The following is a 227,473-nucleotide window of genomic DNA, read 5'->3' on the forward strand; positions in this document are numbered from 1 at the left end:
AGCTTATTCCTTCAGGCTATCGGGTCGGGCATGAGCCTGCATCCCTGCAGGCCACGCCCTCTCGGCGCATCCCTGCGCCTCGCCCCGGCCTTACGGAAACGCTTCGGCGATTTACAGCCGGACCAGGGCATCGCTATAAGCCATTCATTTTCCTGAAACCACATGCATCGCTTCAGGTAAAAAATTACTGGGAATTCCTCAGCCTGTGGGAGAAGGTCGGGGTAAGGGCATCAACCCGCAGCGGAAGTTAACGGCTAAAATATCTGGTAATGGCGCCCTTCCCCGAAGCCGTCACCACCACCTCCCGGTACCCCGCCACCCGCTGGATCCAGCCTTTACTTTCCAGATAAATCAACAGCGCCGCGCCGGCTTCGCCGCCAAGATGAAACCGCCGCTCGCTCCAGTCCAGACAGGCACAGCAGGCCTTGCGACGGGGATTGGAATTTAACGCAATACCGAGCGTCAGGAACTGCTCGCGGCCATGTAGCGTGAGCGCTGAACCGCCTGCCTCAAGCCAGCCTTCCGCCTGCATGAATTCATAAATCTGCACCGCCACCGTTCCGGCAAGATGGTCGTAGCAGGTCCGGGCTTCACGCAGGGCTTTCGGCGCGGTGGTTTCCGGCGGCGTGATGCGGCTCGAGGAGAGCCCCATCATCTGCTCGACCAGCGCCGCCACGTCGTGTCCCGCCAGGCGATAGTAGCGATGCCGTCCCTGAGACAGGCAGGTAATCAGCTTTCCCTCCACCAGCCGCGCGAGATGCCCGCTGGCGGTCGACGGCGCAACGTCTGCCGCCGCGCTCAGTTCGGTAGCCGTCCACGCCCGCCCGTCCATTAGTGCGCAGAGCATCTTCACGCGCGACGGATCGGCCATTGCCGCCGCCACAGCCGCAACGGCCTGCTCCAGCGCCGCACTGTTATCAGGGGGTAAGCTCGTCTTTAACATACGTCGCCCAGGGTTCGGTGATCTCTGCAGCCAGCTTATCATCATCCGTCAGCAGAATAAGGTGATTCGCATGGTCGCTGTACTGGGTCAGGATTGACACGCCCTTTGCGGCCAGCGCCGCCGCAATTTCACCCAGCTCACCGGGACGTTCCTGCTTGAGTTTTCTAATGACCGGCCTGCGTACGGCCTGCACGTTGAACCCGCCATCGGTCAGCACGCGACGGGCTTTTTCCCCCTCTTCCACCAGGAAATGGGCATGCGTTCCAAATACGCCGCCGCCTTCCAGCCCCACGCCGCTGCGGCCCAGCAGCTGTCCAAAGCGCGCCAGTTCACCGGGGATATCGCTAAAAATCACATGAACGTCATACATCGCTATGCCCCCCGGTTTCAGAAGTATATTCCCGCACCACCTGCGCCACGCGAATGCGGTAGTACGCGAAAATCGACTCCCGCCCTTCGGCCTGCGCCGCCTGATGGAAAACGTTCTGCTTCCAGCGACGGACGGCCTCTTCGTCGCGCCACCAGGAAAGGGAAAGGATTTTGCCGTCGGTGGTCAGGCTCTGAAAACGTTCGATATCAATAAAGCCGTCGATGTCCGCCAGCAAAGGTTTGAGTTCGGCGGCAAGCTGCAGGTAGCGCGCCTGATGATGAGGCTCCGCTTTGGCTTCAAAAAGGACTGCAATCATAGGTGTCTCTCCGTTGTGAGGGTGAGGAGAGAATGCGGGAGGAAAAAGCACAATGCTTCGGTAAGGAGCGAAGTGTTGTGCCGGATGGCGCTGCGCTTATCCGGCCTACGGGCTCATGTAGGCCCGGTAAGCGCAGCGCCACTGGGCAGGGTTTAACCCAGAACCGACCTCGGTTCCATAAATGCCCGAATTCCCCACTCACCCATCTCGCGCCCCACGCCGGAGTGCTTGAACCCGCCGAACGGCGCTTTCGGTTCATGGGCAAGCGTGTTCACCAGCACGCGACCGGAAACAATCTGCTGCGCCACGCGTCGCGCGCGGTCCGTATCGCCGCCCAGCACCATCGCGCTCAGTCCATATTCTGTGTCATTGGCAATGGCGACAGCCTCCGCCTCGTCCTGGTACGGGATTACGCACAGCACCGGGCCGAAGATCTCGTCGCGGGCAACCGTCATCTGGTTGTTCACGTCGGCAAACAGCGTCGGGCGCACAAACCAGCCGTCTCGCGTTCCGTCCGGTCGCCCTTCGCCGCCCGCCAGCAGGCGCGCCCCCTCTTCGATCCCTTTGCGGATATACCCCTGCACCCGCAGCCACTGCTTCTCGCTGACCATCGGTCCGATCTCTGTCGCGCTATCGCGCGGGTCGCCGGATTTCACCGCCGCCACGGCCTGCGCCAGCGCGGCTTCAATTTCGGCCTGGCGCGACTGGGGCACCAGAATACGCGTCCCGGCTACGCACGCCTGCCCGCTGTTCATAAACCCGGCCAGGATCGCCAGCGGGATCGCCTGAGCCAGATCCACATCATTCAGCAGGATCGTCGGCGATTTACCGCCTAACTCCAGCGTCACGCGCTTAAAGCTCTCCGCCGCGTTGCGCAGGATCGCCTTGCCGGTATTCGTGGAGCCGGTAAACGAGATTTTTGCCACGTCCGGATGGCGGCTGATGGTTTCACCTACCGTCTCGCCGCGCCCGGTGACGATGTTAAACACGCCCGGCGGCAGCGCGGCATCGCGCAGCGCTTCGGTGACGATCTGCGTTTGCAGAGCGCTCATTTCGCTCGGCTTGATGACTGCCGTACAGCCCGCCGCCAGCGCGGCCGCCAGCTTGCCACAGATAAAGCCCGCGTCGCTGTTCCACGGCGTGATAAGCCCGGCCACGCCAAGCGGCGTCATCTGCACCGTGGCTGCGCCTGCGGAGATGACGAATGCAAACGCCTCCAGCGCCTCAATGGCCTGAGCAATCACCTCCGCCGGATAGCTGGCCATCCACGCCGAGCGCGAGGCGGGGGCACCGTACTCTTCAATGACCGCTTCCAGTAGATCGTCGTGGCGAGCGGCCACGGCGGCGTGCATACGTTTCAGCGCTGCGATGCGTTCCTGCTTTGTGGTCTGCGACCACGCCGGAAACGCAGCTTTTGCCGCCGCAATGGCGCGCTCTGCGTCGACCTCATCCGCCAGACGAACCTGGCCGATGACCCGCGCCGTCGCCGGGTTGTACAAATCAAACCACTCGGTGCCGTGCGGGGTAACAAATTCGCCGTTAATAAAGATCTGTTCGATGGTGTGCATATAAACCTCCTCAGGCTGTGTGAGCACAGTCTGGCACGGCTTCTCCGTTGCGATAATCCACGCTATGCTGCAAAGGTTGTTTCGATTTTCAGGATAATCTATGCATCGTTCAGGTCTGACAGAGCTGGAAGTAGTGATGGCCGTCGTGCGGCGCGGCAGCTTTCGCGCCGCGGCGCAGGAGCTGGGCATGTCCGCCACGGCGGTAAGCAACGCCATCGCCGGGCTGGAGAGCCGCCTTGATACCCGCCTCTTTCACCGCACCACCCGCAGCGTGGCGCTCACCGACGCCGGACAGCGCTACGTGGCGCGTATCGGCCCGGCTCTGCAGGAGATCCGTCTCGCCGGGGAGGAGATCCACAGTGACGCCGGGGAACTTACTGGCACGCTGCGCCTGAACGTGCCGAACCATATCGGCACCCTGTTTCTGGACCAGCTGCTGATCGACTTTATGATCCGCTACCCGAAGATGCGCGTAGAGACCGCCAGCGAAGCGCGAATGATCGACATCGTCGCGGAAGGCTATGACGCGGGGATCCGCCTCGAGGAGTCCGTGCCGCAGGACATGATCGCCGTGCCGCTGACCGGGGAGATCCGCCAGCTTGTTACCGCCACGCCGGACTATTTTGCACGTCACGGCATTCCGCAGACGCCGGACGATCTGCTTTCACATCAGGGGATCGGCATGCGCATGGCCCACGGCGGGATCTACCGCTGGGAGCTGGCGCGTCGGGGTGAAACGTATGCCCTTGCCGTGCCGCCGCGCTTTGCGACGTCCGATCTTTTTGCCTCGATCCGCGCCGTGAAAGCAGGGTTAGGGGTGGGATTTTTGCCAGAACTGTATATCCGGGAAGAGCTTGAGCGGGGAGAACTGGTGAGCGTCTTAAACGACTGGGCGCAGCCCTTTGCCGGGCTGCGCCTGTATTACCCCGGCCATCGCCACGTTCCGCCAGGGCTACGGGCGCTGGTGGCGATGATCCGCGAGCGCGGGATTATTCCAGGTTAGCCTTATTCAGCCCGTAAGCCGCATCCAGCGAGCCGGGTTCCATGCGGGAGGTGATCCCCAGACGGTTCCAGGCGTTGATCGCCACGATGGCGAAGTTCAGCTCTGAAATCTCAACGTCCGAGAAGTGCTCCGCCACGCTGCGGTACAGCGCGTCGCTCACGCCGTGAACGCCAATCTGGGTCAGCGCTTCGGTGAAGGCCAGCGCGGCTTTCTCGCGGGCGCTGAACAGCGGAGACTCGCGCCAGGCCGCCAGATGGTACAGGCGCAGCTCGCGCTCACCGGCGATTTTGGCCTCTTTCGAGTGCATATCCAGGCAGAAGGTGCAGCCGTTGAGCTGCGATACGCGAATGTCGATCAGGTGCTTCAGCGCCGGGTCAATGGAGGTTTTTGCCACTTCCATGCTCAGGGCAGACAGCGCGTTAGCGAGGGCAGGTGTAGCTTTATGGTGGTTGACGCGAGTGCTCATTGTCTTTCCTCTTTTTATGTGCGGCATGTGTCATGCGATGAGGCAAATCTACGCCGTTCATGACATAGTAAAAAGATACAAAAAGCGTGAAACGAGGTAGGACATGAAGCCGGGCTATCACGAGATTTATTCCCGCTATCGCGACAACATCACGCGCGGCGTGCTGAAGCCGGGCGATAAGGTGCCAGCCATCCGCGTACTGGCGGAAGAGCTGAAGGTGGCGCGTAAAACCGTCGAAACGGCGTATGCCATTCTGACGGGCGAAGGGTATCTGGTGAGCCAGGGCGCGCGCGGCACGCGGGTGAATCCGGATCTTCTGCTGCCCGCGCAGAACGCCTCCGCGGAACAGCCCACCGGCACGCTCCCGGCATCGCTCATCAGTCAGCGGGAACGGGCTGGGTTTCTGCGTCCCGGCATCCCTGCCCTCGACAGTTTTCCGTATAAAAAATGGCTGCTGCTGGCAGGCCAGGCGACGCGCGCCATGCGTCAGGAGGAGATGCTCAACCCGCCGGTGCTGGGCTGGTATCCGCTGCGCCAGGCGATCGCCAGCTATCTGAACATCTCGCGCGGGCTCTCCTGCACCGCCGAGCAGGTGCTGATCACCAGCGGCTACAGCGGCAGCCTGCGGTTGATCCTCGACACGCTTGCCAGCCGCAGCGACAAGGTGGTGTTTGAAGATCCGGGCTATTTTATGGGCCAGCAGCTGCTCAAGCGGATCGTGTCTCGCCTGCACACCGTGCCGGTCGATCGCTGCGGCATCGACACGGAATACCTGCTCCGTCACCATCGCGACGCCCGTTTCGCCATCGTGACCCCGTCGCACCAGAGCCCGCTGGCGGTCACGCTCTCCCTGCCGCGCAAACAGCAGTTGCTCGACTGGGCAAGCCAGAACGCGGCGTGGATTATTGAAGACGATTACGACGGGGAGTTTCACTACACCCGCAAGGTCCTGCCGTCGCTGAAAAGCCTCGACCAGCATGACCGAGTGATTTTTATGGGGACCTTCAGTAAAACCATCATGCCGTCGCTGCGCATGGGCTACGTGGTGATGCCAGCCAGCACCGTTGGGGCTTTTACCGACTGCGCGGATATTACCACCAGCGGCCAGCCGGTGCTGACGCAAAAGATCCTCACCGCGTTTCTCAACGAGGGGCATTTTTTCCGTCACCTGAAGAAGATGCGCGCGCTTTATCAGACCCGCCGCGACTGGATGATTGCCGCCCTGCGCGAGGTGTATGGCGATCTGTTTTTCACCGAGCAAAACGACGGCGGGATGCATATCGTGGCGTTCCTGACCAGAGGAAGCGGTGACCGGGAGATCGCCCGCTGCTGGCAGGAACAGCAGCTGCAGGTCAATGCGCTGTCGGAGTGGTATCGTGGTTCGGGCAAACGCTACGGGCTGGTGATGGGCTATAACAACGTGCGGTCGTATAAAGAGGCGGTGGAATTGCTGGAAAGGCCGAAGCGGCAGACGCTTGCGCTGTTGAGCTGAAAATCGCCGGGTGGCGGCTTCGCCTTACCGGGCCTACTCGAGCTCGTAGGCCCGGTAAGCGTAGCGCCACCGGGCGATGACGCGCCTCATACATCATGCCGCGACAACCCAACGTCCTTAAGCTGCTCGTCGCTCATCTGGCTCAATATGCGGCGAGTACGATTGATGCGATACCAGTTGCAGATCGTTTTGCCGATCCAGATAAACACGACGAACGGACGTTTTGAACGATTCTCATAGAATTCCATGATGCTCTCCTCACTGTACCAGTGGGGTTATCATCGCGGAAAACGGCCTGTACAATACAGATTCAAAAACTGCTTTTGTTTACCATACAGATCCGCTAAAACGGTATCTGCATGGCGTTTTACCCATCAATCTGTACTGGTTTAACAATCTGTATGGTGAAAACAAAGGATACAGCATGACGCGCTACCAACATCTGGCCAACCTTCTGGCGGAACGTATCGAACAAGGGCTGTATCGCAGCGGCGAACGTCTGCCGTCGGTGCGCACGCTGAGCCAGGAGCACGGCGTGAGTATCAGCACCATACAGCAGGCCTATCAGATCCTTGAAAATCTCCAGCTGATCACCCCTCAGCCGCGCTCCGGCTATTTTGTCTCGCAGCGCAAAGCCCAGCCGCCGGTACCGGCCATGACGCGCCCGGTGCAGCGTCCCGTGGACGTCACCCAGTGGGACGAGGTGATGATGCTGCTGGACGCCCGTGCCGACAAAGAGATGATCTCCTTCGGCGGCGGCTCGCCGGACATTAACCAGCCGAGCCTGAAGCCCCTGTGGCGCGAGATGAGCCGCATAGCGCAGCATAACTCTGCCGAGATGCTGAGCTATGACGTGCTCGACGGCCGCCTGGAGCTGCGCGAGCAGATCGCCCGCCTGATGCTGGACGGCGGCTCCACCGTCGCGGCAAACGAGATTGTGATCACCAACGGCTGCCACGGCGCGCTGTCGATCGCCCTGCTGTCGGTGTGCAAACCGGGGGATATCGTGGCGGTAGAATCGCCGTCGTTTCACGGCACCATGCAGATGCTGCGCGGCTTCGACATCAAGGCGATTGAAATTCCCACCGATCCTGAAACCGGGATCAGCATCGAGGCGCTCGAACTGGCGCTGGAGCAGTGGCCGATCAAGGCGGTGATCCTGGTGCCCAACTGCAATAACCCGCTCGGGTTTATCATGCCGGAAGCGCGCAAAAAGCAGGTTTTAGCCCTCGCCCAGCGGCACGACATCGTGATTGTTGAGGATGATATTTACGGCGAGCTGGCGGCGGAGTACCCGCGCCCGCGCACTATTCATTCGATGGATATCGACGGCCGCGTGATCCTCTGCAGCTCGTTTACCAAAACCGTGGCGCCGGGCCTGCGCGTCGGCTGGATCGTGCCGGGGCGCTATTACGACCGGGTGATGCACATGAAATACGCTGCGGGCGGGTTTAACGTGCCGGGCACGCAGATGGCGGTGGCGGCGTTTATTCGCGACGGCCATTACCATCGCCACGTGCGCCGTATGCGTCAGATTTATCAGCAGAATATGGAAACCTACACCTGCTGGGTGCGGCAGTATTTTCCGGCAGAGATTTGCGTCACGCGCCCGCAGGGAAGCTTCCTGCTGTGGATTGAGCTGCCGGAGAAGGTCGACATGGTGTGCGTCAGCAAGCAGCTGTGTCGGCTAAAGATTCAGGCCGCGGCCGGGTCGCTTTTTTCCGCCTCCGGGAAGTACCGCAACTGTCTGCGGATCAACGTGGCACTGCCGCCGACGGACAAAAATCGCGAGGCGTTGAAGAAGATGGGGGAAGCGATTGTGATTGCGATGGAGGAGTAGTGCGGCCCGATGCCCTCACCCCGCCCCTCTCCCACAGGGAGAGGGCGAAAACCGCACCGGGCGCTGGCTAACGGTTCAGAACGTCCACGAAACGCTGCCCACAATGCTGCGTTCTGCGCCAAAGTAGCAGTAGGAAAGCGAGTTACACGCCGCCACGTAGCGCTTGTCCGTCAGGTTGTTAACGTTCAGCTGCGCGCTGATCCCCGTCAGCCCAATCTTAGACAGGTCGTACCCCACCACCATATCCATCAGCGTGTACGACGGCAGCGTATGGGTGTTCTGACGATCGCTGGTGACGCCGTTCACATAGCGTACGCCCGAACCCACAGTCAGGCCGTCAAGCGGACCCGTTTTGACGTCGTAGCTCAACCAGGCGCTGGCCATGTTACGCGGGGCATAAACCGCGCGTTTGCCCTGCTCTTCCGGGCTACTTTTCTTATAGCGAATGTCGGTATAGGTATACGCGGCCTGCATGCGCAGGCTGTCCGTCAACTGTCCAATCGCTTCCAGCTCAACCCCTTCGGACTCAATTTCGCCGATCGAACGGTACGGATCGGTTGGCTCCTCCTTGGTGGCGATGTTCTTCTGATTGATACGGAACACCGCGGCGCTGAACTGGCTGTTCATCCCCTCAGGCTCATATTTCACCCCGGCTTCCCACTGCTTACCCTTCATCGGCTCCAGGATATTGCCCTGCTCGTCTGCAAAGCTGGTCGGCGTAAAGGCGGTTGAGTAGCTCACGTAGGGTGCCACGCCGTTATCAAACAGATACAGCAGCGCCGCGCGACTGCTGACGTTGTGCTTATCCAGATCGCTGCGGGTATGGTTAAAGCTGTCGATATTCGACACGCTGACCCGGTCGTAACGCCCGCCTAGCGTCAGACGCCAGCGATCCAGGGACATCTGATCCTGCAGGTAATACCCCGTCTGGCGCAGCTTGTGCTTTTCCTGGCTGTACTGCGTAATGTAATCCGGCTTCGCGCCGTAGACCGGATTGAAGGCGTCGATCGGCGGAAATCCGCCGTAATAACCCGTCACGTTATTCGTGCGATCCTGGTAGTCCATCCCGATCAGCACGCGGTGGTTCACCGCCCAGGTGTCAAAGCTGCCGTCGATCTGGTTATCCAGCGTGATGGCATTCATCTTCTCGTCGGATCCCGAATAGCCGCGGTTAAGCTCGGTTTCATTCAGCCAGCCTGCGGCATAAACCTGGTTCAATTCCACTTTGGTATGCGCATAGCGCAGCTTCTGACGCACCGACCAGCCGCTGTCAAACATGTGCTCAATGTTGTAGCCCACCATGTTTTCACGACGATCATATTTGTCATAATCATCCTCGCCTTCAAAGAAGGTGTTGGAGATTTTCTTGCCGTAGTGCGGTACGACGGTCCCTTCATACGGCAGGCCCGAGTGGCTGCCGCCTTCCGGATCGCGGTGCAGATAGGCCATCAGTTCCAGACGGGTATTGTCAGTGATGCGCCAGGTCAGGCTCGGCATCAGCGCGTAACGCTCTTCCTTCAGCGGATCGAATTGGGAATCGGCGTAGCGGGTCATCCCGCTGAGGCGCACCGCCACGCGGTCGTTATCGTCAACCGCACCGGTGACGTCGAACATCGCCCCGCGCTGGTTATTGTTCCCGGCGAACAGCTTGATCTCCCCGCCCGGATCGAACGACGGTTTACGGGACGTAAGAGCCACAATCCCACCCGGCGATGAGCGCCCGTACAGTACGGAGGCCGGGCCGCGCACCACTTCTACGCTCTCAAGGAACCAAGGATCGATCACCAGCGAGCTGTGGGAGTTGGTGTCTCCCATCATCTTCAGGCCATCGAGATAGATGTTATCCAGGCTGCCGTCGGAGAAGCCGCGCAGCACGATATAGTCGAAGCGGTGTGAGGCACCGATCTGATTACTGTAGACCCCCGGCGTGTAGCTCACCGCCTGACGCACGCTGGTTGCGCCCTGCTCCTCGAACTGCTCGCGCGTAACGATAGAGACCGACTGCGGGGTTTCGATATCAGGGGTTTCAAGCTTAGTGGCCGCAGACTGCATCTGCGACGTCACCACCACGGTATCCGTTTTTTGGGCATCCTGCGCCAGCGCAGGAAAAACGGCACTTCCAGTAACCCATCCCACCAGCAGTGCCAGACGCGTTTTAGCAAACATAACTCTCTCCAGAGATAATTCTTATTGTTAATAAGAATTATTACCTTTTTGAGAGAGCAAACGGCTATGCGTGCCGCCAGGTTACCTATGCGCGATGACAAACCGCACGGGAAACGTTAGCAGGAAAGGGAAAAGTGCATTACTGCGTTTTACGTACCTCACCGGGCGAAATACCGTAGCGGCGACGATATGCGGTAGAGAAATTTGTGGCATGCTGGTAGCCGCACATCCACGCCGCCTGCTGTACGCTATAGCCTTCCAGCAGATAGCGCCGGGCCAGCGCGAGCCGACAGTCGCGGAGATAATCAAACAGCGTGCAGCCATAGCGCTGGCGGAACTTGCTGCGCAGGCTGCTTTGGCTCATTGCCGCGAGGGCGGCCAGTTCGGCAAGGGAGTGATTCTGGTCAGGCGACTGTTCCAGCATGCACCGTACGCGTTCCAGACGCGCATGCTCCGGTCGACAGGGACGGTGTTGCTGGTACTGATTCAGGCCATGGCCAAGCAGCTGATACATCAGCCCCTCCAGCAGCAGTCTGCGTGATAACGCGCATACGCCCTGCTGCTGTGCATGCTGAATGCCGGAGAGCACGAATCCGGGAACATGCCAGACAACGGCAGGCGCATTCCGGCTTTGCCACTCCAGCAGCAATGTTTCCAGCAGGCTTTCACGCCTGGCGTCATTGGGGTACACGCCAAACGAGAGCGTCTTCAGGGTACTGTCCGCATCGTGCCGCGCGCTCATAATCTGCTCTTCACTGAGGCAGGCGCTGAAGGCCATACCCGACCGCACTACATACTCGTTACCGCGGAGCGTTAGCGTGACGCACCCTTCCAGCACGACCAGCATATAGAGCGGGCTGCTGTGGCGAGAGGTCGTTTCGTAAGGCTGTAACACGCGAACGTCGGAGTGGGTCAGGGAAATACCCGAGGAGAGAGTCATCTCTTCCACGTCCCCCTGCAGAACGGGAGTGCGGGTGGCGACTGCGTCTTTTAGCTGGGGAAAACGATAGTCGATGCCATAGCGCTCGCCGAATAGCTGAAAATCCTCAACAAAAAACAGGCGTTTCGCTGATGTATTTTCACTCTGAAGCATAATGCCACGCCTGCATGGGGAAAAGGACAGGTCAAACAGTACCATTCACCGGGGATGGCGGCAATCTCTGGGCTTAACGGGATTATGCACCCGTATGAGTCGAAAGATTATTACTGCCCATAAGGAAGAAAATATCCCCTTTTCATTTTCGTACCCGTTGAAAATGAGAGAAATAAAAAATTAAGAATGAGATGAATTATTACCGGATGGTTATTTCTCTTTCATAATTAAATTAACGCAACCAACGAGGAGGTATTTATGACGATTCGCAATAATCGGACAGAAATTTCACTGGCTCTTGGTGAAGCGGTATTAGACATCGTCCAGAAAGGACATGAAGTGTCGCGAGAAAATCTGGCGCAGGCGATGAAAATAAAAGCGGAAAAAGAGCGCAATGACGAACGACTTCTGAACTACTGGAAGGCGTGTAATATGCTGGTCTAAACGAGGCGGCGTTGAGCCTCACTCAACGCCGCCCTCCACTACTCGTCGAAGTACCAGTATCCCTGGTTAATCAGGCCGGTAAGCTCCTCGACAAACGCTGGGTTATTCAGCGCATCGCCGAGCTCCGCCTGGCCGAGTTCGGTGTAGCGGCACAGCGCATCCGCCGCCTTCGCGTCTACCGTCTCCAGCTGTTCGCTGTTGATGAAGAAGCTGCCGTTGATGTTCAGCACGCGCAGGCCGCTCAGGCGAGACAGCGTTTCGCCGCCCTGCAGCGCGTCCAGCACCTCTTCCGGCGCATACGGCGGCTCGGCGGCGGCGATATCCAGCTCGTGGCGCGGCGTCGAAACAAAGCTGCCGAACCACTTCGTGAAATCATCTGGTTTGCTAATCATGTCGATCATCATCTGACGAATGCGATCGAGCTCGTACTGCTCCACGCGGCCAGGGTGCTCGCGGCAGGTTAGATCCGGATCGCTGTAGTGCTCTCCGCCCAGATCGTTTTCCAGCGCGTAATCGGCGAAGCTGCTGATCAGATCGCGGCCGTTTGGCCCGCGGAAGCCGACGGAGTAATTTAGCGCGGTCTCATGGGTAAAGCCGTCGTGCGGGAATCCAGGCGGGATGTAGAGGATATCCCCCGGGGCCAGATCTTCGTCGATGATCGGCTCGAACGGATCCACATGCAGCAGCGCCGGGTGTGGGCAGAACTGACGCATCGGCAGCTTGTCGCCCACGCGCCAGCGGCGGCTGCCCATCCCCTGAATGATAAACACGTCGTACTGATCGATATGCGGACCCACGCCGCCGCCCGGCACGGAGAAGGAGATCATCAGGTCATCCAGACGCCAGTCCGGCAGGACGCGGAACGGACGCACCAGCTCCGCCGCGGGCATATGCCAGTGGTTCACCGCCTGCGCCAGCAGCGACCAGCCGGTTTCGCCCAGATCGTCAAAGTGCTCAAACGGACCATTGCTGGCCTGCCATTTGCCGTTGAAATGACTCACCAGGCGGCTATCGACTTCCGGCTCCATCGCCAGGCCTGCCAGCTCGTCCGGGGTAATCGGGTCGACAAAATTCGGGAAGGCATTTTTCAGCACAACGGGTTTTTTTTGCCAGTATTTTTCGAGAAATTCCGGCCAGTTCAGGTTCAGTTGATACGCCATGGATAGCACCAGTGAGAGGGGAAACAGGCGCGATTATAGGCAAGAAGGCAGAGGGGGAACTTGTCATGGGTCAAACGAGGACGTGTAGGTCGGGTAAGGCGAAGCCGCCACCCGACACGTACACGGCGAAACCTTAATCCAGCTTCAGCTCGTCATAATGGGTAATCAGTTTACCCACGATGCCGTAGTCCAACGCTTCTGCCGGAGACATCCAGAAGTTGCGGTCCGTGTCTTTTTTCACTTTTTCCAGCGGCTGGCCGGTGGCATCAGCGATCAGCTTGTTCACGCGATCCAGCATGCGGATGATCTCGCGCGCTTCGATCTCAATATCCGTCGCCTGACCGCGCACGCCGCCCAGCGGCTGGTGGATCATAAAGCGGGTATTTGGCAGCGAGTAGCGGTGCTCTTTCTTCGCCGCCAGGAAGATGGTGATCCCGGCGCTCGCCACCCAGCCGGTGCCGATGACGTGCACTTCCGGGCGGATGAATTTGATAAAGTCGTGGATGGTATCGCCCGCTTCCACGTGGCCGCCCTGGCTGTTGATGTACAGCTTGATCGGATCGTTGCTGACGCTTTGCAGCAGGATCATCTGGGTGATGACTTTCTGCGCCAGCTCCTGGTTGATCTCACCGGAGATCACAATCGAACGGGACTCCAGCAGTTTTTGCTGCAGAGCGCCCGCGCCGTTTGACCCTTCCGCTTTATCCTTGTCGCTTTCTTTCAGTGTGTAGTGCATTGTTATTTCCTCAGCTTGTAGCGCTCAAAACCAGAGTGTAGCCTGTTTTACCGATCAAAGTCCTCACAGACAAATAACGAGGGAGCATATGAATATTGCCCATGTCGCACTCTGGACCCGCAGCCTCGAGGCGCAGGTTCAGTTCTGGGAAACGGTTTTTAATGGCCGCAGTAACGAACGCTACGTCAGTAAAAATCGTCCCGGTTTCGAATCTCACTTTATTACGCTGGATAACGGGCCGACCATCGAGCTGATGACGCTGCCGGATCTGCCCGACGCCCCTGCCCACCCGGAGTTTATCGGCTGGGCGCATATCGCCATCAACGTCGGCAGCAAAGCGCAGGTCGACGGCATGGCCGAGCGGGCACAGGCAAACGGCACGCTGCTCAGCGCCCCGCGCATGACCGGGGACGGCTTCTATGAAGCAGTGATCGCGGATCCGGACGGCAATCGCATCGAGCTTGTTGGGGCATAAAATCAGCTTTTGGTTGCTTAACCGCCCCGGTCACGTATCGCTATACTTCATCTTCATACGGTTATCATATTGTGAAATGATAATGATAGTTAATGTGTTAAGATGAAAGTCAGCATAAACAGTCTCTTACGTAAGCGTCGGGACTGTTTGCATCCTCGACATGTCAATCAGCACCGGGGCGGTGAATGGAACACATTGTGTATGTGGTAGATGACGATGACGCAGTCAGACAGTCCGTAATCGGGCTGTTGGACTCGGCAGACCTGAACGCCGTCGGCTTTTCATCGGCAGAAGCGTTTCTTCAACACCGCTTTGAAGAGCTACCGTCGTGCGTGGTCCTCGATATGCAAATGCCCACCATCTCGGGCTTTGAGGTGGCTGACGCCCTAAAGGACAGCGGGCGCGAGATCCCGATTATTTTTCTTACCGGCCACGGCACTATCCCGATGTCGGTGCGCGCCATTAAAGGCGGCGCGTACGAATTTCTCACCAAGCCCGTCGAATCCACCGCGCTGATCGACGCCATCGAGTCCGCGCTTCAGCTGGCGGAACACAACGCCGAGCGCAATAAAGAGCACTACGCCCTGAAGCAGCGCCATCTGTCCCTCACCCCGCGTGAACATGAGGTGCTGACGCTGGCGATAAGCGGCATGCTGAACAAGCAGATTGCCGCCGAGCTTGGCGTCAGCGAGATCACGGTTAAGGTGCACCGTCGCCGCGTGATGGAGAAAATGCAGGTGCGCTCCGTGGCGGAGCTGGTCAGGGCCGTTGAGCGCCTGACCTAAAGCCTGTCTGCGGAGTAAACTTTACCCTTCCTGTGCCGCCAGCGGCAGCGCAAACGCAAACACCGTGCCGAACGGCTCCCGGCGGCGCGCGCTCAGCTTCCCGCAGTGGCGCTCGATGATGCTGGCGCTGATGGTCAGCCCCATCCCCATCCCCTGCGCTTTGGTGGAGTAGAACGAGTCAAAAATCTGCTCCAGCCGTTCGGGCTCAATGCCGCTCCCGGTATCGGCGATCTCGACGATCACTTTCCCGTCCGCGTTGGCGGTGCTGAGGGTAATGGTGCTGGCGCGATCCTTGACCTCGGCCATCGCCTCTACCGCATTCATCACCAGATTCAACAGCACCTGCTGGATCTGCACGCTGTCGCCGGTGATAAAACTGTCCTGCGCCCTTAACAGATAATCAACGCTAATGTGTCGCTGCTCCAGCTCGCTGCGCGAAAGCGTGATGATATGGTGGATCAGGTAGTGCATGTCGATGCGCGAGAAGGTGGGATCCTGCTTTCGCGTCAGGGACTGGATGCTGCGAATGATCTCCCCCGCCCGCGCGCCTTCCGCGGCGATCTCCTCCAGCCCTTCGCGGACCTTGTCCAGCCGGGCGGGCTCGCGGTTGAGCCAGCGCAGGCTCGCCCCGGCGTTCGAGACGATCGACATCAGCGGCTGGTTGATCTCGTGGGCGATGGAGGAGGTCAGTTGCCCGACGGTGGTGGCGCGGGACACCCGCGCCAGATCCGCCTGCGCCACCCGCATGGCATCCTCCGCGGCGCGCTGGCTGGTGATATCGGTGATGATGCCGTAATACTCGTTCACCTCGCTGCCCACGCCCACCGGATCGCCAATCCCGAGGATGTAGCGGGTTGAGCCGTCGGTACGCTTAACGCGAAACTCCGCGCGCATGGAGAGCCCGTCGCGCACGCTCCGGGTGACGATGGCGCTGATGCGGGCGTAATCGTCCTCATGAACGAAAGTCAAAAACTCCGCCATGGAGATCATCTTTTGCTGCTCGGGCAGGCCGAGAATGCGGGCGTACTCTTCCGAGACAAACATCAGATCCTGCTCCAGCTCCCAGCGCCAGCTGCCGGTGTGGCTGATCTGCTCGCCGAGCATCAGCGAGGTCTGGCTGGATCGCAGCTCTTTCTCCACCCGTCGGCGCTGGATGTTCTCCGCCAGCAGCTCGGCGTACAGCCGCGCCGTCTCCAGGGATACCGCGGCCTGCGCGCCCAGCAGGCTCACCACGCGCGAGTGCTCGGCGGTGAAGACCTCCGGCATCAGGCGGTTTTCCAGGTACAGCACACCCACCAGCCGTGCCTGTTTGAACATCGGGACGCACATGACCGCCGCCCCCGAGGTCACCAGATAGGGGTCCTGACTGAAGGGATGGAACTCCTCCGGCCTGCCGGTGCGGATCTCCTGCCCGGTGCGGATCACCGCCGCCAGCACCGACAGCGGCAGGTCGGTCGCCGTCGGCACATCTTTCAGGATCCGCACCCGCACGCCCTCGGTGCTGGTCCAGGCGCTGGCCTCGATCTCCGGGATGAGGCTCTCGCTCACGCGCAGCAGCAGGCCGCGCTGCGCCCCGGCGCGTTCGAGCAGGATGGTCATCAGGTTTTCGATTAAGCGCTCAAGGTTAATCTCTTCCGACAGCGCGCGGGAGGCTTTGATGACGCTTTGCAGATCGCGGATGGTCTCGTTCTGAGCGAAGGCCACCGTGTCGTAGGCGCTGGCCTGCCCGGAGGCCAGCAGGTGCGGGAAATCCTGCTCCAGCTGGCGTACCTTGGCCTGCGCACCCGCGCGTCCCCAGGCGGCAATCGAGCCGCGGAAGTGCGCATCCGAGGCGGTCGGGTAGCCGCAGGCCAGCGCAAAGCGCCCCGCCAGCTCGTGGGCCAGGGCGTTGATCGGGTTAAACCCGCCCTCGCGGGAGAGCCGGACCGCCTTCTCATACTGCTCCAGCGCAATACTGTTCATCCCGTCCAGACGCACGATTTCGGCGTAGATCAGCGCCTCTTTATCCGCGAACGTGCCGGGATTAATGCGCGCCCAGAGGGCAATTTTGTCGTAGTGGGCGTGAATGCTGCGGCGGTGATTTGCCGAGAAGGTCTCCGGCGTCAGCTGACGCGACAGCGCCAGAGCGCTGTAAAGATGGTAGTCCAGCAGATGGATATGCCCCGGCGCAGACCACGCGTACCAGCCCGCCATCTCGAGATCCGCCTGCGCGTCGGCATACTCCCCGCAGGTAAAATGCGCCATGCCGCGGTAGAGCCAGTACCAGAACAGCATGGTGGCGTTCTTCTCCGGCGCCTGCTCCGGCGACGCGGGAAGCAGCGCCTCGGGCAATACCTGCGACGCGGTCCAGGTGCCGATGACCGGCGTGCGCAGGAACTCAACGTAGCCGCGCTGAACCATCAAAATGGTTTCCACGTCCTGGAAGTGGGTTTTACGCACGAACGCCAGGCCGCGATCGATGCTGGTCAGCACCCCGTCCAGGTGATCGCCCCGCGAGAGGAAGTTAATCACCTGGTGGCAGGCCGCAAAGCAGGCCATCGTCATATCCCCGTGGGTCACCGCCGAGGTGAAGCAGGCCTTCGCGCACTCGATGGTAAACGATAAAGGCTGGGTCCAGACGCTGAGCTGGTCGAGCGGCAGCAGGGTTTTGGCTTCGAAGGCATCGTAGCCGTGGCGATTGACCAGCTCGCGGGCCAGGGTGCCGTACTGGAACCCGAGGCGGTACTCGGCGTAGCGGTGGCCCATCAGCACGCCAAACCAGGCCATCGCCGTGGTGGATGCGCCTGTAATGCCGTGGTCGAGGGTCAGGTGCATCATGCGGCAGAGCAGCAAAAAGTGCAGGCGCGGGCAGATGAAGCTGGCGCAGATGCTGGCGCTGTAGAGCAGGTTCATCACCGCTTCGGTTTCCGGGTTATCCATCCGCGACAGCTGGGCAAACAGGTTTTGCGGCGCGTCGGCCGTGCGGTTGCAAAACAGCGCCCATGCCTCGTCGCAGTCGGCATCTTCCGGATGGCGGCTAATCTGGATCCCGAAAATCCCCAGCCAGCAGAGCGCCGCCTCCAGCGCCAGACGGCTATCCGACTGGCGAATGTAGACTTCCACCAGCAGGTTGGCCGCCAGCGCCTTTTCGGTCAGCCCGCCGGGGCAGCCGAGAATGGCATCACACAGCTCGCGAGTGCGCTCCAGATGCCCCAGCGCAAACTCGCAGCCCGCCTCTTCGATATCGAGCATAAAGTCTGACACCGTCCCGGCGTTGCCCAGCGCTCTGGCGGTCTGGATATAGCCGAGCGCCGAAAGGTAATCTCCCGAACGCTTCGCGCGTCGCGCGGCCAGCAGGCTCAGCTCGCGGAACATCTGGCGCTGCGGCGCGGGCTGGATGCTGTCCAGCGCGGCCGTGACGTGGTGAACGGCGCGGAACAGCAGCTCGTTCCCCGCCGCCTGACGCGCGGCGTCGGCCAGCAGGCTGGCGGTGGTCAGGTGAATATGGCTTTTCTCATGCCGATCCAGCAGCGCAAAGGCCGCCTCCTGCACCCGGTCGTGGGTGAAGGCGTACTTTTTTTCCGTCAGCACGATGAGCTGGGCCATCACCGCCGGGTGTAGCGCATAGCGCATTTCCGCCATCGACAGGCCAACCACGCGGCAGATCATCTCCATCTCGCCCGTGCCGCCGAGGCAGGCGATGCTGCCCAGCAGGCGGCGCGTCTCGTCGGGCAGCTCTTCGAGCTGCTCCAGCACCAGAGTGACGACGTTTTCGGTGTAATGCCTGGCGCGGATCGCCTGCAGATCGTAGTGCCACTTGTCCTGATATTTGTTGTGCACCACCAGGCCGTCATCGACGATGCGGCGGAAAAACTCGTGCACAAAGAGCGGGTTGCCGCCCGTCTTTTCGTGGATCAGCGTGGCGAGGTCGGTCGTCGCCGCGCTGCGGGTGCGAAATACTGTCGCCAGCCAGCGCGCCACCGCTTTCACGGAAAGCGCCTGCGGGACAATCTCGCTCGCGTTTTGCGCCGCCTCCGGCAGGCCTGCCAGCAGCGCCTGCAGGGCGGCGTCGGACACGGAACTGATATCCCGGTGGGCCGCGACCACCAGCAGCGGAACAGCGCCGCAGTTCATCAGCAGATATTTGAGCGTATGCAGGCTGACGGTGTCGCTCCACTGGAGATCGTCGAGCACCAGCACCAGCGGACAGCCCTGCGAGGCAAAGGTTTTTACCAGCGCCAGCACCATATGGCTGAAACGCGCCCGGGCATCAATGGAAAACGTATCCGCCGAGAAGCGCGGCTTGCTCTCCAGCAGCAGGCCCAGCTCGGGCACCAGGCTAACGGCCAGCGCCTCGTGCCCCTCCAGGGCGCGGGAGAGGCGGATTTTCCACTTCGCCACGTCCTCTGCGGGCAGCCCCAGCAGGTGCAGCGTCAGGATACGGAACGCGGAGCTTAATACGCCGTAGGGCAGCGACGGTGAAAACTGGTCGACTTTGCCCACCGCCAGCAGCACCGTGCGCTGCTGCAGCGTTTTGAGCGCCGTCGCGATGATCGACGATTTGCCGATCCCCGACGGCCCGCCGATCGTTACCAGCTCCGGCACCAGTTTCTGCCCCACCCGCTTAAACGCGGCAATGACGTCGTTCGCCTGCGGATGGGTCGCGAACAGGGAGTCCGCCAGATGGATCGCCGGGGTGCGATCCTGCTGGCCGGGGGTAAAGGCGACGATCTCGCCCTCGCAGGTCAGCGTTGCCTGGCAGCGGCGGAGGTCGGCAATCAGCCCGTCGACCGTCTGGTAGCGGTTATCGGGGTGCTTTTCCAGCAGCTTCAGGATGATGGTCGACAGCATTTCCGGCACGTCCGGGCGGATCGCGTCCGGGGCCAGCGGCGCCGAGGCAATATGGTAGTGCGCCCAGTTGGCCCGATCGTCCTCCCCCAGCTCAAACGGCAGGCGTCCGGTCAGGAGTTCATACAGCACCATGCCGAGACTGTAAAGATCGCTGCGGCCGTCGACGGGGCGCTGGGTGCGGGTGGTGTGCTCCGGCGACATATACGCGGGCGTACCGCCTGAAACGGCAAGCCGGGTCTGGGTGATGGCATCGGAGAGGCTGCTGGAAAGGCCAAAGCTGCCCAGACGGCAGGTAGCATCGTGCTGAACAAAAATACTGCCGGGTTTGATATCGCCGTGGATCAGGTTTTGCAGATGCATCTGGCGCAGGGGAACGCAGATCTGGATCGCCATTTCGATAAAGCGCGCAATGCCCGAGATCGCCCTGCCCGCGCGCCGCGCCAGCAGCTCAAGCGCAAACGGGGCATACACCAGCGCGAAGCGCCCCCGGTACTGGGTGGAAGCAACGGCGCGGATGGCCCAACTGTCCTGCAGCACGTCGCGCAGCGCAAACTCGTTTTTGAGCAGCCGGGTGGCGCGCTCTTCCTCTTCATCGCTTACCGCGGTGGCGATAATGAACGAGCCGCCGGAATGGGGATGTCGCGCGTGCATCCAGGCGATACCGCCCTCCTGCGCCAGCACGGTAAAAATCACATCCTCTTTAAGGACAAAAACCCGCCCCTGGTGAAGATTCCCCTGGGCGGGCCAGAATGCAGGCTGCTCGTGTTCGTTCATCCGCGATCCTTATTGTCGGCGGGCCAGCTCCCGCTGAATATGATCCAGCAGAATATCGATGTTAATGGGCTTACGCAAAAATGCAGCGGCGCCCAGACCGAGAGCGTACCGCTGCATATTTTCATCAGCATGACCGGAGATAAAGATCACGGGCGGAGGCGGTACGGCCAGCAGCCGCAGCTTTTCAAACAGCTCCAGGCCGCTCATGCCCCGCAGCTTGATATCGGCGATCACCAGCGCCGCGCCGGACAGGGCGAGCGGATGGCTAAGAAACACCTCTGCCGAATCAAACGTATCGGCGGCATAGCCTTCCGACTCCAGGAGATTACTCAGCCCGCTGCGGACGGATCGTTCGTCATCAATGATGGCAATGCGCCACGGCAGCGTCATGCTGTCTTTCCTCTCACAAATCATTAAACGTCGCGATCGTCCTTCGTGGGCGCAGGGGGCGCCGTGCCGCTGATTTTCGGCACGCATTCGTGACGAAACCAGGCGAGGGTAAGCGGTTCGCGACTCAGTAAACGCCGTCCCACCGGAATGAGCTGTTCGCCCACCAGCATGCCAAACAGGCCAAGCAGGGCAACAACCGGCGGCGCCGGGGAATGGACGTCGAGCAGGGCGTAAATTACCCCAGCAACCACGCCGCACACCAGCGAAATTATCCATGCTTTCATGACGACGCTCCCGTCTGCGAGTTGGCCTGCGGAACGGTTACCTGAGGAGGGGGCGCGCCGTCGCGGGATAACAGATGCCGCGTCGCCTGTTCACCTGCCAGCATCCCCAGCAGGCCAATCAGCGCCAGCGCGGGCGGTGCGGGAGAGCGCACCTTCAGTACGGCATACATCAGGCCAATCAACACGCCTGCGGCAAGGGATATCAGCCCAGTACTCATTGTGAACTCCAGAGAAAGAGGCAGCGGCGAGCCGGATGAGGGACCAGCCCGCCAGCGGGGCTTAGCGAGCCGGAACCGGCGCTAAGGTGCGGTGCTCGCTCTTCTGGCGAGACGGCGCTTTGTGCACCATGGTGTAGGCGTAATCCACGCCCATGCCGTACGCGCCGGAGTGCTCGCGCACGATATCCATCACCGCGGTGTAGGTCTCTTTACGCGCCCAATCGCGCTGCCACTCCAGCATCACCTGCTGCCAGGTCACCGGGATCACGCCCGCCTGGATCATACGCTGCATCGCGTAGTCGTGGGCTTCTTTGGAGGTGCCGCCAGACGCGTCCGCCACCATATAAATTTCGTAATCGCCTTCCAGCATCGCGCACAGGGCGAAGCTGTTGTTGCACACTTCTGTCCACAGGCCGGCAACCACCACCTTCTTCTTGCCGTTGGCCTTCAGCGCGTCGCGCACCTTCTGGTCGTCCCAGGAGTTCATGGAGGTACGCTCCAGAATGTCCTGGCCCGGGAACACGTCCAGCAGCTCAGGATAGGTGTTACCGGAGAAGCTTTCGGTCTCAACGGTGGTGATGATGGTCGGGATGTTGAACACCTTAGCCGCTTTCGCCAGCGCCACGGTGTTGTTTTTCAGCACCTGGCGGTCAATAGACTGCACGCCAAACGCCATCTGTGGCTGGTGATCGATAAAGATGATCTGACAGTTCGCAGGGGTTAACACTTCGAGCTTTGAAGAGGTCATAGCATTTTCCAGTGGTTAAGGGTGAAATCGCCGCGAGCGCCGCGACGATAAAGTCACCCTCATCCTGCGGTTTTCCGTCCCTGCGCGTAATTATCTCTTCGTATAGTTAACCTTAGGTATAGTTATACTTTGGTATACCTATCCTATTGTATAACTGGATCTTTGCCGAAACCGGTTCCCATAATCCTGACCATTCCCCCTCTCAGTCAGGAGCAGTTTATGGTTACCCTCGGTAAAGCCGATCTCATTCTGGTTAACGGCCAGTTTCACACCGTCGATCGCGAGAACCCCGTCGCGGAAGCCGTTGCCGTGCGCGACGGAAAATTTCTGGAAGTGGGTACCGTCGCCGAGGTGATGCAACACCACTGCGACGCCACCTTAGTGGTGGACTTAAAAGGCCACACCGCCATCCCCGGCCTGAACGACTCGCACCTGCACCTGATTCGCGGCGGGCTGAACTACAACCTCGAGCTGCGCTGGGAGGGCGTGCCGTCCCTGGCCGACGCCCTGCGGATGCTGAAAGAGCAGGCCCTGCGCACGCCGTCGCCCCAGTGGGTGCGCGTGGTGGGCGGCTGGACCGAGTTTCAGTTTGCCGAGCGCCGCATGCCGACCCTCGACGAAATTAACGACGCCGCGCCGGACACCCCGGTCTTTATCCTGCACCTGTACGACCGCGCCCTGCTCAACCGCGCCGCGCTGAAGGTGGTCGGCTACACCAAAGACACGCCAAACCCGCCGGGCGGGGAGATCCAGCGCGACGCCAACGGCAACCCGACCGGGATGCTGATTGCCCGTCCGAACGCCATGATCCTCTACGCCACGCTGGCCAAAGGGCCGAAGCTGCCGCTGGAGCAGCAGGTCAACTCCACGCGCCAGTTCATGCGCGAGCTGAACCGCCTGGGGCTGACCAGCGCCATCGACGCGGGCGGCGGCTTCCAGAACTACCCGGAAGATTACGAGGTGATCGCCGAGCTGCACGAGAAAAAGCAGATGACCATCCGCATCGCCTACAACCTGTTTACCCAGCGTCCGGGCCACGAGCTGGAAGACTTTGAAAAATGGACCGACATGCTCACGCCGGGCCAGGGCAGCGATTTCTTCCGCCACAACGGCGCGGGCGAGATGCTGGTCTTCTCCGCCGCCGATTTTGAAGACTTCCTCGAACCGCGCCCGGACCTCGCGCCGGGCATGGAGGACGAGCTGGAGCGCGTGGTGCGCCACCTGGTGGAGCACCGCTGGCCGTTCCGTCTGCACGCCACCTACAACGAATCCATCAGCCGCATGCTGGACGTGTTCGAGAAGGTGAACAGGGACATTCCGTTCAACGGCTTGCACTGGTTCTTCGACCACGCTGAAACTGTTACCCAGGCCAACATCGACCGCATCAAAGAACTGGGCGGCGGCATTGCCGTCCAGCACCGCATGGCCTTCCAGGGCGAATACTTCGCCGAGCGTTACGGCATCGAAGCCACCCGCCATACGCCGCCGGTGGCGAAAATGCTCGAGACCGGCGTGCCGGTAGGCTTAGGGACGGACGCCACCCGCGTGGCGAGCTACAACCCGTGGACCGCGCTCTACTGGCTGGTCTCCGGCCGCACCGTCGGCGGGATGCAGATGTACGACCACAGCGCCCGTCTGGACCGCGATACCGCCCTGATGCTCTGGACCCAGGGCAGCGCGTGGTTCTCCAGCGAGCAGAATCAGAAGGGGCAGATCAAGGTCGGCCAGCTCGCCGATCTGGCGGTGCTGAGCAAAGACTTCTTCCGCGTGCCGGAAGAGGAGATCAAGGGCATCGAGTCCGTCCTGACGGTGGTAAACGGCGACATCGTCTACGCCGCAGGCAGCTTTGGCCCGCTTTCACCGCCTGCCATTCCGGTCCTGCCCGAGTGGTCCCCGGTGGTGAAGGTGCCGGGCCACTACCGCAGCGCGCCGCCGCAGGCTGCACGCGTCGGCATGAGTGTGGTCCACCACTGCAGCGGCCCGTGCGGGGTTCACAGCCATCAGCATGATTTCGCCCGCACCTCAGAGATGCCGGTGTCCGACGATAACGCTTTCTGGGGGGCGCTGGGCTGCAGCTGCTTTGCATTCTGATGAAAAACACCGTTACCCCGCCCCGGGTCGACCTGGGGCTGTTCTTCCTGCGCATCACCGGCAGCCTGCTGCTGCTGTACGTGCACGGCCTGCCGAAGGTGCTGCACTTCAGCGAAGAGCTGACGCGCATTGAAGATCCGTTCGGCCTCGGGCCTTACGCCAGCCTGATCCCGGCAATTGTCGCCGAGGTGATTTGCCCGCTGTTTATCATCGCGGGGGTTTACACCCGCCTGGCGTGCCTGCCGATTATCGCCGTGCTGCTGGTGGCGATGCTGGCGGTCCACCCGAACTGGTCGATTGCCGAAGGGCAGTTTGGCTGGCTGCTGCTGATTATCTTCACCACCCTTGCCTTCACCGGGCCGGGCCAGTGGCGGCTGCAGCGTAAGGCAACGGAGAGGTTCGCATGACCCAGGTTAACGACGTTCGCGACGCCCACGTCGAGACGACGTCCGCACCGACGGTTTCGCCCTGGCAGCCGCTGAGCCAGCCGGTGTTCCGCATGCTGTGGATCGCCACGGTGGTCTCTAACGTCGGCTCATGGATGAGCGACGTCGGCATCAACTGGAGCATGCTGACCCTGAGCGCCGATCCTCTGGATATCGCGCTGGTACAGGCGGCCAGCAGCCTGCCGATGTTCCTCTTCGCCCTGCCGTCCGGGGTGATGGCGGACATCGTCGACCGACGTAAATACCTGCTCTTCTCCCAGCTGTGGGTGTTCATCGCCGCCGCCGGGCTGACGGTGCTCTCCTTCACCGGACACGTCACCCCCACCGTTCTGCTGGTGGCGACGTTTCTGCTGAGCGTGGGCGCGGCGATGAGCTCGCCGCCGTTCCAGGCCGTGGTGCCCGATCTGGTGAGCAAGCCCGAGCTGGGCGCCGCCGTGGCGCTCAACTCGCTCGGGGTGAACATCAGCCGGGCGATTGGCCCCGCTCTGGGTGGTTTCCTGCTCTCGCTCGCCGGGCCGTGGATGGTGTTTGCCCTGAACGCGCTCTCCGTGGTCGGCGTGGCGTGGGTGCTGTGGCGCTGGCGTCCGGCCCCGTCCATACAGCGCCTGCCGCCGGAGCACTTCTTCTCTGCGGTGCGCTCCGGGATTCGCTACGTGCACGCCGCGCCGGTACTGCGCAACGTGCTGGTGCGCACCGTGGCCTTCTTCGTTTTCGGCAGCGCGGGCTGGGCCCTGCTGCCGCTGGTGGCGCGCCGCGAGCTGGGCTTAGGCCCGGCGGGCTACGGCGTGATGCTGGCGTGCATTGGTCTGGGGGCGATTGCCGGGGCCATCCTGCTGCCGCGTCTGCGCCAGCGGCTGAACGCCGACCGCCTGATGGTGGCCGCCAGCCTGACGTTTGCTCTCACCATGCTGGCGCTGGCGTTCGTACGCCACTTCTGGCTGCTCAACCTGTTTGAGTTTTTCACCGGCTTCGCGTGGATTGCGGTGCTGTCGACCCTCAACCTCGGCGCGCAGCGCAGCGCCGCCCGTTGGGTGAAGGCCCGCGCGCTGGCGGTTTACCTGACGGTGTTCTTCGGCTCGATGACCACGGGCAGCGCCATCTGGGGGCAGATCGCGTCGCAGTTCGGCACCCCGACCTCGCTGGTGGTCGCCACGCTGGGGATGGTGCTGGCGAGCGCGACGGTGTTCCGCTGGAAGCTGGGCAAAGATCCTGACCTGAACCTCGACCTGAGCGGCCAGCCGCTGGACGGCGTGGAGATTGACCTGCCGAACGAGCGCGGTCCGGTACTGGTGTCGCACGAGTACATCATCGACCCGCAGAACACCAAGGCCTTCCTCGAGGCGGTCCACGAGCTGCGCCGTGTGCGCCGCCGCGCCGGGGCGATGAGCTGGGCGGTATACGAAGATATCGAGCGTCCCGGCCTGTTTATCGAGACCTTCCTGATGGGCTCGTGGATTGAGCATCTGCGCCAGCAGGAGCGCCACACCATGAATGACCTCCTGCTGCAGAGCCGCGTTCTGGCTTTTCATCAGGGCACAACATCACCGGCAATTCGCTACCTGGTCGCGCCGGTATAACCATAATCATCACCTGCACAGGAACACACTATGGCAACGTTTAAGGCAAAAGACGGCACGCAGATTTACTACAAAGATTGCGGCGCGGGCAAACCGGTTCTCTTCAGCCACGGCTGGCCACTGGACGGCGACATGTGGGACAGCCAGCTGAACTACCTGGCCGAGCGCGGCTTCCGCGCCATCGCCTTTGACCGTCGCGGGTTTGGCCGCTCGGATCAGCCGTGGAACGGCTACGACTACGACACCTTTGCGTCCGACATCAACGACCTGATTACCACCCTGGACCTGCAGGACGTGACGCTGGTGGGCTTCTCCATGGGCGGCGGCGACGTGACGCGCTACATTAACAACTACGGCAGCGCGCGCGTCGCCGGTCTGGCGCTGCTGGGCGCGGTGACGCCGATCTTCGGCAAATCCGATACCTTCCCGCAGGGTGTGGATCAGAGCGTATTCGACGGCATTCGCGACGGGCTGCGTAAAGATCGCGCCCAGTTCATCAGCGATTTCGCGACGCCGTTCTACGGCATCAACGCCGGGCAGACCGTCTCTGCCGGTGCCCTGACCCAGACCCTGAACATCGCCCTGCTGGCGTCGCTAAAAGGCACCATCGACTGCGTGACCGCGTTCGGCGAAACCGACTTCCGCCCGGATATGGCGAAAATCGACGTGCCGACGCTGGTGATCCACGGCAGCAACGACCAGATCGTGCCGTTTGAAAGCACTGGCAAGCTGGCGGCAGAGATGATCAAAAACGCCACGCTGAAGGTGTACGACAACGCGCCGCACGGCTTCGCGCTGACCCACCAGGACCAGCTCAACGAAGATCTGCTGGCGTTTGTGAAGTCGCTGTAATGCTTTAAATGCGAAGCCTGATGGCGCTTCGCTTATCAGGCCTACAAGGGCTGGTCCTGTAGGCCGGGTAAGGCGCAGCCGCCACCCGGCGCTTTCGCAGACGCGTTCCGCTCCGCCAGCAGCCGACAAATCTCGGCATGCTTCTCCTCGGTGAAGGTAAAGCGCGACATAAACACGATTCGGATCAGCGACCCAATCGCCGGCAGCAGGCAAATCCCGAAGAACAGCCCCGACAGCACGCCCTCGCTCTGGATTTGCGCCTGCGGCACGTAGCCGATCATCGTCAGAAACACGCCGATTAACCCGCCGCCCACCGCCACCGACATCTTGCCGGTAAAGGTCTGCCCGGAGAAGGTGATCGCCGCGCAGCGCTTGTGGGTGTGGTACTCCGCGTACTCGATGGTGTCGGCAATCATCGACGAGGTGAGGATGTTGGTCATCATCACGAACAGCGTGCTCAGGCCGAGCAGAATAAACAGCATCGTCACCTGCTGATACCCGACAAACCACATCACCACGCGCACCGCTACGTCCAGCCCGCAGAGGATCATAAACAGCTTTCGCTTCTGCATCCGGCGCGTCAGCATCGGCGCGACCAGGCACAGCACCGCCGCCACAATTCCCATCACGCCAATCGCCATCTGCAGGCTGCCGTCGCCCAGGTTGTTGATAAAGAAGTAGATATACAGCCCGCCCGCCACGTTGTGAAACACGCAGAAGAAGAACGACAGCAGGACGATAAACAGCGGCTTGTTCTGGCGCAGGTTGTGGAAGGTGTCGCGGATGGTCACCTTCTCCGGGCTCGGCGGCACGCGCTCTTTGATCTGCATAAAGCCGTTGAGCATCAGCGGCAGGCCCACCAGCATCATCACCAGCGCCGCCATAAAGTAGCCTTTATCGTTGCTGTACTGGGCGAAGAACGCCGCCAGCTTCGGGAAGAAGATATTGGCGCAGGCAATCCCCGCGTTCACCCCGAGCATCGCCGCCGTCACCGCGCGGGTGCGCTGGGCGGAGTCGTTGGTCATCACCGACGACATCGACCAGAACGGGATATCGGAGATGGCGTACAGCGTCCCCCACAGGATGTAGGTCACCCCGGCGTAGAGGATTTTGGTGGTCATGTCCGCTTCGATTTTATAGAACGACAGCAGCGTGACGCCGGTGATCAGCAGCGGGGCGATCAGCAAAAAGTGGCGAAACTTGCCGAACCGGCTGTTAATGGTATCCATAATGCTGGCAAACAGCGGATCGTGAACCGCGTCCCACGCTCGGGCAATCAGGAAGATGGTGCTCGCCGCCAGCGCCGAGATCCCCAGCACGTCGGTGTAAAAATAGTTAATAAACGAACCCACTAAACCAAAGCTAAAACACTGACCTAATCCATAACCAAAATAAGACCACAGCTCGCGAGACGGTATTTTCATTGTCGTTGCCATTGATATATGCCTGCCTGGTTGCCCGGCGGTCGGCCGCCGGGTCGATATTATTAGCCTTGTGCCTTCGGGGCGATCTTGCGCAGCTGCTGCATCAGGGCGATTTCACGGCGCGAGAACGGAATGCCGTTCTCCTCGAACACGTCGTGGAACCAGAGGCGGCAGTAGTCCGTGGACTCCTTCATCACCACCGGCCACGGCAGCCACGTCTGGGTTTTGCCGCGCACCAGCCCCCACTGGTACGGCGCGACCTTCGCCGCGTACATCAGCGGGAGCTGCTCTTCAATGGTGCTGCCCACGTGGCGCGCCAGCCATTCGGTGCAGAACAGCGGGCGGCCGAGCTGTTGCAGCTGCTGGGTAATCGCCGTCATGCGCCCGGTGTGGGTGTAGGCGTGGAAGCTCACCACGTCCGAGAGCGCCAGCGCGGTCTGGTCCAGCGGATGCTGAAAGAACGTCTCGCCTTCCTCTTCCGGCGGCAGGCGCCACGCGCAGACGGTGAGCGGCTGGGTCGGATCTTCTTCACGCACCCACTTGAACGCCAGCTTCATTAACTCGTGAGCGCAGGTCTCCAGCTTCGCGTCGTACTGCACCTCCTGCGTGCCCGTCGCGAAAATGCCGCGGTTGCCCGGCTCGTTGTAGAGATCCCACAGCAGCACGCGCTTATCGTCGCGGAACTGGCGAACAACGTCGCGGATATAGCGTTCAATGTCTGCCCAGCAGTCGGGATCGCACACCTTATCGCGCCCCGGGCTCGCCGCCGCCTGGCTGTTGTGCTTGCCCGGCACCGGCGGCTTTTGCGGGCCAAGGTACGGCTCGTCGCCGGAGAAACCGCAGTCGTCCATCAGGGTCAGCATGGTGCTGAAGCCGCGGCCGTCGGCAATCGTCAAAAACCGGTCGATGCGCGCCATCAGCCCGTCGCGGTCGTGCTCCCAGACGATAAACGGCAGGTTGATGCGCAGGGTGTTATAGCCCGCCTCCGCCGCCCAGCCCAGCTCGCGCTCGATGGTTGCGGCATCGAAGGTTTCCTTCTGCCAGATATCGGTCCAGTTCACCGCCGTCGACGGCAGATAGTTAAACCCGCACAGCCAGCCTTTTTGCTGATACCACGCCTGTGCCTGCTCCCTGCTCCACTGCTCTTTCATTACGCGTCCTCTTACTGATAATATTTAGCTAATAAATATTAGTTGCGGGATAAATGCGCAAATCACGGCGTTGAGAAAAGCGATGCCCCTCACAAAGTTCACGCTTCGATGAATGAGAAACGTGATCGACGGCGCTAAAGCGTGCGGTTAGGGTATGATGCGAAGTCGCGAAAGGGAGAGGACGGATGAAGCGAAAAACGAAAGTGACGATGAACGATATTGCGCGGGCTGCGGGCGTGTCGCAGGCGACGGTATCGCTGGTGCTTAACCAGTCCCGCAACATCAAGCTCAGCGACGACACCCGCCAGCGGGTGATTAATGTGGCTACCGAGCTCGGCTATGACCGCCTCCCCGCCGTACACGCCCCGCGCAACCAGGAAGAGATCGCCCTGCTGGTGAGCTCCATGCAGAGCTTCGACCCGTTTATCGACGCCATCAGCCAGGCGCGGGAAGCGGCGTGGCGCAACGAGACGTTGCTCACCGTGTACGACTACGGCGACGATATCGAGCTGGCGCTGAACATCATCCGCCAACTGGAGAAGCGTAACTGCATTGGGATTATTCTCGCGTCTCCGGTCACCACGCTGGTGGACATGACGGCCTTCCAGGACTGCACCCGCATCCCGCTGGTGCTGCTCAACCAGCGCGACCCCGGCTCGCCGCTGCTGCCGTCGTTTATCCCGGACGACTACGCCAACGCTTTCCAGGTGACTAAACACCTCATCGCCTGCGGGGCCACGCGCATCGCCCACATCACCGGCGAGAGCTGGATGGAGGCCTCCCGCCAGCGTCTGGCAGGCTACCGGGCGGCGCTGCAGCAGGCCGGACTCGCGTGCGACGACGGCCTGGTGCGCCAGACCAACTGGCAGTTCAGCGAGTCCTTTACCGCCACCACCTCCCTGCTGGAACTGGCCGAGCGCCCGGACGCCATCTTCTGCGCCAGCGACTGGCTGGCGATTGGCTGCTATCAGGCGCTGGCGGTGAACGGCGTGCGCATCCCGCAGGACATGCTGCTGGCGGGCTACGACGACCAGAAGATTTCCGAGCAGCTCACCCCGCCGCTGACCAGTATCCAGCTACCCTACAGCGAGCTGGGACGGCTGGCGGTGGAGTACCTGTGCAATCAGGAAGATGCCGCCACGCACGTGACGCTGGCGGGCAGGCTGAAGGTACGCGCCTCAAGCCTCGTCTGAGCTAAACACCATGCCCGCATAGGGCTTCTCGCGACACGCCGCCAGCCGCGCGGCGAGGCTGCCCACGTGCAGCTCCAGCTTGTGCCCGTCCGGGTCGAGAAAATAGAACGACGCCCCCTCGCTTTTGTTCTGCTTCCAGACGGTGACGCCCGCCTGCTCCAGCCTGTGCGAGAACGGCTCAAAATCCTCTTCCGCGACGGTAAACGCGTAGTGGGTGTAGTCGCTCTCCTGCGGCGGCACATACTGGCGCGCCTCGTCGTACGACAGGCAGACCCACAGATCGCCACAGGAGAGATAGGCCCCGGTATTCCAGCGGGCGTGCAGCGCAAGCCCCAGCAGCTCGTGCCAGAAGGTGACGCTTTTTTGCAGGTCGCTGACCGCGAAGGTCAGGTGGTTGAGTGATTGCAGCATGACGTGCCCTTTTGTTTTTCGCGCCGGACGTGATACGGTAAAGAGATGAACATAAACCACGCCGTGCTCACCGTAAACCGCTGGTGGCTGCCTTCTTAAAGGCGGCACGGAGTAGTTTTCCCCATTTTCAGATAGCCGCCGAAAGGCGGCTTTCACATTTCCAAGACCCCTTTCGGCATTACAACGTTAAGGAGTCTTTATGAACCCGCAAACCATCCTCACCGGCGACCGCCCAACCGGCCCGCTGCACCTCGGCCACTTCGTCGGATCGCTGCGCCAGCGCGTGGCGCTCCAGCACACCCACAACCAGTTTGTGCTGATTGCCGACCTGCAGGGGCTGACCGACAACGGCAGCAACCCGCAGAAAATTCGCGACAACATCCCCGAAGTGCTGGCCGACTACCTCGCCGCCGGCATCGACCCGAACCTGACCACTATCTGCCTGCAGTCCGCCCTGCCCGCCCTCGCCGAGCTGACGATGCTGTATATGAACATCGTCACCGTCGCCCGCGTGGAGCGTAACCCGACGGTGAAAAACGAGATTGCGCAGAAGGGCTTCGCCCGCTCGCTGCCGGTCGGGTTTATGGCCTACCCCATCAGCCAGGCGGCGGACATCACCGCGTTTAAGGCCGAGTGCGTGCCCGTCGGCGACGACCAGCTGCCGATGATTGAGCAGACCAACGAGATTGTGCACAAGATGAACAGCCTGCTGCCCGACCCGGTGCTGCGCCACTGTAAGGCGATGCTGAGCGACACCAGCCGCCTGCCCGGCATCGACGGCAGCGCCAAGATGTCGAAATCGCTCGGCAACACGCTGCACCTTTCGGCCAGCGAAGAGACGATCCACCGTGCGGTCAGCGCCATGTACACCGATCCGAACCACCTGAAGGTGAGCGACCCGGGGCAGATTGAGGGGAACGTGGTGTTTACGTATCTCGACGCGCTTCATCCTGATAAGGAGAAAGTGGCGGCAATGAAGGCGCATTATCAGGCGGGCGGACTGGGGGATCGGGTTTGTAAGAACGAGCTGGAGGCGTGCTTGCAGGAGCTGATTGCGCCGATGCGGGAGCGTCGGGCGATGTATATGCAGGATAAAGGCGAGCTGATGGCGATGCTGAAGCGCGGGACGGAACGGGCGCAGGGGGTGACGCAGGCGACGTTGATGGAGGTGAAAGTTGGGCTGGGGGTGCCGGTGTTTTGATGAGGTGAGTTGATTGAGGTTGGGCGGAGGAGTGTGGGATTGGCATGACGCCGCTTAATTGTTTTAGAAAGCGGCTATGAAATATTTCATCCCTGCTTCAGGTTGCATATCTTTCTGATGATGCTCATCAGTAATACGGTAACGACGACCATCATCCCCCCCAACACCCACAGGAATGATGGGTCTGCTTCACCATCAGCAAACCCCAAACCGGTGCGATTTAAAAAATCATTGCTGGCTTGAGATAAGTAATCGAGCAAGCCTCCCAGAGGAAACAGGACGATAAAGAAGGAAGCAATGAGGCATGCCAGACCAATCAGGATATTATTTTTTAACTTTGCATGAAGCATAATCAGCCCTGCCTGTCACATCAATACGTCCATATGCCATCAACCCTTTACCACCAGGAACACGAATCTTCTTACGTGCAAGCAAAGATTGTCTGACCAGTTGAAAATCAGGGATATTATAGAACGTTATGCATCCCCACGACTCTCCCTCGCCATTCGGCCTCAATGGATGAAGTCGAAATGAGCCTCTGTCGACCCCATTCACAAATACGTTATCAGCCATGGTCGATGCATTAAACAAGCCGAACCATTCAGAATGATCGGTCCCGTTCTTGAAGTCTTTTACAAACCGCTCGACCCGATTAGCAATACTGCCTTCCGGTGCATCAACGATCCAGTACGTACCCACTGGTAACGCAGCATTCCTGATAAAGGCGCACTCAGCAATATTGGTTACAGGTTCAATCCCTGAAAAAACGGGAAACGTCCCAACGCCATAAACGTGTAGTTTCAGCCTTCTTCCATCTACGGAGACATCGTTGTAATCCATCCTACAAATCTGCATAGCAATCCTCCCTGTTGCTTTGCGGAGAATGTTACAACCGATTTATTGGGTGCACCAGCGTAGACAGATAATTAATTTAAAAAAGAAAAAATACGGACATGTATATTCACATCCGTATTAACTTATCCTTTTACAGGATTAATGAAGGGAGACTTTAGATATTATTCTTATTCTGCCAGACCAGTTCCGCGCTTCACCATAGGTATATCTCCCGTATCATTCAACGCCCCTGGAAATGTTTTTAACCACTGCGCGACTTTCTGTTTATTTATATTCACCACGCTCATACCTTCCAGGCATCCCCATAATTCTCTTGTATGCTGTGGCGTAATCACGATGCAGTCTTTCATGGCGCGGATTTTCACGGGCATGCCGTTGATAAAGCCTGCACGGGTTAACCAGTCGCCGCCCAGAAGAAGGTATTTCATGTCTATGCGCGCATAGAGTTCGCAGCAGGCTGCACTGTCCTGCGGCGTTTCCGCGCGTGGATGGACGGGTGCCGCATTGGTCTGGTTGCCGTGCAGACGGCGGGCGCTGTTTTTGCGTACCAGCTCGCGGTTTTCAATCATGCCAGTGAAAGCGTCTGATTCTGTTTTGCAAACAGTAAACTCTGGCTTAAAATTCGTTACAGCCATTTTCAACTCCTGATTAGTTGTTTGTGGTTAGCGGTATGGGGGTGTTGCAGCACCTTCATATCGCGAATTCCTCGTTAAATTCTCTTTGATACTTCCTTTGCCGTTCGGCGTAATTTCTGGTGCTCATTATACAGGACTGAATATAAATACAGTGGTTTGGTATAAAGGAAATTTGGAATTTGCGAGGGGGATTCAGGAAATAAGGTTGGATGCGGTAAGGTCATGTTTTGTTGATTGCGGGTTGATTGGTCTGGGTTTTACGAGCATCATCGCAATTATTTACCTTCTTCCGTAACGCGATGGCTTCCAGCAAAACTCTCGAACAGGCAATTGCCGACATCACTATCTGGCGCAAAGGCGAACAGCGTGCGCCGCATAAGCCTTTATTGCTTCTGTACGTGCTGGCGAACTATCAGCAGGGGCATGCGCGACTGTTTGATTACGGTACTGAGGTCCACGAACAGTTGCTTAGCCTGCTAGAACGCTTTGGCCCACAGAGGAAGGCGTATTACCCAAATATGCCCTTCTGGCGGCTCAAAGGGGACGGTTTTTGGGATCTGAAGAATACTGAGTTCTGTTCGACCACTGGCAGTAAGCAACCGCCTGTTAAAGAACTTGTGGAACATAACGTCGCAGGCGGGTTTGATGAAGAACACTTTGCGCTGCTGAATAAGAACAAAAATCTGATCGGCTCGCTGGCGCAGCAGATTCTTGAAGCGCACTTTCCTGAAAGCATTCAGGAAGAGATCGCGGATGAGTTGGGTTTTGATATTCAACAGATCCGTAAGGTTCGCGATCCGCTGTTCCGCCAGCAGGTGCTGCGAGCTTATAACTATGGGTGTGCAATCTGCGGGTTTAACATGCGACATGATAACGCTTCTGTTGGACTTGAAGCCGCGCATATCAAGTGGAAGCAGTTTGGCGGGCCGTGTGAGATTACCAACGGGCTGGCGCTGTGTGCAATTCATCATAAGGCGTTTGATAAGGGATCGATTGGACTAGATGAGAGTATGCGGGTGTTGGTGTCTGAGGCGGTGAATGGGGGCGGAATTGTTGGGCGGCTGTTCTGGGATTTTGCTGGTAAGCAGATTGCTTTGCCGATGGTCAAAGGGAATTATCCAGGGGAAGGGTTTGTGGAGTGGCATCGGAGGGAGGTGTTTAGAGGATGAGTGCGAAGGCCGGACTCGAATTTCACACCTAATATACTGATATCATTGTGGTTTATAAGCATGGATAAATAGCTACACCCGCACTTGTACCCACAAGTTAAAATCCGTACAAAAAACAGACATTGCAAGTAGGTATAAAGCCACACCAGTAGAACACCGATATGGCTATCAAGGCAAGGTTTGGGATGGAGGAGACAATAGTGTCAAGATCAACCCATGTTTCGCTATATAAGCTATTGGAAAGGCGAAAAGAAAGGTAACTGCTGTATTTCCTAGCAACATGTCTTTAATCGTATTTTCAACAAGTTTCATTGCATTTTCGTTCATTTCATTCCTCTGCTATAGATTTTTTGAATACTCCCAAGAATCTCTAGACGCATGATACAAATCAACTAACTTATTGTTTATAAAATAATATCCCTTCATAGGGTTGATCCTCTCCCGCAAGTGGATTTTGTTGAGAAAATATTGATAGGCTATGCTGCCCTCCTGCTGGTTAAAGTACAGGTAAATATCAAATGCGCCCACCTTGAGTTGGAAGGCGCATCACGTAGAGTGGATAAACAGATGAGAGGGCAGAAATATAACTTGGGAAATCAAGGCTCAGGGAAACCTTCACATTTATATTTATTCCGTTATCAATGCGTGCCCCCTTCCTGAATTTGTGACAGAGCCAATTTGCAAGCATGCCGGGCACGGAATACATCCAGCGGCGTGAGATACGGCTCCTGCTGTTCAGCGTTGAAACCATTCCGATCTATGCGCACCAGAGCACAGCGCTCAACAATGAAGTTCACGGCGTCCATCGGCGATAAAGAACGGTCGATGTGCTCCTGAATGACGTCTTCATCACCAAAGGGGGTGTCATTCAGTGCAAGACCATAGTGATGTTCCAACAGATACGTCAGCAGCTTTTGCCATGCTGCCAGCGGCGGTAGACGTGATGAAGCTGCTGCCAGTGAAGGCAGTACGGGGAAAGTTTGCATAGGGCTATCCTGAGGTTAAGAGAAAACGTTTTGTGAGGAGCAGATATAGATAACGATATAGACGTAACCGCAGCTTCCCTGCGTGTCTGACTCACAGGTAAAACCGTTTCGGCTACAGGTGTATTGTCTGACCTCACGTGGGGTAAGTTTGCCGCTAAGCAGCGCGATTTCCATATCCCGGATAAACGCCGGGAATACCGCATCCAGTGCTGCGGATTGTTCCGGGCTGAATGCGCCGAGAAGTGTGGCGCGGTCGGCCAGAAAATGCAGCCGTCGACCTTCCTGAACTAACCGGGCGCTGAGTGATGGAACGGTTTGACTGTGCAAACCCCAAACGTGTTCCTGAACAGGTTCTTTAGTCATCGTGATATTCCAGACTTATCGTAGCGTCACGCTACGCAGGATGGCATACGGGCCGTCGCGGTCCTGACGACGTTCAGCAAAAACGGCTAGTACGCCGCTGATATCCTGGACGTGGCGACCGGTGTAATGGCAGACGCTACCGGTCCAGCGGTAACGACCTTTACAGTACGTTGCCAGACGTGAACCGGGCGTTTGGCGGTAAAGCATCATCGCTTGGCGCTTGCTGATGATTTTCATAGCCATCCCCGCTCGGCAAACGAGACGATCTCTCGGTGGCCGATGATGAGATGGTCGAGAACCCGCACATCAACCAGTAACAGCGTGTTTTGCAGGTTGCTGGTGAGCAGTCGGTCTGCCCTGCTGGGCTCTGCCATGCCGGAGGGATGGTTATGCGCGAGGATCACCGCTGCTGCGTTATGCCGCAGAGCTGCCTTTACGATTTCGCGAGGATGGACCTCAGTATGGTTGATGGTGCCGGTGAACAGAGTTTCGCAGGCCAGCAACTGATGCTGGTTATCCAAAAACAGAGCGACAAACTCTTCCCGCTCCAGCACAGCCATCTTTAACCGCAACCAGTCACGGGTTTCGGTTGCGGAGAGGAATGACACGCCGGGCTGTCGCAGGTGTTTATCCAGCAGGTTCAAGGCCCTTTGAATTGTTCGCTGTGCATATGGCGTTAAGGCTAGTGGTACGGCGGGAGCGGATGCGGGTATCAGTGATATTACAGTGCTCATTTATCCTCCTTTTTCAGTCGGCAGTCTCTTCAGCCCAGCGCCTGCTGCATTTGCTCAGCCATCACCCACAAAGCACGGTTAAGCTTCAGATCGCCATCGATCCCTTTCACTGCGCGGGTATGGCTACGCTTGCCTTGGGCAGTACGAGCGCTCAAACCACCTTTTATCAGGTTTTCCTGTAGCCGATTGAACACGGTCCACAGATCGCTGGATTCGTCCTGCCAGCGACGTGGCGCAAGGATTTGCTCTTCTGTTACTGGCTGATGCTCCTCTCCAAAACGATAGGTCAACGCAGCTTTCGCAAATGCTTGTTGAGCCGGAGGGGGAAGCATGAGGCTTTGCATTGAGTCACGCTTTTCTTCAATTCGGTCAAAAACCCCAAGCACTTCATAAGCTCCTTCAATCACTTTCTCTACCACGTTTCCTTTATGCGGTACTCGCACCTCGCCAAAACTCTCACCGCATATCAGCCCGTTCTGGCAAACCGCACGAAATAATCCCGGCAGCATCTGGTAAGAACTTGAACCATCGTGGCTGTTTAGTAGGATGATTTCTGGCACCTGCTTACCCGTGATTTGGCCTTCCCGACGCAGACGAAGCATGTGTTTGGTGTGCTCACGTTTACCGGGATCGCGGACACGGGCCTGACAGGCGAAGAACGGCTGAAAACCTTCCCGTTGCAGGCTTTCAAGTAGAGTAATAGTTGGAATGCAGGTATATCGTTCACTACGGGATTCATGCTTTTCAGCGCTGAATACACTGGGAACGTGGTTCATCATTTCATCGTGCGTTAATGGGCGGTCGCGACGGATAAGATTGACCCTGCCAAAGCGGGAAGCTAAGCGCATAGATAACTCCTTTTCTGAATTCATCGGCATAAAAAGAAAAAGGCCATGCTCCCGAAAGAACATGACCTCTGATACTGCTAACGGCGTTATTCGAATATGTTAACGACCCATATATTCCACTTTTGCACTGGTGGCCTTGCCATCATTGCCTACAGTGACCACTACCTTGTCGTAGGTTCGATATCCAGCATTGTAGACTTCAAATACCACTGTATTTCCCTTCACTTCATAGCTGCCAAAATCAGCGGCCTCAGCGGTTTCGCTGTCATACTCTTTTGTATACGCCTGTTTGGCTGCTTTCATTACTGAACCTTTATTTATCTCTGGTGAACTGCTCCCAGTGCTGGTGGGAAGAGCAGAGACGTATTTCGGGCAGACGCTCATCATGTCGCCACGAGTGAAAGTCATTTGTCCGCCAAAAACTTGCAGGGTTGAAACCTCCTGGCTGGCAATGGAGACAATCGCCTTTTTAGCTGCCGTAGTAGACTGGCCCCCTTCGACTTCAACTGCTTTAAATCCTGTTTGCTGATTGCACATCTGGGAAGTGGGAACCATATTGCCGTTGACACTAATGCGGCTCCCCATTAATTCCTGCGGACCATTAGGGCAACCCTGAAGCTGTCCGAATATGCCAATAGTGTCATTTTTCAGCATTACCAGCGCCTGACCGTTTTCGGTCATGGTCTGACACCAGCCGTTTTTCACTGACCAATTACCAGCCTGAGCCGATACCGAAGCGGCAGATAACACAATTGCTATTACTGTCTGAATTTTCATATATCACCTTGTGGATTAATCAGGAATAGTCCGAGGGGATAACAAGCGGATAAAGCGCTGATGTGTGGTTAGCGTCCATGTCGTTATTCCTGTTTCCCTGCCTGTCAGACTCCTGTGAGGAAAATACCCTTGTTTTTGATAGGTAAAAGCGATCAATAGAGGGATGATTTATCGATATTTTAATAGATAAAAACGATCGATATTTCATTATTGATCGTTTTTATAGATCAATATACTGCTTTTTGAACAGCGGTTTTTGGCTATGAATTACCGGTTTCAACTGAAAAACTTGTCCCAAAGACCGGTTGCTAGCTGCACCAGTTTTTCACGTAACTGCCATAGCAAAGCCCGCCAGCCTGACGGCAGCGAGTTTGGGCCAATCACGGAATCAAAGGCGCTACCAGCCATTTCACCAAACCGTTGTCGTACGGACGAGTCGCTTTCAGCGCTTTTATGCTCGGATTTCAGTTGCCGATAGACCGCGCTACTGGCCTGTGCAGGTAAGGCATGCACCATCAGCTCCACCAGAGATGACAGGTTGTAGCCGGTATGTGAGGATACAGCCATTACCGGGAAAGAAGACGGTAGCTGTCCGGCAACCAGCGAGCTAATAACGGCAAGAGAAAGGCATTGCTCTGTATCAGGAAGTGCCTGCCATTCATCGCTATCAGGTACTGGCGGTACCCGGTCTGCCTGGGACAGTACAAGCAGAAATCTCGATGGGTCGGCACCGGCGTTTAGCAGAGCCCGATGTGTGGCGATATCCGTTGCCCGTGCACGGTCGTCGGCCCTGAGCACCCAGATAATCAAATCCAGCTCAGCAAGCAGTTGCTGGTACAGTGAGAGATAGGTTTCATCCTTCTCAGGTGTCTCTCCCACTCCCGGTAAATCAACCAGCGTCATGCTACGTTCGCCAACGGTCAGTACCAGACGTTGCGGTTCGCGGGTGCAGGCCATGAGATCACTGGTCAGACATACCGGCTGCTGAAACAGCGCATTGCAGAGAGAAGATTTACCAGCACCGGTTTTACCCATGATGCCGATTACGGGTTCGTAATGAATAGCGTGCTGGAGTCTGGAAAGAATACGGTCACAAGCGTGTTGGGGTAAGAATGAAAGATGTGATCGAAATGCTTCAGTGCTGGCTAGTGTATCGGGGGAATCAGACATGGTTACTCCTGTGAAATGATAGAGCCGAAAAGGTCCCCTTCCGGCTGTTCACAGAGGTAATGTGGGCGTGAGATTTTCTGGAATAAGTTTTGTTAGTATTTCAAAAAATTGTATTCAGGGACCAGTTTTATCGCTCCAGCCCTCCCCAAAATCCTATTACTCAAAAGTCAGATCGTCCCCCATAAGAAGCCATAAATCGGCTGGCGTTTTCTTCCATGGTGGTACATAGAAAAAGGCAGCGGCAGAACGTTTGATGCCTGTGAAATAGCGATAACACAGAACTTCATCTTCAGCGTCTCCAGGCGCGATTATCTCCTGTGAGTAAAATCCATTGTAAAACGTCACCACGGACTCCCTGTTGTCTATTGCCACGCTGAAGTAGCGATGAAGGTATTTACGCAAGAAGCAATACATCAGAGAGAGATATTTTTTGTGTGGTTCATTCATTAACGATGCACTATTAAAGCATTTATTAAAAACACGGCATAAAAGCGCCATGATGCGATCGGGGTCACCGGATAACACCGCATAGAAGCCCACAATCGCCAGTAACTCCAGATAAAGTGGATAGCAGTGAAATAGTTGTTTTATTTCCATCAGACATTCTGAAACCTTGTGATGTCCAAGACGCCATAGTTCCTCATAAAGCAGAGTGAACAATGGAAGCTGTTGCTCAATGCCACCAAACTCAATCTCTTTTGGGGCATTACCATGAAACCGTCTGACAGGCGTGATTCTGCTTAATTCTTCGTTAACCGTTAATACGCCATATTGCTCTACCAGCCCATCATACAAACTTCCGTTAAATGGAATACATTCACCCGTTGATTTAATCCCAGGAAAACCATGGTGCTGATGAGGGATCGTATCATTAAGCCTATGGTTAATCAGTTCAGGGGCAATCATCAGATTATTGCTCGTATTAGCTCCTCCTTTACTGTTAGGGTATTGATGACAAATAGCAAGCTGAAGAAGAGGTGTCGGTTTTAATATGCCTTTATCTCCTTCATCAGAAGTAATAGCATAACTTCGCTGATGGCGGGATTTAATAATGTATAAATGATGATAATCCAAAACATCCTCCAGGCCTGTTATGGAATCTAATAAATGAGGGTTGCGTTTCATGGTTTTTTCTATATGTCGCCAGTATGATGAATCCAGAATGCTTACTGTGTTATCAGAAGATACTTTACGAGAATCTTTCTGACGGCATGCTGCGCTACAATACTGTTTATTTTTTGTTTCTGCCAAAGACTGCCCACAATACTGACAGGTACTTAATAATCGCCTCTCTTTGTTTTGCTGGTTAGACTTAAATCTCTGGTAATGGTATTCACAAAGACCTGCATTACCGGCTTCTGTACGTCTAAGTATGTCTTTTTTACAATTACTCCGATCACATTGTGTCATGGTAATAATCTTGATGGTTATGATCTACAGATAGAATAGGTAGTGATGATTAATAGCAATAAGATAATGTATAATGGGTTAAATGAGACAGAAGACACCTAGAGACTATTTCATTAACTCACCTTCAATATTCACTCATGGTTAATCGTATACCTCCTCCTCTGACAGATATATTTAATGAGGCCCTTCGATAATTATTGGTAATCCCACGGTCACCATGAAGGGCCTTCCTGAATGCTGATCTTGTGACTAACCATTCAATCGTGAAGCCTTTGCCTATCATGCTACATCACCACCCAAATGGCTCGCCCGCTCAAACTTCGACCATAAACAAAAATTTCAGGCATAACTACAGCCGCGATTCTGCGAAAATTCGCAAGAATCAGGGCTCATGAAGCCATGGTAGATCACATTTTGATGAAAAAACACTCAGTCATCTTTATAAGCACTGGCATACGGAATGAATAAATAATCATATCGAATATCCGATAATGAGCACCGACTTCACCAGGTGAAGGTCAGATTAGGTAAGTTCAGTGCTACCCTTTCAGGCACATAACTGGGCTCAAGACATCTGACTCCATGAGGGAATAAGTCTAGCCGCACACCTGGATTCTGAAAAACACCGAGTGAATTAGGCAGGATGATATGAACAGGACCTCCTCTATAATTCTGAATCAAATAAATTCTCTTTTGCCATGCCAGTTGTTCCAATATGGGTTCCAGTTTACTGGCTAACCGGAGGTTATTATCCTTATGAGTTGGTCCCAGTCGCATAATTTCTGACTTTGCAATTATCGCTCTTCCCTCTATCGTCATTTTGTTGTGAATCCAGTGGTATACTTCCAGCACATCTTTTTCAAAAAGGAAAAGACGTGAATTTTTATAGAACACCATTCCAGCCTGTTGCATATACCAGTCAATGACTCTATGAGCACATTCAATAACTGAAAGCGATATTTCATTTCCTGACTGCTCATCAAAGCAGTGAAGTATTGCAGCCAACCGTATCGCGTTAGAACCAGATTTAAGAGCAATATCATTAATATGTTCCCATGGGCCTCCTTCACTTATTTTCTGCTTCATTTCAGCGCGTTTCTCGCCCATGAATGCAATGGCCTGAGGTGACAGAATGAGTTGTTGCTTATCAGTGCTGCCATCATAAAAGCGTTGCTTTGCCTGTTCCAATAGCTCCTGGACTCTGTTATCAAATTCGTCAAGGGCGCGATTCATATGACTAAAATCGCCATCCTGATATTTACATTCTCCATCGACTTTGACTGCCAGAAAACGGGCAAGGAAACCGCTCCCTCGCCCTGTTGTCTGGTTCCTGGTGATGTACTCATCGAAAATATCGGGCTGCACCATTAGGCAAAACATCAGGCGAAGGTTGATTTCACAATCCACGCCGTCACGTTGATATGAATATGGAGCACCATCCCATCCGAGGTTAAATATACCCGGATCGTTTTTAGCCCTGGATTTGAAAAATGTCACCGCTTCTTCGGAGAAAATACCAGCATCAGGATTATCACCAAGACTTTTGATAAGTTCGCTATTAGATATGTCCTGATATAAGAATTTAAACCGGACAGGTTTCTGCGGTTTATCATTCAGGTGCTCCTCCATGACCCTTTCTGCATCTTCACGACCATAGTTGCTGGACGTCGCCTGTCGTAAATTTCTGGCCAGTGCTTTTTTATTTTCCTCCCACAGTTCTTTATCTACATGGAATTGGTTCAATAGATTTTTATATTCATCATTCACCTCTGATGAAAAATCATGAAAGACCTGCATAACTGCTCTCAACACCGTAGACTTTCCGCTGCCGGACCCGGCAATAACCAGAAAATTGAGCAGGGCGGGCTCAGGGATCTTCGTATGTACAGGTATCACTTCAACCAGCGGGAGGCAGGCAAGAGAAGCAGCAGCCAGAAACGAACTGGCAGCAATCTCTACAGAGACTTTTTTATTTATACTCGTGGCGATGACTGCATTACAGATTTTTTTGGGAAGAGACTTTATTGGAAATAGCGATAATTCATAGGAATTATTGGGTGAGGCTTGTTGATCAGGAGTTGCCCCCTGATAATTCTGCTGAGGCAGGTTCATGATAATGTTCCCTTATTTTTAAAGAGCATATAACAATTGCCTGTTGCTCAGCAGCAGGCATGGCGATCCCCTCACGAGGTTAATGTGATAAACGGACTGATACAGATAGCTTACTTTTCAATTATGGGGTTTCGTATTTTTCTCGTGTTTTAGATAATCCTCTTTATGCTATTCATTTCAATAAACAACATGATATCCTGGATTACTTGCAATTGGTGTCTCGCTCATTTAGCCATGCTTCATAGTCGCTCTTTCTCCAGCGGCTTGAACGCCCTATTTTCAGTGGCCGGGGAAACAGTTTACGGGCTATAAGGGAATAGTAATACTTATCACTAAGGCCACTGTGAGCGGTGATGTCTTTCATGCTGAGCAGGATGTCATCGCCCATTGCAAAGCGGGTTCGTTTTTCAACGTCATTTGGAAGTGGGATTCCAATTTGTACGTTCTCATGCCGGTTTTCGTAAACCGGATATTCTACTTGTGGCGGGTTGGCCATGGTTAGTTCCTCTGTGTTGATCACCGGAGCACTCTGCTCCGGAACCAAGAGTACAAAAGTGAAAAAGGGTGGGTAAACGTTAGCAGTCAATTTTATTTTTTTCCTCGTTTTTCCCCACCATCCCACCTTCGATACATCAACTATTGACGAAAGTTCTGGTCTGGCAGTAACGTCATTCTTAAGTCGAACCAAACTGAGAATGAAGGGATATGCGAAAAAAAAAGATGTTCAGGGACGTAACAGGAGCCGAGCCTGCCGATTATTTTCTTAACCATTTTCGAAAGATTTATCCGTCTCCTCCAGTTAATCTCGAAGGGGAAACATTGAGTGAAATCTGGCTTGGGTTTACGCCAGTTGAGCAACGTTTTATACATCACTTGACGCGGGCATATACCCCATGGCAGATAGAGTTGTTGTCTAGGTTTCAGGATAATATTATTGCCACAGAGGAAATGACTGAGCTCCAGCAGTGGATCGTGGAGAAGAAGCCCGATTTCAGCCTGTTTTTGGAGAAATTAAACACGCATTTTGCCGCGGAAGAGAAGATCCTTGATGGGATCAATCTACTGCATGGCATATTTGACGAGCCAAGGTACATTAATGCCTTCGAGCTTGCATGTTACTTTTTTCTTCTTGCCCGCTACTGCATCACACCGGAAAAGTCGTATCCGTATTACAACGCGTTAATCAAAGCAAATGAGTTTTATGGACAGTTCAGGGCCTGGTATGACATTGCAATGTACGAAGGATTGCGTTTAGAAAAGAAGGAACAATCAAGTCAGGGAGGGAAGAACACGGCGCAAAAAAGCGGAGCTGCTCTTATCAGAAATGAGCTTATCAGAATACTGACGAAGAAAGTGGAAAGCAGCGAGACATTTACCAGTAAAGTTACATTATCCGAAGCTGTCGCACCGGCGCTTTATGCCTTTATACTCGAACATGAAAGTCAGATATCCATTAAATCCAGGGCATGCAGCGCAGAAGAGTTAGCTTACCGCATTAATGACTGGTTAAAACGTAAGAGTAGTCCCTATGAAGAGATCTATGCACTGACGGGTAAGTTGATTGGCTAACTTACTGAGCCAGTAGGAATTTACCAAGCTCAGTGAGACTTCAGGCTGATCATGTATTCGCGTCACCCAACCAACCTAGAAAGCTGTGGATCGTTGCGCACCAGCAAACACCAACGAGCTACAGCTGATAATTCAGCTGTTGTGCTGGTCATTTCGCGCACTCTAGCTCGAACCTCGGTCAACTTCGCTTTGGCTACTGGATTATTGCCTGTTCTGCAGCGAGCTTTGGCTTTTGTATAATCATCGATTAGCCTGTCCACTTGCTGCCAGACTTTGCGGCGAGCTTCTGCCAGGGGGGGATGTTCATTGAGTTTGAGTCGCTTTACCGTCTCATTGACTCGCTCCTGTTCCCAAGCAGAGGAACCTGGCATAGGGATGACCTTCCCTTCTTCGTCGAAGGCGATAAGTGCAACGTCATCGTCATCAATCGGATCGAGTAGATAACGCGTTTCGGATTCCTCACAAGGCTCTAAGTAGGTAGAACAAAGTGAGCCGTCCTTGAGTGGAAACCACCCACCTTTTTTACGGTTGCCGACATTGCCGCACACGCGGAAATTCATGTAGTCAAACGCCAGCCACCAGTAACCATCACGCAGGCTTGTGTCCAATGCCTTAGCTTCTTTCTTAGGCCGAAAATGCTCCACATCGTAATGTGAGTACAGCTCGCGTACCTCTGAAAACCAGCATTTACCCGCTGACAAGGCCAATAACCATTCCTTCAGTATACCCCAGTGCGCACTGTTGGCATCTATCAATGCGTTGCGTTCGTTTCGTTCACCTTCTGCGTCCAAGGCAGCCAAGGCAGCTACTAGTTGGGCCGATTTCGCCAACCAAGCATCCCATTTTGCTTGGGTCCATGGTACCCAGTTCGGGATGTTTGCATCGGTAGGTCGCTTGTGCTCCAAGTCAATCCAGATCATTGGTCACCTTCCTCTCGCAAAATCTCATCAATGATCAAATCGGCGATGGTATCCTGCTCGGCCTGTTCCTCTGGTGTGAGTACTGGTTTGCGGAAACGGCGATGTTGCGCCATCTTGCGCACAAACATTGCGTAATCGGGATCTCGGAAGTCGGCGGTCGAAAAGCCCAAGTCAGCCAGCTCTGCTGACAAACGGCTCAGTTCCTCATCCTCTTCGAGGGAGCGAGGTGAGAGGACGAACAGTTCATTCCGACGGAACAAACGGCGCTCGGTTTCGATATCCAGGGTGGACGACAAACCAAACAAGTCGCTCTTGAGTAGCCCTGTGACGCCCATACCTTGCGGGTGCTCATCCGGGGTATCAACTAATGTACGGTTACTATCACGACGCATTATATAAACTTGCTCACGCTTCAGACTACCCACCATCATGGGGTCATGGGTTGTTATGATTATCTGCGACTCGCTCCTTACTGGTACTGCAGTATCAGAACTCATTACGCCTTCGATATCGTCGAAATAGCGCAACTTCCAGATAGGATTTAGGTGGGTGTCAGGTTCATCAAGCAGGAACAAGCACTGGTCTTCACGGGTAATGCGCATCAGGCCTAACACGGTGAGCATTTGCAGCTCGCCTTCAGATAAATGTGTGAAGCTTACCTTGCCGCCATGTTCATCGCGCTTCTTCACCGTAATGCGCACTTCTTCGATTAGGTCACCAATATAGGCACCTTCAGCGTAGCGGAAGAAGCTATCGGCACTGCCTACAAGTTCACCAAGTTGTTTAAGTTTCTCCTGATTTGGTACGAACAGGTACAGCTGCTTCTGTTTTTCGGTACGACCACGGAAGTCGATCTGTTTGGTCGCCTCTTGCTCAATAGGAGCCCAAGCTACTTGCCACAGTTTATCGAGGAATTCACTCACCACATTGCCACGAGCATACCAAAAGCGCGGGTCTCCCTCGTTCAGTTCCTGCTGGTCGAATTTGCCGCTACGGCGCTTTTCACGCAGGCGGTATGGTTCTTTCAGCACAAACAGTGCGGACTCCAGCGACTCGATATGCAGGTTCTTTAGCACCTTTTGAAACACCGGATCGTCAGACAGCAGGCAGGCCAGCAGCACCAGTTGGCTATGGCCACCGCGACAATAAAACAGGCGGCGCAGGCGGTCATCTCCCGCTTGCTTCAACCGCGACTCGTGACGACGCTTGGCTTCTTCGACGGCGCGAATATCTGACTCCGAGCCGGTAAAGTTCTCCAGCAGTTGCTCAGACAGCACTTCATCTGTAGTGATTTCTTGGCGCTGGTTGAATCGGCGCTGGTGCTCTTGAAACAAGGCTTCGATACGCTCGTTACGGCCCGAGTAATAAGCAAAAATATGCGCAGGCAGCAGCTCACGGTTTTTCAGCAAATAACCTTGTGATTCAGCTTTACCATCCACCCACACATAGGGGCGTTTTTGCTTGGCGGTATTAGCCTCAATGCGTACTCCATGACCACGAATACTATATTCCAGCGTGTAATCAAAAGCCGCTTCGCGGTCCAGATCCACATCACGAAAGAGGGTTATCAGTGCCTCGATCAGGTTGGACTTGCCTGTGCCGTTCTGACCAATTAGGGCGTGGCTACGGATAGGTTTGGGTGGTGCATCTGTTGCACTTGTTGTTGGTTGCAAATGCGTCGCGAAAGTGATGTCAAGTTCGCGCAGATTGCGAAAAGTTGGGATAAAGATACGCCGTAGTTGCATATCAGGCGGTCTCCGCTTTGGTTGGTTTTTCGCGCACCTCAGCTGGCGTGGGCTCAAGAATCCAGCCGTGCGCTACTTCTGTTTTCAACTGCGTGTAGAAGTCATCAATCTCACCGCCGAAGCGCTGCCACAAATCCTTGGCGCTCAATTCGCCGTGGTGGCGGGCAAGAATGGTGGCCAGCGGTGCTTGGGCTTTGATGTCGGGTGCTGCGCCCAAACGTAGTGGGGCGATCAGCTCGGTTTGAGGGGCTTTCATGGGTTCCTCTTGTTGTTCGATGGTGAGACCAGCGAGACCCGAGATGGTGCATGCCGCAAGTTGGGTACTCAGTTCGATGCGAGAAGCCGCTTGTTTTTCTAATGAGTCGCAATGGTGAAGCAAACGATTTAATGCGAGCAAAATACGCTCCTGCTCTTTCAGAGAAGGAAGCGGAATCGGTAACTCATGAATAACTTGGCGTGATACGTTGCGCATCGAGTCACTAGTTCCAGTTGCTCGTTCTTTATAGTACACACGAGAATAAACCGAGTTGTTAACCAAATTCACCCATGGTTTTAAATCATTGTCTAGGAAATTTAGACGGACAATTTTGTCGCTCATTAAAAGTTTTTCTGGGCAGTCATCAGGCGCGATAACACTCCGCGCAACTAATTCAGCAGTGTTTGCGCGAGATAGAATGAAGTCACCAGGCCTTACTGTACACTCAGGTCTAGCCTCAAGCGAAAGTGGAAGACGTTTGTTTTCGTTCGGATCGAAGATTCCCCATGTTACGGCACTAACTTTAAGTACCCCCCATTCACCTTCACGCCGAGGCTCTGCTTCACATTTAGGACTCCAACCTGATTCTGAGTCAGACAACAAATCTTCTAAAAGAACCCAGCGCCATCCGTTTGGCAGTGAAAATTCCTCATCTGGCTGAACAGATTTTGCGAATCGTTTGCCTGACTTCTTTCTCCTTAGTTCTGCCAAATAGTCATCAACTGTTGATGCGTCGGTTGGCTCGTTGTAAATATCAAGTACACCGCGAATAGCAAGTTCTGAAACCAATTTTCTGAGGTCGGCAACATCCTCCGGCGCATGAAACAGCCTATCAAAATTGTCGGCCAAGCGCGTCCAATTGGCATGCAGTTCGTTCGGGTTGGGGGCACTGGAGACGGCTTGCAGGATGGACTGGCGCAGTGAGTTTTGTAGTTTGCGGCGTGCTTGCTGCTGTGTTTCCAGTTTGTCGCACAAGGCCATCAGCTCATTGACTTTGGCGACGATGCAGGCTTGCTCTTTTAAGGGGGGAAAAGCAAATAGTGCATCTCGCGCCGCGTCCGTTCCTAACCGAGGGAGGTTCATTCCATGGGTTGAACCATTCGCATATGCAATGAAGAAAGGTGACTTTAAATACCAACGTAAGTAGCCCGCATCAATATTTGCAAAGAATGAAATTGGATTGATCTCTGTCGTACATACGCCCGATGAATCTGCAATCAAGACTTTATCGAGATAAGGGCGAAGTTTTCCGTACAGAACAGCACCCTTGGGGAACCCATTTTTAATACTTTTGAACTGGCGATCGCGGGCAAAAACCTTAGCCAGAAGCTTTGAAGTATTTTTTTCAATATCTTCAAGCTCAAGAACCCATGTGTCTTCGCTAACATCCTTCAGTTCTACTTTGGGGGCGTCACCATAATTGGTCACTGAACCCAGACGCGTCCAAGCCCAACCCTTGGGCAGAATCCATGGCTGTTCGCTTGTCGTGACGGCCCCTGGGAATGGTCTCCGTTTGAGTTTTTTTTGTTCAAGTAAGATTTTCTGACAGTTCTGGTTATCTTCTATCAACTCAAGTGCGCTAGTGTCATTGGCAACGCGTTCAGTAAGTCGCCCTGAAATTGCAAGCTGAAGAACTAGCTCACGTAACTTAACTACTCCCCCTGGCGCATTGGCAATATGCCCAAACTCTGCCAAAAACTGTTGAGCATCCATCAGGCATCCTCACCGACAAAGTGATGCGCCAACGCGGCGGCCAATTCACTTTTAAGCTGATTTTCGGTTTCTTCAATTTCACCCAGTAGTTTTTTGTACTTCTCCAACAGCAGGTCTGGGTCGAGGTTTTCTTCTTCCGGCGAGTTGGGATTTTTCAGGTCAAGGTTGAAGATAGGCCAGTAGAGGCGATCTCCAGCAACTTGAGCCTCCCGCGCTTGCAGGCGCAGTAGTTCGGCCTTTGTGCGAAGTTCGGCAATCTGCGAGTCAATTTTTTCACGGTAGGTAGCATCAATGGTGCCTACCAAACTCCTGCGTAAATCGCCTGCTTCGGTTTCCAGCACGACAGCTTGATTGTTTAGCTCTTCGGCGCGTTGCCAGTGCGGTTGTGCGGCGGCTTCAGCTTGTTCACGCTTGGTTTTGAAATCAACCTTCCAGGCGAATTCATTTTCTTCGCGGTCGGCAAAATCGTTTTCCTCCGAGCCCCACCAGTCTCGCTCGGGTTCAAATTCTTCTAGCCGGATGGGTTTGGTTTTGGAGTAGCTTTTGTAGCCCGTTGGGTAGGGATGTTCATAAAACCAGATGGTGTCAGTGTGGAAGTGTTCGGTGCCATCGTCAACAGTGCTGCCTTTGGTGAAAAACAGCAGGTTGGTCTTGATGGTGGTGTACGGTGCAAAAACGCCTTTGGGTAAACGTATGATGGTGTGCAATTTGCAGTCGCGCAGCAGCATTTTTTTCAGCGTGCCTTTGATGCCATCGCCAAATAAAAATCCATCGGGTAATACCACTGCGGCGCGGCCTTTTTCCTTCAACAGTTTCTTGATGATTAGCGCCATAAACATGTCAGCAGTTTCACGGGTGCGCAGATCAGCCGGATAGTCGCTGCCCACGCCATCATCTTCATACCCTCCGAATGGAGGATTGGTGATGATGCAGTCAACCTTGCCACTGGCCTTCCACTCGTTCCAGCCGATACCTAGGGTATTTTTATGCTCGATCTGGCTGGGAACGTCAATTCCATGCAATAGCATGTTGGTTGTGCAGAGCAGATGCGGCAACTGTTTCTTTTCGATACCGAGGATTAGCGCTTCGATGGCGCGTTTGTCTTCAGGACGCGGTGATTTCATTGTCGCGAGTTGGTTGCGGAAATGCTCTATGGCAGCGGTCAAAAAACCGCCTGTTCCACAGGCCGGGTCCATAACCGTCTCACGCTTATCTAAACGCGGGTTGATCCTATCAACCATAAAAGCGGTGATGGCGCGCGGAGTGTAGAATTCTCCTGCGTTACCCGCGCCGCGCAAATCGTTGAGTAATTGCTCGTACACATCGCCAATGTTTGCGCGGATAGTAAAATCGTGGAAATTTATAGCATCTTCCAGCTTCTCGATCACAGCTAGCATCTGCGGGCCGGATTTCATGTAGTTATTCGCATCTTCAAAGACACTACGGATGACTTTGTGCTGAGGGCTTTTGTTTGCATCTATCTCTTTGAGCGTCGGGAATAACTCGTTGTTGACGAAGCTGATCAATTCACTACCGGCAATTTGTGGCTTCTTTTTGCCATCAGCCCCCGGTATATAAGCTGCCCAGTTACGCCAACGGTACTCTTTGGGCAAGGGAGATATATACGCCGGATTATCATCGGCCCATTCCTCCTCGCGCTGGTCAAACACTTTGAGGAACAACATCCATGTGAGCTGGCCGAGACGCTGTGCATCACCATCGACGCCGTCATCTTTACGCATGATGTCTTGAATGGATTTAATGGTACTGCTGAGATTCATCTTTTTATTCGCTGTTGAAGGCTGCTGTTTAATCAAGCCTGTTTTTGTTCGGATATGTCGTAGAGAGCCAACTCAAGCTCCTTCACGGCTTGGGTGTACTGCTCTACGCCACCAAAAATACCCCGACGGATTTGTGTCTTGCTACCAAATAGGTCAAATGGAGGTAATTCCAGCACATTGGCATCCTCTATGTCTTGTACACCATGATCGGCAAATTTTTCGAGCAAAGCTTCCAATACGGCCTTGGCTTGCCCACTATATTTGCCGAACACATCACGCTTTTTCACGTTGTTAGCCCGTTCACGCCGAGTGAGTGGCTTCTGATCAAAGGCGACGTGGGTTACCAGATCAAAAGCATCCAGTTCGCTGCCGTTAGCGACTGCCTGTTGCAGGATCGCGAATGGTACGCCATGTTCGGTTAATTCCTCTATCACAGCTTGTTTACGTTCGGCGCTACTCCAGCGCCGTAGAAAGTTGGTTAGGTTACCAAATTTAGCCTGCAAGGTGCTTTTAATCTCACTTTTGAGCAGGACTCGGTAGTCCTCAGTGATGAGCTTGCCATCGGCATCAAGGTATTGCGAGCGTTCAACCGCTAAACATACATTGACGTCATCAATCACATACTTTACTCGGCCTAAATTGCTTCCAGCCTTATCTGTGACACTAGAGTCATAGGGTAGAGGTTCTAGTTCATCTATGCTGGGGGGCGTGACGACATCTGGCGGTACCACAGTATCTTCAGGGCCAGGTTCGTATATCACCACGGGTTCGCCGTCAAAATCGGGATCAGCAAACAGTCGCGTAGCACCTTTAAAGTCCATGATGGTGAAGTAGAGTTTTTGGTAGTCCTCGCGCAGGCGGGTGCCGCGGCCAATGATCTGTTTGAACTCCGTCATCGAGTTGATGCTCTGGTCCAAGACAATCAGCTTGCAGGTTTTAGCATCAACGCCCGTGGTAAGTAACTTAGAGGTAGTTGCAATAACCGGGTAAGGCTCATCGTTGTCGATAAAGTAGGAGAGCTGTGCTTTCCCTTCGTTATCGTCTCCGGTAATTCGCATGACGTAGCGGCGATTGTTTGCAGCGGCAGGAATGAGCTTTACCAGCTCTTGGCGCATCCTCTCAGCATGATCCTGGTCGTCACAAAAAACAATCGTCTTGGCCATCGGATCGGTTGCCTGGAGATATTCCCATACCTTGTTGGCGACAAGAGCTGTGCGTCTCTCCAGAACTAGAGTGCGATCAAAGTCTTTTGTATTATACTGCCGTTGCTCCATGACTTGGCCTAGTTTATCTAATTTACCCTTCTCTGGTATGTAGCCGACTGCATCAACATCGGATGCAATGCGGATCACCTTGTAGGGAGCAAGAAAACCGTCCTCAATGCCCTGCTTAAGCGAATAGGTATAAATGGGGTATCCGAAATAGCTGGTATTGCTTGTTTCCTTGGTTTCTTTCGGTGTGGCAGTTAGGCCAATATGTGTGGCTGTAGTGAAATAATCCAGGATGTCGCGCCACGCTGAGTCTTCCGCGGCGCTGCCACGATGACATTCATCAATCACGACTAAGTCGAAGAAATCCCGTGGAAACTGGCGATAGATTTGCTTCCATTCTTCCTTTCCCGTTACCGCTTGGTAGAGAGCAAGGTAGATCTCATAGTTCTTTTTGACTTCACGGTTAGTGACCTTATGCATAACCTCACCGAAAGGGGCGAAATCCTGCTGCATGGTCTGGTCGACGAGAATATTGCGGTCGGCCAAAAACAGAATGCGTTTCTTGGATTTTGCTTTCCATAAGCGCCAAATAATCTGAAAAGCTGTATACGTTTTCCCTGTACCAGTGGCCATGACTAGCAATATTCGTGTTTGCCTTCTGGCTACAGCTTCAATGGCACGGTTGATTGCCACACGCTGATAGTAACGTGGTTCACGGCCGCTGCCATCGGTATAAAACGGCTGTTCAATCAGCGTTACAGCTTCAGGTGCAACTAACCCTTTCCATTGTTGATATACCATCCACAAATCGGACAAGGTCGGGAATTGGGTAAGCTGAAGTTCTCGTTCGACAGGTAGGGAGAGGCCGGTTCGGTCATGCAGGAGAAAACCATCACCATTACTACTGATGGCAAACGGCGCGTCTAGCATTTCGGCATAGGCTAGAGCTTGTTGCATACCATGCCCAATGGAGAACTTCGCCTGTTTGGCCTCTAAAACTGCGATCGGCACGTTTGGTCTTGCATAAAGCACATAATCAGCACGTTTAGGACCTCCTTTAGCTTCAGGGTTTTTTACTCGAGAGGCCATCTTACCGCGTACCATGACACGACCATCGGTGAGGTTGACTTCCTCTCGGAACTGATGCTGCTGCCAGCCAGCTTGTTGAATAGCTGGAGTAATGAATTTTGTGCAGATATCTCGCTCGCTGAGCTGATGTTTATCCATGACAGTAGCTCCTTCAACGTTCCGGTATATGTGCTTTAGGTACCATGAAAAAGTATCAAATGACCAAGTTTAATAAATATCCACGCGGGCGAGCTACGTCTCAATCCACGCAGAATTATTGTCCTTTTCGTGCAGAATAGTACTCATTGGTGTACCAGAAACCATACCACGATCCCTAGCCAACTCAATTATCTGATTAACCCTTTTCTTATTGACAGTTTTGTGTGGCTCGTTTGCCAATGAGCCCCTATGAGGGGCTCAGTTATAACATATCGATTTTCTACGCCGACCAACACCTGACGTAAACTAGCCGTCAGATTTTAATTTAGAAACGAAAGAGCATTTATCAACGGCTCACTCGCCGTTCCCCCGATCGATCTTCGCATAGTCAAATGGCGTAATCACCTTCCCCCGATTCGCATCCAGAAAATCAGCCCACCACTGCAGCATCAGCCTGCGCTCCCCCAAGTGCTCGGCCTTATGAATATATGCCGCCCGCACAGAGTTACGTTCTTGGTGACTCATCTGGCGCTCTACCGCATCCCTCGACCACAATCCTGACTCAATCAGAGAGCTACAGGCCATCGTCCTGAAACCATGCCCACAGACTTCCGTTTTCGTGTCATAGCCCATCACTCGCAAAGCCTTGTTAACCGTATTCTCACTCATCGGCTTACGGGGATCGTGATCGCCTACGAAAATCAGCTCTCGATTCCCATTCATGCTTTTGATCTTTTCCAGAATAGCTAAGGCCTGACGCGATAAGGGAACAAGATGGGGCGTCCGCATCTTTGAACCACGCTGAGAATGTTTAACACCGTCCAGCGCTTCACGCTCACCAGGGATCGTCCACATGGCCGTTTCAAAATCCACTTCTGACCAGCGGGCAAAACGCAGCTCGCTTGAACGGATGAAAACCAACAACGTGAGTTCGACAGCCAGTCGAGTTAACGGCCTGCCAGAATAGTGATCAATGCGGTGGAGTAATTCAGGAATACGGTTAAGTTCCAGAGCAGCACGGTGCTGTCTTTTTGCCGTAGCAACCGCACCAGCAATCTCTTGTGCTGGGTTGTAATCGATTAAGCCGCTCTGAACGGCAAACCGCATAATCGCGGTCGTTCGCTGTTGTAAACGGGCTGCGACTTCAAGCCGCCCGGATGACTCAACTGCTTTGATAGGTACGAGCAGATCTCGCGTCTTCAATTCAGCAATGTTCCGCTTACCAATAGCAGCAAAGAGATTATCTTCCAGGCTTTTCAATACACGAGCACTATGCGATGCCGACCACTTCTGATTACTGGCATGCCAGTCTCTGGCTACCACTTCAAACGTTATCGCCTCTTGCTCCAGCTCTACCTTAACGGCTTTCTTGTTCTTACTGGGATCGATGCTGTTTGCTAACAGCTTACGGGCTTCATCCCGGCGTGCCCTGGCATCCGCCAGCGAAACTTCAGGATATTTTCCCAATGCCAGCATTTTCTCTTTGCCGCCGAAGCGATAACGAAGCCGCCAGTATTTGGAGCCATTAGGGTGAACCAACAAAACCATGCCTTCACCGTCAGTAAGTTTATAGGCTTTTGCTTCCGGCTTAGCCGAACGAACCTTCACATCACTCAGAGCCATGATGAGTATCCTTTCAAGGGTTCTGTGTGGGTACAAACATTATCGAACCGGGATATACCCGCAGATGTACCCGCATCAGTAAGTTGATGTAGATTGAATCAGGTTGACTTAGGTTGAGTGAAAAAGCGAGGAAAGCCTTGCGGATACTGGATTTTAGGCACAAAAAAAGACGTCCGTTGACGCCTATTGATGTTCCGATGGTGCCGAAGGCCGGACTCGAACCGGCACGTATTTCTACGGTTGATTTTGAATCAACTGCGTCTACCGATTTCGCCACTTCGGCACTGAAGGGGATGCGGAAACGTTGTGGATTATACCTGTCGCGCGCCGCCATGCAAGCGACGACGCGCGAAACCCGCGCTAAGTGCCCAAAAAACCAGCGCCCTTCGTCACTCCAGCTCAGACACCGCCAGACGAATCACCCCCGCCGCCTTCTGCTCCGGCAGCGCCAGCACCTTCGCCCACATCTCCTGCACCATATCGCAGGAGAGCTTCTCTTTGCCCGCCGCCTTCTCCGGCATCTGCAGCAGCTGGATGTCCTCGCCGTACTTATCGGCAAGCGCCTTCATCACCGGTCGCACATCTTCGACAGCGGCCTCACGTTCGGCTTGGGTTACGGTGTGGCGGTTTTTGCCGTAGGCCGCGCGCATCATGTCGGCGTCGGCCTGCATGCGCCGCGCCATCAGGTCTTTATCCAGCATGCGCATCGGGTTAACACCGCCCTTCACCATCGGGTAGAGGAAGCGGAAGCAGGCGTCGTCGCTCACCTTCTGGATGGCGGCGGTCTGCTCCATGTTGATGGTCATGTAGTTCACTACGTTGGCGTCCGGGGCGTTTTGCAGGCGAGACATCTGCAGATGCAGGATCTGCGGCTGGATGGTGTCGATAATCTGCTGCTCCGGCTCGCCCGCTTTTTGCAGGGCGGCCATCTGGTCGAGGATGCGCTGATGCAGCGCGGGCTCCTGCTCCTTAATCACCTGCCAGGCGGGCATCGCGTTGAGGGCGTTATCCATCTGCCGTTCCGGGGCGCGCTGCCTGTCGAAAAACACCCAGAACGCCACGGCAGCAGCCGCAATGACGACAATCACAATACGGGTCCACGTTTTATTCATCTCGCATCCTTATCCTTGAGTTATGCCGGTTTACACCGGCACGCCGCTGTGGAAGCGAAACTCGTTGTCCGGTGTCGAGATAAGTGTGGCTTCAATTTCGCCAAAATGCTGTATGCGCGGTGAGATATCGTCGTCGCTCACCTGCCGGGCAAGCGTCAGGTAGTCCTGATAGTGGCGCGCTTCCGAGCGCAGCAGCGAGAGATAGAACTTCTGCAGGTCGTCGTCGAGGAACGGGGCCAGCGCGGCGAAGCGTTCGCAGGAGCGGGCTTCGATGTAGGCACCACAGATGAGCTTGTCGATCAGCGTCAGCGGTTCGTGGGTGCGCACTTCCTTCAGCATCCCTTTGGCGTAGCGGCTGGCGGTGATTTTGACGTAGGGAATGTCGCGGGCCTGCATCGCCTCGCGCACCTGCCAGAAGTGGTGCAGCTCCTCTTTAATCAGCAGCACCATGCTGTCGATGAGCGCCTGGCCCCACGGGTCGTCGGTTTTGGGCATCACGCTTTTGCCAATCTGCCTGTGCAGGGCGATGAAGTCCGGCTCCGGGCCGTCGCGAAAGGTGAACTGTTCGTAGGGTTTGAGCCAGTCGAGCAGCGCGTCGGCACCGCTTTCGTCGGCGACGTATTTACGCACCAGCAGCAGCGCGGTCTGGGCGGCCTTGAGCTCGCACACCATGTGGTCGGTGAGCAGCAGCGGCAGGTTCGCCGGGTCGCGGGCTTTATCAATCCATGCTTGCGGGGTCGGGCACTGGAGGAAGTTGAGTACGGGGGCGAGTATCTGCGGGTAATCCATGGTTCTGCCTTGAAAAAGCGGTGGCGCGCGCCACCGCCTGAAACGCTTAGTGACGCACGCCGTCGTCGTCTTCGTCGACGTAATCTTCGTCGTCGCCTTCTTCGCCGTCTTCACCGTTCGGATCTTCGAAGTAGGTTCCCCAGCCGTCATATTCCACTTCAAACTTCTCGGCCAGGTTCATCAGCTGTTCGACCTGCGCGTCGATCAGCTCCGCCTTCAGCGCGCCTTCACTCAGGATGTCGCAGCAGATGACGGTGTCGCCCTCTTCCACTTCCAGCTCTTCCGGCTCGGTCACTTCGTAACCCAGCTTGAAGGCTTCTACCGCCAGTTTTTCCAGCGCGTCGAAATCATCCGCAGAGAAATGGTGCTCGATGGTGTACAGCGCGTCCGGATCGCTACCGTCTTCCAGCAGTTCTTCAATAATCAGACGCGTCTCTTCGCGTTGCTCTTCCAGGTGTTCCGGGTTTGCCATGGCTCAATCCTCTTTAAAGTGCGGCAGATACTTCTATTTTCACACACGGACGGGTTTGCCTCCACCTTTGTTGGAAAGATTTGTGAAACGGGGTTGCAAATGAATAATTACACATATAAAGTGAATTTTAATTCAACAAGTGGCATTCGCCATGTGAGGATAAAATGTCCGATTTGTACAAGAAACACTTTCTGAAATTGCTCGACTTTACCCCTGCACAGTTCACCTCTCTGCTGACCCTTGCCGCACAGCTCAAAGCCGATAAAAAAAATGGCAAGGAAGTACAAAAGCTTACTGGTAAAAACATCGCGCTCATCTTCGAAAAAGACTCAACCCGTACACGATGCTCTTTCGAAGTTGCCGCATTTGACCAGGGCGCGCGCGTTACCTATTTAGGGCCGAGCGGCAGCCAGATTGGGCATAAAGAGTCAATTAAGGACACCGCGCGCGTGCTGGGGCGGATGTACGACGGCATTCAGTATCGCGGCCACGGCCAGGAAGTGGTCGAAACGCTGGCGCAGTATGCGGGCGTGCCGGTGTGGAACGGGCTGACCAACGAGTTCCACCCGACGCAGCTGCTGGCGGACCTGCTGACCATGCAGGAGCACCTGCCGGGCAAGGCGTTTAACGAGATGACGCTGGTCTACGCGGGCGACGCGCGCAACAACATGGGCAACTCAATGCTGGAAGCTGCGGCGCTGACCGGGCTGGATCTGCGTCTGGTGGCCCCGAAGGCCTGCTGGCCGGAAGAGAGCCTGGTGGCGGAGTGCAGCGCGCTGGCGGAGAAGCACGGCGGGAAAATCACGCTGACGGAAGACGTGGCGGCGGGCGTGAAGGGCGCGGACTTTATCTATACCGACGTGTGGGTGTCGATGGGCGAAGCCAAAGAGAAGTGGGCGGAGCGGATTGCGCTGCTGCGCGGGTATCAGGTGAACGCGCAGATGATGGCGCTCACCGGCAACCCGGACGTGAAGTTCCTGCACTGTCTGCCGGCGTTCCATGACGACCAGACCACGCTCGGCAAGCAGATGGCGAAAGAGTTCGATCTGCACGGCGGGATGGAAGTGACGGACGAGGTGTTTGAGTCGGCGGCGAGCATTGTGTTTGACCAGGCGGAAAACCGGATGCATACGATTAAGGCGGTGATGGTGGCGACGCTTGGGGAGTGATTGGGTCCTCTGCGGTCTGGTGCCCTCACCCCGGCCCTCTCCCACAGGGAGAGGGGGAAAACACTAAAAAACGACAACCTTGTTGTCGTTTTTGCTTTTACCTCCATTTCATTGATTTTTCACCCTGAAAAAGGTACGTTTTCGCCTTAATTCCAGCGTGGACATGCCAGCATTATGCCGATTATTCAGTCTGTTGAACGTGCGTTGCAGATCCTCGACCTGTTCAACGAGCAGGCCACCGAGCTTAAGATCACCGACATCAGCAAACTGATGGGGCTGAGCAAGAGTACCCTCCACTCGCTGCTGAAAACCCTGCAGCTTCACGGCTATATCGATCAGAACCCGGAGAACGGTAAGTATCGCCTCGGCATGAAGCTGGTCGAGCGCGGTCATTTTGTCGTGGGCTCCATCGATATTCGCCAGAAGGCGAAAGGCTGGCTGACGGAGCTGTCCCAGCGGACCGGGCAGACCACCCATCTGGGGATCCTGGACGGGCGTGAAGGGGTCTATATCGAGAAGATTGAAGGCAAGCTGGCCGCCATCGCCTATTCGCGCATCGGCCGCCGCCTGCCGGTTCACGCCACCGCCATCGGCAAGGTGTTGATTGCCTGGCTGGGCGAGGCCGAGCTGAACGCCCTGCTGGAGGGCTATCAGTACACCACCTATACCCCTTCTACCCTTGCCTCTCGCGAAGCCTTAATGAGTGCCCTGGCGCAGACCCGGGAGCAGGGTTACGCCCTGGATAGCGAAGAGAACGAGCAGGGCGTGCGCTGCGTGGCGGTGCCGGTGTGGAACCATGAATCCCGCGTCATTGCCGCCCTGAGCCTGTCGACGCTGACCTCCCGCGTGGACGACGCTGAGCTGGCTAATTTCCGCGAGCAGCTTCAGCAGGCCGGGCTCCAGCTTTCACGCGCGCTGGGCTACCCGGCCTGAGCCGTCAGGCCGGCTCGTAGGTGAAGTAATCGAAGTCCGCGTGGCAGCCATCGCCGCTGATGTCCTCGCAGTGCAGCCCCACAAACGCGCCGGTGAAGAAGCCGCGCCCGCCGATGTAGTCGTCCGACAGTTTCCACGCCTCATACGTTACCGGCACGGCGTGCCACGTCTCGCCGTCAAACGAGTAGCTGTAGCGGTAGACCAGCGTATCCACATCCACCCGCAGCCAGACGCTCTCCGCACTCTCCGGCACCAGAATCGGCTGCTCGTGCAGCGGCCACGACGGCACGTTGTGGTCGAGCTGGATAACTTTGATGGTTCTCCCCTTCCCCTCCTCGTAGTCCACAAAGCAGTAGCTCCAGTTTTTGCTGTTGTAGTAGCAGGTCAGCCCCGCGCTCTGCTGGAAGTGGACCGGCGAGAACTGCATCCGCGTTTCGGAGCGGAAAGCGAAGTGCTGCCAGCGGCGCGCCACGGTCGACTGGGTAAAGGTCGAGTTGAGCGAGTCGTTGCCGTAGAGCCGTAAATAGCCGGGCCGCGCGGTGAGCGAGCCGAGAGTGTCGTCGAACGGGATGCGCAGGGTCTGCAGCTCCGGGTCAAGCGAACTGGCGTCGAAATCGTCCCGCCAGTTGCCCGGAACGGATGCAGGCTGCTCGGCCACCTGCGGGCCTTTCACGGTCAGCTGCGCGTGCTTGCCGCCTTCCACGTACGGCCAGCCGTCGCGCCACTCAATGCGGGCGATGCCGGTCTCGCGCCCCAGCGGGCAGTAGCCGCGTCCGCCGGAGGCCAGCAGCGGCACGCCGGGCAGGCGCAGCGGGCGGCTGGTGAGGTAGGCCATGTACCACTCTCCAGTGTGGGTCTGCAGCAGCGAGCCGTGCCCGCTCTTCTGCAGCGGGTTCTCCGGCAGGTGCCAGCTGGTCATCATCGTCACGTCCGGGTGCAGCTCGTACGGTCCGTCGATATTTTTTGAACGCAGCACCACGACGGCGTGCTCGTAGCTGGTGCCGCCTTCGGCGACCATCAAGTAGTACCATCCCGCGTGGCGATACAGGTGAGCGCCCTCGGTGTAGCAGAGCGGCGTGCCGGTAAACAGCGTTTTACGCTCGGGCGAGAGCGTGCCGGTCTGCGGGTCAAACTCCTGCATCACGATGGTGTTGTGCGGGTTGCTGTGGTGGCGCGGCCCCCACGGACGGTAGAGGTAGTACTTGCGGCCGTCGTCGTCGTGGAACAGGGACGGGTCAAACCCGCCGTTGCCCATCGGGATCGTCTCGCTCCACGGCCCCTCGATGGAGGGCGCGGTGACGAGGAAGTTGCGGCCGTTTTTCCACGGTGAGTCGACAATCTTAACGTCGGTGTAGAGCAGCCAGAATTTACCGTCGGCGTAGCTCAGGCACGGCGCCCAGATGCCGCCGGAGTCCGGGTTGCCCTTCATGTCCAGCATCGACACGCGGTCCAGCGGCGTGCTGACCAGCGACCAGTTTTTCAGGTCACGGGAGTGGTAGATGCGCACGCCCGGGAACCACTCGAAGGTCGAAGTGGCGATGTAGTAGTCCTCGCCCTGACGGCACAGGGACGGGTCCGGGTTGAAGCCGGTGAGTATCGGGTTAGTGATTTCCATGTTGCCTCCGGTTAATGGGATGCGGCTGTCGCAGCGTCGGGAACGGCCTCGCCCTGCGACGCGCGGTGCTTAATCAGCTGCTGACTGATGGCCTCCACGCGGGCGTCGGTGAGCTTATAAAACGACAGCATGATGAACATGCCCGCGTAGAGCACCACCGGCACCACGCAGAACAGAATTTTGATGGTGGTAAGCACCTCGACCGGCTGCACGCTGCTGCTGGCGGAGTAGTTCACGTACGCCAGGATCCAGCCCACCACCGCCCCGCCAATCGCCAGGCCAATCTTCAGGCTGAACAGGTAGGTGGAGAACACCAGCCCGTCGAGGCGGCGCCCGCTGCGGCTCTCCTCGTAGTCCACCACGTCAGAGGCCATCAGCCACTGCAGCGGCGTGGTGGTGTTAAAGACGAACAGGAACAGAATGTTGAGGGCGAAAATCAGCGCGATGTGCTCCGCCGGGGTGACGAAAATCAGCAGGCTGATCAGCGAATAGGCGACGATGATCCACTTGAAGGCGGTGACGCGGTCGAAGCGCCCCAGCAGTCGGGAGGAGCAGAGCGAGCCGAACATGGTGGCGAGGCTGCCGTAGAGTAAAAACTGGGTCGCCATCTCCGGGTGATCCATCACGTATTTCACGAAGTAGAGCGTCGCCCCGCCGCGCACCACGTTGGAGCAGGTCGCCATCATCTTGAACGCGCACATGATGCGCCACTGGCTGTTGCCCAGCAGAAGCTTAAGGTCTTTCGCCACCGACGAGCCCGGCTGCACCTCAAAGGTGTAGCGCTCTTTGGTGGTGAAGAAGCAGACGTAGAGCAGCACCACGCCGCTCAGCCCCAGCACGCACATGGCGCCGAAATAACCCACCTGCTCGTTCCCTTTGCCGATGATGCTGACCAGCGGCAGCGCGATGCCGCTGATGGCGAGCGAGCCCGCTGCGGCCAGGAAGAAGCGCCAGGACTGCAGGGCGTGACGCTCTTTCGGGTCGGCGGTAATGACGCCCGGCATGGCGCAGTACGGGACGTTAACGAAGGTGTAGACCAGGGTCAGGAGAATGTAGGTCACGCAGGCGTAGATGATCTTGCCCTGCGCGGAGAAGTCCGGCGTGTAGAAGGTCAGCACGCAGACGATGCCGAACGGGATGGCGCCCCACAGCAGGAACGGGCGGAACTGGCCGTGCCGCGTGCGGGTGCGGTCTACCAGCAGCCCCATCAGCGGGTCGGTGACGGCGTCGAGCACGCGGGAGACCAAAAACAGCGTGCCCATAATCCCCGCCGACAGGCCGAATACGTCGGTGTAGAAATAGGCCAGCAGGAACATCGTGGCCTGCCAGACGAAGCCGCAGGCGGTGTCACCCAGCCCGTAGCCAATTTTGTCTTTCATGGTTAATTGCGTCATCAGAATTACACCCTTATGTAGTGTGCTGAATTACAACATCGTGTTAATGGAGTGTAATGAGCTGTTCAATTAACCAGCAATGGTCATATCTTATTTCTGAATTACGTTATTTTGCTTTTGTGACGCCAACGATATATTGCAACTCATTGTTTATATTATTAAATAACAAAAACAACAAAGCCGTCCGCGGAATATTTCCCGCAGACGGTTTTATCTCAGAAAATAATTAAATGCCGAGCGCTTTTTTACCGGCGTTAATTACCTCGATAATTTTATCGGTGTCATAAATACAGCCTTTCCAGGTGCCGCCGCTCACCGACTGCAGCGCCGCCCACAGCCGGGTATCGTCCGGCAAAAAGTCGTGGGCGTGCAGGTCCGGGTGCGTCTGCCGTACTGCCAGCTCACGTGCCCCCTCTTCCGGCGTCAGCGGGTTTTCTTCGGTACCGATAAAGTTGACGCTGCCAGTTAACGACAGACGATCCACGGCAATCTCGATGATGTCGTTATCGCGCAGCTTGCCAATCGGCCCGCCCGCCAGCGCCTCCGGCGACACGTGGCCGAAGCAGGCGCCCGTCGACACGCCTGAGAAGCGCGCATCGGTGATTAACGATACCGTCTTGCCCCACGAGATATGCTTGAGCGCGGAGGTGAGCTGGTAGGTCTCTTCCATGCCGGTGCCGGACGGCCCGCCGCCGATCACCACCATGATATCGCCCTGCTTAATCTCTTCCCGCTTGATGGCCTTGATCGCCTGCGCTTCCGAGACAAACACCCGCACCCGGCCGGTGTGGCGGTACACGCCATCTTCGCCCACCACCGACGGGTCGATCGCCGTGGCCTTGATCACCGACCCTTCCGGCGCGATGTTGCCCGTCGGGAAGCAGACCGTCGAGGTCAGCCCTTTCGCTTTTGCCTTCTCCGGCGGCAGGATCACGTCATTCGGATCCACGCCGTCCTGCTCGCGCAGGCACTGGCGGAAACGTACCCGGCGCTCGGACGCCTGCCACCAGTCGAGGTTCTCGCCGACCGTCTGCCCGGTCACGGTCATGGCATCCAGGTGCAGCAGACCGAGATCGCGCAGGTGAAGCATCACCTCCGGCACACCGCCCGCGAGGAAGGCGCGCACGGTCGGGTGATAGTCCGGGCCGTTGGGCAGCACGCTTACCAGGCGCGGCACCCTGCGGTTAACGCGCGTCCAGTGTTCCACGTCCGGGATCGTGCAGCCCGCCGCGTGGGCGATGGCCGGAATGTGCAGCAGTAAATTGGTGGAGCCACCGAACGCCGCGTGGATCACCATCGCGTTTTCGATGGCTTTGTCGGTGAGGATATCGCGCGTGGTGATGCCGCGGTTATCCAGCTCGCTCACCGCCCGCGCCGACTGGCGGGCGATCTCCAGCCACACCGCCTGTCCGGACGGCGCCAGCGCGGAGTGCGGCAACGCCAGACCCAGCGCTTCCGCGACCACCTGCGAGGTGCCCGCCGTGCCGAGGAACTGACACCCACCGCCCGGCGAGGCGCAGGCGCGACAGCCAAGCTCGGCGGCCTCCTGCAATGAGAGTTCGTGGTTGGCGAAGCGCGCGCCGATGGTCTGGACCTTGCCCGCGTCTTCGCCGACGGTCGGCGGCAGCGTCGCCCCGCCCGGCACCAGAATGGTCGGCAGGTCGTGCATTGCGGCCAGCGCAATCATGGTAGCGGGCAGCCCTTTATCGCAGGTTGCCACGCCGATCACCGCCCGGCGCGTCGGCAGGGAGCGGATCAGGCGGCGAAAGACGATCGCCGCGTCGTTGCGGTACGGCAGGGAATCAAACATGCCGTGCGTGCCCTGCGAGCGCCCGTCGCACGGATCGCTGACGAAGGCCGCAAACGGGATCCCGCCGTTGCGCGTGATCTCCTTCGCCGCCGCCTGCATCTGCATGCCGATTTCCCAGTGCCCGGTGTGGTAGCCCAGCGCAACCGGGCGTCCGTCTCCGGCGCGGATGCCGCCCTGGGTACCAATAATCAGCACCTCTTTGCCGGTCAGCTTGTTAGCGTCCCAGCCCATCCCGGCGTTCTGCGTCATGCCGAACAGGTTGCCGCTGGGGGATTCCATCAGCATTTGCGGGGTCAGCGGCAGCGCGCCCTGCGGCCCCGCTGCGTGGGTAATGACGGCATAAAACGCATCGTCCTGCGGGGTGAAAATTTTCTCGATGGTCATGGTTATCGTCCGGCTCAGCAGAGCTTGAGCTGTTGCAGCAGGTTTTTCAGCTGCGCCTTGCGCGGCTCGTCCAGCGCAGAGGCGGGCGGCAGCACGTGCGTGGAAATCGGGCGGCCGCAGAGAACAATCGCCTCTTTAATGACGTTCACAAACGGCGTATCCAGCTGATACATCTGCGGTATTTGCAGTAAGGTCTGATGATGCTCAGCCGCCTTCGCCACGTCTTTATCCCGCCAGGCTTTCAGAAGATTCACCGACACCTGCGGGGCAAAGTTGCCGCTGGCCGAGATCGCCCCGTCGCCGCCGAGCAGCAGGGTATTGAACAGATGATCGTCGTAGCCGCACAGCACGGTGAAGTGCGGATGGGCGGCTTTGACGGTGTGGATCATGCTGCGCAGGTGGGCGACGGAGTCGATGGTGTCTTTGATGCCGATAATGTTGCTGCGCGTGTCGGCCAGGGTTTTCACCAGCGCCGGGGTCAGATCCTGCCCGGTCAGCGCCGGGAAGTTGTAGAGCATCACCGGCAGCGTGACGCTGTCGGCCACCTGCTCGAAATAGCGGATCAGATTCGCTTCCGACACTTTCCAGTAATAGGGGTTGATCACCACGATGCCGTCCGCGCCCGCCTGCTGCGCGTGCTGGCTGAGTTCAATGGTTTCCCGGGCGTTGGTGCCGCCGGTGCCGATCAGCACCGGCACGCGACGATCGACATGATCGATAGCAAAGCTGGCAATGGCTTTACGCTCTTCGGCGCTGAGCTGGGAGAACTCGCCGCCGCTGCCCAGGAAGAACAGGCCGTCAACGCCTGCCTTGATCAGATCGTCGATCAGCGCGGCGGTGCCCTGCTTATCGAGCTGGCCGTCGGCGGTAAAAATGGTGGAGACAGGGGGAATGACTCCCGTGAACAACGCGGACTGCGGCATGAGATCTCCTTGCTGAATCATTTTGTTCTACATTATAGAACAGCGTTCATTAATTTAACGATCATACTATGACGCAGAAAAAGCACAGGTAAATGGGAAGGGATGAGGGAGTGCGGGAAATTTAAGCTGGATCACATTATGCGTGGGTGCGGTCTGGTGCCCTCACCCTAACCCTCTCCCACAGGGAGAGGGGACTTTTACACCCTCTCCCCCTGGGAGAGGGCCGGGGTGAGGGAAAATTACTCCACCAGCATTTTAATGACCACTTTCCTGACCTTAGCAGGCGCTCCCACCGCGCACAGCGGCTTATGCACTTCGCCTGGCCAGAACACCACGAAATCCCCTTCGCTCAGCACCACGGTTTTTTCCTGCTCGCCCTCCGGCAGGAACGCGATGTCTTTCTCCGCCAGCCAGTCGGTGTCCGGCGTGCCGTGCGGCAGGGTGCTGAAGGTCATTCCTTCCTGGCCTTTCATAATTATCTGGATGTCCAGATAGCGCGCGTGGTACTCGGCGCGGCGCTCGGCAAACGGCTGGGTTGTGTCTTCAGAAACCAGATAAAACAGGCTGTTACCGTTGATGTCGTGTTTCCCGAGCGGCGTGGCGTCGGTGACGTGGGCTTTGACGTGCTCAATGGCCTGACACAGTTCGTCAGGCAGCCAGGACTGCAGATGGTGGATGTTGCCGATAATCATGAGAAAACCCTCGATATAAAACAACGTTTCATTTTTATCTTTTATACGAGAATCCCGGCTGCCATACCAGCCCTTTTTGGAAGAGGTTTGCGCGAGCGCATGTTTATCGGAAAAGGTGTTAATTTGCTGTTAACCCTGCCCAGGCATTTATGCAGGGGTTATGCATAACCTCTATACGTGCTTATCGCACGGCTGTTCTAACCTCTTGATCATGCTCTCTAATTAACAAAACCCGTTGCCGCCTCACACTTTACTGTTTTGATAATTTGCTCTAAAAAACCATAATTATTTATTGATTTTTCTTAAGTCAAAAATAGTTAATTACGTTAATTGCATAGCCATTCTTATGCATAATACTTATCATTTAAAATCAGCCACATAACAACATATTTCAAAAGATTAAAATCTACAAAATAATAACAACCTCAAATAATGCCACCAGATCCTGCTTAGCTATTCACCCCTCAATAATATGAAATTAATCATTATCTGATGCGAATCATGCAAATGAAAACAAACCCCTTAATATCCGGTTTCGCGTGAGCGATATCACATTACGGATTATTTAACTGCCTAGTATAAATCACGAAATCAATTGAGCTTAGCCGCCATGAAATTAAATACATCACATGGCGCATGCCCTTTTTATTCTGAAAAACAGTTAAAGGAATAATTATGGAAAAGCATTACGTCGGTTCTGAAATTGGTCAATTGCGTAGCGTTATGCTGCACCGTCCAAATTTAAGTCTTAAACGTTTAACCCCGTCAAACTGTCAGGAGCTGCTATTTGACGACGTGCTCTCGGTTGAACGGGCGGGTGAGGAGCATGACATTTTCGCAAACACGCTGCGCGAGCAGGGTGTGGAAGTCCTGCTGTTGACCGACCTTCTGACACAAACCCTTGATATTGCAGAGGCGAAGGCCTGGCTTCTGGATACGCAAATCTCCGACTACCGCCTCGGCCCCACCTTTGCCGGCGACGTCCGCGGCTGGCTGGCGGATATGCCGCACCGCGAACTGGCGCGCAGATTAAGCGGCGGATTAACCTACGGTGAAATTCCGGCAGCCATTAAAAATATGGTGGTCGATACCCACACGGCGAATGATTTTATTATGAAGCCGCTGCCGAACCATTTATTTACCCGCGATACCTCCTGCTGGATTTATAACGGCGTGTCCATTAACCCGATGGCCAAACCGGCCCGTCAGCGCGAAACGAATAACCTGCGGGCAATATATCGCTGGCACCCGGCGTTCGCCGACGGCGATTTTATTAAGTATTTCGGCGACGAAAATATTAATTACGACCACGCCACCTTAGAAGGCGGCGACGTATTAGTGATTGGCCGCGGCGCGGTGCTGATCGGCATGTCCGAACGCACAACGCCGCAGGGCGTGGAGTTTCTCGCTAACAGCCTGTTCAAACACCGCCAGGCCGAGCGCGTGATCGCCGTTGAGCTGCCAAAACACCGCTCCTGCATGCACCTCGACACCGTCATGACCCACATCGACGTGGACACCTTCTCCGTTTATCCGGAAGTGGTGCGCAAAGACGCCCAGTGCTGGACGCTCACCCCGGACGGACGCGGTGGCCTGCTGCGCACCCAGGAAACCGACCTGCTGCACGCCATCGAGAAAGCGCTCGGCATTAACCAGGTGCGCCTGATCACCACCGGCGGCGACGCCTTTGAAGCCGAACGCGAGCAGTGGAACGACGCCAACAACGTACTGACCATCCGCCCGGGCGTGGTGATTGGCTACGAGCGCAACGTCTGGACCAACGAGAAGTACGACAAGGCGGGCATCACCGTGCTGCCCATCCCGGGCGACGAGCTGGGACGCGGGCGCGGCGGCGCGCGCTGCATGAGCTGCCCGCTGGAACGCGACGGAATTTAAAGGAGCCATCATGGAACGAAAACCCACTCTGGTTGTGGCGCTTGGCGGCAACGCGCTGCTCAAGCGCGGCGAGCCGCTGGAAGCGGAGATCCAGCGTCAGAACATCGAGCAGGCCGCCCGCACCATCGCCGGGCTGACGGCGCAGTGGCGCGTGGTACTGGTGCACGGCAACGGGCCGCAGGTCGGGCTGCTGGCGCTGCAGAACAGCGCCTACGACAAAGTGACGCCCTACCCGCTGGACGTTCTCGGCGCCGAAAGCCAGGGGATGATCGGCTACATGCTCCAGCAGGCGCTGAAAAACAACCTGCCACAGCGCGAGGTGAGCGTCCTGCTCACCCAGGTGGAAGTGGACGCCGCCGACCCGGCCTTCAGCAACCCGACCAAGTACATCGGCCCGGTCTACAGCGAAGCCCAGGCAAAAGCGCTGGCCGCGGAAAAAGGCTGGGTGTTCAGGGCCGACGGCTGCTACGTCCGTCGCGTGGTGCCCTCTCCGCAGCCGAAGCGGATCGTTGAGAGTGACGCCATCACGGCGCTGATCCAGCGCGACCACCTGGTGATCTGCAACGGCGGCGGCGGCGTGCCGGTGGTGGAAAACGCCAACGGCTATCGCGGTATTGAGGCGGTGATCGACAAAGACCTCTCCGCCGCCCTGCTGGCGCGCCAGATTGAGGCCGATGCCCTGCTGATTTTGACCGATGCCGACGCGGTGTACCTCGACTGGGGCAAACCGACCCAGCGCCCGCTGGCGCAGGTCACGCCGGAGCTGCTCAGAGGCATGCAGTTCGACGCCGGATCGATGGGGCCGAAAGTGGCCGCCTGCCGCGAGTTCGTTGAAGCCTGCAATGGGATAGCCGGGATCGGCGCGCTGGCCGACGGCGCGGAGATCCTGGCGGGCGAGAAAGGCACGTTGATTCGTAATTGAGCACCCGTTTCCCCTCACCCTAACCCTCTCCCGGAGGGAGAGGGAATGTAAGCCCCCCTCTCCGCGTGGGAGAGGGCCGGGGTGAGGGCATCAGACAGCTAACAATTTAAAAAGGATTTACCCATGACCATCAACCTGAAAAACCGCAACTTCCTCAAGCTGCTGGACTACACCCCGGCAGAGATCCAGTACCTGATCGACCTCGCCATCGAGCTGAAGGCGGCCAAAAAAGCCGGGCGCGAGAAGCAAACCCTGGTCGGGAAAAACATCGCCTTGATCTTTGAAAAAACCTCCACCCGCACCCGCTGCGCCTTTGAAGTGGGCGCGTTTGACCAGGGCGCGCAGGTGACCTACCTCGGCCCAAGCGGCTCGCAGATCGGCCATAAAGAGTCGATGAAAGACACTGCCCGCGTGCTGGGCCGCATGTATGACGGCATCGAATACCGCGGCTACGGCCAGGCCATCGTCGAAGAGCTGGGCGAGTACGCGGGCGTACCGGTGTGGAACGGCCTGACCGACGAGTTCCACCCAACCCAAATCCTCGCCGACCTGATGACCATGCTGGAGCACGCGCCGGGCAAAACCCTGCCGGAGCTGAGCTTTGCCTATCTCGGCGACGCGCGTAACAACATGGGCAACTCGCTGATGGTCGGCGCGGCCAAGATGGGGATGGATATCCGCCTCGTCGCGCCGAAATCCTTCTGGCCTGAAGCGGGTCTGGTTGAGCAGTGCCGCGCCATCGCGAAAGAAACGGGCGCGCGCATTACCCTCACCGACGACGTGGAAGAAGGCGTGCAGGGCACCGATTTCCTCTACACCGACGTGTGGGTCTCCATGGGCGAGCCGAAAGACGCCTGGGCCGAGCGCGTCAGCCTGATGAAACCGTATCAGATTAACGCGCAGGTGATGAAAGCCACCGGCAACCCGAACGTCAAGTTTATGCACTGCCTGCCGGCGTTCCACAACGAGCACACCAAAGTGGGCCGCGAGATCGAGATGGCCTACGGCCTGAAGGGGCTGGAGGTAACGGAAGAGGTCTTCGAATCACCGAACTCTATCGTCTTCGACGAAGCAGAAAACCGCATGCACACCATTAAAGCGGTCATGGTGGCGACACTCGGCGACTAATCACCGTCCGGCGCGCCGCGGGGTGCGCCGGGTTCAGGAGAACATCATGGGCAAGTTCAAGTTTCCCTCCGCTTACACCATCCTCTTTTTTCTGATTGCCGTTGTAGCCGTGCTGACGTGGGTTGTACCGGCCGGGCAGTACCATATGGCAATGAACGAGGCGCTCGGCAAAGAAGTGCCGGTTGCCGGAACCTACGCGCACGTGGCGGCGCACCCGCAGGGGCTGGTTTCCGTCCTGATGGCACCGATTGCCGGGCTGTACGATCCGGAATCCGGCCAGGCCGGGGCGATCGACGTGGCGCTGTTTATCCTGATCATCGGGGGATTTCTCGGGATCGTCACCAAAACCGGGGCAATTGACGCCGGGATCGAGCGCGTCACCACCCGGCTTCGCGGCCGCGAAGAGTGGATGATCCCGATCCTGATGGCGCTGTTTGCCGCAGGCGGCACGATTTACGGTATGGCCGAAGAGTCTCTGCCGTTCTACACCCTGCTGGTGCCGGTAATGCTGGCCGCCCGGTTCGATCCGGTTGTCGCCGCCTCCACCGTGCTGCTTGGCGCGGGGATCGGCACCCTCGGCTCCACCATCAACCCGTTTGCCACGGTGATCGCCGCCAACGCAGCCGGGATCCCCTTCACCAACGGTATCGCCCTGCGCGTGGCGCTGCTGGTCATCGGCTGGATCATCTGCGTGGCGTGGGTGATGCGTTATGCCCGCAAAGTCCGCCAGGATCCGTCGCTGTCGATCGTGGCGGATAAGCAGGAAGAGAACCGCGCCCATTTCCTCGGCGACAGGGGCGAGCAGACGCTGGAATTTACCCCGGTGCGCAAAATCATTCTGGTGATTTTTGCCCTCGCCTTCGCGGTGATGATCTACGGCGTGGCGGTGCTGGGCTGGTGGATGGCGGAGATCTCGGCGGTGTTTCTCGCCAGCGCGATTATCGTCGGCCTGATTGCCCGCATGAGCGAAGAAGAGCTGACGTCGACGTTTATCAACGGCGCACGAGATTTGCTGGGCGTCGCGCTGATTATCGGCATCGCGCGCGGTATCGTAGTCATTATGGATAAGGGCATGATTACCCACACCATTTTGCACAGTGCCGAGGGGATGGTTACCGGGTTATCGACGGTGGCGTTCATCAACGTGATGTACTGGCTGGAAGTGGTGCTGTCGTTTCTTGTGCCTTCTTCGTCCGGCCTTGCCGTTCTGACGATGCCGATCATGGCACCCCTTGCCGATTTCGCTAACGTCAACCGCGACCTGGTGGTCACGGCTTACCAGTCGGCGTCCGGCATCGTTAACCTGGTCACTCCCACCTCAGCCGTCGTGATGGGCGGTCTGGCTATCGCCCGCGTGCCTTACGTGCGTTATCTGAAATGGGTGGCGCCGCTGCTGGGGATATTAACGGTGGTGATTATGGTGGCGTTAAGCCTGGGTGCCATGTTGTGATTTGCCGGATGGCGCTGCGCTTATCCGGCCTACGGATCGGTGCGGTGCCACCGGTTATTTCGGGAACTGATATGGGAACTATGATGGATTACGAAGAGTACTCTCCCAAAGAGCAACTACAGCTAACGGTCTGCCAGCGTCTGATCGCGGAAAAGAGCTACCTCTCCCAGGAGGAGATCCGCCGGGATTTGCAGGAGCGTGGTTTTGAGACCATCAGCCAGTCCACCGTTTCACGTCTGCTCAAGTTGCTTGGTGTCATAAAAATTCGAAATGCCAAAGGTCTAAAAATTTATTCGCTGAATCCCCAGCTGCGCCCTGCCCCCGATGCCGCGCGCACCGTCTCCGAAATGGTGGTGAGCGTGGAACACAATAGCGAATTTATCCTTATCCATACCGTTGCCGGATATGGCCGCGCGGTGGCGCGTATTCTGGATTATCACCAGTTACCGGAAATTTTAGGCGTGGTGGCCGGAAGCAGTATCGTCTGGGTCGCCCCTCGCGTCGTGAAGCGCACCGCGCTGGTGCATAAGCAAATTAATTATTTACTCAGAACGCATTAATATTCATAAAGAACCGTTTGCATTGAGTAAAGCGTGCATTAAATCGCTTGATCCGCAAAACGAGCTGCGTATAATGCCCGACAATTTGCCGGGAGGAAGCATGGTCAAGCGTGTACGACATATCGTCTTACCGCGTCTGAAATCAGACGCTGGCCTGCCGTTTTTCTTCCCGTTGCTAAACCTATTCCCAGAGCCCCTCATTTGAGGGGCTTTTTTTTGCCCGGCGTCAGGAGATAAACATGAATCCGCTTTATCAAAAACACATCATTTCCATAAACGACCTCAGCCGCGAAGAGCTGGAACTGGTTCTGGAAACCGCGGCAAAACTGAAGGCCAATCCGCAACCGGAGCTGCTGAAGCACAAGGTGATTGCGAGCTGCTTCTTCGAAGCCTCGACCCGCACCCGCCTCTCCTTTGAAACCTCCATGCACCGCCTGGGCGCGAGCGTGGTGGGCTTCTCAGACAGCAGCAATACGTCGCTGGGTAAAAAAGGCGAGACCCTGGCGGATACCATTTCAGTCATCAGCACCTACGTCGACGCGATTGTGATGCGCCACCCGCAGGAGGGCGCGGCGCGTCTGGCAACCGAGTTTTCCGGCGGCATTCCGGTGCTGAACGCCGGCGACGGTGCCAACCAGCACCCGACGCAGACCCTGCTGGATCTGTTCACCATTCAGGAAACCCAGGGCACGCTCGAGAACCTGAACATTGCCATGGTCGGTGACCTGAAGTACGGCCGTACCGTCCACTCCCTGACCCAGGCGCTGGCGAAATTTAACGGCAACCGCTTCTTCTTCATCGCGCCTGACGCGCTGGCGATGCCGCAGTACATTCTCGACATGCTGGACGAGAAAGGCATTCAGTGGAGCCTGCACGCCAGCATAGAAGAAGTGATGGGCAACGTGGATATTCTCTACATGACCCGCGTGCAGAAAGAACGCCTGGATCCGTCCGAATACGCCAACGTGAAGGCGCAGTTCGTGCTGCGCGCCAGCGACCTCGAGGGCGCACGCGACAATATGAAGGTGCTGCACCCGCTGCCGCGCATCGATGAGATCACAACAGACGTGGACAAAACGCCGCACGCCTGGTACTTCCAGCAGGCCGGAAACGGCATCTTCGCCCGCCAGGCGTTACTGGCACTGGTTCTGAATCGCGAATTGGCACTGTAAGGGGAAACGACAATGACACACGATAACAAACTCCAGGTTGAAGCCATCAAGCGTGGCACCGTGATTGACCACATCCCTGCGCAGGTGGGCTTTAAGCTGCTGACACTGTTCAAACTGACCGAAACCGACCAGCGCATCACCATCGGCCTGAACCTGCCGTCAGGCGAGATGGGCCGCAAGGACCTGATCAAAATCGAGAACACCTTCCTGACCGACGAGCAGGTCAACCAGCTGTCGCTGTACGCGCCGGACGCCACCGTTAACCGCATCGACGATTACGTCGTGGTCGGCAAATCCCGTCCGAGCCTGCCGGATCGTATTGAAAGCGTGCTGGTCTGCCCGAACAGCAACTGCATCAGCCACGCTGAGCCAGTTTCCTCCAGTTTTGCAGTGAAAAAGCGCGCCAATGACATCGCGCTCAAATGCAAATACTGCGAAAAAGAGTTTTCTCATTATGTGGTGCTGGCCAACTAATTGAGGTTGGTAAAGGATCCCGGCCTCCCTATAATGGCCGGGACTCTTAAATCAGCTGTTATTCTGGAGAAATCATGACCAAAGTACTCGCGACGGAAAATGCACCAGCGGCTATCGGCCCATACGTTCAGGGCGTTGATCTGGGCAGCATGATCATCACTTCGGGCCAGATCCCGGTGAACCCAAAAACCGGTGAAGTACCGGCCGACGTCGCGGCTCAGGCGCGTCAGTCGCTGGAAAACGTGCAGGCGATCGTGGAATCCGCGGGCCTGAAAGTGGGCGATATCGTGAAAACCACCGTGTTCGTGAAAGATCTGAACGACTTCGCCACCGTTAACGCCACGTATGAAGCTTTCTTCACCGAGCACAACGCCACCTTCCCGGCGCGCTCCTGTGTGGAAGTGGCCCGTCTGCCAAAAGACGTGAAAATTGAAATCGAAGCAATTGCCGTACGTCGCTAATTGATCTCAATAATTCATGGGCGGCTTCGGCCGTCCTTTTTTTTGGCTATTTTTCCTCTCACCGCAGCATGACGTTCCCCGCCTGCCATTAATAACATTGCGCTGCATATTTATTATTAAAAATCCGGGCGTTGTTTCCGAATGGAGCACAACTCTGAGCGGGCAGATTGCCGGTAATAACCTCAACGCAGGCGATAAGGTCATTGCCCGCTTCTTCGACGCTCACGGTGAAGTCACGGCCATGCGCACCGACATGACGATCGCCACCGCTGCCCAGGGTGATGCCAACCAGTGGTCTTACGATCTGGCGCAGAAAATTAACGCCGCGCACCAGGACGTCCGCGTCGGCGTGAAGGATGAAGGCGGTGAGATTAGCCCGGTTCACGGCGCGAACAGCGTCTACGTGAAAGACGGCAGCACGCTGAAATCCGTTGCGATCTCCTATGAGGAGCAGAAAGCGGAGGTTAACGAGACGATTGCCGTCTCTGGCCTGCAGTACAGCAAAATCGAACAGGGCAACGCCACCGTGACCTTCCACGTGAATACCCACGGTAACGTCGATTTCGAAGCCCACGTCATGAACCATCACGGCGCGGAAAAAGGGTATCTGAAGCAGGAGATGAACAACGCGAATCAGGACGTCACCATGACGCTGACCGGCGTTGAAGCGGGTCATCATATGCTCAAGTACTACGCCACCAACAAAGACGGCACGCTGTTCGCGCAGGATGTCCTGAACCTGATGCTGGAAGGCGACGCGGCGGCGGACAATTCGGGTCCGCATGACTATATCTTCCCGGACAATATCGCTTCGTACAAAGCCGGTACAGTGGTGCTGCAGCCGAAAGACGGTAAGACCTACCAGTGTAAGCCTTTCCCGTACAGCGGCTACTGCGTGCAGTGGAGCAAATACGCGACCCAGTTTGAGCCAGGCGTGGGTTCAGCCTGGAAAGAGGCGTGGGTGTTGAAGAACTGAGTGGTCTGATTCCCTCACCCCGGCCCTCTCCCAAAGGGAGAGGGTGTATAAATTCCCTCTCCCTCTGGGAGAGGGTTAGGGTGTATAAATTCCCTCTCCCTTTGGGAGAGGGTTAGGGTGAGGGTTCTTTACTACTGATTCCGCGTGGCGCGCAGCAGCGTCTCCAGCGGGTACACCGCCGCAATGACCACTTCGTCCTGCACCTTCGCCGCGTTATCCAGCTCGCTCTGAATCGACGCGATCTCTTTATCGTCCAGCGTGCCCTGGCGCGCCACAAGATCCGTCAGCCGCAGGCCAATCGAGGCCAGCTTATCCACTTCCTGGATCACCGGCTTCATCGCCTTCAGCTGATAGCTGTTTTCGCTTAGCGCCAGCGCGTCGCTGGTATTGCTCTGCCAGCGGTTAAAGACGTGGCGCAGCGCGTCGGCGCTTTCCGTGTCTTCGGCGTCGCTCACCAGACGATCGGCCCATTTGTTCATCTGCCGCACCGTGGCGCTTTCGGCGTTCAGCGCATCCGCGAAGCGGTTGAGCGGTTCGAACTGATGATAATTTCCCGCCTGGAACTTCAGGTGCTGACGGGTGTAATACTGCGCGGGCTCCACCGCCTGCGCGAGGATCTGCAGCGGCAGCGTATCGGCATTGCCGGCAAGGCGCGTGAACTGCACCTGCTGCTGGGTATGCTGCTGCAGCCCGACCGACACCGTCGACCAGCTGTCCATCGCCTGCAGGCGGGTGTACATGTTGTCGACGTCGTTGACGTCCTTCGCTGACCACAGCCGCTCTGCCACCGCAAAGGCGCGCGGCCACAGGCGGATATCCAGCACCGGTGCCACCACGTTTTCCGCCCACAGCGCGGCTTCTCCGCCGAGCAGGTTGGCCTGATTCGCCACGTCCGGCACGACCGGCGGAATGCCTTTCGGCACCTCGTCCAGGCGCGTGCCGCTAACTGGATACCGGGCATTACCCACCAGGAAATAGCCGCTCAGCTTATCGTTATCAACGGAGACCACCGGGCGCGTTTCGCCCATCCAGGTGTCGACGGTAAACGTGACCTGGTTGTCGTCACGCCATTCAATATCCTGCACCGCGCGGCGAGATTTCCCGGCAAAATCAATAAATCCGCGCCAGCCGGACTCCCCTTTCACCAGCGTGAAGCTCCCCTCAACCGGCTTGCCCTTCAGGCGCGGCATGGTGAAGGCCCAGCTCTGGACGCTGTCGGTGTCTGCAATCACATCCACGCCGTTTAAGCCCTGCGGCACGATTTCATTCCGGTAGTGGTAAGCGGTAGATTGCGGTTGGTCGAGATAGAAGCCCGTCGACAGAATGCCCTTGTAGCCGTTCTGCGCCACCTGCCCCAGCGCATCCTGCCCCTGCCAGGACTGGATCAGAATGCTTTTCGGCAGATCGGGATGGTAGATCTCGTCCCAGCCGACCATCTGCCGGTGGTGTTTCTCGAGGATCGTCTCGAGCTTGCGGTTGAAATACGCCTGCAGCGCGTGGCTGTCCGAGAGCTTGTTATCGCGCATGAATTTTTGGATCGCCGCATTATCTTTCCACTGGCTGTCGTCCACCTCATCGCCGCCGATGTGCAGGTACGGATCGGGGAAGATCGCCGCCAGTTCGCTGACCATAGCGTCGGCGAAGGCGTAGGTTGCGTCTTTTGTCGGATCCAGCACCGGCTTCAGCACGCCCCAGTGGCGCTCCATTTCATAAGGCCCCGGGGCGCTCATCAGCTCCGGGTAGGCCACGGCAATCGCCGAGGCGTGGCCCGGCATGTCGATCTCCGGCACCACGCGGATGCCGCGCTCGGTAGCGTAACGCACGACCTCGCGCATCTGTTCCGGCGTGTAGAACAGCCCGTCGCTGGCAAGCTGCGTCAGCTTAGGGTAACGCTTCGAGCTGAATCGCCAGCCCTGATCGTCTGTAAGGTGCCAGTGCAGGACGTTGAGCTTCGCCGCGGCCATGCCGTCGATCTGGCGTTTGATATCCGGCAGCGGAATAAAGTGACGCGCCGAGTCCAGCAGCAGCCCGCGCCACGGGAAGCGCGGTGAATCTTCAATGGTGACCCACGGCAGCGAGGTGTTTTCCGCGCCGTTCTGCATCAGCTGGAGCAGGGTTTCCATGGCGCGCAGCGCGCCGAAGCGGGTGTTGGCGGAGATATTCACCCCGTTGGCATCCACCGTCAGCTTATAGCTTTCGTCGCTGTCCGGCAGCGGCTGCGGCTTGACCTTTTTGGCAATGGCAATGCGGATGGTCGGTTTGTCTGGCTTTTCAGCCTGCGGCTGCAGCGTCCAGCCGGTCTGCAGGGCGATGCGCTGGCGCAGGCGGTTGACCGCGTCGCCCAGATCGTCGCCGCTGACGCTAACGGAAATTTTATCGTTAAGCACCAGCGTGCCCTGCATCGTCGGGCGTTCGACCTTAGCAGGCCAGGGCATTAAAGGGAGATCGCCTGCCGGAGCGGCAAAGGCTGAGGCGCCGAGCATCAGCCCGGCGGTTAAGAGACTGTACCGTAACATGAATGTTCCTTATCTGACGGGCCAAATAAAGGCAAAACATTCTGTTAACATGCGCTCAATTTGTCGTCAAGCGATTGCGCCGACGGAGATCACAGGTTGTTGAATTTGAGAGGAAAGCCAGTTGCCGGGTGGCGCTGCGCTTACCCGGCCTACGTTTCGGGAGTAGGCCGGGTAAGGCGAAGCCGCCACCCGGCAAACATAACTTACTGCCACCCATACCGACGCGCATAGAACCCTTTCACCATCTGGGTCAGCACCATATAACCGGCGAGGATCGCCACCAGCCACGGGAAGTAGCTCAGCGGCAGCGCCTGCAGCTGCAGGTAGCTCGCCAGCGGTGAGAACGGCAGCGCGATACCCAGTGCCATCACAATGCCCGTCATCACAATCAGCGGCCACGCCGCGCGGCTCTGAATGAACGGGATACGACGCGTGCGGATCATGTGCACAATCAGCGTCTGCGACAGCAGACCTACCACGAACCAGCCGGACTGGAACAGGGTCTGGTGTTCCGGGGTGTTGGCGTGGAAAACGAACCACATCAGGCAGAAGGTGAGAATGTCGAAGATGGAGCTGATCGGCCCGAAGAACAGCATGAAACGACCAAGATCCGCCGGGTTCCAGCGCTGCGGCTTCTGGATCTGCTCGTCGTCCACGTTATCAAACGGGATCGCCACCTGAGACACGTCGTACATCAGGTTCTGGATCAGCAGGTGCAGCGGCAGCATCGGCAGGAACGGCAGAAACGCGCTTGCCACCAGCACGCTGAAGACGTTACCGAAGTTGGAGCTGGCGGTCATTTTGATGTACTTGAGCATGTTGGCGAAGGTGCGGCGGCCTTCGATCACGCCCTCCTCCAGCACCATCAGGCTCTTTTCCAGCAGGATGATATCCGCCGCCTCGCGGGCGATGTCCACCGCGCCGTCGACGGAGATACCAATGTCCGCCGCACGCAGCGCGGGCGCGTCGTTAATGCCGTCGCCCATAAAGCCCACCACGTGCCCTTCGCGACGCAGCAGCGTGACGATGCGCTCTTTGTGCATCGGCGTCAGGCGGGCAAACAGCGTGGTGCGCTGGGCAAGCTGCGCCAGCTCGTCGTCGGAGAGATGTTCAATATCGCTTCCCACCACTACGTCACCCGCGTCCAGCCCCACCTCATGGCACACTTTGGCCGCCACCAGCTCGCTGTCTCCGGTGAGAATTTTGACGGTAATACCGCTCGCCTTCAGCGCCTTCAGCGCCGGTGCGGTGGTCTCTTTCGGCGGATCGAGGAAAGCGATGTAACCCTCGAGGATCAGATCGGATTCGTCGATACGCTGATAGTCCCCTTCACGCGCGGGCAGGAACTTGCTGGCGACGGCTACCACGCGCAGCCCCTGACGGTTCAGGTTATCGGTGACGCGTTTGATGCGGCGCAGCATGGTGTCGTCCAGCGGCACGATCTCGCCGTTATGACGAACCTGCGTCGACACGTTGAGGATCTCCTGCAGCGCGCCTTTGCAGATCAGCTGGTGGACGTCCTGTTGCTCGCTCACCACCACCGACATGCGGCGGCGCTCGAAGTCGAACGGGATCTCATCCACCTTCTGCCAGCGGCCGGAGAGCGTGCGGGCAGACTCTTCGTCTACCCCTTCCAGCACCGCGACGTCGAGCAGGTTTTTCAGCCCGGTCTGGTAGTGGCTGTTCAGCCACGCGCTGTGCAGCACACGCTCGCTGGTTTTACCGGCGATATCCGTGTGGTTCTCCAGCACGATTTTGTCCTGCGTCAGCGTGCCGGTTTTATCGGTGCAGAGGATGTCCATCGCGCCAAAGTTCTGGATGGCGTCGAGGTGTTTGACGATCACTTTCTGTTTAGAGAGCTTCACCGCCCCGCGCGCCAGCGTGGAGGTAACAATCATCGGCAGCATTTCCGGCGTCAGGCCGACGGCCACGGAGAGCGCAAACAGCGCCGCTTCCCACCAGTCGCCTTTGGTGTAGCCGTTGATCAGCAGGACGATCGGCGTCATCACCATCATAAAGCGGATCAGCAGCATGCTGACACGGCCAATCCCTTTCTGGAAGGCGTTCGGCTCGCTCTCCTGCTCGCTGACGCGCCCGGCAAGCTGTCCAAACCAGGTGTTGCCCCCGGTGGCGGTGACAATCGCCTGCGCCGTGCCGCTGACGACCGTGGTACCCATAAAGCACAGGGTGTCGCACTCGAGCGGGTTCATCTGCTGCCGGTCGCGGCTGCGCGCCACCTTTTCAACGGGCAGGGATTCCCCGGTCAGCGAGGCCTGCGCCACGAACAGATCGCGCGCCTGGATGATGCGTAAATCCGCCGGGATCATGTCCCCCGCCGCCAGCTTCACCAGATCGCCCGGCACCAGCTGGTCAATAGGCAGCTCCACCCAGGCGTTTTCGCCGAGATCGTTAATCACGCGCGAGACGGTCGCGGTGTTGCTGACCATCGCCTTGAGGGCGTCCGCCGCTTTGGTGGAGCGGGCTTCCTGAATGAAGTTCAGCAGCGTGGAGATGCCCACCATCAGGGCAATGACGCCTGCGGCAAACAGGTCTTCAGTGGCGTAGGAGATGATGCCCAGCACCGTCAGCAGCAGGTTGAACGGGTTGCGATAGCAGAGCCACAGGTGTATCCACCACGGAGACGGCTTTTGCGCCGGGATCTGATTATCGCCGTGCACGGCGCGGATTTTTTCCACTTCTGAGGCGTTCAGCCCTTCCGGGTGACCGCCAAAGGCGCGCCAGACTTCGTTTTCATCCATCGCCGCCACGTTCAGGCAGCGCTCGGTCAGGGACGCGGGGATCGCGGCGCCCGCCACGTTTTTGCCATTGGGCAGCGGGTCGCGTTGAACAAGACGGTGTGGCAGGTGGCGGCTCAGCAGAGCCTGCAGCTGCCGGGTGATATTTTTAAACATAGGCATTCCTCCGCATCCGCAAGCGCGGACGCAGCATTTCCTTCAGGCGTGGCAAGGCCGTACCTGAGAGGCACTTAATTTTTCAAGCAGGAACGTTTAAGACGCTACTGCCTCACGCCGGTGAGACAGCAACAAAGCTGGCTTACCGGAAAGAACGTTTTCTCCCGTTCAGGAGAGGTGTGGGATCGGGATCCATGTGGCCTCCGGTAAGTAAAAAGTCAGGTTTCGCCACGCAGTATAAGGATTTATCCATACCGTTCGTGGCGCATCGGACGGTATTATAACCCCACGCAAATAAACCGAACGTAAACCAGACTTTGCCCATAGCGAAATCGCGCTATAGCATTAGGCTAAATTGACCATTTTGTCGTTGTTACAGGGAATACAGCATGCAGAACCGCCTTACGATTAAAGACATCGCGCGTTTAAGCGGCGTGGGGAAATCCACCGTCTCACGCGTGCTGAACAACGAAAGCGGCGTCAGCGAACGCACCCGCGAGCGCGTTGAGGCGGTCATGAATCAGCACGGGTTTTCCCCTTCCCGTTCCGCGCGCGCCATGCGCGGGCAGAGTGACAAGGTGGTCGCCATTATTGTTTCGCGTCTGGATTCCCTGTCAGAAAACCTCGCCGTGCAGACCATGCTGCCCGCCTTCTACGAGCAGGGCTATGACCCGATCATGATGGAGAGCCAGTTCTCTGTGCAACTGGTTGAAGAGCATCTGGGTATGCTTCAGCGGCGCAATATTGATGGCGTGGTGCTGTTTGGCTTTACCGGCATCAAAGAAGAGATGCTCAAACCCTGGCAGCCCTCGCTGGTGCTGCTGGCGCGCGATGCCCACGGTTTCGCGTCTGTCTGCTACGACGATGAAGGGGCCATCGTGACCCTGATGCAGCGTCTGTACGAGCAAGGCCATCGCCACATCAGCTATCTGGGCGTGCCGCACGCGGACGTCACCACCGGCAAGCGCCGCCACGAAGCGTATCTGGCCTTTTGCAAACAGCACAACCTCTCCGCCGTGGCCTCCCTGCCGGGGCTGGGCATGAAGCAGGGCTACGAGCAGGTCGCCAGCGTTCTGACGCCGCAGACCACCGCGTTGGTGTGCGCCACGGATACCCTGGCGCTGGGTGCCAGCAAATATCTGCAGGAGCAGCGCATCGATAACCTGCAGGTCGCGAGCGTCGGCAGCACGCCGCTGATGAAGTTCCTGCACCCGGAAATTATCACCGTCGATCCGGGCTACGCCGAGTCCGGCAGACAGGCCGCCGCGCAGCTGATAGAGCAGATCAACGGGCGCGCTGAGCCGCGTCAGATCGTTATTCCCGCCCACCTCTCTTAACCCCCGCTCAACGGATTATTGTGATCTTCGCCTGATTTCGGGAACGTTCCCATTTTCGCCGTCACGCTGAAGGAGTAGGCTTGCGCTCAGGTCATTACCCCCCTCACCATCTGTCATGAGGTTTCATGATGAGTAAAGTCAAACAAGCAGATATCGATCGGCTGATCGTCCTGGTCGGCGGACGCGAAAACATCGCCACCGTCAGTCATTGCATTACCCGCCTGCGCTTCGTGCTGAACGACCCGGCCAAAGCCAACCCGAAGGCCATTGAAGAACTTTCCATGGTCAAAGGCTGCTTCACCAACGCCGGTCAGTTCCAGGTCGTTATTGGTACCGAAGTGGGCGATTACTATCAGGCTCTGCTGGCGACAACCGGGCATTCTTCTGCTGATAAAGAGCAGGCGAAGAAGGCCGCGCGCCAGAATATGAAGTGGCACGAGCAGCTGATTTCCCACTTCGCGGAGATCTTCTTCCCGCTGCTGCCAGCGCTGATCAGCGGGGGCTTAATCTTAGGCTTCCGTAACGTCATCGGCGATGTGCCGATGAGCGACGGCAAAACCCTGGCGCAGATGTACCCGGCGCTGCAAAGCATCTATGACTTCCTGTGGCTGATTGGCGAAGCGATTTTCTTCTACCTGCCGGTGGGGATCTGCTGGTCGGCGGTGCGCAAAATGGGCGGCACGCCGATTCTGGGTATCGTGCTGGGCGTCACGCTGGTCTCTCCACAGTTAATGAACGCTTACTTACTTGGGCAGCAGGTGCCGGAAGTGTGGAACTTCGGCCTGTTTACCATCGCCAAAGTGGGCTATCAGGCGCAGGTGATCCCGGCACTGCTGGCCGGTCTGGCGCTGGGCTTTATTGAAACGCGCCTGAAGCGCATCGTGCCGGATTACCTCTATCTGGTGGTGGTGCCGGTCTGCTCGCTGATCCTGGCGGTGTTCCTGGCGCACGCCTTTATCGGTCCGTTTGGCCGCATGATTGGCGACGGCGTGGCCTTCGCGGTCCGTCACCTGATGACCGGCAGCTTCGCGCCGATTGGTGCCGCGCTGTTTGGCTTCCTGTACGCCCCGCTGGTGATCACCGGCGTACACCAGACCACGCTGGCGATAGATATGCAGATGATCCAGAGCCTCGGCGGCACGCCGGTCTGGCCGATTATCGCGCTGTCTAACATTGCGCAGGCCTCTGCGGTGACCGGCATCATCATCGTCAGCCGCAAGCATAACGAACGTGAAATCTCCGTTCCGGCAGCTATCTCCGCCTACCTCGGCGTCACCGAACCGGCGATGTACGGCATCAACCTGAAATACCGCTTCCCGATGCTCTGCGCGATGATCGGTTCCGGTCTGGCGGGCCTGCTGTGCGGCCTGAACGGCGTGATGGCAAACGGGATTGGCGTCGGCGGGCTGCCGGGCATCCTCTCCATCCAGCCCGCGTTCTGGCAGGTGTTTGCGCTGGCGATGGCGGTAGCGATTATCGTCCCAATGGCGCTCACCACCGTGGTTTACCAGCGTAAGTTCCGTCAGGGCACGCTGCAGATTGTTTAACGTCTTCTTTCGGGGCGCAGTTGCGCCCCTTCGCATTTGCAGGAACACACTATGAATACTCTTCCTCACTGGTGGCAGAACGGCGTCATCTATCAGATTTACCCAAAAAGTTTCCAGGACACCACCGGCAGCGGCACCGGCGATCTGCACGGCGTGACGCAGCGTCTGGACTACCTGAAAACCCTCGGCATCGACGCCATCTGGCTGACGCCGTTTTATATCTCTCCGCAGGTGGATAACGGCTACGACGTGGCGAATTACATCGCCATCGACCCGGCCTACGGCACCCTGGATGACTTCGACGAGCTGGTTGCCGGGGCGCACGCGCGCGGCATTCGCATCGTATTGGATATGGTGTTTAACCATACCTCCACGCAGCACGCCTGGTTCCGCGAGTCGCTGAACAAAGCGAGCCCGTACCGCCAGTTCTACATCTGGCGCGACGGCACACCGGAGCAGCTTCCCAACAACTGGCGCTCCAAGTTTGGCGGCAACGCCTGGCGCTGGCATGCCGAGAGCGAGCAGTACTATCTGCACCTGTTTGCGCCAGAGCAGGCGGACCTCAACTGGGAGAACCCGGAGGTGCGCGCCGAGCTGAAAAAAGTGTGCGAGTTCTGGGCCGATCGCGGCGTGGACGGCTTGCGTCTGGACGTGATTAACCTGATCTCAAAAGACCAGGATTTCCCGGACGACAACATCGGAGACGGCCGCCGCTTCTATACCGACGGGCCGCGCATCCACGAATATCTGCAGGAGATGAGCCGCGACGTCTTCACCCCGCGCAACCTGATGACGGTAGGCGAAATGTCCTCGACCTCGCTGGAGAACTGCCAGCAGTACGCGTCGCTCGACGGCAGCGAGCTGTCGATGACCTTCAACTTCCATCATCTGAAGGTGGACTACCCCGGCGGCGAAAAGTGGACGAAGGCGAAGCCGGACTTCGTCGCGCTGAAAACCCTCTTCCGCCACTGGCAGCAGGGGATGCACAACAAAGCCTGGAACGCGCTGTTCTGGTGTAACCACGACCAGCCGCGCATCGTGTCGCGCTTTGGTGATGAAGGCGAACACCGCGTGGCTGCCGCGAAGATGCTCGGCATGGTGCTGCACGGCATGCAGGGTACGCCGTATATCTATCAGGGCGAAGAGCTGGGGATGACCAACCCGCACTTCAGCCGCATCACCGATTACCGCGACGTGGAAAGCCTGAACATGTTCGCGGAACTGCGGGCCAACGGCCGCGAACCGGACGAGCTACTGGCGATTCTGGCGAGTAAGTCCCGCGATAATGGACGCACGCCGATGCAGTGGGACGCGTCGCACAATGCGGGTTTTAGCGAGGGCGAGCCGTGGATTGGCGTCTGCGACAACTACGAAACCGTGAACGCCCGAGCGGCGCTCGATGACCCGGATTCGGTGTTTTACACCTACCAGTCGCTGATTAGCCTGCGCAAAACTCTGCCGGTGCTGACGTGGGGGGATTATGAAGATCTCCTGCCTGAACATCCTTCTCTTTGGGGTTACCGCCGTCAGTGGCAGGGACAGACGCTGGTGGTGATGGCAAACCTGAGTCATACGCCTCAGGAATGGGAAACGGACGTTCTCAGCGGCCAGCCGCAGGTGCTGATGAGTAACTACCCTACACCGCAAACGACGTCGCTCCGTCCGTTTGAAGCGGTCTGGTGGCTGCAGCAGTAACGTTCCTTGTCGGGTGCCGCCCAGCACCCGGCTTATTTTACTGTTTTTGTTGAATAATTAATCAGATTTTTCCTTTCCGGATTTACAATCGCTACAGCGCCCGCCGTTTGTACTCTCGTCTTTTTACTTTGTTCTGCATCAAATAAAACGCAAACATGTTTGATGCAAATCACTATATGTAGCACTTAAAATGCACGCCAACCCAACATCTTGTATTTATCGTCTACTATTCCAACAACAAGACGGCGCTTACGCTGGCCGGAATTGTGGATAACACGAGCTGGGAACGCGGGAAGTCTTTGGCCCGGCGGGAAATACGCCCGGTGAATACTTCTCCACCTCTGTGGATAACCTGTTTTCAAAAATGGAGTGATCATGACACCGCATGTGATGAAACGTGATGGCTGTAAAGTGCCGTTTAAATCAGAGCGCATCCAGGAAGCCATTCTGCGTGCAGCTAAAGCAGCGGGAGTCGATGACGCAGATTACTGCGCCACCGTCGCAGAAGTCGTTAGCAGCCAGATGAATGAACGCAGCCAGGTCGATATCAACGAGATCCAGACCGCAGTTGAGAACCAGCTGATGGCGGGGCCTTACAAGCAGCTGGCGCGCGCCTACATTGAGTATCGTCACGATCGTGACGTGCAGCGCGAGAAGCGCGGCCGTCTGAACCAGGAGATCCGTGGCCTGGTCGAGCAAACCAACTCCGCCCTGCTCAACGAAAACGCCAATAAAGACAGTAAAGTGATCCCGACCCAGCGCGACTTGCTGGCCGGTATTGTCGCCAAACACTATGCCCGTCAGCATCTGCTGCCGCGCGACGTGGTGTCGGCGCACGAGCGCGGCGAGATCCACTACCACGATCTCGACTATTCGCCGTTCTTCCCGATGTTCAACTGCATGCTGATCGACCTGAAGGGCATGCTGACCCACGGTTTTAAAATGGGTAACGCCGAGATTGAACCGCCTAAGTCCATCTCCACGGCCACCGCCGTCACGGCGCAGATTATCGCTCAGGTTGCCAGCCACATTTATGGCGGCACCACCATTAACCGCATTGATGAAGTGCTGGCCCCGTTCGTGACGGCAAGCTTCAACAAGCACCGTAAAACGGCCGAAGAGTGGCAGATACCGGACGCTGACGGCTACGCGCACTCCCGCACCGAGAAAGAGTGCTACGACGCCTTCCAGTCGCTGGAATATGAAGTGAACACGCTGCACACCGCCAACGGCCAGACGCCGTTTGTGACCTTCGGCTTTGGTCTGGGCACCAGCTGGGAATCGCGTCTGATCCAGCAGTCTATCCTGCGTAACCGCATCTCCGGGCTCGGCAAAAACCGCAAAACCGCCGTGTTCCCGAAACTGGTGTTCGCTATCCGCGACGGCCTGAACCACAAGTTTGGCGATCCGAACTACGACATCAAACAGCTGGCGCTGGAGTGCGCGAGCAAGCGCATGTACCCGGACATCCTGAACTACGATCAGGTCGTCAAAGTGACCGGTTCGTTTAAAACGCCAATGGGCTGCCGCAGCTTCCTCGGCGTGTACGAAGACGAAAACGGTGAGCAGATCCACGACGGACGCAACAACCTGGGCGTCATCAGCCTGAACCTGCCGCGCATCGCGCTGGAAGCGAAAGGTAACGAAGATGCCTTCTGGACACTGCTGGACGAGCGCCTGCAGCTGGCGCGTAAAGCGCTGATGACCCGCATTGCGCGTCTCGAAGGGGTGAAAGCCCGCGTGGCACCCATCCTCTATATGGAAGGGGCCTGCGGCGTGCGCCTGAAGGCGGACGATGACGTGTCCGAGATCTTCAAAAACGGTCGCGCGTCCATTTCGCTGGGCTATATCGGTATACACGAGACCATCAATGCATTGGCGGGCGATACGCATATGTACGACAGCGAGGCCCTGCGCGAAAAGGGCATCGCTATCGTTCAGCGCCTGCGCGACGCGGTTGACCAGTGGAAAGAGGAAACCGGCTACGGGTTTAGCCTCTACAGCACGCCGAGCGAGAACCTGTGCGACCGCTTCTGCCGTCTGGACACCGCCGAGTTCGGCATTGTGGAAGGCGTGACCGACAAAGGGTATTACACCAACAGCTTCCACCTCGACGTGGAGAAAAAGGTGAACCCGTACGACAAGATCGACTTCGAAGCGGCGTATCCACCGATCGCCAGCGGCGGCTTCATCTGCTACGGCGAGTACCCGAACATTCAGCACAACCTGAAGGCGCTGGAAGACGTGTGGGATTACAGCTACCAGCACGTGCCGTATTACGGCACCAACACGCCCATCGACGAGTGCTACGAGTGCGGATTTACCGGTGAGTTTGAGTGCACCAGCAAAGGCTTTACCTGCCCGAAATGCGGCAACCACGACGCGGCTCGCGTCTCCGTCACCCGCCGCGTGTGCGGCTATCTCGGCAGCCCGGATGCGCGTCCGTTTAACGCCGGCAAGCAGGAAGAGGTGAAGCGCCGCGTGAAGCATTTGGGGAATGGGCAGATCGGGTAAGTTTTGCGCCGGGTTCTCCCCCTCACCCTACCCCTCTCCCTCAAGGGAGAGGGAACCGATCGAGCACATTGCTAAGCCTGACGCCGGTTTTCTCCCTCTCCCTGTGGGAGAGGGCCGGGGTGAGGGCATCAGGTTAACGCTATGAACTATCACCAGTACTACCCCGTCGACATCGTTAACGGCCCCGGCACCCGCTGCACCCTGTTTGTCTCAGGCTGCGTGCACGAATGCCCCGGCTGCTACAACAAAAGCACCTGGCGCTTAAATTCCGGTATGCCGTTTACTGCTGAGATGGAAGACAAGATCGTCAACGACCTGAACGACACCCGCATCAAACGTCAGGGGATCTCACTTTCCGGTGGCGACCCCCTCCACCCGCAAAACGTGCCGGATATCCTGAAGCTGGTGAAGCGCATTCGGTCAGAGTGTACGGGAAAAGATATCTGGGTCTGGACAGGCTACAAGCTGGAAGAGCTGAACGCGCAGCAAATGGAAGTGGTGGATCTGATTAACGTCCTGGTCGACGGCAAGTTTATGCAGGATTTAAAAGACCCGTCGCTTATCTGGCGCGGCAGCAGTAACCAGGTTGTGCATCATCTGCGTTAAATGCTAAAGCCGTTTGTTTGCATCATGATAAACGGCTGATTTCTCTCTCTTCCCAATGGCAATAACAACAACCAGCACCACTTCGTCCTGAACCTGATAGACCAGGCGATAGCCGGAGGCTTTAAGTTTGATTTTGTAGCAATCAGGCAGGCCCTGTAAGCGGGCTGATTCAATCCTGGGTTTCGCCAGCACGTCGGCAAGTTTCTTCTTAAACTGGTCTTTTACAGTCTCCCCCAGTTTGCTCCACTCCTTTAACGCCCTGGGATCAAACGCCAGTTCATAAGTCATCCAGACTAACCTTAATTCCCTTTTGCGGATTAGCCAGCCGCTCCCGGACCGTCTGTATCAGCGCATCTTCGCTGTCGCTAATCGTGACCGTTTTCACGGGCATGCGCCCTGTTTCAGCTACGTACTGAAACAGTAATCGCACCGCTTCCGTAGGGGTGATATTGAGTTTTTCCAGCACGGCGTAAGCCTCGTTTTTGAGTTTGTCATCCAGACGGACGTTAAGCGTGGCCATTATGCCTCCAGTAAAAACGAATATGTAATGCATTTTAGCATTACATTCGCATTACATCGAATTCTGGATAACGCCTCTCAAAACCGGCTCAAACTCTCCATCGCCACCGCCTTAAACTCGGCAAAATCTCCGCAGCTACAGAGCCGTGACATCGCGCGTTCGCGCAGGAACGTCACGAAAATATCGTAAATCGCCATCGCCTCTTCGTATTCGCTTTTGCTGATGGCGAGCAGGAAGATGACGTGCGCGGTTTCATCGCCCCACTGGACGCCGTGCGGGGCGAGCACGGTATAGACTACCGTTTTCTGCGCCAGCAGGCCGAGTGAGTGTGGCAGCGCAATGCCGTCGCCGAGCATAGTGCTGACGATGGCTTCACGCTCGACGACGGAATCCAGGAACTCCGCGCCGACAAATCCCTCGCCTTCAAGCTGCGCGCACAGTTCCCGGAACAGCGTTTGCTGATCAACGGGCGTGTCGATAATGCGGAAATGGGCCGCATCGAAGTATTTATCCAGCATCCACGGGCGGGTACGGTCCACCAGCACCAGCTTGCCGATCTGCTCTAACTGATAGTCGGTCGGGAACGGGGCAATCGTCACCACCGGTTTGGACTTTTCGCTGACGCGGGCGGTGGCGATCACAAAGTCTTCGCCAATCGTTTCTGCCAGCTCGTACTCGCGCAGGGTGAGCGTGCGCGTAACCTCAATTTGCGGGTATTTACGCTGCAGCACCGCCTCAATCATGCGGACCATAGCGTTACCAGCGTCGCACACCAGCAGCACGCGCGGCTGACGCTGGTAGCCAATGTTGTAGTGACGCTCCAGCCCGACGCCGATATGCAGCACCAGGAAGCCAATCTCGTTTTCGCTGATCACATACGGCGTGTATTTGCCCCAGTTCGATACCGCTGCGAGGGTCATATCCCACGCCATCGGGTAGTGCTGCTTGATGTTATCCAGCAGCGGGTTGGGGATCATAATTTGATACCGCACGCGGGTGATCATGGTTTTGATGTGCGTGAGCAGGTCCGCGTGAAGCTGTTCGTCGCTGAGCAGGTTGTAGTTATAGTGAGTGTTGATGTAGCGCAGGATGTAGTTGACCAGCGCTTCATCGTCGTCTGCGTTAATCGCGCTCGGGGCAATCTCCTGGATCTGCCGCGCCGCAATGTGCACGCACAGCCAGCTATCCTCCGAAGGCGAAAGCGCTTTGCCCGCCAGCTGCTGGATAGAGACCGCGATATCTTTCGCCGCCTCGCGCACGTTCTCTTCTACGTCTTCAGCGTGGAATTCCGGCAGCGGAAAGCCCTCGCTGATGCGACGTACCGACACCGCACAGTACAGACGCAGGAACAGCTCGCCTTCGTCGGTCAGGCGGATGTGATGTCGCGTCAGCGCATCATGCAGTACGGCCACCATCTGCTCCGGCACACCCGCGTTGAGAGCAACTTCGGTCACCAGCGGGTTGAGACTGTCCTGCTGCGCCAGCTCCCAGAGCAGGTCGGTCAGGCACGCGCGGGTGGACATCTCGCTGCCAAACAGCTTCATGCCGTGGCGCGGACGCGTTTCCAGGGTCAGGTTGTAGCGGTGGAACCACTCGCGCACTTCCACCATGTCGCTTTGCAGCGTGGCGCGGCTGACAAACCACTCATCGGCCAGATCTTCCAGCTTGAGGGAAAACGCTGAGGTGAGAAAACGCACCACCAGATAGTGCACGCGCTCGGGTCCGGTCCGCGGAATACGCAGCGCGCGCGGGTGGGATGCCTGCAATTGCTGATAACGTTCAGCGTCGTCAATTTTGAGCTGATAGCCATTGCCACGGCTCAGAACAAACTGCGCGCCGTGGCTTGCCAGCAGCGCGTTCAGGGCGGTGATATCGGCACGGACGGTTCGCGTGGAAACCGATAGCCGCTGCGCCAGCTCGTCCTGCGGCAGCGTCTCGTTTTGCAACAGATCGAAAAGTTGCGCTAAACGTTGGTTCGGAAATCGCACGGGTTTGTCCTCTTACGGCTTAAGGTGAAATGACCATCTGGGATGGACTGCCGACCGGGGTATAGTCCGGTTCGAAGCTGAGTTTGCCGTCCTGCGCCACGCGGAAACGGGTAATGTTATCGCTCCGCTGGTTCATGACGTACAGCCAGCGTCCCTGTTTATCGAGCGTCAGGGTGCGCGGATAGTCGCCCCGCGTCCACACGTCGTCCTGATGCGTCAGCGTGCCCTCCGCTGTTACGGTAAAGTGCCCGATGCTGTTATGCAAACGGTTAGCCACATACAGCTGTTTGCCGTCGGCACTTAATGCCAGCCCGGCAGCAAAGCTGGTGCCTTTGTAACCTTCCGGCAGGGCTGAAAGCGTTTTGCCCTCTTTTAAGGTGCCGTTGGCGCTCACGGTATAATGGGTGAGCGTAGACGCCTCTTCGTTAATCAGCCACAGGGCATCGCCTTTTGGCGTAAAGACAAAGTGGCGCGGTCCGGCACCTTTTGAGGAGGCGCTGATAAACGGCGGATCGTTCGGCGTCAGCTTGCCGGTTCGATCGTCAAAGCGGTACTGGTAGAGACGATCCAGCCCAAGATCGGTGGAAAATACGTACTTGCCGCTCGGATCGGCGGCGATCATGTGCGCATGCGGACCGTTGTGATCGCTGATGGCAAAGCTGCCCTCCGCAGCCGCTTCCGGCTTCGCCGCGCCCGGTTCGCCTTGATCCTGATATTGATCCGTGGCGTCACCCAGGCTGCCGTCTGCCTTGACCGGCAAAACGGCAATCGACCCGCTGACGTAGTTGGCCACCAGTAGATGACGACCGTTCGGCGTCAGGGAAAGATACACCGGCCCCGCACCGCCGGATGCCACCTGATTCAGCTTGCTCAGCTCACCGTTATCCCCCACCCGCAGCGCCTGCACCACGCCCTGCTCCACTTCACTTGCCAGGTAGAGCGTTTTGCCGTCGTGCGAGACGGTAAGCTGCGCAGCGTTCGGCAGCGTGCTGACCAGCGTTTTATTCGCCAGCGCGCCGCTTTGCGGATCAACGGTAAAGCGGTACAGCCCTTCTCCGTTGGGGTTGTAGGTGCCCACCCAGGCGTATTGCGTTTGGGCGATAGCGGTGGTGGCGAGCATTGAGAGTGAAGCGACAAGCAGGGTACGGGTGTGCATGGTGGCTCCTTCAGGTTTGTGCGGTGTGTTTCCCCTCACCCCGGCCCTCTCCCAAAGGGAGAGGGGGTAAAGGTTCCCTCTCCCTGTGGGAGAGGGTTAGGGTGAGGGGCAGGTTTTACTTCACCAGCTTCTTCGTCATCGCCAGCAGCGTACGCACGTCTTCCGGGCGCGTGTCGCCGCTGGCTTTGTCGATAATCGAGCTGTAGATATGCGGGATGATTTTGCTCACGCCCGCGTCGAGGGCGATCTGCAGGATCTCCTCATAGTTTTCCAGATCGATTCCCCCGGTCGGCTCCAGCCAGAAGTCGTGACGGGCGCAGGCTTCCGCCACCGCTTTGTACTCGTCACGGCACTTGAGGCCGCCCATCGGAAAGTATTTGATGGAGCTGCCGCCGAAATCTTTCAGCAGGGCAATCGCGGTTTCAACCGGCACGATGCCGTCCATAGCTGCGCTGCTCAGCGGGCCGGTGGAGATTTTGACCATCCCGACGGTGCCGGTCGGAGAGACCAGACCGTTGACCACCGATTCATTCTGCCCCAGCAGCGCGCGGCTGGTGGCCACGCCGGTGAATACCTGGTTGACGTGCTGCGGCTGCACCTGACGGGAGATTTCACTCACCATCGCCGACTGGTTCGGATCCCCCGCGCCCAGGCTGACGGAGAGCGCGTTATCAATCAGCGCGGCGTATTCACGCATATCGGCGACGGCGCTGTCCACGTCCGGGTAATTTTTGGAGAGCACGCCCACCAGCACATGACCTTCCGCCGCCTCGTAAATTGCGCTGGCGTTGGCTTTCGATCCTGCCAGCACGTTCAGGCAAACGCGGTCACGGTAAAAGTTGGGGGTCAGTTTCATGCTTTTTTCTCCTGTCCTAATACTTCGCTAATGCGGCGGTAGACGATGTTCAGCTGCTCAGCATTCACGCTGCGCACGTCCGCCTCGATAATCCCTTCGTTGGCCTTGTAGCCACGGAAGTAAATGGCGTATTCGCCCTGCTTCAGCTTCGCCACCAGATCGCCGGTGCCGACGCCCGTTGTGGCTTCATCAAACTTAATCTCGGTGCGGGCGATATCGCGACCGGCGCTGTCCCAGACCACGCGCGCGGTCACGCCGTTCAGGGTATTAAGCGCGTCGATAAACGGCGTCATCTTCGCCACCATCTCAGCGCCGCTCTCTTTGGTCGCCGTCAGGTAGTGTTCGATGGCGCAGGTCAGGCCGAGAATGCCCTCTTTGCCCACTTTCATGGCGCGGCCAATGCCCGCCGTCTGACGCTTCACCCATTCAACATATTGAGTTTTGCCGATCACCAGCCCGCTGGTTGGCCCTTCAATCGCCTTCGCGCCGCTGTAGATCACCAGATCGGCGCCGGAGCGGTAGTACGCGTGCAGATCTTCTTCCGCTGCCGCATCGACGATCAGCGGCAGATCGTGCTTACGCGCCACGACCGCCGCCTGCTCGACGCTGAGCATGCTTTTCTGCACACAGTGGTGCGATTTGATGTAGAGGATCGCCGCGGTACGCGGAGTGATCGCCGCCGCCAGCTGATCGGCAGAACATTCGTTGGCGTAGCCCGCTTCCACCAGCTTGCCGCCGCCCAGCGCCACCATGGTGCCCACCGGCGCACCAAAGTTCACGTTGTGGCCTTTCGGCAGGACGATTTCGTTGTTCTCAATCGGGGTCACGTGCAGGTTTTCCAGCAGCCAGTCGCTGTCTTTTACCAGCACCGCCGCCACGGACTGGGCAATGCCCGCCGACGCGCAGGAGACCACCGTTGCCCCTTCCACATCCAGCAGCTTCGCGATGTATTCACCGGTTTTATTAACCAGATCCTTCATCTCGAAGTACTCATTCATACCGTCCATTGCCGCCTGCACCACTTCCGGGCGAGGCGTGGAGACGCCCAGCGCCGTCATGCGGCCGGACGTGTTGATAACCTGCTTTAAGTTGTACTTCTCATAAATCGAAGGCATGTTCCGTGCTCCCTTGTTCGGTCATGTAGCCCTTGCCCGCGCGGATCGCGGCAAGCGGCACCAGAATGTGTTCAGCCTGCAGGCTGTCGTTTTCGGCATCCGTCAGCACCGTCGGCTGGCGCTTGAGCGTGAACAGCGTCAGGTCGGCATCGAGACCCGGCTGAATGCGGCCTTTGCGCGTCAGGCGAAGGCCGTCGGCTGCGCTGGCGGTTACGCAGTCAATCACCTGCGGCAATGACATGCCGATGGCGAGAAACTTCGACATCACGCTTGCCAGCGAGCCTACCGGGCCGTTAATACGGTTGCGGCAGTAGATATCCGAGCTGATGGTGTGCGGCAGAATGCCCATCGCGATGGCGCGTTTCGCCACCTCAAAACTGAAGCTCGCCGTGCCGTGCCCCACGTCCAGACGCACGCCGCGCTTCAGGGCGGAGGTGATGGAGACGCGCAGCTCGCCGGAGGGCGTCAGAATGCGGTTGGGTTTGCCGTTATAGCAGTGGGTGATAATGTCGCCGGAGCTCAGCAGCTCGGCAATTTCGTCGAGGTTCGGCGGGTTGTTGCCGATGTGCACCATCAGAGGCAGGTCGCCGTTCTCTTTCTGAATGGCTTTGGCGCGCTCCAGCGGCGTAATGCCGTTTTCACCGACCACGCTGCTGCTCATGCGCGCTTTCAGACCGACGATAAAATCAGGGTGGCGCTTCACCGCCTGCTTCACCGCGTCGGCGTCGATGTTGGCCATATTGGCCAGTTCGTTCTGGGCAATCAGCCCCACGCGGGAGATGTTCAGCAGGGCAAAGACCTCGGTAGAGGCTTTGCGGGTGATGTCGTAGAAATCGTCCACGTCGTCGGCACCGGTACTGCCCGCGTCCACCACGGTGGTGACGCCGGTGGCAATGCCGACGCTGTCCGGTTCGTCGTGGTAAATCGGGGAGTTCGGGTAGCAGTGAACGTGGGAGTCAATCCAGCCTGCGCTGACGAATACGTCGCCGTTCAGCTCAACCGTTTTATGCGCGGGGGCGTCAATGTCGCCCAGCGCCGCGATCTTCCCGTCCTGAATGGCGATATCGGTCAGGGTATCGTCGGCAAGGCGCGCACGGCGCAGGAGTAAATCAAACATGAGGATCTCCTGATAAGGCGGGCGCCTGAGCGCCCGCGGGTATTAAAGGGCGACCGGGAACAGCCAGCCCAACAGCATTGCGCCGAGGATCGCGCCACCGGTGATCGGCTTCTGCCAGATGTAGAACACCAGCGCACCCAGCAGGGAACCGACGCCGATAGGAATGGAGGCGGTCATGGCGCTGAGGATAATCAACGGCCCGAGGAAGCGGCCGGAGGCGTTACCCGCGCCCATCATCACGTCTGCACCGTAGGTGGAGTTGCTCTGGTTGATGGTGAACTTACGCGCCAGGATGATGACGTAGCCAATCGCCAGGCCAATCACCAGGCCGGTAATCAGCGCGGCAATGAAGTTGGTCACCGGGAACATGATCCCCGCGCCCAGCAGCAGCGCCGGAACGCCGAGGCCCACGCCGGTCTGAATGGCGCCGCCGATGTCGAGAATACCGACCAGCGAGCCTTCGATAATACGGGCGAACAGGAAGCTTGCGCCGAACGCCGCCACCGCGCCGTAGACGCCGGTATCCATCCCCGCTTTCAGCATCGCCACGAAGGCCACTTCGTTAAACGCGCCGATGCCGTAGAGGTAGTACATGTGCGTTCCGGCGAAGACGCCGGAGGAGAGCAGGCCAACGAAGATCGGGAACGACCAGTCGGCATACCAAAAACCTTTATTCTGTTCCATGTAGAGGCTCCTGTTATTTACCGCTGAGCGAGTTGTGGATCATATCGAGCCAGTTCGGCACGGTCAGATGGAAGGATTCGATCATCTTCATGTCGAAGCCGCGGAAGAAGCCGCTCAGCACGAACAGCAGGACGATCGCCGCCATCATCACTTTGGTGACGTGGTTCCAGCCGCTCTCTTCCACGCCTTTACCGATCAGGATACCCAGCACCAGGCCCGGTACGGCGTTGCCCATGATCAGCTGCGCCGCGCCGCCGAAGATGGTCGCCCAGAAGCCCGATTTTTTACCCGCGTCAATGGCTGCCAGCCAGAAGATCACCGGCATCACGGTGTTGACCAGCAGGTTTGCCGCGGGTACCAGCACCTTCACGGCGGTGACCTGAAGCGCTGCCGGCACGGAGGAGGCGGTCAGGTTAAGGAAGGTCACGACGATCATGCCGATCACGCCGCAGGCAATCGCCATTTTGCGAGGGTCGTGCAGCGTTTCGCCGACGTTACGGTTTTTGATCATCAGTGCAGCAGCACCCCAGTTTGGGATGATGCGGTGGTCAACGTCCTGTGTGAAAGCCCCTGCGGCCACGGAAGAGGCCCAGGCGTTAAAGAAGAAACCTAACCCAAAGGAGAAGTGGGACGCCGGATCCCCTTCACAGGAGTTCAGTTCCCCCAACGTACGAAACGCGCCCATACCCTGTGTGGTAGGCGCATGAAACATGCGTGCAGCCCCGGCCCCCACACCGACGCCAACCAGGCCGCCAATGATGAGCGATTTTATTAATATAATTAAGAACATCAGTCTGCCCTTTTATGAATAATCAGCGTTGCGTGACGAAATCCACCTGGTCAAGATTGATCGCGGTCACGTTGACGGTCACATCCAGCTCCACGCTGTAGGTGCGTCTTTCCCGGCGCAAAAAGAAGAACAGAAACGCTTCTTTACGCACCGCTTCTTGCGCCTGAACAACCTGCACATCCTGTGGCTCAATACGCAGTAAGATATGCGGTGAGGCTTTCATCACCGCGGCCTGTACGTGGTTGAGCGCGTCGGCAAAGGCGCGCGCTTTGGCGTCGCCTTTTCCCTTCACTCTCACCGTGGTTGAGAACTGTTCTTTCATGCTTATGCGCCGTATTTCTTCTGCCACGCCTGTACCAGACGCTCGCCCAGCTCTTCTTTATCCATAAAGCCAAAGCCCAGCACGTTGCAGCCTTCGTTGATGGCGGTCACGCCCTCTTCCACGGAACGCATGCCGTATTTCGCTTTGTAGCCATATTTGGTTTGCGCCGTGATGGCACCCGCGCCGCCGCTGCCGCAGAAGGAGATGCCGAAGGTGGCGTTTTCCGCTTTCATCATGTCGCCAAGCTTCATGTCCGCGGCCATGCCCGGTACCACAACCGCGCGTCCACCTGCTTTTTCCACACCGGCTGCCACTTTCTGACCTTTGCCCAGGCGATCGCCAATCACGACTGTAATCTGTTCCATGTGTTGCTCCTTAAAGGTTGTCTTTCGCGACTTCGAAGTGAACGGAGAGCAGCCAGGCTTCTTCATCAGGAAGGTTGCCAAACTGCGCTACCACTTCACGGGCAAGTTGCATTGAATCTGGTGAAATTTCGTCGAACAGCTCCGCTTCAACCTCCGGCAGCGGCTCGCCGGTCACGGACCGGTGCGCCATCGCGCGAACGTGGGAGGTCAGCATCTGCTCCTGCACTGCGTTAGGGATGATGTCGTGCCGGGCCAGCAGGGCATAAACCTGCTGCAGCATGGTGTTAGCGAGCTGCTCTGTGTGCAGCGCCTGTTCCCCAACGTCGTTCATTACCGCTCCGTTAATCACTGGTCTTACCCCGTTAATGGCTCTGGAATAAAACTAACGTTGCAGGGGAATTGTTTGTAGCGAGTTGTTTTCCACTTCGAAGTGGAAAGGCGAGCAGCAGCAGTGATCTGTGCCACATAAATGCGGTGAATCTGGTTAAACCGCTGTATTTACGTGATGAATATCACGCTATTCAGCGGCAATGAACAGGCAAGCAGAGTGGAAAAGTTTCCGAGCGGGCTCGTAGAAATGTGACGCGGATAAGGTTTTCTTATGGGGATTCGCTAGAGTGGCGACGGGTGCTTGAGACTGACCGTCTCAGGCATGGGACGGAAAGTGGAAAGCCCCGCCTGATAGAAAATCAGGGCGGGGGCTCGAAACGACACGTCACACCGTGGAGTTCGCTACCTCGCCCGCTTTACAGCAAGGAGGCATCCATGAAACGCAGAAACCCAAGTATCGGGGTTTTGATGATTATTTCTTTGACAATAATCATCTTAACGCTGGTGACGAGGAAAACACTGTGCGAGATCCGTTTTCGAAACGGCTCGCTTGAAGTGACCGCGCGGATGGAGTGTCGCTCCGGCAAGTAGGGAGCAAAGATGCGGGGGCGCGTAATGCGCCTCCGCATACGGAGGAAGGACGTACAGCTCAGGCACCCAATTAACGATACTTTTTATGATAGGTGTTGCGCGTCGCCACAAACTGGTCGGCCGCCGCCTGGGCTTCCTTCACCTTGCCTTCGTTAGCCAGCTTCAGCGCACCGTCGATCTGGCCGACCAGCACGTCAAAGCCGTGGCGATAGTCTTTCATCTCTGCACTGTCTGCCGCTTTGCTTTCCAGCTTCGGCGGGGTAGCTTTTTGCGCGTCCAGCGCCGCTTCACGCATTTTGGTCAAGGCGTCTTTCATGTCCGCCGCATTGTCCGTTTTCTGCACTACCTTCAGGTTTTCACTGAGGATGTCCATATTGTCTTCGAGATCGGCAGCAAACGCAGACGAACCAAGAACCAGCGTTGAAGCCGCGACGATCGCTAACAGATGTTTACGCATTGCTCACTTCCTTTTTTATTATTAACAAAACGCTATCTTTATTGACCCGCAATTTTCATTTCGGGCAGAAGAACTGAACCACACTGTATATTGCTACGTGTTTCAATATCGTTACCGACCGTAACGATGTCGCGCCACATATCCTTCAGGTTACCCGCGATGGTGATTTCGCTCACCGGATACTGAATTTCGCCGTTTTCGACCCAGAAGCCCGCCGCGCCGCGCGAGTAGTCGCCGGTGATGCCGCTTACGCCCTGGCCCATCAGTTCCGTGACGACCAGGCCGGTGCCCATCTCTTTCAGCATCTGCTCAAAGCTCAGGCCCTGACCGGCAATGCGCCAGTTGTGGATCCCGCCCGCGTGACCGGTGCTTTTCAGCCCCAGCTTGCGCGCGGAGTAATTGGTCAGCAGCCACTGGGTCAGAATACCGTCTTTGATAATATCGCGACGTTCGGTGCGAACGCCTTCACTGTCGAACGGCGTGGAGGCCAGCCCTTTCAGCAGGTGCGGATGCTCTTCAATGGTCAGCCATTCCGGCAGGATCTGCTTGCCCAGCGAGTCGAGCAGGAAGGTCGATTTACGGTACACCGAGCCGCCCGCGATAGCGCCCACCAGATGGCCAAACAGGCCGGTTGCCACTTCATTAGCAAAAATGACCGGGGCTTTCATGGTGGAGAGTTTGCGGGGCGACAGGCGAGACAGCGTGCGCTCGGCGCACTCTTTACCCACCCACTCCGGAGACTGTAAATCCCCCAGCGCGCGGCCAATGGTGTAGGCGTAGTCGCGCTCCATGTCGCCGTTCTCTTCGGCGATGACGCAGCTGGAGAGCGAGTGGCGGGTAGAGCAGTAGCCCTGCAGCATGCCGTGGCTGTTGCCAAAGACTTTGATACCGTAATGGCTATTGAAGCTGCCGCCTTCGGTATTGGTGATGCGCTTATCGGCCTGCAGGGAAGCCTGCTCGGCGCGCGCGGCCAGTTCAATGGCTTCGTCCGGGGTCACTTCCGCCGGGTGGAAAAGATCGAGATCCGGCGCATCAAACGCCAGCAGCTCTTTATCCGCCACGCCTGCGTAAGGATCAGGAGAGGTATAACGGGCGATATCCAGCGCCGCCTGCACCGTTCGGGCAATGGCATCCGGACTGAGATCGGTGGATGACGCGCTGCCTTTACGATTCTGGTGATACACCGTGATCCCAAGCGCGCCATCGCTGTTGAATTCGACATTTTCCACTTCGCCATAGCGGGTGCTCACGCTGATGCCGGTGGTTTTGCTGACCGCCACTTCGGCGCCATCTGATTTTTCTGAAGCAAGCATCAGCGCGGTGGAGACGGCTTCTTCCAGAATCTTACGCTGCGCTTCAACTTGTGAGGTTACTTTCATCGCAAATGCCATACTGTAAGAGAGAGTTATCTGAAGTCTAACAGAGAACCGTTTTTCAGTGCGCGTCTTAACTGGTAACATTAGCCTCTTTTTTTAAGGAGCCTGACATGACTAAGCAGCCCGAAGACTGGCTCGACGACGTTCCCGGTGATGACATCGAAGACGAAGATGATGAGATCATCTGGGTCAGTAAAAGTGAAATTAAACGTGACGCCGAAGAGTTAAAACAGCTTGGCGCGGAAATGGTAGAACTGGGTAAAAACGCGCTGGATAAGATCCCGCTCGACCAGGATCTGCGTGATGCCATTGAACTGGCACAGAAAATCAAAAAAGAAGGCCGTCGTCGCCAGCTTCAGCTTATCGGGAAAATGCTGCGTCAGCGCGACGTCGATCCGATCCGCCAGGCACTGGACAAGCTGAAAAACCGCCACAACCAGCAGGTTGCGTTTTTCCATAAGCTTGAGCAGATCCGCGATCGTCTGATTGAACAGGGTGATGACGCCGTACCGGAAGTGCTGAACCTGTGGCCGGATGCCGACCGCCAGCAGCTGCGTTCTTTGATCCGCAACGCGAAGAAAGAGAAAGAAGGGAATAAGCCGCCGAAGTCTGCGCGCCTGATTTTCCAGTATCTGCGCGAGCTGTCTGAGAACGACGAGTAATCTGCTCCCCTCTCCCCGGAGGGGCGAGGGAGAAAAGAATGTAGGCCCGGTAAGCGCAAGCGCCACCGGGCTTTTTTTTACTCTGCGACCGCTTCCGCTTTCTTCGCCAGACCGTCCAGCAGCTTCTGATGGATCCCACCAAAACCGCCGTTGCTCATCACCAGAATATGGTCACCGGGCTGTGCGGCTTTCACGACCATATCCGCGAGCACATCCACATCCGCACTCCAGTGTGCAGGCTGAATGCAGGCGTCGGCCACTTCGGCCACCTGCCACGGAATATGCTGCGGCTGTAAGAGGAAGACTTCATCGGCACGTCCTAACGACGGCGCGAGGTCATCTTTGCAGATGCCCATTTTCATGGTGTTCGAGCGCGGTTCCAGCACGGCCAGAATGCGCGCGGTGCCGCCAACCTTGCCGCGTAACGCTGCAAGCGTTGCCAGAATGGCGGTTGGGTGATGCGCGAAATCGTCATACACCGTCACGCCATTCGCTTCGCCACGCAGTTCCAGACGGCGACGGGCGTTAATGAACGAGCCCAGCGCATTGGCTGCATCCGCAGGCAGCACGCCCACGTGACGCGCCGCAGCAATGGCCATCAGGCCGTTGTGCATGTTGTGCTCGCCTACCAGGCCCCACTTCACCTCACCCACTTTTTCACCGTCGAGCAGCACTTCCCACTCGGAGGCATCGGCGTTGAGTTTCTTCGCCTGCCAGTGACCCTGTTCGCCCACCAGCTCCTGCTCGCTCCAGCAGCCCATCGCCAGGGTTTGCTTCAGGTTGATGTCGTTCTCCGGCAGGATGATGCGGCCCTGACCCGGAACAATGCGCACCAGGTGGTGGAACTGTTTCTGGATCGCTTTCAGGTCGTCAAAGATATCCGCGTGATCGAACTCAAGGTTGTTGAGGATCAGCGTGCGCGGGCAGTAATGCACAAACTTGGAACGCTTGTCGAAGAATGCACAGTCGTATTCGTCGGCTTCGATCACAAAGAACGGGCTGTCACCCAGACGTGCAGAAACGTCGAAGTTGCCCGGAACGCCGCCAATGACAAAGCCAGGCTTATAGCCACAGGCTTCGAGGATCCAGGTCGCCATTCCGGCGGTGGTGGTTTTGCCGTGGGTACCGGCAACGGCAACAACCCAGCGGTCGCGCAGCACAAAATCATGCAGCCACTGTGGGCCAGACATAAACGGAATATTGCGTTCCAGCACCGCTTCAACACATGGGTTACCACGGGTCATGGCGTTGCCAATGATCACCAGATCCGGTTCAGGATCCAGCTGGCTGGCCTCGTAGCCCTGAATCAGCGAGATGCCCTGCTTCTCCAGAAGCGTGCTCATCGGCGGATACACATTGGCGTCCGAACCTGTTACTTCATGGCCCAGTGAGCGCGCCAGCATTGCCAGTCCGCCCATGAAAGTGCCACAAATCCCCAATATATGAATGCGCATACGTCACTATCCTTCTTCAATGTGGCGCACATTTTACTCACATGTTAGCGGCTGTGAAACGCATTTCAGGTAAATCCGTATTTGCTGGCGCGATTCACCAGTGCGCTACTATTTGAATATTTGTTAAGATTGTTGGGCTTTAGTCGTTTTGGTGAACATACAATCGCTCTACTCACATAAGATGCAGGGAAAGTGTTATGAAAACGTTAGGTGAATTTATTGTCGAAAAGCAGCACGAGTTCTCTCATGCTACCGGTGAACTCACTGCTTTGCTGTCGGCAATAAAGCTGGGCGCTAAGATCATCCACCGCGATATCAACAAGGCCGGTCTGGTCGATATCCTGGGTGCCAGCGGTGCCGAGAACGTTCAGGGCGAGGTTCAGCAGAAACTCGATCTGTTCGCAAATGAAAAACTGAAAGCTGCACTGCGCGCGCGCGACATCGTTGCGGGTATCGCCTCCGAAGAAGAAGATGAAATTGTTGTTTTCGAAGGATGCGAACACGCGAAATACGTTGTCCTGATGGATCCGCTCGACGGCTCCTCCAACATCGACGTTAACGTTTCTGTCGGTACCATTTTCTCCATCTACCGCCGCGTCACGCCTGTTGGCACGCCGGTCACCGAAGAAGATTTCCTCCAGCCGGGCAGCAATCAGGTTGCTGCGGGCTATGTGGTGTATGGTTCGTCCACCATGCTGGTGTACACCACCGGCTGCGGCGTTCACGCCTTTACTTACGATCCGTCGCTGGGCGTGTTCTGCCTGAGCCAGGAACGTATGCGCTTCCCGGAGAAGGGCAACACTTACTCCATCAACGAAGGCAACTACATTCGATTCCCGAGCGGCGTGAAGAAGTACATCAAATTCTGCCAGGAAGAAGATAAAGCCACCCAGCGCCCGTATACCTCCCGCTATATCGGTTCTCTGGTCGCTGACTTCCACCGCAACCTGCTGAAAGGCGGTATCTACCTCTACCCAAGCACCGCAAGCCACCCGGACGGGAAGCTGCGTCTGCTGTACGAATGCAACCCGATGGCATTCCTCGCCGAACAGGCGGGCGGCAAGGCGAGCGACGGTAAAGAGCGTATTCTGGATATCGTGCCGGAAAGCCTGCACCAGCGCCGTTCGTTCTTCGTCGGCAACAACCACATGGTTGAAGACGTTGAACGTTTCATCCGTGAGTATCCGGACGCGTAACCCCTTTCTCCTGGGAAGCCGCCCGGCTTCCCAGTCATTTATATATTTTACCGTATAAGTGTTTATAAAAAAGACGCTTTAATCTTCATCCCTGCTCCTGCATTATTTCCATAACAGTTTGACAATTATTTCCTGGAGCATATTCGCGATGAAAAATTATTCTCGTGCCAATACCGGCATTGATTTAAATCTTATTCCTGTCTTTATTGAAATTGTTCGCTGCGGCAGTATGGCGAAAGCCTCTGTGCGCCTGGACATGTCCCGCCCGGCGGTAAGCCTGGCACTGAAGCGCTTTAATCAACTTTTTGATGAGCCACTGTTTTACCGTAAAGGTTTATATCTTGAACCCACAGAAAAAGCGTTAGCGTTAACCAGCGCGCTGGAAATATTAATGGGGAATATTCACGATAATATTAATGCGTTAAATTCATCGACAAATAAAACCCTGGCACAGCACGTACCAGGGATGAATATGATTATGCAGCAGTCTGGGCCGTCAGCTTAAACGAGGACATGGCTTCCATCAGTTCGCGCGACTGCTCTTCCAGCGAGCGTGTCGCGGCGGATGACTGCTGTACCAGCGCCGCATTTTGCTGCGCCGTTTCGTCCATCTGGTTCACCGCGATGTTCACCTGCTCAATGCCGCGACTCTGTTCCTGAGACGCGGTCGCAATTTCACGCATCAGTTTGGTCATTCGCAGCACTTCTGTTGCGATCTCATCCATCGTTTCGCCGGCCTGCTGTGCCAGTTCGCTCCCCTCATTCACATGAGTTTGTGAATCGCTGATAAGCGATCGGATCTCTTTCGCCGCGTCGGCACTGCGGCTGGCCAGGTTTCGCACTTCGCCCGCGACAACGGCAAAACCCCGTCCCTGTTCGCCCGCGCGCGCGGCTTCAACGGAGGCGTTCAGCGCCAGAATGTTGGTCTGGAAGGCAATGCCGTCGATCACGCTCAGGATGTCGGCGATCCGCGCCGAGCTGCCGGAGATATCGCGCATTTTTTCAATCACGTAGCAGACCATTTCACTGCCGTGATCGGCCGTGTCGGAAACGGACTTCGCCAGCTGGTGCGCCTGCTCGGCGTTGTCGGCGTTGAGTTTCACCGTGGCGGTGATCTCTTCCATGCTGGCCGCCGTTTGCTCAAGTGAGGTAGCGGTAGATTCCGTGCGCTGGGCAAGGTTCATATTCCCTGCCGTCAGCTCCCGGCTGCCGGTATCAATTTGCGAACTGGCATCGCGCACCCGCAGAACCGATCCCATCAGCGACTGACGCATCGCTTCAATGGCCGCGTTGAGCCGGTTAAATTCCTGGCTGGCCGTTGGATCCAGGGTATGGGTTAAATCGCCTGCCGCGACATGTTCAAGCTGAGCAATCGATGCCGAGAGCGGCTTCAGCAGCATATGGCGCAGCACCAGCCAGGCGAGGACGATAATACCTGCCGTCAGCAGCGCGGCGACAACGATCAGGATCAGTACGCGGGTTTTGCTCGACTGCACAGCACTGACTTCCGCTTTGCCACGCGCTTCGCTCCACGCCTGGAAAGCCTGCATATCGTTATCAAACTTGTTTGCCACCGGAATCAGCGCGTTCTCAATCAGGTCGTAATAACCGTCCGCACTCTGGTCGTTCAGGGCTTTCAGCATCGGGTTGATGCCCTGCCGGGTATACGCCGCCAGACTCGCCGCCACGTTATCCAGCAGCTTTTGCCCCTGCTCGTCAGCCACCCCGCCGTCGATCACGGCTTTCAGCGTTTTCTGCGCCTGGGCAATTTCCTGATTGATGTTTTTTACCGATTTGGATGCATCGTCCAGCAGACCAATTTCCATCATTCGGACGGCCTGGCCCGCCTCATTGCGCGCGCGCAGGATCAGCGTATAGCCAGAATTAAGCTGCACCATTTGCTCACCCTGAAGGTGGTTGATGCGCTGGAGTGAAGAAGAACTCTGTGTGAGGGCATAAATACCAATGCCGCTGACAATCAGCAGCAGAAGGGTCATAACGGCCAGTAGAGAGAGCAAGCCGGTACGAATCGATAGCGTTTTCAGCATGATGTTATTTCCGGTAGCGAGATATTTCTTGGCGTAAAAGAAGAGTATCGGCCGCTACCGGAAAATGTTTAGACTTTAAGCAATTTCAGCGTGTTATGGCTCTGTTACCGATGTGTTTACGCGGGTAACAGGCGAGCTTTGACGGTTCTCCCAGATCACCGTCAGACCGCGCTGCAGGGCAATAAAAATAAACAGCAAAATGCCGATGGCGATCTTCGTCCACCACGAGCTGAGCGTGCCGTCGAAGTTAATGTAGGTCTGTATCAGCCCCTGGATCGCCACGCCGAACAGCGTGCCTAGCACCGTGCCTACCCCGCCGCTGAGCAGCGTGCCGCCGATCACCACAGAAGCAATCGCATCCAGCTCAACGCCGACGCCCGCCAGCGCGTAACCGGCCTGGGTATACACAGAGAAGACGATCCCCGCCAGCGTCGCCAGCCCGGTCGACAGCATATAGATGCGGATGGTGGTGCTGCGGGTGGAGATCCCCATCAGGTTGGCCGACGTGGCGTTACCGCCAATGGCGTAGACCTGATTACCAAACCGGGTGCGGTGGGCGAGGAAGATGCCAATCACCACCACGCCCAGCATCAGCAGTCCCATCGCGCTCAGGCGGCCGCCGCCGGGGATTTTCCACGCCAGGCTGGAGAGTGTGTCGTAGATGGGGTGGTTAATCGGGATCGACTCCTCCGACACCAGATAGCTCACGCCGCGCAGGAAGAACATCCCGGCGAGGGTGATGATAAAGGCAGGAATTTTCAGCGCGTCGATCAGCAACCCCATAAAGGCACCAAACGCGCAGCCCATCACCAGCACCAGCGGGAATGCCACCAGCGGAGAGATGCCCCAGAACCCAATGGCTTTCGCGAGGAACACGCCCGTAAACGCGATCACCGAGCCGACGGAGAGATCGATCCCGCCGGAGAGGATCACAAAGGTCATCCCGACGGCGATGATGCCTAAAAAGGCGTTATCGGTCAGGATATTGCAGATCACACGCGTGGAGGCGAAACCGGGAAACTGGGTGAGGCAGTAGAGATACCCCAGCACAAACACGCCCAGCGTGATCATCAACGGCAAATTACGTTTTATCATGGCCACGGATCCCCTTAATGATGCTGACAAAGCGCGGCGACTGGACGATCAGCACGCAGAGCACGACCACCGCTTTCACCACCTGGTTGAGTTCCGGCTGGAATCCCGAGAGCAGGATGCCGGTGTTCATGCCCTGAATGATCAGCGCCCCCACCACCGAGAGCAGCAGGTTAAAGCGCCCGCCCATCAGCGACCCGCCGCCGATCACCACCGCGAGGATCGCGTCCAGCTCCAGCCATAACCCGGCGTTGTTGGCATCGGCCCCGCGAATATCCGCTGCGACGATGACCCCGGCAATGGCGGCGCAGACGCCGCTCAGCACGTAGGTCAGCATCACCATCAAGCGGGTGTTGACCCCGGCGTTGCGCGCGGCGCGGATGTTGATCCCCACCGCTTCAATAAACATGCCGAGCGCCGTTTTGCGGGTAAAGAGCCAAAAGATAAGCAGCGTCACGAGGGCAATAATCACCGGCGTCGGGAAGAACAGAAGGTTGCCGCTACCGAGCCACGCCAGGCTCGGGGAGTTAAAGGTGACGATCTGCCCGGACGTAATCAGCTGCGCCACGCCGCGCCCGGCCACCATCAGTATCAGGGTGGCAACAAAGGGCTGAATTTTCAGCACCGCCACCAGAATGCCGTTCCAGAGCCCGGCTAATACCCCGGAGCCCAGTGCGGCCAGCAGCACCACCGGCAGGCTGTGCCCGGCCACGGTCATCGAGGCGGCAGTGGCGCCAGCAATCGCCATCACCGCGCCGACGGAGAGGTCAATCCCACCGGTGGCGATCACCAGCGTCATACCTATCGCCAGCAGCGCGACGGGTGCGGCGCGGTTTAAAATATCGATCGGACTGCCAAACAGGCGGCCATCCTGCACGATGATCTGGAAGAAATGCGGCGCGACCAGGCTATCCACCAGCAGCACCACCAGCAGCGCCGCGATTTGCGGCGTACCGGTCGGCCAGCTGAAGCGGCGCTTTGACTCACCGGTTTGCGAAAGTGAACGGGGCATCACGATTAGCTCCTTACGCCGCGATGGCATTCATGATTGCCGGAACGGACAGCTTATCCAGCGGGATCTCTGCCACCTGCTTGCGATCGCGCATGATAATGACGCGATCGGCATAACCCACCAGCTCCTCAAGCTCGGACGAAATGACCAGCAGGGCCAGACCGTCCGCGCACAACGTTTCGATAAGCCGGATAATTTCGGCGTGCGCGCCTACATCAATGCCGCGCGTCGGCTCGTCGAGGATCAGGAACTGCGGTTTGGTCAGCAGCCAGCGCGAGAGGAGAACCTTCTGCTGGTTACCGCCGGAGAGAAATTCAATGGGCTGTTCCGCGCTCGGGGTGCGAATACCAAGCTGACGGATAAAGCGCTCGGCAATGGCGTTTTGTTCTTTACGCGGAATGGGACGCAGCCACCCGCGCTGCGCCTGTAGCGCCAGAATGATGTTTTCCCGCACCGAGGCGGCGGCAATAATACCGTCCGTTTTCCGGTCTTCCGGGCAGAAGCCGACGCCCAGACAGGACGCCTGATGCGGCGATCGCAGGGTTTGCGGTTTGCCCTTGATCAGCGCCCTGCCGCTGTCGGCAGGTTTGATCCCGAAGATCACTTCGGCGGTTTCGGTTCGGCCTGAGCCTAGCAGGCCCGCCAGGCCAACAATCTCACCGGGGCGAACCTCAAGGTTAAACGGCGAGATCACCCCTTTTTTGCCGTAATCGCTGAACGCGGCGACCGGTTTTTCGCTCAGCAGCGTGCGTCCTGCACGCTGAAGGGCGTTGGTTTCCAGCTCTCGGCCCAGCATCATTTTCACCAGCTCAATCTGCGGTAGCTCGCGGGTCTCGCGGCAGCCGACAAAGCTGCCGTTGCGCAGCACCGTGATGCGATCGCTCACTTCATACACCTGATCGAGGAAGTGCGTAACGAAGATCAGGCTCACGCCCTGATCGCGCAGCTGGCGCATCAGGGTGAAGAGCATTTCGACTTCCTGAGTATCCAGGCTGGCGGTGGGTTCATCGAGGATCAGCACCTTTGCCGAGAGATCGATAGCCCGGCAGATGGCGACGATCTGCTGCATCGCCACGGAAAAGCGGTTCAGCGGCTCGCGGACGTCGAGGGAAAAGCCGTATGATTCCATCAGTTTTGTCGCCCGCGCTTCCATCTCTTTGCGGCGCAGCAGGCCAAAACGACGTGGCTCACGGCCAATAAACAGGTTATCCGCCACCGACATGTTCGGCAGCAGGTTGACTTCCTGATACACCGTCCCAATCCCCAACTGTTGGGCATGGGCGGTATTTTTTGGCGAAATGGCGTTACCTTCCAGCCAGATGGTGCCGCGATCGGCGTGATACACGCCGGTCAGCGCTTTAATCAGCGTGGATTTCCCCGCGCCGTTCTCGCCCAGCAGCGCCATGATCTCACCGCGACGCAGGCTGAAATCGACGTTATCCAGCGCTTTTACGCCGGGGAAGAATTTACTCAAGCCCTCTGTGCGGAGGATTTCCTGGTGTTGTTCAGTGGTCATATGTCCTCCCCTCACCCTGACCCTCTCCCCGGAGGGGAGAGGGGATTGATCGTGCCAATTGTTAATATCCAGCTCCGCCCTTCCTTTCTCCCTCTCCCCTCCGGGGAGAGGGCTGGGGTGAGGGGCGAGGGTCTTAATAGCCCATATTTTTCTTCTTCTCTAACTCTTCTTTTGCCGTGTCAGGCAGATAGAGCGTGGACTTAGTGACCGTCACTTTCTCAGGCATCGTGCCGTCTTTCTTGAATTTCTCCAGCGCGTCGAATGCCGGGCCCGCCATGTTCGGCGTCAACTCCACGCTGGCGTTGGCTTCGCCGTCAATCATCGCTTTGTAGATGTCCGGCACGCCGTCGATAGAGCCGGTGAGGATATCTTTGCCCGGCTTCAGACCCGCTTCTTTAATCGCCTGAATCGCACCGATCACCATGTCATCGTTGTGGGCGTAAACCATGCAGATGTTCTTGCCGTTGTTTTCAGCCTTGATAAAGCTTTCCATGACCTCTTTGCCCTTACTGCGGGTAAAGTCACCGGACTGAGAACGGATAATTTTGATGTTTGGCGCTTTGGCGATGGCCTCAGCAAACCCCTTCTTACGGTCGATGGCCACGCTCGCACCGACGGTGCCCTGCAGCTCAACGACGTTACACGGCTTGCCGTCGACCTGTTTCACCAGCCAGTCACCAATTAACTGTCCTTCAAGCACGTTATTGGCCGTCACGGTGGTCATATAGAGAGATTTGTCTTTTACATCAATGGAACGATCGAGCAGGAAGACCGGGATCTCCGCGTCTTTCGCTTCCTTCAGCACGGGCTCCCAGCCGGTCGCCACGACGGGCGCAATAAAGATGGCATCTACGCCCTGGGCGATAAAGGAGCGTACGGCTTTGATCTGGTTCTCTTGTTTTTGCTGACCATCGGCGATTTTCAGCGTGATCCCGCGTTTCTGGGCCTCGCTTTTCGCTACGTTGGTTTCTGCCGCGCGCCAGCCGGATTCAGAGCCGACTTGCGAAAAACCTACGGTTAAAGGTGCGGCCATCGCCATAGACGACATGGCTGCCGAAACTGCTGTGACAAGAAGTAAGCGCTTCCACATATGAACGTCCTCGTAGGGTGAGTTATTGTTGGTTAAAAGATGTTCTGCGAAATGACTATAGCCAATGAAATATGTAACGAATTGCGTTACATCACACTTCAGAAAAGTGAATAAAACGTTAATCACAAGTTTGTAATCGCTTTCATTTCACCATTAAAAATGCGGCTGAGTTTATGGATTTTCCTGTCATGGAAACGGTCTGAAAAGTGGGCTCAACGAGGGAAGATGGCGAAAACAGGCGGAGACATTCAGCGCGAGTTGGCTATAATACCTGCCACTTGTTTACCATCCATTTTAAAGGACACCGACATGAGCTTACTCAACGTCCCAGCGGGTAAAGAACTGCCAGAAGACATCTACGTAGTTATCGAAATCCCGGCTAACGCAGATCCGATCAAATACGAAGTGGACAAAGAGAGCGGCGCCCTGTTCGTAGACCGTTTCATGTCTACTGCGATGTTCTATCCGTGCAACTACGGTTACATCAACCACACCCTGTCTCTGGACGGTGACCCGGTTGACGTGCTGGTCCCAACGCCATACCCACTGGAGCCAGGCTCCGTCATTCGCTGCCGTCCAGTTGGCGTGCTGAAAATGACCGACGAATCCGGTGAAGATGCGAAGCTGGTTGCGGTACCGCACACCAAGCTGAGCAAAGAGTACGATCACATCAAAGATGTGAACGACCTGCCAGAGCTGCTGAAAGCGCAGATCACTCACTTCTTCGAGCACTACAAAGACCTCGAAAAAGGCAAGTGGGTTAAGGTTGACGGCTGGGACAACGCTGAAGCGGCGAAAGCAGAAATCATCGCCTCTTTCGAGCGCGCGGCTAAGAAGTAATTCTTACTGCCGATCGACAAAGCCCCGCATGTCGGGGCTTTTTTGTGGCTGGAGAGTTTTGCCCGGCGGCGCTACGCTTGCACGGGCCTACATGTTCATTGCAGGCCAGGTAAGCGCAGCGCCACCCGGCAAGAGTCGCAAAAAAAGCAACGCCACCTTTCGGTGGCGTTGCTTTTTTTTCAGTACTGGTCTCTGTCTAACCAGTTACCGCTTTCAATCCGCGTTAGCCCATCAACAGGACGCTGATAAACGTACATCCACGCACTTCCGTATGGCGTCTGGATCAACTGGCGAGCGTATTCACCGCCCCTGGTGCGCAAGGCATCAAGTTCGGCAAGCGTAGCATTGTCAATACGATAAACTTCACCCTGTACTGTTCCTTCCCCCGGAACCGCGCCTGGATAGTGGCCCAGACTGTACAACTGGTAGTTCTCGATATTGTAATTCCCCAGCAGCAGGGCATTGGTCATCCAGTGACTGTTGCCTTGCTTGGTTCGTAAACTGCCGTACACAAATATTCGCATTGCTAAAACTCAAACTGATAGAGCAGATCAAGTGCCTGGTCTACGCCGGACACTGCTTCCAGATATAGCTTAGGCATCAGGCGATAGCGTAGCGTGAGTGTTGCCAGTGAGTCAAAGATCCCCACACCATATTTTACCTGCAGACCCGGCAGTACATAGCCGCTGACCACCACCTGCGAGGAGTCGCCCACGCCCTGGGTGTCCAGCGCCAGATTGCTTACGCCGAACGTCTCGCCGATTTTACCCACAACCTGACCACTTTGTGCAACCCCCAGACCCACTAACATTGATGTCATCGCAGCACCATCGCCTTGTGCGCTATCCAGTCCCTGTCCACGCAGGAGATAAGAAAGTGCTTCTTGCTGCGACATGGCCGGGTCGGAGAAGATCTCCGCTTTGGGTTCGTCGGCTGAGCCGGTGACACGCACGCCAGCAATCACATCGTTTTCAGTCGCTTCAGGGTTACGAATGGCTTCGATATTGAGCACCGGCTGATCCGGTGGACCGGAGAACAACAGCTCGCCTTTACGCACAATCAGATCCTGACCGTAGGCGTGGAAACGCCCATCAGGAATATTGATTTGCCCGTTAAGGCCCAGCCCTTGACTGTCCTGCGCCACTTTCAGATCGCCCGTGAGTCTCGCCTTCAGCCCAAACGCATCCAACCGCACGTTATTCCCCACGTGGACGATAAGATTACTATTGATTGGTATGCCTGCGCTCTGTTGTTCAACAGGTTTCAGATTTTCACTGAGCATAACTTCATCGCTGGAGACGCCGACTGCACTTTCCGGTACCTCGTGAACCACGATACGCGCCCACGGCACGTCAACACGACCGTCCAGAGTGAACAGACTCGGTGTCGCCTCAAAGACGACGTCAGGTGAGACATCCAGACGCACCATCGGCGGTACGGTGATGCGTACCCGGCTCCCCTTCGCCGCGATGCGTGCGCGCCAGTTATCAAGCTGGCTCCAGTCAGCATCACCGCTCAGATTAATTTGCCCCTGCTGGGTCAGCACCGAGCCGTTCAGCGTCGAACTCATGCCGTTGAAGTTCAGTGCTATCTGGCTCGGCTGCATGTCGAACGGCATAAAGTTACCGTCAATATCGAGCCCGCTGAGCCGCATCTGACCAAACAGCTGCGGGCTTTCCGCGTTGCCAGCCAGACGCAGATTGGCATTGAGCAGTCCCTCGGCTTTTTCCCCACGCGCGAAAATGGGGTTCACCATCGCCAGGTTGAAATTGCGGATATTCACGTTACCGCCGAGATTACGCCGCCCTTGCGGATCGGTAATCTGTACCTGCCCGTCTAGCTGACCGTTGTTGGTCAGGCGGATCGTCCATCCCAGCTCAGCACGGTTGTTATGCAGATCGGCACTCAGGTTCAGGGTGTCGAACGCCACCGGCAGCGGCGCGTCGTTGACTTCTTGCGTCACCTTCACGTTACGCCCGGAGAGCGTCACGCTGCCCTGCGGCAGCCCCTCTTTGGTGGTGTCCCATGCGACATCCGCTTTACCGCTAAAGACGCCGCTGGCCTGGGTCGTGTCCGGCATAAACGGCTTTAGCATCGCCAGATCGAAGCGGTTGAGGTTAATCTGCGCGCGCCCTTCTGCCCCCGCATCAATAGTCTGCGGTACGCAAAGTTCTGCGTTAGGGTTGGTCCAGCAGTGCGGTCCGATGCTGATCTTCTGCTCGGCGTTGCGGTAATCCAGCGCAATCGAGCGCGACAGCGCCAGCGGCCCTACCGGCGTGCTGAAGCGGGTGTTATCCAGTTGCCCCTTCCAGCGTTCCGCTTTGCGGTCAAAGCTTCCCGTCAGATGGAGCTGACCGGATACCGGTTCGCCCTGCACGCGTAGCTGGAGGTCGTGCTGCTTCTCGTTGCCTTTGGCTTCCAGCGTCACCAGATTGATGTTCACATCCGGCTGGGAGATACGCTCCACACGCAGGTTCAGATTGCCGCCGATCTGATCGGTGGATTTTACATCCCCTTCAACGCGAACGCGGGCGACGGACAGTTCCTGCCAGCGCAGGTTATTGGCGGTGATATCCGCCAGCAGCTGCGGCGCCTCCACCGTACCGCGCACCTTCACCAACCCTTTCGCCGTGCCGCCAAGACCCGGCAGGGCGTTATCCAGATTCGGCGCGTCAATGGTGGCATCCAGGTTGAGATCCTTCACGCCCAGCTCGCCTTTGATATCCGCCGTGTTGCGGCCCAGCGCCACGTGCAGCCCCGGAATGATCCACTGCAGATAGCTGTTGCCTTTCAACGAGCCTTCAACGCTAACCTTGTTCTGCTTCACGTTCCCGGTGAGCTTGATTTCCGGTACGTCCATCTGCCAGGTGCCGCCGTACAGGCTGCCGCGGGTTTTAATCAGGCCATCCAGTTTCGACGGCCAGTCCGGCACCTCTTTGGCGGTGTTAATGCCCGTCAGCTTCAGCTCGCCGCGCCAGCTGATTGCCTGCTGCCAGTCAAGCAGCGCGGTCAGCTCGGTTTTGCCTTCCAGCGCCGCGACGGTCAGCTTGTCGAGGTTAACCTGCTGTTCGTTGCCTTTTGCATCCAGCGTAATGTTCGCGGGCGGCACGCCCTGCCCCTTCACCGCGGTGCGGAACGAGAGCGTGTAATCGGTCATCTTGCCGCTCAGCTTCAGTTTCAGGTCATCGGCCTGGAACTGTTTTTCGCCGGTGAACGGCCAGTAAAGCTGCTTGCTGACAATCTCAAGATTGAGCGGCAGCCCGGCCTCCGCCAGCTGCGTTTGCGCGCGCAGGACCATGTCCACCGGGCCGGAGAGATTGATCCCGACATCCAGCTTCTCGCGCAGCGCCCCGCCTACTTTGACCTTCACCTTTTCGCCTTTCAGCGGATCGATGTTGAGCGCGCTGTTCAGCGTAATATCCACCGGCCAGTTGTCCCGCAGCAGGGCATTCCCTGACGCATTGACAGAGCCCTGATTGGTGTCGATATCCAGCGCGTCGAGCTTCATGTTGCCGTCAATGCTGCTGACTTTCAGCAGCATGTTATAGACCGTCAGGTCGGTATCGCCCGTCAGACGCAGCTGTTCGCCTTTGAATTCCTCAATGTTGAGGTTCAGCGGCAGATGCACGTCGGTCATCTCCGGCAGAACCGGTTTCGAGAAGAGATCTTTCAGCGTTTCACCCAGCGGCTTTTCTTCCGGCTGCGGGTTCTGGATCTTCGGCTCGACAATCTCTTCCTGCGCCACGTCGGCCACTTTCGGTAGCGCAATCAGCAGCCCCTGCAGGGACGTTGGCGTCAGGGTAAGGTTTTTCTCCTGCCAGCGCAGGCCGGAGGTGAAATCCATCACGGACACGGTGGTGTCGTCGATTTTGATATTGACGTTATCCAGCGCCACCCGATAGAGCGCAATCGGGTACGGTGTGGACAGATTCAGCGGGCCGCTGTCCTCTTCCTCGACCGGCGCAGACTTCGGCATTTTTTTTGAATCTATCGCCACGTTCACATCTTTTAGCGAGAGGTCGTTCACGCAGAGCTTACTGTCCCGCAGACAGCCCAGCTTCACGGCCAGATGGAATTCGCCTGCATTAACGGCCACGCCCGGCTGCTCATAACGAATGTTCTTCAAACGCAGGTCGCGCCAGCCGCCCGTCACCTGGCCAATTTCCAGCCCCGGCACCCAGCGGTTAGCCGCGTTAAACAGCAGATGCAGGCCGGTGGTGGTGCCCACCAGAAACGCCACCGTACCGAGCAGCAGCACGATAAAAATCAGTACGCCGAGGCTTATCTTCTTCCATAAACTCATAATTCAGGCCCCAGACCGATGTAAAACTGTAAACCGTGTTCGTCTTTGTCGCCCACCGGCACGGCGAAATCGAGCTTGATAGGCCCGACGGGTGACTGCCAGCGCACGCCTACGCCCGCGCCGGTTTTGAAATCGCTGCGGCGGATATCGTTTACCGCCTCACCGCCATCCACAAACATCGCTCCCCACCACTTGCCGCTGACGTTGTACTGATACTCCAGCGAGCCGGTCGCCAGTTTTGATGCCCCGGTCAGCTGGCCTTTTTCGTTTTCCGGTGAGATCGATTTGTACTTATACCCGCGAATGCTGCGGTCGCCCCCGGCGAAGAAGCGCAGATCGGGCGGCACGCGTTCGAAATCGCCCGTCTCAATCCAGCCGAGATTACCGCGCATCACAAAGCGGTGTTTGTCGTACAGCGTACGGATCCAGACGTTTTGCGCCTGAAAGACGGAGAAGTCCACGTCGGAGCCCCAGGCGGTGTTGGAATAATCGATGGAGTAGCGCTGTGAGTCGCCCCAGGTCGGCATCAGGCCCCCGCGCGAGCGGGTGCGGCTGATCATCACGCCCGGATAAAGCAGCATGGTGGTGTTGGTGACGTTGGCCTGGGTAAAGTGGTCGAGGCTCCAGCGCAGGTTAATGGCGCGCTGCCAGCCGCTTGAAAGATCCCAGAAACGCGATACGGCAAGCGTCGTTGAGTCCTGCTCGGTGTCGTTCAGGTCGGTGCGCTTAAAGCCGCCCTGCAGAAGGTAATACTGCTCAAGCGGATTTTTCAGCAGCGGCATTTTGTAGCTGAAATCCAGCTGCTGCTCAGGCGCAGAGAGGCTCAGACTGGTGGTCAGGCTGTGGCCGTAGGAGTTCATCCACGGTTTTTTCCACGAGGTTTTCACGCGTGGGCCAACGTCCGTCGAATAGCCCACACCGGTTTCAATGGTGTTCTCGGTGCGCGGGGAGACCACGCCATGCAGCGGCAAGACTTTCGTTTTACGGGACTTTTCAAATTCCGGCGCGACAATCACCGAGTTAAACCAGCCGGTTGCCGACAAACGGCGGTTGAGTTCGCCCAGGTCGCTCGACTGGTAATAGTCGCCTTTTTTAAACGGTATCAGGTTTTGCAGGTACTCCTCGCGGATCTGCGATCCTTCGAACGTCACATCGCCAAAACGATAGCGTTCACCGCTGTCGTAGTCGATGTCCCAGAAGGCCTGACGCCTCTCCAGCGCTACGCCAAGCTGGCTTTTATTAAACTGGCTGTCGAAATAGCCTTTACGTAGCGCGACGTTGGTTAAGGATTTTTTAAAATGATCGTAGTCGCCGTGATTCAGAACGGTGCCAACTTTAGGACGGGTACTCAGCAGATCCAGGTAATCCCGATCCGTACGCGCGCCGCCACGCAGCACCACGTTGGTACCGCCAATCAATACCGGCTCACCCGCTGAGACGCGGGCAATCAGCACCTGACGCCCCTTCTTTGGTGGCGGGCGGAGGTCGAAATCAATGGTGGGTTCGTAATACCCCAGCGCTTTCAGTCCTTCGCGGATCGCGTCATCCACGCGCGCGCGAAAACGCCGGTCCGGCGTCACTTCGTCACTCTGGATCGTCGATAACTGCGCGCGCACGTTTTTTTCCAGCGCCCCGGATAACCCCTCAACCTGCAAACGGACATTCGCCGCGCTGGCAACCCCGCTTGTCAGCAATACACTGACCAAACATAACTGGCGGATTTTTGTCACGTTTTCTCCTGAATATCCCTGTTTCCACCCTGGAAGCAAATGAAATGCCGCTCTGCGGCAAAAAAACGGCCTGTTAGCCAAAAACCCAAATCGTGGGTTGAAAATGGGTGTAACACCCAAATATTTCTTATGATTAAATCTAGACTCATTCAGCGCATTTATTGTGTTCAATTAAACGCTTCGTGACAACCTTAACCGAAACATCGCTACCCGGGAGGCACCATCGTGAGTTTATTCGACAAAAAGCATCTGGTTTCACAAGCAGATGCATTACCGGGACGCAACACCCCTATGCCTGTGGCGACCTTACACGCCGTAAACAACCATTCAATGACAAACGTTCCTGATGGAATGGAGATCGCCCTGTTTGCCATGGGCTGCTTCTGGGGAGTTGAACGTTTGTTCTGGCAACTGCCCGGCGTTTACAGTACCGCAGCAGGCTATACCGGCGGTTACACGCCAAACCCAACCTACCGCGAAGTGTGCTCCGGCGATACCGGTCACGCGGAAGCGGTTCGCGTGGTGTATGACCCGGCCATCATCAGCTACGAACAGCTGCTGCAGGTGTTCTGGGAAAATCACGACCCGGCGCAGGGCATGCGTCAGGGTAACGATCACGGCACCCAGTACCGTTCGGCCATTTATCCGCTCACACCCGAGCAGGATGCTGCCGCGCGCGCCAGCCTTGAGCGTTTTCAGAAAGCCATGCATGACGCGGGCGATACGCGCGAGGTGACCACGGAAATCACCACCGCGAAGCCGTTCTATTATGCCGAGGACGACCACCAGCAATATCTGCATAAAAACCCGTATGGCTACTGCGGAATCGGAGGCATCGGCGTCTGTCTGCCGCCACAGCTGGCCTGATCACTGGTCTAGCGCCACGCGAGCCGCGTGGCGCGTCGCATTACTCACCGAACCAAAATCCATCACCTTCCCCTGCAACAGCAAATTATAAACCGGCGCCTGAGGTCGGTTGAGGCGCGTTTGCAGCAAATGTACCGCTTCTATCCCCAGTTCACGACAGGGCACCGTGACGCCGGTGACCGGTTTTTCCAGGCGGTGCGCTAAATTCCAGGCAAAATCGGTGGTGATGAGTGAAATGTCTTCCGGGATACGAAGCCCGTGACGCGTCAACGCTCTGATCACCCCCTCCACCATGCTGGTACTGTTGGGGAAAATCACCTCCGGCCACTGCGCTTTATCATGACTCGATAGCCACTCATCCAGCGCCTGTTCGGCCTCCTCCGCGGTAAACCACTCCGTCACTAACAAATCACGTCGTGGCTCAAAGGCAATGTGAAAATGGCGGTACGCCTCTTTGATACCATCCAGGCGAGCATAGAGCGTATCCCGCCGCAGACATGTTAAGGTCAGCACCCGGCGGTGTCCCTGCTCAAAAAGGTGCTGCATGGCGGTAAAACCAATGGCCCGATGGTCGGGCGAAACGGAATCCAGCACCCGATCCCTGTCGACGGAATTAATTAAAACGCAGGGTTTATTGAGCGTGCTGGCCAGTTTAAATATGGTGGAATCATCCGTGCCAATGATAATTATCGCGTTGATATTTTTATGACTGGCCTTTTCCAGAAACAGTTTTACATCGGCGTGCTGTTCTTCTAATCCGCAATAGCTGACCCAGACATTATGCGGCGCGCTGGCTTCGGCGATTCCTTTGGTCACTTCGAGATAAAAAATATCGCCGCGGCCCTGAAAGGTTCTTTCCGGCGCAAAAACAGCGATACCGTTAATTAATAGCCGCCCGCTTGCCATGGATTCAAGGACACCTAATTCCCGCGCGGTGCGAACAATCGCTTCCCGGGCCTTATCGCTGGTATACGACTTCCCGCTTAGCACCCTTGAGACAGTGCTAACGGAATAGCCCGTCAGGGAGGAAATTTCCTCCATTTTTAACTTACCCGCCATAGTGTGACCTCGCTCCCAATCAGTTTTTGCAAATATTTGCAGAAACAGCGCATTGATTTTAAAACTAAATTTCAAAATGGTTAGAGTTTACTTATTGACCTTGCGAGTATTCTCACAAAAACACATTGTCGCTGCGCCTGAGCTTTCCTATTTTCCGGTCATCACTCTTTTCGACTGAAATTAAGGTGAGACATGGAGAAGGTACGTTTTGGCATTATTGGTATAGGTAATATTGGCACGGTCCACGCGCGCTATTTACTGGCAGGTACCGTCAGCGACGCCTGCCTGGCGGCAGTTTGTGATAACGCGCTGGAAAAGCATCCTGCCATTCGTCAGATGGTCGGCACCCTCCCACTGTTTAGCGATGCGCAGGAGATGCTCCAGAGCGGGCTTATCGATGCGGTCATTGTCGCCACGCCGCACTATGAGCACCCGCGCCTGTCGATGCTGGCGATGCGCAACGGCATCCATACCCTGTGTGAAAAACCGGCGGGCGTGTACACGGCGCAGGTTCAGGAGATGAACGCCTGTGCCCAGGCGTGCGACGTGGTGTTCGGCATCATGTACAACCAGCGCCCGAATCCGCTCTACCAGAAAGTGAAAGATCTGATCGACAGCGGCGAGCTGGGTGAAATCCGCCGTTCAAACTGGATCATCACCAACTGGTATCGCTCACAGAGCTACTACAACTCCGGCGGCTGGCGCGCCACCTGGAAAGGTGAAGGCGGCGGCGTGCTGCTCAACCAGGACCCGCATCAGCTCGATCTCTGGCAGTGGCTGGTCGGCATGCCGGTCCGCCTGCGCGCCTTCTGTCAGTTCGGTAAGCATCGCGATATCGAAGTGGAAGACGAAGTCACCGCCTACGCCGAGTATGCCAACGGTGCCACCGGCGTGTTTATCACTACCGTCGCCGAAACGCCGGGCACCAACCGCCTGGAAATAGCGGGCGATCGCGGCAAAGTGGTCGTCGAGGAGGGGAAACTGCGCTACTGGCGACTGCGCGAATCGGAAACCGCCTTTAACGCCCGCTGGGAGAACGGCTTTGGGGAGCCTGAGTGCTGGGAAGTCTCGATCCCCGTCGCCCCTGAGTACAGCGAACATCACGTCATTACCGCCAACTTCTGTGCGGCCATCCTGCGCGGCGAACCGCTGATTGCGCCGGGTCTGGAAGGGATTCATGGGCTCACGCTCTCTAACGCCATGCACCTTTCCACCTGGACGGACGACTGGGTCGAGCTGCCGCTCAACGAAAAACAGTATCTGCGCCTGCTTCAGCAACGCATCAGCACCTCAGTGGCTAAAGAGACAGCCAGCGTCACGCTGGACGCCTCTGGCACCTGGTAACTCCGGAGAAGAAACGATGTTAAATGTCGCCATTGTGGGAACGGGGAATATCTCGCATAACCATATTCAGGGCTATTTGCAGTTTGGTCAGCGCTGCCGGATCGTTGCGCTGGTGGATATCTACCCGGAAAAAGCGGAAGAGAAAAAAGCGCGCTACGGCCTGGAAGATGCCCGCGTGTATGAAAGCCACCAGCAGATGCTGGAATCTGAGTCGAATGTCGACATCGTCGACGTCTGCACGCCGCCCTACGTCCACGCAGAGATCAGTATCGACGCGCTCAACGCCGGTTGCCACGTGCTGTGTGAAAAACCGATGGCCGCCTCGCTGGAGGAGTGCGACGCGATGATCGCCGCCCAACAGGCCAGCGGTAAAACGCTCTCCATCATTGCCCAGAACCGCTTTACCGATGCCTTCTGGCGCTTAAAAGCGGCGCTGGACTCCGGCCTTGCCGGGAAAGTCTGCCATGCGCAGGTGGACTCCTTCTGGTGGCGCGGTCACTGCTACTACGACCTGTGGTGGCGCGGCACCTGGGAAAAAGAGGGTGGCGGCTGCACCCTTAACCACGCGGTGCACCACATCGACGCCATTCAGTGGATGCTTGGCTTCCCGTCCGAGGTGGTGGCGATGATGACCAACGTAGCGCACGACAACGCTGAAGTCGAAGACCTCAGCGCCGCGATCTTCAAATACCCCAGCGGCGCGCTCACGCAGTTGACCGCCTCGGTGGTGCACCACGGCGAAGATCAGAAAATGATCATTCAGGGTGATAAGGCGCGCATCTCCGCACCGTGGCAGGCCTTTGCCAGCGTCAGCGCCGATAACGGCTTCCCGCAGGAAACCCACGACCAGCAGCGAGAAGCACAGCTCAACGCCGTTTTTCAGGAGACGCCAAAGCTCGAGTGGACGCTGCACACCGGGCAGATCAATGACCTGCTTTATGCCATTGAGCACGGCACGGCGCCGCTGGTAGACGGCGTGCAGGGCAAACGCTCGCTGGAGCTGATTACCGCCATTTATAAATCAGCCATCACTCGCGCTGTCGTCTCATTGCCCATTGGCCGCGACGATCCGTTTTACCGTACCGGCGGGACCAACGCCCTCGCCCCCCGTTTTTATGAAAAATCCGCAAGCGTCGCCAACTTCAGCGAAGTGGGTGCGATTCCCCTCGGCAAAGATCTGGATTAAGGAGTGACACCATGAACAAGAATGACGGTATGAACTACGCCCCGGTGGGCAAACCGCAGCCGGTTGTCCGCGAGGGTGAATTCGTCTTCGCCGCCGCCGCGCTCGACCACGGCCATATCTACGGGATGAGTAACGGCCTGATAGAAGCCGGAGCCACGCTGAAGTGGGTGTACGACCCCGATCCGGCCAAAGTGGATAAATTTATCCAGCAGTACCCGCAGGCAAAAGTGGCAGAGTCGCTGGAGGTGATCCTCAACGACGACGAAGTGCGCCTGGTTGCGGGAGCAGCAATTCCTTCCGAACGCTGCGCGCTGGGGCTGAAAGCGATGGCGGCGGGAAAAGATTACTTCACCGACAAAGCGCCGCTCACCACCCTTGAGCAACTGGCGGACGCCAAAGCGATGGTCGAAAAGACCGGCAAGAAATATGCGGTGTACTACAGCGAACGTCTTCACGTCGAGAGCGCGGTTTTTGCCGGGCAGCTGGTGCAGCAAGGCGCCATTGGCCGCGTCGTGCAGACCCTGGGTACCGGGCCGCACCGGGAAGGCGCGGGCCGTCCGGACTGGTTCTACGATCGTCGCTACTTCGGTGGGATCCTGTGCGATATCGGCAGCCACCAGATTGAGCAGTTCCTGTTTTATACGGGCAACAGCGATGCCACCGTCGTCGCCAGCCAGGCCCGCAATGTCAACCACCCTCAGTATCCGGCGTTTGAAGATTTCGGCGATGCGATGATCAAAGGCGAAAACGGGGCCAGCGGCTATTTCCGCTGCGACTGGTTCACGCCGGACGGACTCTCCACCTGGGGCGATGGCCGCCTGACGCTGCTCGGCACCGACGGATATATTGAGATCCGCAAGTATGTCGACCTCACCCGCGGCGAGCAGGACGTAGTCTACCTCGTCAACAAAGAGGGGGAGTTCCGCTATCCGGTGGCCGGGCAGGTCGGGTTCCCGTTCTTTGGCGAGCTGATCCTCGACTGCCTGCACCGCACTGAAAACGCCATGACGCAGGCACACGCTTTCAAGGCTGCCGAACTGTGCGTGAAGGCTCAAATGCTGGCCAACGCAGCCGGATAAGGGGAACGACGATGACGATCCTGAACACGGCAATTATTGGCGGCGGCGCGATCCACCGTTGCCATGTGAATGCTCTCCGCCAAATTCCTAACGTGGCGCTACGCGCGCTGGTGGATATCGACAGCGTCAAAGGGTTGAAGCTGGCGATGGGCTATCAGTGCCGCTTTTATCAGGATTACCGGGAAATGCTGCTGGATGACAGCATCGACGTGGTGCATATTTGCACGCCTCACTTTGAACATAAAAGTATGATCCTGGCGGCGCTGGCCGCCGGGAAGCACGTTTTCTGTGAAAAGCCGGTGGGCATGAACGGCAGCGAGCTTGTCGATATCGCCCGCGCCGTTGAGCAGGCGAAGGGACAGTTTGGCGTCTGCTACCAGAACCGACTCAACCCCACCAGCCTGCGCGTGCGTCAGGAGTTAGCCCATGGCGGGCTGGGTAAGATGCTCAGCATCAAGGCGGTGCTAACCTGGTCACGCTTCGGCACCTACTACACCGACAGTCCGTGGCGTGGGCGACTGGCGACCGAAGGCGGCAGCCTGCTGATCAACCAGGCAATCCACACCCTCGACCTGATGCAGTGGTTTGGCGGCGGCGTGACGCGGCTCAAAGGCGTAGTCGATAGCGGAGAACTGGCAGACGTGACCGAAGGGGAAGACAGCGCGATGGCGACGCTGCATTTCGCCAACGGCGCGCGCGGCCTGTTTTATGCCACTAACTGCCACACCACCGATTCCCCTCTCCTGATGGAGATCCACTGTGAACACGGTTCACTGCTGCTGGAACACAACGTTCTCTGGCGCATCACGCCCGGTGAACGCCTCAAACTGACAACCGACGATTCACCCGACGGCTCGGTCAAAAGCTACTGGGGTCTGGGTCATCAACAGGCGATCCGTCGCTTTTATCACGCCCTTATTCATCCGGAAAACAGGGATTACACCGATATCCATGAAGCCGGAAAATCACTCACCCTTGTGGAGGCCATTTATCGCTCATCTCAATTACGACAATGGATAGAGATCAATAACTAGAACGTAATGTGCAATCCAGACGTTAATAAAAACACGACCTGACATACAGGTTAAACATTACCCTACACTGGATATTATTATGGTCAAACCAACTGAACGTAGAGTTGGTTATGGCGTAGCGCTTGGCTACGGCATAACCGATCTGTTTGGCGGAGGCGCTTTCGCCATTATCGGCACCTGGCTGTTATTTTTTTACACCACCTATTGCGGACTCTCTGTGATTGAAGCGGGATCAATATTTGCCATTGCCCGCGTCATTGATGCGTTATTAAGTCCGATTATGGGTTATATCACTGATAATTTCGGGGATACCTGGCTTGGACGAAAATTTGGTCGTCGCCGCTTCTTTTTATTACTCAGCTCCCCGTTAATGTTTCTGTACGCCCTGCTGTGGATGACGGACATGGGATACTGGTACTACCTGGGCACCTATCTGTCTATCGAACTGCTGTCGGCAATGGTACTGGTCCCCTGGGAAACGCTGGCGGCAGAAATGACCAACCGCTACGAAGAGCGCAGCCGTCTTTCGGGCGTGCGGATGATCTGCTCACAGCTGGGCGGTTTTCTTGCGGTATCGGTCCCCGGTGTGATTATGCAATTCACCGGCAAAGATAATCCGTTTACCTATACCCTCACCGGACTGATATTTTCATGCGTGTTCTGCCTGGCTGTATTTATTACCTGGTACACCACCTGGGAAGCAAAAGATGTCCATCAGGAATCGAACTTCAAGGTGGATAATCAGCGTAAAGGCGGCCTGGGGAATCACTTGAAATATCTGGTGCTCGATCTCTTTTCGTCATTCCGTATCCGTGCGTTCCGCCTGCATATACTCATCTATATTTTTTCTTTTACCGCGATGGATGTATTCGGTTCAGTCTTTACCTATTACGTGGTTTATTGCCTGAGCCAGGATGCCTCTGCGGTTTCCGGCTGGCTAAGCATTGCGGCCTTTGCCTCGGTACCGGGCACGTATGGGTTTATGCTGCTGTTGAACCGGCTGAACATGACGCCTTCTGCCGCCCTGCGGCTCTCGTACGGCTGTATCTTCCTGGTGCTGGCGTTTCTGTTTACGGTCTACCTCACCAAAACGCAGGTGCCGACGCTGCTCTTCTCAGCTGTCTTTATCCTGCTCGGTGCGGCACGTTCCGGCCTGTATTACATCCCCTGGAATATTTACAGCTTTATTCCGGACATTGACGAGATGGTCACGCAGCAGCGCCGCGAAGGGATTTTTGCCGGGGTGATGGTTCTGACCCGCAAAAGCACCGTGGCGATTGCCATCATGATTATCGGCCTGGTGCTGCAGGAGTCCGGTTTCGTGAAGGGCAGCGGTGCGCAGCCTGAAAGCGCGCTGGGTGCCATTATCGGGCTGATGATTTTCGCCACGGCAGCCCTGCTGACCGTCAGCTTCTTCACGACATACAAATTCAAGCTGACCCGTGAGACACACAAGGTACTGCTCAAAGAAATTGCCCGCCGCAAGCTGGGCGGCGATTATCGCGACTGCGACGAGAAAACCCGCGTGGTGATCAAGCAGCTGACGGGCTACGAGTATGACCAGGTGTGGGGAGGCGATGCAACGCGCCGTGCAGTGGGTAACGTCCCGCTGTCGACCGTCAAATAGCGACATATGCCGGGCAGGTTCCCCACCTGCCCGGCCTTTTTTTGCCCAAAATGTGACCTCTGGCAGATTTACATCTCTTTACGCTATACTACCCGCTGAAATAATCGGCTCAACGCTACGAGCTGACGTTCAATGTGTCTTCACACAAATGGTATCAACTCCCCTTCTGAGGATCTGGCGAGAAGCCGGATAAACTATGTTAAACAGTATTTTAGTAATACTTTGCCTTATTGCCGTCAGTGCATTTTTCTCGATATCCGAGATCTCGCTGGCCGCGTCCCGTAAAATCAAACTTAAGCTGCTTGCCGATGAAGGCAACATCAACGCCACGCGCATCCTGAAAATGCAGGAAAACCCCGGCATGTTCTTCACCGTGGTGCAGATTGGCCTAAACGCGGTCGCCATTCTCGGCGGTATCGTGGGTGATGCGGCGTTTTCCCCGGCGTTTTATAGCCTGTTTGTGCAGTACATGTCCGTTGAACTGGCCGAACAGCTGAGCTTTATCCTCTCCTTCTCGCTGGTGACTGGCCTGTTCATCCTCTTCGCAGACCTGACCCCGAAACGCATCGGTATGATTGCGCCAGAAGCCGTGGCTTTGCGTATCATCAACCCGATGCGCTTCTGCCTGTACGTGTTCCGCCCGCTGGTGTGGTTCTTCAACGGCCTGGCAAACGTGATTTTCCGCATCTTTAAGCTGCCGATGGTGCGTAAAGATGACATCACCTCCGACGACATTTATGCGGTTGTAGAAGCCGGGGCGCTGGCCGGGGTGCTGCGCAAGCAGGAGCACGAGCTGATTGAGAACGTTTTCGAACTCGAATCCCGTACCGTGCCGTCTTCCATGACGGGCCGTGAGAACATTATCTGGTTCGATTTACACGAAGATGAGCAGAGCCTGAAGAACAAAGTGGCGCAGCATCCGCACTCTAAGTTCCTGGTCTGTAATGAAGATATTGACCACATCATCGGTTACGTCGACTCCAAAGACCTGCTGAACCGCGTGCTGGCAAACCAGAGTCTGGCGCTTAACAGCGGTGTGCAGATCCGCAATACCCTGATTGTGCCGGACACTCTGACGCTCTCAGAAGCGCTTGAAAGTTTCAAAACCGCCGGGGAAGACTTCGCGGTGATCATGAACGAATACGCGCTGGTGGTGGGTATCATCACCCTGAACGACGTGATGACCACGCTGATGGGCGATCTGGTGGGCCAGGGGCTGGAAGAGCAGATTGTTCAGCGTGACGAAAATTCATGGCTGATCGACGGCGGTACGCCGATTGAAGACGTGATGCGCGTGCTGGACATCGACGAGTTCCCGCAGTCGGGCAACTACGAGACCATCGGCGGCTTTATGATGTTTATGCTGCGTAAAATCCCGAAACGTACCGACTCGGTGAAGTTTTCCGGCTACAAGTTTGAAGTGGTGGATATTGATAACTACCGCATCGACCAGCTGCTGGTGACGCGCATCGATAACAAACCGACCGTGCTGGTGCCGAAGCTGCCGGACGCGGAAGAGAAGGTGTCGGCGTAAAGTCCCTGCCCCACATACATCAACGGCTCCCATTGGGAGCCGTCTTTTTAACTACTGCATAGCACGTTGGTTAAGCCATCTCAGTCTGCAGACGCATAACCTGACGGTTGACTTCGGACATCACAGACAGGTGCTGTTTGTCCTTCACTTTTGGGATAAGGATTTTGCCCTTATCAAATTCAAAAGCGCCAACATCCTTGATATACAACCGTCCACGGAACAGGATCTTCACGTACTTCGCCACCTGAAGCGGGTTGTAGCGTTGGAAAATTTTCATTCTTGTATCTCCTGCGAATCATACGCTCTTGCGGTGCCACAATCGGCCCGACTGTCCTGAGCGCAAATTTTATTGCCCAATGACTATAGACCAGAACTACGTTGTTACCCAGTGTGCATAAGTTTATTTACCGTTTGATTACAATTATTCAGAATAATCTTTGCAAACCGTGACTCAGGGCAGTATAAGCCGTCGTTTTTTCATGGATATGTGCGTTCACCCGCAAACTGGCATCGGGATTGCGGGAAAACCCCATTGATCGCACTTATGATTAAAAGCGTAAGACCAAGTGGTCGGATCACCTGCTAACAAAAAAGGAAACACCATGACCCTACGTAATATCCTTGCAGCAGCCTGCCTGCTGCTGCCCCTGTGGGCTTGCGCTCACACGATTGAAAAAGGACAACGCGTACCGCCAGTCGGCATTGCTGACCGGGGAGAATTGATTCTCGACAATGATAAGTTTAGCTACAAAGCCTGGAATAGCGCGCAGCTTGCGGGCAAAGTGAGAGTTGTACAGCATATTGCCGGTCGTACATCCGCGAAAGAGAAAAACGCTACCCTGGTGGAAGCGATCAAAGCCGCAAAATTCCCGCATGATCGCTACCAGACCACCACCATTGTGAACACCGACGATGCCATCCCCGGCTCCGGCATGTTTGTGCGCTCGAGCCTGGAGAGCAACAAAAAGCTCTACCCGTGGTCGCAATTTATCGTCGACAGCAATGGCGTGACGCGTAAGGCGTGGCAGCTTGACGAAGAGAGCTCTGCGATTGTGGTGCTCGATAAAGAGGGACGCGTGCAGTGGGTGAAGGACGGCGGATTAACACAAGAGGAAGTGCAGCAGGTGGTTGCTCTGCTGCACAAGCTACTGGCTCAGTAAATTGAAACCCGGAAGCCAGGGTTGAGGAATGATTCTCGCGGGGTATAGTCCAGCGGCTTACCCTGCCAGTCATGAACATGCGCACCTGCCGCCGCCGCTACCGCGTGCCCTGCCGCCGTGTCCCAGACGTTGGTTGGCCCAAATCGCGGGTAGAGCTGCGCGTGTCCTTCCGCCACCAGGCAGAACTTGAGCGATGAACCAATCGACGTCGTCTGGTGTTCACCCAACTGCTGCAAATACTCCTGCAGTTCGCTGTCGCTGTGGGAACGGCTGATCACCACCAGCGGTGGACGCGCATCACGCACCTGAATCTGCTTACGCACGCCGCACTCTTCCTTCCAGGCTTTACCTTCCGCAGCGCTGTACATGACTTTCATCACCGGCGCGTAGACCACGCCGAGCACCGCTTTTCCCTTCTCAATCAGGGCGATGTTGACGGTAAACTCACCGTTGCGCTTGATGAACTCTTTCGTTCCGTCCAGCGGATCCACCAGCCAGTAACGCTGCCAGTGCTGGCGCTCGTCCCAGCCCTGCGGCGCTTCTTCTGACAGGACGGGAATATCCGGCGTTAACGCCTGCAAACCTTTCAGGATCACGCCATGCGCCGCGATATCCGCCGCTGTGACCGGGGAGTCATCCGCTTTGCTGACAACGTCCATCGGCTTCTCGCCGTCGTACACTTGCATAATGGCATCACCCGCATCCCGTGCGAGCTGACAAATTTTATCTAACATTCTCCACCTCTTCGTTAACGCAGTGGTCATAACTCGTTGTTTTATTTATATCGTAATGTGAACAATTCTGCTATCTGTGAAGCAATTCCGGTTTCACTACCCTTATTTCTGGCAGGATTCACACTTCTGTAAGCAACGCGATATACATACATAATCTTTTGTGGCTTGGATCGAAAAAAGGACTCTTCTGATGATTAAGTTTAGCGCAACGCTCCTGGCGACGTTGGTGGCCGCCAGCGTTCAGGCGGCAACGGTGGATCTTCGTATTCTGGAAACGACCGATCTTCACAGTAACATGATGGACTTCGATTACTACAAAGATACGCCTACCGAAAAATTCGGACTGGTACGCACAGCAAGTTTGATTAACGCCGCCCGCGGTGAAGTGAAAAACAGCGTGCTGGTCGATAACGGGGATTTAATTCAGGGTAGCCCATTGGGCGATTACATGGCCGCGAAAGGGCTGAAAAAGGGCGAAATCCATCCGGTTTATAAAGCGATGAATACCCTGGACTATACCGTCGGCAACCTCGGTAACCACGAATTTAACTACGGTCTGACATACCTGCACGATGCGCTGGCCGGTGCGAAATTCCCGTACGTTAACGCCAATATCATCGACGTTAAGACCCAAAAGCCGCTGTTCACTCCTTACCTGATTAAAGAGACCGAGGTTGTCGACAGCGAAGGTCATAAGCAGACGCTGAAGATTGGCTACATCGGCTTTGTGCCACCGCAGATCATGACGTGGGATAAAGCCAACCTCGACGGGAAAGTGACCGTTAACGACATCACCGAAACCGCGCGCAAGTATGTGCCGGAAATGCGCGAGAAAGGCGCTGACCTGGTGGTGGTTGTCGCCCACTCGGGTCTCTCCGCTGACCCGTATCAGGCAATGGCGGAGAACTCCGTTTACTACCTGAGTGAAGTGCCGGGCGTTGACGCGATCCTGTTCGGCCACGCTCACGCGGTCTTCCCGGGCAAAGATTTCGCCAGCATCAAAGGCGCGGATATCGAGAAAGGGACGCTCAACGGCGTGCCGTCGGTGATGCCGGGGATGTGGGGCGATCATCTCGGCGTGGTGGATCTGGTGCTAAATAACGATGGCGGCAGCTGGAAGGTGACGCAATCAAAAGCCGAAGCGCGCCCGATTTACGACGCTGCGGCTAAAAAATCGCTGGCAGGTGAAGATAAAAAGCTGGTCGACGTGCTGAAGCATGACCATGACGCGACCCGTGAATTCGTCGGCAAGCCGATTGGGAAATCCGCCGACAACATGTACAGCTTCCTGGCGCTGGTGCAGGATGACCCAACCGTTCAGGTGGTCAATATGGCGCAAAAAGCCTATGCCGAACACTTTGTTCAGGGCGATCCGGATCTGGCAAAACTGCCGGTGCTTTCAGCCGCTGCACCGTTCAAGGTGGGCGGACGCAAGAACGATCCGGCAAGCTACGTGGAAGTCGAAAAAGGCCAACTGACGTTCCGTAACGCCGCCGATCTCTATCTTTATCCGAATACGCTGGTCGTCGTCAAAGCGACGGGGAAAGAGGTGAAAGAGTGGCTGGAATGCTCCGCCGGGCAGTTCAACCAGATTGACCCGAACAGTAGCAAGCCGCAGTCGCTGATTAACTGGGACGGGTTCCGCACCTACAACTTCGACGTGATCGACGGCGTGGAGTATCAGATTGATGTTACTCAGCCAGCCAGATACGACGGCGAGTGCCAGACCCTTAATCCGCAGGCTGAACGTATCAAAAACCTGACCTTCAACGGCAAAGCAATCGACCCGAATGCCACCTTCCTGGTGGTGACCAATAACTACCGCGCCTACGGCGGTAAGTTTGCCGGAACGGGTGACAGCCACATCGCTTTTGCTTCACCGGACGAGAACCGCTCGGTGCTGGCGGCGTGGATCAGTGCGGAATCGAAGAAGGCGGGCGAAATTCATCCTGCAGTGGATAACAACTGGCGTCTGGCGCCGATCCACAGCGATACGAAACTGGATATCCGCTTTGAAACCTCGCCGTCCGATAAAGCTGCCGCGTTCATTAAGGACAAGGCGCAGTACCCGATGAAGAAGGTCGCAACGGATGATATCGGGTTCGCGATTTATCAGGTGGATTTGAGCAGGTAGCGGTGATTGTGCCGGGTGGCGCTTCGCTTACCCGGCCTACGAACTGCAGGTAGGCCGGGTAAGGCGAAGCCGCCACCCGGCTTTTTACGCCGCACGATCGTCGCGATTAGCCATCACCTTCGGCGTATTTACCTCAATCCAGTCCGCCAGCGCGGCCACTTTCTCGCTCACCTCAACGCCCAGCGGCGTCAGACTATACTCTACGTGCGGCGGCACAACCGGATATGACACGCGATCGACAAATCCGTCCTGCTCCAGCGCCTGAAGCGACTGGGCCAGCATCTTCTCGCTCACGCCGCCCATCTTACGGCGCAGGTCGCTAAAGCGATGCGTACCCTCGCGTAACGCCACCAGGATCAGCACGCCCCAGCGGCTGGTGACGTGCTTAAGCACGTCCCTTGAAGGGCACTGTTCCGCGAAGAGATTGCCATCGCGCATTTGCTCGCTGAGTGTCGGAATGGTCTTTTTCATACTTACCTTTTTGTACGTACTTACTAAAAGTTAGCTTCAATGTTAGTGTGCCACAACACCAGACAAACACGAAGGAGATTCATCATGATCGCGATTACCGGCGCTACCGGCCAGCTTGGCCAGCTCGTTATTGAAGAACTGCTGAAAACCGTTCCAGCCAGCCAGATCGTGGCTATTGTGCGTAACCCCGCGAAAGCTGAAGCGTTGAGCAACCAGGGTATTGTGGTTCGTCAGGGGGATTACACTGACCAGGCGGCGTTCACGACTGCGCTGAACGGCGTGGATAAACTGCTGCTGATCTCATCCAGCGAAGTGGGCCAGCGCGCCACGCAGCACCAGAACGTCATTAACGCCGCCAAAGCGGCAGGCGTGAAGTTTATCGCCTACACCAGCCTGCTGCATGCGGACACATCGCCGCTCGGCCTTCACGTTGAACACGTCGATACCGAAAAAGCGCTGGCAGAGTCTGGCGTGCCATATGCCCTGCTGCGCAACGGCTGGTACACCGAAAATTATCTGGCGAGCGCACCGCCGGCGCTGGAGCATGGCGTGTTTATTGGTGCTGCAGGCGAAGGCAAAATCGCCTCTGCGACCCGTGCAGATTACGCGGCGGCTGCAGCCAAGGTCGTTTCTGAGGACGGTCACGCAGGTAACGTGTATGAACTGGCGGGCGACAGCGCGTGGACGCTGAGCGAACTGGCGGCTGAACTGAGCAAGCAGAGCGGTAAGCCAGTGGCGTATCAGAACCTGAGCGAAGCCGATTTTGCCGCCGCGCTGAAAGGCGTTGGCCTGCCTGCCGGGCTGGCGGATATGCTGGCGGATTCAGACACCGGCGCATCCAAAGGCGGACTGTTCGACGACAGCCGTACCCTGAGCAAGCTTATCGGTCGCCCAACAACGACGCTGGCGGAGAGCGTCAAATCCATCCTGTAAATGTTGCGGATTGGTTATTTTTTGTGGCATCCCCTCGGGTCATCTCTGATAATGAAGCGATGACCCACGAGGAGGCTCACCGTGCAAGGCGTACCGGAACAGTTCATTGATGAGAGAGACAGCGCGCGCTTTCGCCATCTGGCGCAGCTGCCTGGCCTGGAACTCTATCACGCACATATCTCTGATTACGCCTTTGAGCCTCACACGCACGAAGCCTTCGGCATTGGCACCATTGAAACCGGCGCCGAACGCTTCCGCTATCGCGGGACCCAGCACCTCGCCTCCGAGAAATCCGTTGTCACCATGAACCCGGACGAGATCCACACCGGAGAATCCGCCACTGAAGACGGCTGGCGCTACCGGATGGTCTATATCGAACCCGACCTGCTGGAAGAGGTGACCGGCCTGCGTCACTGGTGGTTTAGCGACGTCACCCGCTACGACCCGCAGCGCTCGCTGCAAATCGGCCAGCTGATTTACGGCCTGTGGCATACGAACGACCCGCTGGCGCAAAAAGGAATGCTGCTGGATCTGATTGAGACGTTCCGACCGTTAGCCCATCACGCGCCGGTGATTCAGGAAGGCGCACACCGGTTCGAACGTGTTCGCGAGTATCTGCACGATAACTATATGCACCCTCTGACGCTGGACGAGCTGGCAAACGTTGTCTCGCTCAGCCCGTACCATTTCCAGCGCCAGTTCAAAGCCCATTTTCACATCACGCCGCATCAAATGCTGATGGCGATCCGCCTGTGGCGCGCCAAAGCATTTCTCACCCACGGCATGCCCGCCGCCGAAGTGGCTGCCGCAACCGGGCTGACCGACCAGTCGCATCTGACCCGCGCCTTTACCCGCCGCTACGGCATTACGCCGGTGCGTTATCAAAAGCAGGTTGCGCAGCGCTAATGCGCAATCTCATACAATACGCACGTATTTCGCCCTCCTACACTGAGTGCAAAGTAAATCAATGTGGATGGAAAAATGATTAGCGGCGTGTTGTATGCCCTGCTTGCAGGTTTGATGTGGGGGCTGATTTTTGTCGGCCCGCTGATAGTGCCGGAATACCCGGCGATACTGCAGTCCACGGGGCGTTATCTGGCGCTGGGGCTGATTGCCCTTCCTCTGGCCTGGCTGGGGCGGGCGCGTTTGCGCCAGCTTAGCCGCCAGGACTGGCTGACCGCGCTGGCGCTGACCATGATGGGTAATCTCATCTATTACGTTTGCCTGGCAAGCGCGATACAGCGCACCGGTGCACCGGTGTCGACCATGATCATCGGCACGCTGCCGGTCGTTATTCCTGTGTTCGCGAATCTGCTCTACAGCCATCGGGACGGCAAGCTGGCCTGGTCAAAGATGGCCCCTGCACTGGTATGCATCGCCATAGGGCTGGTATGTGTGAACGTTGCCGAGCTGAGCCACGGGCTGGATGACATCGACCTGTGGCGTTACGGTTCCGGCATCATGCTGGCCTTTATTTCCGTGGTGTGTTGGGCATGGTATGCCCTGCGCAACGCGCGCTGGCTGCGGGAGAACCCGGACAAGCACCCGATGATGTGGGCGACAGCGCAGGCGCTGGTGACGTTGCCCGTCTCGCTCGTGGGGTATGTCGGCGCGTGTATCTGGTTAGGTCATCAACAGCCGGAATTTGCCCAGCCCTTAGGTCCAAGACCGTGGCTGTTTGTAGGCTTGATGGTGGCGATTGCGGTGCTGTGCTCGTGGGTTGGCGCGCTGTGCTGGAATATTGCCAGCCAGAAATTGCCGACGGTGATTTTAGGGCCGCTGATTGTCTTCGAAACCCTGGCCGGGCTGCTGTACACCTTCCTGATGCGCCAGAGCGTACCGCCGCTTTTAACGGCCTGTGGAATTTTATTGCTGGTGGCTGGGGTGGTGATTGCGGTAAGAGCGAAACCGGAAAAACCGAGGGTCGTTCCGGCGTCGGAGATGTGATTTTTGCCGGGTGGCGGCTGCGCCTTACCCGGCCTACATTGTCCTGGAACGTAGGCCGGGTAAGCGTCAGCGCCACCCGGCACAATGTCAGAACGTTTCCCAGTTCGCTTCAGACGCTGCCGCTACCGGCTGCGCTTTTGGCACATAGTTCTTCACCGGCGCAGCTTTGACCGCCTGGTTGCGGGTAATTTTAAACACCGCCACCGCTTCGTTCAGGCGTGCTGCCTGATCTTCCAGCGCCGCCGCGGCCGCCGCAGACTCCTCCACCAGCGAGGCGTTCTGCTGGGTGACGCGGTCCATCTCCGCCACCGCCTGACCGACCTGATCGATACCGCGGCTCTGCTCGTCAGAGGCTGAGGCAATTTCACCCATGATGTCGGTGACGCGGGTGACCGCATTGACGATCTCTGCCATCGTCGCGCCCGCTTCGTTCACCAACTGAGAACCCGCATTCACGCGCTCGCCGGAATCATCAATCAGCGCCTTAATCTCTTTCGCCGCCTGGGCGCTACGCTGGGCAAGGGTACGCACTTCGCCCGCAACGACCGCAAAGCCACGGCCCTGCTCGCCCGCGCGCGCCGCTTCCACCGCCGCGTTCAGCGCCAGAATGTTGGTCTGGAAGGCAATACCGTCGATCACGTTAGTAATTTGCGCAATTTTGCTTGAGCTGGTGGCGATCTCGTCCATCGTACGTACCACGCCTTCCACCACGTTGCCGCCCTTCTTCGCGGTTGAGGAGGCATCCAGCGCCAGCCGGGAAGCCTGACGCGCGTTATCGGCGTTCTGCTTCACGGTGGCGGTCAGCTGTTCCATGCTGGCAGCGGTCTCTTCCAGAGACGCGGCCTGCTGCTCGGTACGGGAAGAGAGATCGTTGCTGCCCGCAGAGATTTCGCCCGCGCCGGTGTAAATGGTGTCTGCGCCTTCACGCACCACGCCCACGGTGTTCGCCAGCGACGTTTGCATCTCCTGTACGTTGCGGGCCAGGATCGCCATTTCGTTTTTACCCTCTGCCTGAATCGGCTGGGTCAAATCCCCTGCAGCAATGGCGCGGATATGGTTGATGACGTCCTCCAGAGGCAGCAGCAGCACGCGACGCATCGCAATCCAGCTGGAGATAATCACCGCAATGACGAGAATCATGACGGCAGAGAGGATCCAAAGGATGCGCTTATAGTCGCTTTCGTTATCCTGAATGCCTTTATCAGTGAGCGTGGCCTGCGCTTCACGCCACTCGCGATAGACCTTTTGCATCGCCGTCTGCTTCTGCTCGGCGTTCTGTTTAAACATATCTTCCAGATTGCCCTGGCCCAGCAGAACGTTCATTTGCGTCAGCGTGGCGGAATATATGCGGTACTGCTCCTCCAGCCGATCGGCCAGTTTCTCATCCAGACCCGGGGTTTCCGGCAGCGCGTAGTATTTATCGTAATGCGCCTGGGCATCGGCCAGCAGATTTTTCGCGGTGTTCACCAGTTCGTTCAGCTGACCGCCATTAATCTGCGACGCCATACTGCTTTGCAGACGCAGCATGCCGCGGTTCAGCGTCACGCGCGCCTGGTTCAGGCTGATCCAGGCGTCGGTAAATTCCGCCACGTTCTGGCTGGAAAGCTGAGAAACGGTGAAGTTCTCTTTATCGTTATTCAGCGCATTGATGAAAATGCCGGCAGAGATCAGCTGCATGATGCCGAGCACAAGCAGCACCGAAATCAGAAGGGTAATGACTTTTATACGTTTAAACATGCGTTGCCTTTTTTATATGCAGGTATTGTCTGACGTGTATCTATCGGCAGGCTCGGCGCGTTGTTTACTGTTTCTACACCTTTAAAAACTTTCTAAAGCACTTTCTTATGTTCATTCAGGGAGTTAAAAGAGACATTTTTTTGTGATCCACATCTCATTCTCTCCCTTCCCTCTAAAGGGTTATAGCCTCGCCTTAAAGATGCATTTAATATGCATCTTATATTATTCATGACGAGGTAACTGCTATGGCCTTCCGCGACCAACCCCTGGGCGAGCTGGCGCTCTCCATCCCTCGCGCTTCTGCGCTGTTTCGTAAATACGATATGGATTACTGCTGCGGCGGTAAGCAAACCCTGGCGCGCGCCGCGTCGCGTAAAGAGCTGGATGTCGAAGTGATTGAAGCCGAGCTGGCACAGCTGGCCGAGCAGCCCATCGATAAAGACTGGCGCACCGCACCGCTCGCGGAAATCATCGACCACATCATCGTGCGTTACCATGACCGTCACCGTGAACAGCTGCCGGAGCTGATCCTGCAGGCAACGAAAGTTGAGCGCGTTCACGCTGACAAACCCTCCGTACCGCGCGGTCTGGCAAAATACCTGACCATGCTGCACGAAGAGCTGTCCAGCCACATGATGAAAGAAGAGCAGATCCTCTTCCCGATGATTAAACAGGGCATGGGGAGCCAGGCGATGGGGCCTATCAGCGTGATGGAAAGCGAGCACGATGACGCGGGCGAACTGCTGGACGTGATCAAGCACACCACCCACAACGTCACGCCGCCGCCAGAAGCGTGTACGACCTGGAAAGCGATGTACAACGGCATTAACGAGATGATCGACGACCTGATGGAACACATCAGTCTTGAGAATAACGTGCTGTTCCCGCGGGCATTGGCCGGGGAATAAAAAAGGCCGCTGCGGCCTGACGCCCTCACCCAGGCCCTCTCCCACGGGGAGAGGGTGCAAAAACTAAAAACGGCAACCGAAGTTGCCGTTTTGCTTTTACCTTACGCCAGCCATCCGTTTCTTACCGATAAACATCCAGCCCAGCCCCAGCGCGATAAACCACAGCGGCGTGACGATCAGCGCCTGACGGGTATCATCTTCCAGCGTCAGCAACACCAGCACGAAGACGAAGAACGCCATGCATACCCAGCACATCAGCTTGCCCAGCGGCATCTTGTAGATCGATTTCTCATGCAGGTGTGGACGCTGTTTGCGGTACACCAGGTACGAGCACAGGATGATGGTCCAGACGAACATAAACAGGATCGCAGAGACCGTGGTAATCATGGTGAACGCGCCAATCACGCTCGGGTTGACGTACAGCATCACCACACCGCCCAGCAGGCAGATGCAGGAGAAGGTCAGCCCTTTCGCCGGTACTGCACGTTTAGACAGCTTGGCAAACGCGCTCGGTGCAACGCCCTCCTGCGCCAGACCAAACAGCATACGGCTGGTGGAGAACACGCCGCTGTTTGCAGATGAAGCCGCTGAGGTCAGCACCACGAAGTTAATCAGGCTCGCGGCAGCAGGCAGACCCACCAGCACGAACAGCTCAACGAACGGGCTCTTGGTTGGCACCACCGAACTCCACGGCGTCACGGACATAATCACGATCAGCGCGAAGACGTAGAACATGATGATACGCACCGGAATGGAGTTAATGGCGCGCGGCAGGGATTTCTCCGGATCTTTGGTTTCCGCAGCCGTGGTACCCACCAGCTCAATCCCGACAAACGCAAACACCGCTATCTGGAAGCCCGCAAAGAAGCCGCTAAGGCCTTTCGGGAACCAACCGCCGTCATTCCACAGATGGGTAAATGATGCCTGAACGCCGGTTGGCGACTGGAAGTGCGTCAGCACCATTACCAGACCCACAACAATCAGCCCCACGATAGCGACGATTTTGATCATCGCGAACCAGAACTCCATCTCGCCGAACATTTTCACGGTGGCGAGGTTCAGGCTCAGCAGCAGGACAATCACCGCCAGCGAAGCCACCCAGTCCGAGAGGCCGGGGAACCAGAATTGCGCGTACGCCGTGATGGCCACAACGTCAGCCATACCGGTGACAACCCAGCAGAACCAGTAGGTCCAGCCGGTAAAATAGCCCGCCCATGGCCCCAGAAGGTCGGAAGCAAAGTCGCTGAAAGATTTGTATTCGAGATTCGAGAGCAGCAATTCACCCATTGCGCGCATCACGAAGAAAAGCATAAAACCGATGATCATATAAACGAAGATGATCGACGGCCCGGCAAGACTGATGGTTTTGCCTGACCCCATAAACAGCCCGGTACCGATGGCACCCCCGATAGCGATAAGCTGAATATGACGGTTTGTGAGATTGCGCCGTAGCGACTGTTCAGACGACGCCTCTTCGTCGGCGACGACTTTGACCTGATCTACCATGTGATATTTTCCTGTTTATGCCTGTCTGTGTTGTTAAGGCTCTTCTGGCCTTTAAATACGTCAAAGAATGACGGTCCCTTGTAAGGGCTAATCGATATTAGGTAAGAATCGGCGGGATGAATACTATGATTTGAATATTATGTTAATAATATGTTGAAAGTGAGTGTCGTATCACTCATACAGCGCGAAACAGCTCACAAAAATACACGCAACAGTTTCGTTTGCAAGATAAAATGTTGATTGCGCCGTAACTATAGGTTTTATCACTATTTTCCTCTCCCCGGACGGAGAGAGGAAATAAGAAAAGCCGATTACAGAATTTCCAGCAGCTCGACTTCAAAGACCAGGGTGCTGAATGGCGGAATGGACGCACCCGCGCCACGCTCGCCATAGGCCAGGTTCTGAGGAATGGTCAGTTCCCATTTGGAGCCAACAGGCATCAGGGTCAGCGCTTCGATCCAGCCCGCGATAACGCCGTTAACCGGGAATTCAGCCGGTTCGCCGCGTGCAACAGAGCTGTCGAACACGGTACCGTCAATCAGTTTGCCGGTGTAGTGAACGCGAACGTGGTCGGTGCGTGCCGGGATCGCGCCGTCACCCTGGTTGATCACGCGGAACTGCAGGCCCGATTCGGTGCTGTTCACGCCTTCGCGCTCGCGGTTCTCTTCCAGGTATTTTACGCCTTCTGCTGCCATCTCTTCGAAGCGCGCGCGACGCACGGCGTCAGCACGTTCGTGAATTTCACGCAGCGCGCGGTGCACCACGTCAACCGGAACAGCCGGATGATTGCCTTCCAGCGCGTCAGCGATACCCGCCACCAGCGCTTCCGGTAACAGACCTTCCAGGCCGGATTCGCTCAGCTGCTGTCCTACCTGCAAGCCGATGCCGTAGCTTGCCTGCGCTTCGATAGTGTCAAAAGTCGGGGTGGTCATGGGTTTTCCTTCCATCACATTTAAAGTAGCGGGCAGCATATCAGCCATGCCCTTATGGGTAAAACTTTGTCTTAAGTAAAGGTGACAAACTGCGGCGAAACAGAAACAATAGAGCCAGTCAGGATTTTCCCAAATATGTGTCACGAAAGCTGGCTTTGTTACGCCCATCAGGCAGTTAGCAAACTACACTTCTCAGGACAGGATAAAAAAGACGCGGAGCAGGAGGAGAGCCATGCCCGGGCGATTTGAACTGAAACCTACCCTGGCGAAAATCTGGCAGGCGCCAGACAATTTTCGCATTATGGACCCGCTGCCCCCTATGCACCGCAGAGGCATTATCATTGGCGCGCTGCTGGTGATCGTGGGCTTCCTGCTTCCTTCTGGCGGCGACGACGTTGATACCGCGCCGGTGACCCGCAATGCGCAGCTGGATATCCAGTCGCAAACGCGACCGCAGCCGGACGCGCAGCCCATGCAGACGCAGCTGGTGACGCCATCCAACGATCCGGGCCAGGTCGCACCAGTAGAGCCTGAACCCGTTCAGGAAGAACAACCTCAGGAGCAGGCCGCTGCGCCACAGGTTCAGCAACCGACAGGCATTGAACAGCAGTGGCGTTCCTACCGCGTTGAGCCGGGTAAAACGCTCGCGCAGCTGTTCCGCGACCACAACCTGCCTGCTACGGATGTCTATGCTATGGCGCAGGTGGAAGGCGCAGGCAAGCCGCTGAGCAACCTGCAAAATGGACAGATGGTGCAGATCCGCCAGAACGCCAGCGGCGTGGTGACCGGCCTGACGATCGATACCGGTAATGGCCAGCAGGTGCTGTTTACGCGTCAGACCGACGGCAGTTTTATTCGCGCACGCTAGTTCTGTAGGCCGGGTAAGGCGTAGCCGCCACCCGGCACACTGTTCTCAGGCACTCCGCTTATTCACCCACCAGATCCCCGAACAGACCAATACCAGCGCAATCGCATATTTGATATCCAGAATATTTTCCCCAAGGAAAATGGCGGATAAAACTGTGCCTGCCACCGGCACAACGAAGTTAAACGGCGCAATCATACTGACGCGGTTAACTTTCAGCAGCACGCTCCACAGCGCAAAGGCGACGGATGAGAGCAGCGTCAGATACCCCAGCACGGCGATGGCCTTCATACTGTGCACTTCCAGCGTTCCGCCTGTCGCATATCCGCCACCCACCAACACCAGTCCACCGATAGCCAGCTGCCAGCCGGTCATCACCGTGGGATCAACGGTCTGGGAGATGCGTTTTCCGTAAAGCGTGGCAGCGGAGAGAATAAAAGCAGCCAGCACCACAAACCCGTCACCATTCCAGACAAACTGGAAATCGCTTAACCCGCTGTGGAAGTTCACCAACATCACTCCGGCAAACCCGAGAATACAGCCAAGCGTTTTGTTATAGCTCAGCTTGTCGTTGTGGTAGATAAAGTGCGCCAACAGCACGCTGAAGAAGGTTCCAGTGGCGTTCATGATTGAACCATTCACCCCCGTCGTATAGGCCAGGCCTATATAGAAGAAAGTGTACTGAATAGTCGTCTGGGTCAGGCCGAGGATGGTGAGCTGGCCAAACTGCGTGGGCGTAAGCCTGCCAATCGGTTTTCGCTGGGCCAATGCAAATAACAGCAGCAACACACCGGCAAACAGGAAACGGTATCCGGCAAATACCACTTTCGATGGAATATCATCGGTTGCGATCTGGAAAAGCGCATAACCACTTTTAATGGCCGGGTAGGAGCTACCCCAGAGCAGACAGCAGAGCGTGGCGCAGGCATAGGCCACATTTCGGCGCGCAAAGACAGGTGTGGGCAGAGCGGTATCCATGACAAATCTCATAAATAAAATTGCGTTTCAATTTATTATCAGAGAATGCGACAGGAATAGCTACCATACAAGAAGAAATGATGAATTCTGGTCCCCCAGAAAAGCAAAACGCCGGCACAAGGCCGGCGCTTCGACGTGAGCAGAGTAAAAAATTACTCAGCTACTACGTTAACAACCAGTTTAGCGAACACTTCGCTGTGAACCTGGAAGTCAACTTCGTGCTCACCAGTGGTACGCAGAACGCCGTTCGGCAGACGAACTTCGCTCTTAGCCACTTTAACGCCTGCTGCAGAAACTGCATCAGCGATATCGCGGGTACCGATGGAACCGAACAGTTTACCTTCGTCGCCAGCTTTAGACGCGATGGTAACAGTGCCCAGTGCGTTGATTGCTTCAGCGCGAGCGTTAGCAGCCGCCAGAACGTCAGCCAGTTTGGCTTCCAGTTCAGCGCGACGTGCTTCGAAAAACTCAACGTTTTTCTTAGTAGCTGGAACAGCTTTACCCTGTGGAACCAGGAAGTTACGTGCGTAACCCGCTTTAACGTTAACCTGATCACCCAGGCTGCCCAGGTTTGCTACTTTATCAAGCAGAATAACTTGCATTACCTTATCCTCTTAAAGTCGTATTAATGGACCGTGCCCGATTACTGATGACGATCAGTGTACGGCAGCAGGGACAGGTAGCGAGCGCGTTTGATAGCGCGAGCCAGCTGACGCTGGTATTTTGCACGAGTACCGGTGATACGGCTTGGGACAATCTTACCGCTTTCGGTGATGTAGTTTTTCAGCGTTGCGATATCTTTATAGTCGATCTCTTGAACGCCTTCCGCGGTGAAACGGCAGAACTTGCGACGACGGAAATAACGTGCCATATGGCTAGTCTCCAGAATCTATCAAATCAATCTGCTCGGCATGCAGAACCATTTTGCTCAGGCCGTTCTTTGCCTTGTGGCAAGAGATGAACCCCTGAACGATTACTGCGCTACCGACCGTTAAACTGTGAGTAATGGCCTGGTTTTCGTGTCCGCTAATAATAACGGGCATTTGGCACCACGCCTGCCGGTGAAACCCGGCTTCCTCTTGCACAGAACGATGCTCAAGCACGAACTGGCAATGCGGAATTCCTGATGGACTGACCTTTCGAAGGGGAGCCCTGCATACGATGCCGGACAACGCCAGACGGTTGGTCATCAGAAATTACTCTTCAGAATCCCCAGCATCAGAATCATCTGCGGTTTCGTTTGCGAAATCATCGCGACGCTCACGGCGCTCGTCTTTCGCTTTAACCATCGGAGATGCTTCGGTAACTGCGTTTTTGGTACGCATAACCATGCTGCGGATAACGGCATCGTTGAAGCGGAAGGTAGTTTCCAGCTCATCGATCACTTCCTGCGGCGCTTCAACGTTCATCAGAACGTAGTGTGCTTTGTGCAGTTTGTTGATCGGGTAAGCCAGCTGACGGCGGCCCCAGTCTTCCAGACGGTGGATCGTACCTTCTGCACCAGTGATGGCAGCAGAGTAACGCTCGATCATACCCGGAACCTGTTCGCTCTGGTCAGGATGGACCATAAAAACGATTTCGTAATGACGCATCGAATTGCTCCTTACGGATTATTCAGCCTCCTGTCTGGGTCAGCCGAGGCCCGGGGAGGCAAGGAACGTGTTAAAGGTCGGCTGAAAAATTGACGCGTCATAATACTTGCGCGCCCCTGGAAACTCAAGCTGATTGCACAAATAATTCGCACAAAGCGCGAAGCGGGTCTAAGTCGGTGATTTAAAATTAATCACACCGAGAAGCGTTGTTTTTTTGAACAACACCATCAGAAATGGTCACTCATCGCGCAGCGATAAGCGATTACACTTTAATCAGAGCCCATCTAAACCGAGAAGGAGCAGGACAAACCGTCACACAGCACGCAGTCGTGGAGCGCATATCATGAAAAAAATCGCATTAGCCATAATGGCGGCGCTTTTGCTCAGTGCAAACGCGATGGCAGCCATCAAGATAGACAGCCGACAGGCCAGAAACATGGATGATGTGCAAAGCTTGGGCGTAATTTACATCAATCATAATTTCGCCACGGAAAGTGAAGCAGATCAGGCATTAAACGAAGAAACCGATGCCCAGGGCGCAACCTATTACCACGTGATGTTAACCCGTGAGCCCGGCAGCAACGGCAACATGCACGCCAGTGCAGATATTTACCGATAACGCTTTAACGCTAGCACCAGGAAAGCCAACAAAGAGAACATAGCCATAGCTTGACTTGCCCCCTGCCCGGGGGCTTTTTTTTGTGAATGGCTCCGGAATACCACCGGTTACAACTGTTTTTGGTATTCCAGAGCACTTATTCACTTTTGCCCGTAATAGGCATTCGGGCCATGCTTACGCATAAAATGCTTGTTCATCAGGTAATCATCAATGCCCTGAAGCTGTGGATTGATGTCGCGGGCAATCCACGCCATTTTGGCCACCTCTTCCATCACCACGGCATTATGTACCGCGTCGTGAGCATCTTTACCCCAGGCGAACGGGCCGTGCTGGTATACCACAATCCCCGGCGTATGCAGCGGTTCACTTTCGCCCAACGTTTCGATGATGACCTTCCCGGTGTTGAGCTCGTACTCGCCTTCCACTTCAGCCTGCGTTAATGCGCGCGTGCAGGGAATGTCGCCAAAGAAGTAGTCCGCATGCGTCGTCCCTAGTGCCGGTATGGGCAGCCCCGCCTGAGCCCAGGCAGTCGCGTGCGTGGAGTGGGTATGCACCACGCCGCCAAGGGACGGATAACGCCGATACAGCGCCAGATGGGTTGCTGTATCTGATGAAGGCCGCCATTTGCCGTCAACGACACGCCCTTCGAGATCCACCACCACCATATCTTCAGCTTTCATGGTGTTATACGCCACACCGCTCGGCTTGATCACTACCAGACCTTGCTCGCGATCGATAGCGCTCACGTTGCCCCAGGTGAACGTGACCAGGCCATAGCGAGGCAGATCCATGTTGGCTTCAAAGACCTGCTGTTTAAGCTTAAGCATGTTCAGCCTCCAGCAATCCCGCCCGCGCCATACGTTCGCGCACCCAGTCCCGCGCTTTCACGACTTCGGCAGCCGGGTCGGCTGACGTTTCGCTCCACATTTCAATCAGGTAAGGCCCGCAATAACCCGTCTGTTTGAGCGTTTCAAAGCACCGTTCGAAATCCACCACCCCGGTGCCGAACGGAACATTTTTGAATACGCCAGGACGGGTATCTTTGACGTGCACCGCCACGATATGACCGACGCCCGCCTGCAGCTCCATCTGTACGTCGTTATCCCATGCCGACAGGTTGCCGATATCGGGATAAAGCTGGAACCATGGATTATTGAGATAATGCGCGTAGCCCAGCGCCTTGCTGATGGAGTTCATCAACGGGTAGTCCATGATCTCCATCGCCAGCGTGACCTGCGCGCGGCTTGCCATCTCAACGCTCTCTTTCAGACCATCGCGGAAACGACGGCGCGTTTCATCGTTGGCTTCCTGATAGTAAACGTCATAACCCGCCAGTTGGATCACGCGGATACCGACATCCTGCGCAAAGCGAATGGCTTTACGCATGATCTCCAGCCCCTGCGCGCGTATGGCATCATCTTCGCTGCCGAGCGGAAAACGGCGGTGGGCACTCAGACACATGGACGGCACGCGCACGCCCGTTTCAGCAATGGCGCTCACCAGTGCGAGTCGCTGTTCACGGCTCCAGTCGAGGCGAGAGAGGCGCTCGTCTGTTTCATCCACGGACATTTCGACAAAATCGAAGCCCAGCTGTTTTGCCAGCTGCAGCCGCTCCAGCCAGCACTCCCCCGCGGGGAGTGCCTTTTCATAGATGCCAAGCGGGACCTGTTTTGACAACATACCCGCTCCTTAGCCCCAAAGCTGAGCGATTGAGCGTTTAAACTGACGCGCCGCTTCCACCGGAGACGCCGCATCACGAATGCTACGACCGGCAATAAAGACGTGAATTGGAATGCCCTGGAACAGCGGAAGATCTTCCAGCGCCAGGCCGCCGGTGACGGTCACTTTGAAGCCCATATCCGCCAGACGTTTGATGGCGCTGATATCCGCCTCACCCCACGCCACGCCTGCAGCCTGCGCATCACGGCTACGGTGGTAAACCACCTGCTGAATGCCCGCGTCACGCCACTCCTGCGCTTGCTCCCAGGTCCAGAAGCCGGTCAGTTCAATCTGCACGTCGCCGTTAAACTCTTTTGCCACGTCCAGCGCGCCTTTCGCAGTGTTGATATCTGCACAGCAGATCACGGTGACCCAGTCAGCATTCGCTTCGAAGCACATGCGGGAAAGAATTTTGCCTGCATCGGCGATCTTGGCATCCGCCAGCACGATTTTATGCGGATAGAGCGCCTTCAGGTCGCGAACGGCGCGAACGCCCTCACCCACGCACAGAATGGTACCCACTTCGATGATGTCCACTTCTTCCGCGATCAGACGGGTAGTTTCGTAAGCGTGGGACAACGTTTGGTTATCCAGCGCAACCTGCAACATTGGTAATGACATATTCAGTTCCTCTTAGACTGCCGCCGCAGTGGCGTTATCAATTAAATCCAGCACTTCCTGCTCGGTACGGCAGGCGCGTAAACGGTCAAAATTGGCTTCATCATCAAACAGATTGACGATCTGCATGATGCCCACCTCCTGGTGGGTGTTGGCATCCACGGCGGCCATGGTGATCAGGATGTCGACCGGGTCGTTATCTTCATGGTTAAACACCAGCGGCGTTTTCAGCGTCACAAGGGCAAAGCCGGTTTTTTTCACGCCCTCTTCAGGGCGGCCGTGCGGCATGGCCAGGCCTGGCGCAATCACAAAGTAAGGGCCGTGCTGCGCCACGCCATCAAGAATGGCCTGGTAGTAACGCGGCTCGACAACGTCAGCCTTAACCAGCAGATCCACGCTCAGCTTCACCGCCTCCTGCCAGGTGCTGGCCTCCGCCTGCAAAAGAATGGCGTTATTTTCTGCCAGCGAATCACGTAATTTCATGTTTCGTCCTTACTTCACGTCTTGAGGGAAGTGCTCTTTGATCACTTCCAGCAGTTTTGGGCCGAAATCCGCAGGCGACAGCATGTTGCGCACGCCCACCACATATTTGTTGCCCGTCACGGTGATCTCACCGGCGATGTGGGTAGAAGCGATGATGATGTCTGCGCCGTTCAGCTCACTTTTGTATTCGCCCACTGCGCAGCTGTTCACCGTGTGGTCGATGTTTGACTGGGTTAAAAACTGATCCACTTTCATCTTCATGATCATGGAGCTGCCTTGCCCATTGCCACATACAGCCAGGATACGTACGGTCATAATCGAAACTCCTTAATGAGCAGACACTTCTGCTGTTTGTTTTTCCGCATCTTCTTCAGCTCGCAGAGAACGGCCAGCGAAGAACATATAAGCCAGTGCAATCAGAATGATGACGGCCATAAAGACCAGTCCGACGGAGGCAAAGCCCTGCATCATCGGCGGCGCCAGAATTGACCAGTCAGCCATGCCCATCCAGGCGCTCATACCGGTAAGCTTGACCGCCCACACGCAACCGAAGATTTCAACCATGCCCATGACCAGACAGATCTTGAGCGCTGCGCGCCAGCCGCCGAAGTGGTTAGCAAACACGCCGATGGTGGCGTTGGAGAAGAACATCGGGATAAAGCCAGGAATAATCAGGATTGAAGAGCCGCAGCCGACCAGAATGCCTACCGCAATCAGCTGGCCGATGGTGCCCCACATAAAGCCCCAGACCACCGCATTTGGCGCAAAGCTATAGATAGCAGCACAGTCAATCGCCAGCACTGCGCCAGGGATCAGGCGTTGGGAGATACCGTTGAAGGCTTCCGACAGTTCGGCGACGAACATACGTACTCCCTGAGTGATGATGAAAATGGCCACCGCGAAGGAGAAGCCGGTCTGCAGGATATAGACCGTCCAGTGGGTTTTACCCGCCATCGCCTGAACGACGTCAATGCCGAAGGAGAGCAAAATGGCGCCGAAGAAGATGGTCATCACAATTGCCGTTGAAACGATGTTGTCGTGGAAGATATTCAGCCAGCCGGGCAGCTTGAGGTCTTCAACGCTCTCTTCTTTTTTGCCCAGGTACGGCGCAACTTTGTAAGCAATCCAGGAGGCGAACTGCTGCTGGTGACCGATGGAGAAGCCGCAGCCATCAGTCACTTCCTGGGTTGGCTTGTACATCATGTTGGAGGTGATACCCCAGTAGAGCGAAACCAGCACCGCGGTGCAGATAATCGTGGTCCACATTGGGTAGCCGAAGATATAGAAAGAAACCGCAATCAGCCCCGCCTGCTGGAACATGATGTGGCCGGTCAGCATGATGGTGCGAATGCCGGTAATGCGGCGCAGCAGAACGTAAATGATGTTCAGGGCCAGCGCGAGCAGAACCGCATACCCCACCCAGCTATAGGCATCCCCCATGCGTTCAATGGTCGCCATCATGGATGCGTAGGTATCAGAGATAGCGCCGTTAATGCCATACACTTCCGACATTTTGGCGACAACCGGCTTAAAGGTGCTGGTCAGAATGCCTGAACCCGCCTGCAGCAACATAAAACCAATAATGGTTTTGATGGTGCCTTTAATAATCACGCTGACGCTTTTTCGCAGCAGGATATAGCCCAGGCACGTCACGATACCCAGCAGCAGCGGGGCGTTGGTCATTACCTGATTAAAGAACACGGTAAAGACGTTGTAGAGGATCTCCATAACTCTCTCCAGAAATGAGAACACGAGGGGCAATCCCTGTGTGGTTGGTGCCATCACTCTAGTAATCACAAATAATCACCACAAGATTGGATTTGATTATTTGTGACGTATCACGCAAATTATTTCCATGGTGTTAGTAATGATTTTCACTACCGTACATGAAAAATAAATTAATCTTTATAATTCATGAAATTAATTATTAATACCGGATAATCTAACAAGTAAAAAGCGGATAATCCGTGAAGTCGAACAGATAAAATTCACCATTTTTACCATTGCAAAACGCGTCAAATGATGCCAGCATCAATCACAACAAATCACATTGTGATTACTTTTGATTAAACCAGGAGTCAAAACGATGAGTAAAGTGAACACCATCACCCGTGAATCATGGATTCTGAGCACCTTCCCGGAATGGGGTAGCTGGCTGAATGAAGAGATCGAGCAGGAACAGGTTGCTCCTGGCACATTTGCAATGTGGTGGCTGGGCTGTACTGGTATCTGGCTGAAATCAGAAGGTGGCGCCAATATCTGCGTCGATTTCTGGTGCGGCACCGGTAAACAGAGCCACGGCAACCCGCTGATGAAAAAAGGTCATCAGATGCAGCGCATGGCGGGCGTGGAAAAACTGCAGCCGAACCTGCGTACTACGCCGTTTGTGCTCGATCCGTTTGCAATTCGTCAGATCGACGCCGTTCTCTCTACCCATGATCATAACGATCATATCGACGTGAACGTGGCTGCAGCGGTGATGCAAAACTGCGCGGACGATGTGCCGTTCATTGGGCCGCAGACCTGCGTGGATCTGTGGATCGGTTGGGGCGTGCCGAAAGAGCGCTGCATCGTGATGAAACCGGGCGATGTAGTAAAAATTAAAGACATTGAAATCCACGCGCTGGATGCCTTTGACCGTACAGCATTGATCACCCTGCCCGCCGATCAGAAAGCAGCGGGCGTGCTGCCAGATGGTATGGACGAACGTGCGGTGAACTACCTGTTTAAAACCCCTGGCGGTTCTCTGTACCACAGCGGTGACTCCCACTACTCCAACTACTATGCGAAGCACGGTAACGAGCACCAGATCGACGTGGCGCTGGGCTCCTACGGTGAGAACCCGCGCGGCATCACCGACAAAATGACCAGCGCCGATATGCTGCGCATGGCGGAAGCGCTGAACACCAAAGTGGTTATTCCGTTCCACCATGATATCTGGTCAAACTTCCAGGCAGACCCGCAGGAAATCCGCGTGCTGTGGGAAATGAAAAAAGACCGCCTGAAGTATGGCTTCAAGCCGTTCATCTGGCAGGTCGGTGGCAAGTTCACCTGGCCACTGGACAAAGATAATCTGGAATATCACTACCCACGTGGTTTCGATGATTGCTTCACCATTGAGCCTGACCTACCGTTCAAGTCCTTCCTCTGAATGTGAAGTCAAATCGCCAGACCTTGTGTCTGGCGATGTCATATTTATTTTAGTAATTTCACGCTATTTCAAATATCATCTTTTCAAATCAATTCTTATCGGAATAGCTCATGACGGAAGCGCAACGACATCAAATTTTACTGGAACTCCTGGCGCAAACAGGGTTTATCACCGTTGAGAAAGTGATCGAACGATTAGGTATTTCTCCGGCAACCGCCCGACGGGACATCAACAAGCTGGATGAAAGTGGCAAACTGAAAAAAGTCCGTAACGGTGCGGAAGCCATTAGCCAGCAGCGTCCGCGCTGGACGCCGATGAACATTCATCAGGCGCAGAACCACGATGAAAAAGTGCGGATTGCAAGAGCAGCATCACAGCTGGTCAACCCTGGCGAAAGCGTCGTGATCAACTGCGGCTCCACGGCGTTTTTACTGGGGCGGGAGATGTGTGGCAAACCGGTGCAAATCATCACTAACTATTTGCCGCTGGCCAACTATCTCATTGACCAGGAGCATGAAAGCGTAGTGATCATGGGCGGTCAGTACAATAAGAGCCAGTCCATTACGCTCAGCCCACAGGACAGTGAAAATAGCCTCTACGCCGGACACTGGATGTTCACCAGCGGTAAAGGCCTGACTACAGATGGGCTGTATAAAACCGATATGCTGACCGCCATGGCGGAGCAAAACATGCTTAACGTGGTAGGCAAGCTTGTTGTGCTGGTCGACAGCAGCAAAGTGGGCGAGCGCGCAGGCATGTTGTTCAGCCGTGCCGAGCAAATCGACATGGTGATCACCGGTAAAAATGCCAACCCGGAGATCCTCCAGAAGCTGGAAGATCAAGGGGTCAAAATTCTTCGGGTTTAAAGGTGCTGGCGGAAAAAGCTCACCGTGGCATCCAGCGCCGTCGGCGTAATACGGTGACGAACGCCCGCCTCCCAAAGGCAGGTTAAATTGCCGTCCAGCCCTTCATTCTTTAACGACTGCTGTAAACGGAAAGTTCCGTCAGGCGGAACCACATCATCCGCATCGCCGTGCCACAGCAGCAGCGGGCGATTGGCAAGGTGCGGTAACGCATGGGTGACGTCCCACTCCGCCAGCGCCGCTTCGATATCTTCTGGGTTCTGCGAGGGAAACAGCGTCTTCGAGAGCGAAGTGAAGTAGCCCGACCCCATCAGACAAGCGACGGACTTCACCTCCGAATGATGCGTCATGATCCCCAGCGCCGTCATTCCCCCCATTGAAGCCCCAGCAACCGCCAGGCGATCGTTCTCCACCAGCCCGGCCTCAAAAAGCGCATCGCGCAGCCCTGCGAATTCCGTCAGGCTACCGTACAAGATTTGCCAGAACTGGCCGAGCCGCGCCTGCTCGTTGCCCGAAAATCGCGCGCCATGATCCGGAGCATCCGGCATAACAACGCGGAATCCAGCCTGCGCCAGCGCCACGGCAAAATAGCTATAAACCAGTTTTGACGAGGTAAACCCATGATAAAAAACCACAACTGGCAGCGGCTGCTCACTTTTTCCGGTGGGGAAAGCATGTAATATTTCGCGATCACCAAGGTGCCGCGTTTCGAGTTCAATCATTGTCGGTCCTGTACTGATGAATGATTCATAATGTTTGAGAGCTGGATTACGGTTTCTGGATATTTTCATTCGAAATCTTCGCCTCAGATAACACTTCGGGAACATTCCCCCAAAACTAAATTTGCAGGCAACTACACTAAGGCTATCAGGAAACGAGATATGGTTATGCGCAGGTTTGTTGCTTTATTGTTTGTGTTTCTGCTCAGTGGCTGTAGCGCGCTGCAGGGGACACCGCAACCCGCTCCGCCGGTCGCCGATCACCCGCAGGAAATTCGTCGTAATCAGACTGAAGGATTACAGCGAATGGGCACTGTCTCCGCGTTGGTTCGCGGTTCCCCGGATGACGCGGAAGCCTCTATTGAAGCACAAGCCGCAGCCGCCAAAGCAGATTATTACGTCATCATTATGATCGACGAAACCATCATTACGGGACAGTGGTACTCGCAGGCGATTTTGTACCGTAAGTAATGGCGATCATTTGAACGACATTTACACTGCTTTGCGTCCATAGACATTTTCCTGTCCACAATAAACTCCATGCCTGCACCAATGGAAGTGAGTTTATTTGCGAAGGATTGCCCGGCGGATACCGGAGACATGTGAAATGGAGCTGACGATGAAACGAACTCTTGCCTTGACCACACTGTTGCTCTCAGCAGGCCTTGTGAGCACAACCGCACAATCAGCTGAATTCGCCAGTGCTGATTGCGTGACTGGCCTGAATGAAATAGGCCAAATCTCCGTGAATAACATTTCGGGGAGCCCGCAAGACGTTGAACGTGTCGTTGCATTAAAAGCCGATGAACAAGGCGCTTCCTGGTATCGCATCATCCAGATGCAGGAAGATAACCATGTCGATCATTGGCGGGTGCAAGCCATCCTCTATGTTTAGCCCCTCCCGATAAAAGCCACTTAATTTTAGTGGCTTTTCGTTTTTGCAAATCTTTTATCTTTTTCAAAACCATCCAAAAACAAACAAATAACATTTTGTTACATTAATAGCATAAATGTTATCGCTGCTCTGCCGTTGAACAGGCATACCTTTTCAATGATGAGCAATTTATGATCAATTCTTTCCGCCGTGCGGGTCTGGGCACTAAGCTATCGCTGCTGACCGGTATGAGTGTCGCTATTCTGTTTCTGCTTTTCACTTTTCTGCTCAGCCATAAAGCCAGCCAGCAGCTTGAAGATCTTGCCGTCGAAGATTTGCATAACCAGTCCACCGGCATGGTCGATATGGTGCAGATGTTTAATACCAGTCTGAGCGAAGAGGTCGAAAGCTATACCCGACTGTTTACCACTTTCCTGCCTCAGCCATTTACGGTCGATACGAGTCAGACCCGTACCATTAGCGGGATCAATGTGCCTTTGCTGAAAGGCGGTGAATCTGAACTGCATGAAAACAATGCTTTTTCTGACGACTTTCTCAATCGTACGGGCGCAATCTCCACGCTGTTCGTTCGCAGCGGTAACGACTTTATTCGCGTTGCCACCTCTCTGCGCAAGGAGAATGGCGACCGGGCGATGGGAACCCTTCTGGATACCACCAGCCCGGCGTTTGCGGCCGTCACCAGGGGCGAGGTTTACCGTGGCCTGGCACTGCTGTTTGGTAAACGCTACATCACCCAGTACCAGCCGGTTAAGAATGGTGAAGGCCAGGTTATTGGGATCATCTTTGTTGGGGTAGATATCACACACTCATGGAACGTTATGCGAGAGAAAATCCTCAACCGTCGGCTGGGCGAGAGCGGGCACTTCTATGTGCTGGATCGCAGCAACGGTAAAACGCGCGGGCAGTTCCTGTTTCACGGCAGTGAAGAGGGGCAACTGCCGAAGTGGGACAGCGCCACCCAACAGCAACTGCTGAGCGATTCCTCCGGCACGCTGGAGCGCGTAAGTGACGACGGCCGCACGCTGAAAATAGCCTATACGCCGCTGCCGGGCTGGAACTGGACGATCGTGGGTGAAGTGGATAAATCGGTCCTTCTCGCAAGCGTCAACGCCATGCGTGACCGGTTCCTGCTGGCGGGCGTGGTGCTTTCCGTGCTCTTCGCGGGCCTGTTTGTGGTGCTCATTCGTCGGATGCTGACCCGCCCGCTGCGTAACGTGATCGAGCTGGCCCGCCAGTATGCCGCGGGTGATCTGCGCGCCAGCCTGCCCGTAACGCGTCAGGATGAGGTCGGCCAGCTGGTTGAGGCCATCAACGGTATTGGCGATGGGCTGCAAAAAATTGTCCTGCAGGTGCGTGAGGCCGCGGGCGAGATCCATTTGGGCACCAATGCGCTGGCTTCTGACACCGGAGAAATCTCGGAGCAGATCAACAAGCAGGCCAGCAGCGTGGAAGAGACTTCCGCCAGCATGGAGCAGCTGGCCGCCACCGTGCAGCAAAATGCCGCCAACATGGAGCAAACGCAGCAGCTGGTGGGTGAAACCTCGCTCGCGGTTCATCAGGGCGGCGAAACGGTCACCCACGCGGTGTCGACTATGGACGACATCCGCGATGCCTCTAAACGCATTGAGGACATTACCCGCGTGATTGAGTCCATCGCGTTCCAGACTAACATTCTGGCGCTGAATGCGGCGGTCGAAGCGGCTCGCGCGGGCGAACATGGCAAAGGCTTCGCCGTGGTGGCGCAGGAGGTTCGCGCCCTGGCGGCACGCAGTGCCAACGCGGTGAAGGAGATTGAACACCTGATTGGCGATACGCTGAACAAGGTAAGCGAAGGCCACGCGCTGTCAGAAAAGACGCGTCTGGCTATGGACGCCATCATTGTTCATATCGATAACATCAGCCAGCTGGTTACCGAGATCAACCACGCTTCCCGCGAACAATCCGCAGGGATTGGGCAGGTGAATCTTGCCATGACGCACATTGGCGAAGCGTCGCACATCAACGCCGACCGCGTCTCGCGCAGCGAGCAGACCGCACACACGCTGCGCGAGAAAGGCTCACACCTCACCCAACTGGTCAGCCTGTTCCAGCTAAAAGGCTAACCGACTCTGCCCGTGGCGCGCAGCAGCAGGTCATTTTGCACCTGCTCGCTCATTAGCGTTCCGCCACGGGAATCCAGCATCATGCGGCACCACGCCTGCGCCACGGGCGGTGAAGCGTGTCGCAGCATCTGGCTTCCGGCACCCAGTAAAAAGAGCTGTTGAGCAATCTCCCGGCCCTGTGCCTCCTGCGGCTTACGCAGTTTTTGCTGCAGCTGGCGCCAGCTGCGGTCGAAGTGTCTGTCCTGCCCTTTTACCTGCGCAAACTCGTCTGCAAGCAGATCGTGGGTCCCCGGCTGCTTCGCCAGCACGCGCAGCACGTCCAGGCACATGATATTGCCCGATCCTTCCCAGATGCTGTTGACCGGCATTTCACGGTACAGACGGGGAAGTTCGCTCTCTTCGCAATATCCGATCCCACCCAGCACTTCCATCGCCTCCGCGACAAATGGGATGCCCGCTTTACACACGCTAAATTTCGCCGCCGGAGTGAAGAGCCGCGCCCAGGCAGCTTCTTGCGGCTCGGCACGCTTGTCCCACGCGCGGGCCAGGCGGAACAGCAGCGCCGTGTGCCCCTCCAGCACCAGCGCCATCCGGCTTAACACCTCACGCATTATCGGCTGGTCAATAAGATTTTTACCGAAGGTTTGCCGCTGATGGGCATGATAAAGCGCCACCGACAGCGCCCGACGCATCAGTCCGTGGCTGCCCAGCGCGCAGTCGAAGCGCGTCAGACCGCCCATTTTGAGTATCTGCCGTACCCCTTCACCTTCTTCCCCCAACAGCCAGCCGGAGGCATCGAGGAATTCCGCCTCGCTGCTGGCGTTGGAGCGGTTCCCGAGCTTGTCCTTGAGGCGTTCCAGGCGGACGGCGTTGCGTTGTCCGTCGGGTAAAAAGCGCGGCACAAAAAAGCAGGATAGCCCGCCCTTAGCCTGGGCCAGCACCAGATGTGCATCGCTTTGCGGCACGGAGAAAAACCATTTATGCCCCACCAGCCGGTAGCTGCCGTCGCTGCATTTTTCCGCTTTGGTGGTATTGCTGAGCACGTCTGAGCCGCCCTGCTTTTCCGTCATCCCCATACCGATCAGCAGGCCGCGCTTTTGCGCGCCGGGGGCCAGATGCGGATCGTAGCGATCGCTGAGCAGCGGCGTGAGCCAGTCGTGAAATATTTTGGGGAGCGCCTGCTGCAGCAGCGGCGTGGCGGCGAATGTCATGGTGACAGGGCACAGCGTGCCGGCCTCCACCTGAGCATGAAGTACAAAGCGCGCGGCCCGAGCGACAAACGACCCTTTACGCGCCTCCTCTTCCCACGCCAGGTTATGCACGCGGTTGGCGCAAAGCCCCTGCATCAGCAGATGCCATGCCGGATGAAAACGCACGTCGTCCAGCCGCTCCCCCGTTGGGTCATAGCGTAACAGCTCGGGCGGGTTGACGTTTGCCAGCCTGCCAAGCTCCAGCGACTCCGCGGTACCTAATTGCTGCCCGATACTGGCGAGCAACTCAATATCCCACTCGGCGCCTTCACGCGTAACCGCATCGCGCAGGGCGCAGTCCGAGAGAAAAAGGTTGCTGTTGGAAAGCGGTGCCGGTTGATTGAAAACGGTGTGGGTCTGCCAGTGCATGCTGTCTTCCTCCTTCAGTGGCAATGACGGTAAGTATGGACAGACCGCGCGCACGCTGCATGGGAGGGGAATCACACGTTCACGATCCCGCTGATATCATTCGTGAAATAGCTCACATAACATAAGAATAAACTATTTCATCACTTCGCTTTTGTTGAATAATTTATTCTTACCCCTTTCAGTGAGGATCGTTATGCAACGGGACGCGCACAAGCGTGCATTAATTGCAGGCTCCATTGGCAACTTTATCGAGTGGTATGAGTTTGCGGTCTACGGTTTTCTGGCGACCGTTATCGCGAAAAACTTCTTCCAGCTTGAAGGAGAAGCGGGGCTTACCAGCCTGATCCTCACCTACGCCTCGTTTGCCATCGCCTTCTTCTTCCGCCCGCTGGGTGCGGTGGTGTTTGGCCGCATCGGCGACCGGATTGGCCGTAAGCCGACGCTAATCATTGTGCTGGTGCTGATGACGCTCGCTACCGCCGCCATCGGCATTGTGCCGGTCTACGCCAGCATCGGGATAGCCGCCCCGCTCATTATTACACTGCTTCGCATCCTGCAGGGACTGTTCGCGGGGGGCGAGTACGGCGGTGCGGTCTCGCTGATGACGGAGTTCGCCCCGCGCGGCAAGCGTGGACTCTATGGCGCGTGGCAGTCCTTTACCGTGGCGCTGGGGCTGCTGGCGGGGGCAGGCATCGTGGCGCTGCTCTCCGCCCTCCTCACGCCGGAAACCCTCCACGACTGGGGCTGGCGCATTCCGTTCTTCCTGGCGCTGCCTATGGGCGTCGTTGCGCTGTGGCTTCGAGTCAGCATGGAGGAGACACCCAGCTTTGTGCAGCAGCAGGATAAACCGGCTGTCGCTCAGGCGGATACTGCCGCCACGCTCCGGGCCATCATGATGGGGATTGGCCGCGTGATGGTCTGGTCTGCTGCGGGGTATACCTATCTGGTGATAATGCCGACCTATCTGCAGTCGGCGCTGCACACCGGGTTTAACCAGGCACTGCTGATAGCGGTGATTTCGAATATTGGGTTTGCGCTGACGATTATTCCGTCGGGGATCCTGAGCGACCGGATCGGGCGCCGCACGGTGATGATTATCGCCACCGCGCTTTTGCTGATCCTCGCCCTGCCGCTGCTGAAAATCCTGCAGGCGGAGTCGAGTACGCTGGCGGTGAAGGCTGTTGTGGTGTTGATTGCGGGTGGTCTGGTCGGGATGCTGGCAGGACCAGGCCCGGCAATGCTATCTGAGATGTTCCCGACACGCGTGCGCTATACAGGACTGGGGCTGGCCTACTCTTTGTCGAACGCGATTTTCTCGGGATGTGCAGGGCTGATTATTACCGGGCTGATTAAGCAAACGGGAAACCTGGATATTCCGGCGTATTACGTGATGGCGACGGCAGTGGTGAGTATCTTTGCGCTGATGACGCTGAGAAAGGATGACCATTTGCGGTCGCTGGAGGAGTGAGGTTGTCACCGTCTGGTGCCCTCACCCCGGCCCTCTCCCATCGGGAGAGGGAGAAAACATAAAAGGCCGCCCTGCGGACGGCCTTGCTGTTTATTCTCCCCGCTGACGCACCGCTTCAAACAGGCAGATACCCGTCGCAACGGACACATTCAGGGACGACACGCTGCCCGCCATCGGGATGCTGATAAGCTCGTCACAGTGCTCGCGCGTCAGACGACGCATCCCTTCGCCTTCCGCCCCCATCACCAGAGCCAGACGGCCGGTCATTTTGCTCTGGTACAGAGTATGGTCCGCTTCACCGGCGGTACCGACGATCCAGATATTCTCTTCCTGCAGCAGACGCATGGTACGCGCCAGGTTGGTCACGCGGATCAGCGGAACGTTTTCCGCCGCGCCGCAGGCCACTTTCTTCGCCGTCGCGTTCAGCTGCGCGGAGCGATCTTTCGGTACAATCACCGCGTGTACGCCCGCCGCATCGGCACTACGCAGGCAGGCACCGAGGTTGTGCGGATCGGTAACGCCATCGAGGATCAGGAAGAACGGGTTATCCAGTTCGGCAATCAGATCCGGCAGATCGTTTTCCTGATACTGACGGCCCGGCTTCACACGCGCAATAATGCCCTGGTGCACCGCACCTTCACTTTTCTCATCCAGGAACTGGCGGTTCGCCAGCTGGATCACCACGCCCTGCGCTTCCAGCGCGTGGATCAGCGGCATCAGACGCTTATCTTCACGCCCTTTCAGAATAAAGACTTCCTGAAAACGCTCCGGTGCGCGCTCGAGAAGGGCCTGCACCGCGTGGATGCCGTAAATCATTTCACTCATTGATGATTCTCGTAATAAGTATTTCCCCTCCCCCGTTGGGGAGAGGGTCAGGGTGAGGGGAGAATTTACTCCGCCTGCTTTTTCTTGGCCGCACGCTTCGCTTTGGTCGCGGCAGCTATTTTCTGCGTTTTAGCGGAAGGTTTTTTCGCTGAGCGAGCTTCTTTCTTCGCTGCCTTCGGCTTCTGTTTCTTCTCGCCGCGGAATGCGCTGTCCGGCTCGAAGTTTACCTTCTTGCCCGCCTGACGACGTTTACCGCCGCCCGGTTTACCATTACCGCCTTTTTTCGCTTTCTCACGCTCGGTTTTGCCGACGTTACGCGGCGCACGCTCGCTGGAGATCAGGCTGAAGTCGATTTTACGGTCGTCCATATTCACGGCTTCCACCTTCACTTCCACACGGTCGCCCAGACGGTAGGTCTGGCCGCCAGACTCGCCGATCAGGCGCTGTCCGACCTGGTCAAAGCGGTAGTAGTCGTTATCCAGGCTGGAGACGTGCACCAGACCGTCAATAAACAGCTCGTCCAGACGAACGAAGAAACCAAAGCCGGTCACGCTGGCAATCACGCCTTTGAAAACGTTGCCTACCTGATCCAGCATAAAGTCACACTTCAGCCAGTCCGCCACGTCGCGGGTTGCTTCATCGGCACGACGTTCGGCCATAGAGCAGTGCTGGCCCAGCTGCAGCATCTCTTCCATCGAATAATGGTAGCCGCCGGTTTCGGTGGTGTTCCCTTTGTGGCCCTGCTCCTGCGCCAGCAGATACTTGATCGCACGGTGCAGGGAAAGGTCAGGATAACGACGGATCGGCGACGTGAAGTGGGCGTAAGACTGCAGCGCCAGACCGAAGTGGCCGCGGTTTTCCGGATCGTAGATCGCCTGCTTCATGGAGCGCAGCAGCATGGTCTGCAGCATTTCTGCATCAGGACGATCGCCGATGGATTCCAGCAGCTCGGCGTAATCGCGCGGCTCTGGCTTGTTGCCACCCGGCAGCTCCAGGCCCAGTTCAGCCAGCACGGAGCGGAATGAGGTAATGGCTTCCGTGGTCGGCTTATCGTGAATACGGAACAGCGCTGGCTCTTTGGCTTTCTCAACGAAACGTGCCGCCGAGATGTTCGCCAGGATCATACACTCCTCGATCAGCTTGTGCGCGTCGTTACGCTGGGTCTGCTCAATACGCTCAATGCGGCGTTCGGCGTTGAAGATGAATTTCGCTTCTTCGCTCTCAAACGAGATCCCGCCGCGCTCTTCGCGCGCCTGTTCCAGCGTTTTGTAGAGGTTATGCAGCTCTTCGATATGTTTGACCAGCGGTGCATACTGCTCGCGCAGATCCTGGTCGCCCTGCAGCATATGCCAGACCTTGGTATAGGTCAGACGCGCGTGCGAGCTCATCACCGCTTCGTAGAATTTGAAGCCGGTTAAGCGCCCTTTGGTAGAGATGGTCATCTCGCAGACCATGCAAAGACGGTCAACCTGCGGGTTCAGGGAGCACAAACCGTTAGAGAGCACTTCCGGCAGCATCGGCACAACCTGAGACGGGAAGTAGACCGACGTACCGCGGCTGCGCGCTTCGTTATCCAGCGGCGTATGCGGACGGACATAATAGCTTACGTCAGCGATAGCAACCCACAGACGCCAGCCGCCACCGCGTTTTTTCTCACAGTAAACGGCGTCATCAAAGTCGCGGGCGTCTTCGCCATCAATAGTGACCAGCGGCAGGGAGCGCAGATCCACGCGGCCCACCTTAGACTCTTCCGGCACTTCTTCGCGCAGGCTTTCGATCTGATCTTCAACCGCTTTCGGCCAGACGTAAGGGATCTCATGGGTACGCAGCGCCATATCAACGGCCATCGTGGTGCCCATGTTATCGCCCAGCACTTCGACGATTTTACCTACGGCTTTGGTGCGACGGGTTGGGCGCTGGGTGAGTTCTACCACCACCACAAAGCCCATGCGTGCGCCCATCACCTCTTCAGGTGGGATCAGAATGTCGAAGCTCAGGCGGCTGTCGTCCGGTACCACAAAGCCCACGCCCGCGTCGGTAAAGTAGCGGCCAACAATCTGGCTGGTTTTTGGCACCAGCACACGCACCACGCGCGCTTCGCGGCGGCCTTTACGGTCCGCGCCCAGCGGTTGCGCCAGGATCTGATCGCCGTGGATACACATCTTCATCTGCTCAGATGAGAGGTACAGATCGTCTTTGCGGCCTTCCACGCGCAGGAAGCCGAAGCCATCGCGGTGACCAATGACGGTCCCTTTCAGCAGATCGAGGCGTTCTGGCAGCGCGTAGCACTGGCGGCGGGTAAAGACCAGTTGCCCGTCACGCTCCATCGCGCGCAGGCGGCGGCGAAGGGCTTCAATTTGCTCTTCACCTTCAATGTTTAATTCAACGGCAAGTTCTTCACGATTGGCGGGTTTTTCGCGTTTTGTTAAGTGTTCAATGATGAACTCGCGGCTAGGGATAGGATTCGCGTATTTTTCGGCTTCGCGTTCCTGGAAAGGATCATGTGACATGTCGGTTCCTCCGTTGTCAGCTCCGGTGGAAATTTTCTTCATTCCACCAGCAATAATTTATAAAGCGGTTGATTCTCTTCAACCAAATCGGCCAGCGTGTAGTTATCCAGTTCCATGAGAAAACTTTGCACGGCCTTAGAAAGCGCCTGTTTCAGGCGGCAAGCGGGGGTAATGTGGCAGAACTCGCTGCTGCAGTTCACCAGAGACAACGGCTCCAGTTCACGTACCACATCCCCAACGCGAATACTCTGTGCCGGTTTACCGAGACGGATCCCACCATTCTTCCCGCGGACGGCAGCAACGTATCCGGCACGGCTAAGTTGATTGATTATTTTGACCATATGATTACGGGATACACCATAGACCTCTGTTACCTCAGAGATGCTGGTCATCTTTCCGTCGGGTAACGACGCCATGTAAATCAGGGCGCGTAAGCCGTAATCGGTGAAACTCGTTAACTGCACATCAACCTCAGGGAAAAAGGGAAAACGCGGTGAAACCGCAGAGATATTCATTAATGATGATAAACCAGCCAGATAGTTAGGGGCTAATTTATTTGACAGACGGGGCGAAAAAGCGGAGATCCAGGAGCGGTCGCCGGATGGCGCTACGCTTATCCGGCCTACGGGTCTCCCCGCAGGCCAGCAGTCACGAAGATTATGCGTCGAACGGGTCGCGCAGGATCATCGTTTCAGTACGATCCGGGCCGGTAGAAATAATATCGATCGGCACTTCGGTCAGTTCTTCAATACGCTTGATGTAATCCAGCGCCGCCTGCGGCAGGCCGCTACGCTCTTTCACACCGAAAGTGGTCTCAGACCAGCCCGGCATGGTTTCGTAGATTGGCTCGATGCCTTCCCAGTCGTCAGCAGCCAGCGGAGTGGTGGTCACTTCGCGGCCATCTGGCATACGGTAGCCAACGCAGATTTTCACTTCTTTCAGGCCGTCCAGTACGTCCAGCTTGGTCAGGCAGAAGCCAGACAGGGAGTTGATCTGCACTGCACGACGCACTGCGACCGCATCCAGCCAGCCGGTACGACGACGACGACCGGTGGTCGCGCCAAACTCGTTACCCTGCTTGCACAGGAACTCGCCGGTTTCATCAAACAGCTCGGTCGGGAATGGACCGGCACCCACGCGAGTGGAGTACGCTTTGATGATACCCAGAACGTAATCCACATAGCGTGGACCCAGGCCAGAGCCGGTTGCTACGCCACCTGCGGTGGTGTTAGAGGAGGTTACGTACGGATAGGTACCGTGGTCGATGTCCAGCAGCGTACCCTGCGCACCTTCGAACATGACGAAATCGCCACGCTTGCGCGCCTGGTCCAGCAGATCGGACACATCCACAACCATACCGGTCAGAATATCAGCCACCGCCATGACGTCATCCAGCACTTTCTGGTAGTCAACAGCGTCAGCTTTGTAGAAATTCACCAGCTGGAAGTTGTGATATTCCATCACTTCCTTCAGTTTTTCAGCGAAGGTCGCTTTGTCGAAGAGATCGCCCACGCGCAGACCGCGACGTGCAACTTTATCTTCGTAAGCCGGGCCGATACCACGACCGGTGGTACCGATCGCTTTCGCGCCACGCGCTTTTTCACGCGCAACGTCCAGCGCCACATGATAATCCAGGATCAGCGGGCAGGCTTCAGAGAGCAGCAGACGCTCACGAACAGGGATACCACGGTCTTCCAGACCTTTCATCTCTTTCATCAGCGCAGCAGGAGACAGCACAACGCCGTTACCGATGATGCTGGTGACGTTTTCGCGAAGAATGCCTGATGGAATAAGATGGAGGACGGTTTTTTCACCGTTGATTACGAGAGTATGGCCTGCGTTGTGACCGCCCTGGTAGCGTACAACATATTTAGCCCGTTCAGTCAGAAGATCAACAATCTTCCCTTTACCTTCGTCACCCCATTGGGTGCCCAGTACGACGACGTTGTTACCCATTTTTTTCAAAATCACCGTTTGCTTAAAAATGGATTCTACCATCGCTTTTTCAGATATACAGCACTTTTTGACCTCAAAATACGCCGATTGCGCCTACTTTTTGATCAGCCAATCGTTTTCTTCAACATGTAGTAGATAACGATACCCGCAACCACAAGACCGCCGCCAAAACGACGCAAAATATTATCCGGCAGTTGGCTCATCGTCGCGATCATTCGACGCCAGGCGCGCGGATAAAGCATCGGTCCAAGACCTTCAAGCACCAAAACCAGGGCCAGCGCGAGCCAGATCGTTGAATTCATTTTTAGTCCTTATAAAAGAAAACCACCGCTCCGTTGAGAGCGGTGGTTTGAATACTCAAACGGACCTGAGTTTATCGCGTTGCGTTAGTCGGCGTCTTCATATAACGGAAGAAATCGCTGTCCGGGCTGAGCACCATCACATCCTGGTTGCTCTGGAAGCTATTCTCGTAAGCACGCAGGCTACGGATAAAGGCATAGAAGTCTGGATCCTGACTGAAGGCATCAGCAAACAGCTTCGCCGCTTCGGCATCGCCTTCACCGCGCAGGATACGACCCTGACGTTCAGACTCTGCGAGCGTCTTGGTCACTTCGTAGTCCGCAGCGGCACGCAGCTTCTCAGCCTCTTCCTGACCCTGTGAACGGTGACGACGGGCTACCGCTTCACGCTCGGCGCGCATACGGTTGTAGATCGCCTCGGACACTTCCGCTGGCAGGTTGATTTGCTTGATACGCACGTCAACGACTTCGATACCCAGCGCGGCCATACTGTTCGGGTTGATCACCGGCACTTTACCGTTGGTTTCAGCCTGAACGCGTTCAGCGGCTTTAGCAATCGCGTCATCCGCTGCTGGCGTTTCCACTTCGTCTTCCGTGCCCGCTGTACCGGAGTTCAGCGCATCACGTACTTCCAGCGTCAGACGGCCGCGGGAGTCGGTCACGATGTCTTTCACATCCAGACGACCGATCTCAGAACGCAGACGGTCAGAGAACTTACGCTTCAGCAGCACTTCTGCCTGAGAAACATCGCCACCGCCCGTTGCCAGGAAGTAACGGCTGAAGTCGCTGATACGCCATTTGATGTAGGAATCAACGATCAGGTCTTTCTTCTCTTTGGTCACGAAACGGTCGGCCTGGTTATCCATGGTCTGGATACGCGCATCAAGCGTTTTCACTGACTGAATGAAAGGCACCTTGAAGTGCAGACCCGGTTCGTAAATCACCGGGCGTTTGTCACCATCACGCACGACGCTGCTGAACTGGAATTTGATCCCACGCTCGCCTTCTTTCACCACAAAGATCGAGGTATACAGCACGACCAGTACGATGACGATGATCGCAATAACTGACTTACGCATCCTTATTCCCCCTGACGCTGGTAGTCGTTACGCTGCGCGTTAGCACGGCGTTGGTCCATAATGTCACCATCGTTCGAAGAAGGCGTTGTGTTCGCGCTGGCGTTGCCTGAAGAGGCTGGTGGCAGACGCAGCAGGTTATTCGCACCGCTGGTGTCTTTCGCAGCCGGTGCAGAACCGCCTTTCAGCATCTGATCCAGCGGCAGGACCATCAGGTTTCCGCCTTTGCTGTCGTTAACCAACACTTTGCGGGTGTGGCTCAGCACTTTTTCCATGGTCTCGATATACAGACGCTCGCGGGTAATCTCCGGTGCCGCTTTATACTCCGGCAGGATCTTCGCGAAGCGAGCCACTTCACCCTGTGCTTCCAGGATGGTCTGAGTCTTATACGCGCGTGCTTCTTCCAGAATACGCTGCGCCTGACCGTTAGCACGCGGCTGAACTTCGTTGGTGTACGCTTCAGCTTCACGGATGTACTGCTGTTCGTTTTCACGTGCAGCAATCGCATCGTCAAATGCGGCTTTCACCTCTTCCGGCGGACGCGCAGCCTGGAAGTTGACGTCCAGCAGGGTGATACCCATGTTGTATGGACGAATGGTCTCTTCCAGCTCGCGCTGGGTATCGCTACGAATAACGGTACGGCCTTCGGTCAGAATGCGGTCCATGGTGTACTTGCCGATCACGCCACGCAGGGCGCTGTCGGTCGCCTGACGCAGGCTGTCATCGGCGCTGGTCACGCTAAACAGATAACGCTCAGGATCGGTTACGCGGTACTGCACGTTCATCTCAACGCGCACGACGTTCTCGTCAGAGGTCAGCATCACGCCAGATGCCGCCAGTTCACGGACGGACTCCACGTTAACCGCGGTGACGTTGTCAACGAAGGTCGGTTTCCAGTTCAGGCCAGGTTCAACCAGATGGCTGAACTTACCGAAACGAGTGACCACGCCGCGTTCAGCTTCTTTAATGGTGTAGAACCCGCTGGCTGCCCAGATGATTACCACCGCAGCGGCCACAATGCCCACTACGCGGCCACCCATTGGCGGGCGCGGACTCTGAGTGGAATTACCACCCGAGCCAGAACCTTTTCCTCCGCCAAGGCCACCGAGCTTTTTGCTCAGCTTGCGGAAGATATCATCCAGATCCGGCGGCCCCTGCTCGCGACCACCTTTGTTGCCATTTCCCCCAGAGTTGCCGCCTTGATTATTGCTGCTTCCCCACGGGTCGCGGTCTTGTCCGTTATTACCGGGCTGATTCCACGCCATGTATATGCTCCATATTTGTTATGCAAGGGCGAATTATTCAGGCTTCCCCTTTCTGATCAGACGATATAGTCCGCCAGCGCAGGTTCTTGTTTACAGAGGCGACGCCAGTCAACGATCGGCATACGCACCTGCATCCCCACGCTGCCGTCATCCTCCATCCACTCTTTTTCTATCGCCTGAAGCTGATAAAACCGGCTGCGCAGCCTGCCTTCCTGTGGCGGCAATCGCAGCGTGTGCTGGGCGACCTCACCGGAAAGACGTTCTGTCAAAGCCTGGAAAAGCAGTAGCACACCGATACCGGTCTGGGCAGAAAGCCAGACCCGAATCGGTTTGTTCTCTTCATCTCTGTCGATACGCGGTTCGAAATCGTCCAGCATATCGATCTTGTTCATCACCAACAGCGTTGGGATTTCGTGGGCGTCGATCTCTTCGAGCACCACGTTCACCGCGTCGATGTTCTCCTGAACGCGCACGTCTGCCGCATCAATCACGTGCAGCAGCAGGGTCGCCTGTCGCGTCTCCTGCAACGTCGCTTTAAACGCCGCCACCAGGTCATGCGGCAAATGACGGATAAACCCTACGGTATCCGCCAGCACCGTCTCACCGACGTCAGCAACGTCAATACGGCGCAGCGTCGGGTCCAGGGTCGCAAACAGCTGGTCTGCGGCATAAACCTGGGCCTCGGTGATCTGGTTAAACAGGGTGGATTTACCGGCGTTGGTATACCCCACCAGCGACACCGTCGGGATATCGGCTTTCGTTCGCGCCCGACGTCCCTGCTCACGCTGTTTCTCAACTCTTTCCAGACGTGAGAGGATCTGGGTAATACGGCCACGCAGCAAACGACGGTCGGTTTCGAGCTGGGTTTCACCCGGGCCGCGCAAACCAATCCCGCCTTTTTGTCTTTCAAGGTGTGTCCAGCCACGCACAAGACGCGTTGCCAGATGGCGCAACTGCGCCAGTTCAACCTGCAGCTTACCTTCGTGGGTACGCGCACGCTGAGCAAAAATATCTAAAATCAATCCCGTGCGATCGATAACACGGCATTCGCAAAGGGCTTCCAGGTTGCGCTCCTGGGCTGGAGACAGCGCATGATCAAACAACACGACTGACGCGCCGGTTGCTTTTACGGCATCCGCAATTTCGACTGCTTTACCTTCACCAACAAAATACTTTGGGTGCGGCGCTTTACGGCTACCGGTAATCACCTGCATTGCTTCGACACCGGCAGAAGAGACCAGAGATTCAAACTCCTGGAGGTCTTCCATATCTTTGTCTTGCGAAAAATAGATGTGTACCAGCACCGCCTGCTCACCGGCATCATAACGGTCAAACAAGCGTAAACCTCTCTAAAAAGATCAGCGGGGAACGCAGGATCCCTGGCTCCCCGTGTGGATAACAGTGCGAAACCTTATTCGGTCTCGTCGCTGTCCTGCGCAGGCGTTGAAGAACCCTGCGCGTTGCTGCCATGATGGTAGTTACTACCAGTGCCGCCGCCAGCGTTATTGCTGTGATGAGATACCGGACGGGACGGAACAACAGTAGAAATAGCGTGCTTGTAGACCATCTGACTGACCGTGTTTTTCAACAGAATCACGAACTGATCGAAAGACTCAATCTGACCTTGCAGCTTAATACCATTCACCAAATAAATAGAAACTGGAACACGTTCCCGACGCAATGCGTTCAGGAACGGATCTTGTAAAGATTGCCCCTTAGCCATTCTATCTTTTCCTTATATGCTTGTTTTGTACTTAGAACCTTGCGATTCTGAAAAATTGCGCACGATACGTCTCAATTGTACACATTCAGTCAGCGATATCACCAACAACCTCAATCACTTCGTTTAGCGCCTGTTGCGGCTTTTCACTGTCTAACCAGTGAACGCCCTCCCAACCGCGCAACCAGGTGATCTGGCGCTTCGCTAACTGCCTCGTGGCGCAAACACCTCGATAAACCATTTCATCGTATGAAATCTCACCTTCAAGATACGACCACATCTGGCGGTATCCCACACAACGAACGGAAGGCATATCCGTATGCAAATCTCCACGGGCAAATAGCGCCCGCACTTCTGCTTCAAAATCTGAAGCCAACATCTGATGAAAACGCTGCTCAATTCGTTGATGGAGCAGTTCACGGCTCGCCGGGGCGATGGCGAACTGATGCACCTGATACGGCAGAGCGTCTCCTGACGTTTGCGTCAGTTCCGTTAAAGTTTTACCCGAAATGAAAAAAACTTCCAGTGCCCGGGAAAGCCTTTGCGGATCATTCGGATGGATTCGCGCTGCAGCAACCGGGTCAATCTCAGCCAGTTGCTGGTGCAAAACGTCCCATCCCTGCTCTGCCGCCTGCTGTTCAATCCTGGCTCGTACGTCCGGATCTGCCGATGGCAGAGGCGATAACCCCTCCAGCAGCGCCTTGAAGTAGAGCATGGTTCCGCCAACCAGTAGCGGTATTCGTCCCGCAGCGGTAATGTCGGCCATCTCGGCTAAGGCATCGCGGCGAAAGTCTGCTGCGGAGTACGCCTGAGCCGGGTCGAGAATATCCAGCAAGCGGTGCGGTGCCGCGCGCAGTTCGTCTGCGTCTGGCTTCGCCGTGCCGATGTCCATTCCTCGATAAATGAGGGCGGAATCGACGCTAATCAACTCTACAGGCAAAACTTTACGTAACTCAATGGCTAACGCTGTTTTACCGGAGGCCGTAGGGCCCATTAAAAAAATCGCCTTAGGCAGGCTCGCCTTACTTACGTCAATCATGTCTCAGGGCGGTCATCGCCGTTTTTAAATCAACAGGTTGTAATAATCCACCCGGCGGCGTTTTCACCAGATGTGGGCAAAGGCGTTCAACCTCTGCCAACACGGTAATCGCCTGCGCCATACTCCACGGTGAGTGTTCGCTGGCCAGATGGCGAGCGATCCACTGCGCGGTGTTGGCGGCATCAAACGACGTTTGCTGCGCCAGGTAGCCTATCAGTTCAGGAATCAAGTTTTGTAAATTTTGTTGGCGTAAGGGTAAAGGCACTGCGCGAATTGTCACATGCTGCGCTTCAAGCACGATTTCTATGCCCATTTCGGCAAGAAGCGCCTGTGCCCGCTGCAAAATCCCTGTTTCTTCAGGGGTTATTTTTAACCGGACCGGGATCAGCAACGGCTGTGCACAGGCGGCGTTTTCCCCCGGCGTCAGCTGCGCCTGTTTAAGCCAGCGTTCCGCCACCGGCAACGCCAGTAGCATCAGTTTCCCCTCGCGTTCGAGCAATGCCATATCCGGAGCAACAATCGTCAGTACACGACCAAAGCTCTGGCTATGCCCGTCCAGTGAAGGTTGCGACACCTCGATATGCTCTTTACGTTCCACCGCGGGCGTATCAAGCAGTTTGCGGTACAACGCCCCCTGCTGCTTCTGATAACCCGGCTGAGCGTTGGGGTAGTTCGCCCCCGTAGGGCGAGGCGCGCTGCCCGCCGCTGAGAAACGCGGAGCCGACGGTTCGCGGGCAGCGGCGGGTTCAGCAAAGTGGTTGCGGCCTGCCGCCACCCGGTTTTCCGGCAGCGGACGCGGTGCCGGGGCGTCGTTTTCCAGCGGCAGCGTTGGCTCCGCCTGCTGCTGCAATACCGTGACAACACCCTGATAAATAAAGTCATGAACCAGACGTGACTGGTGGAAGCGCACCTCATGCTTCGCAGGATGGACGTTCACATCCACCTGATGGGGGTCGATCTCCAGATAAAGCACAAACGCGGGCTGTTGATCCGCGCCGAGTTTGTCTTCACAGGCCTGACGAATGGCGTGGTTGATCAGGCGGTCGCGCATCATGCGGCCATTCACGTAGCAGTATTGGATCTCAGCAAAGGCGGCGCTGCTCGCGTTCGGATCGGCCACCCAGCCGCGCAGCGCCAGATCGCCATGCTGCCATTCTATCGCCAGCGCTTTTTCAAGGAACGGCGTGCCGCAGATAGCCCCTAACCGGCGCTCCTTCTGCCCACCTTCCGCCACCGCACGATACTGACGCATCACCTTGCCGTTATGGCTGAGGTTGATGGTGACATCGAATCGCGCCAGCGCGATGCGGCGAATGATCTCATCGATGTGTCCGAATTCGGTCTTCTCGGTACGCATGAACTTGCGTCGGGCTGGGGTGTTATAGAACAGGTCCAGCACTTCAAGCGTGGTGCCGACAGGGTGCGCCGCAGGTTTGACCGTGACGTCCATATCGCGCCCTTCAGCGTAGGCCTGCCAGGCCTCCTGCTGTTCCGCAGTACGGGAGGTCAGGGTTAAGCGGGATACGGAACTGATGCTCGCCAGCGCTTCGCCGCGAAAACCAAGGCTGATAATGGCTTCCAGATCGTCCAGAGAGGCAATTTTACTGGTGGCATGACGCGCCAGCGCCAGCGCCAGCTCGTCTTTTTTGATGCCACAGCCGTTGTCACGAATACGAATAAGCTTTGCGCCGCCGCGTTCGATATCAATATCAATGCGGGTTGCCCCCGCATCGAGGCTGTTTTCCACCAGCTCCTTCACCACCGACGCAGGGCGCTCCACCACCTCACCGGCGGCGATTTGGTTCGCGAGCTGCGGCGGTAGAACCTGAATCGGCATGAATTCTCCTTAATTTGTGGCGGTCATCTCACCCGGCAGCGCGGCACTGGCCGTCTGGCCTGCACCGCTTTGCGGCGCTGACTGAAGCGGATGGGCTTCAAAATATTTACGCAGACCGTTATAAATCGCTTCGGCAATCTGCTGCTGGTAACTGTCGCTTCCCAGCAGGCGCTCTTCACCGTTGTTGCTGATAAAGCCCGTTTCCACGAGGATCGATGGAATATCCGGCGAACGCAGAACACCCAGGCTCGCATGCTCCGGACGGCGCTTGTGCAATGCCCCGATGCCCTGCAGCTGGTTCAGTACGTTTGTCGCGACATCATACCCGACGCGCTGGGAATGACCGAACTGTAAATCCAGCACCGCCTGGCTGAGATACGGGTCAGACTGGCTGTTAGCCAGCACATCACCCGCACCGCCTAACAGTTCAGACTGTTTCTCGTGCTCTTCAAGCCAGTTTGCCATTTCACTGTTGGCGCGACGGTTCGACAGCACCCAAACAGAGGCGCCGGTCGCGCTACGATTCGGCGCGGCATCCGCATGAATGGAAACCAGGAAGTTTGCGTTTTGCTTACGCGCCACGTCCGAGCGTCCCATTACGGAGATAAAATAGTCGCCGTCGCGAGTGAGCACGCCTTTAAACATCGGATCGTCGTTTAACAGCGTCCTGAGCTTGCGGGCTACCGCGATTGTCACGTTTTTCTCCCGCGTACCGCCCGGGCCAATTGCGCCTGGATCCTGCCCGCCGTGACCTGCATCGATGGCGATGATCACTTTGTCACCGCTGACCGCCGCGCGTCGTGCGCTGGCCGCCGGACGCGTCACCGTATTACTGCTGGTTGCCGCTGTGATGCGATCGTTTTGCGACTTAAACGGATTACGGGCAGGTTCAGACGGACGCGGGGTATACACAGGTTCTTCCACGCGCTTCGCCACCACCGGTGCAGGCGGTGGAGGTGGCGGCGGTGCGTCGGCATTGATGGTAAAGACCACCGTATAGTTCGCCCCGTTTTGCTGCTTCACCGCCTTCGTTTTACCCTTTTCGGTCAGATCCACAACCAGGCGTAACGACTGGCTATCCTGCGGCGTTCCCGAACGGATACTTTTCACCAGGTTGTTACCGCTGAACCGCAGCGGTAATCCCTGGATCACGCCCGTTTGTTTGATATCCAGCGCCACACTGTGGCTGTCTGGCTGAGAAAACGCATATTCTGGGTCGCCCATAAAGCTAAACGTGATCCGGGCCTGATTTTCCCCGTTCGACACCTGAATATCTGAGAGGCTCGCCGCCCCGGCCTGCGCGCACAGCAGCACCGTGGCAGCCAACAACCAACCTTTAACGCGATTTTTCATCCCGTCATCCCTACGCTTAACCGGCCAGTCGCGCCAGTAAGGAACTGCCTGATGAGGAAACAGCACTGATGCGTGCCTCACGCCCTTGTGCCTGGTAATCTAAGTGAATTTCGACATCCGGGTCAGGCAGCACACCCGCACCTTGTTGCGGCCACTCCACCAGGCAAATGGCGTCGTTGGCAAAATAATCACGGATCCCCATAAATTCCAGCTCCTCAGGATCCGCAAGGCGGTATAAATCGAAGTGGTACACCATGAGATTTTCAAGGGTGTACGGTTCTACCAGCGTGTAGGTTGGGCTTTTCACATTCCCGTTATGGCCTAACGCCTGCAAAAAACCCCGGCTGAAGGTGGTTTTACCTGCACCTAAATCACCATAAAGATAAATGACGGTAGCCCCCTGACAGGCCTGCGCCACGCGCTTGCCGAGATCTAAAGTGGCTTGTTCATCAGGTAAAGGAATCGCTCGATTAGTCATTTTCTACGTCAATCACATCCGGGTTAACAACACGCCGTAGCGTGCAAAAAAGATCGGTGGCCAGCATACCGCGCGTACCATAGCATGCAGCAAGCTGGTCAGCCGCTGCGCCGTGGGCCACACAGCCCGCACAGGCTGCATCATAAAGGGGAAGTTTCTGTCCGAGCAATGCGCCAATGATGCCAGACAACACATCACCCATGCCCCCGCTCGCCATGCCTGCATTTCCGGCATCAATAATACCCAGCGCATCCTCGCTGGCGATAACGGTTCCCGCCCCTTTCAAAACAGCAACACCTCCGTAACGTTTTACCAGACGCTGGGCAGAAAGTAAGCGATCGCTTTCAATTTCTGCCACGCTGCAGTTAAGCAGCCGCGCGGCCTCGCCGGGGTGTGGCGTCAGGATGCGATTGTGACGCTTATCCGGGTTTATTGCCAGAAGGTTAAGCGCGTCGGCATCCCACAGCATCGGTTTACGAAAGTTCTCGACCTTTTGCAGGGCTTGTTTACCCCATGCCTGCTGCCCAAGCCCGGGGCCAATCACCACAACATCGGCCCATTCGAGGCTCTCTTCCAGCGTCTGCGGCGTGAGTTCATGCACCATTAGCTCCGGTCGGGCGGTAACGATCGGGATGATATTGTCACTACGCGTTAACACCCGCACTAAACCGGCACCGCAGCGCAGAGCCGCCTCGCCGGTCATGCGGACAGCGCCCGCCGTGCCGTGGTCACCCCCGACTATCACCAGCCTGCCGTGATCGCCCTTATGGGACGTTGGACGGCGCGGCAGCAGCCATCCGGTCAACTGTGAGGCGTCATATCGTGAAACTTGCGTATCCTGTCCCGCCAGCCAGCTTTCAAGCCCCAGCGCGTTGTGATGCAGTTTCCCCACCACATCCCGCGCTTTTCCGGTTAGCAGACCCGGTTTCAGGGCAATAAAGGTGACAGTATGTGACGCCTGAATCACCGCCCCCGGCGTCGCACCGGTTTGCGCGAGCAGTCCAGAGGGGATGTCCAGCGCCACCACCGGTGCGGGATGCGCGTTAGCACGCTCAATCAGCGCGGCAATGTTGTCGCGGGGCGCGCGCATCAGACCGGTGCCCAGCAGACCATCAACAACCAGATCCACATCTTCCGGCCAGAGGATATCTGACGCATGAATCACACCGCCTGCGTTCAGCCAGGCCTCTCGCGCCGCACTGGCTTCTTCCGGCAGCGGATGTTCGCTCTCAACGGCCAGTAACGTGACGCGAAGACCTGCCGCCACGGCCAGACGGGCGACGACATAGCCATCGCCGCCGTTATTACCGTGTCCACATAAAATGAGCCAGTGAGCGGCCTGCGGGTACGCGTGGCGGGCAACGTTAAACGCCGCCTCACCCGCGCGTAGCATCAGTTCGTAAAGGGTAATGCCGAGACTGTCTGCAGCCTCTTGTTCGGCGCGTCGGAGCGCATCCGCATGCCAGATGGAATGTGGTATACTTGCGGGGTTTTTCTTCACCGTATGGTCCGTCATGTCACAGCCCCTCGATCTCAATCAGTTAGCGCAAAATATAAAACAGTGGGGTGCTGAGCTTGGCTTCCAGAAGGTGGGCATCACCGACACCGACCTCTCCGCCAGCGAGCCCAAACTGCAGGCGTGGCTGGACAAACAGTACCACGGCGAGATGGAGTGGATGGCGCGTCATGGCATGATGCGCGCTCGTCCACACGAGCTGTTGCCGGGCACATTACGCGTCATCAGCGTGCGCATGAACTACCTGCCCGCCAATGCGGCCTTTGCGCGCACGCTCAAAAATCCCTCTTTGGGTTACGTCAGCCGGTATGCTCTGGGGCGTGACTACCATAAGCTTCTGCGCAACCGTTTAAAAAAACTTGGGGAAATGATTCAGCAGCACTGTGTTTCGCTGAATTTTAGACCCTTTGTGGATTCCGCGCCTATTCTTGAGCGTCCGATTGCTGAAAAAGCGGGGCTTGGCTGGACAGGTAAGCACTCACTTATCCTTAGCCGCGACGCCGGTTCGTTCTTTTTCCTGGGTGAACTGCTGATAGATTTACCGCTGCCGGTAGACGGCCCGGTAGAGGAAGGCTGCGGCCGGTGTGTAGCCTGCATGACCATCTGCCCGACAGGCGCTATTGTCGAGCCTTATACCGTTGACGCACGCCGCTGCATCTCCTATCTCACTATCGAACTGGAAGGGGCTATTCCTGAGGAATTTCGACCGCTTATCGGCAACCGGATCTACGGTTGTGACGACTGCCAGTTGATCTGCCCGTGGAACCGCTATTCGCAGCTCACGGACGAAGAGGATTTCAGCCCGCGTAAGGCGCTGCATGCACCACCGCTTATTGAGCTGTTCGCCTGGACAGAAGCCTGGTTCCTGAAAGTGACGGAAGGTTCGGCCATTCGCCGTATCGGTCATTTGCGTTGGCTGCGAAACGTTGCCGTTGCGCTGGGCAATGCCCCGTGGGATGAAGCGAATATTCAGGCACTCGAAAGCCGTAGAGGTGAGCACCCACTTCTCGATGAACACATAGAGTGGGCGGTTGCACAGCAAATTGAGAAGCGAAATGCCTGCGTGGTCGAAGTGCAGTTACCCAAGAAACAGCGGCTGGTGAGGGTGATTGAAAAAGGGCTCACGCGGGATGCCTGAACTATTCACAGCCTGTGTATAAAATTACAAACTCAGGCGCCATCAGGGCTGGCTAAGAGGTCAAGTGATCTCACTAACATTTTGAAATGATATTTTCTTTTTATAAATCAGAATATTATAAAGATACTATTCACCCTGCGAAGCGTTTGGCACTAACAGATCAGCGGCAGGTTCTGTGGATAACTCTGTTTACAAGAGTATTTCAGATGAAATAGAAAACGTCCCCAACGAAGCATTCCGCTGTGGATAATTTGAATATGAAGAAGAATTTGGAGCGGGAAACGAGACTCGAACTCGCGACCCCGACCTTGGCAAGGTCGTGCTCTACCAACTGAGCTATTCCCGCTTGGGTGTTCTGGTGCTGTGCGTATCTTGCGATACTTTCAAATTTTGGAGCGGGAAACGAGACTCGAACTCGCGACCCCGACCTTGGCAAGGTCGTGCTCTACCAACTGAGCTATTCCCGCTTGGGTGTTCTGGTGCTGGCGTATCTTGCGATACTTTCAAATTTTGGAGCGGGAAACGAGACTCGAACTCGCGACCCCGACCTTGGCAAGGTCGTGCTCTACCAACTGAGCTATTCCCGCAAATCTGTACTGCTTTTGTTGCTGTCGTAACGTGTAATTCTCTGTCGTTACGGGAGGCGCATTATACGAGAAATCCTTTTAGCTGCAACCCCCCTTAAAGCGATTTTTTTGAAAATCCGTTCAAGTGCTTAATTAATCGGCAAGCTGAACAATTTAACGACAAAAACCCGGCCACGCAAGGCGCCGGGTCGCAAAATCACAGCTTTATAAAGTTTTCGCGGTAGTACGCCAGCTCCGCAACCGACTCGCGAATGTCGTCCATCGCCTGGTGTGTTCCCTGCTTTTTAAAGCCGTCGAGAATTTCCGGTTTCCAGCGACGTGCCAGCTCTTTCAGGGTGCTGACATCCAGATAGCGGTAGTGGAAATACGATTCCAGCTCCGGCATGTACTTAAACAGGAAGCGACGATCCTGACCAATGCTGTTACCGCAGATAGGCGATTTGCCCGCCGGAACCCACTGTTTCAGGAATTCAATGGTTGCCAGCTCTGCTTCACGGTCGCCCTGGGTGCTGGCCTTTACGCGCTCTACCAGCCCGCTACCGGTATGGGTGCGCACGTTCCATTCATCCATCAGCGCAAGCTGATCGTCAGACTGATGTACCGCGATGGTTGGCCCTTCCGCCAGAATATTCAGGTTGGCATCGGTGACCAGCGTTGCAATTTCAATGATGCGATCGCGTTCGGGATCCAGCCCGGTCATTTCAAGATCGATCCAAATCAGGTTGTTTTCATCCGCGCTCATGTTATTTTCCACCCTTCTCGCATAACCGGCAGTAGCAGGTTAACTAGTATTAATTACAGTGTATCATAGAGGTTTTGCCCCTTACGGGCGACCAGGAGCCAGCGCGATTGAGTAAAAATAAACTCTCCAAAGGGCAGCAGCGCCGCGTAAACGCCAACCACCAGCGCCGTCTTAAAACCACTTCGGAGAAGCCGGATTACGACGACAACCTGTTTGGTGAAGCGACAGAGGGCGTCGTGATTAGCCGTTTTGGTATGCATGCTGATGTCGAATCCGCCGACGGGGATATCCACCGTTGCAATATCCGTCGCACTATCCGTTCATTGGTAACCGGCGATCGCGTTGTCTGGCGTCCGGGTAAAGAAGCCGCTGAAGGGGTGACGGTTAAGGGCATCGTTGAAGCCGTGCATGAACGCACGTCGGTGCTGACCCGTCCTGATTTCTACGACGGTGTTAAACCCATTGCCGCCAATATTAACCAGATCGTCATCGTTTCGGCGATTTTGCCTGAGCTTTCGCTCAATATTATCGACCGTTATCTCGTCGCCTGCGAAACGCTGCAGGTTGAACCGATCATCGTGCTGAACAAGATCGATCTGCTGGATGACGACGGCATGGCCTTCGTGAATGAGCAGATGGATATCTATCGCGAGATCGGTTATCGCGTGCTGATGGTCTCCAGCCACACTAAAGATGGCCTGAAGCCGTTGGAAGAAGCGCTGACTGACCGAATCAGTATCTTTGCGGGCCAATCTGGCGTAGGTAAATCGAGCCTGCTGAACAACCTTCTCGGCCTCCAGCAAGAGATCCTGACCAACGATGTGTCCAACGTTTCGGGTCTGGGCCAGCACACCACCACCGCCTCGCGTCTTTATCACTTCCCGCACGGTGGCGACGTGATTGACTCGCCGGGCGTACGTGAGTTTGGCCTGTGGCACCTTGAGCCGGAACAAATCTTCAACGGATTTGTCGAATTCCATGACTATTTAGGCGCTTGCAAATATCGCGACTGTAAGCACGACAACGACCCTGGCTGCGCTATCCGCGAGGCGGTAGAGAACGGTGAGATTGCGGAAACCCGCTTCGAAAACTATCACCGCATTCTTGAGAGCATGGAAGACGTAAAAACGCGTAAAAACTTTTCTGATTCTGATAACTGACAACTAAGCTAAGCATCGCTAAAATCGTCCCCTTTTTTCAGGTTCCGGCGCTTTTCTCCGCCGGATCAGGAACGACAAAACAATGGCCTGGAGGCTACCTTGTTAAACTCATTCAAACTTTCGCTTCAATACATTCTGCCAAAACTGTGGCTCACTCGCCTGGCGGGCTGGGGCGCGAGCAAACGAGCGGGCTGGCTAACCAAACTGGTCATCGACCTGTTCGTGAAATACTACAAGGTCGACATGAAAGAGGCGCAGAAGCCGGACACCGCCAGCTACCGCACGTTTAACGAATTCTTCGTGCGCCCGTTGCGCGATGAAGTGCGCCCGTTAAATACCGACCCTAACGTGCTGGTGATGCCTGCGGACGGCGTGATCAGCCAGCTCGGTAAGATTGAAGACGACAAAATTCTGCAGGCCAAAGGCCATAACTACACCCTTGAGGCGCTGCTCGCAGGTAACTACCTGATGGCAGATCTGTTCCGTAACGGTTCCTTCGCGACCACCTACCTGTCGCCGCGCGACTATCACCGCGTACACATGCCGTGTAACGGTATTCTGCGTGAGATGATTTACGTGCCGGGGGATCTGTTCTCCGTGAACCACCTGACCGCACAGAACGTTCCGAACCTGTTCGCCCGTAACGAGCGCGTCATCTGCCTGTTTGATACTGAATTTGGCCCAATGGCACAGATTCTGGTGGGTGCTACCATTGTAGGCAGTATCGAAACCGTCTGGGCGGGCACTATCACCCCGCCACGCGAAGGCGTGATCAAGCGCTGGACCTGGCCTGCCGGTGAAGCGGAAGGCTCTGTGGCCCTGCTGAAAGGTCAGGAGATGGGTCGCTTTAAGCTGGGCTCTACCGTGATCAACTTGTTTGCACCGGGTAAAGTGAACCTGGTTGAACAGCTGGAAAGCCTGTCGGTGACCAAACTGGGTCAACCGCTGGCGGTGTCTACCGAAACCTTCATCACGCCGGACGCAGAGCCTGCGCCGCTGCCTGAAGAAGAGATCAACGCCGAGCATGACGCCAGCCCGCTGGTTGACGACAAAAAAGACGAAGGCTAACAACAGAAGGATCGCTGACGTGCGCCCGATTATCGTTCTACTGATGGCCTGGTGCCTCAGCATGGGGGCGTACGCAGCGACAGCCCCCGACGCCAAACAGATAACCCAGGAACTGGAGCAGGCAAAAGCGGCGAAACCCGCGCAGCCAGAGACCGTCGAGTCGCTCCAGTCTGCCCTGAACGCGCTTGAGGAGCGAAAAGGCTCCCTTGAGCGCGCTCAGCAATATCAGCAGGTTATCGACAACTTCCCGAAACTCTCTCAAACGCTGCGCTCACAGCTGAATAACCTGCGTGATGAACCGCGCGAGGTTCCTGTAGGCTTAACGTCGGATGCGCTAAACCAGGAGATCCTCCAGGTTAGCAGTCAGCTACTGGAAAAGAGCCGCCAGGCGCAGCAGGAACAAGAGCGCGCACGTGAAATCGCCGACTCTCTCAGCCAGCTACCGCAGCAGCAGACCGATGCCCGCCGTCAGCTGAACGAGGTCGAGCGTCGCGTCGGCACGCAAGCCGGTAATACGCCACAGAGCCAGGCGCAAAATCTTGGGCTACAGGCGGAATCCGCCAGGCTCAAAGCGCTGGTTGATGAGCTGGAGCTGGCGCAGCTTTCTGCCAACAACCGCCAGGAACTGTCGCGCATGCGCGCTGAACTGGCGCAGAAGCAGAGCCAACAGCTGGACGCGTATCTGCAGAGCCTGCGCAACCAGTTAAATAGCCAGCGCCAGCGCGAAGCCGAACGCGCGCTGGAAAGTACAGAACTCCTCGCGGAAAACAGCGCAAATCTGCCTGTCGGCATCGTCGATCAGTTCAAGGTTAACCGCGAGCTTTCAGCCGCGCTGAACCAGCAGGCGCAGCGTATGGATTTGGTTGCGTCGCAGCAGCGACAGGCGACCAATCAAACGCTGCAGGTACGTCAGGCGCTTAACACCCTGCGTGAGCAGTCCCAATGGCTGGGGTCCTCCAACCTGTTGGGTGAAGCCTTACGCGCCCAAGTTGCCCGCCTGCCGGAAATGCCAAAGCCGCAGCAGCTTGATACCGAGATGGCGCAGCTGCGCGTCCAGCGCCTGCATTTTGAAGACCTCCTCAATAAGCAGCCGCAAATCCGCCAGATCCGCCAGGCCGATGGACAACCGCTTACCGGTGAGCAGAACCGCATCCTTGAAGCCCAGCTGCGCACCCAGCGTGAACTGCTGAACTCTCTGCTGCAGGGCGGCGATACGCTGATCCTTGAGCTAACCAAGCTGAAAGTGTCAAACAGCCAGCTGGAAGATGCGCTGAAAGAGGTCAACGAGGCGACGCACCGTTATCTCTTCTGGACATCTGACGTGCGGCCAATGACCTTCTCGTGGCCAATAGAGATTGTGCAGGATCTGCGCCGCCTGATTTCGCTGGATACCTTCAGCCAGTTGGGCCAGGCCAGCGTGATGATGATTACCAGTAAGGAGACCATCTTCCCGCTGCTGGGCGCGCTGATTCTGGTGGGCTTCAGTATCTACTCCCGCAGGCACTTTACGCGCTTCCTCGAACGTTCCAGCGCGCGCGTCGGGAAAGTGACGCAGGATCACTTCTGGCTGACGCTGCGTACCGTATTCTGGTCGATTCTTGTTGCTTCACCGCTACCGGTGCTGTGGATGACGCTGGGATACGGCCTGCGCGAGGCCTGGCCCTATCCGCTTGCGGTGGCGATTGGCGATGGCGTCACCGCCACCGTGCCGCTGCTGTGGGTAGTGATGATTTGCGCCACCTTCGCGCGTCCAAACGGTCTGTTTGTCGCCCACTTTGGCTGGCCGCGCAGCCGCGTCGCGCGCGGCATGCGTTACTACCTGATGAGCATCGGCCTGATCGTGCCGCTAATCATGGCGCTGATCATGTTCGATAACCTCAATGACCGTGAATTCTCCGGTTCGCTGGGCCGTCTCTGCTTTATCCTCATCTGCGGCGCGCTGGCAATGGTGAAACTCAGCCTTAAACGCGCCGGCATTCCGCTGTATCTCGATAAGACGGGCAGCGGCGATAACATGCTCAACCGCATGCTGTGGAACCTGATGCTCTCCGCGCCTTTGGTGGCTATTCTGGCCGCAGCCGTGGGGTATCTGGCGACCGCGCAGGCGCTGCTGGCACGTCTTGAAACCTCCGTCGCCATCTGGTTCCTGCTGCTGGTGGTCTACCATGTCATCCGCCGCGGAATGCTGATCCAGCGTCGTCGTCTGGCGTTTGACCGTGCCAAGCATCGCCGCGCCGAAATTCTGGCCCAGCGCGCACGCGGTGAAGAAGAGCCAAACCACGTCAACAGTACAGAAGGGACAACGGATGCCGACGATGTCGAAATCGATCTGGATACCATCAGTACCCAGTCATTGCGGCTGGTGCGCTCCCTCCTGATGCTGGTTGCCCTTCTGTCGGTGATCTTCCTGTGGTCGGAAATTCACTCCGCGTTTGGATTCCTGGAAAACATCTCATTGTGGGATGTGACGTCCACGGTACAGGGTGTTGAAAGTCTGGAGCCGATCACCTTAGGCGCGGTGCTGATTGCCATTCTGGTGCTGATCATCACCACGCAGCTGGTGCGTAACTTCCCGGCACTGCTGGAGCTGGCGCTGCTGCAGCACCTGGATTTAACCCCCGGCACGGGCTACGCCATTACCACCATCACCAAGTATCTGATCATGCTGTTTGGTGGGCTGGTGGGTTTCTCAATGATTGGTATTGAGTGGTCAAAACTGCAGTGGCTGGTCGCCGCCCTGACCGTGGGTCTGGGCTTTGGCCTGCAGGAGATTTTTGCCAACTTCGTTTCCGGTCTGATCATTCTGTTTGAGAAGCCGATCCGTATTGGCGATACGGTGACCATCCGCGATTTGACCGGTAGCGTCACGAAGATCAATACGCGCGCCACCACGATCAGCGACTGGGATCGAAAAGAGATCATCGTCCCGAACAAGGCGTTTATCACCGAGCAGTTTATCAACTGGTCGCTGTCAGACTCCGTCACCAGAGTGGTGCTGACCGTACCGGCACCGTCTGATGCCAACAGCGAAGAGGTGACGCAGATCCTCTACACCGCAGCAGAGCGCTGCTCGCTGGTGATCGATAACCCGGCACCCGAGGTATTCCTTGTGGATTTACAGCAGGGTATTCAGATCTTCGAGCTGCGCATTTACGCCGCCGAGATGGGGCACCGTATGCCGTTGCGCCATGAGATCCACCAGCTGATTCTGGCTGGCTTCCGCGAGCACGGAATTGATATGCCGTTCCCACCGTTCCAGATGCGTCTGGAAAGCCTCGGCGGGACTAAAACGTCAAGAACGCTGTCATCAGCGGGACGCAAACGCCCGGCGGGAAGTTTGTAATACTCGCCCCTCCCTGTGGAGGGGCGTTTTACCGCTACGCGACTTCCACGACGTACGCCATCGAGCGACGACGATAGTTCTCATAAATCCCCATCGCCAGCAGCGAGAAGAAGATCGGACCGCCAACCATCCACAGCGCGCTGCTCCAGTCATTTGCCTCAATGATGGGCTGGATCACGGTGAATATGTTGGCAAACGCCACCACCAAAACGACCACCGTGGTTGCCAGCAGCGTTGTTGCGCGAGTTTTGAAAATCACGAACGGACGTTCCAGCCCCTGCTTCGCCTTAAAGAACGGGAACGCGAGCGTCAGGAACAGATACGGGAGCGTCATTGAAACGTTCGCCATCAGAGTCAGCTTGTTGTAAAACGCTGACGCCGTGTCACCACCAAACGACACCAGCAGAATGAACACGCATACCAGCAGACACTGCATCCACATGGCGTTAGCGGGCATGCCGGTTGTATTCAACTGCGTCATGCGCGCTGGCCACAGCGCTTTTGGCGTGCCCTGAATAATGGCTTTCAGCGGAGAGTAAATCAGCGTGAAGAACGCGCCCGTATACGCAAGGAACATCGACAGCCCGGTGATGCGCGCAAACCAAACGCCCATCGCCGCCGCCGCGTCCGGCGTCAGGTTCATCGCCTGCCCCAGCGTCATGCCCAGACTTTTCATCAGAACATAGGTGATGTTCCCGAGGTTCGTGGTGTTGTTGCTCAGTACCTGCTGCCAGTTAGTGCTGACGCCCCAGAGGAAAATCGCCAGCGAATAGCCAATCGAGATGACGATGGCGGCAAAAATAATGCCTTTGGCAAAGTTCTTTTCCGGGTTCTCGGTCTTATCGACCAGGCCGCCTACGGCTTCAATACCGCCGTAAGCAAAGATGGCAAAGACCACGAAGGAGAGCATGGCGAGGCCGGACTGATAGCTCGGGTTAGGGGATGAAACAAAATTCACCTCCTGCGCGAAATGGCCGCCGTTCAGACACAGAATGGCGATACTGACCACCAGCAGAACCAGGTTCAACCCCATGACCGAAATACCGCCCACAGCGGTAATCCGGGCTATTTTGTTGATACCTTTAGACGCCACCAGCGTTACAACAACCATCCAGCAGACCGCCAGAATACCCACCACCTGCGTAGAGCTGAGGCCCGCCAGCGACCAGACCTGGGTTTTATCGGCACCGAACACAAACGTCGAGAACGGAACCCACACTTTCGCGGCCGTACTGACCATCCAGACGACGTAAGAGGAGAACCACATAAACGTGCCGATAAACGCATAGCGCGGGCCAACGCTGTTTTTCATCCACGAATAGATCCCGCCCTCTTCTTTGCGATAGGCCGATCCCATTTCCGCCATCATCAGCGCAAAGGGAATGAAGAAGAATAGCGCAGAGACGATATAAAACGGCGTCGCGCTGTAACCCATCAGGTAGAAGGCCGACGGACTGTTGGCAAAACCAAAGACCGAGGTAAATATCATCAGGATGAGCCCGGTGAGGGTCATCTTTTTGAGTGAGTGAGACATATAACCATCCGAAGGAGAATTAAGCTGCGCGGATGGTAGCAGATGACCAGACAAAAATTGTGGCTATGCGAGGCAAACTAAGAAAAAGACCCGTGTATAGAGAAATTGGCAGTTTTTAATGTTGCCGTGCGGAAATGGAAAGGTTAATTGACAGGAATGGTAGGCCGGGTAAGCGCAGTGTATGACCGGATACATAGGTGACAGATCAGACCGGGAACATAGGTAACACTTTTTAGTCTATCCGGAGCACACTCTCGGTTTTTCGGTCGTAGTACGCAAGCGTTATTCCGTTAAAGATGATGGCCTCAAGGCCATCATCCTGTTCTTCCAGCATGATGTACTCATCAGTCAGCGCTTCACTCAGGAACACCGTCCCCTTTTTCCCCATATAGAGTGTCCCCCGCGATTTCACCCTGTAGACCGTACCGCCTTCCGGATACACGTATTCAGGAACACGGCCATCCCAGTGTCGGTTCGAGGGGTGCCATACCGTTCCGGGCGTTGCACCCGCCAGGGCTTCATGAGGCCTTTCGTAGTTAAATTCTTCCCGGTAGTCACTGAACCACCGCTGTTGTTCTTCCATCGTCATGAAGGTGTTGCCCTGTTTCACCGCACTTTTCAGGGAGCGGTGCATTCGCTCATGACGGCCATTTTCTTCCGGATGCCCCTTCCTGATACGCTCAGGCCTGATGCCCAGCTTGATTAGCCAGACGGCAAGACGACTTAGTCCGGCTATCCCTGTTCCCGCGAAGGGCTGACCGTTATCGGTTCTCAGGACTTGCGGCAGACCGTACTCCAGGAACGCATCCGTCAGGCACTGCCTGACGAAGGGCTCGCTCTCCCGGTCCGTTCCCCGGCAGCTCAGCAGATACCGGCTGTGATTGTCGGTCAGGGTGAAGGGATGGCAGTACTCTCTGCTCAGCAGCCTGAACTTGCCTTTAAAATCAGCGCTCCAGACCTGATTGTTCTCACTGATGGTGGTCAGGGGCTGGCGATTGCCCGGGGTCCTGCGTTTTCGCTTTTTATCCGGAACCAGGCCTTCACGCTTGAGGATATCGCCGATAGTGCTGGCAGCAGGTACGGTAAAATCGACGTGATGATTGAGCAGCCACATCCGCAGTTTTTTTGGGCCCCAGTCAGGGTGTTTTTGCCTCAGGGCCGTAAGCTGTCCGGCGATATCATCAGGAACCGTCCGGGAGTGGGAGTGTGGCGCGCGCGACCGGTCAGAGAGAGATGACAGGTCAGAGGGGTCAAAACGCTGAAGCCATTTATAGCCGGTTTTACGGCTGATGCCAAAAAGACGGCAAAGCGCGGAGAAGGAGTCCGTACCTGCATGGCAGGCACGGATAAAATCAAGGCGTTGCATAGGTCGGGTCTCAGTCCAGGGCATAGCGAGTCTCCTCTTCTATGCCAGTTATAACTGTTACCCATGTATCCGGTCTAAAGTGTTACCCATGTTTCCGGTTCATACCGCAGCGCCACCCGGCACTTTATCAGGCGCGATCGACCGTAAAGGCAATCACATCGCCAAGCTGCTCTGCGCCCAGCGCCAGCATCACCAGACGGTCAACGCCCAGCGCCACACCAGAACAATCCGGCAGGCCAGCTTTTAACGCCTCCAGCAGGTTGGTATCAATCGGCTGCTGCGGCAGACCGCGCGCTGCACGCTTGCGGTTATCCTGCTCAAAACGCTGCTGCTGTTCGCGCGCGTCAGTCAGCTCGTGGAAACCGTTCGCCAGCTCAATTCCTTTATAATAAACCTCAAAACGCTCCGCCACGCGGTGGTCTTCGGTACTGATCTGCGCCAGCGAAGCCTGGCTTGCGGGGAAATGATAAACAAACGTCGGACGATCCTTGCCAATCTGCGGTTCCACGCCAAAGGTGAAAAGCAGTTGCAGCAGCGTATCGCGATCTTCCTCGGTATCCGCCACATTGCTCAGATCCAGTTTTGCCGCCACTTCACGCAGCTGGGCTTTATCCGCTGAAAGAGGATCGATTTCCAGACAACGCTGGAACGCCTGCTGATAGGAGAGCGTCTCCGCTTCTGAACAGTCCAGAACCTGCTGCAGCAGATCGTCCACCTCATTCATCAGGCGATACATATCATAATGCGGGCGGTACCACTCCAGCATGGTGAATTCCGGGTTGTGGTGACGACCCATCTCTTCATTACGGAAGCTGCGGCACAGCTGATACACCGGACCACATCCCGCCGCCAGCAGGCGCTTCATGTGGTATTCCGGGCTGGTCATCAGATACAGATTCATACCCTGAGAATGGCCAGGGCCAACAAAACGGGTTTCAAACGGGACCAGATGAATATCCGTTACCGTTGCCTGACTCATGCACGGAGTTTCCACCTCCAGGACGCCGCGGTCAGCAAAGAAGCGGCGGATCTCCGCCATTACTGCTGCGCGTTTTAACAGGTTTGGGATGGATGCGCTCGGCTGCCAGGTGGCCGTTTCGCTCATGAGTAATTCTCCGATTTCAGACAAGGGCACGAAGTCTACTCGTAAGCCGGGGCGGAGACAAATTTTGCGCGGTAAAAGCGCCTTTTTCATAACGAAGAAAAATAACGTAACGGAATTTATCAATAACGATGATAAATCACCGCACTGAACAGCAAAAAAATCGAACACGTCAAATTTCCCTCACATCCATACGGTTATACTGTTTTACCCATAAAGGAGCAGTGGAATCGCTTTCGCAATTTCCCGTTCGGACAGGTGAGCTACCTTTAGTTCAACGCGTTGCGGAAAAACAAAAATCTGGAGGAATGTCGTGCAAACTTTTCAAGCCGATCTTGCCGTAATAGGCGCTGGCGGAGCGGGATTACGCGCTGCAATTGCTGCAGCACAAGCTAATCCCAACGCTAAAATCGCACTGATTTCAAAAGTCTATCCTATGCGTAGCCACACGGTTGCTGCAGAAGGAGGATCCGCCGCTGTTGCGCAGGATCATGACAGCTTCGAATACCATTTCCACGACACGGTTGCAGGGGGCGACTGGCTTTGCGAGCAGGATGTCGTTGACTACTTCGTGCACCACTGTCCTACGGAAATGACCCAGCTTGAGCAGTGGGGATGTCCGTGGAGTCGCCGTCCGGACGGCAGCGTCAACGTTCGCCGCTTCGGCGGAATGAAGATTGAACGCACCTGGTTCGCCGCCGATAAGACCGGCTTCCATATGCTGCACACCCTGTTCCAGACCTCCCTTCAGTTCCCGCAAATTCAACGCTTTGATGAACATTTCGTTCTCGACATTCTGGTCGATGACGGCGAGGCGCGCGGCCTGGTGGCGATGAACATGATGGAAGGCACGCTTGTGCAGATCCGCGCGAAAGCCGTGGTAATGGCAACAGGCGGTGCGGGTCGCGTTTATCGCTACAACACCAACGGCGGCATCGTCACCGGCGACGGGATGGGCATGGCGCTCAGCCACGGCGTGCCGCTGCGCGATATGGAGTTCGTGCAGTATCACCCAACCGGTCTGCCGGGTTCCGGCATTCTGATGACGGAAGGCTGCCGCGGTGAAGGCGGTATTCTGGTCAACAAAAACGGCTACCGCTATCTGCAGGATTACGGCATGGGCCCGGAAACCCCGCTCGGCGAGCCGAAGAACAAATACATGGAACTCGGCCCGCGCGACAAAGTGTCTCAGGCCTTCTGGCACGAGTGGCGCAAAGGCAACACCATCTCCACGCCGCGCGGCGATGTGGTCTATCTCGACCTGCGCCACCTCGGCGAGAAGAAACTGCTGGAGCGTCTGCCGTTCATCTGCGAGCTGGCAAAAGCCTACGTGGGCGTTGACCCTGTGAAAGAACCGATTCCGGTGCGTCCAACCGCGCACTACACCATGGGCGGTATCGAAACCGATCAGCAGTGCGAAACCCGCATCAAAGGACTGTTCGCCGTGGGCGAGTGTTCCTCCGTGGGCCTGCACGGTGCGAACCGTCTGGGCTCGAACTCGCTGGCTGAGCTGGTCGTCTTTGGCCGCATGGCGGGCGAACGCGCAATGGAGCGGGCGGCTACTGCAGGTGAAGCCAACGGTGCCGCGCTGGACGCTCAGGTCGCAGACGTTGAAAAACGGCTGAAAGATCTGGTGAATCAGGAAGGTAACGAGAACTGGTCTAAGATCCGCGATGAAATGGGCCTGTCGATGGAAGAAGGCTGCGGTATCTACCGTACGCCAGAGCTGATGCAGAAAACCGTCGACAAGCTGGCAGAGCTGCAGGAACGCTTCAAGCGCGTGCGCATCACCGATACCTCCAGCGTGTTCAATACCGACCTGCTCTATACCATCGAACTGGGCCACGGTCTGAACGTCGCGGAATGTATGGCGCACTCCGCGCTGGCGCGTAAAGAATCGCGCGGCGCGCACCAGCGCCTTGATGAAGGCTGTACCGAACGTGATGACGTCAACTTCCTGAAACATACCCTCGCCTGGCGCGATGCGGATGGCACTACCCGTCTGGACTACAGCGACGTGAAAATCACCACGCTGCCACCGGCGAAGCGCGTTTACGGTGCAGAAGCAGAAGACGCCGAGAAGAAGGAGAAGGCGAATGGCTGAGATGCAAAAACTGAAAGTTGAAGTGGTGCGCTACAACCCGGAAGTGGACGCCGCACCGCACAGCGCTTTCTATGAAGTCCCTTATGACGAGCAAACCTCCCTGCTGGATGCGCTCGGCTATATCAAAGACAACCTGGCACCAGACCTGAGCTATCGCTGGTCCTGCCGCATGGCGATCTGCGGTTCCTGCGGCATGATGGTTAACAAGGTACCGAAGCTGGCCTGTAAAACCTTCCTGCGCGAATACACCAAAGGCATCAAGGTTGAAGCCCTGGGCAACTTCCCGATTGAGCGCGATCTGGTGGTCGATATGACCCACTTTATCGAAAGCCTGGAAGCCATTAAGCCGTATATCATTGGCAACCCGCGCACGCCCGAACAGGGGCCAAACACCCAGACGCCAGCCCAGATGGCGAAGTACCATCAATTCTCCGGCTGCATCAACTGCGGTCTGTGCTACGCCGCCTGTCCACAGTTTGGCCTGAACAAAGAGTTCATTGGCCCGGCAGCCATTACCCTGGCGCACCGCTATAACGAGGACAGCCGCGACCACGGTAAAAAAGAACGTATGGCGCAGCTAAACAGCCAGAACGGCGTCTGGAGCTGTACCTTTGTGGGCTACTGCTCCGAAGTCTGTCCGAAGCACGTCGACCCGGCCGCCGCTATTCAGCAGGGTAAAGTGGAAAGCTCGAAAGACTTTCTTATCGCTACCCTGAAACCACGCTAAGGAGTGCATGATGACGACTAAACGCAAAGCCTATGTGCGGCCAATGCCGTCCACCTGGTGGAAAAACCTGCCGTTTTATCGCTTCTATATGCTGCGTGAAGGCACGGCGGTACCTGCGGTCTGGTTCAGCCTTGAGCTGATGTACGGGGTTTTCGCCCTCAAACACGGTCCGGAAACCTGGGCCAGCTTTGTCGGTTTCCTGCAAAACCCGATCATCGTTGTGCTGAACCTGATCGTGCTCGCGGCCGCGCTGCTTCATACCAAAACCTGGTTTGAACTGGCGCCAAAAGCGGCGAACATCATCGTTAAAGGCGAAAAAATGGGGCCAGAGCCGGTGATTAAAGGGCTCTGGGCAGTGACGATTCTGGTCACTGTGGTCATTCTGTTTGTCGCACTGTTCTGGTAAGGAGACTACTGTGATCAATCCAAATCCAAAACGTTCTGACGAGCCGGTCTTCTGGGGCCTGTTCGGTGCAGGCGGCATGTGGAGCGCCATCATCGCGCCGGTCATTATCCTGCTGGTCGGCATTATGCTGCCGCTGGGGCTGTTCCCGGGCGATGCGCTGAGCTACGAGCGCGTACTGGCCTTTGCGAGCAGCTTTATCGGTCGCGTGTTCCTCTTCCTGATGATCGTTCTACCGCTGTGGTGTGGCCTGCACCGCATTCACCATGCGATGCATGACTTGAAAATCCATGTACCGAGCGGTAAATGGGTGTTCTACGGTCTGGCAACCATCCTGACCGTGGTGACGCTGATTGCGGTGGTCACCATCTGACGCTTCAGGCCCGCCATCCGGCGGGCCTGTTATTTCTGCATTTTTCCCACCAGCCACTGCGCAAACTCACGCATTGCGGGGGTTTCTGCGCGCGACTGGAGTCGCGTCAGCCAGTAACTGCCCAGGTCAATCTGCGTCGCAAACGGCTGCACGATACGCTCGCTGTTCAGCAAATGGCTAAACATATCAACAGGCGCGATGGCAATTCCCACGCCCGCCTGAGCCGCCTCAAGCATGGTCACAGACGAATCAAACACCATCACCCGGTGCGTCGGTGAAGGAGGATGCTCACCCGCCGCCTGCATCCAGGCAGCCCATTCGTCGCGTCGGTAAGAGCGCAGCAGGGTAAATTTAAGGATATCTGCCGGTTTTTTTAGCACAGAGGCGATATCCGGCGTGCAAAGCGGAGCCAGCGGCGCAGGACAAAGAAACTGCGCCTCGGTACCATGCCACGCGCCTCCACCATAGCGGATGGTGTAATCCAGTCCTTCGGCGGCAGGATCGACACGGTTGTTATGCGTGGAAAGCTGCAGATCAATGTGCGGATAGCAGCGACGAAAATCCTCCAGCTGCGGAAAGAGCAATCCCGTCGCAAAGGTACCCACCACGCCGATCTTCAGCTTCTCCATGGCAAGATGGTGAGTAAAGCGATCGAGCAGACCGGCGATACGATCGAACGAATCGTTCAGCACCGGCAGTAAATTCTCGCCTTCCGTGGTCAACGACAGCCCACGGGAAACGCGAACGAACAGCTGGCAGTGCAGGTGCTGCTCCAGCGCCTTCACGTGTTGGCTAATGGCAGAATGGGTCACATTGAGCTCAATGGCGGCATGCGTAAAACTAAGATGCCTGGCGGCCGCTTCGAAAGCACGAAGCGAGTTAAGAGGAAGATAGCTTCGCGTCATCTGTCGTTCCGTTAGAAAAATTAACAGCTAATGCTAAATTTAACCGTTTGTCAGCCACAGTCAAATCCCACAGACTACGCTCGTCTGATGGGCCCGGACACTCCCCTGAACCGTGATTATGGAAGATAACTGATGATCAAAAAATCCCTTTGCTGCGCCCTGCTGCTCGGCGTGTCATGTTCCAGCATTGCTGCGTCGATGACAGAAAAACAGCTGGCTGACGTAGTGGAAAAAAGCATTACCCCCCTGATGAAAGCGCAGTCCATTCCGGGCATGGCGATTGCCGTGATCTACCAGGGCCAGCCGCACTATTTTACTTTTGGTAAAGCCGATGTTGCGGCGAACAAACCTGTTACCCCACAAACCCTGTTCGAACTGGGTTCTATCAGTAAAACTTTCACCGGCGTACTGGGTGGCGATGCTGTTGCCCGCGGTGAGATATCGCTGGGCGATCCGGTGACAAAGTACTGGCCTGAGCTGACGGGCAAGCAGTGGCAGGGAATTCGCATGCTGGACCTGGCAACCTATACCGCAGGCGGTCTGCCGCTGCAGGTACCGGATGAGGTCACTAATAACGCCTCTCTGCTGCGCTTTTACCAAACATGGCAGCCGCAGTGGAAACCTGGCACCACGCGATTGTATGCGAACGCCAGCATCGGTCTGTTTGGCGCACTGGCGGTTAAACCTTCCGGCATGGGCTTTGAACAGGCCATGACGAAGCGGGTCTTTAAACCGCTCGGGCTCGACCATACGTGGATCAACGTTCCGAAAGCAGAAGAAGCACATTACGCCTGGGGATACCGTGACGGTAAAGCGGTCCACGTGTCACCGGGGATGCTGGACGCCGAAGCCTACGGCGTGAAAACCAACGTGCAGGATATGGCGAGCTGGGTGGTGGCCAATATGGCTCCGGATAACGTTCAGGATGCATCGCTGAAGCAAGGCATTACGCTGGCGCAGTCGCGCTACTGGCGCGTGGGGGCCATGTATCAGGGACTAGGCTGGGAAATGCTGAACTGGCCGGTCGGTGCCAAAACCGTGGTTGAAGGTAGCGACAACAAGGTCGCGCTGGCACCCCTGCCTGCGAGAGATGTGAATCCTCCGGCGCCTCCGGTAAAAGCCTCATGGGTGCATAAAACCGGCTCCACCGGCGGATTCGGCAGCTATGTGGCCTTTATCCCGGAGAAGCAGCTTGGCATCGTGATGCTGGCGAACAAGAGCTATCCGAACCCGGCACGCGTTGAGGCGGCATACCATATCCTCGACGCGCTGCAGTAAAACATTGCCGGGTGGCGGCTTCGCCTTACCCGGCCTACAAAATCCACGGTATGACGCCGCATAAAAGCCACATTTTCCTTGCTGTCATCTACACTTAACAGAAAACAGTAAGGAAACACCTATGCGCATTCTGCCTGTTATCGCCGCAGTGACAGCCGCGTTTTTAGTCGTTGCCTGCAGTTCCCCTACCCCGCCACCCGGCGTCACCGTCGTCACGCCTTTCGATTCACAACGCTTCCTTGGGACCTGGTATGAAATCGCCCGAATGGATCATCGGTTCGAGCGCGGTTTAGAAAAAGTCACAACCCATTACAGTTCAATGGATGACGGCGGTATTCAGGTCGTTAACCGTGGTTACAACCCGGACCGGGCGATGTGGCAACAGTCGGTTGGCAAGGCGTACTTCACCGGCGACGCGAGCCGTGCCGCGTTGAAAGTCTCTTTCATCGGCCCGTTCTACGGTGGATATAACGTGATTGCACTCGACAGAGAATATCGTCACGCGTTAGTGTGCGGGCCGGATCGCGACTACCTGTGGATACTCTCCCGCACCCCGACCATTTCACCTGAAATGAAACAGCAGATGCTGGACGTGGCGACCCGGCAAGGGTTTGATGTAGCGAAATTAGTTTGGGTTGAACAGCCGCGTTAATGCGTGCTGAGCTTCAGGCCAACGATCCCGGCAACAATCAGGGCGAGGCTGGCAATACGCGCCAGACTCGCTGACTCTCCCAGCAACAAAATGCCGGTGATGGCCGCGCCTACCGCTCCAATTCCAGTCCAGACCGCATAAGCCGTCCCAACAGGCAGGGTACGCATTGCCCATGACAGCATGACAATACTGACAATCATTGCGGTAACGGTAATGACGCTGGGCGTCAGGCGGGTAAAACCGTGGGTATATTTCAGACCAATTGCCCAAACCACTTCGAGCAAACCGGCAATGAAAAGAATAATCCAGGACATTTCAGGCTCCTTAACTTAAGTACAAGTTGGGGCCGTCCCCGGTGAAAGAAGCGCTTACGGGTCGTCCCGAAAGGCAGAGATTACGCTCAATATTGTGGATAGAGTGCGCTTTTTTTTCAATCCCTTTGTGCTGAATATGTTAAGGCAAGAAATAGCCGCAGTATGGCGCGCAGTTCAGGCATTTATCACTCATCCGACTTCTCTATGATGATGTGCTTTCTGATGGCAGGAAGCCAAACCACTAGCCGACTGCGAATCCACTATGTTCAAAATTCTTTTGATTGACCGTTGCCACTTCACCCGTACGGGTTTTGAAGCATGGCTCAATCATTCTGGTCTTTTTCCGGGTCACTTCGTCGTGACCGGGTTGAATAACCTCTTCCTCGCCAGAGAGCATATCCTGCAGTGGAAACCGACGCTGGTTATCGCTGACTTACACGGTTTTCGACACGATTTTCATCATTTTCAGCAACTCTCTTCCCTGATGATTGCCAGCGAAACGCAGCCCTTTATTTTACTCCAGTCGGGCGAAGAACAAGACATGACAAACTACCTGACACAATTCCCGGTATGGGCTTCGCTGTTGAAAAATGCCGATTTAGAAGAAGTGGCGATGGTGATTAATGATGCGCTGACGTCATGCGCAAGCGTTGAAATGCCGCAGATTGCCGCCCCGCTGCTGACTCGTCAGGAGGAGAAAGTGCTAACGCTGTGGATGGACGGCGCGAGCAACCAGAAGATTGCCAGCCATTTAAGTATTAACGGAAAAACGGTTTATACCTACAAGCGGAATATCAGGATGAAGCTGCATATGGACACGCGCTATTCCCCGTTTTTATCCCTGCAGGAAGCAGAGAATTGACGGTACGGTAAGAGTGGTGCGCCGTACCGTCAGTGCGTCATTAGTTCTGAGCTTTAGTGGCTGCACCAGAAATAGCATTGCCACCATCGGAGATATCTTCCCCTACACCGCGGGTGGTATTACATGCAGTCAGTACAGAAGAGAGCACCAGAACAGAAAAGATCGCTGCAATTGTTTTCTTAACCATAATATCTTCCTTTTATAGCCAAAGTTGTTTTGTGTATAGCAACTTAAGGATAGACAAGATCCCGTCATTTGACGGCACAGGAAGCATTTTTAAGAAAATTAGACGAAATTAGCTGGCTGCATTAGAAATGACGTGGCCAAGATCTTTGATGTCTTCACCCACGCCGCGCGCGGTGTTGCATCCAGAAAGGATTGCGCTGGTCAGCGCTAACAGAAGCAGAATTTTAACGGTACGTTTCATCATCCCTGCCTGCAAAAATCAGGCGCAGCGGGCGCTGCGCCTTCAATCATGACGTAAATTACTTCACGCGGGACACGTATTCGCCGGAGCGGGTATCCACTTTGATCACTTCGCCAGTCTGGACGAACAGTGGCACTTTAACCACTGCGCCGGTAGACAGTTTAGCTGGCTTACCGCCGGTACCTGCGGTGTCACCTTTCAGTCCTGGATCGGTTTCGACGATTTCCAGTTCTACGAAGTTTGGTGGGGTCACAGCGATAGGCTGGCCGTTCCACAGGGTAACGATGCACTCAGCCTGATCCAGCAGCCATTTAGCGCTGTCGCCTACTGCTTTCTCATCAGCAGACAGCTGTTCGAAAGTAGAGTTGTTCATGAAATGATAGAACTCACCGTCGTTGTACAGATAGGTCAGGTTCATATCAACAACATCAGCGCCTTCAGCGGAGTCAGTAGACTTGAAGGTTTTCTCAACACGGGTGCCGGTCAGCAGGCGGCGCAGCTTAACGCGTGCGAATGCCTGGCCTTTACCTGGTTTAACGAATTCGCTGGCTTCAACCGCGTACGGTTCGCCGTCCATCATGATTTTAAGACCAGCACGAAAATCGTTGCTATAGTACGTTGCCATAAGGCCCTCTAAATTTGTTAACTGGTAGCTAAGCCACAAAATGGCGCATATTGTAACCCTAAACACCCCGTCCAGAGAAGATTGGTTATCGCAACTTGCCGATGTAATCACCAGTCCTGATGAATTGCTGCGTCTTTTAGACCTCGATCAACACGAAGAGTTGCTTGCAGGCCGCGAGGCAAAGCGCCTTTTTGCCCTGCGCGTTCCCCGTGCGTTTGTGGCACGTATGGAGAAAGGCAATCCCGACGATCCGCTATTAAAACAAACACTTACTTCGCAGGATGAGTTTGTCACCGCGCCGGGTTACAGCACCGATCCGCTGGAAGAGCAGAACAGCGTGGTGCCGGGTTTACTGCACAAGTACCTCAACCGCGCCCTGCTGCTGGTAAAAGGCGGCTGTGCGGTAAATTGTCGTTATTGCTTCCGTCGGCACTTCCCCTATGCCGACAATCAGGGCAATAAACGCAACTGGCAGGTTGCGCTGGACTATATCGCCGCCCATCCCGAGCTTGATGAAATTATTTTTTCCGGCGGCGACCCGCTGATGGCGAAAGATCACGAGCTGGACTGGCTGCTGACGCAGCTGGAAGCCATTCCGCACATCAAGCGTCTGCGCATTCATAGCCGTTTGCCGATTGTTATTCCGGCGCGGATCACCGATGGGCTGGTCTCACGCATTGAGCAGTCTCGTTTACAGGTGCTGCTGGTAAACCATATCAACCACGCGAACGAAATTGACGATGCATTTCGGGCGGGGATGGCGCGTCTGCGTAAAGCGGGCGTGACGCTGCTGAACCAGAGCGTGCTGCTGCGCGGCGTAAACGATAGCGCCCGCGTGCTGGCAGATTTGAGCAATGCGTTGTTTGATGCGGGCGTGATGCCCTATTACCTGCACGTGCTGGATCGCGTTCAGGGCGCGGCACATTTCATGGTGACGGATGAAGAAGCCCGGCAGATTATGCGCGAACTGTTAACGCTGGTTTCAGGCTATATGGTGCCGAAGCTGGCACGTGAGATTGGCGGTGAGCCGAGCAAGACGCCGCTGGATTTGCAGCTGCGGCAGTGCTAGTTTCCCCTCACCCTAACCCTCTCCCACAGGGAGAGGGAAAAGGCAATCAGTTCGGGCACTTGTAGACCTGGCCATTCATCTGGCTGGCGGTCGGCACGAAGCTGGACAGCATCCCCTGCGTTGGGCTGCTCACGCCGTAAATCACGTTACCACCCATTGCCGCAGCCTGGTTACGCAGGGCATTCGCCGCACCGCGCATAGAGCCACCTTCTTCGCCATGCTGACCTGACATCCAGTTACTTTGCTCACCGGTTGCCGTGCCTAACAGCTGGCATTCACTACCCGGCTTATCTTCCACAAAGCGAACGCCCTGGCCCGCTGCCGACAGCTCATTGCTGGAGCTACAACCCGCCAGCAGCAATGCTGCCCCTACAATCCCTGCACAGACTTTTACGCGCATGTTATTCCTCGTTTTCAATAAGCTGGACAGTAGTTGTCCGTGTGTAAACCTTATACCTAAAAGATGACCAAAAGAAAAACCCCCGAGCATTTCTGCCCGGGGGTTTTTCACATTCTAAGCGGTAAAGCGCACGATTACATCATGCCGCCCATACCACCCATGCCGCCCATGCCAGCTGCACCTAAGTCAGGCGCGTCGCCTTTAGGCAGGTCGGTTACCATGCACTCGGTAGTGATCATCAGGCCCGCTACAGATGCCGCGTACTGCAGAGCAGAACGGGTTACTTTAGTTGGGTCCAGGATACCGAAGTCGATCATGTTGCCGTATTCTTCAGTTGCCGCGTTGTAACCGTAGTTACCTTCGCCCGCTTTCACGTTGTTGGCCACAACAGATGGCTCTTCACCGGCGTTGGACACGATCTGACGCAGTGGTGCTTCCATCGCGCGCAGCGCAACTTTGATACCCACGTTCTGATCTTCGTTCTGAGCAGTCAGGCCTGCCAGCTTAGCGGCAACACGCACCAGCGCGACACCACCACCAGCAACCACGCCTTCTTCTACCGCAGCACGGGTCGCGTGCAGGGCATCGTCAACGCGTGCTTTTTTCTCTTTCATTTCAACTTCGGTCGCCGCACCGACTTTGATTACCGCAACGCCGCCAGCCAGTTTCGCTACGCGCTCCTGCAGTTTTTCACGGTCGTAGTCAGAAGTCGCTTCTTCGATCTGCTTACGGATCTGACCAACGCGGCCCTGAATAGCGGCTTCTTCACCCACGCCATCGATGATGGTAGTGGTGTCTTTGTTGATCACAACGCGTTTCGCCTGGCCGAGGTCTTCCAGGGTCGCTTTTTCCAGCTCCATACCGATCTCTTCAGAGATCACGGTACCGCCAGTCAGGGTAGCGATATCCTGCAGCATTGCTTTACGACGATCGCCGAAGCCAGGTGCTTTAACCGCAGCCACTTTCACGATGCCGCGCATGGTGTTAACCACCAGGGTCGCCAGCGCTTCGCCTTCAACGTCTTCAGCGATGATAACCAGCGGCTTGCCTGCTTTCGCAACGGCTTCCAGCACTGGCAGCATTTCGCGGATGTTGGAGATTTTCTTGTCAGCCAGCAGGATGAACGGACTTTCCAGCTCAACAGCGCCAGTCTCTGGCTTGTTGATGAAGTATGGGGACAGGTAACCGCGGTCGAACTGCATACCTTCAACCACGTCCAGTTCGTCCTCCAGACCGGTGCCGTCTTCAACGGTGATCACGCCTTCTTTACCGACTTTATCCATCGCTTCTGCGATCAGTTTACCTACGGTTTCGTCGGAGTTAGCGGAGATGGTACCAACCTGAGCAATAGCTTTAGAGTCAGAGCACGGTACGGACAGCGCTTTCAGTTCTTCAACAGCGGATGCGACAGCTTTGTCGATACCACGTTTCAGATCCATTGGGTTCATGCCCGCAGCAACGGCTTTCAGACCTTCAGTGATGATAGCCTGTGCCAGTACGGTCGCGGTGGTGGTACCGTCGCCTGCAGCGTCGTTCGCTTTAGAGGCCACTTCTTTCACCATCTGCGCGCCCATGTTTTCGAACTTGTCTTCCAGCTCGATTTCACGTGCAACAGAAACACCATCTTTGGTGATGCTTGGCGCGCCGAAGGATTTGTCCAGCACTACGTTACGACCTTTCGGACCCAGGGTCACTTTCACTGCGTCTGCCAGTACGTTTACGCCGCGGAGCATTTTTACACGAGCGTCGTTACCGAATTTTACGTCTTTAGCTGCCATGTTCTTATTTCCTCAAATTCGTACAGTTTCGTGCGTAAATTACGCTTCAACAATTGCCAGAATGTCGCTCTCGGACATGATCAACACTTCTTCATTGTCGATCTTCTCGGATTTCACGCCGTAGCCATCGTTGAAAATGACGATGTCACCAACTTTAACGTCCAGCGGCTGCACAGTTCCGTTTTCCAGGATGCGGCCCTTACCGACAGCGATGATTTCGCCACGCGTTGATTTGGCTGCCGCAGAACCGGTCAGAACGATGCCGCCAGCAGACTTGGTTTCAACTTCTTTACGTTTGACGATCACACGATCATGTAACGGACGAATACTCATTGATAGCTCTCCTTTGAGAAAGTCATTATCAGTTATGGATGACGCCGGGCCGCACGCGGTTTTCCGGCTAGTGCCCTGAGAGATGGGGATAGCTTTTTCCCCCTTCAAGGGGGAATCGAAAAAAAATTTGCGAAAGTGTTACCATCGCCTCTCTTTTGATGGTGGCAGGACGATGGAAATGAGTGGACTCAAGCAGGAGTTGGGGCTGGCACAGGGCGTTGGCTTACTCTCCACCTCCTTGTTAGGCACGGGCGTGTTTGCCGTACCCGCCCTGGCCGCGCTGGTCGCGGGGAATAACAGCCTGTGGGCGTGGCCGGTGTTGATTGTGCTGGTTTTCCCGGTGGCAATTGTCTTCGCCATCCTCGGGCGGCATTTTCCCAGCGCGGGCGGCGTGGCGCATTTTGTCGGCATAGCGTTTGGTCCGCGCCTTGAGCGCGTCACCGGCTGGCTGTTTCTCTCCGTCATTCCGGTTGGTCTTCCTGCGGCGTTGCATATTGCGACCGGCTTTGGTCAGGCGCTGTTTGGCTGGCATAACGCGCAGTTGTTGCTGGCCGAACTGGGCACGTTGGCTATCGTCTGGTGGGTGGGCTCGCGCGGCGCCAGCTCCAGCGCCAATCTGCAGACGCTGGTTGCGGTGCTGATTGTTGCGCTCGTTGCCGCAATCTGGTGGGCGGGCGATATCACAATAAAAGAAATTCCCTTTCCCGCGGTAACAGACGTCGACCATTCACAGCTTTTCGCCGCCCTCTCCGTCATGTTCTGGTGTTTTGTGGGCCTGGAAGCCTTTGCCCATCTGGCGTCGGAATTTAAGCAGCCTGAACGTGATTTTCCCCGCGCGCTGATGATTGGCCTGCTGCTGGCGGGTACGGTCTATTGGGCGTGTACCGTGCTGGTATTACACTTCAACGCGTTCGGTGCGGATCTCGCTGCAGCTGCATCGCTGCCGGGCATTGTGGTTGAATTGTTCGGTGTGAAAGCGCTGTGGATCGCCTGCGTCATCGGCTATCTGGCCTGTTTTGCCAGCCTGAATATTTATATCCAGAGCTTTGCCCGGCTGGTGTGGTCGCAGGCGCTCGACAAACCTGAGAATCGCCTCGCGCGCCTGTCTAAACGCCAGCTTCCGCTGAATGCCCTGAATGCCGTGCTGGGCTGCTGCGTCCTGAGTTCGCTGTGTATTTACGCGCTGGATATCAATCTGGACGCGCTGATCGTTTACGCCAACGGCATTTTCATCATGATCTACCTGCTGTGTATGCTCGCGGGTTGCCGTCTGCTGAAAGGTCGCTATAAAGCCCTGGCGGTCGTTGGGGGTGTGCTTTGCCTGCTGCTGCTGGCGATGGTGGGATGGAAGAGTCTGTACGCTATTGTCATGCTGGCAGGGCTGTGGCTGTTTTTACCGAAACAGCAGAATCCGTAGGCCCGGTAAGCGAAGCGCCACCGGGCAAAAAAATCACCGATCGTCTTTATGATCTAACCGGTCGCGCTGGTCGTCCTTACGCTGGTACTCCCCTTCAAACGTATCACCCGGCCCGGTGCTGAACCCGCCACCCGGCATGCGGCTGAAACGCAGATGCGGCAGCAGCTTCATGGTCAGGTGCTTCTGCACCGGCGGTAACAGCAGCAACAGGCCGAGGAAATCGGTGAAGAACCCCGGCAGGATCAGCAGCAGGCCCGCAATAATCAGCGACACGCTTTTGATCATCTCGGCTGCCGGGCTTTCACCCGCGGCCATCTTCTGCTGCATTAACAGGAAATTTTTGAAACCCTGATTACGCACCAGCGACATGCCGATGACGGAGGTGAAGATCACCAGAATCAACGTCAGCAGCACGCCCAGCACATGGGCAACCTGAATGAAAATCGAAATCTCAATGTAAACATAGAGAAAGAAAGCAATAAACGGTATCCAGCGCACTGGCATCTCCTGTAGGGCAGGTGCCATCTGGCCCCTGTCTGAATGTGTTCGCAAAACGCGTTTTTTAGAGATGGCGACGGTTAGCCAAAATTCAATCGGTTTGCACGGATATTTTTTTCGGAAATATTAAAGCGGTGACACATTTCACAGATTAATAATTATCATGGAATCGGGTCGATAATAAGTGATCCAGCTTACGGCAATTCGCTATCATCAGCATATGATCTCGAACATCAGGCCGATTGAGGGAATAATCGTCGGTCAGAAAATATTCAAAACCACATATATACTGTGTGTTTAGTACAATCCATCGGCAGCTTGAAAAGAAGGTTCACATGTTAAACAACATTCGTATCGAAGAAGACTTGTTGGGTACCAGGGAAGTTCCAGCGGATGCCTACTACGGTGTTCACACTCTGAGAGCGATTGAAAACTTCTACATCAGCAACAGCAAAATCAGCGACATCCCTGAGTTTGTCCGTGGCATGGTGATGGTGAAGAAAGCCGCAGCACTGGCAAACAAAGAGCTGCAAACCATTCCTAAGAGCGCTGCAAATGCGATTATCGCCGCGTGCGATGAAGTGCTGAACAACGGCAAATGCATGGATCAGTTCCCGGTTGACGTCTACCAGGGCGGCGCGGGCACCTCCGTCAACATGAATACTAACGAAGTGCTGGCAAACATTGGCCTGGAGCTGATGGGCCACCAGAAAGGTGAATACCAGTACCTCAACCCGAACGACCACGTTAATAAGTGTCAGTCTACCAACGATGCTTACCCAACCGGCTTCCGCATCGCGGTCTATGCCTCTGTAGTGAAACTGGTGGACGCGATCAACCAGCTGGGCGATGGCTTCCAGCGTAAAGCGGTTGAGTTCCAGGATATCCTGAAAATGGGTCGTACCCAGTTGCAGGACGCAGTCCCTATGACCCTCGGTCAGGAATTCCACGCGTTTAACGTGCTGCTGAATGAAGAGACCAAAAACCTGCTGCGCACCTCTGAGCTGCTGCTGGAAGTGAACCTGGGCGCAACCGCCATCGGTACACGCCTGAACACACCAGACGGCTATCAGCAGCTGGCGGTACAGAAACTGGCTGAAGTCTCTAACCTGGCCGTTGTCCCTGCGGAAGACCTGATTGAAGCGACGTCCGACTGCGGCGCATACGTCATGGTTCACAGCGCCCTGAAACGTCTGGCGGTGAAACTGTCCAAAATCTGTAACGACCTGCGCCTGCTCTCCTCGGGCCCGCGCGCGGGTCTGAACGAGATTAACCTGCCAGAACTGCAGGCGGGTTCGTCCATCATGCCAGCCAAAGTTAACCCGGTTGTGCCAGAAGTGGTCAATCAGGTCTGCTTCAAAGTCATCGGTAACGACACTACCGTGACCATGGCCTCTGAAGCCGGTCAGCTGCAGCTGAACGTGATGGAGCCAGTGATTGGCCAGGCGATGTTTGAATCCATTCACATCCTGACCAACGCTTGCTACAACCTGCTGGAAAAATGCATCAACGGCATCACCGCCAATAAAGAAGTGTGTGAAGGTTACGTCTATAACTCTATCGGGATCGTCACCTACCTCAACCCGTTCATCGGCCACCACAACGGCGATATCGTCGGTAAGATTTGTGCCGAAACCGGTAAGAGCGTGCGTGAAGTCGTGCTTGAGCGGGGACTGTTGACCGAAGCTGAGCTGGACGATATCTTCTCGGCCCAGAACCTGATGCACCCGGCGTATAAAGCGAAACGATATACCGATGAAAGCGAACAGTAACAGTTCAGGCTAAGCTTCCGAAAGGCACGTCACTTGTGACGTGCCTTTTTTCTTTTTAAGCATTACCAATTACACAACATTTCAATATCAACTTGTTAATAAACAAGGAAGGCACTTATGTTTGGAGCAGAACTCGTCATCGTCTTGTTGGCGATTTATTTGGGCGCACGACTCGGGGGGATCGGCATCGGTTTTGCCGGCGGTCTCGGGGTGCTCGTTCTTACCCTTATCTTTCAGATCAAACCCGGCGCAATCCCTTTTGACGTTATCGAAATCATCATGGCAGTTATTGCGGCTATCGCGGCCATGCAGGTCGCAGGCGGTATGGACTACCTGGTGAGCCTGGCGGAGCGTATGCTGCGCCGCCATCCAAAATATATTACCTTCCTTGCCCCGCTGGTGACCTGGTTTATGACCATTCTCGCCGGTACGGGCCACACCGCCTTCTCTACGCTGCCAGTGATTACTGAAGTGGCGAAGGAACAAGGTATTCGCCCGTCGCGTCCGCTCTCTATTGCCGTCGTCGCGTCCCAGATTGCGATTACCGCCTCGCCGATTTCCGCTGCGGTGGTCTTCTTCGCCGGTATCCTTGAGCCGATGGGCGTGAGCTACCTGACGCTGCTGGCGATCTGTATTCCGGTGACGCTGATTGCGGTCATGATCACCGCCGTGCTGTGTAACTTCCTTGGTGCCGAGCTGAAAGACGATCCGGTTTACCAGGAACGTCTGGCGAAAGGTGAAGTGAAGCTTCGCGGCAGCCAGGTCTTCGAGCTGAAGCCACACGCAAAACGCTCCGTGCTGCTGTTCCTGATCGGTATTGTCGCCGTGATGTTCTATGCGACCGCCATCAGCGACACCGTGGGCCTGATCCAGAACCCGGTCCTGCCGCGTAACGAAGCGATTGTGGTGTTCATGCTGACCATCGCAACGCTGATTAGCATCACCTGTAAAATTGACACCAGCGAAGTGCTGAACGCCAGCACCTTCAAATCCGGTATGAGCGCCTGCGTGTGCGTACTGGGCGTAGCCTGGCTCGGTGATACCTTCGTGAAAGCGCACATCAGCGACATCCAGACCGTAGCCGGTGACCTGCTGCACAATTACCCGTGGCTGCTGGCGGTCGTGCTGTTCTTTGCTGCGACCCTGCTCTACTCTCAGGCCGCCACCACCAAAGCGCTGATGCCTGCGGCACTGATGCTGGGTGTGACGCCGCTGACGGCAATTGCCTCTTTCGCGGCGGTTTCTGCGCTGTTCGTATTGCCAACCTACCCAACCCTGCTAGCGGCGGTTGAAATGGATGACACCGGTTCAACGCGTATCGGTAAGTACGTGTTTAACCACGCGTTCCTGATCCCGGGCGTCGTCGCCATTACGCTTTGCGTGATCCTCGGCTTTATCATCGGCGGCATTGTGCTGTAAACGGATTGCCGTTGTAAAAATAGTTAAAATCGGGCCGCTCTGCGGCCCGTTTCATTAATGACCAACTGCCTTGCGTGATATAGTGAAGACTTTCGTGATGAGGAGGTCGACTTGTGAACACGCCTGATGCTGTTGTCGTACTGTGCACCGCCCCTGATGAAGCCACTGCCCAGGATCTCGCCGCCAAAGTGCTGGCCGAAAAACTGGCTGCCTGCGTGACGCTCCTCCCCGGTGCCACCTCCCTTTATTACTGGGAAGGCAAGCTGGAGCAGGAGTACGAAGTCCAGATGTTGCTCAAAACCAATCCGGCGAATCAGCAGGCGCTTCTCGACTGCCTCAAATCTCATCATCCTTACCAAACTCCGGAACTGCTGGTGCTGCCAGTGGTCCACGGCGATAACGACTATCTCTCATGGCTCAACGCTTCCTTACGCTGATCCTGCTGCTGTGCAGCACGTCAGCTTTTGCCGGGTTGTTTGACGCACCCGGCCGTTCGAACTTTATTCCTGCCGACCAGGCGTTCGTTTTCGACTTTCAGCAAAACCAGCACGATCTCAATCTTACCTGGCAGGTGAAAGAAGGTTACTACCTCTACCGCAAGCAGGTGAGCATTACGCCTGCCCAGGCTAAGGTGGGCGCACTGCAGATGCCCGCGGGCGAGTGGCACGAGGACGAGTTTTACGGTAAGAGTGAAATCTACCGCCAGCGCTTAAGCGTGCCCGTTACGGTGAATCAGGCCGACAAGGGTGCTACGCTGACCGTCACCTATCAAGGGTGTGCGGATGCCGGGTTCTGCTATCCGCCGGAAACGAAGGTCGTGCCCCTCAGTGAAGTTAATGCTGCCGCCGCTATTCCCCCTCTCCCCTCAGGGGAGAGGGCCAGGGTGAGGGGTGAAGGTGAAGGCGAAGCCGCGTCAGACCTTCCGTTCTCAGCGCTGTGGGCCTTACTGATCGGCATCGGCATTGCCTTTACGCCGTGCGTCCTGCCAATGTACCCGCTTATTTCGGGCATCGTACTGGGCGGCAAACAACGCCTCTCCACCGCACGTGCGCTGCTGCTGGCCTTCATCTACGTGCAGGGTATGGCGCTGACATACACCGCGCTCGGCCTCGTCGTCGCCGCTGCCGGATTACAGTTCCAGGCGGCGCTTCAGCATCCTTACGTGCTTATCGGCCTGTCAGCGGTGTTTATCCTGCTGGCGCTGTCGATGTTTGGCCTGTTCACGCTGCAGCTGCCCTCCTCGCTGCAAACCCGCTTAACGCTGATGAGTAACCGTCAGCAGGGCGGATCGGCAGGCGGGGTGTTTGCGATGGGCGCGATAGCAGGGCTGATCTGCTCCCCTTGCACCACCGCGCCGCTGAGCGCCATCCTGCTGTACATCGCCCAGAGCGGCAACATGTGGCTCGGCGGCGGGACGTTGTACCTCTATGCACTCGGCATGGGCCTGCCGCTGATTCTGGTGACGGTCTTCGGCAACCGTCTGCTGCCAAAGAGTGGCCCGTGGATGGAGACGGTAAAAACGGCGTTTGGCTTTGTGATTCTGGCGCTGCCTGTGTTTCTGCTGGAGCGCATCATCGGTGATGTGTGGGGCATTCGCCTGTGGGCAATGCTCGGCGTGGCCTTCTTCGCCTGGGCATTTATCGTCAGCCTGGGCGCAAAAAAAACGTGGATGCGCCTGGTGCAAATTCTTCTGCTCGCCGCTGCACTGGTGAGCGTGCGTCCGCTACAGGATTGGGCGTTCGGCTCACCCGTTAGCGAGACGCAGGCGCACCTGAATTTCACGCAGATTAATAACGTGGATGAACTCAACGCCGCCCTGACGCAAGCCAAAGGCAAACCGGTGATGCTCGATCTCTATGCCGACTGGTGTGTCGCCTGTAAAGAGTTTGAAAAATACACCTTTAGCGATCCGCAGGTACAACGAGCTCTTAAAGAAACGGTTCTGCTCCAGGCGAATGTGACAGCCAATAATGCGCAGGATAAAGCGCTGCTAAAACAACTTAACGTTCTTGGGCTGCCAACGATTCTGTTCTTCAATGAGCAGGGCGAAGAGCAGCCGATGCAGCGTGTAACCGGGTTTATGGATGCGACGGCGTTCAGCGCGCATTTGCGCAATCGCCAACCGTAAACAACACTTTAGACGGGACAAACCGTTGGGAATAACGGAGGAGAAAACCGTGCAACGTGAAGACGTACTGGGACAAGCCCTGCAATTACTTGAGATTCAAGGGATCGCCAGCACCACGCTTGAGATGGTCGCCGACCGTATCGATTACCCTCTGGACGAGCTTACCCGCTTCTGGCCCGATAAAGAGGCGCTGCTTTATGACGCCCTGCGCTACCTCAGCCAGCAGGTGGATATCTGGCGCAGGCAGTTGATGCTTAATGAAGAGCTCACGGCAGAGCAAAAGCTGCTGGCGCGTTATACCGCCCTGACGGAATGCGTCAGCAACAACCGCTATCCGGGCTGTCTGTTCATCGCCGCCTGTACGTACTTCCCCGATCCAGGCCACCCCATCCATCAGCTGGCGGATCAGCAAAAACGTGCGGCGCATGATTTTACCCACGAACTGCTGACCACGCTTGAAGTGGATGACCCGGCGATGGTGGCGAAGCAGATGGAGCTGGTGCTGGAAGGTTGCCTGAGCCGCATGCTGGTGAACCGTAGTCAGGCGGATGTGGATACTGCTCACCGTCTGGCGGAGGACATTCTGCGCTTCGCCCAGTGCCGTATGGGCGGGGCACTGACTTAAGCCAGCATTCTGCGTCGACGCACAAACCGACAGACTGCCGCAAAGTTAAGCAGTTGAATCGCTTTTCCCGAAATAGTGTTGACGATCGGGCGGGTTTGCGGTTTAATGCGCTCCGTTGCCCGGATAGCTCAGTCGGTAGAGCAGGGGATTGAAAATCCCCGTGTCCTTGGTTCGATTCCGAGTCCGGGCACCACTATTTAAAGAACCCAGCCTATGGCTGGGTTTTTGCTTTTCTGCGCCTGAAAAAAACATTCGCTCACTTCCCTTTAGATGCCTTCTTTGGTCAAACAGACGGTGTTTCCTCATCACGGCAACCCTGATGCAGAGATGCACGTGCCGCATTTACGAAAGCGGGGCATTCAGTCGTAAAAGCAACAATATTATTCTGAGTCAAAAAACATAAAAACATTATCCTTAATACCCGAACATTAAAAATTTTATTGGGAATTTTCTTACCACCCTGCGAGATTATAATTAGTATTTTTCAAATGTTTTAGACATATCTATTTGACTTCCGCCCCATTGTTGCAAATAAAAATACCCCTTGTTAGAATGCGAACATAATTTATGTCGCTTTCTTTGATAAAAACCACTGATGATGCTTTTGCATTTTATCCCGTATAACCTGGCCATATTTTTCCAGCGGAAGAAGTAAGTGTCTAACTTTATAAATTGAAATACCGCACAGATCGGCAAGCTCCCTGGTGGAAAGACCGCGCGTGCTATGATCTTTCAATAAATTGAGAATCAACATTTGTTCCGGCCCTCTGATCGTCGCCAGACCACTTATTCCCATTTCCGCCGCTAACATCTGCAGATTGTCGTGAGGGGCGTTGTAGCCTGGATGTACAGCACCCGGGTTGTATGAACACTGTGAGAGTTTCATTGTCGACTCCTGATTTTTGAAGGCGTTAGCAGTATGAAATCCCTTGAGTCAACCAGCAACATTAGCTTTAGATGAAAGTAAAAACAGGATTTTTATCTGACTTTCATACTGTTTTATCAAAAACAGTCGGTATGTGAGAGAAAAGTAAGGCTTAGGGAGGAGAGGGAAATGAGGTACGATATTGAGGGATTTATCACTTTTGATACAGAGGATGCATCTCTCCTGAATCTGCTGACCGGAGATTGCGTTGAATTATCCCAGACTTCTACGCGTCTGTTAGCAGAATTACTCAACCACCGCGGCGATATCCTTTCCAGGAGTGAAATTTTCCATTCGGTATTTGATCAATACGGTGCCAGAGCATCAAATAGTAATCTAAATCAATATATCTCTACGTTACGTAGAAACCTGAGCGACCTGGGCGTAGAAAAAGAGATCATTACTACCGTTCCGCGCATTGGTTTCAAGATTGCGGATGACGTCGTCATCCATAACGATCGCGAGTATCGAACCCCTTTTCTGGAAGAAAAAGTCCCCGATCCCACCCGCAACCCACCTTCTCCTTCTTTTTTTGAAAGGATTGCCCGAATAATGACGCTGGGTTTTGTATTAATCCTTTTGTTAATTAGGCCTCATAACGTCGATTCCGGGAAGGATATACATAAAATCGTTGACGACCAATGCATTATCTTTACCTCCCCCGCCCTGACGCTATGGGATGTCAAAAATAGTTTTAATTTTACAACGCAACCGTTCGACTGCTCACAGCCTAAAGAATTGTATCTTTACAAAAAGCAGATAAAAGGAGCGCTGGGGAATATTATACATTTGCTTCTGATTGAGTGTAATAACGGCAACTGCGAAAGTTTTTATTACAGAGAAAAAACCAATGTCTAAGCGCGTCTTTTTCCTGTTCCTCTGCCTCGGCCTCTCCCTGGCGGGGGGGATTTTTTCGTTTACCAGACCCTCTACTTTCTCATGTGAGTCGCAGTTTTCTGTTGTACAAAACATCAATGACGATACTATCCATGCTGAAGGTCTGATTTTTTTCAACATGTCGAACGATAATATATTTATCAATATCGATGGTTTACTTTCTCATAACAATAAAAACCAACTTATATCACGCACGCTAAAGATAAAATATACACCGTTTAACGCCAGCGCACATTTATATCAAGTCACAAGCGTCCTCACCCTGCGCGATAGTACAGACAATATTGACGACAGTGTCGCTCTGAATTTATTGTTTGGCAAAGGGTCTGATGACAAGATAATTTACCTCGATAAATTTAACAATAATACAATACTCTTTGGTAACCACACATTCCCGCAGTATGGTTGCAAGCGAAATTAATTTGTGTGGTTTTCTTTAACGAAGCACAGCGTAAGTTAAATTTTCAATATCATGAATATAAACTTAATAGAATCACTGGCTTGCATTTCAAAAATAATAGACATGATCAACCCCCGACTTAACTTGCATCATGTCAGAACGGCGTATATTGCCTGGCTTCTGGCACGTGAGTCGCAGTTTACGCCTGCGCAATGTCGGAAAACACTGCTGGCAGCCCTGCTTCATGATATCGGAGGACTGAACGAAGAGTCTCGCCTCCAGCCCATGAGCTATTACGATAATGAACTCAATAATCACGCCGCTGTGGGGGCTGAATTACTGGCCAGTGTTCCTTTACTGAATCCATTACATGCAATTGTACGCTATCATCATACCCAATGGAAAAATGGTCGAGGCGCGTGTGTTAATGGCGTAAAAACGCCTAAAGAAAGCCATATCATCTATCTGGCGGATCGTCTGGATGTTTTAATCGCACACTATCGTGCTGGCGATATCATCACGGCAAAAGAAGAAATTATAAAAATCATTGTCAGCGGTGAAAGTGAATTATTTCAACCAGAATATATCAACGCATTCCGAAGGGTCGCAAAAAGCGAACACTTTTGGCTAAGAATAAAATCGACCGCATTTGACGATTATATTAAAGAAGTCCCCCGCATTCATAACGACTTCATCTCTTTACATAACTTCCGTGATATCGCCGGTATGCTGGCGTTTATTATTGATGGGTTCAGTCAACATGGCGTTCAGCATTCTTTGGTGGTTGGGAGAATATCGGGATACCTTGCCAAAGAGATGGGTATTCCTCCTGTGCAGTGTCTGAAAATTGAAATCGGGGGGCTGTTGCATAATCTCCCAACGCTGGCCGTGTGCGCCGCACCAGCACATGCCGATGGGGGTAATGCCGTGTGGGATGAACTCTATCCCATCGAAGCAATCCGAGACATTGCCGGGTGGTGTCAGATTCAGAAATCGGTAGATGCAAAATCAGCCTATCCCCCGGAAGTGACGATCATCAGAGCCAGTATCTGGCTGGCCTCCTTACTGCAGGGAGTCACGCTATCGTCGGAATTTAAGACTCGCGTGGCTGAAACGGCGGAAATCACACCCGAGCTGGCGGGGATCGTGCGGCAACACAGTGCTATTTTATTACAGATATTCCAGGAATCCGTTAAAGAACGACGCGCGCTGGTACAGCGAATTAATCAGCTGAGCTCGTCATGAGCCGCGAGAAGTAGCCCTTCTCGCGGTTGCCTTACCTCAGACTGACAAACCTCCGTCCAGCACCAGCGTTTGCCCCGTGAGATAGCGGCTCCCTTCTCCGACCAGAAAGGCAACCGCGTGCGCAACGTCCTGCGTTTGCCCCAGACGGCGTAAGGGAATGTTCTGCCGCATAGCTTTCAGGCGGGCTTCTGGGATAGCCTCCACCATTTCTCCCTCAATAAGTCCAGGTGCCAGACAGTTTACCCGAATACCAAACCGTCCCATCTCCTGAGCCAGCGAACGTGTCAGGCCAATCATTGCCGCCTTACTGGCCGCATAAGCCGTTTGCCCGCTGTTGCCCTTTATTGCCGTGACGGAAGACATCAGCACGATGGCTCCGCGGCCCTGCATCATCATGGCGGGCAAGAGAATTCGGTTCCAGTTCACGAGCGCAACCAGGTTGTTCGTCAGCACATCCTGCCAGTCGCGTGCCGTTTGATGAATATGCAGTGCGTCACGGGTCATTCCGGCGTTGTGAATAATCGCCGCGGGTGCGCCAAACTCATCAAGCAGCGACATCGCCAGTCGTTGAACATTCCCCTCATCGCGACCATCGCAGCGGTAACCTTTAACCCAGGTTGACGTGTGCAGTTTGCGCGCCTGCGCCAGCGTGCGGCCAATACCGGCCTCACTGCGGCCGGTAAACACAATGTTCCAGTCGGGCAGCAGGTGGCTCACCAAAGCCTGACCAATTCCTCTGCTGCCGCCAGTGATCAACATCCATCTCTTTTCCATCTCAGCCGGCCATTTCCTGTTCGATGTACAGACTCAAATCGCGGAGGGTCATCGGCTGCTTTTTCATAAACATTTCAGCTGTGAGGGTCACATTAAACTCGCGTTTCGCCAGCACCATCAATTCAACATAATCGAGGCTGTCGAGTTCCAGTTGCGACAGCGTCGTGTCCGGCGTCAGCGCCTCCAGCGTCATATCTTTCGCATCGGCAATCATTTCGCTGATTTTGCTGTAGATGTTTTCATACGGTTTCATTTGCATTTCCTTTTGTCAGCGGGCCGACTTTCAGCGTCACGGCACTGCTAATGTAGTGTTGTTGATAGCGGGTTTGCGCAGCAATTCGCACCACTGCACCTTGTAAATGATCGCCGACCACCATGGCGGGTAATGTCTCGATCTCAAGAGGTTCTGGTAAAGGCACCGACTGCCAGGGCGCGAGCAGATGGCTGTCGAAAACAACCTCCTGATGGGTTTGCACAACGGGATAGCGGGTGAATAGCGCGTCCAGCGTACGACCAGCCGGCACCAGCGATGCAATGACGTTCTGATCTAACAGCGCGGTATCCTGAAGAAGATGGCGAAACAGCAGCGCATCAAGAAAATGCCACTGCCGGGCGTCGGGAAGCAGAGGCAAAAAAGTCTGGTGCAGCGCGGCAATCGTTGACGCGCCGAGTTCTCGCTGACTTTCTGCTTCTTCTACAGCGAAAAGACTCACCGGCACGATAGTGCATGAGAGGCAGACTTTCTGCGCGGTAAGATCGTGCACGGCGGCTGAAACGGGCTTATTCGAGTCGCGCATCAGAAGATAATCGGTATCCCGCCACAGCGGTCTGCGCAACCGCACGGTACACTTCAGAAAGGGTGAGCGGCGAACCTCCGGGCTAATGAAACGTTTAACATCCAGCAATGCGCGCATGCCGTGAACGCTGAGCCTGCTTCCGCCCTGCGATTTCACCCATGCCTTATCGAAATGCACCGGATTGTAATCCCCTGAAAATGCAGCCCACAACCGTGCGTCCTGCTGGCTGTAATGCAGCGTCATCATGAATGTTTCTCCAGAATTAACGCCGCGTTTGCGCCACCAAACCCAAAGCTCAGGTTGAGCGTACGGCGGATATTCGCGGTACGATGCCCTTCCACAACATAGTCAAGGTCGCAGCGCTCATCGGCCTGCTGGAAATTGGCCGTTGCGGGAATCATTCCGTGGGCGATGGCCTGCAGGCAGACGATGCTCTCGAATGAGCCTGCGGCTGAAATTAAGTGTCCCGAGTAGGATTTCGTACTGGAAATGGGGATAGACCAGGCCGCATCCCCCAGCGCCATTTTTAGCGACTGCGTTTCGTTGATGTCGTTCAGCGGCGTCGAGGTACCGTGAGCGTTGATATAGTCCAGGTGCCCGGGTTCAAGCTCCGCCTGCCGCAGCACGGAGATGATGGTTTGCACGCGCGCAAGGCAGTCTTCGGCGGGTGAGGTAAAATCCCAGGCGTCAGAGAAATTGGCGTAACCCGTGATTTCACCGAGAATAGTTGCTCCTCGCGCGATCGCCCCCTCGCGCTCCTCCAGACACAGCACCGCCGCGCCTTCTGACAGCACGAATCCATTACGGTGCGCGCTGAAAGGACAGCTGGCGCGCCGCGGATCCCGCGCCTCTTTGCTCAACGCCCCTAATACGTCGATATTCCAGATCGCACAGGGACTCGTCAGAGACTCCCCGGCGCCTGCCAGCATCATCTGCGCCCTTCCGGTGCGGATCACCTCGTAGGCTTCGCCAATCGCGATCGTTCCCGTCGCACAGGCCGCCACAACGGTATTCTGAAAACCGTTAAGCCCCCAGAACTGGCTGCAGGCGGCAGTGGTGACGCTCGGCATCGAATAAAAACAGTTAAAAGGCGAGGCGAAACCCGTTGCCGAAAAATCACGTTGCGCATCGTAACTTTCGTCCAGCCCTCCCCAGCCGGTACCCATGATCGCTCCGCAGTCTAACGGGCTGTAGAACTCCTGCGGTGGCTGGTCACCAAAAGCCATCGCCATGGCCTGACGCGCAGCGCCAAACGTGAGCCGGGCAAACCGCGGCAGGCGGCGTCTGACGGCGGCCGGCACCCCGACCAGGCTGGGTTCGTTATCCACCAGCCCAAGAAAATGGGTTTTGATATTCTGCGCCGTGTAATCGACGTAACGATACCCAAGCTGGTAGTTCACGATCGCCTGCCAGCTCTCATCAGCCGTCACGCCAAGGGGTGTAACGGCGCCATAACCGGTTACAACAACCCGCTTATCTCCATGTTTAAGCTTCATCTTTCATTTTCCTGTATTGCGTGTCGCCTCCTTGCGCCAGCCAGAGCTGCAGCGTGGCGTAAAGGTAGTCGTATTGGATTTGCGCGAGGGCGTTCTCTGTGGTCAACAGTTCGTCCTGCGCGTCGAGCAGCGTCTGGAAATCCACCGCGCCTGCGCGATAACGGTTTTCCGTGAGGGACAATCGCCGCTGGCTCAGGGCCTGCGACTGAAGTAGCCTGGCGCGTTGCTCATCTGCGCTTAGCCGGTTTTCCATGGCCTCATCCACTTCAGCGAGTGCGGTATAGGCGGTAGAACGGAAAGCGACCGCAGCCAGTTTTGTCGCTAAATCCGCCTGCTCAACGGTGAGCTGGCGGGTATTCCACTGGATAAACGGCAAGGCCAGCGCGGCGCCTGTTGTGAGGATTGGGTCGCGGAACCACTGACTGAAAACCTGGCTTCCGGCATTCAGAGACGCATCAAGAGAAAGCGTGGGGTAAAACTGCAGGCGAGCCGCGTCATAACCCGCAAGCGCAGCGCGCAGGCGCGACTCAGCAGCCTGAATGTCAGGCCGCTGAGCGATCGCCCGCAGCGGCGTTGTGCGCGAGATGGGCACCTGCTGATGGACATCCAGCGCGATCGATTCATCCGCATGTTGCTCGGCTGGTCTGTTGAGCAACAGCGCTAACGCATTGCATGTGTTCTGGCGCTGCTGAACTAAGGTTCTGAGCTGATTTTTCCGCTCCAGCAGCGCTTGCTGTGCTTGCAGAACATCAAGCTGCCCTACTTTTCCGGCGTTAAACCACGACGCCACCTGCTGCACGGTCTGTTTCGAGATCGTCAGGCCGTCACGCTGGTTGCGGATCTGCTGGTTATACAGGGCGATGCGCCAGTAAAGCTGGGCCGTGGTGCCAATAGTAGAAAGGACGGTCGCATGGTAATCCTGCTCGCTCGCCCTGGCCTGCCATTCACTCTGCTCACGGGTACGCGCCAGTTTCCCCCACAGATCCAACTCCCAGGCGATAGCAATACCGCCGCTGTAGCTCTCCTGTGCAGGTGTCCCCTGACGCACCGTTTTACTGTTGCTGACGGAACCGCTCGCCCTGACGTCGGGGGTCACGTTGGTGCGGGTTAGCCCTGCCGCAACGCGTGCCTGCTGCAGCGTGATGGCTGCCGCCGCGAGATCGTTATTGCTTTCCAGTACCTGTTCGATTACCCGAGACAGACGGGGATCGTTAAAACGCCAGCCGTTTTCCGTTTCCTTCTCCGTCATCGTGGGCCACCCTGTCGGTAATGACAGCACTGGGCGCTGGTAGTCGCTGCGGGTCATCGCGCTACACCCCGCCAGAAGTAGCAGCGCGGCTAAAAAGAGGTGTCTTGTCATTCGCGAGCCAGCGCCTCTGTGGGGTTAAGGCGTGCGGCACTGCGCGCCGGGAAATAACCAAACGCCAGGCCAATCGCAGCGGAAAAGCCGCTGGCCATCAGCACCGGGAAGACGGTAAACACCATTGAAAATGCATCTGTGACGAAGGCAAAAAATTGCCCCACCAGCCAGGCACCTAGCACCCCAACCAGGCCGCCGAGCGCGCAGATCATCACTGCTTCGATGAGAAACTGATTCATGATGTCCGCGGGACGCGCCCCTACCGATAATCGAATGCCGATTTCATGCGTCCGCTCCGTCACTGACACCAGCATGATGTTCATCACCCCCACGCCGCCCACCAGCAGCGAGATGGCCGCGATCGCGGTAATCAGAAGCGACATAGAGTCAGAGGTTTTTTGCATGGCATTCGCCAGCCGGTCATCGGTCTGAATAAAGAAATCTTTCCGCCCATGTTCCCGCAGCAGGTAACGCTCCACGCGCTCCGCGGCCTCCTGTGGCTCCAGCGGCGGCTGGAAACGGAGAACCAGCGACTCCAGCGGTATTTGCCCCGTCAGTCGCTGCTGCAACGCGGTATGAGGCACCCACGCAGCCATGAATCCCCCCACCACTTTCGGCCCCGGGCGGGTGGCGACACCGATCACCCGCCACGGCGCACCGGTAATCTGCACAAGCTCACCAAGCGGATTTTCCCCACCGGGGAACAGCGTATCCCGCCCGGTTTCATCAAGAATGATGACCGGTTCGCCATCCGCAACATCACGTGCCGTAAAGCCCGTGCCCTGAACAAAGCGCAGTCCCTGCAGGGAGAAGAAGTCTTGCGAAACACCGGACAGCATCATTGAGGAATCGAAGCCTTTGCGCACCGCAAGCGCCGTGCTGCTGACGATCGGCGAGACGCCCATCACCCACGGCAGCGTCTGCAAACTGCGCACGTCTTCCATCGACAGCGCATGCTCCATGTCCGGACGCGCATTGCCCCATCCGGTTCCCGGGCGTATCTCAAGCGTCGTATTTCCCAACTTGCCAATCTCATCCATGATTGACCGCCGCGCGCCTTCCCCTACTGCCATAGATGACACCACCGATGCGATGCCAATGATGATCCCCAGCATGGAGAGAAACGCGCGCAGCCGGTGCCCAGCCAGTGCACGCCAGGCCATACGAACAGATTCGCGAAGGCGCCGCGCCAGTGACGCCCGCCCGTTATCCTGCTCCGGCAGCGGTTTTGAGGGACAAGCCTCGGCGTGCTGAACATCGCTGATGATTCGCCCGTCGCCGATCTCAATAATGCGCTGCGCCTGTCGGGCGACGTCGCGATCGTGGGTAACGATAATGACCGTGTGCCCGTCCGCATGCAGCTGATGCAACACGCCCATCAGCGCCTTACCGCTGGTGCTGTCCAGGGCTCCGGTAGGTTCGTCTGCCAGGATAACGTGCGCGCCGTTTATCAGTGCCCGACAAATGCTAACGCGCTGCTGTTGTCCGCCAGAAAGCTCCGCTGGACGGTGCCGTAGCCGGTTTTCAAGTCCGAGCTGAAAGGCCAATCTCCGCACGCGCGCCGTGCGCTCCCGTTCCGACATCGCGGTGTACAGCGCGGGAATGGCAATGTTTTCTTCTGCGGTCAGATACGGCATCAGGTGATAGCGCTGGAAAATGAAACCCAAATAACGACTGCGCAGATCGGCAAGGTAGAGGTTATCCGCGCTATGCACCGGCGTGCCATTGATCAGTACCTCTCCGGAAGAGGGCCTGTCCAGGCAGCCGATGATGTTCATCAGCGTGGACTTACCCGAGCCGGACGCCCCCACAATCGCCACCATTTCGCCGCGATGAAAGGTCAGTGAAATATCACTCAGCACTGGCAGCGTTTGCGTGCCCGCGTTAAATGTTCGGCAGACCTGCCGTAGAACGATAATCGGCTCCATCCGTTATCCTCGCTCCACGTCTTGTGCCAGCACCACCTGGTCGCCCGCCTGCAGCCCTTCAAGCACTTCGGCGTATTGACGGTCGTTAATGCCGATGCGGATCGTACGGGACTGCGTATTCCCGTCTTCAACGGTGGTAATGGTGTATCGATCGCCATCCATCGCCTGGCCCAGCGCGGCAACCGGAACGCGCAGAACGTTACTGGCCCTGGCGATCTGAATAAATACCTGTGCCGTCATTGACGTTTTGAGTTCACGACCGGCGTTAGGCACCTCGAACGTGCCGGTGTAGTAGACCGCCGCGGCCTGAGGGTTCCCGCCCATACCTCTCTCGCCGGATGCCTCGATCGCGTCCTGCGCCGCAGGCTGCACATAGCCCATGGTGCTGGCGTAACGTTTATCCGGATTGGCAATGACATAAAAACTGAGCGGCTGGCCGGGATGAATTTTTTGGACGTCCGCCTCAGAGATACGCGTTTGTACCTGCATCGTATCGAGATCCGCCAGCACCAGGATGGTCGGCGCCGTTTGCGACGAAACGATAGTCTGTCCTTCACGGGTCACAACCCCCAATACCTCGCCGTCAACCGGCGCGACAATGCGCGTATAGCTGAGATTGGCCTGCGCCGTTTTCACCGCCATTTCAGCCTGCGCGATCTGCGCCTCGCTCACCTCAATCTGCTGTACCTGCACCGCGTATTGCGATCTGGCCTGCTCAAACTCGCTGCGCACGCCTGAGCCGTCGCGCTGCATCATGCGCTGACGATCCAGCTCCTGGCGGTAGCGCAGCAACGTTGCTTGCGCGGAGAGCTTCTGCGCTCGGGCGCTGGCGAGCTGTGCCTTTGTATTCCTGAGTTCCGACTCCTGCAGCGTCGGGTCGATTTCCGCCAGCAGTTGTCCTTTTTTCACCCGCTCTCCCTGGCGAACATACAATTTACGCAACTGCCCGTTGACCTGAGCACCGACGTTAACCTGTACCGCTGGCTTCAGGATCCCCGTCACCAGCACCACCTTTTCGATGTCGCCGGTGCCGATAGTCTCCACGGCCAGGCGCGCATGCGGTGAGGGCGAGTCCATCACCACCCAAAACCCCGCCATCGCGGCGGCAAGCGCCAGACCGCAGCCCAGCATGACCCAGCGGGAATCAAGCTTCATTGCCACCCTCCCGCAGGCTGAGCCTGCCGCCAGCCAGGCGGTAAACCTGCTGAAATCCCGATAAAACCTGCTCGCTGTGCGTGACAACAATCAATGATTTTCCAGCCCTGCGGCAGTGCGCGTGGACCGTTGCCATGACGATTGCCGAGGTCTCGTCGTCAAGATTGGCCGTCGGCTCATCAAGGAGCAAAACAGGGCGTGAGCTGTACAGCGCGCGGGCCAGCAACAGCCGTTGACGCTGGCCGAGAGACAGCGCCGCGTGGCTCTCGCGGATCAGGGCATCCAGCCCCCCTGGCAATGCACGCACCACGTCACCCAGCGCGAGAGCATCAAGCAGAGCCTCAACCCGTCCGCGGTCGCGTTCCCGGTAGTACGCGTCGAATAAGGTGATGTTTTCACGCACCGAGGCGTTAAAGAGAATGTCCTCCTGGCTTTGCAGGCAGACATACTGCGCCAGCTGTGCGGCAGGCAGCGCGTTCCCGCCTGCATAACATCCTCCCGCCTGTGGGGAGAACAGCCCGGCTATCAACCGGAGTAAGGTGCTTTTACCGGCCCCCGACTCCCCCACAATTGCAATCTGCTCCCCTGGCCGGAGCGATAATGAGACGGATGTGAGGACGGGCATGGCGGGATCGTACCCGTAGCCCAGCGCGTTAAAGTCCAAATCAGGCGCCGCATCAGCTGGGGGTATTGTTGTTAGCGGCGCGCGCGTACCGTCTTCCCGTGGCGCAAAAAGGGCATGCGCGCGGGTGTCGATCACGTGCAGCTGCGTTTTCTGAATGATGGCGTAGAAGATCCGCGTGACGTAGGAGGTAAAGATTTGCCGCAGGAAGCTGTAGGCAAAAAAATCGCCCAGTGAGATCAGCTTGCCGTGAACCATCGGCAGCACCACCAGCATAAACGCTACCATCTCCAGGCTGCCGCTCAGCTGATACAGACCCTCTTTTACCTGTTGATAGACCTTCTGGCGCTGTAAGCATGCAAACAGTTCGCGGCTTAAGGCGGCAAACTGCCCCTGACGCTGCCCTTCCAGCCCGGCGGTTTTGACGGTCAAGATGCCCTGAATGGTCTCCATAAAAAAATCATTCAGCGCGGCGCTTTTCAGCTGCAGCTGCTGGGTAAACCAGCGGTCGCGGATCACGGCCCAGACGCTGATGATCCCCATCACCGTCACGCCGATGGCGGAGATCGCCGCCAGGACCGGGGCGATCCAGAACATGATCGCCAGCGCGATCGCACCTATCACCCAATCGGAACGCAGACCATTATCCAGCTCGATCTTCTGCAGCAGGCCCATCTGCCAGGCGGTAAAGCGGCTGAAGATCTCCCCTGGGGCTCGTTTTTCAAAAAAACGTAGTGGGTTTTGAAGCAGACGAGAAAATCCGACGCCGCTGTGGATCAGCACAAACCGTTTGATGTAGCGTTCGCTGATCGCCCGAACGCCCAGAGCCATCAGCGACGAGACCACAAACGCCAGGATAAACCAACCGTACGGGAAGCCGCTGTTCTCCACGCTGGAGAAGGCCTGATTGATGGCGCTACTGACCATCGTGGGCATCAGAAACAGCGTTAACGACACCAGGAAGGTCAACAGCATCAGCCGATAAATACCCGGCTCGCCCGCCGTCTCCTGCATGCTCATCACCCCTGGCATGGACTGTACCGTTGTCGGCAGCGCCAGCTCGGGATCGGCGGCCAGCACCTGGTCGGGTTCCACAATCAGGGCATAACCGCTGATCTCCTGCTTAAGCGCGGCAAAGGGCAGCCACTGCTCGCCAATCGCCGGGTTCATTACGCAGACGTGGTTGCCTTTACGCCAGGCCAGCAGGACATAGTGGCTCGCACCGTAGTGCAAAATGGCCGGCAGCGGCAGTTCACTTAGCTCATGATGCTCAAACAGCACAGGCGTCGTCGCAATGCCCAACCGCGCAAGGATGGCCATCAGCGTGTCCAGCGAAGTACCGTGATCGGAGGCTGGAAAAATGCCGCGCAGCGTCTCGAGCGAGATCGTCTGCCCCTGCGTTTGCGCCAGCATCGCTACGCACGCCAGCCCGCACTCGTTGGTCTCTTCCTGAAAGATCAGATTCGGGATCGTGGTTTTCATTTTTATAGTGAGTGATTGATAAAGTAGAGAGAATGGCTGTGCCAGAGGAGCCACTCCTGCGGGTGCTTTCGCAGGGTAGATTCAATGATGACGGGCAGCACGCTGGCGACATTCTGACTGCTCACCGGCGGATGAATGTGGATGCGCAGGCCGTTGTTATAGCTGAGGTGATAAAACACGACCTGTGCGGCAATTGCGCCGGAAAGACGCACCAGACCGCTATGCAACTTTGCGCTGCGACCAAATAAACGACATGGCAGCTTCGCCACCCGCGCCCCTTCTGCCTGCGAGGTATAGTCGGGCGAGATATCAGGAAAAATAATCATGTTCTGCTGCCCGACGGCGACATCGGTGATGAGCTCCATCAGGCCGCTGGCCAGCGTTTTGTTCTCCTGATGAATTGAACAGTAGGCGAGTGCAACGCCCCCAAGCGCACGGACGGGGGCGCTGTAAAGCTCAGCGCTGGAAGAAACCACCACGCTCGCTTTACCCGGCGTAACGCTGGCACCAATCATGGCAGCCAGCACGTCAGACACCGTATGGAGCGGTGCCAGGATGTAGGGCGCGTTTTGCTGGTGCAGCGGTGCGACCACCGCATCGAGATCCGCGGCGCAAGCACGAATTTGCTGAAGCAGCACCGTGTTTTGCCCCCAGGTGGCGGCCTCTTCCAGCAGGCGTCGCCGGACTGCCATCCAGGCCACGTCCAGCCGGGATGTTTGCCCAGTCAGGCAACGATAGTTTTCATTAGCCACCGCGTTTCGTAAGCGAAACGCGCGTCCGAGAAGCCACGATGCGCAGAGTCCCTTCGCCACCACCAGCGTCACGGGGAGAGGCACGTATCGCATTATTTTTCGCAATAGAAAAATACCGCACTGAGAAAGCGTTCGCTGAATGACTTCAATTTTTCCCGCGCTATTTTTGACGCTAAACACGCTCCAGACAATGAATAATCTGATCACAGAATTATTTATCCTCTTTGAGTAGTTCCAGCATGCGCTGCGCAAACGCCGGGAATTCGCGGTCCTGCGCGACAACATAGCGTTGATTAATAATAAACATCGGCGTGGCGTTAATATCGTAGTAATCGGCAATAGCCGCCATTTCGCTGAGACGCTCTTTAACCTTTTTACTTTTCCTCAATGTCGTAAACTTGACGACATCAATATTATTTTTCGCTAACCAACCGTTCAGTTTTTTCTCATCCGTCAGATCGACGTTTCTCGTGATAATGGCGTTATACGCACTGTCGCGAACATCCCTTTCTATTCCCATCGCTTCCAGCGTGGCAAAGATCGGCGCATAGGCGGCAAGGCCATTATCCTCGCCTGCAATATGAATAGAGGTAAATGTGGTATCCGGCGGTAGTTTACGGGTAAGTTCTGCAAGGTTCTCTTCGTTTGCCGCACAATAATGGCAACCGTAAGACATGACCTCGATAATACTGTGCTCTTTTTTTATCGGACTTTTCGCAAGCTTTTCGGCGCTGACCTCTCGAAACGCCTGCGTCGCGGAATCATCTTTCGCAAAGGAATTAAAAACAAAAACATGATAGAAAAGCACCGTAATCGAAACGGAAATAATAATCAGAAAGATCGAATAACCGATCGCTGTTTTGCGCGTTAATGGGTTCACTATCGTTTTCTCACAGTAGAAAAGCCTGGGGCAGCACACCCCAGGCAGTGCCGATTTTAATAGCGGTTAGGGATACCACCACATTTGCTTGAATCAGCATCTCTCATGCTGGTCGTGCAGCCATGCTTATCCGTACAGGTTGTGATCTGCTTACAGGAGGTGACGCCACCAACGGTGACGTTCTGATACGTGATTTCACAGGTCTTGCAGGTTCCCCCTACAACGCCAGCGGCTTCAAACACTGTCAGTTTTTTCATTTCCGTTTTCCTTACTTCGAGTTAATGACGTGCAATAATTTGCACCGTTAAATCGGTAATGCGTTCTACCGAAAGGTTGGCTCACGGATTCAGGGCATAATGCCTCTAAATGCGGAGAATAAAGCGATATTGCTTCTAATATTCAGTCTCTTCATTAAGTGGCGCTTGATATAGCTCAAGCGACGGATATCGACATTTACTTCATCTGATATTTGCGATAATGATTTCCCCTTAAATAATTCTTCCATCAACCACCATTCACTCCCTGAAATAGTGGGATCTCTGCTCCGGTCGTAAATTTTTTTTTGCGTATAGCTGACCAGCGATGCGCTAAAGCAACATCCCTGACGTTTTTTATCCAACAGACGCTGAAAAAACGGCATAATGCTCTCAATATTTTCATTTTTAAGCAGCCAATGCGCGGTGGGCAAAAGCGAATACAGTGCAAAAAAAAGAGGCATATTGTGCTTACTCAATAGCATAATCAGGCTTTTATTTTCATGCTGATAAAATTCTTTCATTAATTGCAGCGTATGGAGCCGCTCTTGCGGCAGGCTATCTAAATCACAGAGGATCCACATGCAGCCCTCGCCGTTAACCTGACGCTGTAGTTGAGCAAGCAGCTGATCGTAGTCATCCGTTAAGGAATATAAAACGTCCGTCTGTTCAGCAAGTAAGCTGGTAATAACCATTTTAATTCCTTGCGAATAAAAAATATTTTTATCGTAAAGAAAAAATTGATACCTCATGCTGCAGTTCCCTATTAGCGCCGCTACTGATAGTTCAATGTATAATTTGCGGTGGCGGTAAAAGGCCCTGTCGTTAACGTTCCGTTTGCAATGGCATCGGGTTCCGCTTCAACAAAGGCCTGGAAGCTTAGCCGTAACAGGGTGTCGTTGATGAGGGTGGGACGCGTGGCGACATTCAAACGCACAGGCGTATCATCCTCCTCCAGCAATCCTATCCCCACCCCGCCCGCATTGCCTGGGGCTGTGGCGTTAATGGCCAGCCGGTCCGCCATGTTGCCGTTGGCGATGCCGCTGAACGTCACCGTCACCGCGTTAAAGACATTCGGATTACAGTCCTGCAAGGTAATAGTGAACGGAACCGGTGTTGTTTTTCCGTTTATATACAATGACTTTGTTGACACCTCACCAAAATCGACCAGAACCCGCCCCGATTCTGGCGCAATACTGCAGGGGTAAGCCATTACGACGCCTTTAAAGCCAAGATCGCCACCAATCAACTCCCCTCGCGCCCAGGCGGGTGTCGCAGAAAATGCCGTCAAAAAACAGGCGAGGATAATTATCATGAGATGCATATTCCCTCCTTACTGGAATTCAGCCACAACCGTCGCCGATGCATGGAATTCGCCCTCAGGGATAACCGAGGTGGCATTTTTGGCCACCGGCGCGGCGATCAGGTTCCAGTCACCTTCGTTGTGGGAAAATCCCGGCACGTTATAGAACGTGTTTGGCACCACGGGATTACCCTTGCTGTCACGCAAAGCGATGCCCAGCTCAGACCGGTCGGCGGTTCCCTGGGTACTCAGGTATTTACCGTCAGTGAATGCCGGATTAGCCTGCTGGATCCCCAGCTTGATATTCAGCTCTCCCTGGGAAAAACTGCCGCCCTGGCATTTCACGTGAATCGGTACGTTTTGACTGTAATTGATGCCATCCAGCCTGCTGCCCGTTCCCGGAATATTGCCGAAATCGACGACGATGGGCGTCCCCTGATTAACGATGCATTTATCCGGTACGGTGATGACGCCGGAAGCGATGGTGACGCGCGACAGTGGCGTTTGCCCCATGGCACCCGGCCCCAGTCGACCATAAAGCGTTGCGATTTCGGAACCCTGTAAGTTCACCCCGTTGATAATGGGTTTGGTGATCATGAAGGTCACTCTTCCCTTCGCGCCGGAGGCAAACTGATTGTCCAGTATGGTGCTGGGGGGGTTGCAGTAGTTCTGATTGACGTTGTTGGAGACATTATCGAACGGTACGGTTTTGTACTGCTGTAAATTACCGCCGATGTAGATCTCGATTTTAACGTCCATGTAGTCATTGAGCTTGAGGTAACCCGCCGTCATTCCTGATTGGGTTAACGTTGCCTGCGACATGTAATATACCGGCTGGCTTATCATCGGTTGTGCGCAGTACGCACGGCCCTGAAACATCCCGGCCAGGTCAAATTCGTCAATAACAACGGCACCGACCTGGTTGCTGGTAATGTCATGATTGCTAATGTTAATCAGGTATTCATAGGTACCATTTACCGCCTTAATTTCACCGTCCACCACGGACCACGCCGACCCGGAAAATCCGAGCGTGCACAACGCCAGAAGGGCTGCATAAGGAAAAGGGTTTTGCATTGTCAGGCTCCTTCCTGATTAGCCCTGCTGGGCGGAGGGTAACGCCTTGCAGGTAGTGCCTTCACACCGGAATTTCAGCTCCGGATGCCCGCCATAATCATTCACAAACTTCATCGAAAACTGGCTAACGCCTGCATCCGTCACCTCAAACTTCTGGCTCGATTTAGGCGCAACCATGATCCCCGGGAAACGGGTAATTTTCTGCCCATCGGCCCTGGTCAAGCTGAGGATGGTCACGTAGTAAGGCGTGGGATTCTGCACGGTCATCTCGCTGCCGCTTTTATGGAATACCAGGCGATCCTGCCAAACTTCCCCCTTTGTCTTCGGGATCACCGCTTCAGGGCGATAGAACAACTTGATGCGTGACTGCATTGCCAGCTGCAGCGTGTTGGGTTTTTCCGGCTTTGGTGGAATTTCCCTGACGTTGAGGTAGAACAGACTCTCTCTGTCCTTCGGCAGTTTGTCGATGCCCGCCGTTTTAGTGACGCGCGCTATCCCTTTCTGCCCCCCATTAATTCGCTGCAACGGCGGGAGCACAATCAGCGGCGAGGCGATCTTATTGCCCTTTTCATCCTCTACCCACGACTGGGCCAGGAACGGAATATCCGGACTGGTATTAGACAGATTGGCGCTGGACGAAGACTCTTTCTCCGTAATGATGATGCGCGTCCGATCCAGAGAGACGCCCGCCTGCGCGTAGCCGTTCAACAGGCTCAGCGCACACGCCGCCATAAGATATCTGCTATGTCTGTTCTTGCTCATTTTTAGCCTTTAATTACAGTGGGATAACGCTTTACACAGGGATTAGCGGCACGGCAGAAGCGTGTCCGAACGTCCGTTGTTCACGCCGGGCGGGATGGTCACTTTGCACTGCTGTTTGCCCCCCCACATGACATTCAGAGTTTCATTGGCGTTTATGCCCGCAAGCCATGCCTTGCCGTCCTCCAGCACCATGGCGACGCTTACGCCATCGGTGTTGTATATTTCCGCCCCGAAAGGTGGGACGCTGTTATCTGCGAGGCGTAACGTGCCCATCATCTTCATCCCCTTCGCCATCCCAAAAGCCTGATAGCCGATGGCCCCTTCCGTCAGGGTACTGGTACTGATGGCTCTTGCCGGTTCGATATCGCCATCCATGGCATCGACGTCTACGCGGGTGTCAAAGCTGTTGTAGCTCACTACATCCGGTACAACGGCAATACCGAAGCGGTTAGTCCGGGACTTTTCGCCATTGAGAGGGACGCCGCCAATGCCGTTGGTATCGACCATGACACGTGCCGTGTTCATCGTTGCGCCGCTGTTATGCATCGCCGCGCCATGCCGGGTCGCCGTAAAACCGCCACGCAGGGTGGTACTTAACGCCATAAACTCATTTTGCTGGTAGCTGGCGTTGGTATTAATTTCCGCCAATTGCGAACGGTGCAGGTAATAGCCGTCCACGCTGGCGTTACTGTTCTGACTGGCACCCGCGCGAACGCGCCACAGATTGTTGAAATCGCTGTTGTCGGTGTATGACGCCATCGGGCTGGTTTTACCGTTGTTGGTCTGGATGTCCAGCCCTGCCCATTTGTTATCCCCAATCGGCACAGATAATGAGAGGGAGATGGAGTCGTCCTTTTGCCCTTTATAGTCAGTACGGTAAGCGGAAAGATTGGCGGTGATACCGTTGATATCGCCGATGCGGAAGACACGTCCCACGGACAGGCCGTATCGATCCTGGCTGCGTTGATTCCAGTAGTTTTGGTGGGTCCAGGTGAGAAAAACGGTTGTCGCTTTACCCGCTTCACCGGCCCAAAAGGTTTTACTCCCGGTGATGGTATAGAGCTGTTTTTCGCGCCCGACACGGTCATAACCCTGATAACGCTCATCAAGGTATTGCGCCATTGTGCGGAAGTCTTCCTGCGAGAAGCGGTATCCCGCGAACGTAATTGAGCTGTTGTATTCGTCGAAGGTTTTCGCGTAGCTCAGCTTGTATGAGGTGCCTTTCAGACGTTTCCCGTCAGGCTCACGGCTCCACGACTCAGTGGCATCAATGGAGATGGCTCCTAACGCGTTAAGATCGCGACCAATCCCCAGAGAGGTTGCGGTGTAGGCTTCACCCGACGACTGCAGGCCACCGTACAACGACCATGCATTACTGATCCCCCAGGAGAAATCGCCAGACAGGAACGTTGGCCCCTTCAGTGAGTGGTTATAGCGAGACGGCGTGCCGCCCGACAGGTTGTAACGGACATAGCCCGGACGCGTGAGATATGGAATGTTGGCGGTGTTCACCTGGAACATCGAGATTGAGCCATCCTGCTCCTCAACGCGCACGTCGAGCGTACCGCGCACCGAACTGCGCAAATCCTGAATATTGAACGGTCCAGCGGGGACGGTGGTTTCATAAATGACGCGCCCGCTCTGACTGACGGTCACTTTGGCATTCGAACGGGCAATACCGTGGATTTCAGGCGCATAGCCCTGTAGCGCCGGAGGAAGCATCCGCTCATCGCTGGCGAGGTTAATCCCGGTAAATCGCAGCGTATCAAAAACCTGCGAGTTCAGGTAAATCTCACCCAGCGTCAGTTTTGCCGCCATCATCGGCAATGGCCGGTAGGCGTAGATCTGGTTCCAGTCAAAATTGGATTGATGGGTCTGGCTGTAGTAGCTTGTCTGATATTCACCGCGCATACGCCAGCCGCCGATGTTGGCTCCCGCCTGACCGTAGCCTGATATCGCGCTGTAGTTTTCATTGTCGCTGAACTGACGCGTCAGCTGTCCGTTAATGCTGTAGTCAAAAATCAGACCGGCGATACCTTCATCCCAACGTTCAGGCGGCGTCCAGTCAAGGTCGTTGTACTTCATCCATGCCTGGGGTACGGTGATATCAAGCACACCGGCATAGTTACTTAATTTCGCCCCCGACAGACGCTGCAGGGAATAGCAGTTTTCATAGATTTGAGCGACTTGTGTACGTGCGTCTTCTTTCAGCGCCAGTTTGTCCAGCAGGTCGCCGCTGATACACGGCAGCGTACGATTGCCGTCAGGCGATTCCACATAACGGATTTTCTCCTGGCCTATCGACTGGCCGTTAATACGGATATCCAGCAAATAGTCACCAGGTGTGACATAGTTATCTGTCGCAAAGCGAGATAGATCGATACGGGTACGATCCGAAGCATCCAGAACATCAGTATTAAACTCAACTCGCTCCTCCGCGCGCGCCGTTGCCGCATAGCAGCAATTCATCACCAGGAGAGCAATTATTGTTAGATTAGTATTTAATTTTACTGACATGATCCCCGTCCCGAACAAATCCATTAAAAGCGCTCTGCGTTCCACTGCGTTATAGTTATTTTGTGGGTGTCGACAATTTAAAAACGTGTACGAACGCCGTAACGCCTTCCGCTTTAATAGTTACGTCGCGACAGCGAAATAAATCGGCATTAAAAACACGTTTTTATTTTCGTTCTTTAATAGTGCGGGAAATTTTCCCGCACTGACTCCGCTCTGCGGATTACTGATAAGCAATCTCGAAGTTAACCGTTGACTGGAAGGAACCCGCCGTCACACTCGCGCTTGCGCTTTCTGCTTTCACATATGCCACGAACGGAATGGTGTTGGTGCCATCAACCAGTTGAACAGGGGTGGTTGCGTTACCCCAGACAACGTCCTGACTGGCGCTGTCACGCAGACCAATACCCGCACCAGACGCAGTACCAGAGGTGAAGGCTGCCAGAGACGCATCCGTTGGGTTTACGCTGGTTGGGGAGTAAGTTACTTCAGCAGTTTGAGCAACAGTGGTGTCACAGTGCTGCAGTTCGATGTTCTGATGTACGTTTCCGGCGCGCGCACCATTAGCCAGCGCAGAAACAGGAATCTGGCCAAAATCAACGCTTACCGGGCTGGAGCCTGGCGCCAGACCACATGCGGTATTCACCAGTTCACCCTGGAATTCAATTTGGCCATTCGTCGTATCAGCGAATGCAGACATTGAACCCAGAGCAGCGGTCAAAGCGACAGCCATAGCAACTTTATTCAGTTTCATAAAATATCCTGTTTTTACCAATATCCTGAGAAATAAAGAGTCGTCACGCTACAAAAATAATATACGCGAGTGAAATTAACTCTTGGTTTTGTTCTGGAAACGATATGCGAATAATGAAACTCGCAAATATTAAACATCACCGTTTCTTCGAACTATTTTAAATGCTACCAAATGAAAACTTCACCACAAAGCAATACATTTAATGTGGAATATATACGCATTGTTAACTCGCAAGGATACGAAAGCAGGGTGTTATATCTCGCAGAGTGACATGAATAGTCTTAAATTCATGATGCTTTTACCGCGTGAATAAATTTATAAAACATGGGAAATTAAGATATTTCGTAGAAGGAAATGTGAATTTATTTAAAAATAAGGAGAAGAGTGGTGAGCTATTATATTTCTGGGGGCGCTATTCTTTCTGACGCAGGGAGAAGGTGAAGCACAAAGCAAAAAACCCCGCACCTTTCGGTACGGGGTTCTTCTAATTGATGCCTGGCAGTTCCCTACTCTCACATGGGGAGACCCCACACTACCATCGGCGCTACGGCGTTTCACTTCTGAGTTCGGCAT

At 56.1% G+C, this 227,473-nt stretch carries 213 protein-coding genes, 5 tRNA genes and 2 pseudogenes; 80 read left to right on the forward strand and 140 right to left on the reverse strand.

The features are described from left to right. Positions 1 to 247 precede the first annotated feature (247 nt). From KW829_RS18275 to KW829_RS18290, 4 genes are all read right to left on the reverse strand, one after another. Complete coding sequence (locus KW829_RS18275) at positions 248 to 943, reverse strand: helix-turn-helix transcriptional regulator (protein WP_218308758.1); 696 nt, start codon at positions 941 to 943, stop codon at positions 248 to 250. Further along, positions 918 to 1,313: an amino acid-binding protein gene (locus KW829_RS18280; RefSeq protein ID WP_218308759.1), complete on the reverse strand. Its 396-nt coding sequence runs from the start codon at positions 1,311 to 1,313 to the stop codon at positions 918 to 920. The genes KW829_RS18275 and KW829_RS18280 overlap by 26 nt, the downstream gene beginning before the upstream one ends. Continuing rightward, positions 1,306 to 1,629 carry an antibiotic biosynthesis monooxygenase gene (locus tag KW829_RS18285; RefSeq protein ID WP_218308760.1) on the reverse strand — a complete coding sequence of 108 codons (324 nt, stop codon included), beginning with the start codon at positions 1,627 to 1,629 and terminating at the stop codon, positions 1,306 to 1,308. The genes KW829_RS18280 and KW829_RS18285 overlap by 8 nt, the downstream gene beginning before the upstream one ends. Before the next feature lie 152 nt (positions 1,630 to 1,781). Further along, the gene (locus KW829_RS18290; RefSeq protein WP_218308761.1) at positions 1,782 to 3,197 is read right to left on the reverse strand and encodes an aldehyde dehydrogenase family protein; all 1,416 of its coding nucleotides are present in this window, start codon (positions 3,195 to 3,197) and stop codon (positions 1,782 to 1,784) included. A gap of 100 nt (positions 3,198 to 3,297) precedes the next feature. Between KW829_RS18290 and KW829_RS18295 the strand changes: the two genes are divergently transcribed. Continuing rightward, complete coding sequence (locus KW829_RS18295) at positions 3,298 to 4,200, forward strand: LysR family transcriptional regulator (protein ID WP_218308762.1); 903 nt, start codon at positions 3,298 to 3,300, stop codon at positions 4,198 to 4,200. Here KW829_RS18295 and KW829_RS18300 read toward each other — a convergent pair. Beyond that, the gene (locus KW829_RS18300; RefSeq protein WP_010427243.1) at positions 4,187 to 4,666 is read right to left on the reverse strand and encodes a carboxymuconolactone decarboxylase family protein; all 480 of its coding nucleotides are present in this window, start codon (positions 4,664 to 4,666) and stop codon (positions 4,187 to 4,189) included. The genes KW829_RS18295 and KW829_RS18300 overlap by 14 nt on opposite strands. 103 nt (positions 4,667 to 4,769) lie before the next feature. Between KW829_RS18300 and KW829_RS18305 the strand changes: the two genes are divergently transcribed. Further along, on the forward strand, positions 4,770 to 6,158 hold the full coding sequence (locus KW829_RS18305) for a PLP-dependent aminotransferase family protein (protein ID WP_218308763.1): 1,389 nt from the start codon (positions 4,770 to 4,772) through the stop codon (positions 6,156 to 6,158). An 86-nt stretch (positions 6,159 to 6,244) separates the two neighbouring features. Here KW829_RS18305 and KW829_RS18310 read toward each other — a convergent pair whose 3' ends face one another. Then, the gene (locus KW829_RS18310; protein WP_010427246.1) at positions 6,245 to 6,406 is read right to left on the reverse strand and encodes a DUF1127 domain-containing protein; all 162 of its coding nucleotides are present in this window, start codon (positions 6,404 to 6,406) and stop codon (positions 6,245 to 6,247) included. Between the two features lie 176 nt (positions 6,407 to 6,582). Here KW829_RS18310 and KW829_RS18315 point away from each other — a divergent pair, with 176 nt between their 5' ends. Beyond that, positions 6,583 to 7,998, forward strand: a complete 1,416-nt coding sequence (locus tag KW829_RS18315) for a PLP-dependent aminotransferase family protein (RefSeq protein WP_218308764.1) — start codon at positions 6,583 to 6,585, stop codon at positions 7,996 to 7,998. Between the two features lie 75 nt (positions 7,999 to 8,073). Here KW829_RS18315 and foxA read toward each other — a convergent pair whose 3' ends face one another. Together foxA and KW829_RS18325 are read right to left on the reverse strand one after the other, a co-directional pair. Further along, positions 8,074 to 10,164 (reverse strand): ferrioxamine B receptor FoxA, encoded by a 2,091-nt coding sequence (foxA, locus tag KW829_RS18320; protein WP_218308765.1) that lies wholly within the window; start codon positions 10,162 to 10,164, stop codon positions 8,074 to 8,076. Positions 10,165 to 10,303: 139 nt separating this feature from the next. Then, positions 10,304 to 11,257, reverse strand: a complete 954-nt coding sequence (locus tag KW829_RS18325; protein ID WP_218308766.1) for a helix-turn-helix transcriptional regulator — start codon at positions 11,255 to 11,257, stop codon at positions 10,304 to 10,306. A gap of 258 nt (positions 11,258 to 11,515) precedes the next feature. On the opposite strand from KW829_RS18325, the gene KW829_RS18330 reads away from it, so the two are divergent. Beyond that, on the forward strand, positions 11,516 to 11,701 hold the full coding sequence (locus KW829_RS18330; RefSeq protein WP_218308767.1) for a DUF2767 domain-containing protein: 186 nt from the start codon (positions 11,516 to 11,518) through the stop codon (positions 11,699 to 11,701). Between the two features lie 38 nt (positions 11,702 to 11,739). Here the strand turns inward: KW829_RS18330 and KW829_RS18335 are convergent, their stop codons facing one another. After that, positions 11,740 to 12,861 (reverse strand): cupin domain-containing protein, encoded by a 1,122-nt coding sequence (locus tag KW829_RS18335; RefSeq protein ID WP_047742942.1) that lies wholly within the window; start codon positions 12,859 to 12,861, stop codon positions 11,740 to 11,742. Between the two features lie 133 nt (positions 12,862 to 12,994). Next, complete coding sequence (locus tag KW829_RS18340) at positions 12,995 to 13,597, reverse strand: ATP-dependent Clp protease proteolytic subunit (RefSeq protein WP_008501342.1); 603 nt, start codon at positions 13,595 to 13,597, stop codon at positions 12,995 to 12,997. A gap of 88 nt (positions 13,598 to 13,685) precedes the next feature. Here KW829_RS18340 and KW829_RS18345 point away from each other — a divergent pair, with 88 nt between their 5' ends. Together KW829_RS18345 and KW829_RS18350 are read left to right on the forward strand one after the other, a co-directional pair. Next, positions 13,686 to 14,072 (forward strand): VOC family protein, encoded by a 387-nt coding sequence (locus tag KW829_RS18345; protein ID WP_218308768.1) that lies wholly within the window; start codon positions 13,686 to 13,688, stop codon positions 14,070 to 14,072. Between the two features lie 185 nt (positions 14,073 to 14,257). Next, positions 14,258 to 14,857, forward strand: coding sequence for a response regulator transcription factor (locus tag KW829_RS18350; RefSeq protein ID WP_218308769.1), 600 nt, complete (start codon positions 14,258 to 14,260; stop codon positions 14,855 to 14,857). 21 nt (positions 14,858 to 14,878) lie between these two features. Here KW829_RS18350 and KW829_RS18355 read toward each other — a convergent pair whose 3' ends face one another. From KW829_RS18355 to KW829_RS18375, 5 genes are all read right to left on the reverse strand, one after another. Beyond that, positions 14,879 to 20,461 (reverse strand): ATP-binding protein, encoded by a 5,583-nt coding sequence (locus KW829_RS18355; protein WP_218308770.1) that lies wholly within the window; start codon positions 20,459 to 20,461, stop codon positions 14,879 to 14,881. 9 nt (positions 20,462 to 20,470) lie between these two features. Beyond that, on the reverse strand, positions 20,471 to 20,851 hold the full coding sequence (locus KW829_RS18360) for a response regulator transcription factor (protein ID WP_218308771.1): 381 nt from the start codon (positions 20,849 to 20,851) through the stop codon (positions 20,471 to 20,473). A 23-nt stretch (positions 20,852 to 20,874) separates the two neighbouring features. After that, a complete protein-coding gene (locus tag KW829_RS18365; RefSeq protein WP_218308772.1) occupies positions 20,875 to 21,135 on the reverse strand; it encodes a XapX domain-containing protein in 261 nt (86 codons plus the stop codon). Beyond that, the gene (locus tag KW829_RS18370; protein ID WP_023618601.1) at positions 21,132 to 21,353 is read right to left on the reverse strand and encodes a DUF1427 family protein; all 222 of its coding nucleotides are present in this window, start codon (positions 21,351 to 21,353) and stop codon (positions 21,132 to 21,134) included. The genes KW829_RS18365 and KW829_RS18370 overlap by 4 nt, the downstream gene beginning before the upstream one ends. Positions 21,354 to 21,414: 61 nt before the next feature. Beyond that, positions 21,415 to 22,101, reverse strand: a complete 687-nt coding sequence (locus KW829_RS18375) for a hydrolase (protein WP_008501349.1) — start codon at positions 22,099 to 22,101, stop codon at positions 21,415 to 21,417. A gap of 219 nt (positions 22,102 to 22,320) precedes the next feature. Here KW829_RS18375 and KW829_RS18380 point away from each other — a divergent pair, with 219 nt between their 5' ends. From KW829_RS18380 to KW829_RS18395, 4 genes are read left to right on the forward strand one after another with little or no spacing between them, the layout of a single operon-like run. Further along, the gene (locus KW829_RS18380) at positions 22,321 to 24,192 is read left to right on the forward strand and encodes an amidohydrolase (protein WP_218308773.1); all 1,872 of its coding nucleotides are present in this window, start codon (positions 22,321 to 22,323) and stop codon (positions 24,190 to 24,192) included. After that, on the forward strand, positions 24,192 to 24,599 hold the full coding sequence (locus KW829_RS18385) for a DoxX family protein (RefSeq protein ID WP_218308774.1): 408 nt from the start codon (positions 24,192 to 24,194) through the stop codon (positions 24,597 to 24,599). The genes KW829_RS18380 and KW829_RS18385 overlap by 1 nt, the downstream gene beginning before the upstream one ends. Beyond that, a complete protein-coding gene (locus KW829_RS18390) occupies positions 24,596 to 26,215 on the forward strand; it encodes an MFS transporter (RefSeq protein ID WP_218308775.1) in 1,620 nt (539 codons plus the stop codon). The genes KW829_RS18385 and KW829_RS18390 overlap by 4 nt, the downstream gene beginning before the upstream one ends. A 30-nt stretch (positions 26,216 to 26,245) precedes the next feature. Beyond that, positions 26,246 to 27,067, forward strand: coding sequence for an alpha/beta fold hydrolase (locus tag KW829_RS18395; protein ID WP_014830493.1), 822 nt, complete (start codon positions 26,246 to 26,248; stop codon positions 27,065 to 27,067). 41 nt (positions 27,068 to 27,108) lie between these two features. Here KW829_RS18395 and KW829_RS18400 read toward each other — a convergent pair whose 3' ends face one another. Together KW829_RS18400 and KW829_RS18405 are read right to left on the reverse strand one after the other, a co-directional pair. Then, positions 27,109 to 28,503, reverse strand: a complete 1,395-nt coding sequence (locus KW829_RS18400; protein ID WP_202761196.1) for an MFS transporter — start codon at positions 28,501 to 28,503, stop codon at positions 27,109 to 27,111. A 50-nt stretch (positions 28,504 to 28,553) separates the two neighbouring features. Continuing rightward, positions 28,554 to 29,642: a cellulase family glycosylhydrolase gene (locus KW829_RS18405; RefSeq protein ID WP_218308776.1), complete on the reverse strand. Its 1,089-nt coding sequence runs from the start codon at positions 29,640 to 29,642 to the stop codon at positions 28,554 to 28,556. Between the two features lie 185 nt (positions 29,643 to 29,827). On the opposite strand from KW829_RS18405, the gene KW829_RS18410 reads away from it, so the two are divergent. Continuing rightward, positions 29,828 to 30,835 (forward strand): LacI family DNA-binding transcriptional regulator, encoded by a 1,008-nt coding sequence (locus tag KW829_RS18410; protein ID WP_061099382.1) that lies wholly within the window; start codon positions 29,828 to 29,830, stop codon positions 30,833 to 30,835. On the opposite strand, the gene fosA is transcribed toward KW829_RS18410, so the two are convergent. After that, positions 30,821 to 31,246, reverse strand: coding sequence for a FosA/FosA2 family fosfomycin resistance glutathione transferase (gene fosA, locus KW829_RS18415; protein ID WP_218308777.1), 426 nt, complete (start codon positions 31,244 to 31,246; stop codon positions 30,821 to 30,823). The two genes, KW829_RS18410 and fosA, sit on opposite strands and share 15 nt — an antisense overlap. A gap of 199 nt (positions 31,247 to 31,445) precedes the next feature. On the opposite strand from fosA, the gene trpS reads away from it, so the two are divergent. Next, the gene (trpS, locus tag KW829_RS18420; RefSeq protein ID WP_218308778.1) at positions 31,446 to 32,447 is read left to right on the forward strand and encodes a tryptophan--tRNA ligase; all 1,002 of its coding nucleotides are present in this window, start codon (positions 31,446 to 31,448) and stop codon (positions 32,445 to 32,447) included. A gap of 86 nt (positions 32,448 to 32,533) precedes the next feature. On the opposite strand, the gene KW829_RS18425 is transcribed toward trpS, so the two are convergent. From KW829_RS18425 to KW829_RS18435, 3 genes are all read right to left on the reverse strand, one after another. Next, a complete protein-coding gene (locus KW829_RS18425; protein ID WP_218308779.1) occupies positions 32,534 to 32,797 on the reverse strand; it encodes a hypothetical protein in 264 nt (87 codons plus the stop codon). Beyond that, complete coding sequence (locus KW829_RS18430) at positions 32,772 to 33,302, reverse strand: DUF2778 domain-containing protein (protein WP_063428676.1); 531 nt, start codon at positions 33,300 to 33,302, stop codon at positions 32,772 to 32,774. Before KW829_RS18430 ends, KW829_RS18425 begins: the two co-directional genes overlap by 26 nt. A 167-nt stretch (positions 33,303 to 33,469) precedes the next feature. Then, a complete protein-coding gene (locus tag KW829_RS18435; protein WP_218308780.1) occupies positions 33,470 to 33,937 on the reverse strand; it encodes a SymE family type I addiction module toxin in 468 nt (155 codons plus the stop codon). Positions 33,938 to 34,236: 299 nt separating this feature from the next. Between KW829_RS18435 and KW829_RS18440 the strand changes: the two genes are divergently transcribed. Beyond that, entirely contained in the window at positions 34,237 to 35,106 is an 870-nt protein-coding gene (locus tag KW829_RS18440) for a phosphorothioated DNA-binding restriction endonuclease (protein ID WP_218308781.1), read from the forward strand. Positions 35,107 to 35,744: 638 nt separating this feature from the next. Here KW829_RS18440 and KW829_RS18445 read toward each other — a convergent pair. The 10 genes from KW829_RS18445 to KW829_RS22960 all read right to left on the reverse strand — a co-directional run bounded on the left by KW829_RS18445 (position 35,745) and on the right by KW829_RS22960 (position 44,002). Then, positions 35,745 to 36,092 (reverse strand): TA system toxin CbtA family protein, encoded by a 348-nt coding sequence (locus tag KW829_RS18445; RefSeq protein WP_218308782.1) that lies wholly within the window; start codon positions 36,090 to 36,092, stop codon positions 35,745 to 35,747. 15 nt (positions 36,093 to 36,107) lie between these two features. Beyond that, on the reverse strand, positions 36,108 to 36,455 hold the full coding sequence (locus KW829_RS18450) for a type IV toxin-antitoxin system YeeU family antitoxin (RefSeq protein WP_218308783.1): 348 nt from the start codon (positions 36,453 to 36,455) through the stop codon (positions 36,108 to 36,110). A 15-nt stretch (positions 36,456 to 36,470) separates the two neighbouring features. Beyond that, the gene (locus tag KW829_RS18455) at positions 36,471 to 36,692 is read right to left on the reverse strand and encodes a DUF987 family protein (protein ID WP_007791078.1); all 222 of its coding nucleotides are present in this window, start codon (positions 36,690 to 36,692) and stop codon (positions 36,471 to 36,473) included. Next, positions 36,689 to 37,189 (reverse strand): DNA repair protein RadC, encoded by a 501-nt coding sequence (gene radC / locus KW829_RS18460; RefSeq protein WP_050555520.1) that lies wholly within the window; start codon positions 37,187 to 37,189, stop codon positions 36,689 to 36,691. The genes KW829_RS18455 and radC overlap by 4 nt, the downstream gene beginning before the upstream one ends. 29 nt (positions 37,190 to 37,218) lie before the next feature. Continuing rightward, positions 37,219 to 38,037: a DUF932 domain-containing protein gene (locus KW829_RS18465; RefSeq protein WP_058690954.1), complete on the reverse strand. Its 819-nt coding sequence runs from the start codon at positions 38,035 to 38,037 to the stop codon at positions 37,219 to 37,221. A gap of 99 nt (positions 38,038 to 38,136) precedes the next feature. Next, a complete protein-coding gene (locus KW829_RS18470) occupies positions 38,137 to 38,814 on the reverse strand; it encodes a hypothetical protein (RefSeq protein WP_218308784.1) in 678 nt (225 codons plus the stop codon). A 276-nt stretch (positions 38,815 to 39,090) separates the two neighbouring features. Then, positions 39,091 to 39,984, reverse strand: a complete 894-nt coding sequence (locus KW829_RS18475; RefSeq protein ID WP_218308785.1) for a GTPase family protein — start codon at positions 39,982 to 39,984, stop codon at positions 39,091 to 39,093. A 156-nt stretch (positions 39,985 to 40,140) separates the two neighbouring features. Continuing rightward, entirely contained in the window at positions 40,141 to 41,109 is a 969-nt protein-coding gene (locus KW829_RS18480; RefSeq protein ID WP_218308786.1) for a hypothetical protein, read from the reverse strand. 789 nt (positions 41,110 to 41,898) lie between these two features. Continuing rightward, entirely contained in the window at positions 41,899 to 43,506 is a 1,608-nt protein-coding gene (locus tag KW829_RS18485) for a YfjI family protein (protein ID WP_218308787.1), read from the reverse strand. A gap of 202 nt (positions 43,507 to 43,708) precedes the next feature. Beyond that, positions 43,709 to 44,002, reverse strand: a complete 294-nt coding sequence (locus KW829_RS22960) for an AlpA family transcriptional regulator (protein ID WP_256350674.1) — start codon at positions 44,000 to 44,002, stop codon at positions 43,709 to 43,711. Positions 44,003 to 44,211: 209 nt separating this feature from the next. Here KW829_RS22960 and KW829_RS18495 point away from each other — a divergent pair, with 209 nt between their 5' ends. Beyond that, positions 44,212 to 45,075: a hypothetical protein gene (locus KW829_RS18495; protein ID WP_218308788.1), complete on the forward strand. Its 864-nt coding sequence runs from the start codon at positions 44,212 to 44,214 to the stop codon at positions 45,073 to 45,075. Between the two features lie 62 nt (positions 45,076 to 45,137). Here KW829_RS18495 and KW829_RS18500 read toward each other — a convergent pair whose 3' ends face one another. The 10 genes from KW829_RS18500 to rraB all read right to left on the reverse strand — a co-directional run bounded on the left by KW829_RS18500 (position 45,138) and on the right by rraB (position 57,924). Then, the gene (locus tag KW829_RS18500; RefSeq protein WP_218308789.1) at positions 45,138 to 45,995 is read right to left on the reverse strand and encodes a hypothetical protein; all 858 of its coding nucleotides are present in this window, start codon (positions 45,993 to 45,995) and stop codon (positions 45,138 to 45,140) included. Then, on the reverse strand, positions 45,992 to 47,740 hold the full coding sequence (locus tag KW829_RS18505; protein ID WP_218308790.1) for an AAA family ATPase: 1,749 nt from the start codon (positions 47,738 to 47,740) through the stop codon (positions 45,992 to 45,994). Before KW829_RS18505 ends, KW829_RS18500 begins: the two co-directional genes overlap by 4 nt. Position 47,741: 1 nt before the next feature. Continuing rightward, a complete protein-coding gene (locus KW829_RS22965; protein WP_256350675.1) occupies positions 47,742 to 49,709 on the reverse strand; it encodes a type I restriction endonuclease subunit S in 1,968 nt (655 codons plus the stop codon). Further along, positions 49,709 to 51,490 carry an N-6 DNA methylase gene (locus KW829_RS18515; RefSeq protein WP_218308791.1) on the reverse strand — a complete coding sequence of 594 codons (1,782 nt, stop codon included), beginning with the start codon at positions 51,488 to 51,490 and terminating at the stop codon, positions 49,709 to 49,711. Before KW829_RS18515 ends, KW829_RS22965 begins: the two co-directional genes overlap by 1 nt. A gap of 32 nt (positions 51,491 to 51,522) precedes the next feature. Then, positions 51,523 to 53,928 carry an EcoAI/FtnUII family type I restriction enzme subunit R gene (hsdR, locus tag KW829_RS18520; RefSeq protein WP_218308792.1) on the reverse strand — a complete coding sequence of 802 codons (2,406 nt, stop codon included), beginning with the start codon at positions 53,926 to 53,928 and terminating at the stop codon, positions 51,523 to 51,525. Between the two features lie 354 nt (positions 53,929 to 54,282). After that, positions 54,283 to 55,551, reverse strand: coding sequence for an integrase arm-type DNA-binding domain-containing protein (locus KW829_RS18525; protein ID WP_218308794.1), 1,269 nt, complete (start codon positions 55,549 to 55,551; stop codon positions 54,283 to 54,285). Positions 55,552 to 55,749: 198 nt separating this feature from the next. Beyond that, a tRNA-Leu gene (locus KW829_RS18530) sits at positions 55,750 to 55,834 on the reverse strand. Between the two features lie 106 nt (positions 55,835 to 55,940). Continuing rightward, positions 55,941 to 56,663: a topoisomerase II gene (locus KW829_RS18535; RefSeq protein WP_218308795.1), complete on the reverse strand. Its 723-nt coding sequence runs from the start codon at positions 56,661 to 56,663 to the stop codon at positions 55,941 to 55,943. A gap of 30 nt (positions 56,664 to 56,693) precedes the next feature. After that, on the reverse strand, positions 56,694 to 57,452 hold the full coding sequence (gene miaE, locus KW829_RS18540) for a tRNA isopentenyl-2-thiomethyl-A-37 hydroxylase MiaE (protein ID WP_218308796.1): 759 nt from the start codon (positions 57,450 to 57,452) through the stop codon (positions 56,694 to 56,696). A gap of 46 nt (positions 57,453 to 57,498) precedes the next feature. Next, entirely contained in the window at positions 57,499 to 57,924 is a 426-nt protein-coding gene (rraB, locus tag KW829_RS18545; protein WP_029739283.1) for a ribonuclease E inhibitor RraB, read from the reverse strand. Between the two features lie 99 nt (positions 57,925 to 58,023). Between rraB and KW829_RS18550 the strand changes: the two genes are divergently transcribed. From KW829_RS18550 to xynR, 3 genes are all read left to right on the forward strand, one after another. After that, positions 58,024 to 58,119, forward strand: a complete 96-nt coding sequence (locus KW829_RS18550; protein ID WP_218308797.1) for a hypothetical protein — start codon at positions 58,024 to 58,026, stop codon at positions 58,117 to 58,119. Further along, complete coding sequence (argF, locus tag KW829_RS18555; protein ID WP_010427327.1) at positions 58,089 to 59,093, forward strand: ornithine carbamoyltransferase; 1,005 nt, start codon at positions 58,089 to 58,091, stop codon at positions 59,091 to 59,093. The genes KW829_RS18550 and argF (KW829_RS18555) overlap by 31 nt, the downstream gene beginning before the upstream one ends. A gap of 174 nt (positions 59,094 to 59,267) precedes the next feature. Further along, entirely contained in the window at positions 59,268 to 60,026 is a 759-nt protein-coding gene (gene xynR / locus KW829_RS18560; protein WP_010427329.1) for a DNA-binding transcriptional repressor XynR, read from the forward strand. 4 nt (positions 60,027 to 60,030) lie between these two features. Here the strand turns inward: xynR and KW829_RS18565 are convergent, their stop codons facing one another. The 5 genes from KW829_RS18565 to KW829_RS18585 form a co-directional block, all read right to left on the reverse strand. Beyond that, a complete protein-coding gene (locus KW829_RS18565) occupies positions 60,031 to 61,641 on the reverse strand; it encodes a glycoside hydrolase family 43 protein (RefSeq protein WP_218308798.1) in 1,611 nt (536 codons plus the stop codon). Between the two features lie 11 nt (positions 61,642 to 61,652). Then, on the reverse strand, positions 61,653 to 63,035 hold the full coding sequence (locus tag KW829_RS18570) for an MFS transporter (RefSeq protein ID WP_218308799.1): 1,383 nt from the start codon (positions 63,033 to 63,035) through the stop codon (positions 61,653 to 61,655). A gap of 226 nt (positions 63,036 to 63,261) precedes the next feature. Next, positions 63,262 to 65,229: a xylonate dehydratase YagF gene (yagF, locus tag KW829_RS18575; RefSeq protein ID WP_218308800.1), complete on the reverse strand. Its 1,968-nt coding sequence runs from the start codon at positions 65,227 to 65,229 to the stop codon at positions 63,262 to 63,264. Positions 65,230 to 65,243: 14 nt separating this feature from the next. Next, a complete protein-coding gene (gene yagE, locus KW829_RS18580) occupies positions 65,244 to 66,152 on the reverse strand; it encodes a 2-keto-3-deoxygluconate aldolase (protein WP_218308801.1) in 909 nt (302 codons plus the stop codon). A gap of 239 nt (positions 66,153 to 66,391) precedes the next feature. Further along, a complete protein-coding gene (locus tag KW829_RS18585) occupies positions 66,392 to 66,844 on the reverse strand; it encodes a YhcH/YjgK/YiaL family protein (protein ID WP_218308802.1) in 453 nt (150 codons plus the stop codon). A gap of 675 nt (positions 66,845 to 67,519) precedes the next feature. On the opposite strand from KW829_RS18585, the gene arcA reads away from it, so the two are divergent. From arcA to KW829_RS18610, 5 genes are all read left to right on the forward strand, one after another. After that, on the forward strand, positions 67,520 to 68,740 hold the full coding sequence (arcA, locus tag KW829_RS18590; protein ID WP_029739276.1) for an arginine deiminase: 1,221 nt from the start codon (positions 67,520 to 67,522) through the stop codon (positions 68,738 to 68,740). Positions 68,741 to 68,750: 10 nt separating this feature from the next. Then, complete coding sequence (arcC, locus tag KW829_RS18595) at positions 68,751 to 69,662, forward strand: carbamate kinase (RefSeq protein ID WP_218308803.1); 912 nt, start codon at positions 68,751 to 68,753, stop codon at positions 69,660 to 69,662. Between the two features lie 123 nt (positions 69,663 to 69,785). Further along, entirely contained in the window at positions 69,786 to 70,790 is a 1,005-nt protein-coding gene (argF, locus tag KW829_RS18600; protein WP_100165603.1) for an ornithine carbamoyltransferase, read from the forward strand. A gap of 46 nt (positions 70,791 to 70,836) precedes the next feature. Beyond that, complete coding sequence (locus KW829_RS18605) at positions 70,837 to 72,240, forward strand: YfcC family protein (protein ID WP_010427348.1); 1,404 nt, start codon at positions 70,837 to 70,839, stop codon at positions 72,238 to 72,240. An 80-nt stretch (positions 72,241 to 72,320) separates the two neighbouring features. Continuing rightward, positions 72,321 to 72,800: an arginine repressor gene (locus tag KW829_RS18610; RefSeq protein ID WP_003863366.1), complete on the forward strand. Its 480-nt coding sequence runs from the start codon at positions 72,321 to 72,323 to the stop codon at positions 72,798 to 72,800. A 3-nt stretch (positions 72,801 to 72,803) separates the two neighbouring features. Here the strand turns inward: KW829_RS18610 and KW829_RS18615 are convergent. After that, positions 72,804 to 72,921: pseudogene (locus KW829_RS18615) on the reverse strand (hypothetical protein). Between KW829_RS18615 and KW829_RS18620 the strand changes: the two are divergent. The 5 genes and pseudogenes from KW829_RS18620 to KW829_RS18640 all read left to right on the forward strand — a co-directional run. Then, the gene (locus KW829_RS18620; protein ID WP_071524139.1) at positions 72,901 to 73,005 is read left to right on the forward strand and encodes a pyrBI operon leader peptide; all 105 of its coding nucleotides are present in this window, start codon (positions 72,901 to 72,903) and stop codon (positions 73,003 to 73,005) included. The pseudogene KW829_RS18615 and the gene KW829_RS18620 overlap by 21 nt on opposite strands. Before the next feature lie 34 nt (positions 73,006 to 73,039). Further along, positions 73,040 to 73,972, forward strand: coding sequence for an aspartate carbamoyltransferase (gene pyrB / locus KW829_RS18625; protein ID WP_089599762.1), 933 nt, complete (start codon positions 73,040 to 73,042; stop codon positions 73,970 to 73,972). 12 nt (positions 73,973 to 73,984) lie between these two features. Beyond that, on the forward strand, positions 73,985 to 74,446 hold the full coding sequence (gene pyrI / locus KW829_RS18630) for an aspartate carbamoyltransferase regulatory subunit (RefSeq protein WP_218308804.1): 462 nt from the start codon (positions 73,985 to 73,987) through the stop codon (positions 74,444 to 74,446). Between the two features lie 74 nt (positions 74,447 to 74,520). After that, on the forward strand, positions 74,521 to 74,907 hold the full coding sequence (gene ridA / locus KW829_RS18635; RefSeq protein WP_014882305.1) for a 2-iminobutanoate/2-iminopropanoate deaminase: 387 nt from the start codon (positions 74,521 to 74,523) through the stop codon (positions 74,905 to 74,907). 124 nt (positions 74,908 to 75,031) lie between these two features. Then, positions 75,032 to 75,883: pseudogene (locus KW829_RS18640) on the forward strand (N-acetylglucosamine-binding protein GbpA); the annotation flags it as partial. Positions 75,884 to 76,014: 131 nt separating this feature from the next. On the opposite strand, the gene KW829_RS18645 reads toward KW829_RS18640, so the two are convergent. Beyond that, the gene (locus KW829_RS18645; RefSeq protein ID WP_218308805.1) at positions 76,015 to 78,399 is read right to left on the reverse strand and encodes a beta-N-acetylhexosaminidase; all 2,385 of its coding nucleotides are present in this window, start codon (positions 78,397 to 78,399) and stop codon (positions 76,015 to 76,017) included. Positions 78,400 to 78,602: 203 nt separating this feature from the next. Then, positions 78,603 to 81,311 carry a magnesium-translocating P-type ATPase gene (mgtA, locus tag KW829_RS18650; protein ID WP_218308807.1) on the reverse strand — a complete coding sequence of 903 codons (2,709 nt, stop codon included), beginning with the start codon at positions 81,309 to 81,311 and terminating at the stop codon, positions 78,603 to 78,605. Between the two features lie 389 nt (positions 81,312 to 81,700). On the opposite strand from mgtA, the gene treR reads away from it, so the two are divergent. The 5 genes from treR to nrdG all read left to right on the forward strand — a co-directional run bounded on the left by treR (position 81,701) and on the right by nrdG (position 89,010). Then, positions 81,701 to 82,648: a trehalose operon repressor TreR gene (treR, locus tag KW829_RS18655; protein ID WP_042718614.1), complete on the forward strand. Its 948-nt coding sequence runs from the start codon at positions 81,701 to 81,703 to the stop codon at positions 82,646 to 82,648. Positions 82,649 to 82,776: 128 nt separating this feature from the next. Beyond that, positions 82,777 to 84,195 carry a PTS trehalose transporter subunit IIBC gene (treB, locus tag KW829_RS18660; protein WP_047346434.1) on the forward strand — a complete coding sequence of 473 codons (1,419 nt, stop codon included), beginning with the start codon at positions 82,777 to 82,779 and terminating at the stop codon, positions 84,193 to 84,195. Between the two features lie 51 nt (positions 84,196 to 84,246). After that, positions 84,247 to 85,890 (forward strand): alpha,alpha-phosphotrehalase, encoded by a 1,644-nt coding sequence (gene treC / locus KW829_RS18665; RefSeq protein ID WP_218308808.1) that lies wholly within the window; start codon positions 84,247 to 84,249, stop codon positions 85,888 to 85,890. A 375-nt stretch (positions 85,891 to 86,265) separates the two neighbouring features. Further along, positions 86,266 to 88,404, forward strand: a complete 2,139-nt coding sequence (nrdD, locus tag KW829_RS18670; RefSeq protein ID WP_047646505.1) for an anaerobic ribonucleoside-triphosphate reductase — start codon at positions 86,266 to 86,268, stop codon at positions 88,402 to 88,404. Positions 88,405 to 88,545: 141 nt separating this feature from the next. Further along, positions 88,546 to 89,010, forward strand: coding sequence for an anaerobic ribonucleoside-triphosphate reductase-activating protein (gene nrdG, locus KW829_RS18675; RefSeq protein ID WP_218308809.1), 465 nt, complete (start codon positions 88,546 to 88,548; stop codon positions 89,008 to 89,010). A 3-nt stretch (positions 89,011 to 89,013) separates the two neighbouring features. On the opposite strand, the gene KW829_RS18680 is transcribed toward nrdG, so the two are convergent. From KW829_RS18680 to KW829_RS18735, 12 genes are all read right to left on the reverse strand, one after another. Further along, complete coding sequence (locus KW829_RS18680; protein ID WP_010427361.1) at positions 89,014 to 89,298, reverse strand: type II toxin-antitoxin system RelE/ParE family toxin; 285 nt, start codon at positions 89,296 to 89,298, stop codon at positions 89,014 to 89,016. Further along, positions 89,288 to 89,530, reverse strand: coding sequence for a type II toxin-antitoxin system RelB/DinJ family antitoxin (locus KW829_RS18685; RefSeq protein ID WP_008501400.1), 243 nt, complete (start codon positions 89,528 to 89,530; stop codon positions 89,288 to 89,290). Before KW829_RS18685 ends, KW829_RS18680 begins: the two co-directional genes overlap by 11 nt. 77 nt (positions 89,531 to 89,607) lie before the next feature. Then, positions 89,608 to 91,518 carry a PRD domain-containing protein gene (locus tag KW829_RS18690; protein WP_218308810.1) on the reverse strand — a complete coding sequence of 637 codons (1,911 nt, stop codon included), beginning with the start codon at positions 91,516 to 91,518 and terminating at the stop codon, positions 89,608 to 89,610. Positions 91,519 to 91,537: 19 nt separating this feature from the next. Then, positions 91,538 to 92,674 (reverse strand): lactonase family protein, encoded by a 1,137-nt coding sequence (locus tag KW829_RS18695; protein WP_218308811.1) that lies wholly within the window; start codon positions 92,672 to 92,674, stop codon positions 91,538 to 91,540. A gap of 115 nt (positions 92,675 to 92,789) precedes the next feature. Then, positions 92,790 to 93,530 (reverse strand): KDGP aldolase family protein, encoded by a 741-nt coding sequence (locus tag KW829_RS18700; RefSeq protein WP_218308813.1) that lies wholly within the window; start codon positions 93,528 to 93,530, stop codon positions 92,790 to 92,792. Continuing rightward, on the reverse strand, positions 93,527 to 94,645 hold the full coding sequence (locus tag KW829_RS18705; RefSeq protein ID WP_218308815.1) for a DgaE family pyridoxal phosphate-dependent ammonia lyase: 1,119 nt from the start codon (positions 94,643 to 94,645) through the stop codon (positions 93,527 to 93,529). The genes KW829_RS18700 and KW829_RS18705 overlap by 4 nt, the downstream gene beginning before the upstream one ends. Next, positions 94,629 to 95,762 (reverse strand): amidohydrolase/deacetylase family metallohydrolase, encoded by a 1,134-nt coding sequence (locus KW829_RS18710; protein WP_218308816.1) that lies wholly within the window; start codon positions 95,760 to 95,762, stop codon positions 94,629 to 94,631. The genes KW829_RS18705 and KW829_RS18710 overlap by 17 nt, the downstream gene beginning before the upstream one ends. A gap of 42 nt (positions 95,763 to 95,804) precedes the next feature. Beyond that, positions 95,805 to 96,446, reverse strand: a complete 642-nt coding sequence (locus KW829_RS18715) for a DUF4310 family protein (protein ID WP_010427370.1) — start codon at positions 96,444 to 96,446, stop codon at positions 95,805 to 95,807. Positions 96,447 to 96,459: 13 nt separating this feature from the next. Then, positions 96,460 to 97,236, reverse strand: a complete 777-nt coding sequence (locus KW829_RS18720) for a DUF4311 domain-containing protein (RefSeq protein WP_008501408.1) — start codon at positions 97,234 to 97,236, stop codon at positions 96,460 to 96,462. 22 nt (positions 97,237 to 97,258) lie between these two features. Next, a complete protein-coding gene (locus tag KW829_RS18725) occupies positions 97,259 to 97,558 on the reverse strand; it encodes a DUF4312 family protein (protein WP_010427371.1) in 300 nt (99 codons plus the stop codon). Positions 97,559 to 97,560: 2 nt separating this feature from the next. Beyond that, positions 97,561 to 97,923: an SFCGS family glycine-rich protein gene (locus KW829_RS18730; RefSeq protein WP_010427372.1), complete on the reverse strand. Its 363-nt coding sequence runs from the start codon at positions 97,921 to 97,923 to the stop codon at positions 97,561 to 97,563. A 10-nt stretch (positions 97,924 to 97,933) separates the two neighbouring features. Beyond that, positions 97,934 to 98,272, reverse strand: a complete 339-nt coding sequence (locus tag KW829_RS18735; protein ID WP_029484951.1) for a glycine dehydrogenase — start codon at positions 98,270 to 98,272, stop codon at positions 97,934 to 97,936. A 449-nt stretch (positions 98,273 to 98,721) separates the two neighbouring features. On the opposite strand from KW829_RS18735, the gene KW829_RS18740 reads away from it, so the two are divergent. Beyond that, positions 98,722 to 98,844, forward strand: a complete 123-nt coding sequence (locus KW829_RS18740; RefSeq protein WP_230372849.1) for a Hok/Gef family protein — start codon at positions 98,722 to 98,724, stop codon at positions 98,842 to 98,844. A 70-nt stretch (positions 98,845 to 98,914) separates the two neighbouring features. Here the strand turns inward: KW829_RS18740 and cybC are convergent, their stop codons facing one another. Next, on the reverse strand, positions 98,915 to 99,301 hold the full coding sequence (gene cybC, locus KW829_RS18745; protein WP_010427378.1) for a cytochrome b562: 387 nt from the start codon (positions 99,299 to 99,301) through the stop codon (positions 98,915 to 98,917). A gap of 38 nt (positions 99,302 to 99,339) precedes the next feature. Beyond that, a complete protein-coding gene (gene pmbA / locus KW829_RS18750; protein ID WP_218308817.1) occupies positions 99,340 to 100,692 on the reverse strand; it encodes a metalloprotease PmbA in 1,353 nt (450 codons plus the stop codon). 95 nt (positions 100,693 to 100,787) lie between these two features. Here pmbA and yjgA point away from each other — a divergent pair, with 95 nt between their 5' ends. Continuing rightward, the gene (gene yjgA / locus KW829_RS18755) at positions 100,788 to 101,339 is read left to right on the forward strand and encodes a ribosome biogenesis factor YjgA (RefSeq protein ID WP_042713463.1); all 552 of its coding nucleotides are present in this window, start codon (positions 100,788 to 100,790) and stop codon (positions 101,337 to 101,339) included. Between the two features lie 77 nt (positions 101,340 to 101,416). Here the strand turns inward: yjgA and mpl are convergent, their stop codons facing one another. Next, a complete protein-coding gene (mpl, locus tag KW829_RS18760) occupies positions 101,417 to 102,793 on the reverse strand; it encodes a UDP-N-acetylmuramate:L-alanyl-gamma-D-glutamyl-meso-diaminopimelate ligase (RefSeq protein ID WP_010427384.1) in 1,377 nt (458 codons plus the stop codon). A gap of 197 nt (positions 102,794 to 102,990) precedes the next feature. Here mpl and fbp point away from each other — a divergent pair, with 197 nt between their 5' ends. Then, positions 102,991 to 103,989: a class 1 fructose-bisphosphatase gene (gene fbp, locus KW829_RS18765; protein ID WP_010427386.1), complete on the forward strand. Its 999-nt coding sequence runs from the start codon at positions 102,991 to 102,993 to the stop codon at positions 103,987 to 103,989. A gap of 148 nt (positions 103,990 to 104,137) precedes the next feature. Beyond that, positions 104,138 to 104,494: a LysR family transcriptional regulator gene (locus KW829_RS18770; protein WP_010427388.1), complete on the forward strand. Its 357-nt coding sequence runs from the start codon at positions 104,138 to 104,140 to the stop codon at positions 104,492 to 104,494. On the opposite strand, the gene KW829_RS18775 is transcribed toward KW829_RS18770, so the two are convergent. The 5 genes from KW829_RS18775 to ytfQ form a co-directional block, all read right to left on the reverse strand. Further along, on the reverse strand, positions 104,466 to 106,037 hold the full coding sequence (locus tag KW829_RS18775) for a methyl-accepting chemotaxis protein (protein WP_148400920.1): 1,572 nt from the start codon (positions 106,035 to 106,037) through the stop codon (positions 104,466 to 104,468). The genes KW829_RS18770 and KW829_RS18775 overlap by 29 nt on opposite strands. Before the next feature lie 93 nt (positions 106,038 to 106,130). After that, positions 106,131 to 107,132 carry a galactofuranose ABC transporter, permease protein YjfF gene (yjfF, locus tag KW829_RS18780; protein WP_218308818.1) on the reverse strand — a complete coding sequence of 334 codons (1,002 nt, stop codon included), beginning with the start codon at positions 107,130 to 107,132 and terminating at the stop codon, positions 106,131 to 106,133. Beyond that, positions 107,119 to 108,144: a galactofuranose ABC transporter, ATP-binding protein YtfT gene (gene ytfT, locus KW829_RS18785; protein ID WP_174341204.1), complete on the reverse strand. Its 1,026-nt coding sequence runs from the start codon at positions 108,142 to 108,144 to the stop codon at positions 107,119 to 107,121. The genes yjfF and ytfT overlap by 14 nt, the downstream gene beginning before the upstream one ends. Before the next feature lie 10 nt (positions 108,145 to 108,154). Then, entirely contained in the window at positions 108,155 to 109,657 is a 1,503-nt protein-coding gene (ytfR, locus tag KW829_RS18790; RefSeq protein WP_042714280.1) for a galactofuranose ABC transporter, ATP-binding protein YtfR, read from the reverse strand. Between the two features lie 133 nt (positions 109,658 to 109,790). Beyond that, a complete protein-coding gene (gene ytfQ / locus KW829_RS18795; RefSeq protein ID WP_014882271.1) occupies positions 109,791 to 110,747 on the reverse strand; it encodes a galactofuranose ABC transporter substrate-binding protein YtfQ in 957 nt (318 codons plus the stop codon). 309 nt (positions 110,748 to 111,056) lie between these two features. Here ytfQ and ppa point away from each other — a divergent pair, with 309 nt between their 5' ends. After that, complete coding sequence (ppa, locus tag KW829_RS18800) at positions 111,057 to 111,587, forward strand: inorganic diphosphatase (protein WP_010427397.1); 531 nt, start codon at positions 111,057 to 111,059, stop codon at positions 111,585 to 111,587. 179 nt (positions 111,588 to 111,766) lie between these two features. Here the strand turns inward: ppa and KW829_RS18805 are convergent, their stop codons facing one another. Genes KW829_RS18805 through tamA form a run of 3 tightly spaced genes read right to left on the reverse strand, consistent with a single transcriptional unit; the run spans position 111,767 to position 117,620 of the window. Beyond that, positions 111,767 to 112,111, reverse strand: a complete 345-nt coding sequence (locus KW829_RS18805) for a gamma-glutamylcyclotransferase (RefSeq protein ID WP_010427401.1) — start codon at positions 112,109 to 112,111, stop codon at positions 111,767 to 111,769. A 2-nt stretch (positions 112,112 to 112,113) separates the two neighbouring features. Continuing rightward, complete coding sequence (gene tamB, locus KW829_RS18810; protein ID WP_218308819.1) at positions 112,114 to 115,890, reverse strand: autotransporter assembly complex protein TamB; 3,777 nt, start codon at positions 115,888 to 115,890, stop codon at positions 112,114 to 112,116. Further along, complete coding sequence (tamA, locus tag KW829_RS18815) at positions 115,887 to 117,620, reverse strand: autotransporter assembly complex protein TamA (RefSeq protein WP_108417872.1); 1,734 nt, start codon at positions 117,618 to 117,620, stop codon at positions 115,887 to 115,889. Before tamA ends, tamB begins: the two co-directional genes overlap by 4 nt. Before the next feature lie 225 nt (positions 117,621 to 117,845). On the opposite strand from tamA, the gene msrA reads away from it, so the two are divergent. After that, positions 117,846 to 118,487, forward strand: a complete 642-nt coding sequence (gene msrA, locus KW829_RS18820) for a peptide-methionine (S)-S-oxide reductase MsrA (protein WP_010427407.1) — start codon at positions 117,846 to 117,848, stop codon at positions 118,485 to 118,487. Here msrA and KW829_RS18825 read toward each other — a convergent pair whose 3' ends face one another. Continuing rightward, positions 118,488 to 119,546 carry a LacI family DNA-binding transcriptional regulator gene (locus KW829_RS18825; protein ID WP_010427408.1) on the reverse strand — a complete coding sequence of 353 codons (1,059 nt, stop codon included), beginning with the start codon at positions 119,544 to 119,546 and terminating at the stop codon, positions 118,488 to 118,490. 192 nt (positions 119,547 to 119,738) lie between these two features. Here KW829_RS18825 and KW829_RS18830 point away from each other — a divergent pair, with 192 nt between their 5' ends. The 6 genes from KW829_RS18830 (at position 119,739) to KW829_RS18855 (ending at position 127,350) form a co-directional block, all read left to right on the forward strand. Beyond that, entirely contained in the window at positions 119,739 to 120,890 is a 1,152-nt protein-coding gene (locus tag KW829_RS18830) for a Gfo/Idh/MocA family protein (protein ID WP_010427410.1), read from the forward strand. A gap of 16 nt (positions 120,891 to 120,906) precedes the next feature. Beyond that, a complete protein-coding gene (locus KW829_RS18835; RefSeq protein WP_010427412.1) occupies positions 120,907 to 122,076 on the forward strand; it encodes a Gfo/Idh/MocA family protein in 1,170 nt (389 codons plus the stop codon). A gap of 11 nt (positions 122,077 to 122,087) precedes the next feature. Further along, entirely contained in the window at positions 122,088 to 123,155 is a 1,068-nt protein-coding gene (locus KW829_RS18840) for a Gfo/Idh/MocA family protein (protein WP_218308820.1), read from the forward strand. Positions 123,156 to 123,166: 11 nt separating this feature from the next. Further along, positions 123,167 to 124,189 carry a Gfo/Idh/MocA family protein gene (locus tag KW829_RS18845; RefSeq protein ID WP_108417876.1) on the forward strand — a complete coding sequence of 341 codons (1,023 nt, stop codon included), beginning with the start codon at positions 123,167 to 123,169 and terminating at the stop codon, positions 124,187 to 124,189. Between the two features lie 79 nt (positions 124,190 to 124,268). After that, positions 124,269 to 125,816, forward strand: a complete 1,548-nt coding sequence (locus KW829_RS18850) for an MFS transporter (RefSeq protein WP_089599724.1) — start codon at positions 124,269 to 124,271, stop codon at positions 125,814 to 125,816. A 196-nt stretch (positions 125,817 to 126,012) separates the two neighbouring features. Further along, the gene (locus KW829_RS18855) at positions 126,013 to 127,350 is read left to right on the forward strand and encodes a hemolysin family protein (RefSeq protein ID WP_042715770.1); all 1,338 of its coding nucleotides are present in this window, start codon (positions 126,013 to 126,015) and stop codon (positions 127,348 to 127,350) included. A 70-nt stretch (positions 127,351 to 127,420) separates the two neighbouring features. On the opposite strand, the gene KW829_RS18860 is transcribed toward KW829_RS18855, so the two are convergent. Then, positions 127,421 to 127,627, reverse strand: coding sequence for a DUF1107 domain-containing protein (locus KW829_RS18860; protein WP_003856054.1), 207 nt, complete (start codon positions 127,625 to 127,627; stop codon positions 127,421 to 127,423). 325 nt (positions 127,628 to 127,952) lie between these two features. Between KW829_RS18860 and KW829_RS18865 the strand changes: the two genes are divergently transcribed. Then, entirely contained in the window at positions 127,953 to 128,510 is a 558-nt protein-coding gene (locus KW829_RS18865) for a YtfJ family protein (protein ID WP_042714214.1), read from the forward strand. On the opposite strand, the gene cysQ is transcribed toward KW829_RS18865, so the two are convergent. Next, positions 128,504 to 129,244 (reverse strand): 3'(2'),5'-bisphosphate nucleotidase CysQ, encoded by a 741-nt coding sequence (cysQ, locus tag KW829_RS18870; protein ID WP_010427426.1) that lies wholly within the window; start codon positions 129,242 to 129,244, stop codon positions 128,504 to 128,506. The two genes, KW829_RS18865 and cysQ, sit on opposite strands and share 7 nt — an antisense overlap. A 190-nt stretch (positions 129,245 to 129,434) precedes the next feature. Between cysQ and KW829_RS18875 the strand changes: the two genes are divergently transcribed. After that, positions 129,435 to 131,378, forward strand: a complete 1,944-nt coding sequence (locus tag KW829_RS18875) for a bifunctional 2',3'-cyclic-nucleotide 2'-phosphodiesterase/3'-nucleotidase (protein ID WP_108417878.1) — start codon at positions 129,435 to 129,437, stop codon at positions 131,376 to 131,378. A gap of 84 nt (positions 131,379 to 131,462) precedes the next feature. Here the strand turns inward: KW829_RS18875 and KW829_RS18880 are convergent, their stop codons facing one another. Beyond that, on the reverse strand, positions 131,463 to 131,849 hold the full coding sequence (locus KW829_RS18880; RefSeq protein WP_010427428.1) for a helix-turn-helix domain-containing protein: 387 nt from the start codon (positions 131,847 to 131,849) through the stop codon (positions 131,463 to 131,465). An 84-nt stretch (positions 131,850 to 131,933) separates the two neighbouring features. Here KW829_RS18880 and KW829_RS18885 point away from each other — a divergent pair, with 84 nt between their 5' ends. The 3 genes from KW829_RS18885 to KW829_RS18895 all read left to right on the forward strand — a co-directional run bounded on the left by KW829_RS18885 (position 131,934) and on the right by KW829_RS18895 (position 134,729). Then, positions 131,934 to 132,782: an SDR family oxidoreductase gene (locus KW829_RS18885; RefSeq protein WP_010427431.1), complete on the forward strand. Its 849-nt coding sequence runs from the start codon at positions 131,934 to 131,936 to the stop codon at positions 132,780 to 132,782. Positions 132,783 to 132,863: 81 nt separating this feature from the next. Next, positions 132,864 to 133,688 carry an AraC family transcriptional regulator gene (locus KW829_RS18890; protein WP_108417880.1) on the forward strand — a complete coding sequence of 275 codons (825 nt, stop codon included), beginning with the start codon at positions 132,864 to 132,866 and terminating at the stop codon, positions 133,686 to 133,688. Between the two features lie 75 nt (positions 133,689 to 133,763). Then, positions 133,764 to 134,729, forward strand: coding sequence for a DMT family transporter (locus KW829_RS18895; RefSeq protein WP_218308854.1), 966 nt, complete (start codon positions 133,764 to 133,766; stop codon positions 134,727 to 134,729). 87 nt (positions 134,730 to 134,816) lie between these two features. On the opposite strand, the gene KW829_RS18900 is transcribed toward KW829_RS18895, so the two are convergent. Continuing rightward, positions 134,817 to 136,466 (reverse strand): methyl-accepting chemotaxis protein, encoded by a 1,650-nt coding sequence (locus tag KW829_RS18900; protein ID WP_218308822.1) that lies wholly within the window; start codon positions 136,464 to 136,466, stop codon positions 134,817 to 134,819. A gap of 245 nt (positions 136,467 to 136,711) precedes the next feature. On the opposite strand from KW829_RS18900, the gene ytfE reads away from it, so the two are divergent. Then, positions 136,712 to 137,374: an iron-sulfur cluster repair protein YtfE gene (ytfE, locus tag KW829_RS18905; RefSeq protein ID WP_089599115.1), complete on the forward strand. Its 663-nt coding sequence runs from the start codon at positions 136,712 to 136,714 to the stop codon at positions 137,372 to 137,374. Positions 137,375 to 137,470: 96 nt separating this feature from the next. On the opposite strand, the gene cycA is transcribed toward ytfE, so the two are convergent. Together cycA and fklB are read right to left on the reverse strand one after the other, a co-directional pair. Further along, positions 137,471 to 138,880 carry a D-serine/D-alanine/glycine transporter gene (cycA, locus tag KW829_RS18910; protein WP_108417884.1) on the reverse strand — a complete coding sequence of 470 codons (1,410 nt, stop codon included), beginning with the start codon at positions 138,878 to 138,880 and terminating at the stop codon, positions 137,471 to 137,473. Between the two features lie 311 nt (positions 138,881 to 139,191). Further along, positions 139,192 to 139,812 carry an FKBP-type peptidyl-prolyl cis-trans isomerase gene (gene fklB / locus KW829_RS18915; protein WP_172411118.1) on the reverse strand — a complete coding sequence of 207 codons (621 nt, stop codon included), beginning with the start codon at positions 139,810 to 139,812 and terminating at the stop codon, positions 139,192 to 139,194. A gap of 232 nt (positions 139,813 to 140,044) precedes the next feature. Between fklB and KW829_RS18920 the strand changes: the two genes are divergently transcribed. After that, complete coding sequence (locus KW829_RS18920) at positions 140,045 to 140,680, forward strand: OapA family protein (protein WP_089599117.1); 636 nt, start codon at positions 140,045 to 140,047, stop codon at positions 140,678 to 140,680. Positions 140,681 to 140,725: 45 nt separating this feature from the next. Here KW829_RS18920 and KW829_RS18925 read toward each other — a convergent pair whose 3' ends face one another. The 5 genes from KW829_RS18925 to rpsF form a co-directional block, all read right to left on the reverse strand. Then, positions 140,726 to 141,655: a DMT family transporter gene (locus tag KW829_RS18925; protein ID WP_010427442.1), complete on the reverse strand. Its 930-nt coding sequence runs from the start codon at positions 141,653 to 141,655 to the stop codon at positions 140,726 to 140,728. Positions 141,656 to 141,807: 152 nt separating this feature from the next. Beyond that, on the reverse strand, positions 141,808 to 142,257 hold the full coding sequence (rplI, locus tag KW829_RS18930; RefSeq protein ID WP_008502894.1) for a 50S ribosomal protein L9: 450 nt from the start codon (positions 142,255 to 142,257) through the stop codon (positions 141,808 to 141,810). A 41-nt stretch (positions 142,258 to 142,298) separates the two neighbouring features. Continuing rightward, on the reverse strand, positions 142,299 to 142,526 hold the full coding sequence (rpsR, locus tag KW829_RS18935; protein ID WP_000135199.1) for a 30S ribosomal protein S18: 228 nt from the start codon (positions 142,524 to 142,526) through the stop codon (positions 142,299 to 142,301). 4 nt (positions 142,527 to 142,530) lie between these two features. After that, positions 142,531 to 142,845 (reverse strand): primosomal replication protein N, encoded by a 315-nt coding sequence (gene priB, locus KW829_RS18940; protein WP_008502895.1) that lies wholly within the window; start codon positions 142,843 to 142,845, stop codon positions 142,531 to 142,533. 6 nt (positions 142,846 to 142,851) lie between these two features. Beyond that, positions 142,852 to 143,247 (reverse strand): 30S ribosomal protein S6, encoded by a 396-nt coding sequence (gene rpsF, locus KW829_RS18945; RefSeq protein ID WP_014068637.1) that lies wholly within the window; start codon positions 143,245 to 143,247, stop codon positions 142,852 to 142,854. 343 nt (positions 143,248 to 143,590) lie between these two features. Here rpsF and yjfY point away from each other — a divergent pair, with 343 nt between their 5' ends. Next, entirely contained in the window at positions 143,591 to 143,866 is a 276-nt protein-coding gene (gene yjfY, locus KW829_RS18950) for a DUF1471 family protein YjfY (protein ID WP_010427445.1), read from the forward strand. Positions 143,867 to 144,006: 140 nt separating this feature from the next. Here yjfY and KW829_RS18955 read toward each other — a convergent pair whose 3' ends face one another. The 6 genes from KW829_RS18955 to ulaA are packed head-to-tail and all read right to left on the reverse strand — an operon-like array spanning position 144,007 to position 148,414. Continuing rightward, complete coding sequence (locus tag KW829_RS18955) at positions 144,007 to 144,693, reverse strand: L-ribulose-5-phosphate 4-epimerase (protein ID WP_218308823.1); 687 nt, start codon at positions 144,691 to 144,693, stop codon at positions 144,007 to 144,009. After that, positions 144,686 to 145,546: an L-ribulose-5-phosphate 3-epimerase gene (locus KW829_RS18960; RefSeq protein WP_010427449.1), complete on the reverse strand. Its 861-nt coding sequence runs from the start codon at positions 145,544 to 145,546 to the stop codon at positions 144,686 to 144,688. Before KW829_RS18960 ends, KW829_RS18955 begins: the two co-directional genes overlap by 8 nt. A 9-nt stretch (positions 145,547 to 145,555) precedes the next feature. Beyond that, on the reverse strand, positions 145,556 to 146,206 hold the full coding sequence (gene ulaD / locus KW829_RS18965; protein WP_023334265.1) for a 3-keto-L-gulonate-6-phosphate decarboxylase UlaD: 651 nt from the start codon (positions 146,204 to 146,206) through the stop codon (positions 145,556 to 145,558). A gap of 12 nt (positions 146,207 to 146,218) precedes the next feature. Next, positions 146,219 to 146,686: a PTS ascorbate transporter subunit IIA gene (gene ulaC, locus KW829_RS18970; protein WP_010427452.1), complete on the reverse strand. Its 468-nt coding sequence runs from the start codon at positions 146,684 to 146,686 to the stop codon at positions 146,219 to 146,221. 9 nt (positions 146,687 to 146,695) lie between these two features. Further along, entirely contained in the window at positions 146,696 to 147,001 is a 306-nt protein-coding gene (gene ulaB / locus KW829_RS18975; protein WP_000218355.1) for a PTS ascorbate transporter subunit IIB, read from the reverse strand. A 12-nt stretch (positions 147,002 to 147,013) separates the two neighbouring features. Then, entirely contained in the window at positions 147,014 to 148,414 is a 1,401-nt protein-coding gene (ulaA, locus tag KW829_RS18980) for a PTS ascorbate transporter subunit IIC (protein ID WP_089599122.1), read from the reverse strand. 358 nt (positions 148,415 to 148,772) lie between these two features. Between ulaA and ulaG the strand changes: the two genes are divergently transcribed. Together ulaG and ulaR are read left to right on the forward strand one after the other, a co-directional pair. After that, positions 148,773 to 149,837, forward strand: a complete 1,065-nt coding sequence (gene ulaG / locus KW829_RS18985; RefSeq protein ID WP_010427455.1) for an L-ascorbate 6-phosphate lactonase — start codon at positions 148,773 to 148,775, stop codon at positions 149,835 to 149,837. A gap of 110 nt (positions 149,838 to 149,947) precedes the next feature. Next, positions 149,948 to 150,703 carry an HTH-type transcriptional regulator UlaR gene (ulaR, locus tag KW829_RS18990; RefSeq protein ID WP_042713424.1) on the forward strand — a complete coding sequence of 252 codons (756 nt, stop codon included), beginning with the start codon at positions 149,948 to 149,950 and terminating at the stop codon, positions 150,701 to 150,703. On the opposite strand, the gene yjfP is transcribed toward ulaR, so the two are convergent. After that, positions 150,700 to 151,422, reverse strand: a complete 723-nt coding sequence (gene yjfP / locus KW829_RS18995) for an esterase (RefSeq protein WP_218308824.1) — start codon at positions 151,420 to 151,422, stop codon at positions 150,700 to 150,702. The two genes, ulaR and yjfP, sit on opposite strands and share 4 nt — an antisense overlap. Before the next feature lie 159 nt (positions 151,423 to 151,581). Between yjfP and bsmA the strand changes: the two genes are divergently transcribed. The 3 genes from bsmA to KW829_RS19010 all read left to right on the forward strand — a co-directional run bounded on the left by bsmA (position 151,582) and on the right by KW829_RS19010 (position 154,416). Then, entirely contained in the window at positions 151,582 to 151,890 is a 309-nt protein-coding gene (gene bsmA, locus KW829_RS19000) for a biofilm peroxide resistance protein BsmA (RefSeq protein WP_218308825.1), read from the forward strand. 148 nt (positions 151,891 to 152,038) lie between these two features. Further along, positions 152,039 to 152,314, forward strand: a complete 276-nt coding sequence (gene yjfN / locus KW829_RS19005) for a DUF1471 family protease activator YjfN (protein ID WP_139157912.1) — start codon at positions 152,039 to 152,041, stop codon at positions 152,312 to 152,314. 170 nt (positions 152,315 to 152,484) lie between these two features. Then, entirely contained in the window at positions 152,485 to 154,416 is a 1,932-nt protein-coding gene (locus KW829_RS19010) for a methyl-accepting chemotaxis protein (RefSeq protein WP_214606019.1), read from the forward strand. On the opposite strand, the gene KW829_RS19015 is transcribed toward KW829_RS19010, so the two are convergent. Beyond that, the gene (locus KW829_RS19015) at positions 154,413 to 156,035 is read right to left on the reverse strand and encodes an isovaleryl-CoA dehydrogenase (protein WP_214606020.1); all 1,623 of its coding nucleotides are present in this window, start codon (positions 156,033 to 156,035) and stop codon (positions 154,413 to 154,415) included. The genes KW829_RS19010 and KW829_RS19015 overlap by 4 nt on opposite strands. A 193-nt stretch (positions 156,036 to 156,228) precedes the next feature. On the opposite strand from KW829_RS19015, the gene KW829_RS19020 reads away from it, so the two are divergent. Beyond that, positions 156,229 to 157,503, forward strand: coding sequence for an MFS transporter (locus tag KW829_RS19020; protein ID WP_218308826.1), 1,275 nt, complete (start codon positions 156,229 to 156,231; stop codon positions 157,501 to 157,503). 90 nt (positions 157,504 to 157,593) lie between these two features. Here KW829_RS19020 and rlmB read toward each other — a convergent pair whose 3' ends face one another. The 14 genes from rlmB to nnr all read right to left on the reverse strand — a co-directional run bounded on the left by rlmB (position 157,594) and on the right by nnr (position 173,377). Next, entirely contained in the window at positions 157,594 to 158,328 is a 735-nt protein-coding gene (gene rlmB / locus KW829_RS19025; protein ID WP_010427468.1) for a 23S rRNA (guanosine(2251)-2'-O)-methyltransferase RlmB, read from the reverse strand. 65 nt (positions 158,329 to 158,393) lie between these two features. Next, positions 158,394 to 160,838 carry a ribonuclease R gene (gene rnr / locus KW829_RS19030; protein ID WP_042713434.1) on the reverse strand — a complete coding sequence of 815 codons (2,445 nt, stop codon included), beginning with the start codon at positions 160,836 to 160,838 and terminating at the stop codon, positions 158,394 to 158,396. A 38-nt stretch (positions 160,839 to 160,876) separates the two neighbouring features. Further along, complete coding sequence (gene nsrR, locus KW829_RS19035; protein ID WP_010427492.1) at positions 160,877 to 161,302, reverse strand: nitric oxide-sensing transcriptional repressor NsrR; 426 nt, start codon at positions 161,300 to 161,302, stop codon at positions 160,877 to 160,879. Positions 161,303 to 161,495: 193 nt separating this feature from the next. Further along, complete coding sequence (locus KW829_RS19040; protein ID WP_042713442.1) at positions 161,496 to 162,794, reverse strand: adenylosuccinate synthase; 1,299 nt, start codon at positions 162,792 to 162,794, stop codon at positions 161,496 to 161,498. A 104-nt stretch (positions 162,795 to 162,898) separates the two neighbouring features. Further along, positions 162,899 to 163,096, reverse strand: a complete 198-nt coding sequence (locus tag KW829_RS19045; RefSeq protein ID WP_010427497.1) for a DUF2065 domain-containing protein — start codon at positions 163,094 to 163,096, stop codon at positions 162,899 to 162,901. A gap of 71 nt (positions 163,097 to 163,167) precedes the next feature. After that, positions 163,168 to 164,172 carry a protease modulator HflC gene (hflC, locus tag KW829_RS19050; RefSeq protein WP_010427498.1) on the reverse strand — a complete coding sequence of 335 codons (1,005 nt, stop codon included), beginning with the start codon at positions 164,170 to 164,172 and terminating at the stop codon, positions 163,168 to 163,170. A gap of 2 nt (positions 164,173 to 164,174) precedes the next feature. Then, on the reverse strand, positions 164,175 to 165,434 hold the full coding sequence (hflK, locus tag KW829_RS19055; RefSeq protein WP_010427500.1) for an FtsH protease activity modulator HflK: 1,260 nt from the start codon (positions 165,432 to 165,434) through the stop codon (positions 164,175 to 164,177). Positions 165,435 to 165,490: 56 nt separating this feature from the next. Then, positions 165,491 to 166,771, reverse strand: coding sequence for a ribosome rescue GTPase HflX (gene hflX, locus KW829_RS19060; protein ID WP_218308827.1), 1,281 nt, complete (start codon positions 166,769 to 166,771; stop codon positions 165,491 to 165,493). A gap of 74 nt (positions 166,772 to 166,845) precedes the next feature. Then, the gene (hfq, locus tag KW829_RS19065) at positions 166,846 to 167,157 is read right to left on the reverse strand and encodes an RNA chaperone Hfq (protein WP_008502919.1); all 312 of its coding nucleotides are present in this window, start codon (positions 167,155 to 167,157) and stop codon (positions 166,846 to 166,848) included. Between the two features lie 85 nt (positions 167,158 to 167,242). Further along, positions 167,243 to 168,193, reverse strand: coding sequence for a tRNA (adenosine(37)-N6)-dimethylallyltransferase MiaA (gene miaA, locus KW829_RS19070; RefSeq protein WP_010427503.1), 951 nt, complete (start codon positions 168,191 to 168,193; stop codon positions 167,243 to 167,245). Beyond that, positions 168,186 to 170,030, reverse strand: coding sequence for a DNA mismatch repair endonuclease MutL (mutL, locus tag KW829_RS19075; RefSeq protein ID WP_120159571.1), 1,845 nt, complete (start codon positions 170,028 to 170,030; stop codon positions 168,186 to 168,188). The genes miaA and mutL overlap by 8 nt, the downstream gene beginning before the upstream one ends. Before the next feature lie 9 nt (positions 170,031 to 170,039). After that, positions 170,040 to 171,383: an N-acetylmuramoyl-L-alanine amidase AmiB gene (gene amiB, locus KW829_RS19080; protein WP_100165638.1), complete on the reverse strand. Its 1,344-nt coding sequence runs from the start codon at positions 171,381 to 171,383 to the stop codon at positions 170,040 to 170,042. 16 nt (positions 171,384 to 171,399) lie between these two features. Next, a complete protein-coding gene (tsaE, locus tag KW829_RS19085) occupies positions 171,400 to 171,861 on the reverse strand; it encodes a tRNA (adenosine(37)-N6)-threonylcarbamoyltransferase complex ATPase subunit type 1 TsaE (RefSeq protein WP_008502923.1) in 462 nt (153 codons plus the stop codon). Beyond that, complete coding sequence (nnr, locus tag KW829_RS19090; protein WP_218308828.1) at positions 171,854 to 173,377, reverse strand: bifunctional ADP-dependent NAD(P)H-hydrate dehydratase/NAD(P)H-hydrate epimerase; 1,524 nt, start codon at positions 173,375 to 173,377, stop codon at positions 171,854 to 171,856. Before nnr ends, tsaE begins: the two co-directional genes overlap by 8 nt. Here nnr and queG point away from each other — a divergent pair. After that, on the forward strand, positions 173,376 to 174,515 hold the full coding sequence (queG, locus tag KW829_RS19095; protein WP_010427508.1) for a tRNA epoxyqueuosine(34) reductase QueG: 1,140 nt from the start codon (positions 173,376 to 173,378) through the stop codon (positions 174,513 to 174,515). The two genes, nnr and queG, sit on opposite strands and share 2 nt — an antisense overlap. 270 nt (positions 174,516 to 174,785) lie before the next feature. Here queG and KW829_RS19100 read toward each other — a convergent pair. The 4 genes from KW829_RS19100 to orn form a co-directional block, all read right to left on the reverse strand. Further along, a tRNA-Gly gene (locus KW829_RS19100) sits at positions 174,786 to 174,861 on the reverse strand. A gap of 45 nt (positions 174,862 to 174,906) precedes the next feature. Continuing rightward, positions 174,907 to 174,982, reverse strand: a tRNA-Gly gene (locus tag KW829_RS19105). A gap of 44 nt (positions 174,983 to 175,026) precedes the next feature. Beyond that, a tRNA-Gly gene (locus KW829_RS19110) sits at positions 175,027 to 175,102 on the reverse strand. A gap of 196 nt (positions 175,103 to 175,298) precedes the next feature. After that, the gene (gene orn, locus KW829_RS19115; RefSeq protein ID WP_089600925.1) at positions 175,299 to 175,844 is read right to left on the reverse strand and encodes an oligoribonuclease; all 546 of its coding nucleotides are present in this window, start codon (positions 175,842 to 175,844) and stop codon (positions 175,299 to 175,301) included. A 107-nt stretch (positions 175,845 to 175,951) separates the two neighbouring features. On the opposite strand from orn, the gene rsgA reads away from it, so the two are divergent. The 3 genes from rsgA (at position 175,952) to mscM (ending at position 181,415) form a co-directional block, all read left to right on the forward strand. Further along, positions 175,952 to 177,004: a small ribosomal subunit biogenesis GTPase RsgA gene (rsgA, locus tag KW829_RS19120; RefSeq protein ID WP_218308829.1), complete on the forward strand. Its 1,053-nt coding sequence runs from the start codon at positions 175,952 to 175,954 to the stop codon at positions 177,002 to 177,004. Between the two features lie 99 nt (positions 177,005 to 177,103). After that, positions 177,104 to 178,072, forward strand: coding sequence for an archaetidylserine decarboxylase (asd, locus tag KW829_RS19125; RefSeq protein WP_100165640.1), 969 nt, complete (start codon positions 177,104 to 177,106; stop codon positions 178,070 to 178,072). Positions 178,073 to 178,091: 19 nt separating this feature from the next. Beyond that, a complete protein-coding gene (gene mscM, locus KW829_RS19130; protein WP_089600929.1) occupies positions 178,092 to 181,415 on the forward strand; it encodes a miniconductance mechanosensitive channel MscM in 3,324 nt (1,107 codons plus the stop codon). Positions 181,416 to 181,449: 34 nt separating this feature from the next. On the opposite strand, the gene yjeM is transcribed toward mscM, so the two are convergent. The 3 genes from yjeM to epmA form a co-directional block, all read right to left on the reverse strand. Further along, complete coding sequence (yjeM, locus tag KW829_RS19135; protein WP_218308831.1) at positions 181,450 to 182,949, reverse strand: glutamate/gamma-aminobutyrate family transporter YjeM; 1,500 nt, start codon at positions 182,947 to 182,949, stop codon at positions 181,450 to 181,452. Positions 182,950 to 183,181: 232 nt separating this feature from the next. Further along, complete coding sequence (locus KW829_RS19140; RefSeq protein WP_218308832.1) at positions 183,182 to 184,339, reverse strand: DDE-type integrase/transposase/recombinase; 1,158 nt, start codon at positions 184,337 to 184,339, stop codon at positions 183,182 to 183,184. 103 nt (positions 184,340 to 184,442) lie between these two features. Further along, positions 184,443 to 185,420, reverse strand: coding sequence for an elongation factor P--(R)-beta-lysine ligase (gene epmA, locus KW829_RS19145; protein WP_010427746.1), 978 nt, complete (start codon positions 185,418 to 185,420; stop codon positions 184,443 to 184,445). A 310-nt stretch (positions 185,421 to 185,730) separates the two neighbouring features. Between epmA and frdA the strand changes: the two genes are divergently transcribed. The 4 genes from frdA to frdD are packed head-to-tail and all read left to right on the forward strand — an operon-like array spanning position 185,731 to position 189,024. Then, a complete protein-coding gene (gene frdA, locus KW829_RS19150; protein WP_089600273.1) occupies positions 185,731 to 187,521 on the forward strand; it encodes a fumarate reductase (quinol) flavoprotein subunit in 1,791 nt (596 codons plus the stop codon). Further along, on the forward strand, positions 187,514 to 188,248 hold the full coding sequence (locus tag KW829_RS19155; RefSeq protein ID WP_089600271.1) for a succinate dehydrogenase/fumarate reductase iron-sulfur subunit: 735 nt from the start codon (positions 187,514 to 187,516) through the stop codon (positions 188,246 to 188,248). Before frdA ends, KW829_RS19155 begins: the two co-directional genes overlap by 8 nt. Before the next feature lie 10 nt (positions 188,249 to 188,258). Then, positions 188,259 to 188,654 (forward strand): fumarate reductase subunit FrdC, encoded by a 396-nt coding sequence (gene frdC / locus KW829_RS19160; protein ID WP_010427752.1) that lies wholly within the window; start codon positions 188,259 to 188,261, stop codon positions 188,652 to 188,654. Between the two features lie 10 nt (positions 188,655 to 188,664). Then, a complete protein-coding gene (gene frdD, locus KW829_RS19165) occupies positions 188,665 to 189,024 on the forward strand; it encodes a fumarate reductase subunit FrdD (protein ID WP_042715376.1) in 360 nt (119 codons plus the stop codon). A gap of 29 nt (positions 189,025 to 189,053) precedes the next feature. Here the strand turns inward: frdD and ampR are convergent, their stop codons facing one another. Continuing rightward, a complete protein-coding gene (ampR, locus tag KW829_RS19170; protein WP_218308833.1) occupies positions 189,054 to 189,929 on the reverse strand; it encodes a LysR family transcriptional regulator AmpR in 876 nt (291 codons plus the stop codon). Positions 189,930 to 190,061: 132 nt separating this feature from the next. On the opposite strand from ampR, the gene blaACT reads away from it, so the two are divergent. Both blaACT and KW829_RS19180 read left to right on the forward strand, forming a co-directional pair. Next, complete coding sequence (blaACT, locus tag KW829_RS19175; protein WP_218308834.1) at positions 190,062 to 191,207, forward strand: ACT family cephalosporin-hydrolyzing class C beta-lactamase; 1,146 nt, start codon at positions 190,062 to 190,064, stop codon at positions 191,205 to 191,207. A 121-nt stretch (positions 191,208 to 191,328) separates the two neighbouring features. Beyond that, positions 191,329 to 191,859, forward strand: a complete 531-nt coding sequence (locus KW829_RS19180; protein WP_218308835.1) for a lipocalin family protein — start codon at positions 191,329 to 191,331, stop codon at positions 191,857 to 191,859. On the opposite strand, the gene sugE is transcribed toward KW829_RS19180, so the two are convergent. Continuing rightward, positions 191,856 to 192,173: a quaternary ammonium compound efflux SMR transporter SugE gene (gene sugE / locus KW829_RS19185; protein WP_100165646.1), complete on the reverse strand. Its 318-nt coding sequence runs from the start codon at positions 192,171 to 192,173 to the stop codon at positions 191,856 to 191,858. The genes KW829_RS19180 and sugE overlap by 4 nt on opposite strands. 262 nt (positions 192,174 to 192,435) lie before the next feature. On the opposite strand from sugE, the gene KW829_RS19190 reads away from it, so the two are divergent. Continuing rightward, the gene (locus tag KW829_RS19190; RefSeq protein ID WP_010427762.1) at positions 192,436 to 193,035 is read left to right on the forward strand and encodes a LuxR C-terminal-related transcriptional regulator; all 600 of its coding nucleotides are present in this window, start codon (positions 192,436 to 192,438) and stop codon (positions 193,033 to 193,035) included. A gap of 40 nt (positions 193,036 to 193,075) precedes the next feature. On the opposite strand, the gene ecnB is transcribed toward KW829_RS19190, so the two are convergent. From ecnB to efp, 3 genes are all read right to left on the reverse strand, one after another. Continuing rightward, positions 193,076 to 193,222: a lipoprotein toxin entericidin B gene (gene ecnB, locus KW829_RS19195; RefSeq protein ID WP_003855942.1), complete on the reverse strand. Its 147-nt coding sequence runs from the start codon at positions 193,220 to 193,222 to the stop codon at positions 193,076 to 193,078. Between the two features lie 108 nt (positions 193,223 to 193,330). Continuing rightward, complete coding sequence (locus tag KW829_RS19200; RefSeq protein WP_010427765.1) at positions 193,331 to 193,462, reverse strand: entericidin A/B family lipoprotein; 132 nt, start codon at positions 193,460 to 193,462, stop codon at positions 193,331 to 193,333. A 58-nt stretch (positions 193,463 to 193,520) separates the two neighbouring features. Continuing rightward, positions 193,521 to 194,087, reverse strand: a complete 567-nt coding sequence (gene efp / locus KW829_RS19205; RefSeq protein WP_010427766.1) for an elongation factor P — start codon at positions 194,085 to 194,087, stop codon at positions 193,521 to 193,523. A 40-nt stretch (positions 194,088 to 194,127) separates the two neighbouring features. Here efp and epmB point away from each other — a divergent pair, with 40 nt between their 5' ends. Further along, positions 194,128 to 195,156: an EF-P beta-lysylation protein EpmB gene (gene epmB, locus KW829_RS19210; protein WP_218308836.1), complete on the forward strand. Its 1,029-nt coding sequence runs from the start codon at positions 194,128 to 194,130 to the stop codon at positions 195,154 to 195,156. A gap of 46 nt (positions 195,157 to 195,202) precedes the next feature. On the opposite strand, the gene KW829_RS19215 is transcribed toward epmB, so the two are convergent. The 3 genes from KW829_RS19215 to KW829_RS19225 all read right to left on the reverse strand — a co-directional run bounded on the left by KW829_RS19215 (position 195,203) and on the right by KW829_RS19225 (position 197,667). Beyond that, positions 195,203 to 195,556, reverse strand: coding sequence for a DUF4156 domain-containing protein (locus KW829_RS19215; RefSeq protein ID WP_010427771.1), 354 nt, complete (start codon positions 195,554 to 195,556; stop codon positions 195,203 to 195,205). Between the two features lie 134 nt (positions 195,557 to 195,690). Beyond that, positions 195,691 to 197,334 carry a chaperonin GroEL gene (gene groL, locus KW829_RS19220; RefSeq protein ID WP_218308838.1) on the reverse strand — a complete coding sequence of 548 codons (1,644 nt, stop codon included), beginning with the start codon at positions 197,332 to 197,334 and terminating at the stop codon, positions 195,691 to 195,693. Positions 197,335 to 197,373: 39 nt separating this feature from the next. Next, positions 197,374 to 197,667, reverse strand: coding sequence for a co-chaperone GroES (locus KW829_RS19225; protein WP_003855929.1), 294 nt, complete (start codon positions 197,665 to 197,667; stop codon positions 197,374 to 197,376). 178 nt (positions 197,668 to 197,845) lie between these two features. Between KW829_RS19225 and yjeH the strand changes: the two genes are divergently transcribed. After that, positions 197,846 to 199,084 carry an L-methionine/branched-chain amino acid transporter gene (gene yjeH / locus KW829_RS19230; RefSeq protein ID WP_010427774.1) on the forward strand — a complete coding sequence of 413 codons (1,239 nt, stop codon included), beginning with the start codon at positions 197,846 to 197,848 and terminating at the stop codon, positions 199,082 to 199,084. 33 nt (positions 199,085 to 199,117) lie between these two features. Here the strand turns inward: yjeH and KW829_RS19235 are convergent, their stop codons facing one another. Continuing rightward, positions 199,118 to 199,582, reverse strand: coding sequence for an FxsA family protein (locus KW829_RS19235; protein WP_010427775.1), 465 nt, complete (start codon positions 199,580 to 199,582; stop codon positions 199,118 to 199,120). Positions 199,583 to 199,917: 335 nt separating this feature from the next. On the opposite strand from KW829_RS19235, the gene aspA reads away from it, so the two are divergent. The 6 genes from aspA (at position 199,918) to KW829_RS19265 (ending at position 205,719) form a co-directional block, all read left to right on the forward strand. Next, positions 199,918 to 201,354: an aspartate ammonia-lyase gene (gene aspA, locus KW829_RS19240; protein ID WP_010427776.1), complete on the forward strand. Its 1,437-nt coding sequence runs from the start codon at positions 199,918 to 199,920 to the stop codon at positions 201,352 to 201,354. A gap of 117 nt (positions 201,355 to 201,471) precedes the next feature. Then, complete coding sequence (locus KW829_RS19245) at positions 201,472 to 202,773, forward strand: anaerobic C4-dicarboxylate transporter (RefSeq protein ID WP_028016415.1); 1,302 nt, start codon at positions 201,472 to 201,474, stop codon at positions 202,771 to 202,773. 113 nt (positions 202,774 to 202,886) lie between these two features. Further along, positions 202,887 to 203,210: a divalent cation tolerance protein CutA gene (cutA, locus tag KW829_RS19250; protein WP_010427778.1), complete on the forward strand. Its 324-nt coding sequence runs from the start codon at positions 202,887 to 202,889 to the stop codon at positions 203,208 to 203,210. After that, a complete protein-coding gene (locus KW829_RS19255) occupies positions 203,186 to 204,901 on the forward strand; it encodes a protein-disulfide reductase DsbD (RefSeq protein ID WP_218308839.1) in 1,716 nt (571 codons plus the stop codon). The genes cutA and KW829_RS19255 overlap by 25 nt, the downstream gene beginning before the upstream one ends. Positions 204,902 to 204,950: 49 nt before the next feature. After that, complete coding sequence (locus tag KW829_RS19260; protein ID WP_089601520.1) at positions 204,951 to 205,526, forward strand: transcriptional regulator; 576 nt, start codon at positions 204,951 to 204,953, stop codon at positions 205,524 to 205,526. A 117-nt stretch (positions 205,527 to 205,643) separates the two neighbouring features. Beyond that, positions 205,644 to 205,719, forward strand: a tRNA-Phe gene (locus tag KW829_RS19265). Between the two features lie 372 nt (positions 205,720 to 206,091). On the opposite strand, the gene KW829_RS19270 is transcribed toward KW829_RS19265, so the two are convergent. Next, on the reverse strand, positions 206,092 to 206,412 hold the full coding sequence (locus KW829_RS19270) for a FaeA/PapI family transcriptional regulator (RefSeq protein ID WP_010427781.1): 321 nt from the start codon (positions 206,410 to 206,412) through the stop codon (positions 206,092 to 206,094). A gap of 168 nt (positions 206,413 to 206,580) precedes the next feature. Between KW829_RS19270 and KW829_RS19275 the strand changes: the two genes are divergently transcribed. Genes KW829_RS19275 through KW829_RS19285 form a run of 3 tightly spaced genes read left to right on the forward strand, consistent with a single transcriptional unit; the run spans position 206,581 to position 208,993 of the window. After that, complete coding sequence (locus KW829_RS19275) at positions 206,581 to 207,309, forward strand: helix-turn-helix domain-containing protein (RefSeq protein ID WP_010427782.1); 729 nt, start codon at positions 206,581 to 206,583, stop codon at positions 207,307 to 207,309. After that, positions 207,302 to 207,769, forward strand: coding sequence for a FidL-like protein (locus KW829_RS19280; protein WP_218308840.1), 468 nt, complete (start codon positions 207,302 to 207,304; stop codon positions 207,767 to 207,769). Before KW829_RS19275 ends, KW829_RS19280 begins: the two co-directional genes overlap by 8 nt. Before the next feature lie 51 nt (positions 207,770 to 207,820). After that, complete coding sequence (locus KW829_RS19285; protein ID WP_200832810.1) at positions 207,821 to 208,993, forward strand: HD domain-containing protein; 1,173 nt, start codon at positions 207,821 to 207,823, stop codon at positions 208,991 to 208,993. A gap of 36 nt (positions 208,994 to 209,029) precedes the next feature. Here KW829_RS19285 and KW829_RS19290 read toward each other — a convergent pair whose 3' ends face one another. The 17 genes from KW829_RS19290 to KW829_RS19370 all read right to left on the reverse strand — a co-directional run bounded on the left by KW829_RS19290 (position 209,030) and on the right by KW829_RS19370 (position 226,900). Then, the gene (locus tag KW829_RS19290) at positions 209,030 to 209,767 is read right to left on the reverse strand and encodes an SDR family oxidoreductase (RefSeq protein WP_029484976.1); all 738 of its coding nucleotides are present in this window, start codon (positions 209,765 to 209,767) and stop codon (positions 209,030 to 209,032) included. 1 nt (position 209,768) lies between these two features. Beyond that, positions 209,769 to 210,020 carry an acyl carrier protein gene (locus KW829_RS19295; RefSeq protein ID WP_089600889.1) on the reverse strand — a complete coding sequence of 84 codons (252 nt, stop codon included), beginning with the start codon at positions 210,018 to 210,020 and terminating at the stop codon, positions 209,769 to 209,771. Beyond that, positions 210,007 to 210,810: a MaoC/PaaZ C-terminal domain-containing protein gene (locus KW829_RS19300; protein ID WP_218308841.1), complete on the reverse strand. Its 804-nt coding sequence runs from the start codon at positions 210,808 to 210,810 to the stop codon at positions 210,007 to 210,009. Before KW829_RS19300 ends, KW829_RS19295 begins: the two co-directional genes overlap by 14 nt. After that, entirely contained in the window at positions 210,807 to 212,060 is a 1,254-nt protein-coding gene (locus KW829_RS19305; protein WP_100165653.1) for a beta-ketoacyl synthase, read from the reverse strand. The genes KW829_RS19300 and KW829_RS19305 overlap by 4 nt, the downstream gene beginning before the upstream one ends. Beyond that, on the reverse strand, positions 212,050 to 213,420 hold the full coding sequence (locus tag KW829_RS19310) for a TolC family protein (protein WP_218308842.1): 1,371 nt from the start codon (positions 213,418 to 213,420) through the stop codon (positions 212,050 to 212,052). The genes KW829_RS19305 and KW829_RS19310 overlap by 11 nt, the downstream gene beginning before the upstream one ends. Then, entirely contained in the window at positions 213,417 to 215,348 is a 1,932-nt protein-coding gene (locus KW829_RS19315; RefSeq protein ID WP_218308844.1) for an ABC transporter permease, read from the reverse strand. The genes KW829_RS19310 and KW829_RS19315 overlap by 4 nt, the downstream gene beginning before the upstream one ends. 3 nt (positions 215,349 to 215,351) lie before the next feature. Further along, positions 215,352 to 216,503, reverse strand: coding sequence for an efflux RND transporter periplasmic adaptor subunit (locus KW829_RS19320; RefSeq protein ID WP_218308845.1), 1,152 nt, complete (start codon positions 216,501 to 216,503; stop codon positions 215,352 to 215,354). Next, positions 216,493 to 218,607, reverse strand: a complete 2,115-nt coding sequence (locus KW829_RS19325) for a peptidase domain-containing ABC transporter (protein ID WP_218308846.1) — start codon at positions 218,605 to 218,607, stop codon at positions 216,493 to 216,495. Before KW829_RS19325 ends, KW829_RS19320 begins: the two co-directional genes overlap by 11 nt. Before the next feature lie 2 nt (positions 218,608 to 218,609). Beyond that, positions 218,610 to 219,566: an ABC transporter gene (locus tag KW829_RS19330; protein ID WP_218308847.1), complete on the reverse strand. Its 957-nt coding sequence runs from the start codon at positions 219,564 to 219,566 to the stop codon at positions 218,610 to 218,612. A gap of 4 nt (positions 219,567 to 219,570) precedes the next feature. Next, the gene (locus tag KW829_RS19335) at positions 219,571 to 220,239 is read right to left on the reverse strand and encodes a DsbA family protein (protein WP_218308848.1); all 669 of its coding nucleotides are present in this window, start codon (positions 220,237 to 220,239) and stop codon (positions 219,571 to 219,573) included. A gap of 56 nt (positions 220,240 to 220,295) precedes the next feature. Then, entirely contained in the window at positions 220,296 to 220,496 is a 201-nt protein-coding gene (locus KW829_RS19340) for a DUF4762 family protein (protein ID WP_042714040.1), read from the reverse strand. An 89-nt stretch (positions 220,497 to 220,585) separates the two neighbouring features. Beyond that, the gene (locus KW829_RS19345) at positions 220,586 to 221,188 is read right to left on the reverse strand and encodes a DNA-binding response regulator (RefSeq protein ID WP_256350680.1); all 603 of its coding nucleotides are present in this window, start codon (positions 221,186 to 221,188) and stop codon (positions 220,586 to 220,588) included. An 80-nt stretch (positions 221,189 to 221,268) separates the two neighbouring features. Continuing rightward, the gene (locus KW829_RS19350) at positions 221,269 to 221,817 is read right to left on the reverse strand and encodes a fimbrial protein (RefSeq protein WP_218308850.1); all 549 of its coding nucleotides are present in this window, start codon (positions 221,815 to 221,817) and stop codon (positions 221,269 to 221,271) included. A 9-nt stretch (positions 221,818 to 221,826) separates the two neighbouring features. After that, positions 221,827 to 222,870, reverse strand: coding sequence for a fimbrial protein (locus tag KW829_RS19355; protein WP_218308851.1), 1,044 nt, complete (start codon positions 222,868 to 222,870; stop codon positions 221,827 to 221,829). A gap of 18 nt (positions 222,871 to 222,888) precedes the next feature. Beyond that, positions 222,889 to 223,632 carry a molecular chaperone gene (locus tag KW829_RS19360; RefSeq protein WP_228864801.1) on the reverse strand — a complete coding sequence of 248 codons (744 nt, stop codon included), beginning with the start codon at positions 223,630 to 223,632 and terminating at the stop codon, positions 222,889 to 222,891. Positions 223,633 to 223,674: 42 nt separating this feature from the next. After that, on the reverse strand, positions 223,675 to 226,149 hold the full coding sequence (locus tag KW829_RS19365) for a fimbria/pilus outer membrane usher protein (RefSeq protein ID WP_218308852.1): 2,475 nt from the start codon (positions 226,147 to 226,149) through the stop codon (positions 223,675 to 223,677). Between the two features lie 220 nt (positions 226,150 to 226,369). Next, complete coding sequence (locus KW829_RS19370; protein WP_010427801.1) at positions 226,370 to 226,900, reverse strand: fimbrial protein; 531 nt, start codon at positions 226,898 to 226,900, stop codon at positions 226,370 to 226,372. Positions 226,901 to 227,473: the final 573 nt, after the last annotated feature.

The sequence above is a fragment of the Enterobacter sp. ENT02 genome (assembly GCF_019219165.1).
Classification (GTDB): domain Bacteria; phylum Pseudomonadota; class Gammaproteobacteria; order Enterobacterales; family Enterobacteriaceae; genus Enterobacter; species Enterobacter mori.

Coding starts and splice junctions, on each gene's coding strand:
- KW829_RS18275 (WP_218308758.1), bottom strand. CDS start 943: ATGTTAAAGACGAGCTTACCCCCTGATAACAGTGCGGCGCTGGAGCAG.
- KW829_RS18280 (WP_218308759.1), bottom strand. CDS start 1,313: ATGTATGACGTTCATGTGATTTTTAGCGATATCCCCGGTGAACTGGCG.
- KW829_RS18285 (WP_218308760.1), bottom strand. CDS start 1,629: ATGATTGCAGTCCTTTTTGAAGCCAAAGCGGAGCCTCATCATCAGGCG.
- KW829_RS18290 (WP_218308761.1), bottom strand. CDS start 3,197: ATGCACACCATCGAACAGATCTTTATTAACGGCGAATTTGTTACCCCG.
- KW829_RS18295 (WP_218308762.1), top strand. CDS start 3,298: ATGCATCGTTCAGGTCTGACAGAGCTGGAAGTAGTGATGGCCGTCGTG.
- KW829_RS18300 (WP_010427243.1), bottom strand. CDS start 4,666: ATGAGCACTCGCGTCAACCACCATAAAGCTACACCTGCCCTCGCTAAC.
- KW829_RS18305 (WP_218308763.1), top strand. CDS start 4,770: ATGAAGCCGGGCTATCACGAGATTTATTCCCGCTATCGCGACAACATC.
- KW829_RS18310 (WP_010427246.1), bottom strand. CDS start 6,406: ATGGAATTCTATGAGAATCGTTCAAAACGTCCGTTCGTCGTGTTTATC.
- KW829_RS18315 (WP_218308764.1), top strand. CDS start 6,583: ATGACGCGCTACCAACATCTGGCCAACCTTCTGGCGGAACGTATCGAA.
- foxA (WP_218308765.1), bottom strand. CDS start 10,164: ATGTTTGCTAAAACGCGTCTGGCACTGCTGGTGGGATGGGTTACTGGA.
- KW829_RS18325 (WP_218308766.1), bottom strand. CDS start 11,257: ATGCTTCAGAGTGAAAATACATCAGCGAAACGCCTGTTTTTTGTTGAG.
- KW829_RS18330 (WP_218308767.1), top strand. CDS start 11,516: ATGACGATTCGCAATAATCGGACAGAAATTTCACTGGCTCTTGGTGAA.
- KW829_RS18335 (WP_047742942.1), bottom strand. CDS start 12,861: ATGGCGTATCAACTGAACCTGAACTGGCCGGAATTTCTCGAAAAATAC.
- KW829_RS18340 (WP_008501342.1), bottom strand. CDS start 13,597: ATGCACTACACACTGAAAGAAAGCGACAAGGATAAAGCGGAAGGGTCA.
- KW829_RS18345 (WP_218308768.1), top strand. CDS start 13,686: ATGAATATTGCCCATGTCGCACTCTGGACCCGCAGCCTCGAGGCGCAG.
- KW829_RS18350 (WP_218308769.1), top strand. CDS start 14,258: ATGGAACACATTGTGTATGTGGTAGATGACGATGACGCAGTCAGACAG.
- KW829_RS18355 (WP_218308770.1), bottom strand. CDS start 20,461: ATGAACGAACACGAGCAGCCTGCATTCTGGCCCGCCCAGGGGAATCTT.
- KW829_RS18360 (WP_218308771.1), bottom strand. CDS start 20,851: ATGACGCTGCCGTGGCGCATTGCCATCATTGATGACGAACGATCCGTC.
- KW829_RS18365 (WP_218308772.1), bottom strand. CDS start 21,135: ATGAAAGCATGGATAATTTCGCTGGTGTGCGGCGTGGTTGCTGGGGTA.
- KW829_RS18370 (WP_023618601.1), bottom strand. CDS start 21,353: ATGAGTACTGGGCTGATATCCCTTGCCGCAGGCGTGTTGATTGGCCTG.
- KW829_RS18375 (WP_008501349.1), bottom strand. CDS start 22,101: ATGACCTCTTCAAAGCTCGAAGTGTTAACCCCTGCGAACTGTCAGATC.
- KW829_RS18380 (WP_218308773.1), top strand. CDS start 22,321: ATGGTTACCCTCGGTAAAGCCGATCTCATTCTGGTTAACGGCCAGTTT.
- KW829_RS18385 (WP_218308774.1), top strand. CDS start 24,192: ATGAAAAACACCGTTACCCCGCCCCGGGTCGACCTGGGGCTGTTCTTC.
- KW829_RS18390 (WP_218308775.1), top strand. CDS start 24,596: ATGACCCAGGTTAACGACGTTCGCGACGCCCACGTCGAGACGACGTCC.
- KW829_RS18395 (WP_014830493.1), top strand. CDS start 26,246: ATGGCAACGTTTAAGGCAAAAGACGGCACGCAGATTTACTACAAAGAT.
- KW829_RS18400 (WP_202761196.1), bottom strand. CDS start 28,503: ATGGCAACGACAATGAAAATACCGTCTCGCGAGCTGTGGTCTTATTTT.
- KW829_RS18405 (WP_218308776.1), bottom strand. CDS start 29,642: ATGAAAGAGCAGTGGAGCAGGGAGCAGGCACAGGCGTGGTATCAGCAA.
- KW829_RS18410 (WP_061099382.1), top strand. CDS start 29,828: ATGAAGCGAAAAACGAAAGTGACGATGAACGATATTGCGCGGGCTGCG.
- fosA (WP_218308777.1), bottom strand. CDS start 31,246: ATGCTGCAATCACTCAACCACCTGACCTTCGCGGTCAGCGACCTGCAA.
- trpS (WP_218308778.1), top strand. CDS start 31,446: ATGAACCCGCAAACCATCCTCACCGGCGACCGCCCAACCGGCCCGCTG.
- KW829_RS18425 (WP_218308779.1), bottom strand. CDS start 32,797: ATGCTTCATGCAAAGTTAAAAAATAATATCCTGATTGGTCTGGCATGC.
- KW829_RS18430 (WP_063428676.1), bottom strand. CDS start 33,302: ATGCAGATTTGTAGGATGGATTACAACGATGTCTCCGTAGATGGAAGA.
- KW829_RS18435 (WP_218308780.1), bottom strand. CDS start 33,937: ATGGCTGTAACGAATTTTAAGCCAGAGTTTACTGTTTGCAAAACAGAA.
- KW829_RS18440 (WP_218308781.1), top strand. CDS start 34,237: ATGGCTTCCAGCAAAACTCTCGAACAGGCAATTGCCGACATCACTATC.
- KW829_RS18445 (WP_218308782.1), bottom strand. CDS start 36,092: ATGCAAACTTTCCCCGTACTGCCTTCACTGGCAGCAGCTTCATCACGT.
- KW829_RS18450 (WP_218308783.1), bottom strand. CDS start 36,455: ATGACTAAAGAACCTGTTCAGGAACACGTTTGGGGTTTGCACAGTCAA.
- KW829_RS18455 (WP_007791078.1), bottom strand. CDS start 36,692: ATGAAAATCATCAGCAAGCGCCAAGCGATGATGCTTTACCGCCAAACG.
- radC (WP_050555520.1), bottom strand. CDS start 37,189: ATGAGCACTGTAATATCACTGATACCCGCATCCGCTCCCGCCGTACCA.
- KW829_RS18465 (WP_058690954.1), bottom strand. CDS start 38,037: ATGCGCTTAGCTTCCCGCTTTGGCAGGGTCAATCTTATCCGTCGCGAC.
- KW829_RS18470 (WP_218308784.1), bottom strand. CDS start 38,814: ATGAAAATTCAGACAGTAATAGCAATTGTGTTATCTGCCGCTTCGGTA.
- KW829_RS18475 (WP_218308785.1), bottom strand. CDS start 39,984: ATGTCTGATTCCCCCGATACACTAGCCAGCACTGAAGCATTTCGATCA.
- KW829_RS18480 (WP_218308786.1), bottom strand. CDS start 41,109: ATGAAACGCAACCCTCATTTATTAGATTCCATAACAGGCCTGGAGGAT.
- KW829_RS18485 (WP_218308787.1), bottom strand. CDS start 43,506: ATGAACCTGCCTCAGCAGAATTATCAGGGGGCAACTCCTGATCAACAA.
- KW829_RS22960 (WP_256350674.1), bottom strand. CDS start 44,002: ATGGCCAACCCGCCACAAGTAGAATATCCGGTTTACGAAAACCGGCAT.
- KW829_RS18495 (WP_218308788.1), top strand. CDS start 44,212: ATGCGAAAAAAAAAGATGTTCAGGGACGTAACAGGAGCCGAGCCTGCC.
- KW829_RS18500 (WP_218308789.1), bottom strand. CDS start 45,995: ATGATCTGGATTGACTTGGAGCACAAGCGACCTACCGATGCAAACATC.
- KW829_RS18505 (WP_218308790.1), bottom strand. CDS start 47,740: ATGCAACTACGGCGTATCTTTATCCCAACTTTTCGCAATCTGCGCGAA.
- KW829_RS22965 (WP_256350675.1), bottom strand. CDS start 49,709: ATGGATGCTCAACAGTTTTTGGCAGAGTTTGGGCATATTGCCAATGCG.
- KW829_RS18515 (WP_218308791.1), bottom strand. CDS start 51,490: ATGAATCTCAGCAGTACCATTAAATCCATTCAAGACATCATGCGTAAA.
- hsdR (WP_218308792.1), bottom strand. CDS start 53,928: ATGGATAAACATCAGCTCAGCGAGCGAGATATCTGCACAAAATTCATT.
- KW829_RS18525 (WP_218308794.1), bottom strand. CDS start 55,551: ATGGCTCTGAGTGATGTGAAGGTTCGTTCGGCTAAGCCGGAAGCAAAA.
- KW829_RS18535 (WP_218308795.1), bottom strand. CDS start 56,663: ATGAATAAAACGTGGACCCGTATTGTGATTGTCGTCATTGCGGCTGCT.
- miaE (WP_218308796.1), bottom strand. CDS start 57,452: ATGGATTACCCGCAGATACTCGCCCCCGTACTCAACTTCCTCCAGTGC.
- rraB (WP_029739283.1), bottom strand. CDS start 57,924: ATGGCAAACCCGGAACACCTGGAAGAGCAACGCGAAGAGACGCGTCTG.
- KW829_RS18550 (WP_218308797.1), top strand. CDS start 58,024: ATGAATAATTACACATATAAAGTGAATTTTAATTCAACAAGTGGCATT.
- argF (WP_010427327.1), top strand. CDS start 58,089: ATGTCCGATTTGTACAAGAAACACTTTCTGAAATTGCTCGACTTTACC.
- xynR (WP_010427329.1), top strand. CDS start 59,268: ATGCCGATTATTCAGTCTGTTGAACGTGCGTTGCAGATCCTCGACCTG.
- KW829_RS18565 (WP_218308798.1), bottom strand. CDS start 61,641: ATGGAAATCACTAACCCGATACTCACCGGCTTCAACCCGGACCCGTCC.
- KW829_RS18570 (WP_218308799.1), bottom strand. CDS start 63,035: ATGACGCAATTAACCATGAAAGACAAAATTGGCTACGGGCTGGGTGAC.
- yagF (WP_218308800.1), bottom strand. CDS start 65,229: ATGACCATCGAGAAAATTTTCACCCCGCAGGACGATGCGTTTTATGCC.
- yagE (WP_218308801.1), bottom strand. CDS start 66,152: ATGCCGCAGTCCGCGTTGTTCACGGGAGTCATTCCCCCTGTCTCCACC.
- KW829_RS18585 (WP_218308802.1), bottom strand. CDS start 66,844: ATGATTATCGGCAACATCCACCATCTGCAGTCCTGGCTGCCTGACGAA.
- arcA (WP_029739276.1), top strand. CDS start 67,520: ATGGAAAAGCATTACGTCGGTTCTGAAATTGGTCAATTGCGTAGCGTT.
- arcC (WP_218308803.1), top strand. CDS start 68,751: ATGGAACGAAAACCCACTCTGGTTGTGGCGCTTGGCGGCAACGCGCTG.
- argF (WP_100165603.1), top strand. CDS start 69,786: ATGACCATCAACCTGAAAAACCGCAACTTCCTCAAGCTGCTGGACTAC.
- KW829_RS18605 (WP_010427348.1), top strand. CDS start 70,837: ATGGGCAAGTTCAAGTTTCCCTCCGCTTACACCATCCTCTTTTTTCTG.
- KW829_RS18610 (WP_003863366.1), top strand. CDS start 72,321: ATGATGGATTACGAAGAGTACTCTCCCAAAGAGCAACTACAGCTAACG.
- KW829_RS18620 (WP_071524139.1), top strand. CDS start 72,901: ATGGTCAAGCGTGTACGACATATCGTCTTACCGCGTCTGAAATCAGAC.
- pyrB (WP_089599762.1), top strand. CDS start 73,040: ATGAATCCGCTTTATCAAAAACACATCATTTCCATAAACGACCTCAGC.
- pyrI (WP_218308804.1), top strand. CDS start 73,985: ATGACACACGATAACAAACTCCAGGTTGAAGCCATCAAGCGTGGCACC.
- ridA (WP_014882305.1), top strand. CDS start 74,521: ATGACCAAAGTACTCGCGACGGAAAATGCACCAGCGGCTATCGGCCCA.
- KW829_RS18645 (WP_218308805.1), bottom strand. CDS start 78,399: ATGTTACGGTACAGTCTCTTAACCGCCGGGCTGATGCTCGGCGCCTCA.
- mgtA (WP_218308807.1), bottom strand. CDS start 81,311: ATGTTTAAAAATATCACCCGGCAGCTGCAGGCTCTGCTGAGCCGCCAC.
- treR (WP_042718614.1), top strand. CDS start 81,701: ATGCAGAACCGCCTTACGATTAAAGACATCGCGCGTTTAAGCGGCGTG.
- treB (WP_047346434.1), top strand. CDS start 82,777: ATGAGTAAAGTCAAACAAGCAGATATCGATCGGCTGATCGTCCTGGTC.
- treC (WP_218308808.1), top strand. CDS start 84,247: ATGAATACTCTTCCTCACTGGTGGCAGAACGGCGTCATCTATCAGATT.
- nrdD (WP_047646505.1), top strand. CDS start 86,266: ATGACACCGCATGTGATGAAACGTGATGGCTGTAAAGTGCCGTTTAAA.
- nrdG (WP_218308809.1), top strand. CDS start 88,546: ATGAACTATCACCAGTACTACCCCGTCGACATCGTTAACGGCCCCGGC.
- KW829_RS18680 (WP_010427361.1), bottom strand. CDS start 89,298: ATGACTTATGAACTGGCGTTTGATCCCAGGGCGTTAAAGGAGTGGAGC.
- KW829_RS18685 (WP_008501400.1), bottom strand. CDS start 89,530: ATGGCCACGCTTAACGTCCGTCTGGATGACAAACTCAAAAACGAGGCT.
- KW829_RS18695 (WP_218308811.1), bottom strand. CDS start 92,674: ATGCACACCCGTACCCTGCTTGTCGCTTCACTCTCAATGCTCGCCACC.
- KW829_RS18700 (WP_218308813.1), bottom strand. CDS start 93,530: ATGAAACTGACCCCCAACTTTTACCGTGACCGCGTTTGCCTGAACGTG.
- KW829_RS18705 (WP_218308815.1), bottom strand. CDS start 94,645: ATGCCTTCGATTTATGAGAAGTACAACTTAAAGCAGGTTATCAACACG.
- KW829_RS18710 (WP_218308816.1), bottom strand. CDS start 95,762: ATGTTTGATTTACTCCTGCGCCGTGCGCGCCTTGCCGACGATACCCTG.
- KW829_RS18715 (WP_010427370.1), bottom strand. CDS start 96,446: ATGGAACAGAATAAAGGTTTTTGGTATGCCGACTGGTCGTTCCCGATC.
- KW829_RS18720 (WP_008501408.1), bottom strand. CDS start 97,236: ATGTTCTTAATTATATTAATAAAATCGCTCATCATTGGCGGCCTGGTT.
- KW829_RS18725 (WP_010427371.1), bottom strand. CDS start 97,558: ATGAAAGAACAGTTCTCAACCACGGTGAGAGTGAAGGGAAAAGGCGAC.
- KW829_RS18730 (WP_010427372.1), bottom strand. CDS start 97,923: ATGGAACAGATTACAGTCGTGATTGGCGATCGCCTGGGCAAAGGTCAG.
- KW829_RS18740 (WP_230372849.1), top strand. CDS start 98,722: ATGATTATTTCTTTGACAATAATCATCTTAACGCTGGTGACGAGGAAA.
- cybC (WP_010427378.1), bottom strand. CDS start 99,301: ATGCGTAAACATCTGTTAGCGATCGTCGCGGCTTCAACGCTGGTTCTT.
- pmbA (WP_218308817.1), bottom strand. CDS start 100,692: ATGGCATTTGCGATGAAAGTAACCTCACAAGTTGAAGCGCAGCGTAAG.
- yjgA (WP_042713463.1), top strand. CDS start 100,788: ATGACTAAGCAGCCCGAAGACTGGCTCGACGACGTTCCCGGTGATGAC.
- mpl (WP_010427384.1), bottom strand. CDS start 102,793: ATGCGCATTCATATATTGGGGATTTGTGGCACTTTCATGGGCGGACTG.
- fbp (WP_010427386.1), top strand. CDS start 102,991: ATGAAAACGTTAGGTGAATTTATTGTCGAAAAGCAGCACGAGTTCTCT.
- KW829_RS18770 (WP_010427388.1), top strand. CDS start 104,138: ATGAAAAATTATTCTCGTGCCAATACCGGCATTGATTTAAATCTTATT.
- KW829_RS18775 (WP_148400920.1), bottom strand. CDS start 106,037: ATGCTGAAAACGCTATCGATTCGTACCGGCTTGCTCTCTCTACTGGCC.
- yjfF (WP_218308818.1), bottom strand. CDS start 107,132: ATGATAAAACGTAATTTGCCGTTGATGATCACGCTGGGCGTGTTTGTG.
- ytfR (WP_042714280.1), bottom strand. CDS start 109,657: ATGACCACTGAACAACACCAGGAAATCCTCCGCACAGAGGGCTTGAGT.
- ytfQ (WP_014882271.1), bottom strand. CDS start 110,747: ATGTGGAAGCGCTTACTTCTTGTCACAGCAGTTTCGGCAGCCATGTCG.
- ppa (WP_010427397.1), top strand. CDS start 111,057: ATGAGCTTACTCAACGTCCCAGCGGGTAAAGAACTGCCAGAAGACATC.
- KW829_RS18805 (WP_010427401.1), bottom strand. CDS start 112,111: ATGCGAATATTTGTGTACGGCAGTTTACGAACCAAGCAAGGCAACAGT.
- tamB (WP_218308819.1), bottom strand. CDS start 115,890: ATGAGTTTATGGAAGAAGATAAGCCTCGGCGTACTGATTTTTATCGTG.
- KW829_RS18825 (WP_010427408.1), bottom strand. CDS start 119,546: ATGGCGGGTAAGTTAAAAATGGAGGAAATTTCCTCCCTGACGGGCTAT.
- KW829_RS18830 (WP_010427410.1), top strand. CDS start 119,739: ATGGAGAAGGTACGTTTTGGCATTATTGGTATAGGTAATATTGGCACG.
- KW829_RS18835 (WP_010427412.1), top strand. CDS start 120,907: ATGTTAAATGTCGCCATTGTGGGAACGGGGAATATCTCGCATAACCAT.
- KW829_RS18840 (WP_218308820.1), top strand. CDS start 122,088: ATGAACAAGAATGACGGTATGAACTACGCCCCGGTGGGCAAACCGCAG.
- KW829_RS18845 (WP_108417876.1), top strand. CDS start 123,167: ATGACGATCCTGAACACGGCAATTATTGGCGGCGGCGCGATCCACCGT.
- KW829_RS18850 (WP_089599724.1), top strand. CDS start 124,269: ATGGTCAAACCAACTGAACGTAGAGTTGGTTATGGCGTAGCGCTTGGC.
- KW829_RS18855 (WP_042715770.1), top strand. CDS start 126,013: ATGTTAAACAGTATTTTAGTAATACTTTGCCTTATTGCCGTCAGTGCA.
- KW829_RS18860 (WP_003856054.1), bottom strand. CDS start 127,627: ATGAAAATTTTCCAACGCTACAACCCGCTTCAGGTGGCGAAGTACGTG.
- KW829_RS18865 (WP_042714214.1), top strand. CDS start 127,953: ATGACCCTACGTAATATCCTTGCAGCAGCCTGCCTGCTGCTGCCCCTG.
- cysQ (WP_010427426.1), bottom strand. CDS start 129,244: ATGTTAGATAAAATTTGTCAGCTCGCACGGGATGCGGGTGATGCCATT.
- KW829_RS18875 (WP_108417878.1), top strand. CDS start 129,435: ATGATTAAGTTTAGCGCAACGCTCCTGGCGACGTTGGTGGCCGCCAGC.
- KW829_RS18880 (WP_010427428.1), bottom strand. CDS start 131,849: ATGAAAAAGACCATTCCGACACTCAGCGAGCAAATGCGCGATGGCAAT.
- KW829_RS18885 (WP_010427431.1), top strand. CDS start 131,934: ATGATCGCGATTACCGGCGCTACCGGCCAGCTTGGCCAGCTCGTTATT.
- KW829_RS18895 (WP_218308854.1), top strand. CDS start 133,764: ATGATTAGCGGCGTGTTGTATGCCCTGCTTGCAGGTTTGATGTGGGGG.
- KW829_RS18900 (WP_218308822.1), bottom strand. CDS start 136,466: ATGTTTAAACGTATAAAAGTCATTACCCTTCTGATTTCGGTGCTGCTT.
- ytfE (WP_089599115.1), top strand. CDS start 136,712: ATGGCCTTCCGCGACCAACCCCTGGGCGAGCTGGCGCTCTCCATCCCT.
- cycA (WP_108417884.1), bottom strand. CDS start 138,880: ATGGTAGATCAGGTCAAAGTCGTCGCCGACGAAGAGGCGTCGTCTGAA.
- fklB (WP_172411118.1), bottom strand. CDS start 139,812: ATGACCACCCCGACTTTTGACACTATCGAAGCGCAGGCAAGCTACGGC.
- KW829_RS18920 (WP_089599117.1), top strand. CDS start 140,045: ATGCCCGGGCGATTTGAACTGAAACCTACCCTGGCGAAAATCTGGCAG.
- KW829_RS18925 (WP_010427442.1), bottom strand. CDS start 141,655: ATGGATACCGCTCTGCCCACACCTGTCTTTGCGCGCCGAAATGTGGCC.
- rplI (WP_008502894.1), bottom strand. CDS start 142,257: ATGCAAGTTATTCTGCTTGATAAAGTAGCAAACCTGGGCAGCCTGGGT.
- rpsR (WP_000135199.1), bottom strand. CDS start 142,526: ATGGCACGTTATTTCCGTCGTCGCAAGTTCTGCCGTTTCACCGCGGAA.
- priB (WP_008502895.1), bottom strand. CDS start 142,845: ATGACCAACCGTCTGGCGTTGTCCGGCATCGTATGCAGGGCTCCCCTT.
- rpsF (WP_014068637.1), bottom strand. CDS start 143,247: ATGCGTCATTACGAAATCGTTTTTATGGTCCATCCTGACCAGAGCGAA.
- yjfY (WP_010427445.1), top strand. CDS start 143,591: ATGAAAAAAATCGCATTAGCCATAATGGCGGCGCTTTTGCTCAGTGCA.
- KW829_RS18955 (WP_218308823.1), bottom strand. CDS start 144,693: ATGCTTAAGCTTAAACAGCAGGTCTTTGAAGCCAACATGGATCTGCCT.
- KW829_RS18960 (WP_010427449.1), bottom strand. CDS start 145,546: ATGTTGTCAAAACAGGTCCCGCTTGGCATCTATGAAAAGGCACTCCCC.
- ulaD (WP_023334265.1), bottom strand. CDS start 146,206: ATGTCATTACCAATGTTGCAGGTTGCGCTGGATAACCAAACGTTGTCC.
- ulaC (WP_010427452.1), bottom strand. CDS start 146,686: ATGAAATTACGTGATTCGCTGGCAGAAAATAACGCCATTCTTTTGCAG.
- ulaB (WP_000218355.1), bottom strand. CDS start 147,001: ATGACCGTACGTATCCTGGCTGTATGTGGCAATGGGCAAGGCAGCTCC.
- ulaA (WP_089599122.1), bottom strand. CDS start 148,414: ATGGAGATCCTCTACAACGTCTTTACCGTGTTCTTTAATCAGGTAATG.
- ulaG (WP_010427455.1), top strand. CDS start 148,773: ATGAGTAAAGTGAACACCATCACCCGTGAATCATGGATTCTGAGCACC.
- ulaR (WP_042713424.1), top strand. CDS start 149,948: ATGACGGAAGCGCAACGACATCAAATTTTACTGGAACTCCTGGCGCAA.
- yjfP (WP_218308824.1), bottom strand. CDS start 151,422: ATGATTGAACTCGAAACGCGGCACCTTGGTGATCGCGAAATATTACAT.
- bsmA (WP_218308825.1), top strand. CDS start 151,582: ATGGTTATGCGCAGGTTTGTTGCTTTATTGTTTGTGTTTCTGCTCAGT.
- yjfN (WP_139157912.1), top strand. CDS start 152,039: ATGAAACGAACTCTTGCCTTGACCACACTGTTGCTCTCAGCAGGCCTT.
- KW829_RS19010 (WP_214606019.1), top strand. CDS start 152,485: ATGATCAATTCTTTCCGCCGTGCGGGTCTGGGCACTAAGCTATCGCTG.
- KW829_RS19015 (WP_214606020.1), bottom strand. CDS start 156,035: ATGCACTGGCAGACCCACACCGTTTTCAATCAACCGGCACCGCTTTCC.
- KW829_RS19020 (WP_218308826.1), top strand. CDS start 156,229: ATGCAACGGGACGCGCACAAGCGTGCATTAATTGCAGGCTCCATTGGC.
- rlmB (WP_010427468.1), bottom strand. CDS start 158,328: ATGAGTGAAATGATTTACGGCATCCACGCGGTGCAGGCCCTTCTCGAG.
- rnr (WP_042713434.1), bottom strand. CDS start 160,838: ATGTCACATGATCCTTTCCAGGAACGCGAAGCCGAAAAATACGCGAAT.
- KW829_RS19040 (WP_042713442.1), bottom strand. CDS start 162,794: ATGGGTAACAACGTCGTCGTACTGGGCACCCAATGGGGTGACGAAGGT.
- KW829_RS19045 (WP_010427497.1), bottom strand. CDS start 163,096: ATGAATTCAACGATCTGGCTCGCGCTGGCCCTGGTTTTGGTGCTTGAA.
- hflC (WP_010427498.1), bottom strand. CDS start 164,172: ATGCGTAAGTCAGTTATTGCGATCATCGTCATCGTACTGGTCGTGCTG.
- hflK (WP_010427500.1), bottom strand. CDS start 165,434: ATGGCGTGGAATCAGCCCGGTAATAACGGACAAGACCGCGACCCGTGG.
- hfq (WP_008502919.1), bottom strand. CDS start 167,157: ATGGCTAAGGGGCAATCTTTACAAGATCCGTTCCTGAACGCATTGCGT.
- miaA (WP_010427503.1), bottom strand. CDS start 168,193: ATGATTGACGTAAGTAAGGCGAGCCTGCCTAAGGCGATTTTTTTAATG.
- mutL (WP_120159571.1), bottom strand. CDS start 170,030: ATGCCGATTCAGGTTCTACCGCCGCAGCTCGCGAACCAAATCGCCGCC.
- amiB (WP_100165638.1), bottom strand. CDS start 171,383: ATGAAAAATCGCGTTAAAGGTTGGTTGTTGGCTGCCACGGTGCTGCTG.
- tsaE (WP_008502923.1), bottom strand. CDS start 171,861: ATGACTAATCGAGCGATTCCTTTACCTGATGAACAAGCCACTTTAGAT.
- queG (WP_010427508.1), top strand. CDS start 173,376: ATGTCACAGCCCCTCGATCTCAATCAGTTAGCGCAAAATATAAAACAG.
- nnr (WP_218308828.1), bottom strand. CDS start 173,377: ATGACGGACCATACGGTGAAGAAAAACCCCGCAAGTATACCACATTCC.
- orn (WP_089600925.1), bottom strand. CDS start 175,844: ATGAGCGCGGATGAAAACAACCTGATTTGGATCGATCTTGAAATGACC.
- yjeM (WP_218308831.1), bottom strand. CDS start 182,949: ATGTCTCACTCACTCAAAAAGATGACCCTCACCGGGCTCATCCTGATG.
- KW829_RS19140 (WP_218308832.1), bottom strand. CDS start 184,339: ATGCCCTGGACTGAGACCCGACCTATGCAACGCCTTGATTTTATCCGT.
- epmA (WP_010427746.1), bottom strand. CDS start 185,420: ATGAGCGAAACGGCCACCTGGCAGCCGAGCGCATCCATCCCAAACCTG.
- KW829_RS19155 (WP_089600271.1), top strand. CDS start 187,514: ATGGCTGAGATGCAAAAACTGAAAGTTGAAGTGGTGCGCTACAACCCG.
- frdC (WP_010427752.1), top strand. CDS start 188,259: ATGACGACTAAACGCAAAGCCTATGTGCGGCCAATGCCGTCCACCTGG.
- ampR (WP_218308833.1), bottom strand. CDS start 189,929: ATGACGCGAAGCTATCTTCCTCTTAACTCGCTTCGTGCTTTCGAAGCG.
- blaACT (WP_218308834.1), top strand. CDS start 190,062: ATGATCAAAAAATCCCTTTGCTGCGCCCTGCTGCTCGGCGTGTCATGT.
- KW829_RS19180 (WP_218308835.1), top strand. CDS start 191,329: ATGCGCATTCTGCCTGTTATCGCCGCAGTGACAGCCGCGTTTTTAGTC.
- sugE (WP_100165646.1), bottom strand. CDS start 192,173: ATGTCCTGGATTATTCTTTTCATTGCCGGTTTGCTCGAAGTGGTTTGG.
- KW829_RS19190 (WP_010427762.1), top strand. CDS start 192,436: ATGTTCAAAATTCTTTTGATTGACCGTTGCCACTTCACCCGTACGGGT.
- ecnB (WP_003855942.1), bottom strand. CDS start 193,222: ATGGTTAAGAAAACAATTGCAGCGATCTTTTCTGTTCTGGTGCTCTCT.
- KW829_RS19200 (WP_010427765.1), bottom strand. CDS start 193,462: ATGAAACGTACCGTTAAAATTCTGCTTCTGTTAGCGCTGACCAGCGCA.
- efp (WP_010427766.1), bottom strand. CDS start 194,087: ATGGCAACGTACTATAGCAACGATTTTCGTGCTGGTCTTAAAATCATG.
- epmB (WP_218308836.1), top strand. CDS start 194,128: ATGGCGCATATTGTAACCCTAAACACCCCGTCCAGAGAAGATTGGTTA.
- KW829_RS19215 (WP_010427771.1), bottom strand. CDS start 195,556: ATGCGCGTAAAAGTCTGTGCAGGGATTGTAGGGGCAGCATTGCTGCTG.
- groL (WP_218308838.1), bottom strand. CDS start 197,334: ATGGCAGCTAAAGACGTAAAATTCGGTAACGACGCTCGTGTAAAAATG.
- KW829_RS19225 (WP_003855929.1), bottom strand. CDS start 197,667: ATGAGTATTCGTCCGTTACATGATCGTGTGATCGTCAAACGTAAAGAA.
- yjeH (WP_010427774.1), top strand. CDS start 197,846: ATGAGTGGACTCAAGCAGGAGTTGGGGCTGGCACAGGGCGTTGGCTTA.
- aspA (WP_010427776.1), top strand. CDS start 199,918: ATGTTAAACAACATTCGTATCGAAGAAGACTTGTTGGGTACCAGGGAA.
- KW829_RS19245 (WP_028016415.1), top strand. CDS start 201,472: ATGTTTGGAGCAGAACTCGTCATCGTCTTGTTGGCGATTTATTTGGGC.
- KW829_RS19255 (WP_218308839.1), top strand. CDS start 203,186: ATGGCTCAACGCTTCCTTACGCTGATCCTGCTGCTGTGCAGCACGTCA.
- KW829_RS19270 (WP_010427781.1), bottom strand. CDS start 206,412: ATGAAACTCTCACAGTGTTCATACAACCCGGGTGCTGTACATCCAGGC.
- KW829_RS19275 (WP_010427782.1), top strand. CDS start 206,581: ATGAGGTACGATATTGAGGGATTTATCACTTTTGATACAGAGGATGCA.
- KW829_RS19280 (WP_218308840.1), top strand. CDS start 207,302: ATGTCTAAGCGCGTCTTTTTCCTGTTCCTCTGCCTCGGCCTCTCCCTG.
- KW829_RS19285 (WP_200832810.1), top strand. CDS start 207,821: ATGAATATAAACTTAATAGAATCACTGGCTTGCATTTCAAAAATAATA.
- KW829_RS19290 (WP_029484976.1), bottom strand. CDS start 209,767: ATGGAAAAGAGATGGATGTTGATCACTGGCGGCAGCAGAGGAATTGGT.
- KW829_RS19295 (WP_089600889.1), bottom strand. CDS start 210,020: ATGAAACCGTATGAAAACATCTACAGCAAAATCAGCGAAATGATTGCC.
- KW829_RS19300 (WP_218308841.1), bottom strand. CDS start 210,810: ATGATGACGCTGCATTACAGCCAGCAGGACGCACGGTTGTGGGCTGCA.
- KW829_RS19305 (WP_100165653.1), bottom strand. CDS start 212,060: ATGAAGCTTAAACATGGAGATAAGCGGGTTGTTGTAACCGGTTATGGC.
- KW829_RS19310 (WP_218308842.1), bottom strand. CDS start 213,420: ATGACAAGACACCTCTTTTTAGCCGCGCTGCTACTTCTGGCGGGGTGT.
- KW829_RS19315 (WP_218308844.1), bottom strand. CDS start 215,348: ATGGAGCCGATTATCGTTCTACGGCAGGTCTGCCGAACATTTAACGCG.
- KW829_RS19320 (WP_218308845.1), bottom strand. CDS start 216,503: ATGAAGCTTGATTCCCGCTGGGTCATGCTGGGCTGCGGTCTGGCGCTT.
- KW829_RS19325 (WP_218308846.1), bottom strand. CDS start 218,607: ATGAAAACCACGATCCCGAATCTGATCTTTCAGGAAGAGACCAACGAG.
- KW829_RS19340 (WP_042714040.1), bottom strand. CDS start 220,496: ATGAAAAAACTGACAGTGTTTGAAGCCGCTGGCGTTGTAGGGGGAACC.
- KW829_RS19345 (WP_256350680.1), bottom strand. CDS start 221,188: ATGGTTATTACCAGCTTACTTGCTGAACAGACGGACGTTTTATATTCC.
- KW829_RS19350 (WP_218308850.1), bottom strand. CDS start 221,817: ATGCATCTCATGATAATTATCCTCGCCTGTTTTTTGACGGCATTTTCT.
- KW829_RS19355 (WP_218308851.1), bottom strand. CDS start 222,870: ATGCAAAACCCTTTTCCTTATGCAGCCCTTCTGGCGTTGTGCACGCTC.
- KW829_RS19360 (WP_228864801.1), bottom strand. CDS start 223,632: ATGAGCAAGAACAGACATAGCAGATATCTTATGGCGGCGTGTGCGCTG.
- KW829_RS19365 (WP_218308852.1), bottom strand. CDS start 226,149: ATGTCAGTAAAATTAAATACTAATCTAACAATAATTGCTCTCCTGGTG.
- KW829_RS19370 (WP_010427801.1), bottom strand. CDS start 226,900: ATGAAACTGAATAAAGTTGCTATGGCTGTCGCTTTGACCGCTGCTCTG.